Genomic DNA, 228,303 nt, shown 5'->3' with positions numbered 1-228,303 from the left:
CAATTGTACTATCCATTGTAGAGGACTCCTTTGCAAACGTAATATATTTTCGATAATCATAGCATAACGCAAGTTTTGCCCTAATGCAACTTTTAGTCGTTCGGGCAAAAAAGCCAGAAAATCTCGAGGTTGATGTTACAATTTTAGGAAAACGATTGATAAATGTTTAGAATATTTGTAATGTTAACGGGAGAAGTTTTATATAGAACACGTATCTAGAAAGGAAATAGCCGTATGTACAAAAAAGGGAATATCGCGATTTTTGCGGTCATCATGATCGCAACGATCTTGCTCGCCGTGTTCACGACGCCATGGGTCGTCAAGAACACAAACCTTGGACTCGACTTAAAAGGCGGGTTTGAAGTGCTGTACGAAGTCCAGCCACTCGAAGATGGTGATGTCATCGACCAATCGGCGATGAATGCAACCGTTCGCGCTATCAACAACCGTGTCAACGTCTTGGGTGTCTCTGAACCGGATATCCGGATTGAAGACGAGAATCGCATCCGCGTCCAACTCGCGGGCGTATCGAACCAGAACGATGCGCGGGAAGTGCTGTCATCGACGGCCCAGCTCACGTTCCGTGACATCGATGATAACGTCCTCCTTGATGGGAAAGACCTCGCACCGCGAGGCGCTGCTATCAGTTATGACCAACAAGGGAACCCAGTCGTCGAGTTGACGCTTCAGTCAGCGGAACAGTTCGGCGAAGTGACGTCGCAAATCGCAGAGCGTCCGGCCCCAGAAAACCGTCTCGTCATCTGGTTAGACTTTGAAGAAGGCGATTCATATGAAGAAGAGATTCAAAAGGAAAACTCGAAAATCGTCTCAGATGCTTCGGTCAACGGACCAATTCTATCTGACAAAGCGATCATTTCGGGCGGCGATATCGATGCTGAAAGCGGACAACGCTTAGCCGACATTTTGAACGCCGGCGCGCTTCCAGTCAAGCTTGAGGAGATTTACTCGACGTCAGTATCAGCCCAGTTCGGACAAGACGCGCTCGATAAGACCGTCTTCGCTTCGCTCATCGGGATTGCAGCTGTCTTCTTGTTCATGTTGTTCTTCTATCGTTTACCTGGACTCGTCTCGATCATCACGCTCGTCTTGTATATCAATTTGATCATGTTGTTCTTCAACGGTATCAACGCCGTCTTGACGCTGCCAGGGATTGCCGCTCTCGTCCTCGGGGTCGGGATGGCAGTTGACGCGAACATCATCACGGCCGAGCGGATTAAAGACGAGCTTCGTTCAGGCAAGTCGGTACTGTCGGCGTTCCGCGCCGGTAACCGCCGTTCGCTCAGTACGATCATCGATGCCAACTTGACGACGCTCATCTCAGCCGCTGTGTTGTTCTACTTCGGGACAAGCTCGGTTCGAGGGTTCGCCATCATGCTCATGATCTCAATTGCGATGACGTTCATCTCGAACGTCTTCATCTCACGTTATTTGATGCACCTCCTCGTCGCTAGTCGCTTGTTCGACAAACGTAAAGGTTGGTTTGGTGTGAAGGAGAGTGAAATCCGTGAACTTTAAGCTCACTGAATTAAACTATGTGAAACATATGCGCACGCTGTTCATCATCTCGTGTGCCGTCGTTATCATCGGTCTCGGTATTCTATTCTTCCGAGGGTTAAACCTTGGAATCGACTTCGCGTCTGGGACGCGTGTCGAAGTGCAGACGGAGACACAAGTGTCACAACAAGAACTTGAAGCCGCCTTTACAGAAGCAGGCGTCAACGAGTCGATTTCTTCGATTCAATACGCCGATGGCGGGTCGCTCGCGAACGTGACGTTCGTCGGTCAGCTCGGCCAGGATGAAGTCGCTTCAGTTAAGACTGTATTCACGGAAACGTTTGGAAGTGATCCGAATATTAGTACCGTATCAGCCGAAGTCGGTCGCGACATCGCCCGTAATGCCGTCTATGCGGTCGCCCTTGCGTCGCTCGGGATCATTCTCTACATCACGTTCCGGTTCCAATTCTCGTATGCGGTCGCGACCGTCGTCGCTATGTTGCACGATGCGTTCTTCATGATCGTCGCGTTCTCGATTTTTGGGATCGAAGTCAACTTGTACTTCGTCGCCGCGATCTTGACGATCATCGGGTACTCGGTCAACGATACGATCGTCACGTTCGACCGGGTGCGCGAGAATATTCAAGCGTATGAAAAAGAGCGGAAGATCAAGTCGATGGACGTCTACCGCGACATCGTCAACACGTCGATTCAAGAGACGATCGTCCGTTCGGTCAACACGGTCATCACCGTACTCGTGACGGCGCTCGCTTTGTACATCTTCGGAGCCGAGTCGATTCGCGGCTTCGCGGTCGCGCTTCTCATCGGACTTGTCATGGGGATGTATTCATCGATCTTCATCGCGTCATACCTCTGGCTCATGCTCAAAAAATTAACAATCAATAAAAAGAAACAAGCCACACCCGCCCCTGAGGCGTGATGACAAGGTCTTCCGATTCGTTCGGAGGACCTTTTTCATATGTCAAGACGGCAAAACACGTCCCCGTTCTGATATAATCAACAGTTGATTGGAGTGAAGGATATGTATCATGCAAAGAAACGGTGGGTGTATCCGGAGACGGATGCGGCCGCGATCGAACAACTACAGACAGAACTAAATATATCGGAACAACTCGCGACGTTGCTCACGCAACGGGGCCATCGAGAGCCTGACGCAGCGAAGGCGTTCCTCCAGATCGAGGACGAACTCGAGTTTCACGACCCGAACTTGTTCGAGCAGATGCCGAAAGTCGTCGAGCGCTTGAAGCGAGCGGCTGACGAAGGCGAGATGGTGCTCATCTACGGGGATTACGACGTCGATGGGGTCAGTGCCTCGGCCGTCATGTGGCATGCGTTGACTGAGATCGGGGTCATGGCCGAGTGCTATATCCCGAACCGGTTCACGGAAGGCTACGGGCCGAACAAAGAAGCGTTCAGTTGGGCGGCAAGTGAAGGGTTCACGCTCGTCATCACGGTCGACTGCGGGATCTCGGGGATCGAAGAAGCGGCGCTGTTGAAAGAACTGAACGTCGACTTGATCATCACCGACCACCACGAGCCGAAAGCGACGCTACCTGACGCGTTTGCGATCATTCATCCACACATCGATCCGTCGTATCCATACGACAAGCTCGCCGGAGCCGGAGTCGCCCTTAAAGTGGCACACGCCGTGCTCGGGCGGATGCCTGACGAGCTGCTCGACTTGGCTGTCCTCGGGACGATCGCCGATCTCGTCCCGCTCGACGGAGAAAACCGTCTGCTCGCGAAGCTGGGTCTCAAGGCGCTCGATGAATCGAAGCGGCCCGGGATTTTAGCGCTGCGCGAAGTGTGTGCCTTGACGGACAGCATGCTCAACGAAGAGTCGGTCGGGTTCGCGTTCGGTCCCCGCATCAATGCGGCCGGACGACTTGACTCGGCGATGCCAGCCCTCCAGATGCTGCTCGCCGAAAGTGTCGAAGAAGCACTCGTCTTAGCGAATCAACTCGATAAACAAAACAAAGAGCGTCAAGACATCGTCAAGACGATCGCAAAAGAAGCGACTGAACTCGTCGAAGCATCGATGACAGACGACCGTGTCCTCGTCGTCGCGAGCGAACGTTGGAATCCGGGTGTCGTCGGAATCGTCGCCTCACGTCTCGTCGAGGCGTACTATCGACCGGTCATCCTGCTCTGCCACGATCCGAAGACGGGGAAAGCAAAGGGTTCGGGCCGCTCAATCGATGGTTTTGACTTATTTAAAGAGCTTTCTAAAAACGAAGATATTCTCCCGCACTTCGGGGGACACCCGGCAGCGGCCGGGATGACGCTCATGTCAGAGAATGTGGCGGAGCTGAGACGACGCTTGAACGAGCAAGCGGAATCGATTCCGGACGAGACGTTCGTCGCCCGCGTGAACGTCGATTTGAAGCTCGACGTCAGCGACGTATCGCTCGACTTGATTGCGGAGATTGGCAAGCTCGCCCCGTTTGGGATGGGCAACCCGTCACCGCGGGTCGTCGTCGCGGACGCGAAACTGCGCGATATTCGTCAAATCGGGCGCGACAACACGCACCTTAAAGTCCAACTTGCTGGAGACAAGCGCGAACTCGACGGCATCGGCTTCGGGTTCGGTCACGTCGTCTCGGAAATCTCGAAGATGGCACTCGTTTCGGTCATGGGGAGTCTCCAAGTGAACGAATGGAACGGGATGCGCAAGCCGCAACTCATGATTCAAGACATCCGTGTCGATGGGTTCCAAGTGTTCGATTATCGAGGCAAGAAAAACTCGATTGATGAATTGAGACAGCTTCCGAGTGACGCGACATCGTACGTGTCGTTCAGAGGCGAGTCGAACGAGTTTTCACTCCACGATTTTAAAACGCCGGTCAAACGGTTCGTCGTCTTGCTCGATTTACCGGACGACGAGACGGCGCTGTCCGACCTGCTCAACGAAGACGTCGAGCGCGTCTATTGCGCGTTCGGCCAAGCGGGAAATTCGTTTTTCGAGAAATTGCCGAGCCGGGAAGATTTCCGAACGTATTACGTCCATATGGCCACGTGCGAACGGAAACACCTGCGTGAAAACTTGATTCGTTTGTCAATTGAACGAAAATGGACAAAAAATACGATTCAATTTATGCATCAAGTATTCTCTGAACTCGAATTTCTTGTTACAATGGAAGACGGACTGCCTGGAGTGAATCCAGAAGCACCGAAACGTGATTTGACCGAAGCGCCTTGTTACAAACGTCGCGTCGGACGAGAACAACTCGAAGAACGTTTCGTCTATGCGTCGTTGGCAGAGCTGAAAGAGCGGTTACAATCATTGCGATCGAACAAGATGCAGGAGGCTTACACATAAAATGGATTTCAAACAGCATATTAAAGAAGTAGCGGATTACCCGAAAGAAGGGATCAGCTTTAAAGACATCACGTCGCTCATGCAAGACGGACCTGCCTATAAGAAAGCGGTCGACGAATTGATCGTCTACGCGCAGGAACGTGGCGCTGAACTCATCGCCGGACCAGAAGCACGCGGATTCGTCGTCGGATGCCCGGCGGCTTACGCCCTCGAACTCGGCTTCGTCCCGGTACGTAAAGAAGGCAAGTTACCGCGCGAAACGGTTCGCGTATCGTACGGTCTTGAATACGGCACGGACATTTTGACGATGCACAAAGATTCAATCAAGCCAGGTCAGCAAGTCGTCATCCTCGACGATTTACTGGCGACGGGTGGCACAATCGAAGCGACGATCAAAATGATCGAACAACTCGGTGGTGTCGTTGCTGGAATCGGGTTCTTGATTGAACTCGACGGCCTCGGTGGACGCGAACGTCTCGAAGGATACGACGTGTTCTCACTCATCCGCTACGAAGACTGAGGAAACGGGAAGCTCATGCTTCCCGTTTTTTGAATAGTTTTTGAGGAAAACAACCTACAACCTTTGACAGTTCGTCAGATTTTTTTGATAATGGTAATAAAAAATAGAACAACTTGTACGCAAACTACTACCATGCTGCGACGAATCCGAGACGTTGGGAGCGGTAAGAAAAAGGGTGTCGAATGTTATGACCAAAAAACAAATCGTAAGTATTGAGGATCTTCTCGACGCGCTCGGGAAGTATATGGATGAGCATGATGTTGCCGAAGTGAAACGCGCTTACGAATACGCAAAACTTCATCATACCGGTCAGTTCAGACGTTCAGGTGAACCCTACATCCTGCACCCGGTGCAAGTGGCCGGTATTCTCGTCGACATCGGCTTAGATGCGACGACGATTGTCGGTGCCTTGTTGCACGACGTTGTCGAGGACACGGATGTCACGCTCAAAGAACTAACTGACGAATTTGGGGTTGAAGTCGCCATGCTTGTCGATGGTGTGACGAAGCTTGGGAAGATCAAGTATAAGTCGAAGAAAGAAGAACTCGCGGAGAATCACCGTAAGATGATCATCGCGATGGCTGAAGACGTGCGCGTCATCTTGATCAAACTCGCCGACCGCTTGCACAACATGCGGACGTTGCAGCATATGCCGAAAGAGAAGCAAGTCCAAAAAGCCGAGGAGACGCTTGAAATCTTTGCGCCGCTCGCGCACCGGATGGGGATCTCGACGATCAAGTGGGAGCTTGAAGATATTTCGTTACGCTATATCAACCCGCAGCAATACTATAAGATCGTCTCGATGATGAAACAGAAACGGACAGAGCGTGAAGCGCTCGTCTCATCGGTCATCACCGAAGTGAACGCCGTGCTCGATGAAGTGAGTATCGAAGCCGATGTCAACGGTCGACCGAAACATATATACTCGATTTACAATAAGATCGTGAAGCATAATAAAGAGTTCAATGAAATTTACGACTTGATGGCGGTCCGGATCATCGTTGATTCGATCCGTGATTGCTACGCTGTCCTCGGGATCATTCATACGCAGTACAAGCCGATGCCGGGTCGTTTCAAGGACTATATCGCCATGCCGAAACCGAACATGTATCAATCGCTTCACACGACGGTGATCGGACCGAAGGGTGAGCCGCTCGAGGTGCAGATCCGGACGAAGGACATGCACTTCATCGCCGAGTTCGGGATTGCCGCGCACTGGGCTTATAAAGAAGGCAAAAATGTCGCGACGAACGGGTTCGATGAAAAGATTGCCCATCTTCGTGAAATTTTAGAGTTGCAAAAAGATACGACCGACGCCGAAGAGTTCATGGAGTCGCTCAAAGTCGACTTCTTCAGCGACATGTTGTACGTCTTCACGCCAAAAGGTGACGTGTTCGAGTTGCCGAAAGGCTCGGTCCCAATCGACTATGCGTACCGCATCCATACCGAGATCGGTCATCGGATGACCGGTGCGAAAGTGAACGGACGCATGGTGCCGCTCGACCATAAACTTGAGACGGGTGACATCATTGAGATCATCACGTCGAAACATAGTTATGGACCGAGCAAGGACTGGCTCAAACTCGCCGTCTCGAGTCAGGCGAAGAATAAGATCCGCCAATGGTTCAAGCGCCAACAACGTGAAGAGAACGTCGAGAAAGGCAAAGAACTCGTCGACGTCGAGATCAAGAAGCTCGGCTTCGAACCGAAAGAAGTCATCGATGACCAGTCGATCAGCATCGTCGTCGAGAAGTTCAACTTCGGGAACGAAGAAGAGATGTACGCCGCCGTCGGCTATCACGGTATCACCGCGGCCCAAGTCGCGCACAAGTTGACGGAGAAGCAACGGAAAGAGCCGAAACTCGAACTGTCTGACGCGATCAACGAACTAAAAGTTAGCCAGTCACCGAAGAAGAAGACGGCCGAGGCCGGCGTCTCGGTCAAAGGGATTGACAATATGCTCATCCGGATGAGCAGGTGCTGTAACCCGGTGCCGGGCGACGAAATCGTCGGATATATCACTCGCGGTCGCGGCGTCTCGATCCACCGGAAAGACTGCTTGAACATCATCAACGAGCAACACCCGGAACGCCTCTTGACCGTCGAGTGGGAAGCGGGCCAGGCGAAAGAGAAGAACTACAACGTCGATATCGAGATCACCGGTTATGACCGGTCGGGACTGTTGAACGACGTGCTACAAGCCGTCTCAGCGACGAACACGAACATCATCGCCGTCAGCGGACGTGGGGACCAAAACAAACAAGCCCGCATCTCGATGACGATCTCGATTCCGAACGTGAACCATTTGCAAAAAGTCGTCGACCGGATCAAACAGATCTCGGACGTATACTCGGTCAGCCGAGTCATGATGACGTAACGAAAGGAAGATTTTAAGTGCGTGTATTGTTGCAACGAGTGAAGGAAGCATCTGTCAAAGTCGATGAACAGACGGTCGGACAAATCGACGCCGGCTATCTGCTCCTCGTCGGGGTGACCCATGAGGATACCGAGCAGGAAGTGAACTGGCTCGCCGATAAAGTGGCGGGGCTCCGTGTGTTCGAAGACGCGGAAGAGAAGATGAACTTGTCGATTCAAGACGTCGCCGGCAAAGTGTTGTCAGTGTCGCAGTTCACGCTGTATGGCGATACGTCGAAAGGCCGCCGTCCCGCGTTCACGCAGGCTGCGAAACCCGACATCGCCGAACGTCTTTACGAACAGTTCAACGACCGTTTGCGGACGCATGGACTCGTCGTCGAGACCGGAAAGTTCGGGGCGATGATGGACGTCGGGCTCGTAAATGACGGTCCGGTCACGCTCATGCTTGAAAAAAACGCTTGACAGAAGGCGCCAAAATTCGGCATCATGAACCATATAACCTAACACCTACGATAAAGAGAAGTACGGTCACCCCACCAGCAAAGAGAGCGATGCCGAGGCTGAAAGCATCGACTGGATGATGACCCGAACGACACTTTGGAGGTGCTTCCTTGAACGTTTAGTAGGGGAAGCCGTTTCATCGGGCGTTAACCGATTTCGAGTGGCAGAGTATCGATTTTGGCTCTGCAACGAGGGTGGTACCACGGGAAACTTTAACAGGCTCTCGTCCCTTTGCGGACGAGGGCCTTTTTGTATTCTAAGGAGGGAATTTTGATGAAAGCACCACGCGGTACACAAGACCTGCTCCCGGGCACGGTCGAGACGTGGCAGTATGTCGAAGACAAGTTACGCGACATTAGTGCCCGCTACAACTATAAAGAGATTCGCACACCGATTTTTGAAACGACGGACCTGTTCACACGCAGCGTCGGCGAAACGACGGACATCGTCCAAAAAGAGATGTTCACGCTCGTCAAAAAAGGCAAGGACGAGTACACGCTCCGTCCGGAAGGAACGGCCTCGGTCGTTCGCGCTTTCGTCACGAACAAACTGTTCGGCAGTCCCGATCAACCGACAAAGCTGTACTATATGGGACCGATGTTCCGTTACGAGCGTCCGCAAAAAGGCCGTTTCCGCCAGTTGCACCAGTACGGTGTCGAGGCGATCGGCAGCAGTGACCCGGCCGTCGACGCCGAAGTGATCAGCCTCGCCTACACGATCTACAAATCGTTCGGTCTACAAAAAATCAAAGTCGTCGTCAACTCGCTCGGTGACGCGGAAAGCCGCAACGCCCACCGCGAAGCGCTTATCCGTCACTTCGAGCCGGTCGCACACGAATTGTGCCAGGACTGTCAGACGCGCTTGCACCAAAACCCGCTCCGCGTCCTCGATTGTAAAGTCGATCGCGACCACCCGGCGATGAAGTCGGCACCGTCGATCCTCGACTTTTTGAACGAAGAGTCGAAAGCGTATTTCGACAAAGTGCTCGAGCACTTGGACGCGCTCGGTGTCGCATACGTTGTCGACCCGACACTCGTCCGTGGCCTCGATTACTACACGCACACGGCGTTTGAGATCATGTCGGAAGCAGAAGGTTTCGGCGCGATCACGACGCTTTGCGGCGGTGGACGCTATAACGGCCTCGTCCAAGATATCGGTGGACCGGATATGCCAGGTATCGGCTTCGGAATCGGGCTTGAACGGCTCATCCTCGCGCTCGAGAACGAGAACGTGCTCCCTGAGCTTTCGACCGGGCTTGATGTCTTTGTCGTCGCCCAAGGCGGAAAAGACGTCGAGACGACGGCGACGCGCCTGTTGCAACTCCTCCGCATGGAAGGGTTCAAAGCCGACCGCGATTACCTCGGACGTAAGTTCAAAGGTCAATTCAAACAAGCCGACCGCTTAAATGCGGCATTCACCGTCATCCTCGGAGACGATGAAGTCGAACGCGGCTCGGCCTCGCTCAAAGTCATGGCAACTGGAGAACAAGTCGACGTGCCACTCTCGGCCGTCGCAGACAAAATTCGTGAACTATCGAAAGGAGCAGGACAATGATCGGACGCACACATATGAACGGCCGCGTGACAGAGTCACTGATCGGCCAAGAAGTACAATTGAAAGGTTGGGTTCAAAAACGACGCGACCTCGGAGGCCTCATCTTCATCGACCTTCGTGACCGCACAGGCATCGTCCAAGTCGTCGTGCGCCCTGAGAACGAAGCGGTGCACAAGCTCGCGGAATCAATCCGTAGCGAGTACGTCTTAGACATCAAAGGGACCGTCCTCGAACGTGAAAACAAAAACCCGAACATGCCGACAGGGAACATCGAAGTCATCGCTTCAGAGATCAACATCTTGAACGCGGCGAAGATGACACCGATCCCAATCGGCGACGAAGCGGAAAATGTCTCAGAAGACCTTCGCCTCAAATACCGTTACCTCGACCTGCGTCGTCCGGCACTCCAAGAGACGTTCCGTCTCCGCTCGAAGGCGTCGAACACGATCCGTAACTTCTTGACAGAAGAAGAGTTCCTCGAAGTCGAGACGCCGATCTTGACGAAGTCGACACCGGAAGGCGCCCGTGACTATCTCGTCCCGAGCCGTGTCCACGGTGGCGAGTTCTACGCGCTCCCACAATCACCGCAGCTGTTCAAACAGTTGCTCATGGTCGCTGGGTTCGACCGTTACTTCCAAATCGCCCGCTGTTTCCGTGACGAAGACCTCCGGGCCGACCGTCAACCGGAATTCACACAAGTCGACATCGAGACGAGCTTCATGGACGTCGAAGACTTGATGGCGATGATGGAAGCGATGATGGGGCAAGTGATGGAAGCGACGCTCGGTCGCACAGACACACCGTCCAAGTTCGAGCGGATGACGCACGAGGAAGCGATGCGTCGCTTCGGTTCGGATAAGCCGGACACACGTTTCGGTCTCGAACTCATCGACGTCGCCGACGCCGTCACAGGCGCAGGCTTCAAAGTGTTCGATATGGCGCTCGAGTCGAACGGACACGTCAAAGCGATCAACGTCAAAGGCGAGGCCGACAAGTTCTCGCGTAAAGACATCGACAAACTTCAAGAGTTCACGGCCGTCTACGGCGCGAAAGGCCTCGCTTGGCTTAAAGTGACGGCTGAAGGCTTGAACGGACCGATCGCGAAGTTCTTCGACGAGACGTACGCACAGAAGTTGATTGAAGCGACGAACGCGGAAGCGGGCGATCTTCTCTTGTTCGTGGCGGCAAAACCAACTGTCGTCGCCGACAGCCTCGGCGCCCTTCGTGTCAAGCTCGGTCATGAGCTCGGACTCATCGACGAGTCGAAGTTCAACTTCCTTTGGGTGACGGACTTCCCGCTCGTCACGTTCGAAGAAGAAGACGGCCGCTTCTACGCCAACCACCACCCGTTCACGATGCCAAACCGTGACGACCTCCATCTTCTCGAGACGGACCCAGCAAGCGTGCGCGCGCTCGCGTATGACCTCGTCTTGAACGGCTATGAGCTCGGTGGCGGATCGCAGCGTATTTATGAGCGTGACATTCAAGAGCGCATGTTCAAACTGCTCGGCTTCACGGTCGAAGAGTCGGTTGCCCAGTTCGGCTTCTTGCTTGAGGCCTTCGAATACGGCACACCGCCGCACGCGGGTATCGCGCTCGGTCTCGACCGTCTCGTCATGATCCTCGCGGGTCGTTCGAACCTTCGTGACACGATCGCCTTCCCGAAAACGGCGTCGGCGAGCTGTCTGTTGACGCAAGCACCAAGCCCGGTCGCGGACGCGCAACTCGAAGAGTTGTCAATCCGGACAGCGGTGAAAGAGAAGAAACAAGGATAAACGAAAGGAGGTTCGCCGCGGCGAACCTCCTTTTTAGTCATTCTGCTGTTCCATCTTCTTTGCGGTCCGTTGAAGCGCGAACCCGAACGCGAACAGCGATGCGATCACGGCCGTCATCGTATAGACGGAGTCCGTGAAAGCGAGATAGATGCCGAACAAACCGAGGCCGAAGCTGAGGAGGAACCAAAGCATCAACTTCGGGTGCTCCTGGAGCGCTTGTTTCATGCGCTCGGCACGTTCAGCTGGCAACCGGTCCCGTCGGTCACGAGCAGGTTCGAGTTGAACACTTGACCGTTGCTCTTCAAGACGAGCGACCGTTTATCGTCGCGGTAGTCGATGATCATGTCTTCATCTAGGAAGACTTTCGTCCAGTTCTTGATGAGGATTGGCCCGACGTTCGAGTCGATCTCGACGTCTTCTGGCGTCGTCTCGGTCACGTAGCGGATCTCGAAGATGCCGCTATTGCCGCAACCGCAGCCTTCCGTCTCATAAAACAAATGCATCTGTCCGTCACGGTCGCCTTTTAAGGCGTTAATGCGCTCTCTCGCGCGGTCTGTAATCTGTACGTTCATTGTTATCACTCCTTACGTCCATTATACATCGTCTGAAAAAAGATTGAAAAAGACGTGCTTCCCATTTTCCACTTCCTGCAAAAAAGCGTAAACTATTTGTTTAGAAGGGGGAAAGGAAATGATCTCACGTTTTTTTAGTTATTACCGTCCACATAAGAAGTTATTCATCCTTGATTTCACGTTCGCCATCCTTGTCGGCCTGCTCGAGCTCGGCTTCCCGCTCGCTGTGAAATGGTTCATCGACGTTCTGTTACCAGGCGGCGAGTGGAATTGGATTATTATCATCAGTATCGGCCTGCTTATTCTGTACATACTCGCCATGATGATGCAGTACGTCGTCAACTATTGGGGGCACAAGCTCGGGATCAATATCGAGACCGACATGCGCGAAGAACTGTTCACGCACATCCATAAGCAATCGTTCCGCTTCTTCGACAACCATAAGACCGGTCACTTGATGAGCCGGGTCACGAACGACTTGTTCGACATCGGCGAAGTGGCACACCACGGCCCGGAAGACTTCTTCATCGCCATCATGACGTTGCTCGGCGCGTTCGGGATCATGTTCTCGATCAATCCGCAACTTGCGCTCGTGACGGTCATCGCCGTTCCGTTCCTCGTCATCATGATCACGTACGCCAATAAAAACATGAACAAGGCGTGGCAAAAGATGTACGGCAACATCAGTGAAGTGAACGCCCGCGTCGAAGATAGCGTCTCTGGCGCGCGTGTCGTCCAGTCGTTCACGAACGAGACGTTCGAGATCAACCGGTTCCAACAAGACAACAACTTCTATCGCGGTTCGAAGATCGAAGCGTATCGGGTCATGAGTAAGTCGCTCGCCGGGATCTATATCACGACACGGCTCATGACATTGCTCGTCCTCGTCTACGGGGCGTACTTGACGTATGAAAACGAATTGACATACGGTGAGCTCGTCGGTTTCATCTTGTATATGAACTTGCTCATCAAACCGGTCGAGAAGATCACGGCGCTCCTCGAGATGTATCCGAAAGGGATGGCCGGCTTCAAACGGTTCACAGAACTGATCGATGAGGCACCGGACATCGAGAACCGTCCGGACGCGGTCGAGGTCAGTTCACTGAAAGGGAACATCGCTTTCCACGATGTCTCGTTCGGCTACTCGGACTACCGAGAAGTGTTGACGCATATCGACCTCGACATCACGACCGGGTCGACGGTCGCCCTCGTCGGGACGAGCGGTGCCGGCAAGACGACGATCTGTTCGCTCATCCCACGCTTTTATGACGTGACGGGTGGGGCCATCACGATCGACGGGATCGACATCCGTGACATGACGAAAGAGAGTCTGCGTCGCCAGATCGGGATCGTGCAGCAGGACGTGTTCTTGTTCGCCGGGACGCTCCGCGAGAACATCGCCTACGGTAAGCTCGAGGCGAGCGACGCGGAAGTCATGCACGCGGTCGAGAAGGCACATTTGAACTCGCTCGTCGACGAACTCGAGCACGGGCTCGACACACAGATCGGAGAGCGGGGACTGAAACTGTCGGGCGGACAGAAACAACGGATCGCCATCGCCCGCATGTTCTTAAAGAACCCGCCGATCTTAATATTAGATGAAGCGACGTCCGCCCTCGACACCGAGACGGAAGCGATTATCCAAGAGTCGCTTACGGAACTCGCGGCCGACCGGACGACGCTCATCATCGCTCACCGTCTTGCGACCGTGAAGAATGCCGACCGCATCCTCGTCGTCACCGCCGACGGCATCGTCGAGGACGGGACACACGACGAGTTGAGTGCCAAAGGCGGCGTCTTCGCCGGGCTGCTCAGACGGCAGCAGCTATAACTAGTCGGACAGCCACCAGTGATTCAAGTCTTGGTGGCTGTTTTGCGTAAAATGGGTATAAACAAGCATCAGTGTGTGTGTGAGGAGGAAATGAATTGATGAAAGCAGTTCAAGTTATCGGATACGGTGACGTCGATCAATTACAGGTCGTCGACGTCCCGGTCCCGACACCAAAAGACGACGAGGTGCTCGTTCGCGTACAGGCGTGCGGCATCAACAATACGGAGATATGGATGCGAGAAGGGGCGTACGGGACGGATCAAGAGTCGGGCTGGCGTCCGGAGGGAGTCCAGTTTCCCCGGATTCCAGGATCAGATATTACCGGAGAAATTGTCGGGGTCGGGAATCAAGTGGATGAAGGGGTGATCGGCCGGCGTGTCGTCTTGTTTCCGTTCACGTCGAGTGGGGCTGACGGTGCGGAGCATATCGCTCCCGACATGTCGTTCATCGGCTCGGAATATGACGGCGGTTATGCGGAATATGTCGTCTGGCCGGCCGAGCTTTGTTATGACATGCCGCTCGACAGTTTCGTCGACAGCGCCGTCTTCTCGGTGAGCGGGTTGACGGCTTGGCACATGAACGAGCAAATTCAAATCCGTCCTGGTGAGACGGTCGTCGTCACCGGTGCGAGCGGCGGTGTCGGCTCGTTGAACGTGCAGATTGCAGCGCACGTGTTCGGAGCGAACGTCATCGCCATCATCGGCGATTTGAAAGACGCACCGAAACTGAAAGCGCTCGGGGCGAGCCACGTCGTTTCCTATCGGTCGAAGACGCTCGCGGACGAGATTTTAGCAGCGAACGGTGGACCGGTCGATGCCGTGCTCGACGTCGTCGGGGATGCGTTGTTCGCAACGTCGCTCGATGTATTGAAGAACGGCGGTAAGTTTTGCATATCCGGATCGGCCGGGGGACAACGGACCGATCTCGATTTCCGTACGCTCTATTTGAAGCACATTACGATGTATGGATCGGTGCTCGGGACACGAGCGGAATTCAAAGCGATGCTCCAAGCGATTTCGAGCGGTCAAATCAAGCCGGTCGTCGACCGCACATTCCCGTTAGAAGAGGCCCGGGCGGCGCAAACGTATTTCAAACAGCAAGGCAAGGTCGGTAAGATCGTCCTCGTCCCGTAACAGCAAAAAGAGGAAATCAGACCCTTGAGTCCGATTTCCTCTCTTAAATTCAGGCGATATCGGCTTTTGCCCGGTCGATGACCGAGACGAGCCGGCGGAACTGTTCGAGCCAAAACTGGAAGAACGGACCAATCAAGAAAATCGACAGCACCGTCCCGAAAAAGACGGGACCGCCGAGCACCCAGCCGATCAAGCAAGCCGAAAGCTCCATCCACGTCCGCATCATGCGGACCGATGTATTGAAACGGTCGGCCAAGGCGAGCGTCAGTCCGTCACGCGGGCCGGCGCCGTAACCGATGGCGACATACAGCCCGGCGCCCATGCCAATGACGAAGATGCCGAGAACGAGCCAGGCGATATTGAGTGCGGTTCCGTCGAGCGTCGGCAACAAGTGGTGGTCAAGGATCAAGTTCATGAACACACCGACGAAGACGGCGTTGACGAGCGTCCCGAACTGGGGTCGGATGCGGTCCAATATGTATTTGCATAAGACGAGCAACAGGCCGACGAGGAGAATGATCGTCCCGACCGAGATCGGCGTGTGCCGGGCGAGCCCGAGATGGAGCACGTCCCACGTCGAGACGCCGAGGTCGGCCGTGATCATCATCGACGACCCGAGGGCGAGCAGGAACAAACCGCCCATGAACAACGCCCACTTCAAACTGATTCGTAAAGACTGTATCCATACCGCCTGCATACTGGTCGCCTCGATTCCCTGAAATGTTCCATCATCATATCATAATTGGTTTCAAGGCAAGAAAAAAACGCCTCAGCTTGGCTGAGACGTCATTGATTATTTTTTAGGTGTTTCTGCTTTTTTTGCTTTGTTCTTTTTATAATAATTGTAGACGAACGGAGCGACCGCCGTCGCGACTTTGATGAGTGTACCAAATTTTCCTTTTCTAGCCATGTTGTTGCACCCCTTTCTCTTCTCTAAAGAGTTATATTCCACACGTTGCGGAAATGAAAACATATTTCGAACAGGTTCGACACGATTGATGGCACATGCATCACGCATAATAGAGCCAGGAGGCGAAGGATATGAAGACGATTATTTGGTATCAGAACGATTTACGGATCGATGACCATCGGCCGCTCGAAGAGGCGCAGAAACATGATGAAGCGATCGAGGGGCATTACTTTATAAGGGAAGACGAGCTGAACGAAAATCAGTTCGGCGTCATCCCGCTCGGGGACAGACGGCTTCAATTTTTAAAAGAGTCGCTAGAAGACTTGGCCGGATCGCTCGATGCGCTCGGGATTCCGCTCTACGTGCATGTCGGTCACCCGCTTGACATCCTCGACCCGACAGACCGGCTGTTGTTTCAACGCTCGATCGGATTGAACGAACGCTTGCTTGAAAAAGACGTCATCGCACGTTGGCAAGGGGAGTGGCAATCGTTCGACGGATTCACGCTGTACCCACGCACCGAAATCCCGTTTAAAAAAATGCCGTTTTTGTTCACCGAGTTCCGAAAAGCGGTCGAGGACGATGCCCGTCCTGAACAGCTGATCGAGCGGACGAGCTCAGGTCAGTCGCGTCCGCTCCCGTTTCCTGTCCCGTTCGAGCGTCCGACGCTTGACGCCCGGTCCGCTTTTCCGTTTCAAGGCGGCGAGACGTCGGGGCGGAAACGTCTGAGCGAGTATTTGGCAGGCCCCGTCCGCACGTATAAAGAGACGCGGAACGGCTTTGGGGTCGACGACTCATCCAAGTTGTCGGCTTTTCTTGCCAACGGGTCGCTCTCGCCGCGGCGTGTGCTCCATGAACTAGAGCTTCATGAACGACAGCACGGGGCGAACGAGTCGACATATTGGCTCTATTTTGAACTGTTGTGGCGCGAGTTTTTCCAATGGGTCGCGCTCGAGCAAGGGAAGCGGTTGTTCCGTCGCCAAGGGATACGTTCGAAGGACAAGGCGTGGAAAGTGGACGAGGATGTGATTCATCGGTGGCAGCAAGGCGAGACGGGCGTCGCGTTCGTCGATGCGTTCATGCACGAGTTGAACGCGACGGGATGGATGTCGAACCGGGGCCGGCAAATCGTCGCGAGCTATTTCGCCAAAGAGCTCGGACAAGATTGGCGCTACGGTGCGGCCTACTTCGAAGCGATGCTCATCGACTACGACGTCGCCAGCAATTATGGCAATTGGGCGTATCAGGCCGGTGTCGGCAACGATTCACGCGACCGGCGTTTCAACGTCTCACGCCAACAAGATACGTATGACCCGACGCGTGCGTTTCGTGACACGTGGATGTGACGAAACCGTCACCGGAAATCGAGGTTTCTGATTGACTTCTTTTTACATGGGATGCTATAGTAAGGGCATCAGATGGGATACCTGAGGTGTTCGAGAGCCGCCTTCGTTATTTTGAGCCAACACTTTGAATACGGGAGATCGAACTGCTAGCCGGATCAACTGCCTCATCACGTGCAGGAGGACTTGTGAAGGGGACGCTAGATCACCCACCTGCTTAAGCAGGTTCAAAAGCAGGGCATCGTCACGGCACTCCGGGCCCCATCGATTTTATTGTAAAAACGTCGCTAGACGTCTTTTTTTTGATTATAATTCCGAGTAAAATAGTGTGAAAAAATAGTATTAATTTGGAGGAAGATTATGTTACACCAGTTTTCACGTAATGAGTTGGCCATCGGTCAAGAAGGTATTGAAACGTTGAAAGGGAAGACGGTCGCCATTCTTGGTGTCGGCGGTGTCGGCTCGTTCGCAGCCGAAGCACTTGCCCGAAGCGGTGTCGGTCGGATCGTGCTCGTCGATAAGGACGATATCGACATCACGAACGTCAATCGTCAAATCCACGCGCTCTTGTCGACAGTCGGACAACCGAAAGTCGAGGCGATGGGGGCACGTCTGCTCGACATCAACCCGGACGTCGAACTCGTCCAGTTGAAGATGTTTTATACCGAAGAGACGTTTGAAGAGTTTTTCGCTCAAAACATCGATTTCGTCATCGACGCGTCAGATACGATCATCTATAAAATCCATTTGATCGTCGAGTGTAAACGTCGTGGTATCCCGGTCATTTCAAGCATGGGGATGGCCAACAAGATGGACCCGACCCGGATTCAAGTCATCGACATTAAAGACACGTCATACGATCCGATCGCGAAGATGGTGCGGACGCGTTTGCGTAAACATAACATCTATAAAGGCGTGCCGGTCGTGTTCTCGGACGAGTCACCGATCGTGACGCGCGAGGACGTGAACGAGGTCGTCGGTAAGAAAGACGCCCCGATCCGTAAAGCGAAGATGCCACCGAGCTCGAACGCGTTCGTGCCGTCGGTCGCAGGACTCGTCGCCGCCGGGTACGTCGTCAATCAAATGCTCGAGACGGCTGGTGTCGAGATCAATCGCATCCAGAACTAAGAAAACGACGCCGACTCTGGAAGAGTCAGCGTCGTTTTTCCCAATAGTCGAGCCGTTTTTGGAGTTGTTGCTCGAAGCCACGGCTCGTCGGTGTATAATATTTAGGACGTTTCCGGGCCAAATTTTCCGGCCAGTAGTTTTGCGGGACGTACCCGTCTTTCTCGTCGTGTGGATATTTGTAGCCGGCGCCATTACCGAGCTCGCGTGCCCCAGGGCTATGCGCGTCGCGGAGATGGACCGGGACGGGACCACCTTCGACCGTCCGGACGTGATGGATCGCCTTGTCGATCGCGGTGATGACGGCGTTCGACTTCGGTGCCGTCGCGAGATAGAGGACGGCCTCGGCCATCGGGATGCGCGCTTCCGGGAACCCGATATGTTCGCTCGCCCGTGCGGCTGCGTCGACGATGACGAGCGCGTTCGGGTCACTCAGACCGATATCTTCGGCCGCGTGAACGTACAGCCGGCGCATGATAAAGCGCGGCGATTCGCCCGCCTCGATCATGACGGCGAGCCAGTACAGGGCGGCGTCCGGGTCCGAGCCGCGGATCGACTTGATGAACGCCGAGATGACGTCATAGTGTCGGTCGCCCGTCTTATCGTATTTGATGGCTTTTTGTTGGATCGACTCTTCGGCGACGTCGAGCGTGATTTGAATCTTGCCGTCGACTTCCGGCGTCGTCAAGACGGCCAGTTCGAGCGCGTTCAATAAGACACGGTAGTCACCGTCCGCCATTTTGATATAATGGTCAACAGCCGCGTCTTCGATTTCAACCGGGTAGTTGCCGAGCCCTTTCTTGTCGGCGAGCGCACGCTCAAGCACGACCCGGAGCTCGTCTTGTCCAGGCGGCTCGAGCCGAAACACGGTCGCGCGCGACAATAGCGCCGCATTGACCTCGAAACTTGGATTTTCGGTCGTCGCCCCGATCAAGACGAGCTTGCCGGCCTCTAGCGCCGGGAGCAACGCATCTTGTTGCAGTTTATTGAAACGATGGATCTCGTCTAAAAATAAAATCGTCCGCTCTTGCTCGAAATCAAACCGAGATTCGGCTGCACGGATGACGCTCCGAAGCTCATCTAGTTTTGCCGTGACGGCGTTCAATTGAACAAACGTCGCTTTCGTATAGTTTGAAATGACGCGAGCGAGCGTCGTCTTGCCAGTGCCGGGCGGACCATAAAGAATAATGGTGCCGAGCCGGTCGGCTTCGATGGCGCGGCGCAACAGCTTGCCTTCACCGATGATGTGGCGTTGACCGATGACTTCGTCTAACGTCTCCGGGCGCATCCGGTTGGCGAGCGGCCCGCTATTCGATTGTTGAAATAAATCACTCATACGTACACGTTCCTTTCGACAAACGTTTGTTCGAACAGTATAACAGAAGGAGAAACCAATATGAAAATATCTACTAAAGGCCGTTATGGTTTAACGATTATGATCGCGCTTGCCCGTGAGACGGACAACAAACCGCTCAGTTTGAAGAAAATCGCGGCGCGCCATGAACTGCCAGAACATTACTTGGAACAATTGATCGGCCCGCTCCGTAACGGCGGTCTCGTCAAAAGTGTCCGCGGTGCCTACGGCGGTTATCAGCTCGTCAAATCCCCGCGCGACATCACGGCCGGTGAGATCATTCGATTGCTCGAAGGTCCGCTGACGATCGTCGAAGACTCGGAGACGGACGACGCCGTGAAGCGAAAACTTTGGGACAAGATCAAAGCGGCGATCGAGACGGTGTTAGAAGAAACGACACTCGCCGATCTCGCGGAAGAAGATTCAGAAGGCTACATGTTCTATATTTAACGATGAGGTGAACGGATATGAACTATTTTGACCACGCGGCCACGACGCCGATGCGTCCCGAGGTGCTCGAGGCGATGACTCCCTATTTTTTAGAGCAGTACGGCAATCCGTCGAGCATACATGGTGTCGGCCGGAAAGCACGGGCAGCACTCGACGCGTCACGACGGACGCTCGCGACATGGATCGGTGCGACGCCAAACGAGATCGTCTTCACGTCGGGCGGGACCGAGTCAGACAATTACGCCTTGTTCGGCGCGGCTTATGCGAACCGACATAAAGGGAAGCATGTGATCACGACGAAAGTCGAGCACCACGCCGTCTTGCATGCGATGGGGCAACTCGAGCGTGAAGGGTTCGACGTGACGTACTTAGACGTCGACGAGTCCGGTGCCGTATCGGTCGCTGCGCTTAAAGACGCGCTCCGTGACGATACGATCCTCGTCTCGGTCATGTACGGCAACAACGAGGTCGGCACGCTCCAACCGATTGCTGACATCGGGATGTTGCTAGCCGGCCGGGATACGTTGTTCCATACGGACGCGGTCCAGGTGCTCGGCACAGAAGCAATCGACGTGCACGCGCTCGGCGTCGACTTGTTGTCGGCGTCGGCGCATAAAGTGAACGGTCCGAAAGGTATCGGTTTTCTTTTTATAAAAACAGGTGTAAAATTAGCGACGCGTTCTTTTGGAGGACAACAAGAACGGAAACGTCGAGCCGGCACGGAAAACGTTCCGGGTGCCGTCGGATTTAGCCGAGCGGCCGAACTGGTCATAGCCGAACGGAACGAGCGGGTGACAGCTTACCGAGAGATGGCTGACACGTTGCTAGACACGCTTGATGAACTTGGCGTCGAGTACGAAGTGAACGGGGCGAACCGCTTGCCGCACATCGTCAACTTGTACCTGCCGGGCATCGAGCTTGAGCCGTTCCTGATCATGATGGACATGCGTGGTTATGCCATTTCGAGCGGCAGTGCCTGCACGGCTGGAACGATTGAGCCGTCGCACGTGCTGACGGCCATGTACGGTCAATCTGACCGGACGAAACAATCGGTCCGCATCAGTTTTGGACTGGGCAACACGGTCGATGACGTGACACGGCTCGCCGAACGACTACATGAAGTCGTCTCGACATTTATGAACGGAGTGAGATAGATGAACTTACGAACAAAAGCCCCTGAAGACACGACGGTCGTCGTCGGGATGTCAGGCGGCGTCGATTCTTCGGTGACGGCCCATCTGTTAAAAGAGCAAGGGTATAACGTCATCGGGATCTTTATGAAAAACTGGGACGATACGGATGAGTCTGGATTCTGCACGGCGACAGAAGACTATGAGGACGTCATCGCGGTCGCCAACCAAATCGGGATCCCGTACTACGCGGTCAACTTCGAGAAAGAATATTGGGACCGCGTCTTTGAATATTTCTTGGCCGAGTATCGCCTCGGGCGGACGCCGAACCCGGACGTCATGTGTAACAAAGAGATCAAGTTCAAGGCGTTCCTTGATCATGCACTCCGCCTCGGGGCCGACTTCGTCGCGACAGGGCATTACGCCCGCGTCGAGTTCGTCGACGGCGAGCACCGCCTGTTGCGTGGGAAAGATGACAACAAGGATCAAACGTACTTCTTGAACCAATTGTCGCAAGACCAACTCGCGCGGACGATGTTCCCGATCGGGCACATGGACAAAAAAGACGTCCGTGTCATCGCTGAAGAAGCTGGACTCGCGACGGCGAAGAAGAAAGATTCGACTGGCATTTGCTTCATCGGAGAGCGGAACTTCAAAGAGTTCCTCGGTCAATACTTGCCGTCACAACCAGGTGAGATGCAGACGCTTGACGGGATTGTGAAAGGACGCCACGACGGGCTCATGTATTACACGCTCGGTCAGCGGCACGGTCTAGGCATCGGCGGAGACGGAGAGCCGTGGTTCGTCGTCGGGAAAGACGTCGAAAAGAACATCCTCTACGTCGGCCAAGGCTTCAATCACGACGCGCTCTATTCAGACGCGCTCTTTGCGTCACAATTGTCGTGGACCGGCTCGGCTCCTGAGGCTGAGTTCCGGGCGACGGCGAAGTTCCGCTATCGTCAACAAGACGTGCCGGTAACGATCGCGCCGCTCGATGGTGGCGAAGTACTCGTCAAATTTGATGAGCCACAACGTGCCATCACGCCAGGACAAGCCGTTGTCTTTTATGACGGCGATATCTGTCTAGGCGGGGCGACGATCGACAAAGCGTATATTAACGGGAAACAACTCGACTATATCGGATGAGGTGATGACAGTGAACGCAAACGAACAAGGCATCCAAGCGATGCAGCAAGGTGAATTTGAACAAGCGGCCAAACATTTCAACGACGCCATCGAGGCGAACCCGACGGACCCGACCGGTTACGTCAACATGGGCACACTGCTTCAAGCGATCGGTGACCATGAACGGGCGGTCGTCTTTTACGACAAGGCGCTCGAACTCGACAATGCGTTCGGTGCGGCCCATTACGCGAAAGGCGCGCTCGCCTATGAGCTCGAACAAGTCGACTTGGCCGAGGCGTCGCTTCGACAAGCGCTTCTTTCCGGCATGAATGATGCAGACTTGCACTTTATGCTCGGTTTGACGTACAAGGCGATGGGCGACTTCGTCCGCGCGTTGCCGCGACTTCGGGAAGCGAAAACGCAAGCGCCGGAAGACGTCGAGATCACGTTCCAATACGGGCTCGCGCTCGCGCAAAACGAGCAGCTCGACTTGGCGGTCGACGCACTCGAGGACACGCTCGACTTGGATGCGTCGCATACGGACGCCCGCTACAACTTGGCCATCGCCTATGCGTTCCTCGGTGAGCAGGACAAGACGTACGCCGAACTCGAGCGCGTACTCGAACTACAACCGGACCATGAGCTCGCGCGTGACGCGAAAGCGAAAATGGATGAATTGCTCGGAAACTGATTACGAAAAGCGCCTCTCGCTATTTTTGCGAGAGGCGCTTTTCGTCCTGTTGTCAGTTCACAAGTTCTCCGGCGAACCAGACGAACAAGTTCAACGTCGTCAACAAAAGTGTGCAGGCGAGCACAATGTAGCTCCACACGACGCGTTTCCCTGATTTAGCCCGGCGTATACCATCCGTCAAAATGAGGAAGGTCACACCGAATGAGACGAATGTTAATGCGGCAAAAGAAGTCGGGCGATCGAGCGTCGGAAAAGCATCAATCATGAAATACAATACAAACGTGAGCATTCCGAGACCAATCATGAGCAGAAGAGGGAAGAATCGCATCTGGCACAACCTTTTCCATTTTCTCTCATCTTATCATGAAGAGAGAACAGTCGAAAACAGCCGTCATAGCTGTTTCGTCGTGATCTTCACCGGCTCGCCGGCAAACTCGCCGTACGCCTCGTCCATATTTTTCGTATACAGTTCGATGACGTTCTTACTCGGGTCTTTAAAGTAGGCCGAGCGCTCTTTGCCGTTGACCGTCTCATCCTCGTCCCACGTCCGCAGCTTCGTCGGGATCGCTGACGCCTCGAGCACCTCGAGCGCTTGATCGAACGATTTCATCGGCACGAAAAAGGCGCAATGGACGTGGGCGCCGCCTTCGTCATACAGCGTGTCCCATTCGGTCACTTGTTGCTGGCGATTTTCTTCCTCGTCTGTCGTAAAATCACGCTTCAGCCATAGACCGAGCCGCGTATTGCCGCCGACGTACAGCCATGTCGCCCATGGTTCGTTCGCCCCTTCTTGCGACGCGCTCGGTTCGGCGTCATCGCCGACCCATTGCTCGACGACCGGCAGACCGAGCTTGCCGTGCCAAAAATCGACGGCCTCGGTCATGTCGGTCACTTCTAAGACGAGTTCACATAGTCCACTGATTGGTAGCCGTTTCGTCATCATTGTTTCCTCCTTCATGGTTTCACTTCGACAGTTCCCGCTTTGATTCAACGAAAAACGTGCATAGCTTGTTTCAGGTTCGGGGAAAAGAAGGGGAACGCTAGAAAGGGGAGACATCATGCGCATACTTAGTCTATTCAGTGTCGTCGTATTCTTCATTGTCGAATGGTTCATGCTCGGACGTTTATTTACAGCGGTCGATGACCGGCTTGCCAGCGGGGAGTGGACGAACAACGTGCTGTACCGGGTCGTCATCGAGTCCGAGCGGGCGACATCGACGCTTTTGTTATTGTTTGTGACGTTCCTCGTCGTCGGGATCCTCATGCATTGGCTATTGTCGTCAAACCGGTCGTGGACCAAGACGCTCGGGACGGTCGGGGTGGCGTGGGTCGTCCCAGCACTGCTCGCGCTCACCGCTTGGTTCATCCCGAACCCGTACGTTCAACTCGTCATCATCGTCTTGCAGCTCTCGTTCATCCCGCTCATCCCGTTCGTCGGACAGACGGTACGGCTCGGTCACGTCGTTCTCAACTGGGGTGTCCACGTAGCGGCCGTCGGGCTCGTCTTCTTCATTCAACGACCGTCACTCGAGCAGCTGTTCCGCATCGAGCGGACCGAGCTATTTGATCGGCTCGAAGGATACGTCAACTCAGGTGAACTCGAACGGTTCGAGCGGTTGCTAGAGACCGTCGACTTGGAACAACTCGAACGCATCTTAAATCGGGTCGATATCGACCAATTGATTCGGCTGCTCGAGCGGCTTAACCTCGATCAACTCGAGCAAATCTTGAATCTATTCAGTTAGTCCATTTGTTCTACCGTTCGAACTCGGGCTATAATGGGGAATGGAAAACTAGCTGGAGGTGGCTCGAATGATAGCAGCACCTTACGAGTTGACAGGAAAAGTCATCCGCGTCCTGTTTCAATCGGAAGAAGAAGCGCATACCATTGCGCTCGTACGTATAAAAGAGAAAAATTTTGAGACAGACGAGACCGAAATGGTCATCGCCGGCGTCGGTGTCGGCATTGAGAAAGGCGAGACGTACAAAGCGCACGGCCGTCTCGTCGACCATCCACGGTTTGGCAAACAGATGAAAGCGGATTGGATCCGTCGCGTTGTCCCGATGACGAAGCGGGCCGCTGTCCGTTTTTTGACGAACGGATCGTTCCCAGGGATCGGCCAAAAGACGGCACAAAAAATCGCGGACACGCTCGGTGACGATTGTATCGACCAGATCGTCAAGCATCCCGATGTCTTATCGAAAATCGATGGGTTGAAAGAAAAACAAGCCCGCGTCATCACCGAGCGGTTGAACGTCTTATACGGGGTCGACCAGCTGTTGCTGTTTTTAGCCCCGTTCGACGTGACCCCGCGACTCGCCTCGAAGATTCATAAAGAGTATGAAGGCCGCGCCATGGAGACGATTGAAAAGAATCCATACGCGCTCATGTATGACGTGCAAGGTATCGGCTTCAAGACGGCCGACGCCATCGCCGCTCACTTCGGGATTCAAGGCATCCATCCGGAGCGGATCGCGGCGGCGGTATTGTATGTGCTCGAACTCGAGCAAGGGAACGGACACTTGTTCGTCACGGCCGATCAACTCGCGAGCGAGATGCCGCGCATCATCGGCGGCGACCCGGGCGAGGCACTCAACGGCGCGCTCGAGACGCTCGTCAAGGATGAACGGATCATCGTCGAGGACGGTGTCGTCTATCATCCACGCATCTACCGGGCTGAACGAAAAGCAGCCGAAGAACTGGCCCGGATCATGTCGACATCGACGACGGAAGACGTCGATATGACGACGATCTTCGACGCGGTCGGCCGGGTCGAGGAGATGTTCTCGATCGAGTACGCCAAACAACAGCGCGAAGCGATCGAGCTCGCTTTGAAGTCCCCGCTCATGGTGCTCACCGGCGGACCGGGAACAGGGAAGACGACTGTCGTCCGCGGCATCATCCACGCCCTCAGCGACGTGTTCGATTGGAAACTCGAGCCGGTACCGAACCAACCGTTCCCGTTCGTCCTCGCCGCACCGACCGGCCGCGCCGCCAAGCGGCTCAGTGAATCGACCGGGCTACCGGCCTCGACGATTCACCGGTTGCTCAAGTTCGACGGCAGCTCGTTCCAAGTCGATGACACGAACCCGCTCGTCGGCAAAGTGTTAATCGTTGACGAGGCCTCGATGATCGATATCTTCTTGTTCCGCAGCCTGCTGCGGGCCGTGCCGAACGGGATGAAGATCTTGTTCGTCGGTGACCGTGATCAACTCCCGTCGGTCGGACCGGGCCAAGTGCTCGCCGACTTGATGGCGACCGGCGGCATCCCTGTCGTCCGGCTCGACGTCGTCCACCGGCAGGCGTCCGAGTCGAGCATCCTGCGTTTGGCGCACGCGCTCAACGCGAAACAAATGCCAGACGACTTGCTCGCGGCGTTGCCGGACCGCCGGTTTTATACGGCGAACCAAGAGACGGCGCTGCAGGCGATCTGTCAGATGGCCGGCGCCGCACTGCGAAAAGGCTATTCGCCGTTCGACATCCAAGTGCTCGCCCCGACGTATCGCGGGGTATGCGGCATCGATGGGTTGAACGAGGCGCTCCAAAACGTGTTCAATCCGAAGTCGGCAGCAAGGGAAGTAAAACACGGCAATCGGACGTACCGGAGCGGCGACAAAGTGCTCCAACTCGTCAACAACGCCGAAGAGAACGTCTATAACGGTGATATCGGCGAGATCACGAACATCTTCTTCGCCAAAGAAAACGTCGACAAAGTCGATAAGATCTACATCCGCTTCGACCAGACCGAGGTCGAATACAACCGCAGCGAATGGGACCAGTTCACCCACGCCTATGCGATCACGATCCATAAGTCGCAAGGCTCCGAGTTTCCGATCGTACTCATGCCCGTCTTCTTCAACGGCGGCTTCCGCTCGTCGCGCAACTTGATCTATACGGCCGTCACGCGGGCGAAAAAGAGTTTGCTCTTGTTCGGCGACGTCCGGGCGCTCGAGGCGGCGACGCGGGAAGAAGAGCCGGTGCGGCGGACAAAACTCGTCGAACGGCTTGGCGGCAAGTCTTGACGTCTGGTTTCTGACATGTGATAATGACCAATAGAAAACTGAAACGATTAAAGACGATGAAGGAAATGAGTACGTCGTAACCGCCTCACCAGAGACATCTTCCTAGGCTGTGAGAAGATGGGGGTCGGTCGACCGAAGCTAGTCTGGAGTCCCCACTCACCCTGGGCGTCTCATCCGCGTTATCGGATGTTTCGAGGCACGGTAAATCCGTGCGAACGAGGGTGGTACCACGAAGCGATGCTTTCGTCCCTTTCCACAGGGACGGGCATCGCTTTTTTTTCGTTTCGTTCAGAATAAGGAGGAATTGTTGATGAAACCGCTCAAACCATTAACCGGCGCCGAGATTCGCCAAATGTATTTAGATTTCTTTAAGTCAAAAGGACACGCGGTCGAGCCGAGTGCCTCACTCGTACCGGTCGAGGACCCGACACTTCTTTGGATCAACTCAGGCGTCGCGACGCTTAAAAAATATTTTGACGGCCGCGTCATTCCGGCAAACCCGCGTATCGTCAACGCCCAGAAGTCGATTCGGACGAACGATATCGAGAACGTCGGGAAGACAGCGCGTCACCATACGTTCTTCGAGATGCTCGGGAACTTCTCGGTCGGTGAATATTTCCGCGAAGACGCCATCAAATGGGGTTGGGAATTACTCACGAGCGACGACTGGTACGGGCTTGACCCGGACTTTTTGTCGGTAACGATTCACCCGGACGACGAGGAAGCGAAACAAATTTGGCTCGAGTTAGGTGTTCCTGCTGACCGGATCATCCCGCTCAAAGAAAACTTCTGGGAGATCGGCGAAGGCCCGTCTGGCCCGAATACGGAGATCTTCTTCGATCGCGGCCCGGCGTTCGGTGACGACCCGACCGACCCGGAACTTTATCCAGGCGGCGAAAACGAGCGTTACCTTGAAATTTGGAACATCGTCTTCAGCCAGTTCAACCATGACGGTCACGGCAACTACACCGAGCTCCCGCGTAAAAACATTGATACAGGGATGGGACTCGAGCGAATGGCGAGTGTGCTTCAAGACGTGCCGACGAACTTCGACACCGACTTGTTCATGCCGATCATTCGCGAGACAGAAAAAATCAGCGGTGAGACGTATCGGGCTAACAACAGTAAAGACGTTGCGTTCAAAGTCATCGCCGACCACATCCGGACCGTATCGTTCGCGATCGGGGACGGGGCACTCCCGTCAAACGAAGGCCGCGGCTACGTGTTGCGCCGTCTGCTCCGTCGTGCCGTCCGTTACGCGAAGATGCTTGGGATCGAGCGCCCGTTCATGTTTGAACTCGTCGACGTCGTCGGCGACATCATGGTCGACTTCTATCCAGAAGTGAGTGAGAAAAAGGACTTCATCAAAAAAGTCATCAAGAACGAAGAGGAGCGCTTCCACGAGACGCTTCACGACGGCCTTGCGATCTTGAACGAAGTCGCGAAAGCACAAAAAGCAACTGGATCGAACGTGATCAGCGGAGAAGACGCGTTCCGTCTATATGACACGTACGGTTTCCCGCTCGAGTTGACGATCGAATACGCAGAAGACCACAAGTTGACGGTCGATGAGGATGGATTCAAGCAAGCGATGAACGCACAACGTGAACGGGCCCGTACGGCACGTGCTGACGTCGAGTCGATGCAAATTCAATCCGGTGTCCTCGCTGACATCACGCTCCCGTCATCATTCGTCGGGTACACGAACCTTGAGTCTGAAGCGAAAATCGTCAGCTTGATTCATAACGGCGAGCTTGCGGACGTTGTCGCGGCAGGAGAGGAGGCGCAAGTCATCCTTGACCACACGCCGTTCTACGCCGAGAGTGGCGGTCAGGTCGGCGACAAAGGCCGAATCGTCGGAACGGACTTCGTCTTGCGCGTCACGGGTGTATCGAAAGCACCGAACGGTCAAAACTTGCATACGGTCGTCGTCGATTCAGGGATCGCCAAGGCTGAGGTCGCGGTGACGGCTACGGTCGATAAAGACGAGCGCCAAGCGATCATCAAGAACCATACGGCGACGCACTTGTTGCACCGCGCTTTGAAAGATACGCTCGGTGAGCACGTCAATCAAGCCGGATCCCTCGTGACACCGGACCGTCTCCGCTTCGACTTCTCGCACTTCGGTCAAGTGACAGCGGAAGAACTCCAGTCGATCGAACGTCAAGTGAACGAGAAGATTTGGGCATCAATCGGTGTCGATATCGAAGAGATGAACATCGCCGACGCGAAAGCGAAGGGAGCGATGGCGCTGTTCGGAGAGAAGTACGGGGACGTCGTCCGCGTCGTCGCGGCCGGTGATTACTCGGTCGAGCTATGCGGAGGTTGCCACGTCGCCAACACGGCTGAAATCGGTTTGTTCAAAATTTTGTCTGAGTCAGGTATCGGGGCCGGGACTCGCCGGATCGAGGCAGTCACAGGCGCTGGCGCGTATGAAGTCATGAACCAACATATCGAGACGCTTGAAGCGGCTGCGAAACTGTTGAAGACGAAACCGTTCGAAGTGCCTACTCGCGTCCAAGCGCTTCAAGTTGAAATGAAAGAGACGGAACGCGCGACCGAGTCGTTGAAAGCCAAACTTGCGAACATCGAGGCGTCAACGCTCACGGATTCGATCGAGACGTACGGCGACGTCCAATTGATCGCCAAACGTGTCGACGGACAGGATATGGATGCGCTCCGGGGCATGGTCGACGAGTTGAAAGGAAAACTTGGATCAGCCGTCATCATTCTCGGATCAGCGAACGGTGACAAGGTCAACCTCGTCGCAGGTGTGACGAAAGACTTGAACGACCGCGGTTTCCACGCCGGGAAATTGATTAAAGAAGTCGCGACTCGTTGCGGTGGAGGCGGCGGCGGCCGTCCTGATATGGCGCAAGCCGGAGGTCGTGATGCGACAAAACTGGACGAAGCATTGAAGTTTGCTTCACATTACGTTCAATCACTGGCATAATAGAATGTGAAGTGCAAACGGAAAGAGGTGGATTCTTGTGAGCCAAATGGATCGCACGATGCAATTCAATTTTCCAGAAGATGATAATCGAGCCAATACTCGAGAGACACTGATCACGGTGTATCAAGCACTCGAGGAAAAAGGCTACCAACCGATCAATCAAATCGTCGGATACTTGTTGTCAGGTGACCCTGCCTACATTCCGCGTCACAACGATGCGCGAAACTTGATTCGCAAAATTGAGCGAGATGAACTGCTCGAAGAGTTGGTCAAATCGTATTTGAACGATCGGAAAGAGGACTAATATGAAGCGAGTTATGGGGCTTGATGTCGGTTCGAAGACGATTGGGGTCGCAGTGAGCGATCTCATGGGTTGGACGGCGCAAGGTGTGGAGACGGTCTATTGGACGGAACCCGACTTTGAACAGGCTGTTCGTTTGCTTCGACCGATTATCGAGCAGTACGATGTGAAAGAAGTCGTCGTTGGTCTTCCGAAGAACATGAACGCAACGATCGGTCCTCGGGGTGAGGCGTCACAGGCGTTTGCCGCCGCCCTCACCGAGGCGACCGGTTTGCCGACGGTTCTTGTCGACGAACGTTTAACGACGATGCAAGCGGAGCGGATGCTCATTTCAGCAGACGTCAGCCGTAAAAAGAGAAAGGCCGTCATCGATAAGATGGCAGCCGTCATGATTTTACAAAATTACCTGGATCGTCCAGGGAAATAAGGAGGAACTACGCATGGCAGAAATCCGTCGTGAAGAAGAAATGTACCGTATTCCAGATGAAAATGGAGACGAGCATTTATTTGCAGAAATTTTCCGTATGACGAGCGACCGTTCGAAAAAGACGTTTGTTGTCCTCGAACCAGTCGGTAACCCGGAAACAGAAGATGAAGATACAATCGAAGTTTACGCGTTTGAAATCGAAGAACTTGAAGATGGTGAGTTCATCTTGAAACTCGTCGAAGATGATGACGACTTTGAAGAAGTGATGGAAGCGTTCGACATCGTCAACGACGAAGTCGGATTAGACTAATAAATGGACGGGCGGCTAGGGTAAACCCTCGTCGCCCATCTTCATACAGAAGAACAGGGGAGAACACGCATGAACCATCCATCGATGCCTGATGAGAAGCGTGCGCGTAGCCGGATCGTTCGACGCATCACGGTTATTATCCTTGCTGTCTTTCTTCTTGTCATCGCCACGGGCGCCGCTGTCTCGTATGCATTCGTAAAGCGGTCACTTGAGCCGATCGATCCCGCTTCGTCCGAAACGGTCGAAGTCGAGGTTCCGCTCGGTGCAGGCTCAGGTTATATTGGCGAACTACTCGAAGAGAATGGACTTGTGAGGAATAGCACGATTTTCCGTTTATACACACGGTTTAAAAATGAGTCATCGTTCCAAGCGGGGACGTATACGCTGTCGCCGTCACAGTCACTTGACGAGTTGATCGCCACGCTGAAGACGGGTAAAGTGATCGTCGTACCTGACATCAAACTCGTCATTCCAGAAGGATTCACAATCGATCAAGTCATCGCGCGGCTCGCCAACGTGGCTGAAATTCCAAAAGAAGAGATTTCGGCACAGCTGAGCGATCAGGAATATATCCGTTCACTCGTTGCCGAACACGAGATGTTGACCGAAGAAGTGTTAGCAGAGGGGATTTATCATCCGCTCGAAGGCTACTTGTTCCCGGCCACGTATGAGTTCGACAAAGGTGTCACGCTCACACAAATCATCGATGAGATGCTTAAGCCGACCGAACAGCTTTATCTCGAGTATGCTGATACTGTCGAGGCGTCAGGACGTACGTTCCACGAGACGCTCGCCCTCGCTTCCGTCATCGAAAAAGAAGCGGTATCGACAGAAGACCGTCAAGAGATTGCCGGCGTGTTTGAGAACCGGCTTGCGGACGGGATGAAGTTGCAGTCCGACCCGACCGTTTGGTACGGAACGGGTGAGACGTCAATTTTCACGTCGTTCAATGATTTGCAAAACGATTCACTGTATAACACATACCGTTACGCAGGGATCCCGATTGGTCCGATTGCCTCGGTCAGTCGTGATGCGTTCGTAGCGACGCTCAACCCGAACGATACAGACAACGTTTATTTCTACGCACGGCCGCCTCGCGAAGGTTTCCCTAGCGGAGAAGTTCTGTTTGAAGTGACATATGAGGCACATCAACAGAACGTCAACAAATATCGCCCCGAATGGGAAGCGTTCGAAGAAGCGAACAACTGATAGATATGCGACCGGAGGCCTTGGCTTCCGGTCGTTTGAATGAATAGAGAGTAAGAGGTGTAAGACGTGGAACATTCATCCTATGAAGGATACGTGGAGGACTTGATTTTAAACCGGTCACCGCTCTTAGCGGAGATGGAAGAGTTTGCGCGCGTTCATCACGTGCCGATCATGGACTTGACCGGCTCAGAGGTGTTATTATCGTTACTCGCGATGCAACGGCCGCAGCGTATACTTGAAGTCGGGACGGCGATCGGATACAGTGCGATCCGCATGGCTGAGCTGTTGCCAGAGGCCGAGATCGTCACAATCGAACGCAACGCACGTCGTTACGAGGAAGCGCTCGGCTTTATCGGACGGTCGGACGTCTCGGACCGGATCACCGTCATTCACGGCGATGCGGTCGAACTGATTGGGTCGATCGAAGGACCGTTTGATGCGGTTTTCATCGATGCAGCCAAAGGCCAATATCAAAAATTCTTTGATGGGTATGGCGCTTTAGTACCAATTGGTGGTACTATTTACAGCGATAATTTGTTTTTGAGAGGAGACGTCCTGCTCGAAGACGTGTCAGTTCTTGACCGTCGGAGACGCCGGCTCGTCCGTCTCGTAAAACAGTTTACTGAGCAATTGATGGCACGGACCGATTATCACACCGCGATTTTGCCTCTCGGTGATGGCCTAGCAATCAGTCGTAAATTACGATGAGGAGGATTTAACTTTGATGCAACATAAACCCGTCATTATCGGCGTGGCCGGTGGGACTGGATCTGGAAAGACGACCGTCGCCCGTGCACTCGTGGATGCGTTCAAAGGACAATCGGTCGTCATGATCGAGCAAGATGCCTACTATAAAGACCAGTCAGAAATGACGATGGAAGAGCGATATAAGACGAACTATGACCACCCGTTCGCATTCGACAACGATTTGTTGATCGAACAGATCAAGCAGTTGCAAAATCATCAGGCGATCGAGAAGCCGGTTTACGATTATGCGGCCCATACACGTTCGGACGAGACGATTTTGATCCAACCGGTCGACGTCGTCATCGTCGAAGGGATTTTAGCACTCGAGGACGACCGTCTTCGTGAGTTGATGGATATTAAAGTGTTCGTCGACACAGACGCCGACGTCCGGATTTTACGCCGGATGCAACGCGATCTTAACGAGCGGGGACGCTCGATCGATTCGGTCGTCGCCCAATATACGAACGTCGTCCGTCCGATGCACTTGCAATTTTGCGAGCCGACGAAGCGTTACGCGGACATCATCGTCCCTGAAGGCGGCGAGAATTTTGTCGCCATCGATCTGCTCGTGACGAAGATCCGCTGGGTGCTCACGGAACGCAATCGGGCCTACTAAAATAAATCGTTTTCAATTCTGATTTGCTGTAATATACTAGGAGACAATGAAGGAGTGACGGATATGGCTGAAAAGCAACATTACATGACGTTAGAAGGACAAGACAAGATTGAACATGAATTGAATGAACTGAAGACAGTGCGCCGTAAAGAAGTCGTTGAAAGTATTAAGATTGCCCGTGACTTCGGAGACTTGTCTGAGAACGCTGAGTACGATGCAGCGAAAGAAGAGCAGGCTATGGTCGAAGGACGCATCGCACAACTTGAAGAGATGCTTCGTAACGCCGTCATCATCAAAGACGACGGTGCGGACAATTCAATGGTCGCAATCGGGAAAACGGTGACGTTCTTCATTCAAGCAGACAATGAAGACGAAACATATACAATCGTCGGCAGTGCCGAGGCTGACCCGTTCACCGGGAAAATCTCGAACGAATCACCGATCGCGAAAGCGCTTCTCGGTCGTACCGTCGGAGACGTCGTGAACGTGCAGACACCTGGTGGCGACATGGTCGTCGAAATTAAAGAAATCAAATAATGACAAAAAGAGCGGCATCCAATTGGAGGTCGCTCTCTTTCTGAGGAGGCTATCACATGAAAATCGGAATCATCGGGGCGATGGAAGAAGAAGTGAACTTGCTTCGTAACGAATTGACAGAACGGACGGATACTGAGATTGCGAACTATCACTTCTATGAAGGATACCTTGGCAACGTCAAGGTCGTCATTTTAAAGTCAGGGATCGGAAAAGTGAACGCGGCCATCGGGACGACGCTCTTGCTCGACAAGTTCAAACCAGACGTCGTCATCAACACCGGTTCTGCCGGGGGCTTCAAGAAAGGGATGAAAGTCGGAGACGTCGTCGTCTCGACGGAAGTCCGCCACCACGATGTCGACGTGACAGCGTTCGGCTATGAGTACGGCCAAGTCCCGGGCATGCCTGCTGCGTATAAAGCGGACGCGCACTTGGTGGACGTCTGTAAGGAAGTCATTGAGAGCTTGCATGATGTGAACGTCCACACCGGGCTGATCGTCACAGGGGACTCGTTCATCAACGATTCAAAACGAGTCGCGGAAATTTTAGGACACTTTGATGGTGTCGCAGCCGTTGAAATGGAAGCGGCCCCGATCGCCCAGACGTGCCACCAGTTCGGAGTGCCGTTCGTCGTCACACGTTCAATCTCAGACAGCGCCGACGAAGAGGCGAACTTGTCGTTCGATGAATTTTTAGAGACGGCATCGATCAACTCGGCGAAAATGGTCATGGCGGTCACGAAACGGCTCGGACAAAGTGAATAATTCGAGAGGGATGCGTTGACATCCCTTTTTCATTCCCTTATATTAGTACCAGATACTAAGAATAGGGGTTATAGCTATGAACATTGGAATCATCGGCATCGGTTCGTTCCTTCCGGATAACCGGGTCACGAACGTCGATTTGGAAAAACGTATGGATACGAGCGACGAATGGATTCGGACCCGGACCGGGATCGAGGCGCGTCATTTGGCCGATGCGGACATGTCGGTAGCGGACATGGCGACTCGGGCCGCTAAACGGGCGCTTGCGAGCGCAGGGGTTGTGATCGAGGACATCGACGCGATCGTCTGCGCGACGGCGACGGCACCATCATTCCCGGCGACAGCTTGTCTCGTCCAAGCGAACTTAGGCGCGAAACGCGCCGTCGCATTTGACGTCAGCGCCGCCTGTAGCGGCTTCATCTTCGCGATGGATACGGCGAAGAGCTTGATGCAGTCGAAAGGCTTTAAACGTACACTCGTCATCGGAGCCGAAAAGATGGGCAATTTGATCGATTGGGACGACCGCTCGACTGCCGTCTTGTTCGGTGATGGCGCAGGTGCTGTCGTATTGGGGGAAGATGACGTCGCGGCAATCGATTCGATCGTTCTTGGGAGCGATGGTACGGGTGGGAAGTTCTTATATGAGAATGCAGATGGTAAAATCGTCATGAACGGGCGCGAAGTGTTCAAGTTCGCGGTCCGGAAAATGCCGGACATCGTGTTAGAGGCGCTTCATCAAGCCGGTAAAGACATTGCCGACATGGACGTCTTAGTCCCGCATCAAGCGAACCGCCGCATCATTGACGCGGCGATAGAGCGGTTAGGGCTCGCTGAAGACAAAGTAGTCGTCACGATTCAAGACCATGCGAACACATCGGCCGCCTCGATTCCGCTCGCGCTTGCTGAAGCGGTTAAAATCGGGAAGGTCACGGCCGGACAAACGGTCGTCATTGCCGGCTTTGGTGCCGGGCTCACTTGGGGAGCGAGCTGTCTCACATGGAATAACGCTAAAATCACGGAGGAGATTTGTTCATGAAACGAGTAGTCATTACAGGGTTAGGTGTCGTATCACCGTTAGGCAATGATGTCACAGAAATGTGGGGTCGGCTATTGAACGGGGACAATGCGGTCGATACGTTGACGAAGATTGATATTAGCCAGTACCCGGCGAAAGTCGGCGCTGAAGTCAAAGAATGGAATATCGAGCATTTGGTTGAGCCAAAAGAAGCTCGGAAGATGGACTCGTTCATCCAATACTCAATTTTAGCAGCGGACGCCGCACATCGGGATAGCGGTCTAGATGTGACAGCGATGGCGGACAAAGTCGGGACGTGGATCGGGAGCGGCATCGGCGGCGTCGAGACGATCGATAAACAAGCGAGCATCTTGCATGAACGCGGACCACGCCGAATCAGCCCGTTCTTCATTCCGATGATGATCCCGAACATGGCGAGCGGCCAAGTCTCGATCTACCTCGGGGCGAAAGGACCGAGCAACTGCTCGGTGACGGCTTGTGCTTCGGGCACGAACTCGATCGGCGAAGCGTTCCGGGTCATTCAACGCGGCGATGCGCTCGCGATGTTCGCAGGCGGGGCCGAAGCACCAATCACTCCGTTGTCGTTTTCAGGGTTCTGTGCCAATAAAGCGCTATCGACGAACCCAGATCCGGCGACGGCATGCCGTCCGTTCGATGCAAATCGTGACGGGTTCATCATGGGCGAAGGCGCAGGCGTCCTCGTTCTCGAAGAATATGAGCACGCGAAAGCGCGCGGTGCCAAAATGTATGCCGAAGTCGTCGGATACGGGATGAGCTCGGACGCCTACCATATCACGGCACCGTCACCGGAAGCGGAAGGCGGGTCGAAAGCGATGAGTGAAGCGATGCGTGACGCCGGAATCGCGCCGGAAGACGTCCAGTACATTAACGCCCACGGGACGAGCACACCACTAAACGATATGTTAGAAACGAAAGCGATCCGCAACGTGTTCGGGGAACATGCTGATCAGCTCGCCGTCAACTCGTCGAAATCGATGATCGGGCATTTGCTCGGTGCTGCGGGCGGCGTCGAAGCGGTCATCACGGCGTTGTCGATTCATGAGGGTCGGATTCATCCGACGATCAACTGTGACGAACCGGCAGAAAACTGTGACCTTGATTATGTTCGAGAAGGAAAGCGGGAACTTGATATTCAGTACGCACTGAGCAATTCACTCGGCTTCGGGGGCCATAATGCGACACTCGCATTCGCAAAAGTGACAGACTGATTGTAGAAAAATAGGTTAAAAACGGGTAGGGTATAAGGGTTGGTCTAACAGAAGGGAGAATGCCGAATGAAACGTTTTATCATCGGTGCCGCCTTGTTGGGTTCAGTCCTTATACTTTTTTTGATCATTTGGAACGGACAACGCGAGCAGGCACGTGAACTAGTACCGCAAGAAGAACAAGTCGTGACGATCCACGGGGAGACGTTACCGGAGCAACCGAACACGTTACTCGCCATCGACCCGAGTTCCCAGACGATATTGTCTCACGTCTATGAGGGATTGTATCGCTTCGGGGCGGACGGTGAAATTGAACCGGGTCTCGTCGAGAAATTGACCCGGTCAGAGGACGGTGCGACGTACACGTTCTCGCTAAAACCGAGTCAGACGGTGGGCGGTAAGGCGGTGACCGCCGAGACGTTCGTCGACCATTTCAGAAAACTCGCGGATGACGATACGAACTCACCGTTTAGTTTCTTACTTGAAGATGTTAAAAATGGAAAAGAAATTAGTCTCGGAACAGCCGAGCCGGAGACGCTTGGTATCAAAGCGATCGATGCGCAGACACTCGAATTGACGCTCGAACGACCGATGGAAGGGTTCGAGGAGATTTTGGCAATGCCGGCGTTTCTTCCGCAAACAGCCATCGGGGCTTGGCCAGAACTCGATGCGAACGGACCGTTTCAAATCGAATCGATCGATGCGGCCCAAGTGACGCTGACGAAAAACGAATCTTATCACGACGCTGATAATGTGACGCTCGAGCGCATCATCATGTGGGCGGACGAAGCGCTCGGGACGGAAGCAACGGGCATTCACCCGCTTCCTTATGGGACGGAAGAAAGCGTGATCGACTCACTTGAAAGTGAAATCATCGATGTACCTCGGAGCGGTGTCTTCTATTTGAAATCGAACGTCGATGAATATCCGTTCGATGACCCTGACTTCCGCCGGTCGCTCGCGATTGCGCTCGATCGAGAGGCGTTCAAAGACACACTCGCCCGCGCCGAACAAACGACGGACCGGTTGCTCGTCACAGACGGCAGTGCGCAAGACGTCTCGTTTGAAGAAGATGCGTCTAGTTTGTTCGAGTCGGTCAAAGAGCGCTACGAAGAAGAAACGATTGACATCGAATTACTCAGCTTTGTCGATGAAGAAGCGAGACAAATCGCCGAGACGATTGAAACCGAACTTGAAAAACTTCCGGGGCTGTCTGTTTCTATCACGGAACTGCCGCTCGGTGACAAAGTTAGGAAAGAAGTCGCAGGTGACTATGCGCTGTCGCTGTCTGGTTGGCAACCGGATTATCCGGCGTTCAGTGCTTATTTGACTCAATTTGAAACAGGAAATTATTTGAATTCGAGTGGTTATAAAGACGAGACGTTCGATCGGCTGATGGAGGAGGCACGCTCGACTGAGGTACTCGAGGCGCGGAACGAAGCGTATCGTCAAGCCGAAAAACGCTTGTTGGAAGAGGCAGTCGTTATTCCAATCTACCAAGCTGGAAGAACTTACGCGGTCGATTCCACCTATGCGGAAATTGGATTTCCGGTCATCGGTCCTTCGTACGTCCTAACTTTTTCAAAAGTTTATAAAAAATGAGCTAAAAGCCCGTCTCCCTAGGCGGGCTTTTAGCCTATGGTAAAAATTTTTTAGAAAAATCAAAATAAATACTTTGCAAAATTATCAGAATATTGTATTATTGCATCAACGGGATTGTGGTAACAAATTTTGTAAAGTTAACTTTCAGAATTTTCTACCATCGTTCATTTCGTTAAAACGAAAATAATCAGGGGGTCATCGTAATGAATAAGAAAAAAGGTTTTGCATTAGCAACGTCGGTAACGCTTCTATCTAGCGCGTTCCTAGCAGCTTGCTCGGGTGGGGAAGAAGAAACAACGACAACAAACGGAGACGGAGGTTCAGAAGGTAGTGCAGATGAAGCGCAAGTCCTCAACTTGCTCGACAGTGCAGACATTCCTTCACTTAACCCAACTCTCGCGACTGACGCAGTATCGTTCAACGTCTTGAACAACGTTAACGAAGGTCTCTACCGTATGGACGAAGAAGACAACCCAACACCAGGGATGGCTGAGTCACACGAAGTTTCTGAAGACGGTAAAACGTACACGTTCAAAATCCGTGAAGGCGCAACTTGGTCTAACGGTGAGCCTGTAACGGCAAACGACTTCGAATACGCTTGGAAAGAAGTACTTAATCCGGACAACGGATCACAATATGCTTACGTCATGTCTGTCATCGAAGGCGCTGAAGCTTACAACACTGGCGAAGGCGAGCGTGACGCGGTCGGCGTTACAGCAACTGACGATCAGACACTTGAAGTTAAATTGACAGCACCAGCTGAATACTTCCTTGGTCTCACAAGCTTCGGCGTATTTATGCCTAAACTTGAAGCGTTCGACGCAGAACAAGGCGAGAACTTCGGTACGTCTGCAGAGACGACGCTCTACAACGGACCGTTCAAACTCGAAAGCTGGGAGCGCGAGCAAGGATGGAAAATGGTCAAAAACGACGACTACTGGGATGCTGAAGCCGTCAAACTCGACGAAATCGACGTTAAAGTCGTTAAAGAAGTTTCAACGGGCGTCAACTTGTACGAAAACGGCGACGTTGACCGCACTGGTTTGACTTCTGAACTCGTTGCTCAATACCAAGACAGCGAAGAATTCTCGACTGTCGTTGAACCGACACTCTTCTACCTCCAGTTCAACACTGAAGTTGAAGCGTTCGACAACCAAAATATCCGTAACGCGATCGACCGTGCTTACGATAAAGCAGCAATCTCTGAAACGCTTCTCGCGAACGGTTCAGTACCTGCGAACTACCTCGTGCCGAAAGACTTCGTAACAGGCCCAGACGGTGCAGACTTCCGTGACGCTAACGGCGACATCGGTGGTTACAACGTTGAAGAAGCACAAAAACTTTGGGAAGCAGGACTTGAAGAGCTCGGGACAGATTCTGTCGAAATCGAACTCCTCAACTACGACTCAGAGTCTGCGAAGCAAATCGGTGAGTTCATCAAAGGTGAACTTGAGAAGAACCTTCCAGGCATGACGCTTACGATCAAGCAACAACCGTTCAACAACAAACTCGACCTCGAGAACAAAGGTGACTTTGAGCTTACATTCGCAGGCTGGGGACCTGACTACCAGGATCCAATGACGTTTGTTGACCTCTTCGTAACTGACGGACCATACAACCGTGGTAAGTGGTCGAACGAAGAATTCGATGCACTCATCGAATCTGCGAAAGCGAACACAGATGCTGAAGCACGTTGGAAAGAGCTTCAAGATGCAGAGAAAATCGTTCTTGAAGAGAACGCGATCTCGCCAGTTTACCAACGCGGATCAGCTCGTCTCACGAAGCCGTACGTTAAAGGAATCGTTGAACACGGGTTCGGCGCTGACTACTCGTACAAGTGGGCATTCATCGAAGGCAAAGAGCAATAAGCAACATTCACCAGAAAGAGACAGGGACGCCTGTTTCTTTCTTTTTTTGTGTTCTTCCATAAAGAAGCCGCCCAACGCATGCGTTGGGCGGCTCTGTCTTATTTTTTCACTTTGGCACGTTTTCGGCTTAAGCCCATCGCTTTCTCGATCTTGGCGAGGTTCTTGTTCGCGACTGCTTCGGCTTTCTCACGGCCGACATCAAGGATCGCATCAAGCTCTGACGAGTCGACGAGTTCGTGATAGCGCGCTTGAATCGGTTCGAGCATGGCGACGACCGCTTCGGCGACGTCTTGCTTGAACGTTCCGTAGTTCGAGTCTGCGTATTGAGTCACGAGATCTGTTATCGAAGTACCCGTCGACAACGAGTAAATCTCGAGCAAGTTCGAGATGCCCGGCTTATTCTCCCGGTCGAAGCTGATGACGCCGCTCGAGTCCGTGACGGCGCTCTTGATTTTTTTACGGATGACGTTCGGTTCGTCAAGCATCGAGATGAAGCCTTTAATGTTCGCGTCCGATTTCGACATCTTCTTCTCGGGGTTCGTCAAACTCATGATCCGAGCCCCTTCTTTTTGAATGAGCGGCTCAGGAATCTTGAACGTCTCATAATAGCGTTTGTTGAACCGTTCGGCCAAGTCGCGCGTCAGTTCGATATGTTGTTTTTGATCGTCACCGACCGGCACGAGCTCTGTCCCATAAAGTAGAATATCCGCCGCCATGAGTGTCGGATAGATGAACAGCCCGGCCCCGACGTTATCGCTACCTTGCGATTTATCTTTGTACTGCGTCATCCGACCGAGTTCGCCCATCCCAGCGATACACGTCAACATCCATCCGAGTTGGGCGTGCGCTTTTACTTCTGACTGGACGAAGATCGTTGCCTTCTCAGGGTCAAGTCCGCAGGCGAGATAGAGCGCCGCCAGCTTGCGGGTGTTGTCCATCAGCTCGACGCGGTCAAGTTGGACCGTGATCGAGTGAAGATCGACGATACAATAGTACGCGTCATGTTCTTCTTGAAGATCGACGAATTGTTTCATCGCCCCTAAGTAGTTACCGAGCGTCACAACGCCGGTCGGTTTAATGCCTGAAAATATCGTTGCCATGCCTACACCTCCATAAAATATAAAAAACCGCAGTTCTCCGCCCGAAAAATCGGGACGAATAACCGCGGTGCCACCCAAATTTGCATGAAATCATGCCACTTGATCGCGTTAACGGGCGTAACCGTCTCACCGTACTACCATTCAGGTGAGCCACTCTGAAGTCCATTCGCTTGAACGCTCTCCGTCTACTCGCAGCAACGTAGACTCTCTGGGGGAGAGGGAGTTCGAGGTACTTGTCTTCTTCCTTGTGTTTCCTATGTTCTGCATTTAGTTTAGCATATTGGTGGAAAAACAAAAAGGTCAAACGAGGGTGATGACGTATGACAGGATCACACTGCCAATCCCGACGTATACCCAACGCCAAGCCGACTGTTTACGGGCGGAACGTTCTTCTTTCATCTCGTCGTCGTCTTTTTCGTCTTCTTCATAATCGGAATCGATTTCCTTTAGTTTGGCGCGGCGATTTCGTTTAAACCCGTACATGATCCCGTCGAACAATCCTGAAGCGCTCATCTGTGAGAACATCCCGTACGCGAAGACGATCATGCCGGCGACGAACAAGCCGCCACTCAAATGAAACGCGAACGATTCCGCGCGGTAATACGACACATACGACCAAACCGTATAGGCAATTGTGACAATTCCCCAAACGATTAATATACTTCTAAAATTTTTCAATGTGACAAACTCCTTTCAACGTGATGACGCCAATTTATCACGTTTGCTTATGGTTCTATGATACGCGTAGTCCCGCTATTATGGCGAGAAGGAAGTTTTTTTAAATGACAGCGGTTTATTCCATAGTTGACAGTTTGATTAAAAATTTTTTACAATAGCCCTAACGTTCTTTCGTCGGATACTTTATGTAATATTCAGAAAATTAAAGAAAAAGAGTAAGATGTTAGTCCGACGGAATGCTAAGCTTCACGAGATTAGAAAGGGGACATCGCAATGAAGAAAAAATCGATTTTGCTAATGATGACACTCATCTTAGCGCTCGGTTCAGTGCTCGCCGCTTGCTCGACTGGCGGAGACTCTGACGGCGGTTCGTCTTCGAACGGAGACAAAGTACTTCGTTTGACGGACACGTCTGACATTACTACAGCCGACCCGGCGCTCGCAACGGACGCAGTCGCGTTCAACTTGATCGCCAACACAATGGAAGGTCTTTACCGTCTTGATCAAGAAGGGCAAGCCGTTCCAGCCATCGCTGAAGGAGAGCCGGAATTGAACGAAGACGAAACCGTCTACACGTTCACGCTTCGTGACGCCGAATGGTCGAACGGTGAGCCGGTCACAGCGAATGACTTCGTTTACGCTTGGCAACGTGCCGTGGACCCAGAAACTGGTTCGCAATATGCGTATATCATGAACACTGTAAAAAATGCCGAAGCGATCAACACGGGTGACCTTCCTAAAGAAGAACTCGGTGTGAAAGCAATCGATGAGAAAACGCTAGAAGTTACACTCGAGCGTCCGGACCCATCGTTCGTCTCACTCACATCGTTCGGTACGTTCACACCGATCAATGAAGCGTTCGCAACTGAGCAAGGAGCGGACTTCGCAAAAAACACAGAGAACCTTCTCTACAACGGTCCGTTCACATGGTCAGAGTGGGATCGTGAACAAGGCTATGTCTTGACGAAAAACGATACGTACTGGGATGCCGACAACGTCGCTCTCAACAAAGTAGACGTTCGTGTTGTCAAAGATACGTCAACGGTCGTCAACTTGTATGAAGCAGGCGATGTTGATTACGCAGGCCTCGCGTCTGAGCAAGTCGCTGCTTTCCAAGAAGACGAAGACTACAACACAGGACTTCGTTCAGCGATCGGTTACTTCAAGTTCAACCATGAAGATGAAGTATTCGCTGATGTGAACGCACGTAAAGCAATCGCTCGTGCCGTTGACCCGGCCGGTATCATCGACCAACTGTTGAACAACGGTTCAATCGCAACGACTTCGTTCATCCCGAAAGAATTCATCAAGTATGAAGACGGAACGGATTACACAGAAGGCGTCCAACACTTCGAGACAAACACTGACGAAGCAGCAACGCTTTGGGAAGAAGCAACTGGTGGCGAAGCGACCACAATCGAATTGCTTTCATTCGACAGTGAAGTTTCAAAACAAATCTCAGAGTACATGAAAGGCCAAATCGAGTCGAACTTGCCGAACGTAACGGTCAACATCTCGCAACAACCGTTCAACAACAAGCTCGAACGCGAAGCGAACGGGGACTACCAGATGTCATTCGCCCTTTGGGGACCTGACTATCAAGACCCGCTCACAAACCTTGGCATCTTCACGTCAGACAACGGTCAAAACGATATCAAGTACAAGTCGGCAGCTTACGACAAGTTGATCGATGAAGCTTCGGCTGAAACAGAAATCGATGCTCGTTACGACAAATTCAAAGAAGCGGAAACGCTCTTGATCGAACAAGACCAAGCGATCATGCCGATCTATCAGGCCGGTGTCGCTTACTTGATCCGTCCGAACGTTGAGAACTTCAACCGTCAACTTTTTGGTGCTGATTACCAGTACAAATACGTTGATATCAACTAAATAGGAGAGGGGACATGCGCAAGCATGTCCCCACTTTTCTAAAAAAAATATCGAATTGAGAGAAAATACTATTCAAATGTTTTGTTGGTAAAGTATAATGGAGTAACAGTGAAAATTCAGAATACTTCAGAAACTGAGGGTTTTTTGATTTTCATATGCTGTGCTAAGAGCCTTGAGATGACGTTTGACCTATTCTTTCAGAAAATTCCTTTCATTTTGTGAATTCAAGAAATGGGAAATATGTCATAGTGACGCTGTTGGTGCAAGCATAGACACAATTAGAAAAACAGGGGGTTTTTATTATGGGACGTTATATTCTTCAGCGGCTGGTTTACGGCCTCATCACGTTCTTCTTGATTGCGACGTTCACATTTTTCCTGATGGACCTGCTTCCAGGTTCACCGTATCAGAACCAGGAAAAATTGACGGAAACGCAAATTCAGATCTTGAACGATCGTTACGGACTCAATGATCCGCTTCCAGTTCGTTATGCGACTTACTTAGGGAACCTTGTCCAAGGCGACCTCGGCGTATCGTTCCGTACGGCCAACCGGCCAGTGACGGAGTTGATCATGGAACGAATCGGACCATCGGCCCAGTTAGGTATTCAGGCACTAGTGCTTGGTACGCTGACAGGACTATTGCTCGGGATTGTTGCAGCGATTCGCCATAACACGTACATCGATTATGGTTCAATGTTCGTGTCGGTAATCGGCATCTCTGTCCCGTCGTTCGTCTTTGCGGCCCTCCTTCAATACTACGTTGGGGTAAAATGGGGCGTATTGCCTGTCGCGTTCTGGGACTCGCCGGCGCATACGATCCTTCCGACCATCTCGTTGTCGCTCGGGGTCACCGCGTCGATCGCCCGTTTCGTACGGACCGAGATGCTAGAAGTGACCGGACAAGACTATGTCACGCTCGCGAAAGCGAAAGGATTAACCGGGAATGCAATCGTGTGGAAACATATGGTGCGTAACGCCATGATTCCAGCGATCACAATCCTTGGACCGATGACGGCTGCGCTACTCACAGGTACGTTCGTTATCGAGAAAATCTTTGCTGTTCCGGGACTTGGTGAATTGTTTGTAACGTCGATCACGTTGAATGACTATTCGGTCATCATGGGCACGACGCTCTTCTTCTCGGCTCTGTTCATTGTAATTATTTTACTTGTTGACTTGCTCTACGGAGTCGTTGACCCACGTATTCGTCTTGGGGGGGATAACTGATGATTGAAAATAAAAAAGATTTCGAGCAGTTCGACCAAGACATGTTCCAACGTGTCGAGATGAACGAACAGCTCGGTGAACGAATTGCCGGGAAAAGTTTGAACTTCTGGCAAGATGCATGGCTTCGTCTTAAGAAAAACAAAGCGGCCATCTTCTCGCTGTCGATCATTTTAATTTTAGTGTTGCTCGCGTTGTTCGGTCCGATGCTTTCAGCCCGTGACGCCTATGAACAAAATATCTCACAAGCGAAACTACCGCCTAAAGTCACAGGACTTGAGTGGGCCGGATTTGACGGCATGGCCAACCTCGGTGGGCGTGACATCAACTTCTATGAACAGAAAAACGTCGAAGAGAACTTCTGGTTCGGTACCGATTACCTCGGGCGTGATCTTTGGTCGCGTGTTTGGGAAGGGACTCGTATCTCGCTCTTCATCGGTTTGATGGCCGCAATCATCGATACGGTCATCGGTGTCGCTTACGGCGGCGTCTCGGCTTACTTTGGTGGCCGCATTGACAACATCATGCAACGGATCGTCGAGATTTTGACTGGTGTTCCTAACTTGATCTTGATCATCTTGTTCATCTTGATCTTTGACCCAGGTGTCTTCACCATTATCTTGGCGATGGCCATCACCGGCTGGATCGGGATGAGTCGACTCGTCCGCGGTCAGATTTTGAAACTGAAAAACCAAGAGTTTGTGTTGGCTGCCCGTACGCTCGGTGCTTCAAGTAACCGTTTGATTTTCAAACACTTGATCCCGAACACGCTCGGTGCGATCATCATCACACTCATGTTCACGATTCCATCTGCCATCTTCTTCGAGGCGTTCCTCAGCTTCATCGGGATCGGACTTCAACCGCCACAAGCGTCACTTGGTACGTTGATCAACGACGGATACAAAGAGCTACGGACGTTCCCGTACTTGCTCGTCATTCCGTCAATCATCATCGTCTTGCTCATGGTCAGCTTCAACTTGCTCGCCGATGGCTTGCGTGATGCGTTCGACCCGAAAATGCGTAAATAATTTAAACAGAGGGGGACTCGTGCATGGAAACGATTTTATCTGTCCGAGACTTAGCGGTCTCGTTCCATACGTATGCCGGAACGGTACAAGCCGTCCGCAACGTATCGTTTGATTTGAAAAAAGGCGAGACGCTCGCAATCGTTGGTGAATCGGGTTCTGGTAAATCCGTCACATCGAAAGCGATCATGCGTCTCATTCCGAACCCGCCAGGTGAGATCACGAACGGAGAAATTTTGTTCGAAGGAAAAGACTTGGCGAAGTTGTCAGAAAAAGAAATGTTGAAAATCCGCGGGCGCGACATCGCGATGATCTTCCAAGATCCAATGACGTCACTCAACCCGACGATGACAATCTTCAAACAGATTGCCGAAGGATTGAAGCAACACCAAGGATTGACGGGGGAAGATGCGAAGAAGCGTACGCTCGAATTGCTCACACTCGTCGGGATTCCGAACCCAGAGGCACGTCTTAAGCAATATCCGCACCAACTTTCAGGCGGTATGCGTCAACGGATCGTCATCGCGATCGCGCTCGCATGTAACCCGAAAGTGTTGATTGCCGATGAGCCGACGACGGCACTCGACGTGACGATCCAAGCCCAAATTTTAGAATTGTTGAAAGACATTCAGCAAAAAACGGGTACGGCTATCATCTTCATCACGCACGACCTCGGTGTCGTCGCGAACATGGCTGACCGTGTCGCCGTCATGTACGCCGGTAAAATCGTCGAAAGAGGAACGGTCGATGAGATCTTCTATGAGCCGCGTCACCCGTACGCTTGGGGACTGCTCGGATCGATGCCGCGTCCGACCGATGATCCGAACGAAGCGCTCCCGGCCATCCCGGGCACGCCGCCTAACTTGCTTGACCCGCCGAAAGGTGACGCGTTCGCACCGCGTAATCCGTATGCGATGAAAATTGATTTCGAGAAAGAACCGCCGATGTTCCAAATTAGCGATACACACTATGCAGCGAGCTGGCTCTTGCACCCACAAGCACCGCAAGTGACGCCGCCGCGAGCGATCCGCGATCTCGCGCTCAAATATCGTCCTGACAGCGCGTTCGCGAAATCGATTTTGAAAGGTGGTGCTGAATAATGGAACGTGAAAAATTATTAGAAGTACGAGACCTGAAGCAGCACTTTAAAATTGGCCGAGGCCGCGTCGTCAAAGCGGTCGACGGCATCTCGTTCGATATTTACAAAGGTGAAGTGCTCGGTCTCGTTGGAGAGTCGGGTTGCGGTAAATCGACGACAGGTCGTACGATCATCGGCCTTTACGATGCAACCGACGGCGATGTTCTTTTCAAAGGTGAGAACGTCCACGGGAAAAAGAATAAGGCTGAGAAGTTAAAATTCAACCGGGCTATGCAGATGATCTTCCAAGATCCGTATGCGTCGCTCAACCCGCGGATGACGGTCGCTGATATCATCGCTGAAGGCATCGATATCCACGGCCTTGCCAAGACGAAAGAAGACCGGATGAACCGTGTGTACGACCTTCTCGAGACGGTCGGCCTCACGAAAGAGCATGCGAGCCGTTACCCGCACGAATTCTCAGGCGGACAGCGTCAGCGGATCGGGATTGCCCGTGCGCTCGCTGTTGAACCGGACTTCATCATCGCCGATGAGCCGATCTCAGCACTCGACGTGTCGATCCAAGCTCAAGTCGTCAACTTGATGAAAGAGTTGCAACGTGACCGTGATCTCACGTACTTGTTCATCGCCCACGATTTGTCGATGGTCAAGTATATCTCGGACCGGATCGGCGTTATGTACCAAGGTCACCTCGTCGAGCTTGCACCGGCAGAGCGCCTGTACGAGAACCCGATTCACGCTTATACGAAATCGCTCTTGTCTGCAATCCCGCTTCCGGATCCAGAACATGAACGGACACGTAAGCGGATCGTCTACGAATCTGGCTCACTTGGTGCTGTCGGACGGTCGGATGAAGATTCGAGCATCCCTGCGCTTCGCGAAGTCGAACCAGGTCACTATGTTTCGCTCACAGACGCAGAATATGAGGCGTATAAAGCCCAGCTCGTCTAATACGAAAAGCCCCAAAAATCCAATTGGATTTTTGGGGCTTTTTTGCTCAAACGAAAACACCGTGGGAGACCCGGACGGTGTTAGGCGTTTGAGATGCGCGGCAAGTTCGAGAGACGCTCGACGACGGCATCGATTAAACGGACGCGAGCGAGCGCGTCTTCAATCTCCATCGTCTCGTAGTGGTGGAGGCCGCCCGGCTGTTCGACGAACGTATCGGCGTCATGGACGAGCTGTTGGAGCGGGGTCCGTTGGATGCGGTTAGGCGGAAGGTAAGAATCCGTATGAAGCAGGATCATGACGGAAATTTCCTTGGCCCGAGCCGGATCTTCTCCGAGCCGGATCAACAGTTTATGGGCTCGTTCCGCGCCTTTGATGGCGTGGATATCGTTTTGGCGATACAAGTCGTAGTTCCACTTGCCTTCGGTGTACCATTCGTAATGACCGATGTCGTGGAGCAGTGCAGCCTTCGTTGCTAGATCGGTGTCGAGCCCTCGTCGTGTCGCCAATTCGAGAGCGCGTTCACAGACGTCAACGGCATGTTTTAATCCAGATCGTGTCAAGTATTTCTGGGTGACGTGATGCTGCATGATCGTTTCTAACGTGATTCTCATTCGTGCTCTCCTCCTTGGTGATTTCAAAGATTATTTCTATTAACTATACGGGAATGGATAAGCAAATGCAAATTTGGAACATGTGAAATCATGATTTTTTACGAGATTGTTCAACATTTTTCAATAGAATGTGCTATAATTTAACTATAGATTAGTGCAACTTTAAGATTTTCAGATACAGTAATGGTTGGTTTTTTCCTTTCGTCCATGGGGGTGAGAGACCATGAAAGAGCGTGACAAAGTACTGCAACAGAAAAAGAAACTGTTAAAAGAAGTGCTCAAGAAGAAATTGAAAGACTTGCAAGTGAAGCCAGGGAAAGAAACGGTGTCACAACCGGTTTCTCGGATTCCAGCTTCGTAGAACGGTCGATCAAGGTCGCATTCTTCTGAATGCGTCCTCTTTTCTTACCCGGATGAGAAAGAATATCATTGAAGTTTCAATAAATAAGAATTATTATAATTACGTGAACGAGATTTTGGGTATACAAGAAGAGTCACTAAAAAAATGGACGAACATTTGATCAGGGAGGAACGAAAATGGTCACACTTTATACGTCTCCGAGCTGTACATCGTGCCGAAAAGCACGGGCTTGGCTCGAAGAGCATGATATCCCATTTACAGAACGAAACATATTCTCAGAACCACTCTCACTCAATGAGATTAAACAGATTTTACGCATGACAGAAGACGGCACAGATGAGATCATCTCGACCCGCTCAAAAGTTTTCTCGAAAATCGATGTATCGGTCGACGCACTTTCGCTTCAGCAGTTGTACGATTTGATTCAAGAATATCCGGGCCTCCTTCGCCGTCCGATTTTGATTGATGAAAAACGCCTTCAAGTCGGATATAACGAAGATGAGATTCGTCGATTCTTGCCTCGCAAAGTTCGTACGTTCCAACTTCAAGAAGCGCAACGACTCGTCAACGAGTGAGGAAGCATACTGTCTAAGCAGTGTGCTTTTTATTATCTCGTTTTTCCGATAAAATAGTGGTACACACCCCATCATCAATAGATTGACAGGTCAAAAAAAGGGTACTATGATAACAAGACAATTTCCCCTCTCCTCCTTAAGAAGTAGGAGTGAGGTCAGAAGGGAGTGGACAATCGTGAAAATTGAGCGCATCAATGACAATACCGTCAAGTTTTTCATCACTTATGTCGATATCGAGAAACGCGGATTCGCCCGGGATGAAATTTGGTACAACCGAGAACGTGGTGAGCAGCTGTTCTGGCAGATGATGGACGAAGCGCACGAACGGGAAGATATCTCGTTCGATGGTCCACTATGGATACAAGTACAAGCGTTTGAAAAAGGACTTGAAGTGACCGTCACGATCGCGAAAAATGTGATCGACACAGAAGACGACGCAGAACTCGGGTCGCTCTTGCGCAACGCAATCGACGAAGCGCGTGATCAACAGTCTGTCCTCGACCAGTTGAGTGAACTCGATGAAGTCGAAGCTGAACCGGAGGCGTGGGCTCCGTTAGCAATGGATACGGATGACTTTGAGGCGATTATCGCTCTGAGCAAACGGGCCGGTGATACGCTGAGTAATGTCACCCTCAAGTTATTCCATTATGAAAACCGTTACTACTTGTGGATCGACTTCCCGGACGAGATGGAGCCGGAAGAAGAAGAGAACGTCCTCAGTCTTTTAGCCGAATACTTGTCGTTCAGTACGCAAACCCTCGCTATGCTCGAGGAGTACGGTAAACCGATTCTCGACGGAGACGTGTTCTCGAAAGTACGTCACTATTTTTAAACTCGAATCGCCTGTTCAAGCGGACAGGCGATTTTTTTACTAATTTATACATATGAAGAGGTGACTTGATGCTCAAGCGTTTACAATTGACGTTGTCAGACAGTACGTGGTTCGTCCCGTTTTTGTATGGGACAGGTGGTATCGTATTAACGTTTCTGACGCAGTATTTCGGTAGCTTTTTCCGCGAACTGTTGCCAGAAATCATTTATTTGGATCAGGATTCAGCGGCTTCCGTCCTTTCGTCGTCGTTCACGAGTCTCATGACGATGATGACGTTCAGTTTTTCGACGATTTTAGTCGTGCTGACGACGTATTCATCTCAATTCTCGCCCCGTACGATCAACAACTTTTTAACAAACTCGGCTTCGAAACATACGCTCGGTATTTTCATCATGACGACCGTGTACGGGATCACGAATTTATTTCTCATTCGGACTTCGGAAGAGGACGCCGTCCTCGCCTCAGGTGTCAGCGTCGTATTAGTCGTCAGTTCGATCTGGGCGTTCGTCAAGTTCATTCAGACGATCAGCGTCTCGATTCAAGCTGAACGCCTGTTATCGTCCTTACATCGAGAGGCATTATCCGTCATCGAAAAACAGAAACAAGCGGTCGAAGATGGGAAGGTGAGCATCGTGCTGAAGCGATCGGTCCATACGTTCGAAGCAGGGCAGGCGGTGTACGCCTCACGGACCGGCTATGTTCAACTGTTCTCGAGCGAGAAACAAGAAGATCACGACATCAGTTTCGAATCGGTCGTCGCGGTCGGCGACTTTGTGGCGGAAGGAGATATTCTCGGGTATTGGCTAGGGGATGACGCTCTCGACAAAGACGTGTTTCAAATCGGCGAGATCCGTTCATCGATTCAAGACCCGGCGTTCGTAATCGAAAAATTGAGTGAGATCGCCCTTAAAGGAGTGTCACCGGGAATTAATGACCCGAATACGGCGATTCATGCGATTCACTATATCGGGGACATCTTACGGGAATTGAGTGAACTTCCGGAAGGGGATTTCGTCTTCTCAAACGGCAAGAGTGATTGGCACATCAAACGGAAAGCGATGGAAGCGACGTTGTTCGAGGCGCTGGCGCCGATCAAGACGTACGCGAGCCATGACATTTTCGTGATGGCGTCGATTTTCGAGGCGATCCGAATCGGACGCCTGCGCGCTCATCCAACGCATCACGACACGTTTGAAGAGTTCGTCGATTACATTGAAGACGTGATCAACTGGGACGACTTGCATCCGCGCGAAAAGGCGTTCTTGACGACCCAGATGATGCAAGCGAGGAAGATCAAGGCATAATATACAGCTGTTCGCACAAAAGCGAAAGGGGCCGTCTAATTCGTAGACGACCCCTTTTTGCGTTCAAGACAGGCTGTAGCCACCGTCGATGGTGATGGCTTGGCCGTTAATATAGCTCGACGCATCACTCAATAAAAACGTGACGACCGGTGCGACTTCTTCCGGTGAAGCGGCATTCCCGCGGAAATGATGGCTCATCGCGTCTTTGAATTTCGCCTCGCCGCCGTACAGCTTATGGCTGAGCGGCGTATCGACCGGTCCGAAACAGACGGCGTTGAAACGAATCTTTCCTTTCATCCGATGGGCGAACGTCTTCGTCAACGCGATGACGGCCGCTTTCGAAGCGGCGTATGGACCAAGCATCGGCGGGAACTTGACGTGTCCGACGATCGCTGCGTTGTTGACTACGCTTGAACCGGTCGCGAGGAGCGGGATCGCGCGTTGAATGAGGCGGTTTGTCGCCAACACGTTCAGTTCGAACACTTCGTCAAAAGCAGAGGCCGGCAACCGTTCAGGCGTACCGGGACGACCGAACGTCGCGGCGTTATTGAATACTCCGTGCAGGACGACTTGATCGGCTACGAGGCGATCCATGAGCGCCTCGACCTCATCAGCTTGAGATAAATCACATTTCAGGAACGTGATGGTGTTATCCGATTCGAGTTCGAGTGCCGCACCTCTCGTCTCATCACGTCCGACGCCTAAGACGTCGTGTCCTTCTTCCGTTAACCGTAAGGCGACCGCACGACCGATGCCGCTCGTCGCCCCCGTCACTAGAAAAGTCCCCATATTTTCTCCACTCCCCTCAAAAAGATATCGTTCCGATGTATAATTAATGATAATACATGACAGAAACGGGGTCAGCTTATAATATGTTGCGACGCATACAAGTACTATTATCCCTTCTTTTGCTCGCAGGGCTCATTGCCGTATTATCTTATTACTGGAGCTCGCAAGTGATTGGGCTGTTCACGATCCTCGTCTTTCTGACGACGTTTAGCATCCTGCTCGTCATCTTGCTCGAGAACCGTAATCCGCAACGAACGCTCATCTGGGCAATCGTCATGCTCGGATTTCCGGTTGTCGGTTTATTCGCATACTTCGTCTTCGGTCAAAACTATCGGCGGAGACGCATGTTCAATGAGAAGGCGATGTTGGATGAAGAAACGTATCTCGCTTATCGGCAAAAAGCGATGACACTCTCGCCATCGCTCATGTTTCCGCACGATGATTATGAGAAGTTGCTCCACTTAACGTCTTCATTGAATCAATTACCCGTCTCGTCGAACACGTATACACAAATCCTCACGAACGGAAAAGAAAAGTTTTCGAAACTATTGCCAGCCTTGAACGGGGCGACGCGTCACATTCACCTCGAGTATTACATTTTCCGGGAAGATCGTATTTCTCGGGAAATTCAACGTATTTTGATTGAAAAAGCGCGGTCAGGGGTCGAGGTCCGGTTTTTGTACGATGCAGTCGGGTCGATCCATACGAGCAGTTCTTTTTTCGAAGAGATGCGACAAGCTGGTGTTCACGTCCAGGCGTTCTTTCCCGTCGTCTTACCGCTCGTCTCGAGCAAGACGAACTACCGGAACCACCGGAAAATCGTCGTCATCGACGGGACCGAAGCGTTCACAGGCGGTTTGAACGTCGGGGACGAGTATTTAGGAGAGCATACGAAGTTCGGATTTTGGCGTGACACGCATCTCTACGTCAGAGGGGAAGGGGTATCGGAACTGCAGCTGATCTTCCTACAAGACTGGTACTATATGACGGGTGAGCGCTTGTTCACGCCGTTCTACCTAGAGCCGCTCGAGACGGTGCGGAGCGCGAGCGGCGGTGTCCAAATCGTCGCCAGCGGACCGGACGAGCCGTACGAGACGATGAAGTCGATTTATTTCGCACTTATCAACGCCGCCAAAAAATCGGTGTACATCTCGTCACCGTACTTGATTCCTGACGAGGATATTATGAGTGCGTTGAAGACAGCTTCTTTGTCGGGGATCGACGTCCGCATCGTCTTACCGAGCTTCCCGGACCATAAAATCGTCTTCTATGCGAGCCGATCTTATTATGAGGAGTTGCTCAGCTCTGGCGTCAAGATTTATTTGTACGAGGAAGGATTCATGCACTCGAAAGTCATCGTCATCGATGACGGCCTGGCGACGATCGGGACGGCGAACATGGACTTCCGCAGTTTTCATCTCAATTTTGAAGTGAACGCACTACTGTACAACACGAACTCGGTTCATCAACTCAAGCAAGACATCTACAAAGATTTTGAAGGGTCTCATGAGTTGGAGTTGGGCGCGTTCGCAGAACGATCTTATTTCATCAAACTCGTTGAATCTTTGGCACGAATGTTTTCACCATTATTATGAGGGGGAAGCGGGATGCGATTCGCAATCGATCAGACAGGGGAGTACGTCGATGCCCATACGTTGAGTCGGAGGCAAATCGAACCGGCTGCCCCTTTTTCATGTCCACAGTGCGGAGAACGGGTCATTGTAAAACGGGGAGCGAAACGACGGCTCCATTTTTCCCACGTTCAAACGTGTGGGCGCGGAGAGTCGGCTGGTCACCGAACCGATAAATGGGGCGTCAGACAATGGCTGCAGGCGGGCGGATATGATGTCGAGCAAGAAGTGGATCTGAACGGGAGACGGGCTGACTTGGTCGCGTCAAAAGCGGAGGCGTCGTTCGTCGTCGAAATACAGGCCTCACCGTTAGCAGTCGATTCTTACGTAGAACGGACGAGACACTATGAGCGAAACGGTCTTGCCGTCATCTGGATCGCGAGCGGATTGCGTCTTGAACCGGTGCCGTCCTTCTCACCGTGGATGAGGTGTGAGATTGCACGGCGACGTACGCTGATCGTTCCGGTCAAGAACGCGTTGTACCGGTTCGTCGGGTGTCCGATCTCGCTCAGACGGGCACAAGGCACGTGGGTGCCCGTGACATCTTTTGACGTCTCGCCGTTTGAACCTTTTTATCGATTTGATGCGCACCGATGGATTCAACTCGTGCGGCGTAAGCGTATGGCGCCGCCTTATCCGACACCGCTCTACAGACGGCTGATCTTGAATCGTCTCTATCCGCTCGGCATGTTACCGTCACTGTTGCCGACGGTCTGTTATTTGCCGCTCCCGGCGCTGTGGGGTGTTCATGTTCATCCGTTCGAATTTCAAACGGTCTTGTATTTAAATCGACGGGAAGCGCCTCAGGATTCGCTCGCTTGGAGCATCGAGAAGACATGCCGCCAGTTCAACGCGACCCCGACAAGCGACTTTGTTTCTTCGTTTCAGTTACAATGGAGACAACTCTTGAACGTATTCGGCTTGTCAGAGTATGTCATCGACTGGCAAGTCCCGGTCACGCTCGAAGCAGCACTTTGTGACGATATTCGTTTGTTTCAAGGGTTTCAGCGATTCATGGCGAAATCGTATATAAACTGAGAAAAGGAAGTGGACATATGTCAGAAGTACTAACACGACAACAAGTACCCGTCGAGGAGACGTGGAACTTAGAAACCATCTATGCAGACGACAAAGCGTGGGAGCAAGACTTTGAGACACTCAAAGCCCGAATCCCTGAACTCGTTGAATTCAAAGGGAAACTCGGGGAATCGGCCGAGACACTTTACGCGGCGCTGCAGCTCCGTGACGAGATCTCGCGTCAACTGCATAAGCTGTATACATACGCCCATATGCGCTATGACGAAGATACGGCCAACAGCCATTATCAGGCGCTGAACGACCGTGCCGGGTCACTCGCCGCTCAAATTTCGGCTCAACTCGCCTTCATGACACCAGAACTGCTCGCCATCGACGAAAGTGAGATCACAGCGTTCATGGGCGGCCACGAAGGGTTGACCGTCTACCGTCATGCGTTCGATGAGTTGGCGCAAGAGCGGCCCCACGTCTTGACGGAAGCGGAAGAAGCGATCCTCGCCCAAGCCGGCGACGTGCTCGGGCAATCGAGCTCGACGTTCGGCATGCTCAACAACGCCGATTTGAAATTCCCTAAAGTAAAGAATGAGCAAGGAGAAGAAGTCGAACTGACGCACGGACGTTACATTACGTTTTTAGAGTCGGCAGACCGCAGCGTGCGTGAGACGGCTTTCAAAGCGATGTATGGGACGTACAAACAATACTTGAACACGTTCGCGTCAACTCTGTCTGGGAGCGTGAAGAAGGACAACTTTTATGCGACGGTGCGCAAGTTTGAGAGTGCGCGTCAATCGGCACTCCACAACAACTCGATTCCTGAATCGGTATACGATGGACTCGTTGAAGCGGTGAATGAACGGCTCGATCTGTTGCACCGTTATGTCGCGCTTCGTAAACGAGCGCTCGGTGTAGACGAGGTGCACATGTATGACCTTTACACGCCACTCGTCAAAGACGTCGAGATGAAAGTGCCTTATGAAGAAGCGAAAGAGCTCATGGTCCAAGGTCTGGCTCCACTCGGAGACGAGTACGTCCAAATCGTCAAAGACGGTCTCGACTCACGTTGGGTCGACGTCCGGGAGACTCGCGGCAAACGTAGCGGTGCCTATTCGTCTGGCGCGTACGACACGCAACCGTTCATCTTGATGAACTGGCAAGACAACGTGAACAACTTGTTCACACTCGCCCACGAGTTCGGTCATTCGGTACACAGTCACTACACGCGTGCCACGCAACCGTACCCGTATGGGGACTATTCGATTTTCGTGGCAGAAGTCGCCTCGACGACGAATGAGGCGCTCTTGAACGACTATTTGTTGAAGACACGGACGGACAAAGCCGAGCGTCTTTACTTGCTCAACAATCAACTCGAGACGTTCCGGGGGACGCTGTTCCGTCAGACGATGTTCGCCGAGTTCGAACATAAGATCCATCAAGCGGCCCAAGATGGCATCTCGCTCACACCAGAATACTTGAACGAGACGTATCTTGAGTTGAACAAGCGTTACTTCGGCGACGACATCGTCATCGACGAAGAGATCGCGTTCGAGTGGGCCCGTATCCCGCACTTCTACTACAACTACTATGTATATCAGTATGCGACAGGAATTTCGGCGTCAGCGGCGTTGTCGCAACAAATCATGGACGAAGGCGCACCTGCCGTTAAACGTTATATCGATAAGTTCTTAAAAGCCGGGTCGAGCGATTACCCGATCGAGGTGTTGAAGGCGGCCGGCGTTGACATGACGACGAAAGCACCTGTGTTAGCGGCGCTCGATCAGTTTGAATCCGTCCTCGATGAGATGGAATCACTCCTGTTTTCGTAAGCGTGCATGCGCGTGAACATTATGTGACAATATGAACAAAGTGCTTGTCAACAGGCGAGCCTATGGTTATATTATAAGTGTGAAATCAATCACAAACCCCTTTATTGACCGTAAACTTTCTCCCGTCTTGACACCTTCCCCGGGTGTTAAGATCGGCGTCTCTTGTCCCCGCTTGAGACGTCAAAAACCCACGGCTCCCCGGCCGTGGGTTTCTTTTTGTATCCGTTTATTTTTGTGTGGCCCATGCTTGACCGCTGCAGCCGGGAACAGGGCGGCAACGTTGCTGGAGCGACAGTTTTTTCAGTTCCCGCTCGATGATCGGCTTGTCGAGCTCTAAGATGAATGCGAGCTCAGTGATTGTCGAGGCGTCGTAGTGACGTAACACTTTTTCAACGTTCCAACCGGTTTGCCGATTCGGTACGTATCCGAGCAGTTCACTCATAACGGCTTGGTACACGTCGTAAGGATAGACGCCTTCGATTTTGAGCGCCTCGTCACGGGTGACGAACGTCATGGCGGGAAGTGATTCGATTTCCCAGTCTTTTAATATTTGATGGTCGACAGCGAGGGCGCTCAAGAGTTGATTCGACTGCATATCTGCCGCCAACTCATCGATGTCGAGTCCGTATCCAGCGTAAGAGCGCGCGATCTCCCACAGGTCGGCATCGTTAGAAGCGTCCTTCGTAAAGGCGTCGTTAATATGAAGGTGACGCAAAAAACGCATCGCATGGCGTTTCCCTTGTAATTCCATAGCCTTGATCATCGTGAGAAGGCGAACCTCTTCCTGACATCCGCCAACACAACTAGGAACCGTCGAGACCATCCGAAAACGAATCAAGTGCCCGTATTCGAGCTCGAGTTTTTTAATGAGTGTCATCACGTGAAAACCGTCGGGATCAGAGATGTCCATGAAATAGAATAACTCTAATGGCTTATATGTTACTTGGATAGAAGATTCTTCCAGTGAACAGGATGACTCATTACATTGTTCAAGTTCCATTGTGTCGCCTCCTCTCGTAAACAAAATCAAATATATCGTATGCTCATTGTAGCAACGAAAAAAAAAGGTTGGCAACGTATCTGCTCAACCTTCACTCCGTCCCATCTTTTCTTCCATGAATCGGACGATTTTATTTTTGGCCGGACGTAACGGGATATTGTGGCTCGAGAGCAGCTTTTCAAACGCGATTCGGCCTGCCGCTTCGTCCGTCACTTCGAATTCTATTTCATAATCACAAATCTCCAAATAATGACTTTCATCGAGCACGAGCAGACCGTCTGCCGTCTCGATTTCAGCACGCTTCGTCTCGAGGCGGCCCAAATGTTCGAGCGGTCCGGTCAAATTGAACGTGGCGAGGGCTTGTTTCATCTGTTCGTCGTGGACGATGCCGTACTTGAACAAATTTTCCGCCGCTTCTTCATTGATTGGTGCATGCGTCTCAAGCAGTCCGACATCGTGCGGTTGTTTGAGCGTCAAAACTTGACCGGTCTTCTTCTCGCGGATGCGCAAGGCCGCGCCTTGGCTGCGCAGTTCAAACGTGGGCGTATCGAAATAATCGTTGGCTTGCCATTTAATTTGGTCGGATAACTGATACGATTCGAGCAACGTCTCATACTCATCTTTCGTCAGCATCGATTTAAACTCAATTTCCACTTCTTGGGTCATTCATCATCGCTCCATTCTATGAACAATTGTTGGTTTATGATACCATACAATCGGATACATACGGAAAAAAGCAAGGTTTTCCGAAACGAACGAAAGTGGTGACAGCATATGCAATCAGTGGACTGGGATCAATTTTTAGTGCCGTATCAAATTGCGGTCGATGAGCTGAAAGTAAAGTTTAAAGCGATCCGTAAGCAATACAACTCGCAAAATGACCATTCTCCGATCGAGTTCGTCACCGGCAGGGTCAAGCCGGTCGGTAGCATCCTCGAGAAAGCGAAACGCAAACAGATCGCCTATGATCACTTGTCGACCGAGATGCAAGACATCGCCGGGCTTCGAATCATGTGTCAATTTGTGGACGATATCGTGCAGGTCCTCGAGCTGTTGCACCACCGGACCGACTTTAAAATCGTAGAAGAACGGAACTACATCACGAATCAAAAAGAATCGGGTTATCGGTCGTATCACATCATCATCGAATACCCGGTCCAGACGATCCACGGGGAATTCCCGACGCTCGTCGAAGTCCAAGTTCGGACGCTCGCGATGAACTTTTGGGCGACAATCGAGCACTCGTTAAACTATAAATACGATGGCGACATGCCGCAAGAAGTCCAAGAACGGCTGCGTCGGGCCGCGGAGGCGGCGTTTCTGCTCGATGCTGAGATGAGTCAGCTCCGCGTCGAGATTCAAGATGCGCAGCAAGTGTTTCGTGATAAAGAAATGAACGTCCAAACGGACCAAGACTAGGGGGGTGAGTGTATGCAGTTTGCGATTGTGTCAAGGGGAGATGCGCGTTCCGCGGAGATCGCGCGTGAGTTGACAGACAAGTTGACCGAGGCGGGACATTCCGTCTCAGAACAACCTCGGATCGTCGTTTCGGTCGGTGGGGACGGGACGATGCTACAGGCGTTCCATGAATATGTCGATCGGTTAGACGACACCCTTCTCGTCGGCATCCATACGGGCCATCTCGGTTTTTACGCCGACTGGCAACCGGACGAGCTCGATGAATTGACAGAGATGATCACGAGCGAGTCGTTTGAACCGGTATCTTATCCGCTCGTCGAAGTGTTGATCGACTATGAGGACGGGACGACGGAGCGGCAGTTGGCGATGAACGAGTGTACGATTAAAAATTACAAGCGCACGCTCGTGTGTGACTTGTCGATCCGTGATGATTACTTTGAAACGTTCCGCGGAGACGGGCTTTGCATCTCGACACCTTCCGGCTCGACCGCCTATAATAAAGCGCTCGGCGGTGCGATCGTCCATCCATCGATCGAGGCGATCCAAGTGACCGAGATGGCGTCGATCAATAATCTCGTCTACCGGACGATCGGCTCACCACTGTTGTTGCCGAAGCACCACCAAGTCAAAATCAAACCGCATACGAAAACGGAGTTTGAGCTCGCGTTCGACCATCAGGAAGCACTGTCGTGGTCGAACGTCCAGTCGATCCGTTGCGCGGTCGCGAGAGAAAAAGTGACGTTCGCCCGGTTCCGCCCGTTCCCGTTTTGGCGTCGGGTGCGCGAATCGTTCATCGAGGAAGGGAAGTAACATATGTACGGTTTTACATTACGTCGTGTCGCGGAGACGAACGTCCCGCTGCGCGATTTTTTGATGGGGGATTGTGGCATCTCACGCAAGATGTTGACGCAAGTCAAACACGGTGGCCTCATCTTAGTGAACGGGGAGCCGCGGACTGTTCGCTTTGATGTGTCGAGCGGCGATGAAGTGACGGTTCATTTTCCGCTTGAGCAGCCAGCGGAAACGATGGTCCGTTCACGGCGTCCGCTCACGGTCATCTACGAGGACGACTATTTGCTCGCCGTCGATAAGCCGGCAGGCATCGCGACGATCCCGTCTCGGCTTCATCCTGACGACACGCTTGCGAACGCTGTGCTCGGTTACTATGAACGAATTGGATTGCACTCGGCGATTCATGTGATCAATCGGCTCGACCGGGATACGTCTGGTGTCGTCTTGTTCGCTAAATATGCGTACGTGCACCATCGTTTCAGCGAACTTCAAAAGCGAGGTGGTTTGTCCCGGACGTATATCGCCCTCGTCGAAGGACTGGTCGAACGACAGACGATTGATGCGCCGATCGGTCGGGCCGAACACTCGATCATGGAACGTGTCGTCACAGACGACGGGCAACGAGCCGTCACACACGTCCGTCACGTCGAGTCGCACGGTGACTATGCGGCGTTGACGATCCAACTCGAGACCGGACGGACCCATCAGATACGCGTCCACATGCGCCACATTGGTCATCCGTTACTCGGGGATACGATGTATGGCGGACGTCCCGTGCTCGCCCGTCACGCGCTTCACAGCTCGTCTGCCGCGTTCGATCATCCGTTGACAGGGGAGAGTATCGTAATCGAAGCGGCTTACCCCGTCGACTTTCAACTCGAACACGAGTGAACAAAACATAGCCCCGCGCTCAAATGAGTGCGGGGCTATGTTTAATCGTCGTCAAACATATACGTTTTTGATTTTGAGGCGACGTTCATGACGAGCCCGATGGCAATCATGTTCATGATAATCCCGGTACCCCCGTAACTGATGAACGGCAAGGTCAAACCGGTGATCGGGAGGACACCGATTGTCATACCGATGTTTTGGAAGATCTGGAACGTGAACATGGCGATGACGGCGGTCACGATGTAACTTCCGAACGGACTGCTCGCTTCGAGCGCGATATGAATCATCCGGTACAAGAACAAGAAGAAGACGATAATCACGATTGCTGCACCGATAAAACCATAATGCTCAGCGATGACGGCGAAAATAAAATCGGTCTGCGACTCTGGTAGATAGACTAAACCTTGACCATAGCCAGTTCCGAACATTTGACCAGAACCGATGGCTTGAAGCGATTTGATCAACTGGAACGCTAAATCGTCAGAGTACTCATATGGGTAAATCCATGCTTGAAAGCGATTCAAGGCGTGGCCCGGAACGAAGCTTTGAAGCACCTCGAAATGCGAGAAAAACAAGTACATGAACCCACCGATCGTCACGGCGGCAGCGCTAAATAGACCGAGCAACCACTTCCAACCGATTCCTGACACGATGATGATGGCACCGAGCATCGTGATTAAAACAAGCCCGGTCCCTAAGTCTGGTTGCGTGACAATCAGCCCAAGAGGCGGGATAGCGAGTAATACTAGTTTCATTAACAGCCACGCATCCTGTTGAGACGAACCGTAACGTTTATTGTGGTCGTAGACGATTGTGGCCATGGAAATAAGTAAAAACAACTTCATAAATTCAGCTGGTTGAAAACTGAAACCAGGCACATTATACCATCCATACGCCCCATTAATATTTGGAACGAGTGTGGTATCCCGGAGCGGAATTAAGCCAACTAAAAGCAATAAACCAAAGGAGTAGAGATACCAATGAATTTTTCGCAACTGCTCGTATTCGATTGTCATGATGGCAAACATGGCGACGAATCCAATGATGTAACGGATTCCTTGATCGAAGGCGAAGTTAATATGTTGTAATCGTGTTGGCAACATCGGTTGTGCCGTGTAAATGGCGCCTAGGCTAATGACCATCAAGAAGAAGACGATTGTCAGAAGTGTCGTGTCTAAACTTTTTAAATAAGATTGAATGCGGTTCATGATGAAGTCGTCTCACCCTTTCTATACGTAGTTTATCTTACCGTAACTATAAAAAATCGCAATACGTTACGAGGCGGTTGACAAAACAGACACCATTCTGTAATCTGATAACAGATGTTATAACCAGGTACTAAAAAGGGGAGTTCACAATGTCAATTTATCCAACGTTAACGAACAAGACGTACGTCGTCATGGGGATTGCCAATAAACGCTCGATCGCTTGGGCGATCGCGAAAACGCTCGACGCGGCAGGAGCGAAGCTCGTGCTCACTTATGCGTCTGAACGTTTCAAGTCAGGTCTCGAATCACTCGCTGCTGAATTGAGCCAAGAAGCACTGTTGCTTGAGTGTGATGTGACGAACGATGAAGCGATCGACACGACGTTCCGTTCGATCCATGAGCAAGTCGGCCTGATTCAAGGGATTGCGCATTCAATCGCTTTCGCGGATAAAGAAGCGTTGCGCGGTGAATTCTCGGAGATGACGCGCGGTCAGTTCGCACAAGCGCTCGATATTTCGGCGTACAGTTTGACGGCGGTCGTCAAGGCGGCAAAACCTTACTTCGCAGAGAACGCTTCGGTCATCACGCTCACGTATCTCGGAGGGGAACGGGTCGTACCGAACTATAACTTGATGGGTGTCGCTAAGGCCGCGCTCGATTCGAGCGTCAAATATTTAGCGAACGAATACGGCCCGCAAGGCGTGCAAGTCAACGCAATTTCGGCTGGACCGATTCGGACGTTGTCGGCGAAAGGCGTCGGCGACTTTAACAGCATCTTGTCTGAACTCGAGCAAAAGGCACCACTGCGCCGGAACGTCTCGGCTGAAGAAGTGGCCTCGACCGGTCTATTCTTGTTATCGGGCATGGGGAGCGGCATCACGGGAGAAGTCATCCACGTCGACAGCGGCTACCATATTTTATAAGTTTGGGAAAGGGCGCGTAAATGCGCTCTTTTTGTATTATAGCGTAACCGTTTGGGGTAAGGACTTGTGAGGGAGGGAAGATCATGGGTCCTTATCAGATTGATTTTACGGTCGTCCAATATGGGAATCGCCAGGTCCAACCGACAGAACGGGCGAACATCGAACCGGTCACTCGCATCCAGCGGGTCCAGCGGATTATTCCGCGTCAAGAAGAATGGTTAGAAGCTGAACAAGAAAAAAGCCCCGGTCGTTTCGTCGACCGGAGCGTATAATATTAACCTCGGAACCGGAACGTCTCATAGACGTTCCATGTTTCGTTTTCGAGCTCATACATGACGGCCATACGGTTGATCGTCTCTTCAAAATGGACTTGTTCCATCCGCATCCGTTCGAGCACATCGAACAGCTCGGCGTCGGTCAGATCTTGTCCGATCGTGATGTGCGGGAGGAACTCGTACTTCGGAGGCTGATCGAGTGCACCTTCGTGTAAGCGAGTTTGTAGCGCAGCGAGTTCGCGCGTCGGCAACACTTTTAAGTAAAGGACGTTGTTCGTCGGCGCGAACGAGCGGGCACCGTCGATCTTCAACTGAATCGGCTTCGTCGTTTCAGCGATTTGTTGTAAATACTCGAGCACTTTTGGTAACTCGGCTTCGTCGACTTCGGTACGTTCTTTGATCGTCACGTGTGGCGAAATCAAAGCGTACTTCGTATCGTACCGTTTTCGATACGAGTTGGCGAAGTCTTGAACTTGTTTTGATGGAAATAAGACTACCCCAATCTTCATTCCAGTTCCCCCTTTATGAATGGTCTACTAGTTTATGATGACCGATTTATCGAATGAAGTCAAAGTGGGCTTAGTGTTTTTTTTTAAGTTTTCAGTATAATAGAGAATGAGTACTTCGAGACATGCTGTTCTCGAGATGAAGGGATGTGACGCGGGTAATTGCCCGCAACAATTATGAAACAAGTACCACACTCACGAGACGTAACAGAGGCTGCACGGGCCCGTTTGATTGAACGGGGCGTATCGATCGAATCGATCGCAGAGATCGTCTACCAAATGCAGGCGCCTTATTCACCGCACTTATCATTAAAAGACTGCATCGAGTCGGTTGAGGCCGTCCTTGAGAAACGCGAACTCCAACACGCGATTCTCGTCGGCTCAGAGCTCGATATGTTAGCCGAAAAAGGGCAGTTGTCAGAACCGCTCCTTTCAATCGTCGCTTCAGATGAAGGCCTATTCGGAGTCGATGAGACGATTGCGATCGGGGCCGTCAACACGTACGGATCGATTGCCGTCACGACGTTCGGTTACTTAGATAAAGCGAAGATCGGGATCATCAAGCAGCTCGATACGAAGATGGACGATGGTCAAGTTCATACGTTCATGGACGACCTTGTCGGTGCGATCGCGGCTAACGCATCGGGCCGTCTCGCGCACCGGTTGCGCGACATGAACGATTTCGGTGAAGACGAGATGCGTGAACGCAAAGGATTATATTGATGCATCGCGCAAAAACACTGACAATCGCCGGGACGCTTGGCTTCGCCATCGTCTCGGTGATTGTCATTTTAGGTGGGGCGGTTTCGCTCGACGGGTTCGTCTATCGGATTGTCGCGCCGTTGTCTGGCCCGCTGTTCGTCTATGTGACGGAACTCGGCAGTGTGAAGGTATTGATTGCCCTCTCCTTTGTCGGCATGCTTTATTGGTTATGGCGCGGGGACAAACTTGAAGCGTTTCGATTACCGCTCGTCGTCATCGGGACGTTAGTTTTGACTCAACTATTGAAGCGCGTGTACGGGATCGACCGGCCGCTCATCGATGCCGCTCTCGATGCGACGACGTATAGTTTTCCGAGCGGGCACGCCTCGGGTTCGCTCGCCTTGTACGGTTTGCTCGCTTTTAGTTTATACCGGCGAAAGTACTCGCCCGTTTGGGTCGCGGTGCTCGTCGTGCTGCTCGTAGCCGTCTCGTTCAGCCGGGTCATTTTGAACGTTCACTATTTCAGTGACGTCGTGGGCGGATGGCTCGTCGCGTTCACGGTGATTGCCGGATCAGAATGGATTATAGGGAGGAAGAATCGTTGATACTCGTGTCTGAAGTTGAAAGTTGGTTGTTTATGGGAAGGAATCAAGCGGACGCGGCGAGTTCGCCGACGATATTGGTCGAAAAAGATGCGACTGGCGCGAAGTCATTTGCGTCGATGCGGACGTTGTTTCAATTGAAGAAATGGACGGGACAACGCCGCTTCGTTCCGCTCCTATCATGTGATGAAACGGGCTATCGCGCCTACGAGGTGTTTCATGTCGACGCGAAGCCACCGTTCGCGCTGCTCGAGCACGGACGTGTTCTTTTGAAAGGTAATGAGGTGGACGCGGCCTATGCAGCGGCTCTTGCGAACGAGGGAACAATGTCTGCGGATGAAGTGATCACGTTTGCTTCCGACTACATCGAAGCAGCACTCGGCGAACCGGTCGTGCTCGCAATCAATCGAGAGATTCCGTCGCATGCACACGTGCCGATGGAACTGTTCGTACCGGGCGACGCGATTCAAACGGGTGCGTACTTATTTGCCTGGGCGAACGAAGCACAGAAGGAAAGGAATGAAGCAAAATGAACGAGTGGGAACAAAAGGTCCAAGCGTTACTCAACGGCTCAATCGATGAGTTGCTCGTACCGAAAGACGACTTTTTGACAGTACGGTCACTGTTGATCGAGAAAGAGTGGTTGTTCCAAGTCGTGGGCGCCGCCAAACATGGGGGCGTCACCATCTATCGGAGGAATGAACAAAGCGCGCCCTCATGAGGACGCGCTTTTATTAAGCGTTTGAAGCCAATTTGATTTTTTGTCGTTTTAATTTGTGAAGCAGCCATGCATATAACACTTCACAAGAATGGTGAGGAAGGGTCAGTTCCACGAGTGGGCGCGACTGACCGAATATAGTGAAGCGCGAATGGTCCTCGTCGAGCATCGAGACTTGTATATCGGTCGCTTCTTGAAGCGAAATCCGCTGCTCGCCGGCAATTGCGTCTTTTAATTTCAGCATGTTTCCATTCGTCGCAAACTTGGTGAACGAAGAAATTCCCTGTACTTTCAGTTGTTCCATTTCGTAGATCTATCCATCGACAGATGAATAGATTTTCACCTCGCTTTCTCTATATTGCCTTCCGTCCCTCCAGAAGGTTATTCCTAGTATACCGTCCTATCGTTAAAAGAAAAGACTTAATTTAACGAAAAATTAAGACAATTTGTTATCAATTTTTAAAAATAACGATAAAGTCGTTAGACAAAGCGATTTGGAACGAAATAAAGACGAGCACGATAGCAAAAAAGAGCCTGAATTTTCCAGGCTCTTTTGACTTTCATACACGTATGAACTTAAAATCGTTCGATTTCCCATGCTCGGCGGCGATAGGTCAATTGCCCTTTTAAGGCGATCGATTCCTTCTTGGCGTCAAAGTCTTCTTCAAGCACAGACATGTCCTCGTATCGTCCGGCGACGTAAAACGAGATGGCGACTTGTCGATTGAACAGACTGCGTTTCGTATGGTCGAAATCGATAATCAGCCCTTGTGGGGATAAAGCCAAGATTTCATCGATGACAGGCAGTGGGATCGGGACGAAGCTGATATTACGGATGTCACGGTCGAGTTTACTTTGAAGCACGCTTTGCAGGAACTGATTGATCGTCGACCAGTCTTTTATGTAGAGGCTACTGTGACGATCGTTCGACTCGTTGAAATAAGCGATCTCATTTTGGATCGAGTTGAGGAACGGCGCTTTCAGCCCTCGTTCCATGTGGCTCAAAAACAAGATTTCCGCAATCTCATGGTCTGATAATGATTCGAGTAAATTATAGTCTGGAAAGTCGATGGCGGTGAAACTCGTCTGGTTGTTCAAGTATTTCGTCGAGAACGTTGAGAGTTCGTGTGCCTCGATATAGCGAAACCTCGTCCGGGATGATTGTCTCATCCCTTTAATGTCTGTTCGACAGATGATCATCGGTCGGGCGAGTGATAACGCTTCGACGACATCCGTCAGTGTCACCCCATGAAGGGTAAAACGTTGTAGTTCCCGGTCTTGTTTAATGTAGAACAACTGTTTTGACATATTAATCCCCTCAGTTCGAAGTCACTACAATTTGATTTTAGCAAATCCGTCTCTAGTGTGCCATGTTGGAGCGGTCGAGATGATTGAGATGATGGTTTTTGAGGAAAACTAGGTATAATTAGAGAAAAGGTAGAAGAAAGGCGGGTTCAGCATGTGGGGGTTGAAGAAGAGTTTTCCAGAGCTCGCTACAGATCGTTTTATCCTGAGAGAACTCGAGCCTAGGGACGCGCGGGCACTCTACGTGATCCTCTCGACCGAGGAAGTCATGCGCTATTACGGATCTGATCCGTTGCTTGCCGTGTATGAGGCGAAGAACGTCATCGCCTATTTTAAAGATCAATTTCAACAAGGGAAAGCAATTCGATGGGCGATATGTGACCGTGTGACCGATGAGCTCGTCGGGACGATCGGCTTTCATAACTGGACGCCCCAATATTTCAGGGCTGAAATCGGATTTGAAGTCGCGCCTAGTCATTGGCGCAGAGGTGTCGCCTATGAAGCGGCGACAGCCGTCATCGGGTACGGGTTCGACGAGTTCAAGTTTCACCGGATCTCGGCGCTCGTCGCACCAGAGAACGATGGGTCAAATCGGTTAGTGCGAAAGCTCGGCTTCACCGAGGAAGGCTTGCTGCACGACTACGCTTACAGTCACGGCCGTTTTATGGACTTGACGATGTACCGTCTACTAAAAGACGAATGGCCACAGAGAGGGAGATGACGATGAGACAAGTTGTATTGCTTCACGGCCTATGTGGGTCACCGGATTATTTTGACGAGCTCGTCCCGATGCTTGAAGCGGATGTGTACGCGTTGACGCTTCCAGGACATGATGACACCGAATCGGGTCCCGAGACGATCGATCAATTCGCGGATTGGGTGATCAGAGAGATACGTTTGCGCGAGCTCGATCGTCCGGTCGTACTGGGACATTCGTTCGGCGGATACATCACGACGAACCTTGTTCGACGCTATCCGGATGAATTATCTGGCTTCGGGTTGATTCATTCGACGGCCGGCGCGGATTCGGATCAAGCGAAGGCGAAACGAAACGCCGCGATTGAGAAAGTGATCGAAGAAGGTGTCCATCCGTTCATCGACGAGATGATCCCAGGCGTGTTCGCCCCGGATTCTGATCACACACTCATCGAACGTGCTAAACGAATCGGCTTCAACATGTCGAAAGAAGGAATCATCTCAGCTCAAGAAGCGATTCGGGACCGGAATGATGAGACAGGAACGGTGCGCGAGACGAACTTGCCCGGATTGTTTATTTACGGCTCGAAAGACCCGAACATGGACGCGGAACGAGCTTTCATGGGGGCGGAGCGTCATACAAAACAGACGGTGCAAGCCAGTCATATGGGGATGATGGAGGCGCCTGAAACCGAAGCGCAACTCATTAACGCTTGGCTCGATGCGGAAGTGCGCCCGGTGCATAAGTTCAAACTGATCGCCGTATCAGGCAGTTTGCGTAAAGCATCGTTCAATACGGCGCTACTTCATTCGATCATCGAACTCGGTCGTGATCGGTTTGACGTGGAGGTCGCATCAATCGAATTGCCGCTCTATAATGACGACTTGATTGACCCGGATGAACCGGACGTCGTTGTCGCGTTCAAGCAAGTGGTCAGAGAAGCGGACGGTCTGCTCGTCGTTACCCCGGAGTACAATCACAGCATCCCCGGCGTCTTAAAGAATGCGATCGACTGGCTATCGCTCGAACCGGGAACGCCACTTCGTGATAAACCGGTCATGATTGCCGGCGCCTCACCCGGCATGCTCGGGACGGTAAGGTGCCAAGTCCACCTCCGACAAGTATTTGCCACAAATCGGGCAAACGTTTTACCAGGAAACGAAATCTTTATCACGCATTGCAAAGAGAAGATTGGTGCTAAAGGACTTGAACATGAACCATCAATCCAACAAATTGATAGAGTGTTATCTGAGTATTACAATTGGATTGATTTTTGGAAGCGTAACGCAAAAAAATAACTTGAAGTCACGACCTTTGTCTGATAGAAATGAATTGTGAAAACAAACACAAAGGGAGCGACAACACATGGAAACGTATATCGAACTGTACAACGGCGGCGAGTTAGGGGACCAGGCAGTCATCAATGACGGGATGACGTTCGGCCGGGTCACGATTGTGGAATTATTTTATCAGACGAACCACATCTTCGGTTACGTGAAAGCTGACGGGGAGAAACGCTTCTTCCTAGAACCGATTGCTGGAGATGACACGTTCGACGTCGAAGGAGAGCGCTATTCCCTCCAACAGTTCATCGCCCTATTTTGATGTTCACGACGCAAGCGACTCGCTTGCGTTTTTTTGTTGTTTTCGTCACGATTGGTGTGAGGTGATGAAGATGAAACTTGTAGCAATTGAACCAACACCAAGTCCGAACAATTTAAAGATCATTGTCGAACCGGCTTTTTCTGGCCGCGGGATCACATATGACAAGGCGAGTCAGGACGTCCCGGAGACGATCCGAGACATCATCGCGTTACGAGGCGTCAAATCGGTATACGCCGTCTCTGATTTTTTAGCGGTCGAACGGCATCCGAAACACGATTGGCACGACGTCATGAACGACATTCGTCGCGCGTTCGGCGAAGACGTCGCTGAAGGAGAAGCGAGCCAGTTGACGGCAGACTATGAGCCGGTCCACGTATCGGTCCAGTTCGTATTAGACGTCCCGATGCAGTTGAAACTCGTCAAAGGCGACGAGGAGAAACGGGTCGGTTTGTCTAAACGCTTTGTCGACGCAGCGATGCAGGTACAGCAGCAAGTGAAAAACGTCATTCAAGATCGCCGCTGGGTCGAACAAGCTCCGCGTTACGGGGAACTCGAAGACGTGAGTGCTGTCGCTCAAGAAGAGCTTGAAGCGGCCTATCCAGAAGATCGCGTCGCTCGGATTGTCGCCCGTGCTTTCGGGCGCGAGGCGGATTACGAGGCCAACGTGTCGCAACTCCAGTCGGAGGACTGGAAAGCACGGATGGCATTCTTGGATGAACTGCAAATCGAACCGGAGAACATGAATTACTTCCGCCGGGCACTCGAGGACAAGGTGATGGCGATCCGTCGTCAAGCAGTCGTCATGATTGGTATGTTTGAAGAAAATCGGGAGGATTACGTCACCTATATCGAGCAGGCACTCGTCGATCCGTCACCGATCGTGAGACGGACCGCGGGGGACACCGTCTCTGATTGGGCGTTGTCAAAATCTCAGCCATCGATGATCGAGGCGCTCAAAGATAAAAGTAAGCTTGTCCGTTGGCGGGCTGCACGCTTCTTGTTCGACTGTGGTGATGAGCAGGCCGTACCGGCTTTGAAAATCGCCGAGGACGACCGTGAGTTCGAGGTTTCTCTCCAAGCACGTCTCGCCAAAGAGCGAATTACGAGCGGAGAAACGGCACTCGGAACGGTATGGCAACAAATCTCGAACCGTTCGAAATAAACCATTCGACAAGTCAGGTTTGTTCAAATTTACAATTATAGGAAGTGAGAGGAGTTCGCTTGGCGAATTGCCTCTCTTTTTCGTTTGTCCTTACATAATTCAACCAATCGGTTAACAATCGGTGCCAGTTATTCGACAGACAAGTCGAGCTCGGAGCGGGACTGTCGAACGATAGGACGTTTTTATTTGAATAACGTTGGTACACTGAAAGTATCTTATTTGGACAAAGGAGCAACACTCATGATTCTTTTTGCAGAAACAACTGAACTCGTAGCTTACAAAGAAGTGGTCGATGGCATGATCACCGTCATTTTTGAGACGATTCATAGTGAGACGTTCTCAATCTCTGCACAAGTTCGTTCTGACATCGACGTCGCTGACTCGTTGTTCGTGACCGGTTGGCAGCAATACGTGGAAAACCTACAAGTTTCTTAAAAAAGGTAAATAATATAGGGAAATCCATTACAAACGTCTGCACGAACGTATACACTAGTGCTATAGACGTTTTTTTATTTTGTTGAGGAGAGTGGAATACGTGAAAAAAACTTGGTTGCTAGTCGTGGTCGCTGCGATGATGCTCGTGGTAGCGGCGTGTGGTAAAGAAGAAGCAACTCCGAGCGATGTGGACGGGAACTCGTCGGCAGCTCCAGCTTTATTGACGCTTGAGACGGACGCGAGCTACAATGCCGACACAAAACAATTATCGGCGACGGTTTCGATGACGAACCCGAATGAAGGACCGGTCAAGGTGACCTTCAATTCATCGCAACGTTTTCAGTTGACGGTCATGAACGGAGAAACGACCGTTTTTGATTACGGCAGCGAATATATGTTCACTGAATCAATTATCGAAGAGACGTGGGAACCGGGTGAGACGAAAGTGTTTGACGAAGTGTTCCCGCTCACACTCGAGAGCGGAGAGTATACGGTTGATTTCGTCAGTCTCGCTCAAGTCGAAGGCGCACCAGAGATGGCAGCCACCGATCAAAAAACGTTATCAGTTGAAGCGGTAGAGGCGCCGCCTGCGGAAGAACCGGCAGAAGAGCCTTCTGAAGAGCCTTCTGAAGAGCCAACGGATGAGCCGAGCGAGCAGCCGGCCCAAACGGACGGTGCGTTCAGCGATGTCTCGATTAAGAGAAACGGGAATTTGATTGAAGTGGCTGGGTACACGAACGTCGAGGAGTTCGAATGGAGCGTCTCGGACGGGCATAACGTGTTTGCGCAAGGGGCGTCGCAACCGACGGCCGGCGGCTTCACGTTCGGCGTGTTATTAGATGAGGAACCGACATCAGGACAGTCGCTCTTCCTAGAGATGACACCGATCGGCGGAGACGTCGCATCGTTCCGCGTTCAATAACCGTTAGACGGAAACTCACGTTTCCGTCTTTTTTTTGGAATCCAAACGTATTGACGACAAAACCAGATTGTCAGACAATAAGGCAAACCGACTTACAAACAAGGAGGAAACGAAAGATGCAACAACACATCATCGAATCGACTCATGTGAAATCGCACATCGATCCAGTTCAAGAAGTCCGTCGACGAATCGACTTTTTAAAAACGTACGTCAAACGTGTGGGGGCGAAAGGACTCGTCCTCGGTATTTCAGGTGGACAAGACTCGACACTCGCGGGCAAGTTATGCCAACACGCGATGGAAGAGTTGCGGGCTGAGACCGGCGGCGACTATACGTTTTATGCGGTGCGCCTCCCATACGGCGAACAACATGACGAAGACGACGCCAAGCGGGCGCTTGATTTCATCCGGCCTGACAAGACGTTCACCGTCAACATCAAGCCGGCCGTCGATGCTTCGGTCGAGGCGTTCAAACAAGCAACGACGCTCGAACTCGGCGATTTCCATAAAGGGAACACGAAAGCGCGTGAACGGATGAAAGTCCAATATGACATCGCGGCGACGTTCGGGGCGCTTGTCGTCGGGACTGACCATGCGGCAGAGTATGTGACTGGATTTTATACGAAGCACGGGGACGGGGCAGCCGATTTGACGCCACTCACGGGACTGAGCAAGCGCCAAGGAAAAGCGTTGCTCCATGAGCTCGAAGCGCACGAGAGTCTGATTTATAAAGTGCCGACGGCTGACCTCGAGGACGACAAACCGGGTCTTCCCGATGAAGTCGCACTGGGGATGACGTATGACCAACTCGACGATTATTTAGAAGGGAAAGCCGTCGACCCGGCTATCGCCGAGCGGATCGAGACGATCTTTAAACGGTCGCGCCATAAGCACCATATGCCGGCGTCGCTCTATGACGAGTGGTGGCAATAAGCTAAATAAAGAGGAGACGCGGTCAATTTCGACCGTGTCTCCTCTTTCCATTCAACGAACAGTACGTTTTGGAACGAATTGAATAGCTAAAATCAGCGTGAACGCGATGAAGCTCAAGAGCGGGATCGTGACGAACCCGAAGTAGTTCACCCAACGGATGAGACAGTCGTTGCTGCAAAACGCATCCCCGTTCGGAATCCGTTCGAGCACGACGTGGTATAGGCTGATCAGCCAGCCGGCACCGGCCATCAGTCCGATGAAGAGACGGTTGACTTCACGGTTCGTTAACATGATAGTCAAGTAATAAATCGCGAGCGGGTACATGAATATGCGCTGAAACCAGCACAGCTTGCAGGGCAGATAAAGCATGACTTCGGAGAAGTACAAACTTCCAAGCGTCGCGACGGTCGCGACAATAAAGGCAAAATGATGACGTTGCATACGATTTCCTCCTGACGACTCAAAAATTGCGAATGAACATGATATGATACAGGTTAGCAACAATGAATTTAGTATACAGTCTTAGAAACGATATAGAAATAGGTGACGTCATGCAAGTATCAGAAGTGGAAGTGTTGATCGTCCTCGCCGAAGAGTTGAATATGAGAAAAGCCGCCGAGCGGTTGTTCGTCTCCCAACCGGCTTTAAGCCAACGCCTCGTCACAATCGAGCATCAGTGGGGCAAAAAGATTTTCGTCCGCTCGACGCGAGGCCTCGCCCTCACCCCGGACGGTGAGAAAATCATCGACTTCGCGAAAAAGATGTATAGCGAAGAGCAAGAACTTCGGGGAGAGTTGACGGCCAAGCAAGGCGAAGTGTACGGGACGCTCAAAATCGCGGTCGCCTCGATCATGGGACAGTATTGGTTGCCCCGCGTCTTGAAACGATTCATGGAACGGTATCCGTCCGTCCGAGTCAAACTCGTGACGGGCTGGTCGAGCGAGATGATGCGCTATATGCTCGAAGAGAGTTTCCATATCGGGATCATTCGCGGTAATCCGGACTGGCGCGGAGAAAAGATGAAACTGTTCTCAGATTCGCTTCACCTCGTTGATATGCGGATGACCGATTTAAAGCAGTTGAAAAATAACGAGCGCTCGTTCATTCAGTTTAAGAGTGACTCGACCTATTATCAAGAAATCCTTGAATGGTGGCAAGAGCGGTTCTCGAGTCCGCCGCTCACGACACTCGTCGTCGATCAGATCGAGACGTGCAAACAGATGGCGCTGCATGGGATTGGTTTTGCCATCTTGCCGGAGTCGACGATTCGCGATGTCGAGGCGATCAATAAGATCCCGCTCACGTCGTCGAACGGGACACCGCTCGTGCGTGACACGTGGATGTTGTCGACCGACTCGATGCTCGAGCTCGCGCAAGTGAAAGCGTTTTGGGAAATCGTTGAAGAAGTGACAAAGGAGAGTGTGGAATGAGTTGGGCCATAGAAGCTAGAAGACAGTTACATTTGATTCCAGAACCGGGTTACAAAGAGTTTAAAACACAAGCGACGCTTGAGGAGTTGATTCGTTCGTTTAACTCGTCACGGGTCCACATCTCGCATTGGCGCACCGGACTGTTCGTACGTGTAGACGGTCTTGTCGGCGACAAGACGATCGGGTATCGGGCCGATATGGACGGATTGCCGATCACGGAAGAGACAGGACTGGAGTTCGCCTCGGTCCATGAAGGCATGATGCATGCCTGTGGACATGACGTCCATATGGCGATCGCGCTCGGCTTGATCAAACGCGCGATCGAAGAGCCGCTCGATCATCATCTCGTCGTCTTTTTCCAACCGGCCGAAGAAGGGCCGGGCGGTGCGGAACCGATGGCGATGTCGGAGTTGTTCTATCATTTCCGTCCTGACGCGATGTTCGGTCTCCACGTGGCGCCGGAATATCCGGTCGGCACGATTGCCTCACGACCGGGCGTCTTGTTCGCGAGTGCGCGTGAGCTCCACCTCACGATTCACGGCAAGGGTGGGCACGGCGCTTTCCCGCATGCCGGGATTGACGCTGTCATCGTTCAGGCGGCATTGATCATGCAGCTGCAGACGATCATCTCTCGCAACATCGATCCGATGGGGAGCGCCGTGATCAGTATCGGTAAAGTCGCCGCCGGCACGAAAGAGAACATCATCGCCGAGACGGCCAAGCTCGATGGGACGATCCGGGCCCTGTCGGATAAAGAAATGGTCGTCCTTGAGCGCCGGATCCGTCAAGTCATCGCCGGTGTCGAGATGACGTATAACGTCCATATCGACCTCGAGTTCGGCAACCGGTACCATGAAGTAGTGAACGACGAACGGTATTTGTTCCAGTTCGAGGAAGCGGTCGAAGACGTCGGCTATTCGTATAAGACGTGCGTTCCGGCCATGACCGGTGAGGATTTCGGCTATATGTTGAAACAAGTGCCGGGATTCATGGTGTGGCTCGGGGTGAACGACATGGGTTCAGGTCTTCATCAAGCGACGCTCAATCCAGATGAGCGGGCGATCGATGTCGCGGTCGAACTGTTCGACCATTTCTTTAGAACGGTCATTGTGAAGTGAACGAAGCGGACACGTTGCTGTCCGCTTTTTTTGTTGAAATGTGTTGAATTGTGCTTCCGATGTGAGGAAAAAGGGAAATTATTATGATTGTAAAGCGTCAATATTGTTAAGCTTGTTCAAATGTGAACATTTTGCGAACTCAAGCATTGAGACATTACAGCGCTATATAAAATCATTATGATAGGGGTATCCAAAGGAAATTATCTATGATGTTTCGTTTCACGCATCGGTGTGAAGCGCTAGAGAGAGATAGGAGGTAATCAATAGATGTTTCAAGATCCGGTCCTGATGAGTCGGGCGCTAACGGCACTCACGTTAGGTTTTCATGTGATTTTTGCCACAATCGGCGTCGGGGTTCCACTTTTAATTTTATTGGCAGAGTTTTTAGGTATTAAAAAGAAAGATCCGAAATACACCTTGATGGCTCGTCGGTGGTCGCGGGGCTATGTCGTGACCGTCGCGGTCGGTGTCGTCACCGGTACAGCCATCGGGCTGCAGTTATCACTGCTTTGGCCAAACTTGATGCGCGTCGCCGGTCAGACGATCGCGCTGCCGTTGTTCATGGAAACGTTCGCGTTCTTCTTTGAAGCGATCTTCCTCGGCATTTATTTGTACACGTGGGATCGGTTTAAAAACCCGTGGCACCATATGCTGATCGGGATTCCAGTCGCCGTTGGTGCACTGTTCTCAGGCTTCTTCATTACGACAGTCAACAGCTTTATGAACCAGCCTGTCGGATTTGATATCGTCGATGGGAAACTTGCGAACGTGAGTCCGCTCGAGGCGATGTTCAGCCCGGCGATGCCGACAAAGATGGCGCACGTATTAACGTCTGCCATTTTGACATCGGCGTTCATCTTAGCGGCGATTGCGGCCGTGCAGTTATTGCGCCAACGCCGTAACCAGCTCGACAAATTGTCTATCGAATATCACAAAAAAGGTCTTCGTTTAACGATGACCGTCGCGCTCATCTTTGCGATTGCGACTGCGCTCGTCGGAGACTTCTCAGGTAAATACTTGGCGAAGTATCAGCCAGATAAGTTGGCGGCGGCAGAGTGGCATTTTGACACCTCCTCCGAAGCCGAACTCATCTTGGGCGGATGGCTCGAAGACGATGGTGAAGGTGGTTACGAAGTACGCGGGGCCATTAAAATCCCTTATGCGTTGTCAATCTTAGCGGGCGGTGTCCCAAACTATGAGGTGACGGGTCTTAATGAATTTGCGAAAGAGGACCAACCGCCACTGTTCATCCACTATCTGTTTGATGCGATGGTCGGAATCGGGATGCTTCTTGCGCTCATTTCATTCCTGTTCGTCCTCGGACGCTACATTAAGCGATTGCCTCAATTCAGCAAACCGATGCTGATTGCGATTGCGGCGGGAGGCCCTCTCGCCATGATGGCAATCGAGTTCGGGTGGTTCTTCGCCGAGTTTGGCCGTCAGCCATGGGCGCTCTATGATTTGATGCGCACGAGTGAGGCAGCGACGACGTCGGCTAACGTAGGTTGGATGCTCATCGCCTTCGCGATCCTATATGCGGTTCTTGGCGTGGTCACAGTGCTCGTCTTGACACGTCTGTTCAAGGACAACCCAGTCGGGAAAGAACTAAAACAATCGGAACATCGCGGCGAAGCGATGTTTGCGGATGAAGTGTGATCGGAGGATATGACATGCAAATTCAAGAATTAGGGATTGCCGTATTATGGACGTTTTTATACGGCTATCTCATCGTTGCATCGATTGATTTCGGTGCCGGCTTCTTCGCTTTCTATAGTAAGTACACGAAGCGAGACCAAAAAATCAATCGCCTGATTCAACGGTATTTGTCACCGACATGGGAAGTGACGAACGTCTTCTTCGTCTTCTTCTTCGTCGGAATCGTCGGGTTCTTCCCGGATACGGCTTACTATTATGGAACGGCCTTGTTAGTACCGGCCTCTGTCGTGTTGATCTTGCTCGCGATTCGCGGAAGTTTTTATGCGTTCGCGAACTACGGTTCGAAAGAGAGTACGTTTTACGTGTTCTTGTACGGGGCGACAGGTTTATTGATTCCGGCGGCGATGTCGACCGTGCTCACGGTCAGCCAAGGCGGATTCATTAACGAGACAGAGTCGGGTGTGTTCTTTGACGGATTGAAGTTGTTCACAAACTTCTACTCGTGGACAGTCGTTATCCTTGCGATCGTGTCGGTGCTCTATATTAGTGCGATGTTCCTCTTGTTCTATGCGGACAAGGCACGTGATGTCGAAGCAGTCGGCCTCGTGCGCAAATGGGCGCTCTTCTGGAGTGTTCCGACGATCCTCGCTTCGGGCCTCGTCTTCTTCGGCTTAAAGTCACAGGCGGCATGGCACTATGAAAACATTTTGGCGGGTAACTGGTGGTGGTTCGCCGCGAGTTTCGTCTTCTTCATCATCGCCGTATCGTTCGTCTACTTGAAACGCAACTACGGACTCGCTTTCTTAATGGTCATGGGTCAGTTCTTCATGGCGTGGTTCGGATATGGCTATACGCATTTGCCGTATATCCTCTATCCGTATATCGACATTAACGGAAGCGTCGTCAACGAGTCGATGGCGATCGCGCTCGTCATCGTGTTCATTCTAGGATTGCTCTTACTCGTACCAGCGTTGTATTTATTGCTTCGTCTGTTCTTGTTCGACAATGACTATGTGCGTGGAAAACGTTCAAGCGGTAAAGCATAAGACCGGGATTTCCCGGTCTTTTTTGTATAGTTTTTTTAGGGCGAATCGGTTACACTGTACGAAGAATCGGGAACAGAAACCGCTGTAGGGAAAGGGATGTTTTGAATATGACAGGTGAATTTGCAGTCATCGGGTTAGGTCGGTTTGGTGGGTCGATCGTGCGGGAGTTGTCGTCGAACGGATATGACGTGCTCGCCATCGACGTGGATGAAGAACGCGTCAATGAGTTCATGGGCCTAGCCACGCACGCGGTCATCGCCGACACGACCGATGAGAACGTCTTAAAGAGTCTTGGGATTCGTAACTTCGAACATGTGATCGTGGCAATCGGAGAAAACATTCAAGCCTCGATTTTGACGACGTTGATTTTGAAAGAGCTCGGTGTCCAAATCATCACGGTGAAAGCGACGAACGACTACCACGAAAAAGTCCTGCGTCGAATCGGTGCGGATAACATCGTCCACCCGGAACGCGATATGGGCGTCCGGATCGCCAACGGATTGATGAGCCAAAGTATCTTGGACTACCTCGAACTTTCAAATGAACATTCGATCGTCGAGATCAAGGCTTCTGATAAACTATCGAATAAATCACTGATCGATTTGGACCTTCGTGCCAAATACGGAGTCAACATCGTCGCCATCCGTCGTGGTGACGACGTCTTGATTTCCCCTCAAGCCGACGAGATGATCCTGCCGGAAGATATCTTGATCATCATCGGAAAAGATACTGACCTCGACCGGCTCGAACGCTCGCTTCGGTCAAGATAAAAACGAGAGGCGCGCGCCTCTCGTTGTTTTTAGATTAGCTTCATAGTTTTTAGTCCGTACTCGATCCCGTCTTCAAGAATCGATTTCGTCACAAAGTCGGCCGCTTCTTTTGCCTCGGCTCGTCCGTTGCCCATCGCGATGCCTGTACCGACGTATCGGAGCATCGCCAAGTCGTTCAACGCGTCACCGAAGGCGTATGTGTTCTCGAGGCGATAGCCGTTCGTCTCGATGAAGTGGCGAATGCCGTCCGCCTTGCTCGCCCCGCGATTGATGACGTCCATCGCATGCGGGTGCCACCGGATAAAATCGAATTCGCTATAAGCGTCGAGATAATGATGCTCTTCTTCAGGCGTGCAGTAGAGCAACGTCTGATAGACGTCCTGTTCAATGTGGAAGTTTGGCGCGTACGTCGGGATCGGCATATCGAGTTCACCGAGCGACTGTTCGACGACGTGGTCGTTCGGCTTCGTCGCGCCGCCATGGTCTTGTCCGAGATAGACGAGTGTGTGGTCAAACGTTCCCGCATGGTCCGTCAAACGGCTGAGCGCATGAGTCGGTAGCGTGTTCCGATAGACGATTTCCCCACGGTGGACGACGATTTGGCCGTTGTAGCACACCATGCTCTCGATTCCAAGTTGCTGCGGGATGTCTGAGAGCATCGCCGGGCCTCGTCCCGTCGCGATGAACGTCTCGACTCCGTTCGCACGAAGTTGTTCGATCGCCGCAATCGTCGAAGGCGGAATATACGTCCCTTCGTGGAGAAGCGTGCCGTCAATATCAAAAAAGACTACTTTTTTATCTTCCATTCGAATCACCATGCTTTCTCTGTCTTGTTTAGGGTATTTCTATACAGAAAAGCATACCACGAAATCAAGAAACCGCCCTCAATCTGACGTCATTAGTGAAATTTTGTCACAATATGAGCTATAATGAAGAAAGAATCTTACGGAGACATAACTTTATCACGAGAATCACTTATGTATCACATAGATGAAAATCAACTAACTAGAAGTAAGGAGAGATTAAATGAAGTTTGTAAAGAACCATCAAACCGCTGTGTTCGCATTAGGCGGACTCGGAGAAATCGGGAAGAATACGTATGTCGCTCAATTTCAAGATGAGATCATTGTCATCGACGCCGGGATTATGTTCCCAGAGGATGACTTGCTTGGGATCGACTACGTCATTCCAGATTACTCATACTTGATCAAAAACAAAGAAAAAGTAAAAGGGGTGTTCATCACCCACGGTCACGAAGACCATATCGGTGGAATCCCGTTCTTGTTGAAACAAGTCAAACTGCCGATCTATGCGACAAAGCTCGCCCTCGGGTTGATCAAAGTGAAACTTGAGGAGCACGGCTTGCTTCGCGAGGCCGAATTGCATGAAATCGATGAGGATACGATCGTCAAGTTCAGAAAGACGAGTATCTCGTTCTTCCGGACGACCCACTCGATTCCGAACTCGCTCGGTGTCGTCGTCAAGACGCCACAAGGCAACATCGTCCATACCGGCGACTTCAAGTTCGACTTCACACCGGTCGGCGAGCCGGCTGATATCGCCAAAATGGCTGAAATCGGGAAAGAAGGCGTCCTTTGTCTCTTGTCAGACTCGACGAACGCAGAAATCGAAGGGTTCACGATGAGTGAAAAAGTCGTCGGCGGGACGATCAGTGAGACGTTCCGTAAAGCGGAAGGGCGCATCATCTTCGCGACGTTCGCCTCGAACATCTATCGTCTGCAACAAGTCATCGACTCTTGTGCTGAGACGGGCCGCCACTTGCTCATCTTCGGTCGCTCGATGGAAAAAGTCATGACGATCGGACAAGATCTCGGCTTTATCAACGTACCAAAAGGAATGATTATCGAGACGAACCAGATGCGCAACTTCCAACCACATGAAGTGGCGATTCTCTGTACCGGATCACAAGGTGAACCGATGGCTGCGCTCAGCCGGATTGCGAACGGGACACACCGTCAAGTTTCGATCATCCCTGGCGACACGGTCATCTTCTCATCGTCACCGATTCCTGGTAACGCCGTGTCGGTCGGTAAAACGATCAACCAACTGTACAAAGCGGGCGCTGACGTCGTCTACGGTAAACTCACGAACATCCATACGTCAGGTCACGGATCGCAACAAGAGCAGCTGCTCATGATCCGCTTGCTCAACCCGAAATTCTTCATGCCGATTCACGGAGAGTACCGCATGTTAGTGAAACATGCCGAGCTCGCGCAATCGGTCGGGATCCCGAAAGAGAACACGTTCGTAATGGACAACGGCGAAGTGCTCGCCGTCGATGCCGATTCGGCTGCCATTACAGGAAAAATTTCGGCGAACGCCGTCTATGTTGACGGAAACGGCATCGGTGACATCGGCAATATCGTCTTACGCGATCGCCGGATCTTGTCAGAAGATGGACTTGTCGTCGTCGTCATCAGCATCGACGGCAAGACGCGAAAACTCGTCTCCGGACCCGATATCATCTCGCGCGGATTCGTGTACATGCGTGAATCGGGCAGCCTAATTCGTGACGGTGAGCGCTTGCTCAAGAAGACGGTCGAACAAGGCTTATCGAACAAGCAGATGAAATGGTCAGAGATGAAGCAACTTGTCTCGGATACACTCACGCCATACTTGGCTCAAAAAACACGAAGACACCCAATGGTTCTTCCGATCATTATGGAAGTATAAACGAACGGGCTGTAGGTGACTACAGCCCGTTTTTTAGAGAATGAAAAAAGGGGCGGTGCGTATGGAACGGAAGAAGCGTAAGACAGGTTGGCTCAAGTGGGGACTTGCCGCATTTGCGATCTTATTTTTAGTCACGATGATTTATCATCAAGTAAAACCGCTGCCAGAAGGGGTGTCTCGAGCATCCGAACCGGTAAACATCTCGGATGACCAAATCGATTTTTTGTCTGATTTGACATACCAAGGAGAAGACACCGAAGTCAATGAGCAAGAGATCTTCCAAGATGTCGAGCGATCGATCCGCGACGCCCGGGAGTATATCGTCATGGACTTTTTCTTATTCAATCCATATTCAAATGAAGATCGACCGTATCCGGACATCACGGCCCGCCTGTCGTCAGCACTCATAGAACAGATGGAGCTCTATCCGGACTTGAACGTCGTCTTGATCACAGACGAGATCAACACGACGTATAACGGTCACGCGTCTGACCATTTAGACGTGCTCAAGGAAGCGGGCGCGGAGATCGTCTACACGAACCTCGACGCGTTACGTGACCCGAATATCTTGTACTCGACGTTGTATCGCATCGGATTCCAATGGTTCGGGGACAGCCAAAACGGTTGGCTCCCGAACCCGATGGCGAAATCGGCACCGGACATCACGATTCGTTCTTATTTACGGTTACTGAACGTGAAAGCGAACCATCGCAAAGTCATGGTGACGGAGAACGACGGGTTCGTCCTCTCGGCGAATCCGCATGACGCGTCCGGTTACCATTCAAATGTCGGCGTCCGACTCGACGGTCCGATCCTAGCTGACATTCTTGAAGGGGAAGAGGCGATCGCCCGGTTCTCGAAAGGGGACGCGAGCCGTTTCCCGAGTGAAGAAAAGCTCGCCGCCTTACGTGACGAGGATTCGGACGGACCGATGCAGGTTCGTTACGTCACCGAGTCGAAAATTCAAGAAGCCGTCGTGAAAGCGATGGACGAGGCGGAAGCGGGCGAGACGATTTGGATCGGCATGTTCTATTTGGCCGATCGGAACATCATCCAAGCAATCCACGATGCCGCCGAGCGCGGCGTGTTCGTCAAGCTCATCCTTGACCCGAACACGAACGCGTTCGGGCGTGATAAGTCGGGTCTCCCGAACTTGCCGGTCACGGCTGAGCTCGTCGAAGTCAATCCGGAACAGATCGAGGTCCGTTGGTACGAAGTCGGGAAAGAACAATATCATCCGAAGATGCTCTACGTCGAAGGCGAGCAGCGTGTCGTTGTGATGGGGTCAGGCAACTATACGACCCGGAATATGAACGACTATAACCTCGAGGCGGACGTTGAAGTGACGACTGCGACCGAGACTGAGTTCATGCGCGAAGTCGATAGCTATTTCAAACGGCTTTGGAACAACGAGGACGGGACGTACACCGTCGCTTATGATGAGATTCAGACCGACTTGCCGATCGGCAAGTACTTGCTCTACTGGTTACAGAAGTTGACGTGGACGATGACCTACTGACCTAAAAACAAGCCCGTCCTCATCAGAGGGCGGGCTTCAGCTTGTTGACTAACATGATTGCTATGGCTCGTCCTTTCGGCGCCCACGCTTTCCGCAGGCAATCCCGGAGCCGCATCGCGACTCGCGTCGCTGCTGGGTCTCCGTTGGATTGCTATCCTGCAGGAGTCGCGGCGCCATCGGACGAGCAACGCACACGGTCCCATCTGGCGGCGGTCACCGCACAAAACATGAAGAAGCTGACTAGTTTATTGGCCTGGAGAGACCGTATACATACCATTTTTTCAATCTTGTGCCGGGCAGAGTGACTCGAGGTCATCGAACATAAAAAAGCGAATTGGTTCGTCAACAGCCTAAGCCCGTCCTCATCAGAGGACGGGCTTGTTTTATTGCGTTTCGACTGGATTGAACTCATTTGAATACTCGTATAAGAACTCGCCCGTCTCACGGAGCACGTCCGTCTTCCGATGAAGTGAGAAGTGATCGTATGGGACGGTCTCGGTACCGATATTATTCGTGTATTCCTCGAGCAAGAGCGAGCTCGACGGTTCGATCAAGTTGAACTCGCCGCCTCGTCCTGAGAACGAATACACTTGGACGGAGCGGGGCCACGTCTCAAGCTTGGCCTGGAACGACTTGAGCCCATCAGAACTCGGCGACAAGTCGCGGATGGCCGGACTGCCCGTGTTCACACCGAAGTTGCTGGCGGATAAACCGAAGTTGGCGAGGCGCGTCCCGGCGAACGGGCTATCAAACGTAACGAGCTTATCGACGATATACTCGTCTTGGTTCAAAATGTAGTTGGCTGCGGCGACACCGCCCATACTGTGACCAATTACATACATGCGGTCGAATGAACGGTTTCGTTCCGCTTTGTACTTTTCGATGGCGAGGTTCAACCATTTCGTCTGGTTGTTCAAGGACGCTTCAGCATCCTCATATTCAATCCGGACGATCGGTCGGTTCGAACTGTAATCATTGATGACGCAGTCGACCGCTCCTTTCGCTGTCACCGTACAAAGCGCACCGTCTTTGGCAAGTCCGCGCTGCTCCATGTATTGGGAGAAGCGGAGGAACGTCCGGTCGGTCCCGAGCAGGCCGTGGACGGCGAACGTCGGGATGAACTCATCGGTTTGGGCGGCTTGACGGATGGCTTCGACTTTTCGATCGTTCGTCAGTTCTTCACGTACGGTCACGATAATGATGGCTAACGCTAACAGGATGATCAACATACCGAGCACGCGCGAACGGATTGATGTCCGGTCGGGGTTTCCGACATTTTTCCTAGATCTCCGCCAAACGAAGAAAGCAGTCACACTAGCAATGAGGGCAACGACGATCGTGATGATCCACGCTTTGACGTTCGGTACGTGCGCGACAAGCATCATATTGTTTTGGCGTCCGCCGTACACTTGCCACTCGACTTGTTTCATCGAACGAGGGTCAAGGCCGGTCCCGTCCTCGACGAACACACCGGTCGGTACCGTCAAATTGAAACGGATGTCGGCTTGGCGGATGTAACGCTCGGCGAGTTCTTTCGGGGAACCGCTCAAGTTGACACCAGGCAAGTCGACGCGATCGAGACGTAAATCCAAGTTCGTCTTCAATACGTATGAATCGAACCAAATGCCGTCTTCCTTTTGAACGTCAAATTCCACGTCGGGGGGAACGAGGACACCGGCCGGTCCGGTCTTCCATTCCTGTTTAATGTTTTGCAGCTCATCGACGTTTTTGAACGTCTTCTTTAACACCATACCTTCGTAATCGTCTTCGCTCGAATAGTCTCGAGTCGCATAGCCGTTATCGTTCGCTTGTTGTTTCCACGTTTTCCAGTCGAGCCGTAAGTTTAATAGCTTCATGACCGGGTGATCGCGGAACGCATACGTCGTCTCGAGCGTGACAGACTGATCGTAGTGGACGGTGGCGTCATATTCGATCCGGACGCATCCACCGATTAAAAGAAACAAGAATGGGAATAGGAACAACAGTGTCTTTTTTTTCACGCTCGTCACCTCAGATCGGTTCACCGTATGTTTCTAGCGGATTGGTCGTATTAATGCGGTCATAAAACAGGACGCCGTCCAAGTGGTCGAGTTCGTGTTGGCAGACGATGGCTCGCATCCCGCGAAGACGTAACTTGATCGGATTGCCGTCACGGTCAAATCCTTCGAGGGTGATGCGACGGTGACGGGGTACGTTGCCTTTGACGATGCGATCGACAGATAAGCAGCCTTCACCGCCGTTCAAATACGTCTGTTCGAGCGAGTGACTCGTGATTTTCGGATTGAAGATCGACAGCTTGAACGTCTCTTCTTCCTCTTTTAGTAGGACGGTGAAGAACCGGCGATTGACACCGAGTTGTGGTGCAGCAATTCCGACACCGCCGCGAAGCTCATATTTCTCACTGATCTCAGGGTCTTGGCTGTTGACGAGGAACGTTTCCATCTTGTCGAGCAGGGCGAGGTCTTCTGCCGTAGGTGGAAGCGAGACTTCACTTGAACGGTTACGGAGCCGCTCATCTCCTTCACGAATCACGTCTTTCATTGTTAACATGGGTAAACTTCCTTTCCAATTGCGATATGTCCAATTATATCATATTTAATGAGCGAATCGCTCAGATGGTACAGAAGGTGAAATGAAAATGATACAGAGCGTAAAACATTCGAAAAATGTGTTCATGTAAGCGTTTTTATGGAGTGAGCATATTTTTTGCGTTATTGTAACAACCCGTTTTATACTGACAAGGAAACGGCAGGAGAAGTCATACTTTCCTGAATCACGTTAATACAGATTGCTTTTTTGGACAGATACACTTAAGATTTGAGGTAGTGTTTGATCACAAAAAAAGACAATTGTCTCATAGTTGAAAGGATGAGGTGAAACGAATGAACAACGTTCAGGTACTTCAAAACGTGGAAGAAAACTTCCAAACGTTCCGTATTCTCGACGAGAAGGGCGAGGTCGTCAACCAAGACGCAATGCCAGATGTAACGGACGAGCAACTTCAGGAGCTTATGCGCCGCATGGTCTATACTCGAATTTGGGATCAGCGTGCCATCTCGCTTAACCGTCAAGGACGCCTAGGTTTCTACGCGCCAGTGGCAGGGCAAGAAGCAACGATGATCGGGACGCAATACGCGCTCGACAAGCAAGACTGGATTCTTCCGGGTTACCGCGATATCCCGCAACTCGTATTCCACGGACTTCCGCTTTATCAAGCGTTCTTGTTCTCACGTGGTCACGTGGCAGGAAACCGCATCCCAGAAGACGTTAACGTCTTAATGCCACAAATCATTATCGGTGCACAAATCATTCAAACAGCGGGTGTGGCCATGGGTCTCAAACGCAACGGCAACACGAACGTCGCCATTACTTACACGGGTGACGGCGGATCGTCACAAGGTGACTTCTACGAAGGTATGAACTTCGCAGGTGCATTCAAATCACCAGCTATCTTCGTCGTTCAAAACAACCGCTTCGCAATCTCGACACCTGTTGAGAAGCAGACGGCAGCTAAAACGATCGCGCAAAAAGCTGTAGCAGCGGGCATCAACGGAATCCAAGTTGACGGTATGGACGTACTTGCTGTCTTCGCCGCAACACAACAAGCGCGTAAAGACGCACTTGATGGGACACCGACGCTCATCGAAGCACTCACATACCGTTACGGACCACATACGCTCGCTGGGGATGACCCAACACGTTACCGTACGAAAGAACTCGATTCAGAGTACCAAGAAAAAGATCCACTCGTACGTTTCCGTCTTTTCCTCGAAGGCAAAAAGCTTTGGAGCGAAGACATGGAGAACGAAGTGATCGAACAAGCGAAAGCAGACGTGAAAGAAGCGATCAGCCTCGCGGACAAAGAACCAAAACAAAAAGTTTCGGACTTCATCAACAACATGTTCGAAACACTCCCTTCAAACTTGAAAGAGCAGCTTGAAGAATATACAGCAAAGGAGTCGAAGTAAGTTATGGCTCAAATGACAATGATCCAAGCGATTACTGATGCGATGCGCGTTGAAATGAAGCGCGACGAGAAAGTACTTCTTTTCGGAGAAGACGTTGGTAAAAACGGTGGGGTCTTCCGTGCAACGGAAGGTCTCCAAGACGAGTTAGGCGAAGACCGCGTCTTCGATACGCCACTCGCTGAGTCTGGTATCGGTGGTCTCGCGATCGGTCTTGCACTCACAGGCTTCCGTCCAATCATGGAAGTTCAATTCTTCGGATTCGTATTCGAAGTATTTGACTCAGTTGCTGCCCAAATGGCACGTATGCGTTACCGTTCAGGCGGCGCTTACAGCCAGCCGGTTACAATCCGTTCACCTTTCGGTGGCGGCGTTAAAACACCAGAACTTCATGCGGACAGCCTTGAAGGATTGATGGCTCAGACACCTGGTCTTAAAGTCGTCATCCCGTCAACACCGTATGATGCAAAAGGTCTTTTGATCGCGTCAATCCGTGACAACGACCCAGTCGTATTCCTCGAGCACATGAAACTTTACCGTTCGTTCCGTGGCGAAGTACCAGAAGGCGACTACACGATCGAGCTTGGAAAAGCAGACGTGAAACGCGAAGGTACTGACGTTTCGATCATCACATACGGTGCGATGGTTCATACTTCACTCAAAGCAGCTGAAGAACTCGAAAAAGAAAACATCAACGTCGAAGTAATCGACCTCATGACAATCAGCCCGCTTGATATCGACACAATCGTCGAGTCAGTTAAAAAGACTGGCCGCGCGATCGTCGTTCAAGAGGCACAGCGTCAAGCAGGGATTGCGGCGAACGTCGTAACTGAAATTCAAGAACGCGCGATTCTTCACCTCGAAGCACCAGTGCTTCGTGTAACTGCACCAGACACGGTCTTCGCTTTCGCACAAGGTGAAGATGCATGGTTACCTGACCATAAAGATGTCGTTGCAAAAGTTAAAGAAGTTATCAACTTCTGATCGTGTTCATTTAACGATAAGGGAGAATTGTCTCCCTTGTCGTGTTTACATGATTATTCGATAGGAGGAAAAACCAGTGGCAGTATTTGAATTTAAATTACCAGACATCGGTGAAGGAATTCACGAAGGTGAGATCGTCAAGTGGTTCGTCAAAGCAGGGGATACAGTGAAAGAGGATGACATCCTCCTCGAAGTTCAAAACGACAAAGCCGTCGTTGAGATTCCTGCTCCGGTCGACGGAACAGTCAAGGAAGTTAAAGTCTCTGAAGGAACAGTTGCCATCGTCGGCGACGTCCTCATCACGTTCGATATCGAAGGTGACGCACCAGCCGGTGAAGAAGAGGCAGCTCCTGAACAGCCAAAAGCTGAAGAGAAGACAGAAGAGATTCAAGAAGACGTGAAAGAAGACGGTCCACGTGAAGTTCAACTTCACAAGTCTGAGCGTGTCATCGCCATGCCTTCGATTCGCAAGTACGCTCGTGAAAAAGGCGTCGACATCCGTGAAGTCAAAGGAACTGGCGACAACGGTCGCGTTCTTAAAGAAGACATCGACGCGTTCGCAAACGGTGAAGCACCGACAGCGGAAGCTACAACAGAGAAAACAGAATCTGTAGCGACGGCCTCGGCTGCGAAGACGGAAATCAAGCCTTACGAGTCAGCTACACCTGAACTCGAAACGCGCGAGAAAATCCGTGGTATCCGTAAAGCGATCTCGAAAGCGATGGTCAACTCGAAACATACGGCTCCGCACGTAACACTCATGGACGAAGTCGATGTCACGAAACTTGTCGCACTCCGTAAAGAGTTCAAACAAGTCGCGGCTGACCAAGGCGTGAAACTCACGTACTTGCCATTCGTCGTCAAAGCATTGACAGCGGCAGCGAAAGCTTACCCAACGATCAACGCGTCAATCGACGATGTAAACGAAGAAATCGTCTACAAAAACTACTACAACATCGGTATCGCAGCTGACACGGATAACGGCCTCGTCGTTCCTGTCGTCAAAGATGCGGACCGTAAATCAGTCTACGCACTTGCAAACAACATCAATGAGCTTGCTGGCAAAGCCCGTGAAGGCAAACTTGCTGGGGACGACATGAAAGGCGGATCGATCACAATCACGAACATCGGTTCAGCTGGTGGACAATGGTTCACACCTGTCATCAACCACCCGGAAGTTGCAATTCTCGGTATTGGCCGCATTGCTGAAAAAGCTGTCGTCAAAGACGGCGAGATTGTCGCAGCACCAGTGCTCGCACTTTCATTCAGCTTTGACCACCGTCTCATCGATGGTGCGACTGCTCAAAACGCGCTCAACATGGTCAAACGTTTGCTTCAAGATCCAGCACTTCTAATGATGGAGGGATAATAACATGGTAGTAGGAGAATTCGCACAAGAAACTGATTTACTTGTCATCGGCGCCGGTCCTGGTGGATACGTCGCAGCAATCCGCGGCGCACAACTTGGACTCAAAGTTACAATCGTTGAAAAAGGCAACTTTGGCGGTGTCTGCTTGAACGTCGGTTGTATCCCATCTAAAGCTTTGATTACGGCTGGACATAACTTCCAGCACGCTAAAGGTCACTCGTCAATGGGAATCACATCTGACAACGTGTCAGTTGACTTCACGAAAGTCCAAGACTGGAAACAGTCGGTCGTCAACAAATTGACTGGCGGCGTCAAAGGTCTTTTGAAAGGCAACAAGATCGAGATCGTTCAAGGTGAAGCGTTCTTCGCAGCTGAAGACACAGTTCGTGTCATCACAGAAGATAGCTCAACTCCTTACAAGTTCAAGAAAGCGATCATCGCGACTGGTTCGACACCAATCGAGATTCCATCGTTCAAATGGTCAAAACGCGTTCTTTCTTCAACTGGCGCATTGGCTCTTCCAGAAGTTCCGAAAAAGCTCGTCGTCATCGGTGGCGGCTACATCGGAATGGAACTTGGGACAGCGTATGCGAACTTCGATACTGAAGTCGTAGTCGTTGAAGGCGCAAGCGACATCTTGTCTGGCTTCGAGCCACAAATGACGCAAATCGTCAAAAAGAAACTCAAACAAAAAGGCAACGTCACGATCCACACGAACGCTCTTGCAAAAGGTGTCGAGGAAACGGAAGACGGCGTTATCGTGAAGTTTGAAGTGAACGGCGAAGAACAGACTGTTGAAGCGGACTACGTCCTCGTCACAGTCGGACGCCGTCCGAACACTGGCGACATCGGCCTCGAGAATGCTGAAGTTAAAATCAGCGACCGCGGCATCATCGAGATCGACGACCAGTGCAAGACGTCGAACGAAAACATTTATGCAATCGGCGACATCGTACCAGGACCACCGCTCGCACACAAAGCTTCTTACGAAGCAAAAGTTGCAGCGGAGGCAGCTGCAGGTAAGCCGGCTTACCTCGACTACTCAGCAATCCCAGCGGTCGTCTTCACTGACCCTGAACTTGCGACAGTCGGTTACACAGAACCGCTCGCTAAAGAAGAAGGACTCGATTTCACAGTATCGAAATTCCCATTCGCAGCGAACGGTCGTGCCCTCGCTCTCGACGAGCCAGACGGCTTCATGAAGCTCATCACGCGTAAAGAGGACGGTCTTTTGATCGGTGCTCAAATCGCGGGTACAGGCGCTTCTGATATGATTGCCGAGCTTGGTCTCGCCATCGAAGCAGGCATGACAGCTGAAGACATCGCGCTCACAATCCACGCTCACCCATCACTCGGTGAGATGGCAATGGAAGCGGCAGAAATCGCAATGGGTATGCCAATCCACGTCGTTAAGTAATACAAAAACTCTCTCGCTACTCGCGGGAGAGTTTTTTGATGTAGTGGACGGTCCGTTCGATTTCATCGAAACCGATTCGAGCATGAAAACGTTGGCTCCCCTCATTGTCAAGCTCCGTATCTGAAGCGAGTTCGTCACAGCCTTTCGACCGAGCGTATGATGCGGCAGCTTCGACGAGCCGAGTCGCCACATCCTGCCCGCGTACGGATTCGTCAACGTATATCCCTTCTAAGAACGCAGTCGGAGAAGAGACGGCGCCGGGAACATAGTCATGTCTGAAACTGAGCTGGCAAAACCCGACTGCCGTGTTGTCGGTCGCCAAAAAATAATGCATCTTGCCGGAACGCAATCCGAGACGAAGCTCGGCCGTCAACTCGATCAACGGGGCGTCGGGCCAGAGCGCTTGCATGAGCGTCAATAGTGCGGCTTCGTCGCGCGCGCTTGCTTTTCGAATGTTCATGAGTCATCCTCCCTAGGTTTCACAAGTTCAGTATAAAGGAAAATAACATATGAAGTCAGAAAGGAGGGAATGATCATGGCGTTTGATGAGGAGCTATTATATACCGTTTCCGAGACGAGCCGCGTTCGGTTTACCGGCATCGAAACCGAGACGTCTCGTTATGATTTCGGATTTGTCTATACGCACCAGTTCATGGGGAAAGTACTCGTCGTCTGCATGCAGACCGGACAGTCAGCCCTTCTCGATATGCATGCGCTCGAAGAACCGAGACAGCTTTATCCGATGCTTGGAATCAATCTGTATGACACCGATCATGTTGCTGAATTTTTGCGTCTTTGTCTCGAGGAAGGGACGAAAGATGAAAAAACTTCAGAATCACCTCTTGAAAAAATGTAAGCGTTTTCTTATAATGGGTAGTAGGGGAAGCAATTCGATCATCATAAGCATCTTTTCTTCTGATGACACAAAGCGAGCCGGTCAAATTGACCGGCTCGCTTTCGTTTAGCGGATTGCTTTCGTTTGTTGGATGACTTTAATCATTTGAAGCGACTCGTCTTCAAGACCTTGAACCGGTAAACCAGCTTCGATATTGGCCGTGATGTATTCGAGTGTCGATGCCGTGATCAATTCTCCAGGAATGATGATAGGAATCCCTGGTGGATACACCATGATGAACTCAGCCGAAATTCGTCCGACGGCGTTCTCGAGGGGAATCGTTTCCGTCTCTTCGTAGAACGCGTCTCGTGGGCTGAGCGCGAGTGGTGGGATCTCCGGGAGCATGATCGATAAAGAATCGTTCCCAGACTGCTTATACACCGATACGACATCGTGCATCGCATCGATAAGTGCTTGAATCGTCGACTCATCGTCGGCACTCGTCACGATGAAGAGGACGTTCAACAAATCGGACATCTCGACTTCGATGCGGTGATGTTCGCGCAAATATTTCTCGATTTCAAATCCGGTAATTCCAAGCTCACGAACCGATACGAGTACTTTCGTCTCATCTAAGGCGTACGTCGACTCAGAATGGAGCTCAGAGTGGCCGTAGACCGATAAATGCGGCATGTTGTTGATGGCGACGCGTGCCATTCGTGAGAGCGTGAGGGCGCGTTCGTTCATGGCCTCACCTTTTGTCGCCAATTGGCGCCGGGCTGCGTCGAGCGAGGCGAGAAGTAGGTAGGACGTCGACGTCGTCGTAATCATCGAGAGCATCGCGTGGATCCGCTCTGGAGAGACAAGACCGCGGCGTACGTTCAAAATCGAGCTACCTGTCATCGAGCCACCGAGCTTATGCACGCTCGTCGCAGCGACGTCTGCGCCCGCTTGCATCGCCGACAGAGGGAGCTCGTCGTGGAATGGCAAGTGGACACCGTGCGCTTCGTCAACGAGTACAGGGACGTCCTGAGCGTGAGCAACGGCGACGATGCGTTCGAGGTCACCAGCGACACCGAAGTACGTCGGGTTGATGACGAGGACGGCTTTCGTGTCAGGATGCAGCTCGAGCGCGCGCTCGACAGCGCTTGCCGTGATGCCGTGGGCGATCCCGTACGTCTCATCATATTCAGGATGAATGAATACAGGATGGGCTCCGGTCAAGACGAGCGCTGACATGACGGATTTATGCACGTTACGCGGGACGATAATTTTTTCGTTCGGCCCGACGACGCCCATGATCATTGCCATGATGGCGCTCGATGTACCTTGGACCGAGAAAAATGTCTCATCAGCACGGAACGCTTCAGCAGCGAGACGCTCGGCTTCAGCAATCGAAGCTTTCGGATGATGCAAGTCATCAAGTGGAGCGATGTTGATCAAATCGATTTTTAAAGCATTTTCGCCGATGAAGTCACGAAATTCGGGATCCATTCCTTTTCCGCCTTTATGACCGGGAATATGGAACGCAATCGGATTTGTATTGACGTGTTTGAGCAACGTCTCAAATAGCGGCGTGTCGAGCTGTGTAGACCCTTTAATTTTCAATAGTAAGCCCTCCTTGAAATCAGCGTTTGTATGGGATCGGTCGTTTACGTATACTAAGTTTCTTTACCCGGTGAATGATTGGTCTGCTATGCAGAAAAACGATGCAACAAAAAAACTATAGAGATTTCCAAGTCAACTTGCAATAGTTTTTTTTGTTGATACAATGGTTGTCGAGGTGAAGAATATGCAAATCAACTATCCAATCAATCCGGACTGGACGACGGAAGAACTGATCGAAGTCGTCGAGTTCTATAATCAAGTCGCACTCGCCAACGAAGGCGGCGTCGATCGGGAAGAATTTTTAGCAACGTATCGGTCGTTCAAACAAATCGTGACATCAAAATCAGAAGAGAAGCAACTGAGCGCTGTCCACGATGAGCAGACCGGATACTCTACCTATCGTACGGTCCAAGCGGCCTTGAAATCAAATACTAAGATTATCAGGTTGTAACAAATGAATTGCAGGAACCGACGAATCTGTCGGTTGCTGCTTTTTTTAGTTAATACCTTAAGAAATAGGGTACATATCACTAACGGTTATTTAAGGTTTAGGACCGGTTGAAGTGGGAATATATCCACTAAGATAAAAAATTCAAAATAGTCAGACAATTCTCTTTCTTTTTTGAATCTCATCTGATATACTCAATTCAACTTACTAAACCGTAACTTGTAGCCCAACAAAAGGAGTGTGGCATCTCATGAAACAAGTGATTGAGGCATTCAAAAGAAAAGACGCAGAAAAACGGATTCCGGTGCTGCGCCTAGAGATTGATTATGAATTGGCAACACTCTTCGATGCAATGGCGTCACAAGACGATGCCACTGTCCAGGCTAGCAAGCATCGGTTAGAGAAATACCGCCAAGAACTTTTGCGTCTCGAAGCCTGACCCACAACCGCTCATTCAACCAGTATTCCACGCGAATACTGGTTTTTGTTTGCTATAATACATAGAGAGGTGATAAATATGTTGGAATGGTTTGCGATTGATCTAATCAAACAAGCAGGGGAATATATCCGCCTTCAAATTGATGAAAGTTATCGGATCGAGCGGAAGACGGGCAAAGGGGACTTGGTCACTGAAATCGATCGAGCGGTCGAACAACTAATCGTCGACCGCATCCGAGCGGCGTATCCGGAGCATCAGATCGTCGGAGAAGAAGGCATCTCGACACAGCCTGACAAGTTGACAGGGACGGTTTGGTTTGTCGATCCGATCGACGGGACGCTCAATTTTATTCATCAAAAGCGGATGTTCGCCATCTCGATCGCGATTATGGTCGATGAGGTCGTCGAGTATGGATTTGTCTATGATGTGATGGCTGACGAGCTGTTCGTGGCACGACGTGGTTATGGGGCGACGCTCAACGGACGGAAGTTGCCGCAGCTTCATGAACATCACGTCCGTGACGCATTTTTGAGTATGAATGCGACGTGGGTGACCCCGAACCAACAGATTGCGCCGGAAGTGTTGGCACCGATCGTCCGCGACTCTGTCGGGACACGAGCGCACGGGGCCGCCTCACTCGAACTGGCTTGGGTTGCGGCCGGACGGGTCGACGGCTATATCACGATGCGCAATATGCCGTGGGATTACGCGGCCGGAAAACTTCTCGTCGAAGAAGTCGGGGGACGCGTCGTCTCCTTATACGGTGAACCCGTCAGCTATAAAGGGAAGACATCGGTCCTCGGCGGGAGCGAGACGTTCGTCAAGGACGTCATCAAGCATTACGTCATCGCCAAAAACGTGGCGCCTGAAGTGAGGCCAGACCTTGTGATTGAACCGAACAAAACGTACGATCGCGTGCGCGATTTGCTCGTCTTGGCGAATCCGAACGAGGCGATGGTGCAAGCGCAATACGCACAGGGCACGACATTTGAGGCTTTACTCGGCGGTGAACTCGTCGGGGCGTATATGCTTGTCCGTCGCAGTGCGGAATCGGTCGAACTCGTCAACATCGCTGTCAAACCTGACCGTCAAAACCAGACGATCGGGCAACGGATGCTCCAAGACGCCATCCGTCGGGCGGCTAGCGGAAGTGCGAGCGAACTGCTCGTCTGCACGGGCAACTCAAGCATCGTCCAGTTGCGCTTCTATCAACAAGCCGGATTCCGTTTTGCTTCGGTCGAACGCGATTATTTTCCGAACCATGGCTACGAGGCGATCGAAGAAGACGGACTCGTGTTGCGAGACCGCATCTGTTTGACGCGAGAATTATAAAACAAGGCCCAAGGCGCTCGCCTCGGGCCTGTTCGTTATGGGCGTCGGTCTGCTAGGACACGGCGGCGCAAGTTGATGCCGAAGAATGTAGCGACCGCGCTCAACGCGAGACTGCCAACGATGATGGCGGTACTCGCTTCGGCGACACCGATGCCGATACCGACAAAACCGGCGACGACGGCGATTGCGATCAAGACGAACATGAGTTGCATCGAAATTCCCCCTTTTTTTCTTGGCTCTATCTCATTGTAAGCAAAATCAGCGCAATTGGAAACGGTAACAGACTATATAACGTGACAAAGGTGGTAGCACCTGTGCTATACTCTTTAAGTTGAATACAAAGTTGAAACTTTTCAAATAAGAGAGGAATAACTACATGAATTTAAGAACTAACCTCCGTAACGTAGCCATCATCGCCCACGTTGACCATGGTAAAACAACGTTAGTCGATGAACTATTGAAACAGTCTGGTACTTTCCGGACAAACGAAATGGTAGCAGAGCGCGCCATGGACTCGAACGATATCGAACGTGAGCGCGGGATCACAATCCTCGCTAAAAACACGGCAATCGATTATAAAGATACTCGCATCAACATCGTAGATACGCCAGGACACGCCGACTTCGGTGGTGAAGTTGAGCGGATCATGCGTATGGTTGACGGCGTTATTCTTGTTGTCGATGCACGTGAAGGCTGTATGCCACAAACACGCTTCGTATTGAAGAAAGCACTTGACCAAGGACTTCGCCCGATCGTTGTCGTCAACAAAATCGACAAAGCGATGGTCCGTCCGCTCGACGTCGTCGATGAAGTCGTAGACTTATTGATCGATCTCGGAGCAGATGAAGATCAACTTGAATTCCCTGTCGTCTATACGTCTGCAGTCAGCGGTTCAAGTTCGTTCGATCCTGATCCTGAGAAGCAAGAAGATACAATCACGCACGTACTCGATACGATTCTTGAGAACACACCGGCACCAATCGACAACTCGGATGAGCCGCTTCAGTTTCAAGTCACGATGCTCGACTATGATAACTACCTCGGTCGTATCGGAGTCGGTCGCGTCTTCCGTGGGAAAATCAAAGTCGGAGACCAAGTCTCACTTTGCAAAACGGACGGATCGATCAAACAACTTCGCGTCACGAAGCTATTCGGTTACTTCGGACTCAAACGTGTTGAAATCGAAGAAGCTAAAGCTGGTGACTTGATCGCCATCGCCGGGATGGAAGACATCAACGTCGGTGAAACGGTCACACCGGTCGGTAAAGAAGAGCCGCTTACGCTTCTTCGCATCGATGAGCCAACGCTTCAAATGCGTTTCATGACGAACAACTCTCCATTTGCAGGACGCGAAGGCGATTTCGTGACAGCACGTAAAATCGAAGAGCGTTTGATGAAACAACTTGAGACGGACGTTTCGCTCCGTGTCGAAAACACAGACTCGCCTGACCAATGGGTCGTATCAGGACGTGGTGAACTTCACCTCGGTATCTTGATCGAGAACATGCGTCGCGAAGGGTACGAGATCCAAGTTTCGAAACCACAAGTTATCATCCGTACAGCTGAAGACGGTACGAAAATTGAGCCTTTCGAGCGCGTCATCATCGACGTACCGGAAGAGTACACAGGTTCAGTCATGGAATCGATCGGTCTCCGTAAAGGTGAACTCGCGAACATGAACACGAACGATAACGGTCAAACTCGTATGGAATTTATCGTTCCTTCACGTGGTCTCATCGGATATCGTAACGAGTTCTTGTCGGCGACACGCGGATACGGAATCTTGAACCATACGTTCGAAGAGTATCGTCCGTTCATTCCTGCTGATATCGGCGGTCGCCGTAGCGGTGTCATGGTTTGTATCGAAGCTGGTAAGTCAACGGCTTACTCAATCGGTGCACTCGAAGACCGTGGGACGATCTTCATCGAACCAGGTACAGATGTATACGAAGGTATGATCATCGGTGAATGTAACCGTGACGTCGATCTCGCGATCAACGCCGTCAAAGGGAAACAGTTGACGAACATGCGTGCATCATCGAAAGACTCGACACAAGTCTTGAAACGTCCGCGCGTCTTCTCGCTTGAAGAGTCGCTTACGTTCTTGAACGATGACGAGTACTGCGAAATCACACCGCTCTCGATTCGACTCCGTAAAAAGGTCTTGAACAAGAACGAACGTGAAAAAGCTGACAAGCGTCGTAAACTTGGTAAAGAATAAGTAGAAAAGGGAGCGCCGAGGCGTTCCCTTTTATTTTGATTCGTGTAGAATAGACGTGTAGGAAACAAAGGGGGATTATTTGCCTTGAAAGCTTCTCAAACGATGGACATTACCCAAATCGACGTTCCGTGGATCGCCTCGCTATTAGGTGTCGGCAGTGACGCGAACGACTTTTCGGTCGGCTTTAACGCCTTGATCATCACGGTCATCTTATTGACGTTGCTCGTCTTTAAATTAGGTTTTGCCAAACAACTCGCGTGGTGGAAGGCGCTCATCGTCTACATCATTCTCGCGCTCGGAGCGGGGACGATGGCGCTCGTCTTCTTCACGTGGCCAATCCCGGAAGTATTGCTCGTCATGGCGGTCGTCCTAGCCATTTATCGGGGCCGGCTCTGGTGGAACCGCCGTCAAGACCAAGTCAATGAACCAACCTAAAAAATGGACGTCCCGTTAAAGGGACGTCCATTTTTGTTACCATCTTCGCTTTTGGCGAAACGATGGATATAGGTGGAATTGGCCTGTTGCCGCACGCTCAGCCGTTCGTTCCGTAATGCGTGCATGACATTCTTGGCACATGTACGTTTTAGCAGGTTTATTGCGAAGTCGTTTCGCTTCGAACGACCACGAATCAATCGTATCGACTTTATCACAAAGAGAGCACTTTACGCGCATGGTCTCACCTTCCTCTTCGTTGATTATAGCATGATTTCCAGATAGAAAAGCAGGGAAAGAAGTCATTAAGGGCGAATCCATTTCATATACCCGTTTAAGAAGGAGGGGAGTGCATGGCGAGTAAAGCAACGTTCGAACTTTCCCGGGCGCAACAAGAAACGTTAAACGAGATGCCGTTGACGTTTCTCGTCGCGTTTGATGAAGCGAAGCGGTGGCCGATCACCCACGCCATCAGTTGGGTGCAGGCGACCGATCAACAGACAGTCCGATTTGCCCTGACAAAAAACTCGCATCTCATCACGCTTTTGACAAGCGAAAAGACGGCGGGGCTCATCTTTTTAGAGGACGGTCTCGCTTACAGTGTGACGCTCTCGCACGTCCATGAATTTGAACCGGCTGTAAAACCGGGACTGCACCTGCGTTTTTTTAAAGGTTCGGTCGAAGAAGTCCGCAACATCTCCTTTTACGGGGCGACGTTCGGGCAACCGGACATCGTCAAGACGTACGATATCGAAGCAGCGGAAAAATTGGACCGAGAAGTGAAGGAAAGCTTGAACTCTTGATCACCAACAATTTTCGAGGGGCGGCAAAGCTTATGAAAAAAACGTATGTGCTCGATACGAACGTACTTCTACACGACCCACTCTCACTCTTTCAATTCGATGAGCATGACGTCGTCATCCCGGCCATCGTCCTAGAAGAACTCGATGGAAAAAAACGAAACATGGACGAGCTTGGCCGTAACGCCCGAGAAACGGCGCGTGTGCTTGACCAGCTCCGATCGACCGGCAAACTTCATGACGGGGTGCCGCTCGAGAATGGCGGCCATCTCTTCGTTGAGATCGGTCATGAACATACAGTCGACTTCCCGTTCGACGTCATGACGAATGACAACCGGATTTTGACGGTCGCACTCGGTTTGATGAAACAGTATGAGCATGATCACAACCGGAAAGTCGTGGTCGTCTCAAAAGATATACTGGTCCGTGTCAAAGCGGATGCGATCGGCATCGAAGCCGAAGATTATTTGACAGACCATATCGTCGACACGACGAATTTGTACGCCGGCTATCGCGAGATTGAGGTCGATCAGGCGATAATTGATGAATTCTATCAAGTTCGCCAGCTACCGACGTCGGCTTTTTCAAAAAACCAACTGTACCCGAACTCATTTGTCATCTTAAAGAGTAACGTTTCGAAAGCGAGCGCACTCGCGGTCGTCGATCCGTTACAACCGATCGTTCGACCGTTATCGCTCGACGCCGAGCACGTCTGGGGCATTCATCCGCGGAACGTCCAACAACGAATGGCGCTCGATTTACTACTTCGCGACGATATTCCGTTCGTGACGCTCCTCGGGAAAGCCGGGACCGGGAAGACGCTCCTCGCACTCGCGGCGGGACTTGCCCTCGTCGAGGACGAACGTCGCTTCAACAAGCTCGTCGTGGCGCGTCCGGTCGTGCCGATGGGCAACGACATCGGATACTTGCCGGGTGAGATGGAAGATAAGCTTCGTCCGTGGATGCAGCCGATCTATGACAATCTTGAATTCTTGTTTAATGCCAACTCGAAAGACGAGCTCGGAAATATCCTCGCCGGCATCAAATCGATTCAGCTCGAGGCGCTCACATATATTCGGGGGCGAAGTATGCCGGATCAGTTCATCATCATCGATGAAGCGCAGAACTTGACGAAGCACGAGATCAAGACGATTTTGACCCGGGTCGGGGAGAATTCGAAGATTGTTCTCGTCGGCGATCCGTATCAGATCGATCATCCGTATTTAGATGAATATTCGAACGGGCTCTCGTACGCCGTCGAGCGGTTCAAAGGGCAAAACGTATTCGGTCACGTCCAACTCATCAAAGGCGAACGCTCGTCGCTCGCCCGGTTGGCGGCCGATTTGCTATAGAAATAGACGCCGAGCGTAAGCTCGACGTCTCAGCTTGTTGACCAACATGAACGATATTGCTCGTCTTCCGGCGCCCACGCTTACTGCAGGCAATCCCGGAGCCGCATCGCGACTTGCGTCGCTGCTGGGTCTCCGTCGGATTGCTGTCCTGCAAGAGTCGGGGCGCCATCGGACGAGCAACGCAAACGGTCGCCATCTGGCGACCATTTGTCTTTTTCTGAGGCCCCGACAGTCGAAAGAAAAAGCCCGATTTATGTCGGGCAGTTCACTTCGAGGTCTTCGGACATAAAAAAGACGAACCAGATCGCTATTAGCGACCTGGTTCGTTAACAGCCTGAGACGCCGAGCATGAGTTCGACGTCTATTTTGTGTTTGGGTGGAGCAAAACTTGCACGTTCGCTTTCTCAAGAAACGCGTTCGTCAACATGATCAAACCGGTCACGATGAAGAGCGCAGAGAATCCGAAGTGGGCGACGATTTGGGATCCGAACAACGGTCCGAGCAGGTTGCCCATGAACTGGGCCGACTGATTGTAAGAAAAAATGCGTCCGGTCGCGTGACTCGGTGTATGTTTCCTTAGCAGTGACTGCACAGACGGCATGAGTGCCGCGGTCGCGAAACCAAGGCCGAAACGCAACATGACGAGCTGTGTCGTCGACGTCACGAACGCCTGAGGAATCAAGAACGCGGTATAAATGATGAGCGCCCAAAACAAAATCCGTTCCGGCCCGTGGCGGTCTGACAGCCGCCCGAGATGTTGTGCGGACAGGAGGGCGGCCACCCCCGGCGCTGAAGCGACGATTCCCGCGATGAATGCAAGGGAAGTCGTGTACGGGTTCAGTTCGCGGACGTACAGTGTCAACAGTGGCCCGATTGACTGCGTTGAAAACTGAATTAAAAACGTCGTTAAAAACAAGCTGAAGATGAGTTGGGGATGACGGAGCGAGGCGATGATCGACTTTGTCGAATCAAGTCGCTCGCGCGCCACCGGGACGAAATCTTCTTTCACGAACAGGAGTGTGATTAAAAACGTGACGAAGAGTGCGCTACCGGTAAAGAGAAAAACGGGTCGAAGCCCAATCCAATCTGCGAGCAGTCCACCGATCAATGGACCGAGGAGTCCGCCGGTGATACCACCGGTCGACAACGTGCCGAGCGCCCAGCCGCTTTTCTCTTTTGGTGTCTGTGAGATGACGAGAGTGATGCCGGCCGAGATGAATCCGGAGACAGCACCCATGATGAGTCGTAAACCGACGAGTTGATAAACGTCTTGCACGAAGCCGATCAAGAACATGACGACGGCCATTCCGAGGCTCGCCCGAATCAACATGAGCTTGCGCCCTTTCTGGTCAGCGAGTCGGCCCCAAAGCGGGGAGACAATGGCGGCCACGAGGAAAGTGGCGCCGAAAGCGACGGCGGACCAGGTGACGACGTGGTCAGGGTTGGTCACGCCGAGCTCTTCGATAAATAAGGGCAGGAACGGCAAGACGAGGCTCATCGAGGCGGCCGTCAAGAAGCTGCCGATCCAAACGATGATCAAGTTCTTTTTCCATAAAGGTATCGTAAGCGTCACGACCTTTCTGCATAGAGTATATTTCGATATCACACATGTTACACTTTGTGAAGTAAAAAGTCCAAAAAAAAGACGAACGAGATCGCTGATAGCGACCGCGTTCGTCAACAGCCTGAGACGGCGAGCGCCTTCCCATCAGCCATCCGTTCGGACGACGATATGGTCGACTTGACGAATGATTTGGTTGTTGTAGAGTGCATAGACTGGTCCGTCAGCCAACACTTTTCCATCTTGTGAAAACTGAAGATAAATCGAACCGACTTCGGCGAGCGGGATCGTCAATACCGTCTCCCCATAAAAGCTGACATGCGTCGCCGTATTGAGCGGCTCGGCGTTTTGGAGAAATGGTGCGAACGGCATCGCGAACGAGTCACGAAGCGCAGCGTCTTTATCGGCCCGCGACATCGGCTTATTGTGGTCGACGCGCGTCCCTAGTGTCAATCCGTCGTCCCATGCCTTCCCCATTTTGGCATAGTAGGCGTCTGAATCATTCTCGACGGCCTGGTCGAGTTCGTCGACTTTGCGTTTACGTTCGTCAAAAATCCATACAGTCGGGTCAATCGTCAGCGCGTGACGGACCGCTCCATCTAACGGAAAAATCATTGATACTCCCCCTTAACTAGCGATACAATGTATATTATACAGCTCTTCCGTGCAAAAAGGAAAACTGCGAGAAACACGCTTTGAATCTAGACTGTTCATTGAATTATGATGAAATATAATGTACAGTTGAGTTATGACAAACAGTCTGTCATTGTACGGAGGAGGGGTCGTAGTGGCGACAAATTTGGCTGCAGTCCAACGGGAACAGGCGCTTCACTTGCTTGAAGCAGATGCTGAAAAAATCCGTTGCTTGATTGAGGTACAATTAGAAAACTTGAAAATGCCGAAGTGCCCGCTTTATGAAGAGGTACTTGATACACATATGTTCGGTCTGTCGCGCCAAATCGATTTTGCGGTCCGGCTTGGACTTATTTCAGATGTCGAAGGCAAGCAACTGATCGATTCATTGGAACAAAAGTTATCCGCGCTCGCGGAAGCTTCAGAATTATGAACCTTATACTCAAACTGTGCAGGCGGCGCTGTTTGAGTATTTTTTTATAACGGGTTGCGGATTGCTGTACATAAGGAAGTGAAAACATGAAAACTCGGTTTCGGTACTTTGATTTCTCACTGTTCATTGCGGTGCTCTTGCTCGTTGGGATCAGCTCGATCATGATTTACAGCGCCAGTGTTTGGAATCGTGGGGATTACGCGAACAGCGGCTTGTTTTATCGGCAACTGTTCTATGCAGGGTTCGGGATTGTCGTCTATTTGATCGCGACGATGTTCCGGTATGAAAACTTCCGCAAAAAGAACGTGTTGCGAAGCCTGTATGCGCTCTCGGTCATTCTACTGTTTGTCACTTGGGCGATGCCTCCGCTGAACGGTGCCCGGGCTTGGCTCATTATCGGCGGTTTCACGATCCAACCAATCGAGATCGCTAAGTTTGTGTTAATTTTATTGCTCGCCAACTACTACCATCAGTTATGGAATCGTGAACTGACAGGATGGCCGGGCCGAATCGGCCGTGCGGCGATCGAACGGAAAAAGCTACGCGCCCAAATCGGGGCTTTCTTCATCATCCCGGGTTTGTTCTACTTTTTCCCGTATGCCTTCGTCATAAATGGACAGCCTGACCATGGCGGATTGTTCGTCTTAGGGGTAATTATGTTCATGATGTGGTTAGCTGCCGGGGCCCCGCTTCGCATCATCATCCCGGTGATTATTGCTGGAATTGGTTTTGTTTATGCTATGTATACGTTTGTTTTCACAGATAACCAAGTTAGTCGGATTAACGTCGTCTTCAATCCATTCATGGACCCGGAAGGCTACGGGCACCAACTTCTCATGTCGATCATCTCGATCGTGCATGGGGGATTGACCGGCGTCGGACTTGGGAATAGTTATCAAAAGTATGGCTATTTGCCGGAGCCGGAGACGGACTATATCATGTCGATCATCGCCGAAGAACTTGGCTTTATCGGCGTCCTCGTCGTCTTGGTGTTGCTCTTTTTCATCGCGTTCCGGGCAGTAAATATCGCCAACCATACCGACAGCCATTTTGCGATGTTCGTCTCGTTCGGGATTGCCGCGCAAATCATGGTCCAAACCGGGATCAATATCGGGGCGATGTCGGGCTGGTTCCCGGGTACGGGTGTGACGCTTCCACTCGTCAGTTACGGCGGCACGTCGCTGATCATGACGATGGGAATTCTCGGTGTGCTCAGCAGTATCTCGATGCGTAACCGTCACCGAGAGGCGACACGCCGCGCGGAAATTCGCGAAAAATCAGAAGAAAACGTTCAAAATGCATCACTACATGTAGTAAGGTAAAGATTTATATGTAAACGATTTCCAAAATGGGGGGATTTAGGTTGAAATCAATTAGCAAATTGCTTGTAGCCAACCGTGGAGAGATTGCCATTCGTGTATTTAGGGCAGCCTCAGAATTAGGAATGCGTACTGTCGCCATCTATTCGCAAGAGGATAGTGGATCGTTACATCGTTTTAAAGCCGATGAAGCGTATTTGATCGGTCTCAACAAGAAACCGATCGACGCCTATCTCGACATCGAAGACGTCATTCGAATCGCGAAGCAATCGGGGAGTGACGCGATTCACCCGGGTTACGGTTTCTTATCGGAAAACATTGAACTAGCTCGTCGTTGCCGCGAAGAAGGTATCATCTTCGTCGGACCGGACGAATCGCACCTGCACGCGTTCGGAGATAAAGTTCGGGCTCGTCAAAACGCGATCGCAGCCGGGCTACCGGTCATTCCAGGCTCGAACGGTCCATTGACTTCGTACGAAGACGCGCTCGACTTTGCGAACGTGCATGGTTTCCCGCTCATGGTCAAAGCCTCAATGGGCGGCGGCGGACGCGGTATGCGCGTCATCCGGACCGAGGCTGAGATGAAAGATTTGATTGAACGTGCCAAGTCAGAGGCGAAGCAAGCGTTCGGCTCAGACGAAGTGTACATAGAAAAATTAGTTGAACGTCCGAAGCATATCGAGGTGCAAATTCTCGGGGATGATCACGGGAACATCATCCATTTGTTTGAGCGTGACTGCTCGGTTCAACGTCGTCACCAGAAAGTCGTCGAAGTCGCACCGTGTGTGACGTTGTCGGAGGCGTCTCGTCAAGCAATCTGTGACGCGGCGGTTCAAGTGATGCGTCACGTCGGCTATGTGAACGCAGGGACGGTCGAGTTCCTCGTCACTGAGGATGAGTCGTTCTACTTCATCGAGGTCAACCCACGGATCCAAGTCGAACATACGATCACTGAGATGGTTACTGGGTTCGATATCGTCCAAACACAGCTCATGATCGCCCAAGGCGAGTCGCTTCACGGTGACGTGATTCACATGCCGAAGCAAGAAGATATCAAACTGCTCGGCTATGCGATCCAATCCCGTGTCACGTCGGAAGACCCGGCTAACAACTTCATGCCGGACACAGGGAAAATCATGGCGTATCGTTCGCCAGGCGGTTTTGGGGTTCGTCTCGACGGCGGGAACGCCTATGTCGGGTCTGAAATCTCGCCGTACTACGACTCGCTCCTCGTCAAGCTGTCGACGCATGGGATGACGTTCGAACAAGCGGCAGCGAAGATGGTCCGTAACTTGAACGAGTTCCGGATTCGCGGCATCAAGACGAACATCCCGTTTTTGATCAACGTCATGAAGCACCAAAACTTTATTAGCGGGGACTATAGTACGTCGTTCATCGATGATACACCCGAACTGTTCGTCTTCCCGAAACGGAAAGACCGAGGGACGAAACTCCTCAACTATATCGGGGACGTCACCGTCAACGGATTCCCGGGTGTCGGCTTGAAAGATAAGCCGATCAGCCGCTCGGTCCGAATCCCGCAAAACCTTCCGGCCGAAGCGAAGCCGGGGACGAAACAAATCCTGACAGAACTCGGTCCAGACGGTTTGGCTGACTGGATCAAACGTCAACCAGAGCTGCTCTTGACGGATACGACGATGCGAGACGCCCACCAGTCGCTCCTCGCGACACGGATGCGGACGCAAGACATCTTGAATATCGCCGAGCCGACGAGTAAACTCATGCCAGAACTGTTCTCGGTCGAGGCGTGGGGCGGGGCAACGTTTGACGTCGCCTACCGTTTCCTCTCGGAAGACCCGTGGGTACGTCTCATGCGCCTTCGTGAGAAAATGCCGAACGTCTTGATTCAAATGCTCCTTCGCGGTGCCAACGCCGTCGGGTATAAAAACTATGCTGACAACGTCATCGAGAAGTTCGTCCACGAGGCGGCTTATGCCGGCGTCGACATCTTCCGAATCTTCGACAGCTTGAACAACATTGAATCGATTAAACTCGCGATCGACGCGACGCTGCCGACAGGGAAAGTCGCAGAAGCGGCAATCTGTTACACCGGTGACTTGTATGACGGAAACCGTCCGAAGTATCACTTGCCGTACTACGTCGATCTCGCCAAGCAGCTCGAAGCGAGCGGAGCTCATATTCTTGCGATCAAAGATATGGCTGGCCTCTTAAAACCTGAATCGGCGTATGCGCTCGTGTCGGCACTGAAAGACGCCGTCGACTTGCCGATTCATTTGCACACGCACGACGCTTCGGGGAATGGGATCTTCACTTACGCACGGGCGACTGATGCGGGCGTCGATATCGTCGACGTCGCAGCGAGCTCGATGTCGGGTATGACGTCGCAGCCTTCAGGTGGAAGTTTGATTTACGCACTCGACCATCACGAACGCCAGCCGAAGATCGATGCGAAGCACTACGAAGTCATCAGTGACTACTGGCAAGACGTGCGTCATAACTATGAACCGTTCGAAAGTGACATGCGTGCATCGAATCCATCGGTGTATGAGCATGAGATGCCGGGCGGACAGTATTCGAACTTGCAGCAACAAGCGAAAGCGGTCGGTCTCGGTGACCGCTGGAGTGAAGTGAAGTCGATGTACGCCCGCGTCAACATGTTGTTCGGCGATATCGTCAAAGTGACCCCGTCGTCTAAAGTCGTAGGGGACATGGCACTCTTCATGGTCCAACATAACTTGAGCGAACAGGACGTCATCGAACGAGGAAATCAACTCGATTTCCCAGACTCGGTTGTCGAGATGATGCGCGGTGAGCTCGGGTCGCCTCCAGGAGGGTTCCCGAAAGACGTCCAACAAGCGATTCTCAAAGGTGAGGCGCCGCTCGAGGTCCGTCCGGGTAAACTGATCAAGCCGTACGACTTTGAAGCGGCTCAAACGAAGTTATTTGAGAAGCTCGAACGTCCGGTGACGGACTTTGAACTGCTCGCGAACGCGCTTTATCCGAAAGTGTTCGAGGACTATGTGACCCATACGAACACGTACGGTGACGTCTCGGTGCTTGACACGTTGACGTTCTTCTATGGATTGAACGTCGGCGAGACGATTCAAGTCGAAATCGAGACAGGGAAGACGCTCATCATCAAGCTCGTTCAAGTGAGCGCTGCGAACGAAGACGGAATCCGCCTCGTCTCGTATGAGATGAACGGCGTACCACGTGAAATCGAGATTAAAGACGTCAACGTGAAGTCGGCGACGACGAGCCGACCGAAAGTGGAACGCTCGAATTCGAAACAAGTCGGGGCCTCGATGCCAGGTTCGGTCTTGAAAGTACTCGTCGAACCAGGAAGCCGGGTCCATCGTGGGGAACAACTTCTCGTCACTGAGGCGATGAAGATGGAGACGACGATCCAAGCCGCACAAGACGGTGAGATTAAAGCGATCCATATTAAAGAAGGCGACACAATCCAAAGTGACGACTTGTTGATTGAATTTGTATAATCAAAAGAAGCATAGCCAAGCTATGCTTCTTTTTTAGATAGGGAGTGGGAAAGATGAGACGAGTATGTTGGTTCCGGTCAGATTTTCGATTAAGTGACAACCATATGTTACACCGGGTCTTGAAAGACGCCGCCGATGACGATGACATCGAGTTCGTCTTTTGGCTCAATCCGAAATACTGCGAGCCGTTCGAGACGAGACACGATTATTTTTTCGCGACGATGAAGCAGTTCATGCAGGAGCTCGCCGATCAAGAGATCGGGCTTCGCACCATTGTTGCCAACTCAGCGGAAGCGTTTGTCGAGCAGCTCGGACGACCCGACGCGCTTTATTTTAACGCTGAGTATGTCGAGCCGTTCAAACAACGTGACGATGCGGTCATCGAAGCGCTCGGGGGAGACGTGTTAGTCATCCGTTTACTCGACCGTCATTTATTCGCCCCGAACGCGTTCACGAAAAAAGACGGTACTCCGTATAAAGTGTATACGCCATTCAAAAAAGCGGTGTACGCTGAGACGCCGCCACAACCGTACGACGTCGACGTCGCTCGATTGAAACAACTCGCGACGAAGCAACATGAACTACCTGATGAATTGAAACAGCAGTTTGACCGGTGTGAACGTTCGTGGAAAGCGCTCGGAGAGGAAGCGGCTATGAAACGGTTACGCGATTTTGTGGAACACCGGGTGACGAGTTACGCTGAAGACCGTGACATCCCGGCGATCGCCGGGACGAGCCGGCTGTCACCGTATTTACGGACCGGTGTGTTGTCGATTCGTACGGTCACAGCAGCCGTCCTCGAGGCGCGGCAGTCAACAGGACGTGACACGTATTACGATGAGTTATTGTGGCGCGAGTTCTACTATATGATCATGGTCCAGTTTCCGGGACTGAAAGACCGGCCGTTCAACGATAAATATAAACATCTCGACTGGGAAGACAATGACGATCAGTTTGAGAAATGGTGCCGTGGCGAGACCGGGTATCCGATCGTCGACGCGGCGATGCGTCAATTGAACGAGACCGGTTGGATGCACAACCGGCTCCGGATGATCGTCGCTTCGTTTTTGACGAAACATCTGTTGATCGACTGGCGCAAAGGCGAGCGCTACTTCGAACGGAAGTTGATCGACTACGAGGCCGCCTCGAACATCGGCGGATGGCAATGGGCCGCTTCGGTCGGAACGGACGCCGTGCCGTATTTCCGGATCTTTAATCCGACGATCCAGTCGGAGAAGTTCGACGCGGACGGGACGTTTATCCGCAAATATGTAACCGAGTTGGCTGACGTTGACAGGAAAGCGATCCATTTCCCGGACCCGTCAGATCGGGACGGTTATATCGAACCGATCGTCGATCATAAGGCGGCGCGTGCAAGGGCGCTCGAGCGGTTCAAGGACGTGCAGTGACAAATAGGCATACAAAAAGGAGCGGTCGCCCGCTCCTTTTTGTGATTCGTGATTTAGTTTGATTCGTCAGACCGTTTCTTTTCGAGCTGCGTCTACCGCTCGATTGGTGCTTCGATACGCATGGTACGCCAAGTACGAGATGATCCCGAAGTAGCACGTGATCAAGAAAGCGTGCAAGAGCGGTACATATGTGGCGTGGCCGCCAAGGACGATCCATGCACCCGTGCCGACTTGAAGCATGATGAAGAATAGTGAGGCCCACATGCCCCGTTCGACGAGACGGTTCGTTTCGCGTCGGGCCAAATAAAGGACGTAGAGCGTGTAGAAGACGAGGAGTGCCGCCATGATGCGATGCCCCATTTGAACGTATGATTCGAACGTCCACACGTTTTGCTCACAGATCGGCCAACCGACACAGGCGTATGTCGCACCGAGGTGTCTGACGTAAGCTCCTGTGTAGACGACGACCATCGTGTAAATCGTCAACCCGTACAAGTGAATCTTTAGTTTTTCGGATACCGCTTTGTGTACCCGTTCACCTTCGAATAAAAGAATCGTCAGGATGAGCAGGGACGCAAACGAGACGAGCGAGATCCCGAAATGGAGCGCGAGAATCGCGTCCGACTGTTGCCAGATGACGGCTCCGGCGCCGATGATCGATTGGATCAACATGAAAATGAACGCTAGGAACGCGAACACTTTGACATCGAATCGATTTTTGACGACCGTGAACGTCCAAATCGTCAAGGCGATGATGAGGAGTCCCTCAATCCCTGACACGACGCGGTGACTGTATTCGATCATCGTCTCGACGCTCGGGTTCGTCGGGATCAGTTTCCCGTGACAGAGCGGCCAGTCCGTCCCGCAACCGTCACCTGAGTCGGTTTTCGTAACAGTACCGCCCATGATCAAGACGAGCATCATACCGAGGGTGACGAGGCTTGAGAATAGTGCGAGTTTTTTATGCATTCGTTTCCACCTGCTTTTTGAGAAAAATCACTAGAATTGTGCCTTGTATGTTTTTATTTTTTTCGCCATACTTATTATACGGCTTTAGTCCGGAAAAACGAAACGGAAAAGCTTGCAATCGCTATCAAAATCGTTATCCTAGTATTAGTACAGGAATTTTACTGTGACAATTATCACACGTTCGCCATAAAAAACTCGCTATTTTACAAGCATAAACGACGTATTCTTTTTGGAAATATGGTATCTTTGTAATGAGTTAGGTGTACTTTGTTCATATTGTGTTTTTTCTGTGAAAAGAATACGAGGATTTCGTGATTATGTGGGGGGGTCAGCATGACAAAAGTCAACCCGGGAACAGTGGCAGAAGTAGACTATACAGAATCCGCCGCCTCGTTCCGTGACTATGTTGCTTTGGCAAAAATGGGAATCGTACGCGCTAACCTTTTGTTAGTGTTCGCCGGTTTCTTTGTGGCAACAACATACCAGAGTGACACGCCAGTGCTTTATTTGTTTGAAGTTTGGCCACAGCTCTTATTAACGATGTTAGGAAGCGCGCTCGTCATTTCCGGGAGTTGTTACCTAAACAACTTCGTGGACCGTGATATCGACTACTTGATGGGACGTACAGACAATCGACCGAGTGTCACCGGTAAAATTTCAGGGGAGCGCATTTTACTTCTCGGACTTACGCAACTTGCGGTCGGGACATTGCTTTTATTGATCGTGTCGTACGTAGCAGCAGTCTTCGGTTTAATCGGGGCATTTTTTTATGTCGTTATTTATACGATGTGGCTAAAACGGACACATACGTTGAACACGGTCGTCGGCAGTATCTCCGGAGCGGTTCCACCGCTGATCGGATGGGCCGCGATTGACCCGGCGCTTCATATCGACGCCTGGCTCATGTTCCTCGTCATGTTCTTGTGGCAACCGCCACATTTCCTCGCGCTCGCGATGCGACGCGTTGAGGAATACCGGGCGGCAGGCATTCCGATGCTGCCCGTTGTAAACGGCTTCGCGATCACCAAGCGGCAAATCATTTGGTGGATTGCGACGCTCATTCCAGCATCGCTCTTGTTTATGCATTACGGTACGGTCTACGTGATCATTGCGGCCGGTCTTGGGGGCTACTGGTTATATCTCGGTTTGAAAGGGTTTAAAGCCGAAGATGAGATCAAGTGGGCTAACAAAATGTTCTTTTATTCATTAATTTATTTAGTCGTGTGGATTGTCGCACTCATGCTGACGGCACTGCCTTCGTCATGACGGCACTTTGGTAATCGCACTCACTATATAGAAACCATTGCACATCATTTTGGGAGAAAGTGGGGATTGTTGTGAAATCATTTAAGAAGCTTCTGTTTGGCATCGTCCCGATGATGATGTTCGCGCTGCTATTGTCAGGGTGCGGCGTAGAGGGATTGTCTGCATTGAAGCCGATGGGAGAAGGCGCTGAAATTCAGCTCCGGATCATTCTCATCAGTTTGGCAATCATGCTCTTTGTACTTGTCATCGTAACGGTCATTTACGTGTACGTGCTCATGAAATTCCGTCGGAAAGATGAATCGATTCCGAAGCAAGTGGAAGGTAGCAGCACGCTCGAGATGATTTGGACAGTCGTTCCAATCATCTTGCTCATCATTCTCGCTGTTCCGACAATCACAACGACTGTCGAACTCGCGAAAGCGAAAGAAGCGAAAAAAGAAGAAGAAATTAACGTTACAGCCAACCTGTACTGGTGGGAGTTCGAATATCCGAACGCTGGTGTTGTCACAGGACAAGAACTTGTCATCCCGGTCGGTAAACGGGTCGGTATCAACTTGACATCAAAAGACGTCATTCACTCGTTCTGGGTACCGGCTTTGTCTGGTAAGACGGATACGAACCCAGGGTTAGATAACGAGATGTGGTTGCATGCGAACGAAGCAGGTACGTTCTACGGTAAATGTGCCGAGCTTTGCGGACCATCGCACGCGCTCATGGACTTCAAAGTCATCGCCCTCGAGCAAGCTGATTACGATCAGTGGCTCGAAGACATGAAAGCGAAGCAAGACGAGAACACAGAAAACCTTGTCGCCGACAATCAAAACTTGACGACAGGTGAGCAAGTGTACGTCGAAAGTTGCTTGAGCTGCCACGGTGGCGGTAAAGTCGCGCCGAGCTTGACGAACTTCGGTGACCGCGAGTGGTTGGCGGGTTACCTCGAAAACAACGAAGAAAAGTTGAAAGAATGGATTCGTGATCCACAAGCATTAAAACAAGGCGCGCTCATGCCTGGCTTCAGTGAAGGCCAAATCAGTGATGAAGAGTTAGATGCACTCGTTGACTTCTTGTACGATCAGAAGATTGACTAACGGGAAAAGGGGGATTTCACGTGGCACAGACCACTGCTATGCAGCAACCGCGTAAATACAATGGCATCATGGATTGGGTTACGACGGTTGACCACAAAAAAATCGGTATTTTGTATTTGTTCTCAGGAATCTTCTTCCTCCTTCTCGGTGGAATTGAAGCGTTACTTATTCGTTGGCAACTCGTCCGTCCGATGAACGATTTCGTCAGCGGCGAAGTGTTCAACCAGTTGATCACGATGCACGGGACGACGATGATCTTCCTTGCGGCGATGCCGATGCTATTCGGTTTTATGAACGCCGTCGTGCCGCTTCAAATCGGGGCGCGCGACGTCGCGTTCCCGTTCATTAACTCGCTCGGTTTTTGGTTGTTCTTCTTCGGTGGCCTCATGTTGAACCTTAGCTGGTTCTTCGGCGCTGCACCGAACGCGGGTTGGACGGCTTACGCGCCGCTCTCGACGCAACCGGAAGCGACAGGGGTCGACTTCTACGCCCTCGGTCTTCAAATCTCAGGGTTCGGTTCACTCATGGCCGGGATTAACTTCCTCGTCACGATTTTGAACATGCGGGCACCAGGCATGAAACTCATGCGGATGCCGCTCTTCACGTGGACGACGTTCGTCGCTTCGGCGTTGATCGTCTTCGCGTTCCCGCCGCTTACAGTCGGCTTGTTCATGTTGATGTTCGAGCGTCTGTTCGGAGCCGTTTACTTCAATCCGGCAATGGGCGGTAACGTCGTCATTTGGGAACACCTCTTCTGGATCTTCGGTCACCCGGAAGTTTACATCTTGATCTTACCGGCATTCGGTATTTTCTCGGAAATCATTCCGACGTTTGCCCGTAAACGCTTGTTCGGTTACACGACGATGGTATTCGCTACGATGCTCATCGGGTTCCTTGGCTTCATGGTTTGGGTTCACCACATGTTCACCGTCGGTCTCGGGCCGGTCGCGAACTCGATCTTCGCCGTCGCGACGATGGCCATCGCCGTTCCGACAGGGGTCAAAATCTTCAACTGGCTGTTCACACTTTGGGGTGGGCAGATCAAGTTCAACGTTCCGATGCTTTACTCGGTGGCGTTCATCCCATCGTTCCTCGTCGGAGGGATGACAGGGGTTATGCTCTCGGTCGCACCGGCTGACTATCAGTACCACGATAGTTACTTCGTTGTCGCCCACTTCCACTACGTAATCGTCGGTGGGGTCGTCTTCGGTCTTTTCGCAGGACTGTTCTACTGGTTCCCGCTCATGTTCGGCAAAGCGCTCTCTGAGAAGCTTGGCTACTGGCAGTTCTGGTTGTTCTTCATCGGGTTCCACTTGACGTTCTTCCCGCAACATTTCCTCGGATTGTTCGGGATGCCACGCCGCGTCTTCACATACTTGCCGAATCAAGGGTTTGAGACGATGAACTTGCTGTCGACGATCGGTGCCTTCTTCATGGGTGTGTCGACGATCATCTTGCTCATCGCCGTCGTCAAGGCGTTCTTGTCGAAAGACGTCGTCAAGCCGGACCATTGGGAAGACGGACGTACGCTCGAGTGGACACTTCCTGTGCCGACTCCAGAGTACAACTTCGCACAAACACCGCTCGTCAAAGGGTTGGACACGTTCTGGCTCGAGAAGATGGCGGGTAACAAACGGGTTTCTGTCGCTGAACCAGTGTCAGACATCCACATGCCGAATAACTCATTGATCCCGTTCTTCATGTCACTCGGGTTATTCATCGCTGGACTTGGCGCGATTTTCCAAATGGACAACCCGGTTGTCGGTTGGTCACTTATCGTCATCGGTTTACTCATCACGTTCGTGTCGATGTTCCTCCGTTCATGGATCGACGACCACGGATTCTACATTCCAAAATCACAAATCGAAGCGGATTTGAAAGCGATTCGTGAGAAAGGAGAACAATAAATGGCACATGCAGTTGAAAAACACCCAGTGACCGGTATTCCGGCCAATCCAGAGAAAGCCACGCTGGAAGGGAAAAATAAATATGTGGCCTTCTGGTTCTTCCTTGGAGGAGAGACGGTTCTCTTCGCCTCGTTGTTTGGAACGTACGTCGGGCTTCTAAATTCTGGTGCGCCAGAGGAACTTCGCTCGTACAACATCTTTGAGATGGGGCTCGTCTTCATGATGACGATGCTCCTCCTCACGAGCTCGCTCACGAGCGTGCTCGCGATGATGAACATGAAAGCGAACAATCCAGGTCGAATGAAGTTTTGGTTGATCGTGACGCTTCTTCTCGGGGCAGGGTTCTTAGGAGCTGAGATTTACGAGTTCATCCACTACTACAGTATCGGTCATACGTTCACGTCGAGTGCGTTCGGTTCTGCGTTCTATACGCTCGTCGGATTCCACGGCGCTCACGTCACGTTCGGTCTCCTTTGGATCACGACGCTGTTGATCCGCAACTGGAACCGTCCGATCGATGTCTACAACGCACCGAAGTTCTATGTGTCGAGTTTATATTGGCACTTCATCGACGTTGTTTGGGTCTTCATTTTCTCGATCGTCTATCTCTTAGGGATGGTGAGCTGACATGGAAAAAAATCCAATGAACGAAACACACAAACAGTTAGAGCTTGAAGTGAAGGCAGAGTCGAGACGCGAGTATCAACTTCAGTTGATCAGTTTCGCGATGATGATTTTGCTCACGTTTGTCGCGTTCGGCGCGGTCTACGCGGAGCTCATGCCGGTATGGGCGGCGGGTGGCTTCTTGATCATCCTCGCCATCATCCAAGTGTTCTTGCAGCTGTACATCTTCATGCATATGAACAACCGTGGCAACACGTGGATCGTCGGAATGATGTGGCTTGGTATTTTCGTCGCCATCATCACTGTCGCGGCACTTCGTTTGCTCATTTGGTAAAAATGTGACAAAGGATTGAACATCTGTGGAAACATAGATGATTCAGTCCTTTTTGCTTTACTTCAAAAATAAAGGAATAGTAATCTTGAAGTGAACGGTTTCATTGGTTTGGGAGAGAAAGAAAAGGGGTGAAGGGATGCTCTGGAATACATCAGAGCTACTCAAACAGTTCGAATGGACAACGCTTTGGAGTCCGTTGTTCGGATTGTTGATGGTAGGGTTGTACGTCCTCTATGCGTTCGTCACAGAGAGAATGGCGAAACGAGGGTACGAGTCGACCACGTTGCTACAAAAGTTCAGCATGTTGTTTGCGATCGTGCTCTATTACATCGGATTTGGTAGTCCAGTCGACGTGCTCGCGCACATCATCTTCTCGGTGCATATGTTGCAGATGGTGCTCGTCTACGTGTTAGCGCCGGCGCTCGTCATTTACGGATTGCCGTATTGGGTATTTGAAAAATTATTTAGTTATAAAGTAATCGGGCCGACGCTTAAGTTTATGACGAAACCGCTGATTGCGCTCGTGTTGTTCAACGCGTTATTTACGTTTTACCACATGCCATTCATCTTTGATTACGTGTTAACGAACTACGGGGTGCATCGCATCTTTCACGGGGCTCTCGTCGTCTTTAGTTTGACGATGTGGTATCCGGTAATCGCCCCGTTCCTCTCGGATGAAGAAGAGGGGATGTCCGATTTGAAACGGATGGTGTACATCATCGCAAACGGTGTGCTATTGACGCCTGCTTGTGCGTTCATCATCTTCAGTCAAGGAATTCTCTATGACGCCTATACGGACGTTGAGACGTTCGCGACGGTGCTCGGATACTGTATGCCGAACGGAGACGTATCCGGTCTCGACTTAAACGCCTTGATGGGTGCGACGAACAGCGCCCTCGAAGACCAGCGCTTCGGCGGGGTATTGATGAAGCTTGGACAGGAAGTCGTGTACGGTTTCTTCTTCGGTTGGACGTTCTTCGGTTGGGTACGCCGGACGAAATCGCTCGCGCTTGACGAAGGCATGTCATTCACACCGAACGAACCGAAAGAGAAAAAATGAACTAAGTCAAAGGGGAAACATCGATGAACTATCTTGCCTTAATTAGTGTGACATTCATTGTAATCAGTGCGATTTTGGTCGCCATCGGCTGGACGATTATCGCGCGCGACCGCCGCAATATTGAAAAGCATAAAAAAGTCATGACAGCAGCTGCCGTCGCGGCGACGACGTTCTTTATCCTTTACGTCTCGCGGACGATCTTTGTTGGGAATACCGCATTTGGAGGTCCGGACTCGGTGAAGCCGTACTATCTCGCTTTCATGATTTTCCACATCATCCTGGCGACGACAGGTGGTATCCTCGGATTGATCACACTCTATCTCGGCTATAAAAACAAGATCGAGAAACATCGTAAAATCGGACCGAAAGCATCAGTCGTCTGGTTTTTCACAGCCATTACAGGTGTGATGGTCTATGTTCTTCTCTATGTGGCGTTTGAACCGGGTGAGACGACGAACGTCTTCCGGGCCATCATCGGAGGATGACCGAAGAGAGGGGGATGAGCATGAAACGGAATAGTTACTTGACGGTCGGGTTGACGGTCGTCATTTTGATCGCTATCGGAGCGGCCTCGTATTTCCTCTTCTTCAAAGAAGATGATTTGCCGGTCATCCAAGAGCCGACCCCGTTCACGTTGACGAACGCGCTCGATGGCCAACCGTACGACTCAGATAACGGAAAAGTCAAAATCGTCACGTTCTTTTATACGAACTGTCCCGATATTTGTCCGCTCACGCTACGCGACTTCATGAAACTCGAGCAAGACTTGAAGGCGAACGACTTGTACGGCACTGACGTCGAACTCGTCGCCATCACGGTCGACCCGGAAGTCGATACGATCCCGGTACTTGAGAACTACGGAGCGGCGTTCCAAGCTGAGCCAACTGGATGGAAGATGTTGACCGGTGACAAAGCCGACATCGACCGGATCACCCGTCAGCTTCAGTTCTATTATTCGAAAGCGAATAGTGGACTTGTCACCCACGCGACGACGATGTATATCATCGACCGTCACCATGATGTTCGTGCAGTCGCGCAAATGGCGACGACAGGAGAAAAACCAGTCGACATCGAAACCATTATGGAGGACGTGAAAGTGCTCGTTGCAGAAAAGGAGTGAAGAAGATGAACGATACGATGGCTGTCATCGGAAACGATTATTCATACGGAGATGTGACGATTGCAGAGCGGGCGATCGAGGATTTGATTGCGTGTAGCGCGATCGAATTCGGATTGCGTGAAGTGAAAGTCGTGTCGCTCTCGAAAGAGCGGTACGATTATCTACTGATCGCACCCGTCTCGCTTAGCGAGGCAGAGCGGTTGTACCGTTACGTCCGCGACCAGTTCGATCTATTGCTCGGACAAGTCGATGTGACACTCAATGTGATTGCTACATGAGAGAAGGGAGGACCCATTGAGGGCCTCCCTTTTTGTGTATCATATTATCTGAAATGACATGTCTATATTTTCCAGAAGCAACCTCTGGTATGATGAGAGATGAGTCATACGACAGTTCGTTTCTTATTATGAAGGAGGACGTAACATGCAGAATAACGCGTTGGTCATCATTGATATTCAAAATGATATCACGAAGAATTATAAGGCGATTATCGATCACATTAACCGCTCAATCGATTGGGCGGTCGAGCAAGGGATTCCGGTCGTGTATATTCGCCATGAGAATCTGTCGCCCGGCACTAGGACGTTTAAAACGGGTACGCGCGGTGCTGAGCTGGCCCCGGAGTTGAAACGCGTGTCCGATCATGTATTCACAAAATATAAGGGCAACGCCTTGACGAGTGACGCGTTCAGCGAGTTTATTCAAGCGAATGAGATTGGCCACTTTTATATTGCCGGCGCGGATGCGATTGCCTGCGTGAAATCGACGTGCTATAACTTACGCAAATTAGACTATGCGGTCAGCGTATTAACGGACTGTATCACGAGTTATGATTTAAAGAAAATTGACGGGATGCTCGACTATTATGAGAGTAAAGGGTGTGCCATCATCCGGTCAGAGGACTTACCGGCGTAAAGGGATCCTCGGTCTGAATCCAGCCGCCCTCTACATAGATGAATCGCCGTTTCAGCCAAAAGAAAAACCCCTTCGTTTAGAGGGGTTTGACTTCCAGTGTTTCCGCAAGAGCCGCGAGACGACGCTCACAGTCGCGAACGATTTCTTCTGGGAACTCTTCGTCGTACTCGACGCCGTGCGGGTAGTAATGTTTCCCGAGAATCGGTGTCACCATTTTAACGACCGCATGACGGTCCTCGATTTGGCCTTCAATCGCATAAACCGGCAAGCGCAGGTAAAACGTCTCGCCCGTCGATTGCTTCTCGTACTTCATATCATACGTCGCACGCTCATAGTCCCAAGCGCCTTCACGGATGAAATGATGATGATCCATGATCGTCTCGAGCAAACCGAAGCGGATCTCTTTTCCCTCGATGTGGAACTGCTCAAATTTCATCATAATCCCCCTTTTCCCTAATAAACCTCATATGTCATCATATCATATTCGAAAACGTTCTTGGAATAACGTGTGTTCAAATTGTGAAAAAAAGATGAACGGTCAAGACATCGTTTCGAGATACGCCGCAATCTTGTCGATAAGTCTCACGCCGAGCGGCATCAATCCTTCTGAACCGAAGAAGACGTTGAATTCCAAGATGTAAAAATTATCCCCTGAGACGATGACGTCGAACGCGGCGTGATTGATGTGAAGCGTCTTCGCGATCGAGAGCACTTCTTCCACGACGTGACCTGGGATATCGTCATACGAGAAGTGGGCACCTTGGGCGACGTTGTTTAAAAAGGCCTCACTGACGCGCCAATAAGAACCGACGACTTCTTCGCCGATGACGATGATGCGCAGGTCACGGTCGTTCGGGATGAACTGTTGGACGTAAAACGTCTCGTGTTTGTCGACGTATTCGAGCCATTCTTGTTCATTTTTAATGAGCCAGACGCCTTGACCCATCGAGGACTTGGCGGTCTTGGCGACGAACGGGTATTCGAACTCTTCAAGGACGCGTTCGATCGTGTACGGGTTCTTCCCGTAAATTAACGTCTTCGGGATGCGATGCGGGAACGTCGCTGTGAAAGCGCGTGTCATCTCGATTTTATCGTGCCCGAGGTGGTACGTTGCCGGAGACGGGAAGATCGGTTTGTTCAATCCGTAAATGATCGAGTTGACCATCCAGTACTCCGGGAAGAGGACGAGATCGGCCGCCCGGACTTTATCGAGCTGATCATAATAATATTCTGGTTTCGCATAGTCGGTTTTCATACCGGCCGAGCGAATCATGTTAAACGAGACTTTTTTCATCGTACACCGCACGAAGCGGTGGTTCACTTCCTTTCTGCATTTACGTCACGTTCAATTATAAGTCCGATTGCTCACAGAGGGAATCAATTGTGGTAAAATCATGTCAGAAAGGGTGAAAGCCATGATTATTACTGAACAGACGATTGATTTGCTCGATCAAACAGAAGCATTGACTGCCTTGATCGAGACGAGCGAATCGTTCCAAACATATATCGCGACAAAACAAGCTCGCGCTCGCTCGAAAGAAGCCCAGGAAGTCGAACGGGAATTTTTACGAATGAAAGAAGATTATGAGTACGTGCAACGGTTCGGGAAACATCACCCAGATCACGATCGTATTAAAAAAGAGATGCATCTCGTGAAGCGTCGTCTCGACGTGCAACCGGAAGTGGCCGCCTTCAAAAAGGCGGAACGTAACTTGGATAAGTTACTCGGAGAAGTGAGTGAGCTGTTGGCGTTCTCGGTATCTCCAAAAATCAAAGTGCCTACCGGCAACCCGTTCTTCGATGAGGGTGGCTGTTCCGGTGGCGGAAGCTGTGGCGGAGGAGGCGGAAGTTGTGGATGTGCTGGCTGAATCATTCGAGTTAAAAGGTCGAATCGGACTCGTCGTTTACGTGCAGTCGCTCAAACAAGTGAAAGCGCTACGTCGCTACGCAAACTTATATTACGTCTCGAAGCGTGAGAAGTACGCCTTTTTATATACGGACTTAGAAGACCATGAGACGATCATCGAGAAAATCAGTGCCTTGCCATTCGTCGACGCGGTCGTTCGGAGCGAACGGCCTTTCATTGCCGAGACGTACGAGCCAAAGCAGAAATAAACGGGCGAGATGAAGGTGGTGACGCCTTCATCTTTTCTAATGGAGGATCAACGATGCGAGTCATTTCAGGAGAACGAAAAGGGACGCGCCTAAAGGCGGTCCCAGGGTCGACGACACGACCGACGGCAGATAAAGTAAAAGAATCATTGTTTAATATCATCGGCCCTTACTTCGCCGGGGGGGATGCCCTCGACCTTTACGCGGGGAGTGGCGGTCTCGGGATCGAGGCGTTATCACGGGGGTGCGACCGTGCCGTCTTCGTCGATCGTCATGGGAAGGCGATTCAAACGATACAGGACAATCTACGGGCGACGCGTTACGAGGCACAAGCGACGATTCAAAGACAAGACGCGCGGGCCGTCCTCGACCAACTCGCCGAGACGGGGCGGTCGTTTAAACTCATTTTCATGGACCCGCCGTACCATGAGGAAGAACATGAATCGTTTTTACAACTCATTGAATCGAACCGACTGTTGACAGACAACGGCGTCGTCGTCTGCGAACATGGCAGCGAGACGACGTTGCCGGATCGGGTCGGTCTGCTCGAAAAAATTAAGGTTCAACGCTACTCGTCTGTCATTACGATCAGCCTTTACGAGTACGCAACGACCGAGGAGTGAACATATGAAACGGATCGCGATTTGCCCGGGGAGCTTTGACCCGATTACGAACGGACATTTAGATATTATTGAGCGGGCGGCAGCCATCTTTGATGAAGTGATCGTCGCGGTGCTCGAAAACTCGAGCAAGGCACCGTTATTCAACGTCGAAGAGCGGCTCACGCTCATTCGGGAAGTGACATCGCATTTACCGAACGTGTCAGCGGACGCGTTTGGCGGGCTGCTCGTCGAGTATGCCGCTAAACGAGAAGCAGCGACGATCGTCCGCGGTCTTCGGGCCGTCTCTGACTTCGAATACGAACTTCAGATCGCTTCGATCAACAAGAAGTTAAACGAGGACGTCGAGACGCTGTTTATGATGACGAACAGCAAATACTCGTTCCTCAGCTCGTCGATCGTGAAAGAAGTCGCCAAATACGGCGCCTCGGTCGCTGAACTCGTTCCCGAACAAGTCGAACAGGCACTTCGGAAAAAATATGAAGTGAGTCAACAGCAATGAAGTCGCTGAAGATCGGCTTCGGTATCCTCGTCGCCGTGCTCATCTTTCTGTTTGCCCCGTTACCTTATTACATCACGTATCCGGGCGAAGCGACGACCATCGAAACCTTTATGACGGTTGAAGACGGGACGAAAGATGCGGGTGAACTGATGATGGTCACGATCTCGCAACGACGGGCGACACCGCTTTGGCTCGTCGGGAGCTGGTTCACGCCGTTCACGGAAGCGAGTCCGTCTAGTCGCTATTTGTATGACGGCGAAGGGGAAGACGATTACGAGCGAAGACAGCAGCTGCTCATGTCATCGTCGCAGCAAGCGGCCATTCAATACGCGTACGGTCTAGCCGAAGAGGACGTGACCGTCACGTTTGACGGCATGTACGTCTCGGCTCCAATCACCGGGTCGCTCGCGGCGAACGTCCTTAAACCAGGTGACGTCATTACAGCGCTTGACGGCCAATCGTTCGCGTCACGTCTTGATTTCATCAACCGCGTCTCGGCGTTCGAGACGGGGGATGAAGTGACGATCACGCTCGAACGGGATGGACGGGAACGTGTCGTGAAGACACTCGTTCAACCGCTCGACCGGAGCGGGGACCGTGTCGGTCTCGGAATTTATGAACCGCTGCCGGTGCAAGATGTGCGCACAGAACCGGACGTCACGTTTGAACTGACGAACGTTGGGGGGCCCTCGGCCGGGCTCATGTTCACGCTAGAGATTTATGATCAGTTGACGCCGGGTGACTTGGCGGGCGGTGAGACGATTGCCGGTACTGGCACGGTCGATGAAGAAGGAAACGTCGGTCCGATCGGTGGGGCGTGGCAAAAAATCGTCGCGGCTGACCGAGCCGGTGCCTCGGTGTTCTTCGTGCCGGCCGGTTCGAATTATGATGAAGCGCTGGAATCACTCGACCGGCTCGAGAGCGATATTGCAGTCGTTCCGGTCGAAACGGTCGAGGACGCCATCGATTATTTGGAGTCGATGAATTGAGGGGTTTGCATATGCTCGAGCAGTGACCGGTTGCCGAGAGGTAACCGGTACGCCTCGGTCACACGAGCTTCGAACGCTAAATCGGACTGGTACTTGCTGACGAGCGGTACCGTTTTTTTTATGTCTTTTAAGACGCTACGGCCAATCGCATTGAATGCGAGCGGACGGACGTACGGGACTTCGTCAAATCGTTCCGGAAGTTCGTCACGTTTCCAATGGATGAGGACCGAGACGAGAGCGCGCTGGATGGCCGTGCGTGTATAGCGTCGCGTCAACAGACCGCTCATAGCTTGTTCGAACGTCGGTGCGAGACCTGCTTCGATCAAGCGAGGGGACAACGAAGCGTCAATGCCGACGAGTTGTTCGAGTTCTGACTTTGGGATCGTCCGTAACTTGAATTGCAAGACAGGCCAATAGAGCGACCAGTGGGCCATCGACGTCTGCTGGAATAACGCCCGTGTCGCTTCTGGGACAGCCCGGACACTTCCGGTCTCGAGATAGTGGGCCCGGACGCCCGTTGCCGACATGACGTCCGAGACGCCTGTATCGTGGTAGCCGGCCCCAAGACGCTTTACGGTATGGAGTGAGAGGGTGCGAGCGGCTTTCGCATAATGATAGGCGAGAATGTTGTTTGGGAGCGTCAAGTCAAAAGTTGGATAAAGTGCCGCAAACGCCTCGCTCGATGCTTTGGCGGATGACTTGCCTGCTTTTAAGGCGTGTTGGAGCGCGTCATGATAGGCGGGTGTCGCTTCGATGCCAGCGTGTGCCGCGCGCCGGATCGCATCGGCGTCGCCGCTCTCACTGCCGAACGAGAGCGTCTGGCATCCGATTTGTTCCGCGATGGCGACAGCCGCGCTCGCGAACCGGTCGGCGCGTTGGACGCCGTAACAAGTCGGCAGTTCGATCACAAGGTCGATCGCCCCTGTTTTGACTGCCGCCGCAGCCCGGCTCCACTTGTCAAAAGCAGCCGGTTCACCGCGCTGTGTGAACTGGGCACTCATGATGGCGATCATGGCGTCGGCATCCGTTTCGATTCGAGCTGTTTTTGCCTGATAGAGATGTCCGTTATGGAACGGATTGTACTCCGCGATGATGGCCGTCTTTTTCATAAATTTACTCCTTTGCATTGTCGATTGGATTGGTGTAAGATAGGTAAGTACGCTTTGGCAAAGCGCCGTCGCCAACTGATTTTAGTGTAAAGAAAAAACATTGACAAAACAAGTTGGCCTATCTATAATTCATATTGTTGCAATTGAGGTGATTCGGATGAAGTGGTCTATTGCACAGCTACTTAAGCTACGAAACCAGGATGACAGTTTTTCCATCGATGAGATGGTTGAACTCGAAGAGCTTACTCAGCTCCATCCGGATATCCGTTCGATTCGCCCGGTGCATGTGCACGGGGATGCGTCGTTCACATCTAATCAAGTTACATTCAATTTGAAGGTTCAAGGGGACCTGACGTTGCCAGATGCGCGTACGTTAGAAGATGTCGTCTTTGAATTTGATATTGAATCGCTCGAGCCTTTCTTTTTGGAGAATGGGCGTTATACGGAGCAATTCGATGATGTCAATTTGCCAGAAGGAAATACGATTGATCTGCGACCGATCGTAAAAGAGCTCATCATGTTAGAAGTCCCGATTCAAATTTTTGGGAACGAAACAGACAAAACTCAGGTTGAAGGGGAAGGCTGGTCTCTCATTGACGAACAGCCCGACGACCAACCAAAAATCGACCCGCGCCTCGCGGGCCTTGCTGACTTGTTCTCTAAAAAAGAGGACGAGAACGGCTAACTTTTCAAGGAGGTGGACAACGATGGCAGTACCATTCCGTAGAACGTCGAAAACTCGCAAACGTCTTCGTCGTACTCACTTCAAACTTAACGTACCTGGTATGAACGAGTGCCCGAACTGTGGCGACATGAAACTTTCACACCGTGTTTGCAAATCTTGCGGACATTACAACGGTAAAGAAGTAACAAGCAAATAATGCGAAAAGAAGCGGTCTCCTTGGAGATCGCTTCTTTTTTTAATTGTGTGGTCCTGGAAACAGATTGTGGTAAAATTCTTTGTGCACACTGTTTGTGGAGGGATAGCGAATGAAGCCGATCAAACGAATTGGGATTATCGGGAACGGGGCTGTCGGGATGTTGATGGCGTCGTTACTCGCGAAAGACTATAGCGTCACCTTGTACGGTCGAGGCGAACAAACGAAAGACGTCATGATCGAACGAGCCGGTATGACGAAGGGGACCGTCGCTGTCCCGCTCAAACCGGTACATACACTCAACGAGACGGATGCGGACGTCTTTTTCGTGACGACGAAAGCGCACCAAGTGCGCGCGGCGACAGAACGGCTTACCGGGGGCGTCCCTGTGTTCATCTGCTCGAACGGGATTGCCCATCTCGAGTACGCTCGGGAACGAGGATTCCACTTAGGCGTCATCGAGCACGGGGTGACGCGAGACAAAAATCGAATTAACCATAGCGGCCTCGGCCGAGTTCGGATCGGGAGCTTGGATGCCCTACAGCCGCTCACGTTCATCGCCTCGCCGCTCCAAGTCGTGTGGGAAGCGGATATCGAACAAGTCGTCGTTGAAAAGTTGTTTGCGAACGCGATCATCAATCCGATCACCGCACTTTGTCGCGTCCCGAACGGAGCCGTCGCCGAACCGCCTTGCCGCGAAGTCGCGCAAACGATCTATGAGGAGCTGACACCGCTGTTCGATCAGTTCGTGCCTTATACATATATTGAGACGATCATCGAGAAGACAGCTCAAAACCGCTCTTCGATGCTTCGAGATATCGAGGCCGGACGTATGACCGAGGTCGATGCCATCTTGACCCCGCTCTTGAAACGGGCCGAGGACAGAGGCCGAAAACTGACGGTCATCCCACTCATGCAAAAATTGATAATAGGAGCGAGCGCATCGTGTTAGTGTATATCGTTTCATTTCCGCTTGTCATATGGTTTATGGTGTATATGATACTTAGAAAAATTATGCCGAAATCGGTCAATACGTTTAAACTTGTCTGCGATGCCGGAGTGTTCCTCTGGTTTTATGCGTGTGCGGTCCTATTAGAGACACTCGTCGGGGACGACGTCGTTTGGTTGCTCTTAGCCGTCTGCTGCGCTATTTTTCCGGCAAATGCGATTTGGCAGCGAGTCCGACACGAAGAAGTCTTATATACAAAAATGTTCGTACACGGCTGGCGATTGTTATTTTTACTACTCGTCCCGTTACACGCCGTGTTGTTCTCGCTCGGTGTCGCAAAAGAAATGATTCATTGACCGTTTGAAAGGAAGTCGTTATACGTGAGGATAGAGTCGCTAGACGCCATGTACAGTCCATCTTCCCCGATGATTCAAATCGAAGCGGGATATACGAAGTGGCTGGACTATAAAGGAATGGACGAGCTCGAAGCTCGAGCGAGCGAGCTTGAAGGACGCTCATACCCGCATCTGGAATCGTTAGCAGGGATTCTTCGGGCGCAACAGATGGTTCACGGTCCGCTCTCGGACGTGCTTGACTCAAAACTCGACGCGCTCGCGAAAGGCGAGGCGTTCACGATTGTGACCGGACAGCAAGTCGGCGTCTTCGGGGGCCCGTTGTTTGCGGTGTATAAGCTGTTAACCGTGCTCAAACGAGCGAAACAGGCGGAAGCCGTGCTCGGTAAGCCGGTCATCCCGATTTTTTGGATGGCGACCGAGGATCATGACTTCGCCGAGATCAACCATGTGTACGCCCCCCAGCCGTTGTCACGGCAACTGCGGAAAGAAGCGTTGTCGACCGTTCCGCTCGCAGGGAAAGCATCGGTCGGAGAACTCGAATTCGACCGTCTCAAAATCGAACTCGTCCAAATGTTGCAACGTCTGTTCGTGTCGGAGACAGAGACTGTCCATACGGCGACGCTTTATCATGAGCTTGTCGTCTTACTCCAAGCGAGTCACTCGTTCGCACAATTTTTTGGGAAGATGATGCGGCGTTTCGTCGGGAACGATTTTCTCCTGTTCGACCCGCATCAGCCTGACGTACGCCGGCTCGAACGTGAGGCGTTCAAACAGTTGATCGTGCAACACGACCGCTTGCACGAAGTGTTCCGCGACTCATTTGAGGACGGCATGCCGACCGTAGAACTGAACCGCGATGCGGCCCACGTGTTTTATCATGACGGGACGCGTGAATTGTTGACGAAAGAACAAGATGTCTTCACGACGAAACGCGGTCACCGCTTCACGGAGGCGGAACTGTTACAAGAAATTGATGAGCATCCCGAACGGTTCTCGAATAATGTCGTGTCACGGCCGCTCATGCAAGATTACTTGTTCCCGACGCTCGCATACGTCGCTGGTCCGGGGGAGATCGCCTATTGGCTCCAACTTCGTCCGTTGTTTCATGTATTCGGTTGGAAGATGCCGTTGTTGATCCCGAGACTTGGCGCTGTCGTCATGTCGACGAACGACGAGAAAAAACTCGCTCAAGAAGGGACCACACTCGTCGATTACTTGACAAATCCGCTCCCGGACCATTCGTTCGATGACGAATCGTTTGACCAAAGTCTGTATGCCTACCGCACGCTGTCTGAAGCAATCGGGCAAGAGGCAGGAAAGCGCGGGCATCGCTTTGAGACGAACGCGCGACATATCCTTGACCGTCTCGCTGACGAGATGCGGGCCGAGGCGAAGCGCGAGCAGTATCGTTTGAATCGACGCCGGATCCATCTGTCGACACGCTTGCTGCCGATGGACGCACCGCAAGAGCGGATCTGGTCGATGGTCCCACTGATGAATCGTCACGGAGACGATTTATTCGTTCGGTTACGCGCCGCCTATGAACAGGCGGAATGGGAGCGTTGTTTAGTCAAAATTTGATTGTGAAATCGTAAATGATCGAGGTTCTCCACTTGTTTGGAGAACCATTTTTTGTTTGTTACCTTTTTGTTTCCTATTTTCTCTAAAAACCAATGCGTAGCTTGACATTTTTATGATAAAGTAAATGTAATAAACTAGTTGAAAAATGTAGGTTGAGAGGGTTTTTGTATGTTTGAGCATGAAACGGTTTTAAAAATGGAGTCTGTTGATGGACTGAACATCAAACCGGACGGAATTTACGTCGATTGTACGTTAGGGGGAGCCGGTCATAGCGAAGAGATTGTGAAACGCCTGACGACGGGCCATCTTTACGCCTTCGACCAGGACGACGTCGCACTCACGCACGCTGCTGAGCGTTTGGCTCCATATGAGGACCGGGTTACGTTTATAAAGAGCAACTTCGTCCATCTGAAAGACGAGTTAGCAGTACGAGGTGTGACACAAGTCGATGGAGTATTATTTGACCTCGGTGTCTCTTCACCACAGTTAGATGAGGCAGAACGCGGCTTTAGCTATAATTTTGACGCTCCGCTCGATATGCGAATGGACCGGTCACGAGATTTTTCGGCGTATCACGTCGTCAACGAATGGCCGTTCGGGGACCTCGCCCGCATTTTCTTTACATACGGGGAAGAGAAGTTCTCGAAACAGATTGCGCGTAAAATCGAACAAGCCCGTGCCGTCAAGCCGATTGAGACGACGTTCGAACTCGTCGAATTGATTAAAGACGCAATTCCGGCGCCGGCGCGACGCAAAGGCGGCCATCCGGCGAAACGGACGTTCCAAGCGATCCGCATCGCTGTGAACGACGAATTGAACGTGTTCGATCGTGCCGTCCAAGACGCGATTGACATTCTCGCCATCGGTGGACGGATTTGTGTGATCACGTTCCATTCACTTGAAGACCGCATCTGTAAGCAGGTTTTCAAAGAGAAGAGCCAGTATCCACAGTTGCCAAAAGGATTGCCGATTATCCCAGAGGAGTTCGAACCGGAATTGAAGCTGATCACACGCAAGCCGATCACTGCCGGAGATAACGAACTTGAAGACAACCGCCGGGCCCGGTCGGCCAAACTTCGGATCGCTGAAAAACAAAAATAGATTGTACGTAGGAGGGATACCTGATGCCAGAAGCTGCCCGCAAGGCTCTGCAGCCTCAAATTTCACCGAATCGAAATCCGATTCCGCAAGAACGACCAATACCAGCTCCGAAACGACGTACGTTGACCTTGTTCGAATCCATCCTGTACCCGACGATGATTTTCTCGGTCGTCTTGTTCGGTGGCATCACGGTGTCGAAACATAACGAAGCGTACAATATTATGCGAGATACGGCTGTCATCAGCCAAGAGATGAATACGATCTCGAAAGAGAATGAAGAACTGAAGTATGAGATTGCCCAACTAAGCTCACCTGAGAGAATTTATGCGATTGCTGAAAAGCTCGGCATGCAGTTCAATGAAAAGAACGTTTTGGTGATCGACTGATGAATTCTCTACAACAGAGTAAAAAAAGAGTGGCGTGGGTGGCGATCGTTTGCTTCACACCGCTCTTTTTATTTTTTGTCGGCTGGTTCCTCTACTTGTCCGTCTTTCAGACGTACAAAGGGGAGAACATGCTCGCTTTCGCTGAAGAAGAGCGTTGGAAGGCTGTCAGTACACTTAAGGCGGAGCGTGGAGAGATTTTTGATCGGTTCGGGCAACCGATTGCGATCAATATCCCGTCCTACCGGATTGTCGCGGTCTTGAAGCTAGGGGGAGAGCGGGTCGAAAACAAGACGCTCTTGCCTGACGAGTTTAAAGGCGCGTCTAAAGAGCTTGCGACGGTCATCCCGATGACTGAAGCCGATATTTTGAAACGGCTCGAACAAAATGTCGATCGCGGTCAAATCGAGTTCGGGGTACCGGGCCGGGATTTGACGGTCGAACAAAAAGAAGCGATCGAAGCGTTTGAGATTCCGGGCATCACGTTCGTCGAAGAACCGAAACGCTATTACCCGAATAAAGTCTTTGCTTCATCCGTCGTCGGCTACGCCCAAAAGATTGATCAAAACGGCCGCATCGAACTCGTCGGAGAACTTGGAATCGAAAAATCGCTCAATGACGTGCTGAGTGAATCGTACGGTTTATATCGTTTCGAGAAAGATTTAGCAGGCCGACAGCTCGTGTCGAGCGATGAACAACTAAAAATCGACCCGGAAGACGGAGCGGACGTCCAGTTGACGCTCGATCATCGCATCCAACAACTGCTTGATACGAAAATGGATGAACTGTATAAAGAATATAAACCGAAAAATGCGACGGCGATCATCATGGATCCAAAGACCGGTGAGATCATCGCCTTGTCCGATCGTCCGTCTTTTGATCCGAATACCCGTGAGATCACGTCTTACAGCAACTTCTCTGTCTCATCTCGCTTTGAGCCGGGTTCGACGATGAAAATCTTCACACTCGCCGCAGCGATCAATGAAGGTGTTTACAACCCGAACGAGCTGTATAAATCCGGGTCTTACAAGTATGGCAAGACGGTGTTCAATGATTATAACGTCACCGGATGGGGTACGATTCCTATGGTGGAAGGCGTCTGGCACTCTTCGAACGTCGCCTTCTCGATTTTAGCGAATGAACGACTCGGACTCGGCCGGTACGAAGATTACTTCAAGGCGTTCAAGTTCGACCAACGAACGGGCGTCGATTTGCCGGGAGAAGTGAACAGTCAATACGACTTCGATAGTCCGATGAACGTGTTGATCACAGCATGGGGACAATCGACGGCGATGACACCGATGCAAATCCTACAAGCGACTTCAGCGATCGCGACCGACGGGACGATGAAACAACCGTACGTGATTAAAAAAGTCGTCAACCGTGAAACGGGCGAGACGATTCGGACGACCAATCCGAAAACTGTCGGTCAACCGGTCACGGAAGAAACGGCCAAGCTGACACGCGAAGCACTCGACGGTGTCGTCAATAGTGATCTCGGAACCGGTCAACTGTATGCGCTCGATAATTATCGCGTCATCGGAAAAACCGGAACGGCTCAAATTGCCGAAAATGGGAAGTACTTGAGCGGTCAGTACATCCACTCGTTCGTCGGAATGGCACCGAAAGATGATCCGGAACTCGTCATGTATATTGCGGTCGACCGACCGAACGGCGACTCGTCGACGACGGGTCCGCGCATCATGGCGCCGCTGTTCAAGGATGTCATGGACGTGGCGTTGCGCTATCGAAGCGTCGAGCCGGAAAAACAAACAAAAACAATCGATGCGTCGACGAAGACGACGGAAACATACGTCGAGCTTGGTCGTGATGAGGCGGTCAAGCAGGCGAAAGCCGCTTCGTTCGAACCGATCTTACTCGGTAGCGGGGACGATATCGTCGCTCAAAGCCCGGTCGAAGGGCAATCGTACGTCGTCGGGGAGCGCCTCCTGTTGAAGACGGAGGACTCGTTCACGATGCCGAACCTATCAGGCTGGTCGCTTCGTGATGCGAAACGATTGGCGACGCTCTATCAATTGAATTTAGAAATAGACGGAACGGGTTTTGTCACTTCCCAGTCAATCGGGAAAGGCAAGCCGGTCAAGAACGGGGCGACACTCAAAGTGAGGCTCCAATCACCGTCGAACTAACGCATAGGGATGAAGAGGGCCTCGGCTCTCTTTTCCTTTGTCACAGGAGGAAATAAGGATGGAACAGTTAACGATACAAACACTTGCTTCTTGGTTTGGGATGGAGACGGACGACACACGTGAGGTCCGTCATGTCGCGACCGACTCGAGGGACGGTAATGAGGACGGATTGTTCGTGCCGATCATCGGGGCTCGCGTCGATGGCCACGACTTCATCGATGCGGCCGTCCAAAAAGGCGCAATCGTGACGTTTTGGGAGCAGGGACGTCCGCTGCCGGAAGGGATTGTGGCGATTCCTGTCGAGTCACCGCTAAAGGCGCTGCAAGAAGCGGCGGCACGATACTTGGCTGAAATCGATCCGTTCGTGGTCGCGATCACCGGTTCAAATGGCAAGACGTCGACGAAAGACATGGTTGCCGTCGTTCTCGGGGAAAAGTTCAAAACGCACAAGACGGCTGGAAACTTCAACTCGGACGTCGGTCTGCCGCTGACCGTACTGCGAATGCCTCGTGATACGGAAGTCGCGGTGCTCGAGATGGGGATGAACGGATTCGGTCAAATCGAGTTGTTATCGAAACTTGCCAAGCCTGACGTCGCGTTCGTGACGAACATCGGCGAGTCGCACGGCGAACAAGTCGGAGGTCGCTCAGGGATCGCTAAAGCAAAACTTGAGATTAAAGCCGGGCTCAAACCGGACGGGGTGCTCATCGTCGATGCCGACGAGCCGCTTTTGGCCAACGAAGGTTATCGAGTCGGTTACGACGCGACGGCGGATGGGAAACTTGAAGTCGTCGAATCGACGTTTGACGCCTCGATTTTCCGCTACAATAACGAGTTTTATGAGTTAAAAGTGCTCGGAGCCCACCAAATCCGGAATGCGGCGTATGCGATCGCGTGCGGACTCAAATTAGGTCTTGATCACGAGACGATCCAACGCGGTCTGAATCGGGTTCAATTGACATCGATGCGGATGGAGAAGCAAATGTTCGGTGACGCGCATTTGATCAATGACGCCTACAATGCGAGCCCGACATCGATGATTGCCGCCATCGAGACGGTGAAAACGTTAGAAGGCTTTAGCCGTCGTGTCCTCGTCCTCGGGGATATGTACGAACTCGGAACAGATGAACAGGCCCAGCACGAGAGTGTCGGCCACGTCATCACGGCGCCTGTGACCGATTGCGTGCTGATCGGCGACAAAGCGAAATGGATCGCACAAGGGATCAGTGACCCGCGCGTGAATGTGACGATGGTCCCAACGGTAGAGGAAGCGAAAGCACTCCTCAGCAGTTATCAACGGCCACAGACTGTGATATTGTTAAAAGCATCGCGAGGACTTGCGCTTGAGCGCTTAGTCCAATAAATAGAGTAGTGAGGTACGAATATGTTAATCAGTTTAATCGTCTTAATCAGCTCATTATTGACCGTATTGGTCGTCATGCCGCGGGCCATCCCGGCGCTTCGTAACTTAAAGTTTGGTCAGGAGATCCGGGACGAGGGTCCGGATTGGCATCAAAAGAAATCAGGGACACCGACGATGGGCGGGATCGTCATCCTACTCGCACTTCTTGTCGGCTTTCTCGTTTCGATCGTGTTTGGAGAAGCGGTCGCCGGGTTCGGGACGCTCTTGTTCGTCACGCTCGCGTTCGGGATCATCGGATTCCTTGACGACTACATTAAAGTCGTCAACAAACGCAACCTTGGATTGACATCGCTCCAAAAGTTGATTGGCCAAATCATTGTCTCGGTGTTGTTCGTTTGGTTCTTATCACTTGGCGGCGGGCTCGACACAACAATCAGCATTCCGTTCACATCGATCGCGTTTGATACGGGCTGGTTCTACATCGCCATCGTCATCTTCTGGCTCGTCGGTTTCTCGAACGCCGTCAACTTGACGGACGGTTTGGACGGTCTCGTTTCGTTCTCGGCCATCCCGACGTTTGCGTTCTTTGGAATTTATGCGTTAGGACAAGACGAAGTCGGCATCGCTTGGTTTGCGTTTAGTACGGTCGGAGCACTCCTTGGGTTCCTCGTCTTTAACAAATACCCGGCGAAAATTTTCATGGGTGACACGGGTTCGCTCGCTTTAGGCGGAGCGGTCGCTGGTCTCGCCCTCATGTTGAAACTTGAATTATTACTCGTCTTCGTCGGTATTATTTTTGTCATCGAGACGCTCAGTGTCATCTTGCAGGTCATCTCGTTTAAAACGACGGGGAAACGAATCTTTAAGATGAGTCCGATCCACCACCATTTCGAGATGGTCGGCTGGTCAGAATGGCGCATCGTATTGACGTTCAGTGGAATTAGCTTGATCACGGCAGTATTGTCGTTACTTCTCATGTAATGGATGGTGGAAGACATGAATCAACAGTGGAATGGTAAGCGAGTCCTCGTACTCGGGGCGGCTCGGAGCGGTATCGCAGCTGCCGCCTATTTAAAGGCGGTCGGCGCAGACGTAGTGATCAATACGGGCAGTGAGCCAACAGAAGCAGAGCGGGCAAAGATTGAAGCGCTAAACGTAAAAACTGTCTTCGGCTCGCATCCGCTTGAACTGTTAGACGAAGCTGAACTGATCGTCAAGAATCCGGGTATCCCTTATCAGATCCCGTTACTAGAAGAAGCGATTGCGCGTCACATCCCGATTTATACGGAAGTCGAGCTCGCTTATTTGGCAACAGAGGCAGATTTTGTCGCCATCACCGGGTCGAACGGTAAAACGACGACGACGACGCTCGTCCATGAGCTGTTAAAAGGTGGCGAACGTCCCGTCCACGTGGCGGGGAACATCGGGTTTCCGGCCATCGAAGTCGCGACGCAAGCCGCGCCGGGCGACCTGATCGTGATCGAACTATCGAGTTTTCAGCTGATGGGAGTGGAAGCGTTCCATCCCCGCTCGGCAGCACTGCTCAACTTGTCAGAAGCTCATCTTGACTATCACGGTGACTTCGAATCGTACGCTGACGCGAAAGCGAATCTGTTCCAAAACATGACGCCTTCAGACCGGGTCGTCGTCAAAGGAGAGGATCGAGAAGTCATGAAGCGAGTGCCGACTGGACTTTCGGCTCAAACGTTTGGCTATGAAGCCGGTGACGCGCATGTCGATTCAGGATGGATCACTTTGCATGGCGCACGGATCATGCCGGTGTCAGAACTTGCGCTTGGAGGCGCCCATAACGTCGAGAACGTATTGGCCGCGCTCTTGTTGATCGAGCCATTTGACATCCCGAGTGATCATATCGAGCACGTCTTGCGCACGTTCGGTGGCGTCGCTCATCGGACGGAGAGCCTCGGCCGTGTGCTTGGCCGTCACGTCTACAACGATTCAAAAGCGACGAACAACGTCGCTGCCGAGGCGGCGCTCACTGGTTTCGAAGCACCGATCGTTTGGTTATGTGGCGGGCTCGAACGTGGAGCCGACCTGACATCACTCGTTCCGGCGATGAAACGGGTGAAAGCTGTCATCGCTTACGGCGAGACGGCTGAACGGTTCAAAACGTTAAGTGAATCAGAAAATATTCCGGCGCAAGCCGTCGCCACGCTCGACGAGGCGGTGCCGCTCGCGTTTGAACAGTCCGTTGCAGGCGACGTGATCTTGCTGTCGCCGGCCTGTGCGAGCTGGGATCAATATAAGACGTTTGAAGAACGAGGCGAACATTTCGTCAAGCTCGTGAACGCATATGAGGAGGCAAACCGATGAGAGTCATCATTTCTGGTGGAGGGACGGGTGGTCACATCTATCCGGCGCTCGCTCTGCTCGATACGTTGAAAGAGCGGCATACCGATTTAGAGGTGCTCTATATCGGGACCGAGAACGGGCTTGAAGCCGATCTCGTACCGCGAGCGGGTATCCCGTTCAAATCGATTCGAATCAGTGGCTTGAAACGGTCGCTTTCGATTGAGAACGTCAAGACGGGTTATCGGTTCGTCCAATCGGTTCTCGCATTGCGAAAAGACATGAAAGCGTTCCGACCTGACGTCGTCATCGGAACGGGCGGTTTCGTGTCCGGGCCTGTCGTCTTCACTGCCCAACTGCTCGGTATTCCGACGATTTTGCATGAACAAAACAGCATCCCGGGACTGACGAATAAGTTTTTGTCTAAAAAAGCGGATCGTGTGGCGCTGTCGTTCGCCGGTTCTGAACAACATTTCCCAGGGGCGAACGTGCAAGTCATCGGGAATCCACGGGGTAGTGAGGTCTTGAAGACAACGGCAGACGAGATGAAACTGCGCACCGAGTACGGGATTGACGAACGACCGATTGTTCTCATCTATGGCGGCAGCCGTGGGGCGGAAGCGATCAATCGAGCGGTCATCGAGGCGATCCCGGAACTCGCGACTGAACCTGTGAACGTCTTATATGTGACCGGAAAAGTGCATTTTGACGATGTCGTCGCCAAAGCGCCGAGCTCAGATAACGTCCAAATCTTGCCCTACGTCTACGATATGCCAGAACTCCTCGCCTGTGCGAGTCTCGTCGTCTCACGGGCCGGTGCTTCGACAATCTCGGAATTGACTGCGCTCGGTTTGCCGAGCATTTTAATCCCGAGCCCTTACGTGACAGCGGATCATCAGACGAAAAATGCGTCGGCGCTCGTCGAGAGCGGTGCCGCTGAGCTGATTAAAGAGCAAGCGTTGACAGGCGCCACGCTCGTCGCGTCGATCCGTCACGTCTTGAATCACCATGACGAGATGGCCGCAGCATCGAAACGATTAGGATTCCCGCACGCCGCGGAATCACTCGCCGATCTTGTTGAAGAAGTAAGCCGATAAAGGAGAGAAGTTAATGGAGACGCGTCAGAATACCGTTCGCAGTTTGGAAGATCGCATTCCGTATATGAAGGACCAACGGCGCAAAAAAGCGAATCGACGCTTGGCGACGATTCTACTCTTGTTTGCCGTGCTCATCGCACTCGTCGTCTATATGCAGACGTCGGTTTCTGACGTGAAGGCAGTGAATGTGTCCGGACTCGACTGGTTGACTGAAGCTTACGTCCTTGAGGGAACGGATCTCGACACGTCTTCAAAGATTGTTCGCATCTCTCCGAACGACATCGAGCAGACGATTCGCGCACTCCCGGGAGTGCGGGACGTCAAAGTCGATCGGTCTTGGTATAACATCGTCACCGTGGACGTCGAGGAAGAGAAGATGATCGCCTACTCGCGAAACGACTCAGAAGAAGTCGTCGTGCTCGCAGACGGATCACTTCACCCGACCGGACAAATCGATGATCCGGAGAAGTTGCAGGATGGTCCGCTCTTACGTGAGTTCACGGACGTCGCCGAGCTCGAGAAAGTGGCAAGTGAACTCGAGCAAGTCGATGACGCGATGCGGGCCCGGATGTCTGAAATCGTCTTTTCGAAAAAAAAGGATGAACCAGTCCGGTATGAGATTTATATGAACGATGGAAACACGTTGCTCACACCGACGTTCAAACTGAGCCAAACCGTCTCAAAATACGGGGATATCTTTGAAAACATCCCAAAAGGTCAACGCGGAACCGTCGTCATGGACGGAGGCTTTTATTTCGTCCCTTACGAAAAAACGAAAGAATAATCTGATTTTTTACAGTCCTTAGACACGTAAGGACTGTTTTTTTATGGTTTGTAATCGAATTGACACCCCAAAACCGCTTAATTTGTAGGATTCTACCTTTTCTCACTATGTTATTTGTTGTAAACTTAGACGTGAGATATCTTGCCGGACCTATCAATATTTTTGGATATCTGTAACAATGTAACGGAAATTCAGAAACAGAAATTTAAGCGCGGAGGTGTTTCCCTTTTGGAAGCGAACGGTTATGTTGCCGCATTGGATATAGGAACGTCAGAAATTAAGCTCGTCGTGGGCGAATTGCTCGGAGGAACGCTTAACATTTTGGCGGAGGGGTGCGCCCCGTCTGCAGGAGTAAAACGTGGCGCCGTCGTCGACATCGATAAAACGGTTCAAGCCATTAAGCAAGCCGTCGAACATGCCGAAGCGGCGCTCGGTGATCAAGTTCGTTCGGTATATGTTGCCATCGAAGGGGAACATATCCAAATTGCCCCGTGTCATGGGATCGCATCGGTGAAACGAGAAGACCAAGAAATCACGGACGTCGACGTCATCGAAGTCATCAATTCGGCGCAAGTGATGCGTTTGCCGGATGAGATGAGCGTCATCGATGTCATCCCGACGTCGTTCACAGTCGACCAACAGACAGGGGTCGTCGATCCCCGTGGTATGCTCGGCTACCGGTTAGAGATGCACGGGAAAATGGTAACGGGTTCAAAAACGGTCCTACATAGCATCCGTCGTTCGATTGAACGGGCAGGCCTTACGCTAGAAGGATTTGTACTCGGTAACTTGGCGCTCGGAATGAGTGCTGCTTCCGTCGATGAAATCGACCTTGGGATCGGCCTCGTCGACATCGGACACGAAAAGACGACCGTCTCTGTATTTTATCGCGGTGATCTCGTCTACTCGTATATCCTCCCAGTCGGCGGGGACCACATGACGCGAGACTTGGTATATAAACTCAACTGTAAGTACCAAGACGCAAAAGTGGCGAAAGAAGAATACGGACTCGCGCTCGAAGAAATGGCGGACGCTTCTGAAGGATTCTCATTTACGAATATTAATGGGGAAGTGGCATTCGAGCCACAAACAGAAATTAGTTACGTTTTAGAGGCGCGAATAGAGGAAATGTTCACACTCGTGTTGAATAGAGTGCAAAAGGTAGGTGTTCCACCGCTCAGCGGAGGTTATCTCCTCTGTGGCGGAGCGGCTGCCTTGCCTGGCATCCAGGAATTGGCGACGCGCGTCATGGGTCAAAAGACAAGACTCTACCAACCTTCGTCGATTGGTGTCAGACATCCGAAATACGCGACGGCTGTCGGTGTTCTCAAGTATGTGCTCATGAGCGACCATCATGTCTCGAAGTCGCAACTTGAGAAGCCAGATGAGCGCGTGACTGTTCCGACACCAACTGGCGGGACAGAACGCGACATCGATCGTGATGACGAGCCTGAAACAACAGAGCGCGAATCTAAAAATGGATTCGGGCGTTTAATGGAAAAATTATTTGGCGTGTAAGCTGATGATGTGTTAACAATTGGAAATTACGTAGGGGGATACCTGAAATGATGTACTTTGATGAGGCGATTGACGCCGTAGCAAAAATTAAAGTAATTGGAGTCGGTGGTGGTGGTTCAAACGCCGTCAACCGAATGATCGAGCACGGAGTGCAAGGTGTCGAGTTCATCGCGGTCAATACAGACGCACAAGCACTCAATATGTCGAAAGCGGACGTCAAGCTTCAGCTTGGCGCTAAATTGACACGCGGCCTTGGTGCCGGTGCGAACCCGGACATCGGTAAGAAAGCGGCTGAAGAAAGCCGTGAGCAATTGATCGAAGCACTTGACGGTGCCGATATGGTCTTCGTCACTGCCGGTATGGGTGGGGGAACAGGTACGGGCGCTGCACCAGTCATCGCTGAGATTTCAAAAGAAATCGGAGCGCTCACAGTCGGTGTCGTCACGAAACCGTTCATGTTCGAAGGACGCAAACGGATGCAGCATGCGCAACACGGAATCCAAGCGTTCAAAGAAAAAGTCGATACACTCATCGTCATCCCGAACGACAAGTTGCTTGAAATCGTCGAGCGGAACACGCCGATGATCGAAGCGTTCCGCGAAGCGGATAACGTGCTTCGCCAAGGTGTCCAAGGGATCACAGACTTGATCGCCATCCCTGGTTTGATCAACCTTGACTTCGCCGACGTGAAAACGATCATGACGGAAAAAGGATCGGCGCTCATGGGTGTCGGTGTGGCGACTGGTGAAAACCGTGCCATCGAAGCAGCGAAAAAGGCGATCTCATCTCCACTGCTCGAGTCTTCAATCGAAGGCGCGAAAGGTGTCTTGATGAACATTACAGGTGGACTCAGCCTCAGCTTGTATGAAGTAACAGAGGCTGCTCAAATCGTTCAAAGCGCCGCTGATGAAGAAGTGAACTTGATCTTTGGTTCGGTCATCAACGAAAACTTGAACGAGGAGATCATCGTCACTGTCATCGCGACTGAGTTTGCGGAAGAGTCACAAGGCACGAACCCGTTCCTTCAGCAACCGAAGAAACAAGCGGAGCCTGAGGCGAACAAAGAAGTTCAACCGAAACCGACTGAACCTGCTCAACAAGAAGAAGGGAACTTCCATAGACCAGTCTATGGTGGGGACGTCCCAGACGAGACGATCAACATCCCAGCGTTCGTAAGACAACGCCGTAACTAAACAACAGGGGGTGCCGTTCTCGGCACCCCCTTTTTCTAAAAAAAAGGAGACTGGTATGCAACTCATACATACATGGGAAACCGAGGCGTATCGCTATCTGGCTTATGTGACGACTCGGACGGATGGACACAATGAAGGCAATGTCGGTTTGCACGTCGGCGATGATGCGGAACAAGTCATTGCCAACCGGGAACGTTTCTTCACCGAAGCAAACTTGTCGCTCATCGATTCGGTTTGGGCCGATCAAGTGCACGGGACGCGTGTCGCGACCGTCGACGAAGCGGACAAGGGCAAAGGCGCCTATCGATACGATGAGGCGATTCAAGCGACTGACGGACTCGTCACGACCGCTACCGATTTGCCACTCGCTCTCGTGTTCGCCGATTGCGTCCCGTTGTTCTTTTGTGCGAAAGATCACGGAATCATCGGCATGGCTCATGCCGGGTGGAAAGGGACGGTCGGAAACATCGTGTCTTCGATGGCGGACGAATTCGCTCGGCTCGGGGTTCCGGAACACGACATCGAGATGTACGTCGGACCGGCCATCACGGCCGAGCATTATGAAGTCGACCGCCGTGTCCTCGATGCCGTAAATGCCGTCTCGCCCGAAGCATATGCGGCCTCGGTGTATAACGAATCAGAACGTCATGCGAATCTGTCATTGCAACGAGTCAATGAGACACTCGCTGTCGAAAGAAACATGGACGTCAAGCAGTCGAACTTGTCGACCGCTTCCGATCGAGACTTTTTCTCTTATCGGAACGGAGACGCCAAGCGTCGATTTGCCGCCGTCCTCGTCAAGGAGAAGAAATTGTGAGCATAGCTGATAACGTCAAACAAGTGAGACAGAATATTGAGAACCTTCAATCGGAAACAGCGGTGACGCTCATCGCGGTCACGAAGTCGGTCGGTGTCGACGTCGCGAACGCGCTTTACGCAGAAGGTGTCCGTGATTTCGGTGAGAACCGTCCGGAAGGCTTGCTCGAGAAAGTCAATGCGATGCCGTCGGACGCCAAGTTCCATTTTATCGGCAGTCTACAGACGCGCAAAGTGAGACAAGTCATCGATCATGTTGCCGCAATCCATTCGCTCGACCGATTATCGCTCGCCGAAGAGATTGACAAACGGTCCGACCGTGTCATCGATTGTTTCGTCCAAGTGAACGTATCGGGCGAGACGTCAAAACATGGGCTTGAAAAAGAGGAAGTCATCCCGTTCATCGAGAACTGTAGACAGTATCGCCATATTCGGGTCATCGGACTGATGACGATGGCTCCGTTCACAGAAGATGAAGGTGTGATCCGTGAAACATTCCGTGCTTTACGCGAATTGCGCGACCGCGTCGCGGCAAATCGCTTCGAACATGCACCATGCAACGAATTGTCGATGGGTATGTCTAACGACTACGAGTTGGCAATCGAAGAAGGCGCATCGTTTGTTCGTATTGGGACCGTACTTGTGCAATAATATATTCTAAGGAGGAATCCGTTATGTCAATCAAAAACAAAATGAAAGACTTCTTTGGACTTGAGGAAGATCCGAATCACGCGTATGAAGGGGAAGAGTATGCTGTCGCAGAGACGAACACTCAACCGACGACTGATGCGCTCGTCAAAACCGAGGAGCGTCCGAAACCATCGAACAACCTCGTCGCGCTAAACACGAAGAAGAAAGAACGTTCGAAAGTCGTTCTTGCCGAACCGCGCGTCTTTGCCGAGGCACAAGATATTGGCGACCAGTTGAAAGAAAATCGTGCCGTCATCGTCAACCTTCAGCGCATGTCGAAAGAGCAGTCTCGTCAAGTTGTAAACTTCTTGTCGGGTGTCGTTTACGCCCTAGAAGGAACGATGACGTCGATTGGACATAACACGATTCTATGTGCTCCGAACAATATCGAATTGACTGGATCGATTTCGAATTTGATTTCGGAGGACGAACTAAACAGTAAAGGGTGGTAAATGAATGGAAAATGCGATCCCTGCATTAGGCAATACGATTGTTACGCTTCTTGGATATTATAGTTGGGTCTTGATTGCCTATATTTTATTATCGTGGTTCCCGAATGCGAGAGAATCAAAATTCGGACAGATTTTGACATACTTGTGTGAGCCGTTTCTTAACCCGTTCCGTCGGATCATCCCGCCAATCGGCGGTATGCTCGACATTTCTCCAATCGTCGCCCTGTTCGTGCTTCGTATGGCGCAAGCAGGAGTGCGAGCGATTTTCGGTCTGTAAATGAGCGTCTTCGATCATTATCGACCGAATGAACGCCCGTTTGTCGAGCAAGTGCTCGACTGGGTGCGACAAGTCGAGGACAACTACTTGTTTAAATTGACGGATTTTTTAGACCCACGTGAGCAACAAATCGTCAGGCAACTCGTTGGCAAACGGCTCGCCATCTACGAGGACGGCGGTTTCCCTGGAGCTGAGCGGAAACGGCTTTTATTGACGCCCGACTACTATGAGCTCGACGTGAACGACTTTGAAGTCAAGATTCTTCAAATCGATTATCCGACGAAGTTTGTCGACTTGACCCACCGCCAAGTGACAGGCACGCTTCTTAACGCGGGCCTGAAGCGGCAAAAGTTTGGCGATGTTGTCCTCGCTGACGGGATCGCTCAGTTCGCGACGACGGCTGATGCGGCTGGATTCATCGAAATGAACGTGGATCGCGTCGGCAAAGCCCGGGTGCGGCTGTCTGATGTGCCGGCCGCATCGATTTTGACCGTCCCAGAAGTCAAATGGAGCGACGAGTTTGGCATCGTCTCCTCACTCCGCTTTGATGCGGTCGTGAGCGAGGTGCTCGGTCTGTCGCGCCAGAAAGCACAGGCGCTCGTCAAACATGGTGACTGCAAAGTCAATCATAAAGCGATCACGGACGCGAGCTTTTTACTCGAACCAGACGATTTGGTTTCAATCCGGGGTTACGGTCGTGTCAAATTGACGGCAATCCTCGGCTCGACAAAGCGTGAGAAAATAAAAATCCAGTATGGCATCATACGTTGAATTTAGGAGGAAAGTCGAATGGCGTTGACACCGATTGATATTCATAACAAAGAGTTCTCGACTCGTTTTCGCGGGTACGATATCGATGAGGTCAATGAATTTTTAGATCAAATCATTAAAGAGTTTGAGCTATTGATTCGTGAAAATAGAAGGTACGAAGAACTCGTCAACGATATGCAAGCCCGTATTGACTACTTCTCCTCGATGGAAGACACGTTGAATAAATCGATTATCGTCGCACAAGAGGCGGCAGAAGAAGTCAAGACCAATGCGGCCAAAGAAGCCAGCCTCATCTTGAAGCAGGCTGAACGCGAAGCGCTCGCCCGAGAAGAGGAAGCGTCGCGTAAAGAGCAGATGGCAGAGCGTGAAGTCATTCAAATGTTGAAAAAAGTCGAACTGTACCGGACCCGGTTCCGTGTTCTCGTCGACGCACAGATGGAACTTCTAAATAGTACCGAATGGGACACGATTGTCGGAGAGCCGCCTGTCCAGACGGTTCTTGACGATACGAGTGAACTTGCGTATAATGACGACGAAGTCACACCAAACAAACATCACGGATAATAAACAATACGTTGATTAGGACACGTCAATAAAGTCACACCTACGAAGCGACTTAGGGAAGGTGCAAGCCTAAGAGAAAGACTTTATTTGGTATCCCCTATGAGTGTCATGCTGAATTGAGTAAGCGTGACCGCTTGACCTCGTTATCGGTTACCGAGAGCGGTCTCAAGGTCTACTTGAGATTAGTAGGGTGGTACCGCGAGTCGATGAACTCGTCCCTATTTAGGGGCGGGTTTTTTTTGTTTTTCAAAAAAGATGCAGGAGGAGTTTCAATGAACTACAAAGACACATTATTGATGCCTGATACAGAATTCGCGATGCGTGGAAATTTGCCGAAGCGCGAGCCAGCAATGCACGAGGCTTGGGAGCAGATGGACTTGTACAACCGCGTCCAAGAGAAGAATGCAGGAAAGCCGCAATACATTCTACATGACGGACCTCCGTACGCCAACGGTGACATCCATATGGGCCATGCACTCAACAAAGTGTTAAAAGACATCATCGTCCGTTTCAAGTCGTTGAACGGCTATCAATCACCGATGATCCCAGGTTGGGACACACACGGTCTTCCGATCGAGAACGCGCTTCAAAAAGCAGGCGTCAACCGTAAAGAGATGACTGTCGCCGAGTTCCGCGAAAAATGTGCCGCTTACGCGATGGAGCAAGTGAACTCACAACGTGAACAGTTCAAGCGTCTCGGACTGCTCGCTGACTTTGACAATCCATACATCACGCTCCAGCCTGAATATGAAGCGGCGCAAATCCGCCTGTTCGGCACGATGGCTGAAAAAGGATACATCTATAAAGGGAAAAAACCGGTCTATTGGTCACCGTCTTCTGAATCGGCACTCGCTGAGGCGGAAATCGAGTACTATGACAAAAAATCACCAGCCATCTATGTGGCGTTCCAAGTCGTCGATGGCAAAGGCGTCCTCGGGACGACCGACCATTTCGTCATCTGGACGACGACACCGTGGACGATTCCGGCCAACCTCGGGATCGCTGTCAGCGATGAGCTGACATACACACGGATCGAACACGATGGCAAAGGGTATATCGTTGCCGAGACGCTCGTCGAAGAAGTGACGACAGCACTCGGCTGGGATGAGTACTCAGTGAGCGGTTCTTGGAACGGACGCGAGTTCGAACACATGACGGTACAGCACCCGCTTTACGACCGGACGTCACTCCTCATCCTTGGCGACCACGTCACGGCTGAAGCGACAGGCTGCGTCCATATCGCACCTGGCCACGGGGAAGACGACTACCGTGTCGGCCAAGCGTACGGACTTGACGTGTTGTGCCCGGTCGACGACCGTGGGTATATGACGGACGAAGCACCAGGCTTTGAAGGACTGTTCTATGAAGATGCGAACAAAGAGATCGGCATGAAGCTCGAAGCAAATGGCAACTTGTTGAAGCTCAAATTCATCAAGCACTCGTACCCGCACGACTGGCGTACGAAAAAGCCGGTCATCTTCCGGGCGACACCGCAATGGTTCGCTTCGATCAAAGACTTCCGCAGCGACATGTTGCGTGAAATCGAAGAAGTAAACTGGGTACCGGAATGGGGCATGACGCGCCTGTTCAACATGGTCCGTGACCGTGGCGACTGGGTCATCAGCCGTCAGCGGGCATGGGGTGTGCCGATCCCGATCTTCTACGCAGAAGACGGAACGGAAATCATCACGAACGAAACGATCGACCATATCGCCAACTTGTTCCATGAGCACGGATCAAACGTCTGGTACGAGCGCGAGGCGAAAGACTTGTTGCCATCCGGCTTCACACATCCGAACAGTCCAAACGGCGAGTTCCGTAAAGAAGTCGACATCATGGACGTCTGGTTCGATTCAGGTTCGTCACACGCAGGCGTGCTCGAACAGCGCGACAACTTGCGCCGTCCGGCCGACCTGTACCTAGAAGGTTCGGACCAATACCGTGGTTGGTTCAACTCGTCACTGTCGACTGCAGTCGCGACGACCGGCAAAGCACCGTATCGCAACGTCCTCAGTCACGGCTTCGTCCTTGACGGCGACGGCCGGAAGATGTCGAAATCGCTCGGCAACACGATTGCACCGAACGACCTCGTGAAACAGTACGGTGCTGAAATCGTACGTCTTTGGGTCGCGTCTGTGGACTATCAGTCAGACGTCCGCGCCTCGCATGACAACTTTAAACAAGTGTCAGAAGTATACCGGAAGATCCGTAACACGTTACGCTTCTTGCTCGGTAACTTGAACGGGTTCGATCCGTCGATGCGCGTCGCGTTCGAAGATATGCCGGAAGCCGACCGCTTCATGGCGACGAAGCTGAAACAACTTCAGACGAAAGTCGTCAAAGCGTACGATACGTTCGACTTTATGGCTGTTTACCACATGAGCCACAACTTCTGTGTCAACGAATTGTCGTCGTTCTATCTCGACTTCACGAAAGACATCCTCTACATCGAACGTGAAAACGATGCGCGTCGCCGTGCCGTTCAGACGGTCATGTATGATGCGGTCATCACGTTGACGAAGCTGCTTGCCCCGATCCTCCCGCATACGGCGGACGAAGTCTGGCAAGAAATCCCGGCCAAGACGGCGGATAGCGTCTTCTTGTCGGACCTTGAAGAAGTGGCGCCGCTCACGGAAGCAGAGACGGAATTACTCGCGAAATGGTCGAAATTCCTCACGTTCCGCGACGACGTCTTGAAAGCGATCGAGATCGCCCGCGGCGAGAAGTTGATCGGGAAACCGCTCGAAGCAAAACTTCAAGTCGCACCGAAGGGTGAGACGAAAGCGCTGCTCGATACGATCGATAACGTTCGTCAACTCCTGCAAGTGTCACAACTCGACTACGTCGATACGGCCGACGTCGACTACGCGACGGCGAAGATCAGCGTCGCGAAAGCAGACGGTGCCGCTTGTGCCCGCTGTTGGACGTATTCGACCGAACTTGGTCAGAACGCAGATCATCCAGAACTTTGCCCGCGCTGTACAGAAGTCATCGCATGAGCCGGACCGGAGTGGCGCACAGTCCACTCCGGTTTCTTATGACTTGAAAGGAGAATTTGATGAAACGTTATTACGGATTAGCAGTCGTTCTCATTTTGCTCGACCAAGTGACGAAATGGATCGTCGTCCAGACGATGACGATCGGTCAATCGATCGAATTGATTCCAGGATGGCTCTATTTGACATCGTACCGCAACAGAGGCGCGGCCTGGGGCATGCTCGAAGGACAGATGGTGTTCTTCTTCGTCGTCACCGCCGTCGTTGTCGTCGGTCTGATCTACTTCTTGCATAAAGAAGTGAATGGGTTCAAACTGCTCGGCTACAGTGTCGGCTTACTGCTCGCCGGAGCGATCGGCAACTTTATCGATCGTCTGTTCCGGGGCGAGGTCGTCGACTTCGTCGACACGTACCCGTTCGGCTACAACTTCCCAATCTTTAACGTCGCCGATATGGCACTCACGTTCGGGGTCATCTTTATGATCATCGGCGTCTTGTTCGAAGAAAAATTAAACAAAGAAAGGGGACAATCGTAATGGAAACTTACACATTTGTCGCCGAAGAAAAGGCACGGATCGATAAATGGATGAGCGAACGAAGTGACTGGTCACGTTCGCAAATCCAAGACTGGATTAAGGCAGGGGATCTGCTCGTCAACGGTCAACTCGTGAAGCCGAACTATAAACTGCAAGAAGGGGACGAAGTCGTCGTGACGGTGCCAGAAGCCGTCGAACTCCAAGTCCTCCCCGAAGATATTCCGCTCGACGTCGTGTTCGAGGACGAGGATGTCATCGTCGTCAACAAAGCACGTGGCATGGTCGTGCACCCTGCGGCTGGTCATACGTCTGGAACGCTCGTCAACGCGCTGTTATATCACTGTGACGACCTCTCAGGCATCAATGGTGTGAAGCGTCCGGGTATCGTCCATCGTATCGATAAAGATACGACGGGACTGCTCATGGTCGCGAAAAACGATATGGCGCACGAGTCACTCGCGCAACAGTTGAAAGACAGAACGATCAAACGCGAATACGTCGCACTCGTCCACGGCGAGCTCGTCCATGAGCTCGGATCGATCGAGGCGCCGATCGGGCGCGACACGAACGATCGTCAGCGCATGACGGTGACAGACAAGAATGCGAAAGAAGCGGTAACACACTTCCGTCTGCTCGAGCGCTATAAAGACTTCACGCTCGTCGAGTGCAAGCTCGAGACAGGACGGACGCATCAAATCCGTGTCCATATGCGCTATATCGGCCATCCGCTTGCCGGAGACCCGAAATACGGACCGCGTCGGACAATCGATTTGAACGGGCAAGCGCTCCATGCAGCCACGCTCGGCTTCCATCATCCGCGGACGAACGAATGGCTCGAGTTCGAGGCGGCACTCCCGACCGACTTCGAGGCAGAGCTCGCAAAATTGGACAAAATCGAGAAAACACGTTGACTTTCAACCGATTCAGATTTATAGTCTAGAAAGCATAACACCTTTAAACCCAGTCCAGAGAGGCTGTGAAAGGATCGTGGCCGCGGCCACAACCGTCTATCATATACGGCACTCGTTTGCCTTCGTGAAGACTTCCTTTCCAGCCGGATGAGGAAGTCTTCTTTTTTTATAGATTACGAGAGGAGGAATCATATGAAACGCTCGACCATACTAGACGAAGCCGCGATCCGACGCGCCTTGACGCGAATCGCCCATGAGATCATTGAACGCAACAAAGGAACGGACAACGTCGTCCTCGTCGGGATCAAAACGCGCGGTGAGACGCTCGGCGACCGACTCGCCCATCGCATCGAAGAAATCGAAGGAAAACCGATCGCGCTCGGTAACTTAGACATCACGCTCTACCGGGACGACCTATCGAAGAAGTCGCTCGACCCAGAAGTGAAAGCAACCGAACTCCCGCACGATATCAATGGCAAGACGGTCGTCCTCGTCGATGACGTCTTGTACACGGGACGGACGGTCCGAGCCGCCATGGACGCACTCGTCGACCACGGTCGGCCCGATTACATCCAACTCGCCGTCTTGATCGACCGGGGGCACCGCGAGTTGCCGATTCGCCCGGACTTTGTCGGGAAAAACGTCCCGACATCGAAAACAGAACAAGTCGTGGTCCGACTCAGTGAAGTCGACACGACAGACGAAGTGTACATCCAACAGCAATAAATCCAAAACCTTTAAGGTGGTCCAGAGAGGCCAGGAAGGAGAACTATTTATGAAAACCCCCATCCTCAACATCCACGAGCGTCCCGCTCACTTGCCGCAATGGCTGCTCTTCAGCTTGCAACACGTCTTCGCCATGTTCGGAGCGACGATCTTAGTCCCGATTTTGACCGGACTGAACACGTCCGTCGCCCTCGTCGCTTCCGGTGTGGCCACGCTCTCATTCCTAGTCATCACCCAATTCAAAGTCCCGACGTATCTCGGGTCAAGTTTTGCCTACATCGCACCGATCATCGCGGTCAGCCAGCAATGGGGCGTCGAAGCCGCACTGTTCGGCGGTATTATCGCCGGTTCGGTCTACGGTGTCGTGTCGCTCATCATCTTTAAGACGGGCGTCGGTTGGTTGTTACGACTGTTGCCGCCGGTCGTCGTCGGTCCGGTCATCATGGTCATCGGCTTATCGCTCGCACCGGTCGCCATCGACATGTCGATGAACCGCGACGGAGCGTATAACGGCACGTTCATCACGGTCGCCCTGCTCACGCTCGGCATCACGATCCTCGCGATGACAAAGTTAAAAGGAGTATGGGGCGCGGTTCCAATCTTGTTCGGCATCGTCGGCGGATACGCCATCGCCGCCATGTTCGGCATCATCGACTACTCGGCCATCGGTCAAGCGAGCCTGTTCCAACTGCCTGACTTCACGATGGTGTTCGTCGACTACATGCCGATGTGGCAAGTCGGGGCACTCCTCGCCATCGTCCCGGTCGCGCTCGTCACGATGACGGAGCACATCGGCGACCAAATGGTCACGTCGAAAATCATCGGACGCGAGACGATGAAAGATCCAGGCCTGCACCGGACGCTCCTCGGCGACGGCGTCGGCAAAGCCGTCGCCTCAGCGCTCGGTGGACCGCCGTGTACGACGTACGGTGAAAACAACGGGGTCATGGCGATCACGAGAGTGTACAGCGTCTACGTCATCGCGGGAGCAGCGCTCATGGCCATCAGTTTCGGCTTCCTCGGTCACGTCGAGGCGTTCATCTCGACAATCCCGAATCCGGTCAAAGGCGGTATCTCGATCCTCTTGTTCGGTGTCATCGCCTCGAACGGACTGCGGACGATGGTCGACAGCAACGTCGACCTCGCCGAGAAACGCAACCTCATCATCGCCTCGGTCATTCTCGTCGTCGGCCTCGGCGGGGCGATGGTCCAACTCGGTAGCTTCCCAGTCCAAGGGATGGCGCTCGCGACGGTCGTCGGTATTCTTTTGAACGCGGTGTTGCCGAAAGAAGAAGTCGAACCGGCTTCGGTCGATACAACTGAAGAAACGAAACAGGCAAGTAACTTTTAATTCGATCCCGTGAGGTCGGCAAAGTGAAGGCTCGTTTATTTGGGTGCAGTCTACCCAAATGAAGGCGTCCCTTCACGTAGGTGAAGAGACGCCTTTTCTCTTTGCCTCCAAACAAAAGGAGGAGACGAACATGAATTTGATCAAACAACAACCGAACCATTTTGTCAGCTTAGAAACGCTCACCCTCGAAGAGATCATGGGGATGATCGAAGAGTCGCTCCGCTACAAACAAGGGGACATGCCGCCGCTGTTTGACGGGAAGACGGTCGCGAACTTGTTCTTCGAAAATTCGACGCGGACGAAAAACTCGTTTCAAATGGCCGAGCGGCACTTGAACATCCAAGAGATCCCGTTCGACGTGGCGACGTCATCGGTGACGAAAGGCGAGACGTTATACGACACGTGCAAGACGCTTGAAGCGATCGGGGTCGACGCGCTCGTCATCCGCCATCCTGAAGCGGGATACTACCATGAGCTCGTCGAGAAGCTGACAATCCCAGTATTAAACGGCGGGGACGGGAGCGGGGAACACCCGTCACAGTCGCTGCTCGACCTCGTCACGATTTATGAAGAGTTCAAGACGTTCGAAGGCTTGAATATCGCCATCTGCGGCGATCTCGTCCATAGCCGGGTCGCCCGCTCGAACGCAGGCGTGTTGAAACGGCTCGGGGCGAATGTCGTCGGTTGTAGCCCGGAATCGTGGTGGGATGGTTCGATGGGGCTTTCGCACCGCGACCTTGACGACATCTTACCGGACTGCGACGTCGTCATGTTGCTCCGCGTTCAGCACGAGCGCCACATTATGGGTGACATCTTTTCTAAAGAAGACTATCATGCGCGCTACGGCTTGACGGTCGAGCGGGTCGAGCGGATGAAACAAGGCGCCATCATCATGCATCCGGCTCCGGTCAACCGGGACGTCGAGATCGCCGGCAGTTTGATCGAACATCCGTCATCGCGCATCTTTCCACAGATGAAGAACGGCGTTTACGCACGGATGGCCATCTTAAATCGAGCATTAGGGGGACAACAATGATTATTCAACACGCAACGTGGTATGACGGGAAGACGAAACGGACGAGCAATCTGTTGATCGAAGGCGGTACGATCCGTTCGGTCGATTACGACGGGACGACCGAAGGACACGAAGTGATTGACGCAAACGGGAAGCTGTTGATCCCAGGTCTCGTCGACGTCCACGTCCATTTGCGCGAGCCGGGTGGCGAGGCGAAAGAGACGATCAAGACCGGGACGGCTGCGGCTGCGGCCGGAGGGTTCACGACGATTTGCGCGATGCCGAACACACGGCCGGTCCCGGACGACCGGGCGACGCTCGATGACATGCTCGCTCGGATCGAGCGGGACGCCAGCGTCCGCGTGCTCCCGTATGCGGCGATCACGAAACGGCAGCTCGGTGTCGAACAAGTCGATATGCCGTCACTTGCGGACGCGTTCGCGTTCACAGACGACGGAGTCGGCGTGCAGTCGGCGGCGATGATGCGTCAAGCGATGAGGGAAGCGAAACGGCTTGGGAAAGCGGTCGTGGCCCATTGCGAAGACAATACGCTCAAGGCCGGTTCGGTCCATGAAGGGAAGTTTAGTGAGACGCACGGCATCCAAGGCATCCCGAGTCTCGCCGAGAGCATCCATATCGCCCGTGACGTGTTGATTGCCGAAGAGACGGGCTGCCACTATCACGTCTGTCACGTGTCGTCACGTCAATCGGTCCGTGTCATCCGTGACGCCAAACGGGCCGGAATCCACGTCACGGCGGAAGTGACACCGCACCACCTCGTCTTATCGGAAGACGACATCCCGGGGTTAGATCCGAACTTCAAGATGAATCCGCCGCTGCGGAGCCAAGACGACCGCGCGGCGCTCTTAGAAGGGCTGTTCGACGGGACGATCGATTTGATTGCGACCGATCACGCCCCGCACACGGCTGAAGAGAAAGCACAAGGGATGGAGCGCGCCCCGTTCGGCATCACCGGATTCGAGACGGCGTTCCCGCTCCTTTACACGACGTTCGTCAAGACGGAACAAATGGAAGAGGCGGCGCTCATCGACTGGATGACGAGACGACCGAGCGAGGTGTTCGGTCTGCCTTACGGCGTGATTGAAGACGGCCGGGCGGCGGACCTCGCGCTGATCGATACGGAGACGGTGCGTCCGGTCGACCCGGCGACGTTCGCGTCAAAAGGGAAGAACACACCGTTCGCTGGGAAAAGACTCACAGGTTGGCCGGTCGTGACGATCGTGGCCGGAGAAATCGTATATAAGGGGAGATTCGATGAAACGAACATTATGGCTTGAAGACGGGACAGCATTTGTAGGCAAGGCGTTCGGCGCGAACGCCGAGACGATCGGGGAAGTCGTCTTTCAAACGGGAATGACCGGCTACCAAGAGATTTTATCGGACCCGTCTTATTGTGACCAGCTCATCGTGTTGACGAATCCACTCATCGGGAATTATGGCGTCAACCGTGAAGACTTTGAGACGACCGTCCCGATGGCAAAAGCGCTCATCGTCAAAGAAGCGTGTGATCTGCCGTCGAACTTCCGCTCGACGGCGACGTTGCCGGAGACGCTCGAACGCTTCGGAATACCAGGTCTAGAAGGTGTCGATACGCGCATGTTGACGCGTCACCTTCGTTCACGCGGCGTCATGCGCGGCGTGTTGATCGACGGTGAGTCGACGTGGGCAGACGTTTCGATGCGCTTTGAAGCGAGCTTCCCGACCGATCAAGTGGCACGTGTCTCGACAAAACGGGCTTACGTCAGCACCGGGAGCGGCCGCCGGATCGCCCTCATCGATTTCGGGGCCAAACTCGGGATCATGCGCGAATTGTTGAAGCGCGACTGTGAAGTCGTCGTCTTGCCGCACGACGTGACGGCTGAAGAAGTGATGCGCTATGAGCCGGACGGGGTCATGCTCTCGAACGGACCAGGCGACCCGAAAGACGTACCGACGGCGCTCCCGCTGATCGAAGCACTCATGCCAAAACTCCCGATGTTCGGGATCTGTCTCGGCCATCAGTTGATTGCGCTCGCGAGCGGGGCCAACACGTTCAAGCTTCCGTTCGGGCATCGTGGTGCCAATCATCCTGTCCTCGAGCTTGAGACCGGTGCTGTGACGATCACGTCACAAAACCACGGCTACGCCGTCGACGAGACGTCGCTCCTTGAGACGCCGCTCATCGTGACGCATCGCGCCGTCAACGACGGGACGATTGAAGGCATCAAACATTTACATCATCCGACGTTCTCGGTGCAATATCATCCGGAAGCGGCGCCAGGACCATATGACGCCAACGACCTATTCGACCGCTTTATGACACTCGTCAACGAAAACAGACAGAAAGTAGGAATGTGACATGCCAAAACGACCAGATATTCAGAAAATCCTTGTGATCGGATCCGGCCCGATCGTCATCGGACAAGCGGCAGAATTTGACTATGCTGGTACCCAGGCGTGTCTTGCCTTAAAAGAAGAGGGCTACGAAGTCATCCTCGTCAACTCGAACCCGGCGACGATTATGACTGACCCATCGACGGCGGACCGCGTCTATATCGAACCACTCGAACCGGAGTTCGTGGAGCGGATCATCCGTCAAGAACGTCCGGACGCGCTTCTCGCGACACTCGGGGGCCAGACCGGACTGAACTTGGCGGTCGAGCTCGATAAGCGCGGCGTGCTCCGCGACTGCGGCGTCGAACTGCTCGGAACGAAACTGTCGGCGATTGAGCAGGCAGAAGACCGGGAACAGTTCCGCGATCTCATGTACAAGCTCGGTCACGGCGTCCCAGACAGCGATATCGTCCATTCACTCGACGCCGCCTGGAGCTTCGCTGACCGGATCGGCTATCCGATCATTATTCGTCCGGCTTATACGCTCGGCGGGACCGGTGGGGGAATCGCCCACGACCGGGAACAGTTCGAGCAGATTGTCGAATCGGGACTCAAGGCGAGTCCGGTGACGCAAGTGCTGCTTGAAGAGTCGATTGCCGGCATGAAAGAAGTCGAATATGAAGTGATGCGCGACTCGAGCGACCAGGCCATCATCGTCTGCGCCATGGAAAACTTCGATCCGGTCGGTGTCCATACCGGTGACTCGATCGTGTTCGCCCCGACCCAGACGTTGTCTGACCGTGATTATCAAATGCTCCGCAGCGTCTCGCTCGACATCATCCGGGCGCTCGGCATCGAAGGCGGATGTAACATCCAGTTCGCGCTCGACCCGGACAGCTTCACGTACTACGTGATCGAGGTCAACCCACGCGTCTCGCGGAGTTCGGCTCTCGCCTCAAAAGCGACGGGATACCCGATCGCCAAGCTCGCCGCGAAAGTCGCGGTCGGCTACAAGTTGTCGGAACTAAAAAATCCGGTGACGGAGACGAGTTACGCCTCGTTCGAGCCGGCGCTCGACTACGTCGTCGCTAAAATCCCGCGCTTCCCGTTCGACAAGTTCGAGACCGCGGACCGTCGTCTCGGCACACAAATGAAAGCGACGGGCGAAGTCATGGCCATCGGTCGAAATTTAGAAGAAGCGCTCTTGAAAGCCGTCCGTTCGCTCGAACTCGGTACTGAAGACTTATACGTACCACGCCTTTCCGAATTGACGGCTGAACAACTGGAACGAGAACTGACGACACCGACCGACGAACGGTTGTGGATGCTGTACGAGGCGCTTCGCCGCGGCTACTCGACAGAACAGCTTCACGGCTTGACGAAAATCGACCGGTTCTTCTTATCAAAACTCGATCGGATTTGGCGTGAGGAAGAAGCGTTGCGCGACGAGCCGTTGACAGAGGAGCGATTGCGCGAAGTGAAGCAACGTGGGTTCAGTGATCGCATGATCGCCCGCATCACGGACCAAGCCGTCGAGACGATCGCGTCGTTACGCGATGAGTGGAACGTTCGGCCAGTGTATAAGATGGTCGACACGTGTGCCGCCGAATTCGCCTCGGAGACGCCGTACTTTTACGGGACGTACGAAGTCGAGAACGAAGCGGTGAAAACGGATAAACAGTCCATCCTCGTACTCGGTTCAGGCCCGATCCGGATCGGTCAAGGCGTCGAGTTCGACTATGCGACCGTCCATTCGATCCAAACGATCCGTGACGCCGGATATGAGGCGATCATCGTCAACAACAACCCGGAGACGGTATCGACCGACTTCTCGATCTCAGACCGTCTCTACTTTGAACCGCTCACGACAGAAGACGTATTAGAAGTCGTTCGCAATGAACGACCGCTCGGGGTCATCGTCCAGTTCGGCGGGCAGACGGCAATCAATTTGGCCGCCTCGCTCGAAGCGAACGGCGTCCAAATTCTCGGGACGTCACTTGAAGACATCGACCGGGCCGAAAACCGGAAAGCGTTCGAGGCGACGCTCACGAAAGAACGGCTCGCCCAACCACCGGGCAAGACCGCGGTCACGGTCGAGGAAGCGGTCGCTTGTGCTGACATGCTCGGCTATCCCGTACTCGTCCGCCCATCGTACGTCCTCGGCGGCCGGGCGATGGAGATCGTCTATGAGCGTTCGGAGCTCGAGCGGTATATGCGCCACGCCGTCGTCGCCTCGAAAGATCGTCCCGTCCTCATCGACCGCTACTTGACCGGGATCGAGATCGAAGTCGACGCCATCTGCGACGGGACGGACGTCTACATCCCGGGCATCATGGAACATATCGAACGGGCCGGGGTCCACTCTGGCGATTCGATCGCCGTCTATCCGCCGCAACGGCTGAGCGAGGCGTTAAAACAAAAAGTCGTCGATTACACGATCAAACTCGCCAAAGCGTTCCGCATCAAAGGGTTGCTCAACATTCAGTTCGTCTATGCGGACGACTTGTACGTCATCGAAGTCAACCCACGGGCGAGCCGGACGGTGCCGTTCATCTCGAAAGTGACGGGACTGCCGGTCGCACGCATCGCGACGCAGACGATTCTCGGGACGACGTTGAAACAGCTCGGCCTCGGAACGGGCTTGCACCCAGAATCTGACGCCATCTCGGTCAAAGTGCCGGTGTTCAGTTTTGCGAAACTAAAAGAAGTCGACCCGTCACTCGGGCCAGAGATGAAATCGACGGGGGAAGTCATGGCGACGGACCGAACGCTTGAAAAAGCGCTCTATAAAGGACTCGTCGCTGCCGGGATGACGATCGCCTTGAAAGGAAACGTCTTGTTGACGGTCGCCGATCAAGACAAAGACGAAGCGCTCGACATCGCCCGTCGCTTCAACCGGCTCGGCTTCCGCCTGATGGCGACGTCAGGCACGGCGACGGCACTTACGGCAGCCGAGTTGCCGGTCCGACAAGTCGGGAAGATCCATGAAGCGGGTGAGACGATGCTGAGCGTCATCGAGCGGGGCGATGTCGACATCGTCTTGAATACGACGACACGCGACGCCTTAGCGACAAAAGACGGATTCATTATCCGCCGGGCCGCGGCCGAGCAAGGTGTGCTCTGCTTGACGTCGCTCGACACGGTGAAGGCGCTCTTGCAAGTCATCGAGAGCCTATCGTTCCAGACGACGAGCCTGCCGGCGTTCACCGAATTCGGGGTGACTGTATGAGACAACGGGCGACCATCTTATCGAACCGGGAGATCGCGAAAGCGACAATGGAAATGAAAGTACGAATCGTTGATGGAACAATCGCACCGGGGACGTTTTTCCATGTGAAGACGTCCGAACTGTTGCGCCGGCCACTGTCGGTCGCTAACGTCGAAGCAGACGTCGTCACGTTTCTGTACAAAGTGGTCGGGACCGGGACGGCCGAACTCGCGACGAGACGAGCCGGGGACGAACTTGACGTCCTCGGTCCGCTCGGTAACGGGTTCCCGCTCGCAAAAGATGGCAAGCGCGTCGTTCTCGTCGGCGGGGGAATCGGAGTGCCGCCACTCTATTACACGCGCCGGATGCTCGCCGCGCGCGGAATTGAAACGGTGGCGATTCTCGGGTTTGAATCAGAAGCGAGTGTATTTTATGAAGATGAGTTCCGCGAACTCGGCGAGACGATCATCACAACGGTCGACGGAACGTATGGAGAGGCAGGCTTCGTGACCGGGCCGCTCGCTAGAATCGACGCCGACGTCTTGTTCAGCTGCGGTCCGGAGCCGATGTTAAAAGCGGTCGCCGCGTCGCATATTAATGAACGCTACATCTCGATCGAGAACCGGATGGGTTGCGGCATCGGGGCGTGCTTCGCTTGTGTGTGCAAAGCGCCGGACGGTTACGTGAAAGTGTGCAGTGACGGACCGGTATTTCGGGCAGAAGAGGTGACGTTATGAGATTACACATCGAACTACCCGGCTTATCGTTAAAAAATCCGATCATGCCGGCGTCCGGTTGTTTTGGATTCGGCGAAGAGTTCGCCAAGCTGTACGACTTGTCGATCCTCGGGGGCATCATGATCAAAGCGGCGACCGGGGAGGCGCGGTTCGGGAACGAGACACCGCGTGTCGCCGAGACGGCGCAAGGAATGTTGAATGCGATTGGATTACAAAATCCGGGTGTCGACGCGATTGTTGAAGACAAGTTGGCATTCCTCGCCAAGTTTGACACTGAAATTATTGCCAACGTGGCGGGTTCGACCCCAGAAGAATACATCCACGTCGCGCGGAAAATGAGCGCCGACCCGTGCGTGAAAGCAATCGAACTGAACATCTCGTGCCCGAACGTGAAGTGTGGCGGCATGCAGTTCGGGACCGATCCTTTGATGGCGGCCGAACTGACGCGCCTCGTCAAGGCGGCGTCGACGAAACCGGTATACGTCAAACTATCCCCGAACGTCACGTCAATCACGGAGATGGCACGTGCGGTCGAAGCGGCCGGCGCCGACGGCATCACGATGATCAATACGCTCGTCGGCATGAGGATTGACATTGCGACCGGTCAACCGATCTTAGCGAACCGAATCGGCGGATTATCCGGTCCGGCCATCAAGCCGGTCGCCATCCGGATGGTGTACGAAGTCGCCCAAGCGGTCAATATCCCGATTATCGGCATGGGCGGTGTGCGGACGGTCGACGACGTGCTCGAATTTATCTATGCGGGTGCATCGGCGGTCGCGGTCGGGACTGCCAATTTTGAAAACCCATACGTATGCCAGGAAATCATCGAGGCGTTGCCAGGCCGGCTCGATGAACTCGGCATCGATCATATTTTAGACGTTAGGGGGAAGGCGTATGAACAGGTTGTATCTCGCGCTTGATGTCGAAACACGTGACGAAGCGTTTTCACTCTTGAAAAAAATTGACCAACGCCCGGCCGTCAAAGTCGGCATGGAACTGTTCTACCGTGAAGGTGGACGGTTCGTCGAAGAACTCGTCGCGAGCGGTTACCCGGTCTTTCTAGACGTCAAAGTTCATGACATCCCGGAGACGGCAAGGCGGACGCTCCGCCAAATCGGCCGGCTCGGCGTCGAAATGACGAACGTTCATACGCTCGGCGGTGAGACGATGATGCGCTACGCATTGGATGGGTTGCGTGATGTGAACGACACGACCACATTGATCGGGGTGACCCAACTGACATCGACCGACGAGCGGATGCTGTCAGAACAACTCGGAATTGGCGGAAGTCTCGAGCAGGCCGTCTTGCGCCAAGCGGGACTTGCCAAACGAGCAGGACTCGACGGGGTCGTCGCGTCCGTTCACGAAGCCCGCGCGATTCGACAAGCGCTCGGTTCACAGTTTTTGACGGTGACGCCCGGCATCCGAATCAACGAAACGACAGACGATCAAGTCCGGGTCGCGACACCACAAGCCGCTTTTGACGCCGGTGTGTCAGCTATCGTCGTCGGGCGCCCAATCACCCGGGCAGCCGACCCGAACGCAGCTTACGAATACTTTATGAAGGAATGGAGCCAAACGTATGAGACAAATCGCTGAGGCATTATTATCGATTGAAGCCGTCACCTTATCACCGAATGAACCGTACACATGGTCGAGCGGGTTAAGAAGCCCGATTTATTGTGATAACCGACTGACGCTCAGTTATCCAGAAGTGCGTTCACAGATTATCGATGCACTTGTCGACGCCGTCCGTCCGCTCGACGCCGACGTCATTGCGGGAACGGCGACGGCAGGGATTCCCCATGCGACGCTCTTAGCCGATCGACTCGGTCTACCGCTCGTCTACGTCCGGTCGAGTGCGAAAGGGCATGGGAAAGGCAACCAGATTGAAGGGCGATTCGACAAAGGAGCGCGCGTCGTCGTCATCGAAGACCTGCTCTCGACTGGAAAATCGAGCATCGAAGCGGCTGAGGCGATTCGAGCGGCCGGAGGCGAAGTCGTTCTGATTCAAGCCGTTTTCTCATACGGCCTAGACAGCTTGAGCGTGAATTTGACCGATGCGAACTTGACCGCCTCGTCACTGACGACGTTCGCTGAACTGATTGAAGTTGCTCGGAACCAAGACGTGATTTCTGAGAACGAAGCAATCTCGCTCACAGCTTGGCAAGAAAGCCCAACCGTTTGGAGCAAACAAGTGACACGCTGAAGAATCCACCTCCGGGCGGATTCTTTTTCATTTGGCAACATGTGATACTGAACGTGTTAGAATAGGGAAAGCAGTCGAAAAAGGAGAGAACTATGGCGTATTCTAGAATTAAAGGACAGTCATTGAAAGCACGGTTTCAAAACATCCCTAAACATCGCAAAATCGCATTCGGTCTCGTCCTCACGGTGTTACCTTTATTATTTTTCGTGAATTTATTCGTATTCAGCCACATGTTGGCGCTAGGGGACAAGTATGAGGACCGTTATCAGATGAAAAAGCTTCGGCTTGAGACGGCGCATGGGAATGTTGAATTTATCCGGAGCACGAATGAAAAAGTTCAGATCGAAGTACTGCAGACGAATTCGAAAGAACGTCGCATTAAAGTGAAGTCGGTCGGGGACACGATTTCCGTCGTCGAACGGTATGGACCGATGAGCCAGTTCGGGAGTCGGGCAAGCGCGGAGCCGTCCCGTTATAAAATCCGGGTCGCGTTGCCAAGTTCGATGACATCGATCGAAGTGACGGCTGAGCAAGTGACCGGACAAGGCCTGGTCGCGAAAACCATCGTTCTCGATGCCAACGCGGTCAATCTGAAGAAACTTGAAAGCGACCGGCTTCGAGTCGAGACGAGAAGCGATGCCACGTTTGAGACGGTTCGTGTCGTCACGGGCGACATCCGGTCGTATCGGGACGCGACAATCCGTGACGTCGTCGTCAACCAAGCGCTGACCGTCCAGACAGAGGCCGGGGCGCTCACGTATGAGCCGCGAAACGCGACCGGACAAGTGACCGTCACGACAACAGGAAACATCGCGGCGGCTGAGCGCTTTAAAGAAATCAGCAACGGTGTGTACCATCTTTCGAACTCGAATCGTCCGAACGTGGAACTGATCTCTGAGACAGGGAAGGTCGAATTGAAATGATCAACAAACGCTACATTCCTAAAGTCGGACTGCGAACGTTTAAGACCGGGATCGCCGTCGCCATCACGATCGCCTTGTCATGGTACGTCTTCGGCATTTATTCGGGGATGGGTGCCATCGCCGCCGTCGTCGCGATGCAACCGACCGTCAAACGGTCGTCGAAAATCGTCTTTAGCCGTATATTCGGCACGATTGTCGGCCTCATGTGTGGCTTGTTGATCGTCTATGCGTTCGGGGTGAACCCGATTTCGATCGGTCTTGCCGTCATCGTCGCGCTCACGCTCAACACGACGTTCGATAAGACGCACATGTCGACGTATGCGGCGTTCGCGATTGTGCTCATGCTTGAAAACCCGACGACCGACTTTTTCCACTACGCGTGGACGCGTTCGCTATTGACGGCGGTCGGTGTGTTCGTCTCGCTCGGCGTCAACTATGCGTTCATGCCACCGCGTTATGAAGAGCGTCTGCTTGGCGAGATTCGGAAGACGTCGGCGTATATGTTCCATCATTGGCGCGAACTGATCGGCTCCCCGGCAGAACTGCTTGAGACGCGCGCCCGTATCCTCGGCCATCAAGAGCTCCATATGATGTTGCAAGAGGATATGCAAGTGACGAAGGTTAAGTTGAAGCATTTGACGATCAAGCAATATCGGTTATTGATTCATTTAGAGGATAAATTGGTCTTGCTGCTCGAGAGTCTCGCTGAGCACCGGGAAGCGTTACTCATGATGACCGAGGACGAACGCCACGCGTTCGAGTCCGAGTTTTTATTCCTGCTCGCCCACCATCACGACATTCTCTACACGTGTGACAAACCGTACTCGCTCTTCCAATTGAAGCATGAAGACTTATCTGTTTCTGAAATTTTACACGGACATCTGCTCGACTATCATGAACAGCTCGAGGCGTTCAAACATAATCCGAAATAAACAAAGGCCACGTCGCATGACGTGGCCTTCGTTCATTGTTTAAGCGATTTGACGAGCTGCTCGTCCGGAGTCACGTATACCGTCTGCTGATCGGTGTAGATGACGAATCCCGGCTTGGCGCCGCTCGGTTTTTTCACGTAACGGGCTTTCGTATAGTCGACCGGAACCCCGCTCGAGGCACGTGCCTTCGAGAAGTAGGCGGCGACGGTCGCTGCTTCGAGGAGCGTCGTCTCGTCCGGTTCGGTTGACCGGATGATGACGTGTGAACCGGGGATATCTTTCACGTGAAGCCAAACTTCGTCGCGACGCGCGAACTTGAACGTCAAGTAGTCGTTTTGCGTATTGTTTTTGCCGACGTAAAACTCGACACCGGTCGAAGATGTGTAGCCTTCGAGCGCGACTTTGGCCGTTTGTTTCTTCTTCTGACGTTTTTGTCGGATGTATCCGCCTTCGGCCAGCTCTTCGCGAATCTCGACGATATCGCGCGGCGCGGCGACGTCGAGTTGGGCAACGAGCGTCTCTAAATAGCTGATTTCGGTCTCGTTCAGTTCAATTTGCTTTTGAACCTCGATTTTGGCAACTTTTAGTTTGTTGTATTTCTTATAGTAACGTTGCGCATTCTCGTTCGGTGTTTTGAGCGGATCGAGCGGGATATCGATCATGGCGCCGTCCTCATCATAATAGTCGACGACGTGGGCGACTTTCATCCCTTTCTCGAGTTGGAACAAATACGTCGTCAACAGCTCACCGTATTTTTGGAGCTCGTCCGATCGTTCCGTCGCTTTCATATCCTCGAGCAGGCGTTTCCGTTTTAATTGGTTGCGCTCGAGCTCTGACTTGAGCAGACGCTCGACGTCATGGGCTTGCTGCTTGACCCGGTCACGGTTCGCCTTCTCATAGTAAAAGCGGTCGAGCACTTCCCGGCTCGAGTCGTAGCGTTCTTCAGAAACGATATCGCCTGACGTGAGCGCGATTGGACTGAACCGTTCCTTCCCGGAGGCGAGCTGTTGGAATACATAAGCGCCGTCAAGATCCGCCATCACGCTGTCAAACGCCGCCTCTAAGTTCGTACGGTTCGGCGTCTTGGCCCGATACATAATCTCTTGGGCGATTTGCGGGCTCATCCCGGAAAAGTGAGCGACGAGCTGCTTGTCGAGCATACCTGCGTTCCAATCGATTCGTTTCAATCCCGCTTCCCGTTCCGTCAACGGATCGGACTTTTGTTGCGCCGGCGGCAAGATGTACTCGCTGCCTGGCATGATCGTCCGATACGTGTTTTGAGACGGGGGAAGGTGTTTGATCGCGTCTAAAATCTTGCCGTCCTCGTTCGTCAAGACGACGTTCGAGTGACGTCCCATCAGTTCGACATAGACGCGTTTGTTTTCTTCATCACCGAGCTCGTTACGCGATCTGACCGAGAAGACGATGACGCGGTCGCGGCCGACTTGTTCGATCGCTGTGATAAAGCCGCCCTCGATATGCTTCCGCAGCATCATACAAAACATCGGAGGCTCTTGCGGGTTCTTGATCGGGGTGTCCGTCAATTGAAGTCGCGCATACATCGCGTTCGCTGAAACGAGCAACGAGACGCTTTGTCGGTTCGATCTGACTTGAATCATCAAGTCGAGCGCATACGGTTGATGCACTTTATTGATTCGACCGCCAACGAGCGGTTGTAGTTCTTTTACGACACGATATGTCATTAATCCATCATATGCCATTAGTCTCATCACCTTTGTCCTTTTTCTGTCTCTACGTTATCAGATTCATAGAAAATATGGTACGATGAAGTAGGAAATCCGAACTTCTTCTTGCCGTAACAATTAAAGGACTGCTATTATAATGTAATGTGATGTTAGAAGATGGAGGGCTTGCATTGAATTTTAAAGAACGAGGATTATTAATCGTCTTGTCTGGTCCAAGCGGTGTCGGCAAAGGTACTGTTTGCCGAGTGCTCCGTGAAGAGGCGGACAACAACCTTCAGTATTCGGTGTCGGCAACGACTCGAAAACCACGTGAAGGCGAAGTTGAGGGAGTGCATTACTTCTTTAAGACGAGAGAGCAATTTGAAGACATGATTGAACACGATCAACTGCTTGAGCATGCAGAATTCGTCGGCAACTATTATGGGACACCGGTCGAATGGGTGCGCGAGACGCTTGAAAGTGGCAAGGACGTCATTTTAGAGATTGAAGTCCAAGGAGCTTTCCAAGTAAAGGAACGCTTCCCAGAAGCCGTCTTTTTATTCCTCGCACCGCCGAGCCTGCAAGAACTTCGAAACCGTTTAGTCGGTCGAGGCACTGAATCGGAAGAAGTCATCAAGCAACGCTTGCTCGTCGCCCGTGAAGAAATCGAGTTGATGGATGCTTACGATTACGTCGTCACAAACGACGAAGTCGATAAAGCGATCGACCGGATCAAAGCGATCGTGACGGCCGAGCATTGTAAACGTGAACGTGTCGCGTCTCTCTATAAAAAAGCTATGATGGAGGTCATTTAATGTTATACCCTTCGATTGATGCCTTACAACGTATCATCCCGTCGAAATACACAATCGTGACGGTGGCCGCCAAGCGTGCCCGCCAGATCCAAGACGGAAAAGCACCAAAAATCGCTGCGCCAAAATCGTATAAACCGGTCGGTCAAGCGCTAGAAGAAATATTCTCGGGTGACACGACAATCATCGTGAACGAAAAGAACAACGGATGAAGTGTGACCCAAGTCGGATACGACTTGGGTCTCATTGTCTATAAAGGGGAGAAATGTGAATGGTGAACGACCGGAACATCTTGCTTTGTGTGAGCGGCGGTATCGCTGCATATAAGGCGTGCGCACTCACGTCAAAACTCGTTCAAGCAGGCGCGAACGTCCGCGTGGCGATGACAGCATCAGCTGAGCAGTTCGTCGGAAAGGCGACGTTTCAAGCACTCAGTCGCAATCCGATCTATTCGGACGTGTTCGAAGAGCACGACCCGACGAAGATCGCCCACATCGATGTCGTTGATACGAGTGATTTAATCGTCGTCGCCCCGGCGACGGCGAATATCATCGCTAAACTTGCTAACGGAATCGCCGACGACTTCATCACGACCTCGATCTTAGCAGCGAAATGTCCCGTCATCGTATCTCCGGCGATGAACGTCAATATGCTCGAACATCCGGCGACCCGCCGAAATATCGAGACGCTCAAATCATACGGCTATCAAATCATCGAGCCGGGTGTCGGCAATCTGGCCTGCGGCTGGATTGGCGGCGGACGTCTGCCCGAACCGGAAGATCTCGTCCGCATCATCGCGAGCCAGTTCGTCCCGAAACACTTGCTTGAAAAGCACGTCTTGATCACGGCTGGTCCGACGGTCGAGCGTATCGACCCGGTCCGGTTTTTATCCAACGATTCATCCGGGAAGATGGGAGTCGCCCTTGCTGAGGCGGCGCGAGATATGGGCGCGAACGTGACACTCGTCCACGGCCCGCTCCAAGTCCCGGTCCCAGACGGGGTGACCGCGATCGCGGTCGAGTCGGGACAACAGATGCTCGAGACCGTGCTCGAGCGATTTGCGACGCAAGACATCGTCATCAAGTCGGCGGCGGTCGCTGACTATCGTCCGAAGACGGTCCACACCGAGAAACATAAAAAAGTCCACGGCCCGTTGACGATCGAGCTCGAGGAGACGACCGATATTTTAAAAGAGCTCGGAACGAAGAAGACGCATCAGCTCCTCGTCGGATTCGCTGCCGAGACAGAGCAGCTTGAAGACCATGCCCGGGCTAAACTCGAGCGTAAAAACGTCGACTTCTTGGTCGCGAATGACGTGTCGAAGCGAGACATCGGTTTCCGGTCTGACGACAACGAAGTCGTCTTATTCCGAGCGGATGGCTCATCTGTCCGTCTGCCACGGCAGAGCAAACAACGTCTCGCCCACGAGTTGCTCGCCTACTTTAAGGAAGGTTTACGATGATTGCCCACGTCCACGTCGATGCTCCGGTTATCACGATCGACCGACCGTTTGACTATGAGGTCCCGGTCCAGTTCGAGTCGTTGATCGAGCCAGGTATGCGCGTATCGGTACCGTTCGGATCGAGACGGTTACTCGGCATCGTGACAGGGGTATCGGACGGAACACGTGAAGGGTTAAAACCGCTCGAAGCACTTCTTGACGAAGAGTCGTCTTTGACCGAAGAGTTGCTCGAACTGTCGACGCACGTGAAACAGACGACGCTTTGCTTCCGCTCGTCGGCACTGCTCGCCATGTTGCCGGCGGCGCTGAAAGTCAGTTACGATAAAGCGATCAAAGGGGAGTCACTTCCTGAGGGTGTTCGGGCCGGCACACACTTGTCCGAGTACCCAAAAGAAGTCCAGTCGTTGATTTTGGCCATGGCCAAAAAAGGGGACTTGTCGCTTTCACCGGTGCTTAAAGAGAAACGAACGGTCAAAACCGACTTGTTGATCGAGTTGAAGGATGCGAGCGTCGTCCCGGCGCGTGCCAAAAAACAGCTCGAGGCGGTCCGGCTACTTGAAGACGTGCCTCGTATGTACTGGTCGTCGCTCCGTCAAATCGGATTGACGCGGCCCCAGCTGCAAAAGCTCGAGACGCTCGGTGCCGTCAAAGTGACCGAAGTCGAATTGAATCGAGACCCGTACGCTTCGATCGAACAAGTGATCGATGATGTCCAACTGAACGACAGTCAAACGGAAGCGGTGCGCGCGATTCGCGAGGCCGAAGCCGGTGAGACGTTGTTGCTCCACGGCGTGACCGGAAGCGGAAAGACCGAAGTGTATCTCGAGTCGATCGGCCAAGTCGTCGATGACGGGAAGCAAGCCGTCTTACTCGTCCCAGAGATCAGCTTGACACCGATGATGGTCAAACGGTTCAAACGTCGTTTTGGCGACCGCGTCGCCGTACTCCATAGCGCCTTGTCGCAAGGCGAGAAGTACGATGAATGGCGGAAAATCAAGCGACGAGAAGTCGACGTCGTCGTCGGTGCCCGATCGGCCATCTTTGCTCCGCTCGAACACATCGGCCTGCTCATCCTAGACGAAGAGCATGAGACGACGTATAAACAAGAAGAGAACCCGCGCTATCATGCGCGCGACGTCGCAATTTGGCGCGCCCGTTATCACGGCTGTCCGGTCGTGCTCGGAAGCGCGACACCGTCGCTCGAGTCATTCGCCCGCGCCCAAAAAGGCGTCTATCGCTATTTGCATTTGAGTGAACGCTACGGTGGCAAGATGCCGCCCGTCCATATTGTCGATATGCGTCGCGAACTCGCGAAAGGGAACACGACGATGTTCTCGGAAGATTTATTTCTGGCCATCAATGACCGGATTGCGAAAAAAGAACAATGTGTCATCTTGCTCAATCGCCGCGGGTTCACGACGTTCGTCATGTGCCGTGATTGTGGGGAAGGGCTGACCTGCCCGCATTGCGCCGTCAACTTGACGTATCATCAGCACGGCGACCGGCTCAAATGCCACTATTGTGGCTATGAGATCGGAATGCCGCCGAAATGCCCGACGTGCGACAGTAAAAAAATCAAACAGTTCGGCACCGGCACGCAAAAGATCGAGACCGAGCTGTTGAACCGAATCCCGGAAGCACGGATCATCCGCATGGACCAGGATACGACGTCGCGTAAAGGGTCGCACGAACAGCTGTTGAAACGGTTTGAGGACGGCGAGGCCGACATCCTGCTCGGTACCCAGATGATTGCCAAAGGGCTCGATTTTCCGAACGTCACGCTCGTCGGCGTGCTCGCGGCCGATGCGACGCTCGGCATGCCCGACTTTCGGGCGACCGAACGCACGTTCCAACTCGTCACCCAAGTCGCCGGACGAGCCGGACGTGGAAGTTTACCGGGTGAGGCGTACGTCCAGACGTACAATCCGGACCATTATGTCATCGAGACGGCGAGTGGGCATGATTATGAGTCGTTTTTCGAGCGCGAGATGAAACTCAGACAAGTCGGCAACCATCCGCCTTACTGGTACGTGACGCTCGTCACGTTCGCGGCTGAAAATCCGCTCGTCGCGCAAGCCGAGGCCGACCTGTTCGCCGCCGATTTCGCGGCAGCGCACGTCGAGCAGTCCCGGCTGAACGGACCGATGCCGGCACCGTTATCGAAACTTAAAAACTTGTATCGCTACCAGCTGTTTATCAAGACGAAACAACCGGAAGCGTTATATCCCGTTCTCGCCATGCTGCAACAAGCGCGGGCGAAAGCAATCAGCAAAAAAGAATATCAATTGAGTATAGATGTAAATCCATACGTCTTCATGTGAGGTGGAACGAAATGTATAAAGTAGTCGAAATTCCAAATGAGATTTTGCGGGTCAACTGTGACCCGGTGACAAAGTTTGACAAGAAGTTGCGCCAGACGGTCGACCGGCTGTTTGACACGATGTATGAGTATGATGGCGTCGGTGTGGCCGCGCCGCAAGTCAATTTGAACCAGCGCCTTGCCGTCGTCCATACTGACGACGAAACAGGTCCGCTCGTATTGATCAATCCAGAGATCATTTCGACCGCAGGCAAAGCCGTCGGATTAGAAGGTTGCTTGAGCATCCCGGGTGAGTTCGGATTCGTCGAACGACATGAGTCGATCGTCGTCAAGACGCAAGACATGAAAGGGCGCTTTCAAGAAGTGAAAGCAAGCGGCTTCTTCGCGCGTGCCATCCAACACGAGATCGACCATTTAGACGGCGTCCTGTTCACCGATAAACTCGCCGTTCCTAAGCCAGGAACCGACAAGCGCATCGTCTTCATGGGCACACCGGCGTTTGCCGTATCCGTACTTGAGCGCTTGCTCGAAGAAGGATACAATGTCGTAGGTGTTGTCTCGCAGCCGGACAAACCGGTCGGTCGCAAGCGCGAGCTCAAACCGACACCGGTCAAAGAGTGTGCGCTCCGTCATAACATCCCGGTATTGCAGCCGATCAAAGTCCGCACCGATTACGAGGATATTTTGGCGCTTGAACCGGATTTGATTGTGACGGCGGCTTACGGGCAAATCGTGCCGAGTGAACTGTTAGAGGCGCCGACATATGGCGCGATCAACGTGCACGCCTCGCTCCTTCCAAAATACCGGGGGGGCGCACCGATCCATCAAGCGATTTTGGACGGAGAGACAGAAACGGGCGTCACGATCATGTACATGGTCGATAAATTGGATGCAGGTGACATGATCGCGAACACGATCGTCCCGATCGAAGAGACAGACACGGTCGGTACGCTGTTCGACAAACTTGCCGTCGCAGGGTCTGATCTGTTGATCAAGACGTTGCCAGCCTTTTTAGAAGGCTGGATCGAAGCGGTACCGCAAGACGAACGTGACGTCACGTTCGCACCGAACATTAGCCGGGACCGCGAACAGCTGGACTGGTCGCAGCCGGGTGCATCGATCTTCAACCACATTCGTGGCATGAACCCGTTCCCGACGGCGTATACATTGATCGCGGGTGAGCGGGTGAAAGTGTTCGCGAGCGAGAAGACGAGCGGGAGCGGTGAGGCGGGCACAATCGTCCGGCTTGAAGAGGATGGGTTTGTGGTCGCGACCGGAAATGACGTCGCCATCAAAGTGACAGAGTTACAGCCGGCCGGAAAAAAACGGATGGACGGTGCCACGTTCATGCGCGGTGCCGGACAAAAGCTGCAAGTGGGCGACCAATTAGGAGGGTGACATGAACGTAAGACAAGCAGCGCTTGATACGCTGATCAAAATCGAACAAGGCGGAGCCTATTCGACGATTGCGGTCAACGATTTATTAAACCAAAAAAAGCTAGCTTCAAAAGACGTGGGACTTTACACAGAGCTCGTCTACGGAACGCTCGGGCGGAAGCGGACGCTTGATTATATATTGGAGAAGCGTGTCCAAAACCCGAAAAAACTGGACAGTTTCGTCTTACCGCTCCTTCGGATGAGCGTGTATCAACTGTTCTATTTAGACAAAGTGCCGGACCGGGCCGTCTTACACGAGGCGGTCGAGATCGCCAAAAAACGTGGGCACTCCGGCATCGGCAAGTTCGTCAACGGCGTGTTGCGCAACGTCACCCGTGACGGGTTCCCAGATTTGAGTGGGCTTCCTGACGCCGAACGGATCGCGATCGAGCACAGTCATCCCGACTGGCTCGTCGCGGATTGGATCAACACGTACGGAATTGAGGCGACAGAGGCGATGTGCAAGTTGAACAACGAGCCGGCCCCGGTGACAGTTCGCGTCAACCGCAAACAAATCACGGTCGACGAGATGATCGAACGCCTCGCCGAGTCAGGCGTACAAGCGTCACGTTCTGAGCTATCGTCAGACGGTCTCGTCATCGAGTCCGGAAACGTTCATACGACGCCGTTTATCGACGCAGGACTTTTGTCGATTCAAGATGAGAGCTCGATGATCGTCGCCGACGCGCTCAGTGCCGAGAAGACCGAACGCGTGCTCGACGCGTGTGCCGCGCCAGGCGGCAAAGCGATGCACACCGCCGAACGGATGGACGGCGGGACGCTCGTGGCGCTCGACCTTCACCCTCATAAGGCAAAACTGATCGAACGACAAGTGAAGCGATTGCAAATCGATGGAGTGACCGCACTAGCCCTCGATGCAAGAGACGCCGGAGATGAGTTCGAACGTGAGAGCTTTGACCGCATCTTGCTCGATGTCCCGTGCTCGGGTCTAGGTGTCATTCGCCGCAAGCCAGATATTAAATGGACGAAGGACAAAGAATCCCTTTCTGGACTGCCGATCATCCAACGTGAAATTATTGACGCTGTCTTGCCACTACTGAAGCAAGGTGGTACGCTAGTGTACTCGACATGTACAATCGACCCGTCTGAAAATGAACGGCAGGCCGACTATATATTGTCGAACGGATTGACGTGGGATGAAACACTCCGAGATCGTCTTCCTGAAGTGTTACGCCCGATGGTGTCATCGGACCGCGCCGAACTCAAACTACTTCCGACGACGTTCGGAACTGACGGCTTCTACATCGCCGCATTTAAGAAAGAGGTATAAACATGAATCCAAAAGCAGTTGAAAAAACCCCATTAGTCGGCGCCAAGCCGTCTTTATATTCGCTCACATACCCTGAACTCGAACAATGGCTCATCGATGCAGGAGAAAAGGCGTTCCGCGCGAAACAGTTATATGACTGGATGTATGTCAAACGGGTGACGTCATTCGATGATATGACGAACTTGTCGAAACCGCTTCGTGAAAAACTCGATGCTTCGTTCCAGTTGACGACGTTAAAAGAACTCGTCCGCCAGGAATCACAAGACGGAACAATCAAGTTCTTGTTCGAGCTCCAAGACGGTTACTCGATCGAGACGGTACTCATGCGCCACGAATACGGCAACTCGGTCTGTGTCACGACACAAGTCGGCTGCCGCATCGGCTGTACGTTCTGTGCATCGACGCTCGGCGGGTTGAAACGTAACCTTGAAGCCGGAGAAATCACGGCTCAAGTATTAGATGTTCAACGGGCGCTCGACGTGAGCGGTGAACGTGTCGACTCGATCGTCGTCATGGGAATCGGCGAACCGTTTGACAACTATGACGAATTGATGCGTTTCTTGCGCACGGTCAACCACGATGACGGTTTGAACATCGGTTCACGCCACATCACCGTCTCAACGAGCGGAATCGTGCCGAAAATCTACAAGTTCGCCGACGAAGGGATGCGCATTAACTTTGCGATTTCACTTCATGCGGCGTCGACGGAAGTTCGGACACGTCTCATGCCGATCAACCGTGCCTACAACTTGGACAAGTTGATGGAAGCCGTCAACTATTACACGGAGAAGAGTGGACGTCGTATCACGTTTGAATACGGTTTGTTCGGTGGCGTCAATGATACAGAAGAAGATGCACACAAGCTTGCCGACTTGTTGAAAGGCGTCAAATGCCACGTCAACTTGATTCCAGTCAACCATGTGCTTGAGCGCGACTATGTGCGCACGCCACGTAATCAAATTTTTGCCTTTGAAAAAGTGCTCAAAGATCGAAAAGTGAACGTGACGATTCGTCGCGAACAAGGTTCGGATATCGATGCGGCTTGTGGGCAGCTTCGAGCGAAGGAGCGCGAACAAGAAACGAGGTAATCAGGAAGATGGAATTAGCATACCGAACCGACCGTGGGCAGGTGAGGGCTCAAAACGAGGATGCCGTCTTGATTTTAGGGGACGAGCATGCTGGGATCGCCCTCGTCGCCGACGGCATGGGGGGGCATGAGGCAGGAGAGGTCGCGAGCGGGCTCGTCATCGAGCAGTTTCGTCGCGCCTTTCCGACGCTTCCGGCCACACCGTTAGCGATGGAGACGTGGTTCCGTGATAACGTGGAGCTGGCAAATGAGCAAGTGCTTGAATTCGCGAAGCAGTCTAATCTCGTCATGATGGGGACGACCATCGCTGGCGTCTGTTGGCATGACGAAACGATTGTCATCGTGCACATCGGCGATAGCCGCGTCTACGCCCTTCGTGGCGGAACACTCCAACAATTGACGGAAGACCATTCTTACGTCAACGTGCTAAAACAACTTGGGGAATTGACGGAAGAAGAAATGCGGATCCACCCGAAACGAAATATTATCACCCGTGCGATCGGCTCAAAAGAGCACGTCGAACCTGATCTGCAAGTGTTTGCCGACCCCGAGTTCGACACGATTTTAATCTGTACGGATGGCTTGACGACTCACCTGACAGATGAAGCCATCAAACACGCCTTAACTCGTCCCATCTCTGCGGACGCTAAGGCGGACATGTTGATCGATCAAGCCAACCGATTGGGTGGGAGCGACAACATCACTGTGGCGCTCGTCCAATTTACAGATAGAAAGAGAGGATGAATCCGATGCGAAGTGGAGAACGAATCAACGATCGTTATCGGATCGAACAACAAATCGGTAGCGGCGGCATGGCAAATGTCTACCGGGCTCACGATGAGATTTTAAACCGAACCGTCGCCATTAAGGTGTTACGATCTGAATTCTCGCATAACGAACAATTTATACGCCGGTTCGAACGAGAAGCCCATGCGGCAACCAGTCTGAACCATCCAAACATCGTCGCCATTTATGACGTCGGAGATGAACAAGACATTTATTACATCGTCATGGAACATGTCGATGGTATGACGCTCAAACAATATTTACAGGAAGAGTACATATCAATCGAGGAAGCGTTACGGATCATGGGACAGATCTGTGATGCGATCGATCATGCCCATGCCCATCGCATCATTCATCGGGATATCAAACCGCAAAACATGATGATCGACCAAAACGGGAACGTCAAAGTGACCGATTTCGGGATTGCCGTGGCCATGTCGAACGCGACGCTGACCCATACGATGTCAGTCCTCGGGTCGGTCCACTACTTCTCTCCGGAACAAGCGCGTGGCAAGTTTGCCGATGAGAAGTCAGACATTTATTCGCTCGGTGCGGTGCTGTACGAACTTGTGACAGGACGAGTCCCGTTCATCGGTGAGACCCCGGTCGCGGTCGCGTTGCAACATTTGCAAGATGATCCGATCCGACCGCTCGACTTGAACCCTAAAATTCCGCAAGCGCTTGAGAACTGTATTATGCAGGCGCTCGCCAAATCGCCGGGGGCACGACATGCCTCGGTCGCTGCTTTTAAAAAAGACTGCTTGACGTCGCTCAGCCCAGACCGCGCGGACGAACCGAAACGGATGCCGACAGAACAAGACGAGTTTGATCAGACGCTCGTCATGGCGCCTGTCGTCCCGGAAGAACCGAAAGAAGTCGTCAAGCAGCCGGCAGCTGCAGTCGAGCCGGAATCAGCGACGCCGAAGAAACAAAAGAAAAAGAAGTGGTGGCTCTGGCTATTGCTCGTGCTTCTATTGATTGGTGGCGGGGTTGCCGCGTATGTGGTTGCAGATGAAATGTCACGTGCCGTCGTGCCTGATGTCGTCGGTATGAGCGTCGGTGATGCGACGACTGAACTGGAAGCATCCGGATTCGTCGTTGAGACGACGGACCGAGTGAGTGACAACGTGTCTGAAGGCGACGTGATTTCGCAAAACCCGCAACCTGGACGGAAGCCGAAGCGTGGAACGGTCGTCACCATCGTCGTGTCTGCTGGGAAAGAGACGGTCGAGATGCCTGACGTCGAAGGGTTGTCTCAAACAGCAGCGGAACGAACGTTGAAAGATCTTGATTTCACAGATATTGAAATCCAATCCGAAGCGTCCGAAACGGTCGACAGCGGAGATGTGATTTCGCAGTCGATCACGCCAGGTGAAGAAGTTATCGCGTCGGAAGAGACGGTCACGCTCGTCGTCTCGACCGGCAGCAATAAAATTGAGCTCGCCAATTTGACGGGCTACACGTTCGAAGAGGCGTCAACTTATGCCGAGCAAAACAACTTGAAAATCGTGAAACGCGATGAGTATTCGACGAGCATCCCAGCGAATCAAATCATTCGTCAACTTCCGACGTCAGGGACGGCGGTCGACCCGGGAACGGAACTGACGGTCATCGTCTCACAAGGGGTCGAGCCGACCGACATCTCGATCGAGCGAGAAGTGGACGTCGAAATCGAACCGCCGGCAGAAGGTGAAGAGGCGGAGCCGGTCGAAGTCGTCATCCGTACCGTCGATGCCCGTGGTGAGATCGAAGTGTTGCGTGATATGATCACAGAAACGACGACGTATTCCTATACGCTCGTCATTGCTCCGGACGAAGTCGGTACCGCGACGATTGAAGTCGAGGGAGAAGTCGTTCGGACCGATACGGTGACATACGCCCAAGCAAAAGATTCACAATGAAGAGGTGGCGTGCGCGTCACCTCTTTTCTAAGGAGGAAACAGGATGAAAGGAACGATTATTCGCTTGCAAGGTGGATTTTATGATGTCATGACCGAAACGAAAGTTGAAATCAGATGTCGCGCCCGGGGAAACTTCCGGAACCGAAACATTTCGCCCGTCGTCGGGGACGACGTCGATATTCAAGACCAAGGGGACGGGACCGGCTACATCATGGCTGTCGATGAGCGGTCGAACCATCTCGTCCGTCCGCCGATCGCCAACATCGATCAGGCGTTTCTGCTCTTTTCCGTGAAAGAGCCGGCGTTCTCGTTCCATTTGCTTGACCGCTTTCTCATTTTGATCGAATCGAAGCAAGTTCACCCAATCATCGTGTTGACGAAGATGGACTTGTTGCTAGAAGCTGAAAAAGAAAAAATTAGTGCGGCGGCAGCGCTATACCGTTCGATCGGCTATCAAGTCATTGAGACGTCGACCGAAGACGGAGCTGGAATCGAGCTCATCCGCAGCGCGTTCAAAGACAAGACGAGCGTGTTCGCCGGACAGACCGGCGTCGGGAAGAGTTCGTTGCTGAACGCGGTCGCACCGGAGCTCGAACTCGCGACTGGTAAAATTTCGAAAGCGCTTGGCCGCGGGAAGCATACGACGCGTCACGTCACGCTCATCACACTCGCGGACGGGTTCGTCGCCGATACACCTGGATTCTCGAGTCTTGAGTTCCCGGAAGAACTTGAAGTCGAGGAGATGCGTTGGTGTTTCCCTGAATTCGTCTTGCGGCACGATGACTGTAAATTCCGTGGTTGCGCCCATTTGAACGAGCCAGGTTGTGCCGTCAAAGCGGCGGTCGAGGCCGGAGAAATCGCTTCCACCCGCTATGCGAACTATGTTACGTTTATGGAGGAATTAAAAGATAGACAACGGAGGTACTAACATGATTAAAATCGCACCATCGATCCTGTCGGCCGATTTTGCCAACCTTGAGGCAGAGGTCAAAGCGGTCCAAGAAGCAGGGGCCGATTACATTCATTTTGACGTCATGGACGGTCAGTTCGTGCCGAACATCTCGATTGGACTGCCGGTACTCAAAAGTTTGCGTGACAAGTCGGACATGGTATTAGACGTCCATTTGATGATCGACCAACCGGAACGGTTCGTCGAGGACTTCGTTCAAGCAGGCGCCGATATCGTCACGGTCCATGTCGAGGCGACAAACCATTTGCATCGCGTATTGCAACAAATCAAAGGAGCCGGCGCCAAGTGTGGTGTCGTCTTGAACCCACATACGCCGTTGTCATCAATCGAGCACGTGCTCGGTGATGTCGATATGGTATTGCTCATGACCGTGAACCCTGGCTTTGGCGGCCAAGCGTTCATCGAAGCGGTCGTCCCGAAGATCGCGGCGCTCAGCGAGATGCGCCAAGCGCGTCGTCTCGACTTCGAGATCGAGATCGATGGCGGGGTAAATCCTGCGACGGCAAAACTTTGTATCGACGCAGGTGCCGACGTCCTCGTTGCCGGTTCAGCCATCTATAACGAACCGAGCTATAAAGACGCAATCGATAGCATTCGCAACGCGTCTCGTGTATAATCGTCTGTAGAACAACAAATATTGTCGCAAGGGGTGTCACATCTGTGGCTGAGAGGCATGAGCTAACCCTTTGAACCTGTTCCGTTCACACGGACGTAGGGATGTGGCGAAAATGCACGTTGCTACACGATAGCAGCATGGCGTTTACGTCATGCTGCTTTTTGTCGTTCACTCATATCAAGGAGGGAATAAGATGAAACAACGTTTAAAACTACAGGCGCTCATTGAAATCTCGCTGTTCGCCTCGCTCGGACTGATCTTTGACATGCTCATCCCATATCGGTTGCCGCAAGGCGGAGCAGTCAGCTTGGCGATGCTGCCGATTCTCGTGATGGCTTATCGGCATGGATTGAGAGGCGGACTCGCGACAGGCGCGCTCGTCGGGACGCTACAACTGTTATTTGGGGCCTATATCTTCACGCCGGTCCAGTTTTTACTCGACTACACGGTCGCCTACGGCCTCGTCGGAGTCGCCGGCATCTTCGCCGGGCAAGTCAAACAGTCGGCAAAAGACGGCGCCAAGAAAACGCTCACGTTCTATTTGATTCTCGGGGCGTTGATCGGCTCGGCGCTCCGCTACGTTGCGCACGTCGTCTCCGGCATCGTCTTCTTCGCCGAGTATGCGGAAGGACCGGTCGTCTTGTACTCGCTCGGCTATAACTTGACGTATATGTTGCCGTCGTTCCTCGTCTCGGCGGTCGTGATCGTGCTCTTGTTCACGTCGGCGCCGCGTTTCGTGACGCTCGCGACACGGGACATCAGATAATGCGTGTCTTGATTGTGGCTGCGAGCCCGGAAGCGGTCCCTGAGCTTCCTCGGAACGCCGATTACGTCATCGGCGTCGACGGCGGCTATCATACGCTGCTCGACCGTGGGATGAAGCCGGACCTGCTCGTCGGTGACTTTGATTCGTTCACAGGCACCGTGCCGGAGGAAGCTGTCCGTTATCCGTCTGAAAAAGACGTGACCGACCTTGAGATCGCTCTCGAGGCGGCACGAGGGAAAGGGGCGGACGTGATCGACGTGTACGGTGCACTCGGGGGCAGACTCGATATGACGCTCAGCAACGTCGGTCTGCTCGAGGCGTACCCCGAGATGCGGTTGTTCGCAGACGGGCAAGAAGTGCGCCTCGTCGGAAAAGGGGACTATCGTCTCCCGCGTCGTCCTGACCATTACTTGTCGCTCGTACCTTGGAAACGGGCCTCGGTCTCGATTCGTGGCGTCAAGTACCCGCTCGAGAACCATGACGTCGTCAGCCATGAGGCGCTGACGATCTCAAACGAGTGGTCGGCGGAAGAGGCGGATTTGCTCGTTCATAGCGGCAACGTCTTGATTATGTATATAAAGAAATAAACAAAAAAAATCCCATCGGCGCATGCCGCTGGGATTTATTTCGTTCGTGTATGGTAATTATACGCGTTCAACGAGACCTGATTTAAGAGCGCGAGCTGAAACCCAAACTCGTTTAGGTTTACCGTCAACGAGAATGCGAACTTTTTGTACGTTTACACCCCAAGTACGTTTTGTCTTGTTGAGTGCGTGCGAACGGTTGTTACCTGACTTAGGTGACTTACCTGTTACGTAGCATTTACGTGCCATGCGTTTCCCCTCCTTTTTTATGTGGGTTCGTCCTAATAGACACTCGTTTATATTAGCATGGGTTTTTTCACGATGCAACTAGAAAATAACCGGATGACAAGAAAAAAACTTGACATTACGGATGAGGATTTTAATAATGAATGAGGGTTGCGGTTACAATTGACCGAGTTTAGGGGCATGTCCTTTTAATAACTAGGTACTTATTGTAGAATATACTGTAGGAATCATTCCGAATAAAGGAGGCTACTCCATATGGCAATTGAAATGAAGACAACATATGGCAATATTGATATCACGAACGACGTGGTCGCGACACTCGCGGGCGGTGCGGCGATGGAATGTTTCGGCGTCGTAGGAATGGCGTCACAAGCTCAACTGAAAGACGGGATCGCAGAACTGCTCAAACGTGAGAATTATGCGCGTGGCGTTGTCGTACGTCAAGATGGAGAAGACGTACATATCGATATGCACATCATCGTGAGCTACGGGACGAAAGTGTCGGAAGTCGCGTACAACGTGCAAAGTCGTGTAAAATACACGCTCGGTGAAACTTTAGGATTAAACGTTTCGTCGGTAAATATATTCGTACAAGGCGTTCGTCTGACGAATGACTGACGAGAACGAAGGAGGATTTGGTGTGGGGTTAAAACGTTTAGATGGATTGGTGTTTGCGCAAATGGTCGCAAACGGTGCAGCCAACTTGAGCCAAAATGCAGATTACGTGGATTCGCTTAACGTCTTCCCGGTCCCAGACGGCGACACGGGAACGAACATGAATTTGACGATGACTTCAGGTGCGAAGGAAGTGGCCGCACTCGACACAGCGAACATCGCTGACGTGTCATCGAAGTTTGCCCGCGGCCTACTTATGGGGGCCCGTGGGAATTCGGGTGTTATTTTGAGCCAATTATTCCGTGGTTTCGGTAAATCGATCGAAGGAAAGACAGAATTGTCGACACTCGACTTTGCCGAGGCACTCAAACGTGGCGTCGACACGGCATACAAGGCGGTTATGAAACCGGTTGAAGGAACGATTTTGACGGTTGCTCGTGAAGCGGCCGACGAAGCGCTCCGTGCCTCTGAGTCGACGAGCGACTTCAATGAGTTCATGGAGCAAGTGATCACGGAAGCGAAAGCGTCGCTCGAGCGGACACCTGATTTGTTGCCGGTCTTAAAAGAAGTCGGTGTCGTCGACTCAGGCGGTCAAGGTCTCCTCGTCATCTATGAAGGGTTCCTCGCGAGCCTTGAAGGGAAAGAGCTCGAGAAGCCGCACGCACCGGTCATGGATGCCCTCGTTGAGGCAGAACACCATGCTGCGCAAGGTTTCATGTCGACGGAAGATATCGAATTTGGATATTGCACGGAGATCATGGTCCGTTTCCAAGACGAAAAGTTGAAACAGACTCCGTTCGATGAGGACGTGTTCCGTAACGAACTGTCTGAACTCGGAGACTCGCTCCTTGTCGTCGCCGACGAAGAGTTGCTCAAAGTCCACGTTCACGTCGAGACGCCGGGCGACGTCATCACGAAAGGACAACGTTTTGGTGAGCTTGTCGCGGTCAAGATCGAGAACATGCGTCAACAGCATTCGACGATTCTTGAAGAAGAGCACGGTGCCAACCAGCACGGCGTTCAAGCGACTGCCGTCAAAGCGAAAGTGCCTTACGCGATCGTCACCGTCGCCATGGGTGAAGGTGTCAGTGAACTGTTCCGTTCGCTCGGTGCCGCACATGTCATCGAAGGCGGGCAGACGATGAACCCGTCGACGGAAGACATCGTCAAAGCGATTGAAGCGGCGAACGCCGAGCACGTCTTCATCTTCCCGAACAACTCGAACATCATCATGGCCGCTGAGCAAGCGGCATCGGTCGCACCTTGCGGCGTCTCGGTCATTCCGACGAAGACGGTACCACAAGGACTAGCGGCTGCCATCGCGTTCAATCCTGAAGCGGATGTCGAGACGAACGAGTCGGTCATGAAGACGGCCGCAACTACGGTCAAGTCAGGACAAGTGACATACGCTGTCCGTGACACGAGTATCGACGGTGTCGAGATTCGTAAAGATGATCATATGGCGATTGCTGAGAAGAAAATCGTCGCATCATCAAAATCGAGTCTAGAAGCGGCAAAAGCGCTCGTAGATGCACTTGTGGACGCGGATGATGAGATTGTCACGATTTTGACGGGCGAAGGTTCGTCGGCGGAAGACGTCGCAGCACTCTCGGCTTACATCGAATCGAAGAACGATGAGATTGAAATCGAAGTTCACGACGGTAAACAACCGCTCTACTCCTACATTTTTAGTGTGGAATAAGCTGTATCTCAGCCCTGCCTTCTGTATAATGAAGGTAGGGTTTTTTTGAAAGGGGGAAATGCGATGAAATATCGCAGTGTGTTTGATATTATCGGACCGGTCATGGTCGGACCATCGAGTTCGCATACGGCCGGAGCCGCACGGATCGGTCTTATGGCCGGCAAACTGTTCGGCCGAACGCCGGACCTCGCGCGGATCACATTTTACGGGTCGTTCGCCGACACGTATCGAGGTCACGGGACAGACGTCGCCATCGTCGGAGGCATCATGGGGTTCGATACGTTCGATCTTCGCATCCCGCAAGCGCTCGACATCGCGAAAGAGCGGGGAATCGAAGTCGTCTTTGAGACGAGCGACGCGCTCACGGATCATCCGAACACGGCTCGGGTTCATCTCGAGGACGCGGAGGGGACGTTTGAGATCGTTGGGATCTCGATTGGCGGTGGCACGATTGAAATCACCGAATTGAACGGATTCCCGCTCAAGCTTTCCGGCGGTGGACCGGCACTCGTCGTCTTGCATCACGATCGCTTCGGGGCGATCGCGGCCGTGACGGGCATACTCGCCAAGCACGAACTGAACATCGGGCATATGGAAGTGAGCCGTCATGAAAAAGGCAAGCAAGCCTTGATGGCGATTGAAATGGATGAACCGATGCCAAAAGACGTATTAGCGGAACTGGAACGGTTACCTCAAATCGAACGGGTAGCCATCTTTGGGGAATAAGGAGAAACGACTATGTTTAAATCAGTAGAAGAATTAGTACGGACGGCAACGGAACGAAACATCCCGATCTCTGAAGTGATGATCGAGCAAGAAGTCCACGTCAGACGCTCGACACGAGAAGAGGTCATGGCGATGATGGAACGTAACCTTGAAGTGATGGAAGAAGCGGTCGAGCGGGCGATGCAAGGCGTGACGTCTGTGACGGGGCTGACTGGGAATGACGCCGTGCTCATGCAAGACTATGTCCGGTCGGGCAAATCACTTGCCGGTGACTTGATTTTAGATGCCGTCGCCAAAGCGATCGGCACGAACGAAGTGAATGCGGCGATGGGACGGATTTGCGCGACACCGACGGCGGGGAGCGCCGGGGTCGTACCGGGGACGCTATTTGCGGTCAAGGACCGTCTCGAGATGGACCGCGATGCGATGATTCGGTATTTGTTCACCTCGGGCGCGTTCGGATTCGTCGTCGCGAACAACGCCTCGATTTCGGGTGCGGCCGGAGGCTGTCAGGCCGAAGTCGGTTCCGCGACCGGTATGGCTGCAGCAGCCATCGTCGAAGCGGCCGGCGGGACACCGGAACAGTCGGCGACGGCGTTTGCGATCGCCTTGAAAAACATGCTCGGGCTCGTCTGCGATCCGGTAGCGGGTCTTGTCGAAGTACCTTGCGTCAAACGGAACGCCATGGGTGGGGCGAACGCGGTCGTCGCGGCTGATATGGCGCTCGCCGGCATCACGTCCCGCATCCCGTGCGATGAAGTCATCTCAGCGATGTACGAGATCGGTCAAATGATGCCGACCGCCTTGAAAGAGACGGCACGGGGCGGACTCGCCAACACACCGACAGCACGTCGGATCGAACGCAATATTTTTGGAGAGAAAGAAAATGCCAAACAGTGACGCGTTGACGACGCTCCGAGGGGTCGGGCCAGAGATGGCCAAAAAATTAGAGACGATGGGTCTCGAACGAATCGAGGACGTGCTAGAGCACGTCCCGTTTCGTTATGAAAATTATAACAGCGGTACCGTGACGACGGCAGTCCACGGGGACCTCGTCAAATGGAGTGGTACCGTTCAAGCGGAACCGCTCGTCCGCTATTATAGTAAAGGCAAAAATCGACTTCAGTTCCGGCTGTTGTTAGAAGAGCGCTACGTCGTCCATGTGACGATGTTCAACCGCGCTTTCTATAAAGACAAATTGGCGCTTGGTGCGACGGTTACGGTCAAAGGGAAATGGGATATGAACCGGATGACGATCAGTGCGACCGATCTCGAGTTCGGTGAGCTCGCGGACGGGTTACAGCCGATCTATTCGCTTCGGGCCGGATTGACGCAAAAGAATTTCAGTCGAATCGTCAAACTCGCCTTCGATCAGACGACGACGTTTGAGGACCGACTGCCGGAATCAATCCGCTTGCGTTACCGCTTGGAGGACCGGGCGTCGATGCTCAGAGGGATGCATTTCCCTGATTCGATCGAGATGTACAAACAAGCGCGCCGCAGTTATGTGTACGAAGAATGCCTGCTCTATCAATTGAAGCTTCAGGCGTTTCGAAAGATGGAGCGTTCCGGGAAAGGGAGGGCGCTCACGCTCGAAAAAACGCAACTGAACGAGTTCGTCAAGCGGCTCGCTTTCCCGTTGACGGGTGCACAGACGCGCGTCATTCGTGAGATCGTGAGTGATATCGAGAAGCCTGAACGCATGAATCGCCTGTTGCAAGGGGATGTCGGGAGCGGGAAGACAGTCGTTGCCGCGATCGCCTTGTATGCGACAGTGAACGCGGGTTATCAAGGCGCGCTCATGGTGCCGACCGAAATTTTGGCCGAGCAGCATGTCGCTTCGCTTGAACAACTGTTCGAGCCGTACGGGATCCGTGTCGCCTTATTGACGAGTTCGGTCAAAGGGAAGGCGCGCGCTACGTTGCTCGAAGCGATCAAAGCCGGTGACGTCGACATCATCGTCGGCACGCACGCCTTGATTCAAGGGCCGGTTGAGTTTTCGCGTCTGCACTTGGCGATCACGGACGAGCAACACCGGTTCGGCGTCGAGCAGCGGAAAATGTTACGAGACAAGGCCGATCTTGCGGACGTCTTGTATATGACGGCGACGCCGATTCCGCGGACGCTCGCGATCAGCGCGTTCGGGGAGATGGATGTGTCGACGATCGATGAGATGCCGGCAGGCCGGAAGCCGATCGAGACGTATTGGGCGAAAACGGATCAAATCGACCGGGTGCATACGATGGTCGAGCGCGAACTGTCACTCGGACGTCAAGCGTACGTCATCGCGCCATTGATCGAGGAATCCGATACGCTCGAAGTCGAGAGCGCAACTGAGTTGTATCATTTACTCAATGAGCGATTCCCGAACTATGCGGTCGGACTCATGCACGGAAAACTGTCGAGTGCCGAGAAAGATGAAGTGATGAAGGCGTTCGCTGACAACTCACTGCAAATTCTCGTGTCGACGACGGTCGTCGAGGTCGGGGTAAACGTGCCGAACGCCTCGCTCATCGTGATCCACGATGCGGAACGGTTCGGTTTGGCCCAGCTCCATCAGTTACGGGGGCGCGTCGGTCGAGGCGCACATCAATCTTATTGTATATTAGTAGGAGACCCGAAGTCTGATGTCGGGAAGCTCCGCTTGAAGACGATGACGGAGACGAACGACGGATTCGTGTTAGCGGAAAAAGATTTAGAACTCCGCGGCGCCGGCGACTTCTTTGGGACAGCCCAAAGCGGGTTGCCGAGTTTCCGTGTCGCCGACCCGGTCCTCGACCTCAAAGTGATGGAAGTGGCGATGCAAGACGCCGTCCGCTTGCTCGGCAGCGAGACGTTTTGGCAGGAGTCCTCGTACAGACCGCTGCGTCAATACTTGAAGCGACTCGACTTACTTGTCGGCGAAAGGTTAGAATAACACTTGAAAATTAAAACTAAAGAATATATACTGCTATTAGTACCAGGTATTAAGTTCTTTAGGGAAGAGTTTAGGAGGGAACTGAATGCGGGTACCTAAGAAGGAGCGGCAACGCTTACTGCAAGAAACGATTGAACATAACCCGTTCATTAAAGACGACGAACTGTCGAAGCAGTTCGCCGTCAGCATTCAAACGATCCGTCTTGATCGGATGGAGCTTAAAATTCCTGAAGTCCGGGAACGGATCAAGCATGTTGCTTCAGAGCACCTCGATGAAGTGAAGTCGCTCGCAATGAGCGAGGTCATCGGTGATATGATTGACTTGAAACTCGACGAATCGGCCATCTCGGTTCTCGACATGGAAAGAGAACACGTCTTTAGCCGCAATGAGATCGCCCGTGGACACGTCTTGTTCGCTCAGGCCAACTCGTTAGCGGTGGCGCTCATCGACGACGAACTGGCGTTGACCACTAAAGCGGAAATCCGGTTTAGTCGCCAAGTTCATCTCGGAGAGCGAGTCGTTGCCAAGGCTCGTGTTGTCAAACTGCGTCGAGACGGACGGACGGACGTCTCAGTGGATAGTTATGTCGGCGAAGAGTGTGTCTTTAGCGGAGACTTCACGATTTATCGTCGCGGTGAGGAGGAACAAGTATGAAGTTAGCAATTGATGCAATGGGTGGGGATCATGCCCCAAAAGCAATCGTGGACGGCGTAAAACAATTTGCTGAAAGTTTTCCGGACGAGCAGATGGAACTGTTTCTAGTCGGTGATGGAGTGAAGCTTGCGTCCTACGGGTTGACCGACCCGCGGATTACAATCGTTCCTGCGAGCGAAGTCATCACAGGCGAAGATGAACCGGTCCGGGCGGTTCGCCGGAAAAAAGACAGCTCGCTCGTCGTAGCGGCTCAGCTCGTCAAAGACGGGAAAGCAGATGGACTCGTATCGGCCGGGAACACCGGGGCGCTCATGGCGGTTTCGCTTTTTGTCATCGGTCGGATTCCTGGAATCGAACGTCCGGCACTGTCGCCAACGTTCCCTACATATACGGGTAGCGGTGTCGTCGTCTTAGATGTCGGGGCCAATCCGGACGCTAAGGCAGAACATTTGGTTGATTACGCGATCATGGGTTCGCTATACGCCGAGCACGTCCGCGGCATCAAGCGCCCACGTGTCGCGCTCCTAAACATTGGGACGGAGGCTGGGAAAGGAAACGCGCTGACGAAAGAAGCGTTCCCCCTCCTCGAACAGGCTCCGGTCCACTTCGTCGGAAACGTCGAGGCCCGCGAGGCGATGTCAGGTGACGTCGATGTCATCGTGACAGAAGGATTTGCCGGAAACATTTTATTGAAAGGTGTGGAGGGTGCTTCGTCAATGCTCATGAAAATGTTGAAAGAACAGTTCACGAGCGATATTGTCTCGAAGCTTGCCGCTCTCGTCTTAAAACCGAAACTGAAAAACTTGAAACAAACATTAGATTATCGTGAGCAAGGTGGTGCGGGCTTGTTCGGAATCAACGCCCCCGTCATCAAAGCGCACGGGTCGAGTGACGCATTAGCAATCATGAGTGCGCTCAAACAGGCGAAAATCATGGTTGACCATGATGTCGTCGCGAAGATCAAACAAGCGAAAGCAACAGACTAACGTAAAGAAGGTGAGTACATGAGAGAAGTGTGGATATTTCCCGGCCAAGGGTCACAAACAGTCGGTATGGGTCAAACGTTCTTAGACGATCCTGAACAGATGCAAGCGATCGATCGTCGACTCGGATTTGATTTGCTCGACGTCATGGCGGCCGGATCAAAAGAAGAGCTTCAACAAACGGAAGTCGCACAACCTGCCATCGTGGCGCACGCGGCGCTGCTCGCGCTCGCACACGGGAAGACCGGTGCCAAACCGGACGTCGTGATTGGCCATAGTGTCGGTGAGTATGCGGCACTCGTCGTCGCGGGCGTCATCGATCTCGAAGAAGCGTGTGTGCTCGTACGTGAGCGCGGTAAGCTCATGTCCGAGGTGAAGGATGGAACGATGGCAGCGGTCATCGGCATGACCGACGTCGCAGAAGCGTTCCACTTGACCGAGAAGATCAGTGCCAGCGGAAACCTTGTACAAATCGCCAATTACAACTGTCCGGGCCAGTTCGTCATTTCGGGTCACGTCGACGCGGTCAAACAAGCAGAGACAGACTTAAAACAGGCTGGGGCGAAACGCGTGTTGCCGCTAGACGTGTCAGGCGCGTTTCATAGCTCGTATATGATGCCTGCTGCGACACGGTTTAAAGATGTGCTCGCATCGTCACCGTTTAAAGATGCGACGATTGGGATCATTTCGAACGTCGACGCGGCGGTCCATACTGACGCCGAGAAACTAAAAGCGCTTCTCACCGAGCAACTGTACGCCTCGGTCCGGTTTGAGGACTGTGTCCGGAAAGCGATTGCTGAGGGGGTCGATACGTTCATCGAGTTCGGTTCGACGTCACCGTTGTCCGGGCTCATCAAACGAATCGATAAAAACGTGACACTTAAACAAGTGACGACGTTAGAAGAGGTTGCAGCGTTAGGGGGAGAAGTGCGTGCATGACCAAGTAGCAATCGTGACGGGTGCGTCCCGGGGTATCGGGGCCGCCATCGCGAAGCGTTTAGGGGAAGACGGCTTTCGAGTCGTCGTCAATTACTCGGGTAGTGTCGAGCAAGCAAAAGCAGTCGTTGCAGCCATTGAAGCAGCGGGCAGCGAGGCGATCGCCGTCAAAGCGGACGTCTCGAACGCTGACGATGTGAAAGCACTCGTCAAGACGGCAGTCGATACGTTCGGCCGTTTGGATTGCCTCGTCAACAACGCCGGGATCACACGAGACGGTCTGCTCATGCGCATGAAAGAGACCGACTTTGACGATGTGCTCGCGACGAATTTGAAAGGCGCGTTCTTGACGTCGCAAGCGGCGACGCGTCCGCTCCTCAAGTCGAAATCAGGGCGCATCATCAACATCGCCTCGGTCGTCGGAATCACGGGGAACGCCGGACAAGCGAACTATGCGGCAGCGAAAGCTGGACTCATCGGACTCACGAAATCGGTGGCGCGCGAGCTCGCGGCCCGTCACGTGACGGTGAACGCAGTCTGTCCAGGCTTTATCGAGACCGACATGACCGGTGCGTTGACAGACGCGCAGCGCGAAGCGACGCTCGGACAAATTCCGTTCAATCGCTTCGGCCAAGTCGAAGACGTGGCGAGCATCGTCTCGTTTCTCGCATCAAGCGAGGCCGCTTACGTGACCGGGCAGACGATCGCCGTCGACGGCGGCATGACGATGGCGTAAAAACAGAACTTTACCAATTGTAGTACATTTAATATAATTTACTTTGGAGGGATTTTATCATGACAAAAGAACAAATCTTAGTAGACGTACAAGCAGCAGTAGCAGAGAAACTCGGGAAAGACGTTTCTGAAATCACAGCCGAAAAATCATTTAAAGACGACCTCGGTGCGGACTCGCTCGAAGTGATGGAAATGGTCATGGACCTTGAAGACAAGTTCGATATCACAATCGAAGACGAAGATGCCGAGAAGCTTGCAACTGTGGGCGACGTCGTGTCTTACATCGAAACAAAATTGTAATCAAGCCTCCCACCGCTCATAATGAGCGGTGGGCTTGTGCTTATACACGGAGGGACTTATGACAAAGGATAAGCGACGGTTCGACCGTCAAGGGTCGGCGCAAAGACGCCGACGAAATGAAGTGGAGCGAGCACGCATCGTGGAGAAGTTCACGTCACTCGAGGAACGACTTGGTGTGAAATTTACGAACCAAGAACTGTTAATGCAGGCGTTCACCCATTCATCATATGTCAATGAACAACGCGGTTTGAAAAAAGACAATGAACGGTTAGAGTTTTTAGGAGACGCGGTGCTCGAGTTGACAGTGTCCCGGTTTTTATATGAGACGTATCCGGAGCGCTCCGAGGGGGAATTAACGAAGTTACGGGCGGCCATCGTTTGTGAGCCGTCGCTCGTGAACTTTGCCGAAGCCTACGCTTTCTCTGATTTTATCTTGCTTGGAAAAGGGGAAGAGCTGACGGGCGGACGGAAACGTCCCGCGTTACTCGCCGATGTGTTCGAATCATACATCGCCGCCCTCTACCTTGACCAAGGGATCGAACCAGTAGAACAGTTCCTCGCCGAAGCGGTTTTTCCGAAAGTCTTAGCCGGTGTGTTTGAAGAGCAGACCGATTATAAGAGTCAACTTCAAGAGAGTGTACAGCGCGAAGGGCTCGGCCCGGTCACGTATACGATCATCGAAGAACGCGGTCCGGCCCATAGCCGTGAATTCGTCTCCCACGCTCGTCTCAGTGACGATATCGTCGGCGAAGGGATCGGTCGTTCGAAGAAAGAAGCCGAGCAGATCGCGGCTAAAGAAGCGTTGATCGAATTCAATCGGCGATACGCCGGCCTATAAAAAAAGGAGTGGACCCGCGCGGGTCCACTCCTTTTGGTTACGTCAATTGGCCAAGTTCCTCGACGAGACCGTCGACTTCAGAGATCGAGAGTGATGACCGGTTCATCACGTAGTCGTAAATCTCTTTCACGGCCGATGCATCGGCTTTGTTATATTCTTCCGCCTTGATCGCACCGCGGTTGATGATGTTCATTTTATCGAGGATTTCCTCGATCATTTGTTCATTCGTCATGTGTAGTACCCCTTTCTACAGTTCTTTTTAGAATAGCATGATTCTAGCATTTTGACGAACTAGCAACTGTGGTAAAATAAACGAATGAATGCTTACTTAGGATAGGATGGTCACGATGCACTTAAAACGAATCGAACTCGCTGGCTTTAAATCGTTTGCCAAGCGGATTGAACTAGATTTCCGTCCCGGCGTGACAGCCGTGGTTGGACCGAACGGGAGCGGGAAATCAAATATATCGGACGCTGTTCGCTGGGTACTCGGCGAACAGTCGGCCAAATCGCTCCGTGGGGCGAAAATGGAAGATGTCATCTTTGCCGGTAGCGAAGGCGAGAACCACCGCAACGTCGCCGAAGTGACGCTCGTTTTAGATAATAGCGATGCGCACTTGCGCCTGCCGTATGAAGAAGTGAGCGTGACGAGACGCGTGACGCGCAGTGGCGACAGCGACTATTTCATGAATAAAAAGCCGTGCCGCCTGAAAGACGTCATCGACTTGTTCATGGATACGGGTTTGTCCCGTGACGCGTTTGCGATCATCGGGCAAGGACGGGTCGAACAAGTCATCTCGGGTAAACCGGAAGATCGCCGCGCCGTCATTGAAGAAGCGGCCGGCGTGCTGAAGTACCGCCAACGCAAAAAACAAGCGGAACGAAAGTTGCAAGACACCGAGCTGAACTTGTCGCGCGTCGACGATATCTTATACGAACTTGCCGACCGGGTCGAACCGCTTCGTGAACAAGCGGCACTCGCTCGAGAGTTCCAAGTCGCCAAGGCGCGGCATGACGACCTCGAGACCGGGATTCTCGGTGCCGAGATCACTGAGCTCAAGGCGAAGATCACTTTCGCCACAACACAACAGACGGCAGCAGAAGAACAGTTACGCAACCAAGAAGCGGCGCTGAACGCGCTCGGCACCGAACGGGCCGCGCTCGAGGAAACATTGACCGAGCATCGGGCCGTCCTCGAGACGCTCCATCAGGATGAGCGTCTTCAAGCGACTGAGCTCGAACGGCTCTCGGGAGATATTAAACTCGCCAAAGCGCGAGAAGAACACGGGGCAGAGACGAAAGAACGACTCGAGCGCCAACGCGCGGAGTTGGTCGAAGAGACAGAGCAATTGCAGTCGCGATTGTCGGTCGCTCAAACGGACAAAGCCTTGAAGTCAGAAGCGTTGCAGACCGTTGAGGTGACACGTGACGAGCTCGCGCGGAAGCTTACGGCGGCGACTCGCGATTTCAACGCGGAGATCGAACAGCTTCAAAGTGAAGCGTTCGAACTAGCAACGACACGAGCCACGCTCAGCAACCAACAAAAACGGGAACGACGTGACATCGAACAGGCAGAGGAAGCGAAAGCGCGTCTCCTGCGTGAGAACAAGGACCGGCTTGATGTTCGAACCGAACAGACCGCCTCGCTCGATGCAAACCGAGATCGTCTTGAAGCGGTACGTACGGCTTGGCAGGAACTGCTGGCCGAAGAAGAGGCATTGGTCGCTAAGGAAGTCGCGCTCCGAGAAAAGTTGTCGCGAGCCGAACAATCGTATCATGACCTCGACCGGCGCCGTCAAAAGACCGAAGACCGGATCGACATGTTAGAGCGGATGAAGCAATCATATGAAGGGTATTTCCATGCCGTCAAATTCGTATTGAAAGACCGTGCGAGCGGTGTGCTCGGAGCGGTTGCAGAGCTGATTCAAGTGCTCCCATCATATGAGGCCGCCATCGAGACGGCACTCGGTCAAACGCAACAACACGTCGTCGTTGAAGATGAAGCGGTCGGCCGCCGTGAGATCGACAAGTTGCGCCGGGCTAATGCCGGGCGGGCTACGTTCGTCCCGATGACGACGGTGAAAGAGCGCTTTATCCCGAGCGAGGTCGCCCATCGTCTCGAGGCGATGGATGGCTTCGTCGGCATCGCATCCGATCTCGTGACGACGGAACCTTTGTTTGACAAATTGAAACGGTCCTTGCTCGGGGCCGTCATCGTGGCCAAGACGCTCGAGGTCGCGAACCGGATCGCTCAGACGACGGGCTATCGCTACCGGATCGTCACGCTCGACGGCGATATCGTCAACGTCGGTGGTTCGATGACAGGGGGGAGCCGGAAACAAGGCGTCGCCCTGTTCACCCAGTCAAGAGAGCTCGATGATTTGAAACAAGGATTGACGCAAGGGTTGGCCATGCTGCACGAACAGCAGCTTCGTGTGACGGAGTATGAAGCGGAGACGAGTCGCCTCAAACAGTCGCTCCACACGCTCAGAACACGGAAACGGCAAGAGGAAGAGACGCTCCGGGCGTTAGAGACCTCGTTCCGGGAATTAGAGCGGACGACCCAGGACGCGAAAGCACAACTTGAACTGTTCGATCACGAGATGAATCGCTATACGCATACGATTGAAACATCTTCGGCAGAATTGACGCGCCTCGCAAGTGAACTCGAGGCGACAGAAGTGTTGCAGACGTCGCTGCGGACAGAGCTCGAGCAGTTGCGTGCGGAGCAGGCGAAAGGCGCGGAGACGACGGGGCAATTGCAAGAGGCAATCCGTCTAAACGAGCTCGACCTTCAACGTCATACGCTTGACCTGGATCGGGTGAATACGGAAGTCGAACGGCTCGTTGCCGAAGTCGACAAACAGACAACCCGACTCGATCAAATCAAACACGAACTCGAGCGGCTCGAAAGCGGACGGATCGTCTCATCCGCGGAACTTCGAATCGAGCATGACGAGGCGACGGAGCAGATGAAAGTGTTGAAAGGGCGAATTGAAGCGCAGTCGCAAACGCTGAAAACAGAGGAAGAGACACATCGTATCCTCAGACAGCGTGAACAGCAGGCGATGGACGTTCGCCGCCAATTCGAGGCCGACGTCCGTAAGCTTGAAACTGAGGCGAATGAACTCGAGTTGAAACAGCAGTGGAAACTAGACGCCCTCGAAGAACGTGGACTCGTCTATGACCTGCTCCCGGTATTATCGATCCCGCTCGACGAGGCGAAAGAAGAGTTCAAGTTGCTCGTCCGTCAAATCGAGGAGATCGGACCTGTCAACTTGAGTGCGATCGAAGAGTTTGAACTCGTCAATGAACGGTTCACGTTCTTGTCTGAACAGCGAGACGATCTCGTCAATGCGAAACAGGACCTGTACGACGTCATCTCCGAAATGGACCGAGAAGTGACACGGTTGTTCAACGAGACGTATGCGACCGTCCGCACGCATTTCAAACAGACGTTCAAAGAACTTTTCGGAGGCGGCGAGGCCGACCTTAAACTCGTCGATGCGACTGATTTATTAAACACAGGGATCGATATCGTCGCCAAACCGCCCGGCAAAAAGTTACAGACGTTAAGTCTGTTGTCTGGTGGCGAACGGGCACTGACCGCGATCGCGCTCTTATTTGCGATTTTAAAGACGCGCCCTGTCCCGTTCTGCGTGCTCGACGAGGTCGAAGCAGCGCTCGACGAGGCGAACGTCCACCGGTTCGGTGAATACGTCCGCACGTTGTCGATCGATACACAGTTCGTCATCATCACCCACCGTAAAGGGACGATGGAGGCGGCCGACACGCTCTATGGCGTGACGATGCAACAAAACGGTGTCTCGGAGGTACTTTCGGTCGAATTATCAGAAGCGAAACGTGTCGTCGAGACAGATGAAGAGATGGAGGAATTGACTTGAGTTTTTTTAAAAAATTAAAAGATAAATTGACGACCTCGACACAAGAGGTGTCGCAAAAGTTTACAGACGGGTTGACGAAAACACGTGACGGGTTTGCGAGCGCCGTCAACGACCTCGTCTATCGGTTCCGTGAAGTCGATGAGGACTTCTTCGATGAACTTGAAGATTTGCTCATCCAGGCGGACGTCGGCGTCACGACGACGATGGACCTCGTCGAAGATTTAAAAGAAGAAGTGAAGCGTCGCAATTTGAAAGACCCGGCCGCCGTCCGCGACGCCCTCGTCGAAGTCGTGGCGAAACGTCTACAAGAAGACGAGTCAGACCGCGAGTTGAACATGCAGGACGGGTTGACCGTCATCTTGTTCGTCGGTGTGAACGGTGTCGGCAAGACGACGACAATCGGAAAACTCGCCCATCAGTTGAAAGCAGAAGGTCGTTCGGTCATGCTTGCGGCGGGAGATACGTTCCGGGCCGGCGCGATCGACCAGCTGCAAGTATGGGGTGAACGTGCCGGTGTCCCCGTCATTCGCCAAGCGGAAGGGTCAGATCCGGCCGCGGTCGTGTTTGATGCTGTCCAAGCCGCGAAGTCACGCGGTGTCGACGTCTTGATTTGCGATACGGCAGGACGACTCCAAAACAAGGTCAACTTGATGAAAGAGCTCGAGAAAGTGAAACGGGTCATCGAACGCGAAGTGCCAAACGGTCCGCACGAAGTCTTGCTCGCGTTAGACGCGACGACGGGACAGAACGCGATGCTTCAAGCGAAGGCGTTTCAGGAAGCGACGAACGTGAGCGGGATCGTGCTTACGAAGTTAGACGGGACGGCCAAAGGCGGCATCGTCCTCGCGATCAGAAACGAGCTCGATATTCCGGTCAAATACGTCGGTCTCGGTGAAAAAATTGATGATTTACAGGCGTTCGACCCAGAGCAGTTCGTCCTCGGACTATTCGGTGACGTATTTGAAGAAAAAAACCAGACAAACGATGACCTCGCCTAACTTTCACTGTTAAGAAAAAAACTTGACAAGACGTTAGGACGGCTGTACTATTGTTAGTTGTAAAGGGATTTCACTTAACATGTGGAGGTGAGAGGTATGTCGCTCGAAAAGACGAATCGAATGAACTACTTATTCGATTTTTATCAAGCGCTTCTCACGCCGAAACAGCGCAACTACATGTCTCTTTATTACCTAGATGACTACTCGCTCGGAGAGATTGCGGAAGAGTTTGAAGTCAGCCGTCAAGCGGTCTACGATAACATAAAGCGTACCGAAGCAATGCTTGAGCAGTATGAAGAAAAGCTGGAGCTGTTCGAGAAATTCGAGCAACGGCAACTGCTTCTCCAAACGCTCAGACGTCAAGTCGAGCAAATGCCCGACGTGACGGAGACGGTTTCGGCGCTTGAGAATTTAGAGTAGGGGGCTGAAGCATGGCATTTGAAGGATTATCAGAACGGTTGCAATCGACATTGGCGAAAATGCGGGGGAAAGGTAAGATTTCCGAAGCAGACGTCAAAGAGATGATGAGAGAAGTTCGTCTCGCGCTCCTTGAGGCCGACGTTAACTTCAAAGTGGTCAAACAGTTCGTTAACGACGTGAAAGAACGGTCAATCGGCCAAGACGTCATGAAATCGTTGACACCTGGACAACAAGTCGTCAAGATCGTTCATGAAGAATTAACGACCTTGATGGGAAGTGACGTCGTCCCGATCACCTTTAGTTCAAAACCACCGACAGTCGTCATGATGGTCGGATTACAAGGTGCGGGTAAGACGACGACGACCGGAAAGCTCGCGAACTTGATTCGCAAAAAGCATAACCGGAGTCCGCTTCTCGTCGCTGCTGATATTTATCGGCCGGCGGCCATCAAACAGCTCGAGACTCTCGGCAAGCAACTCGATTTACCGGTGTTCTCACTTGGCGATCAAGTGACGCCGGAAGAAATCGTCACAAAAGCGCTCGAGCACGCCAAAGTTAATCATCACGATTTCGTGTTGATAGATACGGCCGGTCGTCTTCATATCGACGAGACGCTCATGGGCGAACTCGAAAATGTGAAAACGATCGCCAAACCGAATGAAATCTTCCTCGTCGTCGATGCGATGACGGGTCAAGATGCGGTCAATGTGGCCGATCGCTTTAATGATTTGCTCGGAATTACCGGCGTCGTGTTGACAAAACTCGACGGTGATACACGTGGTGGGGCAGCCCTTTCAATCAAGGCAGTCACGGGAGCGCCGATTAAGTTCGTCGGTCTCGGTGAAAAGTTGGATGCCCTCGAACCTTTCTATCCGGAGCGCATGGCGTCACGGATCCTTGGAATGGGTGACGTGCTCACGCTCATCGAAAAAGCGGAGTCACAAATGGACCAAGATGCCGCGAAAGAGCTTGAAAGCAAAATTCGTGATGCATCGTTCACGTTCGATGATTTTATCGAGCAATTGGGTCAAGTGAAAAACATGGGCCCAATTGATGAATTACTCTCGATGTTACCTGGTGCAGGTAAGATGAAAGGGTTGAAGAACGTCCAAATCGACGAGAAGCAACTCGATCATGTCGAGGCAATCATCCGGTCGATGACGAAGCATGAGCGCACGAATCCTGAAGTGCTCAACGCCAGTCGTCGCAAGCGGATCGCAAAAGGGAGCGGTCGTTCCATCCAGGAAGTGAACCGTCTCATCAAACAGTTCGATGACATGAAGAAGCTCATGAAGCAGATGTCAGGACAAATGAAAGGGAAGAAAAAAGGTCTCGGCCTTCCATTCTTCTAAGAAAACTTTTGTCAGTCAGGCAAAAAAGCAGTATACTATTAAAGTTGTCAATTCTTAAACACATAATGGAGGTATATTACCATGGCAGTTAAAATTCGTCTCAAGCGCATGGGCGCAAATAAATCACCTTTTTACCGGATCGTTGTAGCAGATTCACGTTCACCACGTGATGGCCGTTTCATCGAACAACTCGGTCACTACAACCCGGTTGCAAAACCAGAAGCAGAAGTTCGCATCAACGAAGAACTCGCGCTCAAATGGTTGGCAGACGGCGCGAAGCCATCTGACACAGTCCGCAACTTGTTCTCTAAAGCAGGGATCATGGAGAAATTCCACAACGCGAAAAACGCGAAGTAACCCTGTGGCCGACCTTTTATGAGGTCGGCCTATTTTTTTGAGGAGGTTTTATGATGGATTGGTTAAACGTAGGCAAAATCGCCAACACGCACGGTTTAAAAGGGGAATTGAAGTTGCTCGCCGCGACTGATTTTCCAGAAGAACGCTTTAAAATTGGTGAGACGCTCTACCTTGACGTCGACGGGAAGAAGATGCCGCTCGAAGTGACGACGTATCGTCCGCACAAACAGTTCCATCTCGTCACGTTCAAAGGGCTAGACAACATCAATCTCGTCGAGAAGTACAAAGGGATGTCGCTCTACGTCCATGCCGGAAACGTCCACGAGCTTCCGGAGCATGAATTTTACTACCACGAGATCATCGGATGCGAGGCCGTCGTCGACGGAGAAGTGATCGGTGTCGTCGAGGACATCTTTGAGACCAATGGCGCGAACGACGTCTGGGTCATCAAGCGTCCCGGCAAGACGGATGCGCTCATCCCGTACATCGAGTCGGTCGTCAAAGACATCGACGTCGAAGCGAAACGTGTCATCATCACGCCGATCCCTGGAATGATCGACGATGAAAATTGATGTCTTGACCTTGTTCCCGGAAATGTTCGCCCCGCTTGATCATTCGATCGTCGGGCGTGCCCGGACACTCGGCCAAGTCGAAGTGCAGTTCACGAACTTCCGTGACTTCTCGACGAACAAACATCATAAAGTCGATGATGCTCCGTACGGAGGCGGCGCCGGGATGCTACTCACGCCGCAGCCGATGTTTGATGCGTTCGATTCGCTCGCAAAGTCGAAGCCGCGCGTCATCGTGACGACGCCGACGGGGCGACCGTTCAATCAACGTGTCGCCGAAGAATGGGCGAACGAAGAGCATTTGATCTTCTTATGCGGACATTACGAAGGATTCGACCAACGGATCCACGACGAACTCGCGACAGACGAAGTGTCGATTGGAGACTTCGTGATGACCGGTGGTGAACTCGCGGCGATGGTCATGATCGACGCGACGGTTCGCCTCATCCCGGAAGTGCTCGGCGATCAAGCGAGCCACGAGGACGACTCGTTCTCGACCGGACTGCTCGAATATCCGCATTATACGAGACCGGCTGACTTCCGCGGCCTCAAAGTCCCGGACGTCCTGTTGTCGGGCAATCACGCCAAAATCGAGTCGTGGCGCCGCGAGCGTTCGCTCGAACGAACGTTCAGGCGTCGACCGGAACTGTTAGACCAAATCGATCTGTCGCCGGCCGATAAAAACTTCATCGAATCGTTGCGCGATTCATAAAATTATGCTATGTTTGAGCATGTGGGTTAGCCCCACCGATTACCGATGTTCCGCTATTGGATGCCGAGGCAAACGAAGATATGAACATTGAAGAAAAAGGAGATCAATTCATGAACGCACAAAAACTGTTCCGTGAAATCACAGAAGAACAATTCAAATCGGACGTCCCTGCTTTCCGTCCTGGTGACACAGTACGTGTCCACGTTAAAGTCGTAGAGGGAACGCGTGAGCGTATCCAGATCTTCGAAGGCGTAGTCATCAAGCGTAAAGGTGGCGGCATCAGCGAAACATTCACAGTCCGTAAGATTTCTTACGGCGTAGGTGTTGAGCGTGCATTCCCGCTTCACTCACCGCGTGTCGCGCAAATCGAAGTCGTTCGTTACGGTAAAGTTCGCCGTGCGAAACTTTACTACCTCCGCAACCTTCGCGGTAAAGCAGCACGTATTAAAGAAATCCGTCGTTAAGATGGGGAAAGCTTGTCGCTTGCGACAAGCTTCTTTTTTTCTAGTACAATAAGTTCAAACGGACAGAGGAGTGAGGCAATTTGAAAGAAGTGTTCAGTTGGCTTAAAGCAATCGTAGTGGCGCTCGTCATCGCGTTCGTGATCCGGACGTTCATCTTTGTACCTGTCATCGTCGAAGGTGAGTCGATGATGCCGACGCTCCAAAACGCCGATCGGATGATCGTCAGCAAAATCTCTAACTACGTCGGTGAACTCGACCGGGGCGATATTATCGTCTTTCATGCGACTGAATCAAAGGACTATATTAAACGCGTCATCGCCATTCCTGGAGATACGCTTGAATATCGGGACGATACGCTCTACTTGAACGGAGAAGCAGTCGAAGAACCGTATTTAGAGGATTTTCAAGCCCAAATGAACGGCTTTCCTCTAACCGAGAACTTTACGCTCGAACAAGTGACAGGTGAAGCGGTCGTACCGGAAGGCTCATACTTCGTTATGGGAGATAACCGACAAAACTCGAAAGACAGCCGTGAAATCGGCTTTGTCTCGAAAGAAAGCGTCGTCGGCAAAACGAACTTTGTGTTCTGGCCGATGGGTGACTTCGGGACGGTAGAAGAATAGGGTGGTGTTTTTTTGGCAATTCAATGGTTCCCTGGCCACATGGCCAAGGCGCGAAGACAAGTAACAGAGAAGTTAAAACTGATTGACGTCGTCATCGAACTCGTCGATGCACGTGTTCCGCAATCGAGCCGAAATCCGATGGTCGATGAGATCACGGCCGGTAAACCGCGGCTGATCGTGTTGAACAAGGCTGACATGGCCGATCAAGCCGTCACCGACGCCTGGATGCGCGCCCTGAAGCGTGACGACATCGAAGTCGTCGCCGTCGATGCGAAGCATAGCAAAGGCTTAAAGCAGCTCATGACGGGCGCAGAGAAGCTCATGCAAGACAAGCACGACCGCATGCGTGAGAAAGGCCGTAATCCTGGCCCGATCCGCGCCCTCATCATCGGCATCCCGAACGTCGGGAAGTCGACACTGATCAACCGGCTCGCCGGGCGCAACATCGCCATCACCGGGGACCGCCCTGGTGTGACGAAACGGCAGCAATGGATCAAGATGAAAGGCGGCGAGATGGAACTGCTCGACACGCCTGGTATTCTATGGCCGAAGTTCGAGGACCAGATGGTCGGATATCGCTTAGCTGCTACGGGTGCGATCAAGGACGACATTTTAAACCTTGATGACATCGCGATGTATGCAGCGCGTGAACTGCGCGCCCGTTACCCGGAACAGTTGAAAGAGCGGTTTAAACTCGACGACTTGCCGGAAGACGCGGTCGAACTGCTCGAGTTGATCGGGAAAAAACGTGGCCTTCTCAGCGGCGGCTACGTCGATTTCGAAAAAGCGAGCGAACTATTATTGAACGAGCTTCGTCATGAGAAGATCGGACGTGTCTCGCTTGAGACGCCGGCAGATCATAATATGGCGTGAAGTCCTGTGAAAACAGGGCTTTTTTGGATAGGAGGCAGATCGTGACGATTCAAGAGATTAAACAACGGCTAAAAACCGTCCGATATGAAGAGTGGGACGATGTCCGGGCCGAACTGAAGGATGACCCGCGCGCGGGCGTCCAGGCACTCCTGCAGCAACGTCAGAGACGGTTTGACGCGGAGCGGGACGAGCGGGACGACTATACACGCCGCCTGCAGTATGAGGCCGAGCTGAAACAGCAAGGCTTCAAGTTGGTCGCTGGCATCGACGAGGTCGGGCGGGGACCGCTCGCGGGTCCTGTCGTCGCGGCGGCCGTCGTCTTGCCGGACGATTTTTACAGCCCGGGACTGAACGATTCAAAGAAGATGACGAAAGCGGCACGGGAACGAGCATATGCAAGGATCCTCGACGAGGCATTCGTCGGGGTCGGAATCGTCGACGCAGAAGTGATCGATCAAATCAATATTTATGAAGCGACGAAGCTCGCGATGACCGAGGCGGTCCGACAGCTTGACGGGGCCGACGCGCTCTTGATTGACGCGATGACACTCGAACTTGATTTGCCGCAGACGTCGCTCATTAAAGGGGACGAGTTGAGCGTCTCGATCGCGGCGGCGAGCGTCGTCGCCAAAGTCGTCCGCGACAAGATGATGGAAGAGTTCGCCGCGACGTATCCGGGATACGGTTTCGAACGCAACGCCGGATACGGGACGGAACTTCATTTGAACGCGTTGAACGAGCGCGGCATCACACCGATTCATCGCAAGTCGTTCGCACCGATTAAACATATGATATGAAAGGGGGAGCCCGATGCGGATCGATCACCAAGGCGTCCTGCCGTTCAAAGTCACCGAACAGACGTCGCGTCAGCTGCTCGTCGGCAACACGGTCGTCGGCAGGGTACTCCAGCTCTTGCCCGGGAACGAAGCGGTCATGCAACTGCCGCAAGGACTGTTCCGGGTCGGGGTGAACGCAGACGTTAAAGAGAACGTCACGTACAAGATGGTCGTCACCGAGCTCGAGCCGAAACTCGTCCTGAAAGTGATGCCGCCTACGGCGGAACCGGCCCAGGCCGGGAAGACACCGGTGACGTTACTCTTAGAACAACTCGGCCGCTTCTCAAAAGAGGCCATCCAGACACCGGAATCCGTCAAAGCGATGGGACGGCAACTGCTCGAGAGCGGGGCCGGAAGTGACGTCAAACAGCTCGTCGGGGAACTGTTCAAGGCGAAAGGCGACCCGAAGTTTGAACAGTTCGTGCGGGCCCAAGAGACGTTCAACGCGGTCCAGACGCCGCCGTTCGTCGTCCAAGCATTTCACATACCGCAATTAGGACCGTTCGAACAAGTCAGATTCCGGCTTGAGGCCCCGAAAAGCGAGATGATCGACGCAGACCATGCCCGTATCGTCTTATTTCTAGAAACGCCTCGCTTCGGCGAGACGGGCATCGACCTGCTCGTTCAAAAGCGGCACGTCACCGTGAAAGTATTCAACGAACAACACGACTTGTCCCCGTTCATCAAAGCGTACGAGCCGCTGCTCGGCAGTGCGCTCAAAGCGAACGGCTATGAACTGTCCCGATTCTCGTTCGAAGTGAGACAAGAATCGCTCCCCGAGACGTTCGCCCCGTTAGGAAAGGTGGATTTTCATGTATGATGGACCGTAAAAAAGCAATCGCCTTGTCTTACGAACAATCGATGGAATCTCCGCGCGTCGTCGCGAAGGGCGGCGGCCTCGTCGCCGAACGGATGCTCGCCCTCGCACAAGAGAACGGTATCCCGATCCATGAAGACCCGGCGCTGTTGTCACTCCTGTCGGCGTTACAGATCGAAGAGCATATTCCGGACGACCTGTATCAAGTGATCGCCGAGCTTTTTGTGTTTCTCTATCAGATGGAACAAGGTAAAATCGAAAATGTCTAGGGGTAGATGTGAAAAAAAGATGAAAACTTAAAGCAAGAACGATAGACAGCGCTTTCAGTTTTTCGTTACAATAGATATGCCGATATTAAAGGGGACTAAGGGGGAAACTAAATGAATATCCATGAGTATCAGGCGAAAGAATTGCTTAGAACGTTTGGAGTGGCCGTACCTACGGGCTATCCGGCTTTCACGGTAGAAGAAGCAGTTGCAGCAGCCGCCAAGCTAGACGGTGAATTGAAAGTAGTCAAAGCACAGATCCACGCAGGTGGCCGCGGGAAAGCCGGTGGCGTCAAACTTGCCAGAACGGATGAAGAAGTAAAACAGTACGCGACAGAGATTCTCGGTAAGACGCTCGTCACGCACCAGACTGGACCTGAAGGAAAAGTCGTGCAGCGCCTCTATATCGAAGAAGGTTCTGCCATCGATCAAGAATTTTACTTAGGACTTGTGCTTGACCGTTCGATCGGCCGAATTGTCATCATGGGTTCATCTGAAGGCGGTATGGACATCGAAGAAGTCGCTGAACATACTCCTGAAAAGATTCATAAAGAAATCGTCGACCCGGTCGTCGGACTCCGTCCGTTCCAGGCGCGCCGTCTTGCTTTCAAGATGGAAGTGCCGACTAAACTCGTCAACAAGTTTAGCGACATGGTCATGAAGCTTTATAAAGTGTACGTCGAGACGGACTGCACGATTGCGGAGATCAACCCGCTCGTCACGACGAAAGACGGTAACGTCGTCGCGCTCGATGCGAAATTGAACTTTGACAGCAACGCGCTTTATCGTCATACCGACATCGTCGATCTTCGTGACACGACGGAAGAAGATCCGCGTGAAGTCGAGGCGTCGAAACACGACCTTAGCTATATCGCCCTTGACGGCAATATCGGCTGTCTCGTAAACGGTGCCGGCCTCGCCATGGCGACGATGGATATCATCAAGCACTACGGCGCCGAACCCGCTAACTTCCTCGATGTAGGCGGCGGTGCGACAAAAGAAAAAGTCACAGAAGCGTTCAAATTGATTTTGTCGGATGACCAAGTCAAAGGAATCTTCGTCAACATCTTCGGTGGCATCATGAAGTGTGACATCATCGCCGAAGGAATCGTCGCGGCGACAAAAGAAATCGGACTCGACTTGCCACTCGTCGTCCGCTTAGAAGGAACAAACGTGGATGCGGGAAGACGCATTCTCGATGAATCTGGACTTGCGATCACTTCTGCGACCTCGATGGATGATGGGGCAGAAAAAATCGCGGCACTCGTTCGATAAGGGGGAAACGACATGAGTATTTGGGTGAATCAAGATACAAAAGTGATCATTCAAGGGATCACGGGGAAACAAGGTATGTTCCACGGCGAACAGATGCTAGCGTATAACACGAAACTGGTCGGCGGGGTCACACCTGGTAAAGGTGGTACGACCGTACTCGACAACGTACCTGTGTTTAACACTGTCTCTGACGCGGTCGAGGCGACCGGTGCGAACGCATCGATCATCTACGTGCCACCAGCTTTCGCGGCCGACTCGATCATGGAGGCGGCTGATAGCGGCATCGAACTCATCATCTGCATCACGGAAGGGATTCCTGTCATCGACATGATCCAAGTGAGCCGCTATCTCGAAGACAAACCGGCCCGTTTGATCGGACCGAACTGCCCAGGGATCATCACGCCGGGTGAGGCGAAACTTGGCATCATGCCAGGCTACATCCACACGAAAGGCCATGTCGGCATCGTCTCACGTTCAGGGACGCTCACGTATGAAGCGGTCCATCAGTTGACGACGGCCGGAATCGGCCAATCGACTGCGGTCGGGATCGGTGGGGACCCGGTCAACGGGACGAACTTCATCGACACGCTCCAAGCGTTCAACGAAGATGAAGACACGCTTGCGGTCATCATGATCGGCGAGATCGGTGGGACGGCTGAAGAAGAAGCCGCTGAATGGGTCAAGGCGAACATGACAAAACCGGTCATCGGTTTCATCGGTGGTCAGACGGCTCCTGAAGGCAAACGGATGGGCCACGCTGGAGCGATCATCTCAGGCGGAAAAGGAACGGCCGCTGAAAAAATCAAGACGTTAAACGCAAACGGGATCGAAGTCGCCGAGACACCTGCTGTCATCGGTGAGACACTCATCCGTGTGCTTAAAAATGAAGGTCTGTATGATGCTTGTGTCACGGGACAACCGACGACGTAAGACCAATCGGAATGAGGGGTGCGCGCATCCCTCATTTTTTTAAAGGAGATTGTGATGAATCAAACAATAGCTCGTTTTGCGGCAGAACGTTTGCCGGTCGAGTTCGTCCATCATTACTTATCAAATCCGGGTCTGACGGAACGGAATTCGTTCCATCCGAACGTATGGAAAAAAGCGAATCGGGCGTTCCGTTCAACGGTCACGTATGACCGTTTTTTGACGTGGGAGGACGAATTGTTCCCACGAATGCTATTACATATCCCCAACCCTCCGTACTGTTTGTTTTATCAGGGCGATTTAGAGGTACTACAAGAACAAACGACCGCTTTGGTCGGGAGTCGTGAATTGAATCGGATCAGTCGACCGCTCGTTGAATATTTACACCCTTTAATAGAAGAAACTGTATCGATTTCAGGCGGCGCGCTCGGTATTGACGGACTCGTTCATGAGTTGGCAGTCAGGCGGAACCGACCGACGATTGCGGTCCTCGGTTCCGGCTTTTCGCACATGTATCCACATGTTCATCACCAACTGTTCGACCAGATCTCGAAACAAGGATTGCTCCTCAGTGAATATACTCCGGAAACACCTGTCAAAAAATTTCAATTTTTAGAACGAAATCGAATTGTCAGTGGATTAGGCGACCGGCTCGTCGTCGTCCAAGCGAGACGAAAGAGCGGGACGATGAATACGGTGAGTCATGCGCTCGAGCAAGGCAAGACGGTGTTTGCGGTGCCGGGAAGTCCGCTCGATCCGTTAGCGGAAGGACCGAATAAATTGATTGAAGAAGGAGCGATTCCTTTGACGAATCCCGACCAAATTTTGAATGGTGCGATGATTGCACGTTGACAAACGGTCGGTAACATGAATATTATGGTAGGGATTTAAATGACCTCCAAAAGGGGAGCAGATGTATGGCAAAATATTTGGTGATCGTCGAATCACCTGCGAAAGCAAAGACAATTAAACGTTATTTAGGATCAAACTACACGGTCAAAGCGTCCATGGGTCACGTCATCGATTTACCGAAAAGTCAACTCGGTGTCGACGTTGAACATGACTTTGAACCGAAGTACATCACGATCCGTGGAAAAGGCCCAGTGTTAAAAGAACTGAAGACGGCCGCTAAAAAAGCGACGAAAATTTTTCTCGCGGCTGACCCGGATCGCGAAGGGGAAGCAATCGCCTGGCACTTAGCCCGTGCCCTCGGCGTCGATGAAACGACAGAATGTCGTGTCGTCTTCAACGAGATCACAAAAGATGCGATTAAAGAATCATTTAAACATCCACGCAAGATCAATCACGATCTCGTCGACGCCCAACAGGCGCGACGGATTCTCGACCGTCTTGTCGGATACGGGATGAGCCCGTTGTTATGGAAGAAAGTCAAAAAAGGTTTGTCAGCCGGTCGTGTTCAATCCGTCGCTGTCAAAATGATCATCGACCGCGAACGTGAAATCAACGCCTTTGACCCGGAAGAGTACTGGACGATTAAACTGATGCTCAACTATGAGGGTGAGACGTTTGAGACATCGTTCTACGGAAAAGACGGGAAAAAGATGGAGTTGAAGACGGAAGCGGATGCCGACGCCGTCCTCAAGACGATCGATGAGTCATTCAAAGTCATCGATGTCACGAAGAAAGAGCGGAAGCGTAACGCATCATTACCGTTCACGACAAGTTCACTCCAACAAGATGCGGCCCGGAAACTGAACTTCCGCGCCAAGAAGACGATGATGCTCGCCCAACAGCTTTACGAAGGAATCGACCTTGGTAAGAAAGAAGGGACTGTCGGGTTGATCACGTATATGCGTACCGACTCGACACGAATTTCTGACTTGGCGAAAGACGAAGCGAAATCGTATATCGAATCGACGTTTGGTGCAGAGTACGTCGCCTCTCAAAAGCAGAAAGAGAAAAAAGCGGCGAACGCACAGGATGCCCACGAGGCAATCCGGCCGACGTCGGCGTTACGTGACCCGGCTTCGATGAAGGCGTACTTGTCACGGGATCAACTCCGATTGTATAAACTCATCTGGGAACGGTTGGTCGCGAGTCAAATGGCGCCAGCAATTCTTGATACGGTGAAAATCGACGTCGAATCGAACGGCATGATTTTCCGTGCCAACGGATCGACCGTCAAATTCCCAGGTTTCATGAAAGTGTATATCGAGTCAAAAGACGACGATATCGAAGACACGAACTTAGAGCGGGAAGGATTGCTTCCGCCGCTTGAAGTCGACGACATGGTCGCATTCGAGACGGTCGAGCCGAAGCAACACTTCACCCAGCCACCACCGCGTTACAGTGAAGCGAGACTCGTCCGAGCGATGGAAGAGCTCGGCATCGGTCGTCCGTCGACTTACGCGCCGACACTCGACACGATCCAAAAGCGCGGTTACGTCGTGCTTGAAGAGAAAAAATTCATTCCGACCGAGCTCGGAGAACTTGTCATCGAGATGATCGATGAGTACTTTAACGACTTCATCACGGTACAGTTCACAGCCGACATGGAGACGCTTCTTGATTCGATCGCCAATGAAGAAGTCGAGTGGACGGAAGTCGTTGCCCCGATTTACCGGTCATTCGAGAAACGTTTGAAACGGGCCGAATCCGAAATTGAGAAGATCGAAGTGAAAGACGAGCCAGCCGGTATCGATTGTGAGATCTGCGGTTCGCCGATGGTCATCAAGATGGGACGGTACGGCAAGTTCATGGCTTGTTCTGGATTCCCGAACTGTACGAATACGAAGCCGGTTCAAGTCGAAATCGGCGTCCCGTGCCCGAACTGTAAAGACGGACAAGTCGTCGAGCGCCGCAGTAAGAAAGGTCGCCTGTTCTATGGCTGCTCGAACTATCCAGACTGTGAGTTCGTCTCATGGGACAAACCGGTCGCGAAACCGTGTCCTGAATGCGGTAAGTTGATGGTTGAGAAAAAGATTAAAGATGGCGTCAAATATCAATGCACGAACTGTACCCATACCGAGGTACATCAGTTAGAGGAGGATTAACCTTGCAGCAACGTGTAACTGTGATCGGAGCGGGCCTCGCCGGCTCCGAGGCGGCTTGGCAACTCGCAAAACGCGGGATTCAAGTCGATTTGTATGAAATGAGACCAGTCCGACAGACGCCGGCGCACCATACGGATCAGTTTGCTGAACTGGTCTGCTCGAACTCGCTTCGGGCGAACGGACTTCAAAATGCGGTTGGTGTGTTAAAAGAAGAGATGCGCACACTCGACTCGCTCATCTTGAAAGCGGCGGATACGGCAAGCGTTCCGGCCGGTGGCGCCCTCGCCGTCGACCGTCACGACTTCGCGGGCTTCGTCACCGACACGCTCAAGAATCATCCGCTCGTGACGGTACACAACGAAGAGATTAAACAGATTCCGGACGGGATCGTCATCATGGCGACGGGACCGCTCACGTCTCCTGACTTGTCTGCTTCATTGAAAGCTTTCACCGGTGAAGATTATTTATACTTCTACGATGCGGCCGCTCCGATATTAGACGGAGAGACGATCGACCGAGAGAAGGTCTACTTGAAGTCACGTTATGACAAAGGAGAGGCGGCTTATCTCAACTGTCCGATGACGGAAGAAGAGTTTAATCTGTTTTACGAAGAACTCGTCAAAGCCGAAGTCGTACCGCTCAAAGAGTTTGAGAAAGAGATTTACTTCGAAGGCTGCATGCCGTTTGAAGTGATCGCTCAACGCGGGAAGAAGACGCTCTTGTTCGGACCGATGAAACCGGTCGGACTCGAAGATCCGAAAACAGGTAAACGTCCGTTTGCGGTCGTCCAACTCCGCCAAGACAATTCGGCCGGAACGCTCTATAACTTGGTCGGGTTCCAAACCCACCTCAAGTGGGGCGAGCAAAAACGGATCATTCAATTGATCCCAGGTCTCGAGAATGCGGAGATCGTCCGTTACGGTGTCATGCACCGGAACACGTTCATCAATTCACCGAGCCTGTTGAAACCGACGTATCAGGCCCGTACTCGCGATACGCTATTTTTCGCCGGTCAGATGACCGGTGTCGAAGGCTACGTCGAGTCAGCCGCGTCAGGACTACTCGCCGGAATCAACGCGGCGAAGATGGTTGCCGGTGAAGAGCTGCTCGTCCTCCCGCGCGAGACGATGCTCGGTTCGATGGCGCATTACATCACGACGACAGACGGGAAGCACTTCCAACCGATGAATGCAAACTTCGGTCTCGTGCCGTCGCTCGAAGATGCGCCGAAGAAGATGAAAAAGCAAGAACGCTATGAGCGCTATGCGAATCGTGCCCTTGAGACGATTCAGCAATATAAAGAGATTTAAGGGAAAGGAGCCAATTTTTGGTTCCTTTTTTTGTGAATTTAAATTTCAATTGTGTAATTTGTGCAATACTTTGAAAATTTTCAGATTATTGAAGGGGTTTCTATTGTCACCTCTGATTCTGTATGCTATGCTAATTTCGATTTGACGGGAACATGCGTTTTTAAGCTGAAAGCAAGGGGGCGAGAGGATGGGATTCGCTGAGGATCAACAATCATTTTTACGCTATTGCCAAGTCGAACGAAGACTGTCGCCTCATACGAAACGCTCTTACGAACAAACACTCGAACAGTACGCCGCTTATTGCCAATCGACACATCAAGAGCCATTTGATGTGCAGTCGGCGCGGCGTTATTTATATGTCCTTTACGAGAATGAAGCGGCGACGACGACCGTTTCCCAAAAAATCTCCTGCCTCAAACAGTTCGGGAAATTTGTGGCTCGAGAAACCGGGAGTGAACCGCTGTTTCATGACTTGACGTCGCCGAAACGTCGCAAGACGCTGCCGACGTTTGCCGTACCGAGCGAGGTCGAACACCTGCTCATGACGGCAAACGGCCAAGACGACCCGTTCCTGCGGGCACGTGATGTCGCGCTTGTCGAAGTGTTGTACGGGACCGGGATGCGTGTCGCCGAACTTTGTGGCATGGACATATCGTCATATGATGCGGCGCTCTCATTCGTTCATGTCATCGGGAAAGGCAAGAAAGAACGTTACATCCCGCTCGGGCAATTTGCCGTCGAAGCGTTAGAGCATTACCTTGAGTTAAGGCAAAACTGCGCTGCGGCACACGAAACGGCATTATTCGTTAGTCAAAAAGGGAATCGAGTGACAACAGACCAAATTCGTTACGTGATGAAGCGACTCCGGAAACTCGGCGGACTTCAAAAACCGTTAACACCGCATTCGTTACGTCATAGTTTTGCGACCGACCTGCTCGAACGCGGGGCCGATTTACGTGCCGTCCAAGAGTTGCTCGGACATGAGTCACTATCGACGACCGGTCGTTACACACACGTATCGACTGAACGCCTGCGAGCGGTCTATCAAGCCACACATCCGAGAAAGTAGGGGGTCATTCTATGTTTCATGCAACAACTATTTTCGCAGTCCGGCACGACGGAAAATGTGCGATGAGCGGAGATGGGCAAGTCACGTTTGGCAACGCCGTCATCATGAAAAACAAGGCTAAAAAAGTGAGACGGTTATACGGCGGGAAAGTCGTGGCCGGTTTTGCCGGTAGCGTGGCCGATGCGTTCACGTTATTTGAAAAGTTTGAATCAAAACTCGAGATGTATAACGGGAACTTACCGCGAGCGGCAGTCGAACTCGCCAAAGAGTGGCGCGGCGACAAGATGCTTCGTCAGCTCGAGGCGCTTCTCATCGTCATGGATGCGGAACATCTCTTACTCGTGTCCGGGAGCGGCGAAGTGATCGAACCGGACGATGGCATCCTTGCGATCGGTTCAGGTGGGAATTATGCGCTAGCAGCGGGACGCGCTCTCGTACGTCACTCACCGGAGAAAACAGCCGAACAGATTGCTCGCGCCGCCCTAGAGATTGCCGGTGAATTATGCGTCTATACGAACGACCAAGTTATCGTAGAAACGATCGGAGGCGATACAGAATGAAACGTGAATTGACACCACGTCAAATCGTAGCTGAGCTAGACCGGTTCGTCATCGGGCAAAAAGATGCCAAACGTGCGGTCGCGATTGCACTGCGCAACCGTTACCGTCGCCAGAAGCTAAGTGCTGACTTACGCGACGAAGTCACCCCAAAGAACATTTTAATGATCGGTCCGACCGGTGTCGGGAAGACGGAGATCGCGAGACGTCTTGCCAAGCTCGTCGGTGCCCCGTTCGTGAAAGTCGAAGCGACAAAATTCACTGAAGTCGGATACGTCGGACGGGACGTCGAATCGATGGTCCGAGACCTTGTTGAAGACTCGGTGCGCCTCGTGAAGGAAGAAAAGAAAGAAGACGTGAAGGAACCAGCGGAAGCCGCTGCGACCGAACGTATTCTCGATGCACTGCAAGGTAAGGCTAAAGTTGAGCCGACAGCCGCAAACCCGTTCGAAGCGCTGTTTGGCGGTCAAGGACAGAAGACGCAAGAACCGACGGACGATCAATCGACTGATCGGTCTCAATTACGTAAGTTGCTTGAACTCGGCGAACTCGAAGAGCGATTGATCGAAGTCAACCTTGAAGAGAAACAGACAGTTGATTTGTTTCAAGGACAAGGGATGGAAGGCTTATCGAATCTTCAAGACATGCTCGGCCAAATCGTCCCGAAAAAGCGGAAGAAGCGGAAGCTCCCGGTTCGAGAGGCTCGCCCGCTCATCGTTGCCGAAGAGGCGGAAAGTTTGCTCGACATGAATGAAGTACATGACGAGGCGGTACGACGCAGCGAACAGATGGGCATCATCTTCGTCGATGAGATCGATAAAATCGCGACGAAGTCACAAGACCATGCTGGCGTCTCTCGTGAAGGTGTGCAGCGAGACATCTTGCCGATTGTCGAAGGCTCGACCGTCGTCACAAAATATGGTCCCGTCAAAACGGATCACGTGTTATTCATCGCGGCAGGTGCTTTCCATATGGCGAAGCCGTCAGATCTGATTCCTGAACTGCAAGGTCGTTTCCCGATCCGTGTCGAGTTGAGTAGCCTGACCGAGGAAGATTTCGTCAAAATTCTGACGGAGCCGTCACAAGCGCTCATCAAGCAGTACAAGGCCCTTCTCGAGTCAGAGGAGATCAGCGTCGAATTTACCCACTCGGCCATCGAAGAGATCGCGAAGATCGCAACGCACGTCAACCGAGAAACTGATGATATCGGAGCGCGCCGTCTCTATACGATCATGGAGCGCGTGCTCGAGGACTTATCGTTTGAGGCGGCCGACATGCCACAAACACACGTCGAGATCACACCGGCGTATGTGAAAGAAAAAGTCGGCTCGATCGCGGAAGATCGAGACCTTAGTCAATTTATTTTATAAGAATTCTGTATGCACATACAGGGAGGAAAATTAGAATTATGAACTTACTAGATAAAACACGTCAATTGAACACGATGCTTCAGCAAGAGGCGAGCGCGCACGTCGACTTTAAAGAGATGGCAGATAAGATGCGTGAAGTACTCGAAGCGAACACGTTCATCGTGAGCCGTCGCGGTCGCTTGCTCGGTTTCGCCATTAAACAACAGATTGAGAACGAGCGGATGAAGGCGTTCCTAGTCGATCGTCAGTTCCCTGAACCGTACGCATCGAACTTGTTCAACGTGAAAGAGACGACGGAAAATATCGGCATCGATAGCGAGTATACGGCGTTCCCGGTCGAGAACCGTGAGCTGTTCCTTGATTCAATGACGACGATCGTCCCGATCATCGGTGGCGGGGAACGACTCGGTACACTCGTTCTCGGCAGACTGAACAACGAGTTCACTGAAGACGACCTCGTCCTCGCAGAATATAGCGCGACAGTCGTCGGAATGGAGATCCTCCGTGAGAAAGCAGCGGAAGCAGAGGCGTCGGCGCGCAAGAAAGCCGTTGTCCAAATGGCGATCAATTCGTTGTCTTATTCAGAGCTTGAAGCGATCGAGCATATATTTGAAGAACTTGGGGGTAATGAAGGCCTGTTAGTTGCTTCCAAAATTGCCGATAGAGTGGGAATTACTCGCTCTGTGATCGTCAACGCGTTGCGCAAGCTTGAAAGCGCTGGCGTCATCGAGTCACGTTCGCTCGGAATGAAAGGAACGTATATCAAGATATTAAATGATAACTTCTTGTTTGAATTGCAGAAGCTGAAATCAAATTAAAATCGAGCGAATATCCGTTAGATTATAGCTAAAAGTCCTATCAATTAGGACTTTAGTTGCAAAAAGGCGTCCCTTTGTGAAAAAGGGCGTCTTTTTTTAGTGCAAAAGTAATTATTTTCAGAATATGTCGTGAATTCGACAAAAACAGACGATACCATTTACCTGTTTTAATAAAAATATCTTTCAGAACTGTTACAGATTTGTTTCAATGAAGTAGTAGAATTTCCAAATAAGGTATATACATGCATTCTTTTAAGTGAAAGTGAGTGAGACGCATGAATTGGATCGGCACAGATTATCAATTAATGAAGCAAGCGATCAATCATTCGGTCATGAATCAAAAAGTGATCAGTCATAACTTGTCGAACATCGATACGCCGAACTTTAAAGCGAAACAGGCTGTGTTCGAACAGACGTTAAGCAACGAGATGCGCCTAAAGTTAGCCGGTGGCCGTCCGAGTGACCGCGGTGGTGCAACGAAAATCGTTGACCGGGCCGGAGGGGCGATGCGAAGTGACGGGAACAGTGTCGATCTCGATTATGAGATGAGTGAACTGGCCCGTAACCAACTGCAGTATGAGGCGATGATGGAACAATTGAACCGTCGACTCGGTGGACTTAAAACCGTTATTAGAGGAGGACGTTAATTATGGGTATGTTCGATAGTTTTCACATATCCGCTTCGGCACTCATGTCTCAGCGCCTTCGGATGGATACGGTGTCGGCGAACATCGCGAACGCCCAGACAACTCGCGGCAAACTTGTCGATGGGGAATGGCAGCCGTATACACGGAAAATGACGGTGCTCCAAGAAGCGCCGTTTCGTCAACAGCTGTCGGCGGTGAGCGGAGGCGTCAAAGTTTCAGGCATCGTCGAAGACGAAAGTCCTTACAAACTCACATATGACCCGAGTCACCCGGATGCGGATGAACGGGGATACGTTCAGATGCCAAACGTCGACCTGTTAAAAGAAATGGTTGATTTGACAGGTGCGACAAGATCATATGAAGCGAACATTGCAGCGATGAATGCGTCAAAAGCGATGCTCGTTAAAGCGCTCGAAATCGGTAAAGGATAAGGAGTGACAGACTATGCAAATTAACCCGATTCAATTAATCGGTAACCAGACCGCGGCTCTGCCGACAGTGAAAGAGACACCGTCTCAGTTTGGGTCATATTTGAATGAAGCGATGCAGTCGCTCAATGAAGTTCAACAGGCAACGAGTACGGCACGGAAAGACCTCGCCGTCGGTAAAGCCGATCTTCACCAAGTCATGATCCAAAGCGAAGAGTCGTCGATTGCGATGCAACTCGCCATTGAGGTGCGAAATAAAGCGGTTGAGGCCTATCAAGAAATGATGCGAATGCAAGTTTAATGAAGAGGATGACGAGTTGCGATGAATGATAAGTTAAAAGAACAATTCAGCTCACTGGCCGGCCCACTGAAGGCGATGCAAACAAAACGTAAAATCATTTGGGGCATCGTCATCGTCGGCATACTTGTCGTCGCGGTGCTCTTGACGGTTTGGCTCTCGCGCCCGAACATGGCTCCTCTCTACACGAACCTCTCGGCCCAAGAGGCCGGAGAAGTGACAGAAAAGCTGACGGCTGATGGGGTGAAGTCAGAAATCAAAGCGACATCGAACGGTGTCAGCGTCTACGTGCCGAGCGAGCAAGTCGACCAATTGAAAGTTAACTTGGCAGCCGCCGGGATTCCAAAGTCAGGCGCGATCGATTACAGCTTTTTCAGTGAGAACGCCGGATTTGGAACGACGGATCGAGAAATGGCAGTCATCGAACGAAGCGCGATGCAAACCGAACTCGAACGTTTGATTACACAAATCGAAGGAATCAACCAAGCAAAAGTTATTATCTCGCTTCCGGAGAAATCGGTGTTCTTGGCCGAAGACCAAGGGGAGCCGACGGCTTCGATCGTCCTAAATTTAGGAGCAGGTACGAATCTTGAGCCGGCGACGGTCAAAGGACTTTATCATTTGATCAGTAAGAGTGTTCCGAACTTAAAACCGGAGAACATCTCGGTCATGGACCAATATTTCACGTATTACGATTTGGATCAATCGACGATGGCCGGTGGGACTTCGACCGACCCGTTAGCACTGAAGCGCCAAGTCGAGAAAGACGTACGTCAACAGATTCAACAAATGCTCTCGGTCTTACTCGGAGAACGTAGCGTGCTCGTCTCGGTCACGGCCGACATCGACACGACCCAATCGGCAGAAGAGCAAAACCTGGTAACCCCGGTCAACGAGGATACGATGGAAGGGATTGTGACGTCTGCTGAACGGATCGCTGAAGCGTATACGGGGGGTACCGGTGCGGCAGCAGCGGCAGGGACCGGCGAGAACGATACCGTCAACTTCCCGGCTGCCACTGGAACCGGGGAAGAAGAAAGCGAAAAAAACCATGAAATCATCAACTATGAGGTCAATCGCATCACGAAACAAATTCAGAACGCCCCCTACACGATCCGTGACCTCGGTGTTCAATTGATCGTCGAGCCGCCAGACGGCGCTCAAGCAATCGACCCGCAACTTGAGGGCGACCTTGAGACGATGATGTATTCAATCATCCGGACGTCGCTCGCTAAAACGGGCGAGGCGTTGACAGAAGCGGAACTCGAACAGAAAGTCGTCGTCGTGTCACGACCGTTCGCTGAAACGGAAGAAACGGCAGTGGCAGAACAGCCGACAGCGTGGTGGATGTATGCAGCCGCAGCTGGTGCCGTCGTCTTGCTCGCACTTCTATTCTTCGCCATGCGAAGACGGAATCAGCAACCGGTTTCGGAAACGAATGAATGGGAAGTACCGTATGAAGACGAAGTACCCGATCTCGACTTGGAAGAGCGAGGCGAAGGTGCCGTCAAGAAGAAACAGTTGGAGAAATTGGCAGAGAGTAATCCAGAAGAGTTCGCCAAGCTTCTTCGTACTTGGATGTCTGAGGAGTGAGTACTGTGAACTACGCAAAACAACCGAACCGAGAAAAAGCGGCCATGCTCATGATCTCGCTTGGACCTGAAGTGGCGGCAAGTGTATATAAACACCTGTCCGAAGAAGAGATGGAGCAGTTGACGCTACAAATATCGGCACTCCGAAAAGTGTCGTCTGAACAAAAGGAAGCCATTTTAGGAGAATTTCATGACCTGGCGATGGCACAGAGTTATATCACCCAAGGTGGCATCGGGTTTGCGAAAACAGTTTTAGAGAAAGCGGTCGGAGAAGAAAAGGCGATGGCGTTGATTCATCGTCTCACTTCGACGCTGCAAGTCCGACCGTTTGAATTTGCCCGAAAAGCCGATCCGAAGCAGTTGCTCAACTTTATTCAAAACGAGCACCCGCAGACGATCGCCTTAATCTTGGCTCATCTTGAACCGGTCAAGTCCGGGCAAATCTTGTCGGAACTTCCACCAGAGATTCAGTCGGAGGTCGCGAAACGAATCGCGACGATGGATCGCCTCAACCCGGACGTCATTCATGAGATCGAACAGATTCTTGAAAAGAACTTATCACAAACCGATATGCAAGATTACGCCCAATCCGGTGGGATCGAGGCAGTCGTCGAAGTGCTTAACGGTGTCGACCGGACGACGGAGCGGACGATTCTTGACGCGCTCGAGATCGAAGACCCGGAACTCGCGGAAGAAATCAAAAAGCGGATGTTCGTCTTCGAAGATATCGTCACGCTCGACTCGCGTGCGATTCAACGGATTATTCGCGAAGTCGCCAACGACGACCTTCTGCTCGCGCTCAAAGTATCTTCCGAAGAGGTCAAACAGATCATCTTCAAAAACATGTCGCAACGAATGGTCGATACGTTCAAGGAAGATATGGAGTTCATGGGACCGGTCAGACTGCGTGACGTCGAAGAAGCACAAAGCCGCATCGTCGGAATCATCCGCCGCCTAGAAGATGTCGGAGAAATCGTGATTAGCCGTGGTGGAGGAGATGACATCGTTGTCTAACGTAATCAAACGTCAACGAGCGATGCCGCTCGAACCACAACGAATTGATTCGCGGCCATTCCTTGAACCGATTTCAGAGGTTATGGTCGAACGTAATCATGAACAAGAGTTAGAAGTAAGGTACGCTTCCCTCCGCCAAGAGGAAGAAGCGATCAAGCTACACCGTGAAGCAGTGGAACATGAGCTTGAACTGTTACGAGAACAAACGCTTGAGGCTGCTTATCAGGAGGGGTACGGGTCAGGTTTTGACCTAGGACGTCAAGAAGGAAAGTCAGAGTTCGATGAGCTGACGGCCCGATTGAACATGGTCAGCGCCGAACTTGAGAACTTGTTCGAACAGAAATGGCGAGATGCCGAAACGAAGTTAGTTGATTTGGCCGTCGAGATCAGTGCACGTGTCACGACCGATCTCGTCCGAAACGAGGAGGCGTTGTTCGCCGACATGATCCGCGAACAACTGCTTCGCCAGATCGATGCCGAAGCGTTGACCGTCTTCGTCCACCCGACGCGACTAGCGTCAATCCAACGTTTCGAGTCGATGTGGCAATCCGAACAGATGCCGCCGTTGAAATATCGGGCCGATGTCTCGTTGACAGAGACGAGCGTGCGGATCGAGACGCCACATCATGGCAACGAGCTCGACGTATCGTACAGTTTTGAACGAATCCGTTCCAAGATTGAGGAGGTTCTATCCGATGGCGCTTATTGACCGCGTATTCGACACAATCACCGCTGCTCCAGAAGATGAGTATGTGCGTAAAGTCGGTCGTGTCTGCCGCGTCGTCGGGCTGATGATCGAATCGAACGGTCCGAGCGCGTTTATCGGTGAGCGCTGCCTGATCGAGTTACCGTCCGGCCAAACGGTTGAAACCGAGGTCGTCGGCTTCAATGAAGAGCGCGTCTTGCTCATGCCTTACGGAGAAACGACACAGATCGCCCCAGGTTGTATCGTCAAAGGGACGGGGCACATGCTCCAAGTACCGGTCGGGTTCGAACTGATCGGTCAAGTTCTTGACGGGCTCGGGCGCCCTTTATCGGGTGAAGCGATGCCGACTGGGAAACGCTACGATGTTCTTCGAAAACCGCCGAACCCGTTAGAACGTCCACGCATTTTAGACGTTTTGTCGACCGGGGTCCGGATCATCGACGGGTTATTGACGGTCGGAAAAGGCCAACGTGTCGGTTTGTTTGCGGGGTCAGGCGTCGGGAAATCGACATTGCTTGGCATGATCGCTAAACGCTCATCGGCAGATATAAACGTGATCGCATTGATCGGCGAACGGGGACGAGAAGTAAAAGAGTTCATCGAAAAAGAACTTGGTCCTGAAGGCATGGCTCGATCGGTCGTCATCGTAGCGACGAGCGATCAACCCCCGCTCGTGCGTTTGAAGGGCGCTTACACGGCGACGGCGATCGCAGAGTACTTCCGGGACCAAGGCAAAGAGGTCGTCCTTATGATGGACTCAGTGACCCGATTCGCGATGGCCCAACGAGAGATCGGGCTAGCGACCGGAGAACCACCGACATCGAAAGGATATACGCCTTCCGTGTTCGCGATGCTTCCGCAACTGCTAGAGCGGAGCGGGACGTCCGTCACCGGTTCGATCACGGCGTTTTATACCGTCCTCGTTGACGGGGACGATATGAACGAACCAATCGCGGATGCCGTCCGTGGGATTTTAGACGGTCACTTCGTGATGGACCGTTCGCTCGCCAACCGAGGGCAGTTTCCGGCGATCCATGTCTTAAAATCGATCAGTCGGGTCATGAACCAGATTGCTTCACCTGTACATCGCGATGCCGCGCAGACGTTTCGGAGTTGGCTCGCCACTTATCTAGACGCGGAAGACTTGATTAACATCGGAGCCTATAAAAAGGGCACGAATCCTGCGATCGATACAGCAATCGATGAATATCCGGGACTGCTCACATTTTTAAAACAGTCGATTGAAGAAGAGGCATCGATCGAGCAGACGCTCGATCGTCTTGTCGGAATTGCGAGAGGTGAATCATGAACAAGCTGTTGTTAGAACGCATCATGCCGATTGCCGAGCATGCAAAAGAAGAATCGGCGACAGAGATGAGAGGTCATAAGGCGCGATTCGAAGCCGAGATGGAGACGCTGTATCGATTAGTCGTGACGTATGAGACGCTCATGAAGAGTCAAGATGAACAATCTGGTGTGATTGATCTGCTCATGTTCCAATATCGTGAAAAGGCGAGGGAACAGTTAAAGCGTCAAATTGAGACGCAACAACTCGTCGTGCAACAGTCGCGGAACCGTTACAATCTGGCTCAAGAGCGTTTGCTCGGAAAAGTTGTCGAAGAGAAAAAATATGTAACGTTGCATGAGAAGGTCAGCCAAAATGAAGTGGCCGTCTCGAAACTCACCGAACAACATTTTATCGATGAGTTGGCAGTGATTCATCACGGGAAAGGGAAGTAAGCTGATGGAAAAAGAGAACAATAAGCGAGGTAGACAGCTCTTGGTCGCTCTTGTCCTCGTCCCGGCAATCTTTTTACTCGTCGGCGGAATCGTCGTCATGAACTATGCGATGGACCGGCCGCTATTATCGGTGCCGTTTATAGAAACGCGCGAACAGGCAGACAAAGATGAGGCAGTTGAAACAAAAGTCAATGTCACCGGCATTGACGCGGACACGACGAATCGATTAAAAGTCGCGAACGCTGAGATTGAAAAACTTCGCACGGAAAACGTCGAATTGACGAATGAAGTGAAAGCGAGACAAGAAGAAGTATCGGACTTGATCAAAGAGCGGGACCGACTCGTGTCTGAACTCGGAGCCACTGCGGAAGCGGAAGTGGAGGAAGACACGTCGAACGTGTCTCGTGTCTATGAAGAAATGTCCGCTAAACAAGCTGCCGCGATCATGAACGAACTCGAGAGCCCGCAAGTAGCGACGATCTTAAAAGAACTGTCGCCGAAACAACAGGCCGACATATTGGGACGGATGGATGCACAACAGGCTGCCGTCGTCACGCAATTGCTCCAATGAAACGTGAAAGGAGGAAGAGATGATGAATATCGCCTTATTTGCTCAAGCGGTCCAAGGAACGACAGCGAAAGGCGGGGAGACAGGATCTACCCCGACCGGACAGTTTTTAGACCTGCTTTCATCGATGCTCGGCGCCTCGACGGAAGCGTTGGCTGAGTTGGAAGCTGCGCCGACGACACTCGCACCGAATGCGCCAATTGTGACAGATAGCGCCCTTCCGCTCGAGAACTTGTCGAGCCAGCTTGAACAGTGGTTACAACAACCCGATAGCTTAGAGTGGTTAAAGTCTTTGCCACAAGACGCCTATCGTAAGTTCATGGACGCCTATATCGGCATCATCGCCCAAGCAGGTGCAGGCACAGGAACAATCGAGGAAACGGTCTCGTCAGACGTCGTAACCACGTTAGCTGCCGCCCAAACGATTTTACCGGGCGCGATGATGTTAGGAAAGACGGAGCGCGAGGCGTTGGCCGGAAAACAAAACCAGCCAACCGTAAACGAGAACGTCCAAGTTATCCAGCAAATCGTTTCGCAATTTAAAGGGAGTTTAACCCAGACTTCAAAACATATTCCCCTCCCTTATCAAAATGAAACGCCGGCGAATGTATTACCGCAAGCTGGAAAAGAAAGCGTCGACTGGTTGCCGAAAGGCATGACGTGGTCACGACCACAGATCGACTCGGAAACGGTCATGTACGCGTCTAAAGGGTCGCTTCCGGAGAACCTCCAAGCCCGAATCGAGGCTGCTCTTCAAAGAGCACCGTTCCGAAGCGGGGCCGATGGGTCGAAAGTGTTCACCGTTCGCCTATATCCGGAACAGCTAGGTGAACTCGTCGTCAAACTCGAGCGCCATAACGGTGAACTCGTCGTCAAGCTGTTCGCGAGCAACCAAGAAGCAAAACAGTTGCTCCAGTCGCAAATGCAACAACTGCAACAGACGCTCCAGCCGCTGTCGCAGCATATCCGGGTCGAAGTGAGTTTGACGCAACAAGCGCTCGAAGCGAAATCATCGACGTTTAGCGAGTCAGACCAACCTGAACCAGAACAACAGGAACAACCGAAAGGGGAACCCGACGATGACGACCATCCAACCGAAGACGAATGATTATACGTTACCCGATCAATCGCTGCCTAAAGCGACGAACCAATACGATAAGGACATGTTCTTAAAGCTATTGATGGCCCAGCTTGGCAACCAAGACCCGATGTCACCGATGGAAGATCGCGAGTTCATCTCACAAATGGCTCAATTTTCATCACTCGAACAAATGCAGACGATTTCAAAGCAACTTGATTCAGTACTCGTCGATCGCCACATGGCTTCGATTTCCGAGTTCAGTAATATGATCGGCAAGACAGTCGACCATAAAACGGAGACTGAGACGGAGACGATCAAAGGATCGGGACGTGTCGTCTCGATTTCAAGAACGGATGAGTCAGGTTACATGGCCGATCTCGAAGACGGCAGCTCGGTAAGCGTCTACAATATTACGTCCATCAAACAAGCATAAGGGGGATTCATCATGTTAAGAGCAATGTACTCAGGAATCAGTGGATTAAAGAACTTCCAGTCAAAGCTTGATGTCGTCGGTAACAACATCGCCAACGTCAACACGTTCGGGTATAAAAAAGGCCGCGTCACGTTCAAAGACCTCGTCAGCCAGCAAGTCGGTAGCGCTTCAGGCGGTAACGGATTAACAGCCGGCGGGATCAACCCGAAAGAAGTCGGTCTCGGGGGCACGATGGCTACGGTCGATAACGTCTATAACCAAGGCGCGATGCAAAACTCAGGTCGGGCGCTCGATGTCGGGATCTCCGGTGAAGGCTTCTTCGCAGTAAACGTTAACGGCCAAACCCAATACACACGAGCCGGTAACTTTTATACAGATAATGCCGGGGATATCGTCAATGGTGATGGGGCTTACGTCCTTAGCACAGCGGGCGCTAAAATCACTGTGCCTGCCGGAGCGAAGTCACTATCGATTGGAAAAGACGGACAAGTCAGTTATGTCAATGCTGCGGGCGTTTCAACAGACGTCGGTCAAATTCAAGTCGTCACGTTTGCCAATAACGCCGGTCTATCAAAAGTCGGAGCGAACAACTATATTCAATCGCAAAACTCAGGGGATCCAAACCCAGGAATTCCAGGCGAAGATGGACGTGGTGAACTCGTCTCGGGCGCCCTCGAGATGTCGAACGTCGACTTGTCTGAAGAGTTCACCGAAATGATTATCGCGCAACGTGGATTCCAGGCGAACACACGGATCATCACAACGTCAGACGAGATTTTACAAGAACTCGTCAACTTGAAACGCTGATGATACGCGTCACGACATTGCGGGGTGAGGAATTTGTCTTGAACGCCTTGTTCATCGAGACGGTCAAGGCCGAACCTGACACGATCATTCATTTGTATAACGGCAAGACTTATATCGTCACAGAGACGAAAGATCAAATCATCGATCGGACGACGGCATTTTACGGCTCGATCGGGTTGATGGGAACGACAGTCACAAGAGGTGAAGAAGATGAGTGAAGAAAAACCAAAAGGAGGCGCCATGAAAATGGTGCTCATCCTGCTCGTCGTCCTGCTCGTCATGGGGGGCGCTGGGTTTATGACTTATAAATATGTATTCGGTGACAACGTGACGGCTAAAACGAAACCAGTGACGGCAGAAGAACTCGCCGAGCGCAGCTTCACGACCGAGGATATGACGACGAACATTCAAGACGAACGGTTCATCAACGTCCAATTCACGATTGTGACCGATGCGGCTGAGACGAAAGAAGATCTTGAACTTCGTAAGTTCCAAGTCCATAACGTCATCCTTGGTGATTTGGCCGGGATGACGAAGGCACAGCTCACGACGAAGGAAGATATGCAGAAATTCGAGCAATCCCTTCGCGAGCAATTAAACGGACTGCTGGAAAAAGGTGAGGTCCAGCGCGTCTATATGACGAAGAAAATTATACAGTGAGGTGGCATCATGGGAGAAGTACTGTCTCAACAAGAAATTGATGCCCTGTTATCAGCGCTAAGCAGTGGAGATGTCGAAGCCGATTCCTTTTTGAATCAAGAAGAAGAACGAAAAGTACGGCAGTATGACTTCAAACGGGCCGTCCGTTTCTCTAAAGATCAAATTCGTAGCTTGACCCGGATCCATGAACACTTCACACGGATGCTGACGACATTTTTCTCGGCCCAACTTCGGACGTATGTCCAGTTCACGGTCAATTCAGTCGAACAGCTTCCATACGATGAGTTCATTCATTCGATTCCGAGTATGACGATGATCAACTTGATCGAGGCGCCCCCGCTTAACGGTCGGTTCATCATCGAAGTCAATCCGAACATCTCTTACGCGATGTTGGATCGACTGCTCGGGGGACCTGGCGTCGAGATTGAAAAAGTCGAAAGCTTCACTGAAATCGAGATGCGAATCTTGACCCAGCTATATAAACGAGCTTTTGCCGGTTACGGGGAAGCGTGGGAGTCGATTGCCGAAATCAAGTCCGAAATGACGGCCGTTGAAGTGAACCCACAGTTCCTTCAACTCGTGTCACCAAACGAGACGGTCGTGCTCATTTCGATCGGGGTCACGATCGGAGAAGTGAGCGGGACGATTAACGTCTGCTTGCCGTTCGTGACGATCGAGCCGGTGCTATCGAAACTATCGAGTCATTACTGGATGCAGGAGGCGAACCGCCGCAATGCGAGCGGGAACAGTCAAGAACCGCTCAAAGCCCAATTGATGAACTCGACGGTAGAAGTCGTGTCCCTGCTCGGGGAGACGACAATCACGTTCGGTGACTTGTTGCATTTAGAAATCGGTGACTGTTTGACGCTCGATCAACTAGTGAAAGACCCGCTATCCGTCCTAGTAGGGGAAAATAAAGTGTTCAGAGGGCAAGTCGGTGTGAGTGGGAAGCGGATGGCGGTCCAAGTGCTTCACCGGGTGAAGGAGGAAGAGCAATGAGTGAGATGTTGTCACAAGATGAAATTGACGCGTTATTACGAGGAACGAACGACAGTTCGCCAAAACCGGTAGACGAGAGCGAAGAACATCTCGACTCGATGGAAAGCGACGCCCTCGGAGAGATTGGAAATATCTCGTTCGGAAATTCCGCGACGGCGCTGTCGACGTTACTGCAACAAAAAGTAGAAATCACGACCCCGGTCGTCAGTGAAGTGACGATCGATGAGCTCAGAGAGCGTTATCCGACACCTCACGTGGCGCTTCGGGTCGGTTACACCGAAGGGTTGAAAGGGGAGAACGTCCTCGTCTTGACCCGCGAAGACGCGGCCATCATTTCTGATTTGATGCTCGGTGGGACCGGGATCGGCGTCGATCCGGACGGGCTCGATGAGATTCGGTTATCGGCCGTTCAAGAAGCGATGAACCAAATGATGGGGGCTGCGGCCACATCGCTCTCGACCGTGTTCTCTAAAAAGATTGATATTTCGCCGCCGCTCGTCGAAGTGTTCGATGCGACGAAAAATCAAACGATCATTGACCGGCTTGAGCTTTGGGAGACGATGGTGCTGATCGAGTTCAATTTGAAAGTCGGCACGTTGATTGATTCAAAAATTGTCCAAATTGCCCCGATTCAATTCGGGAAGCAACTCGTCAACGAACTGATTGCAGCTACGACGTCAGCCCCGGCCGCGCCTAAACAAGAGCAGCCGAAAGTTCAAGCGGCGGTCACACCAGCGAAAGCTCCGGCACCTGCTCCGGTACGCACTGAAAAAACGTCAGCCCCAGAAGTGGCGGTCAGCCAAGCCGAGTTCATGCCACTCCACGCCCCGACGTCAAACGATTCGGTGCCGGCAAACCTAGGCTTGCTGTATGATGTGCCGCTCAACGTGACGGTCGAACTCGGCCGGACGAAACGGTCAGTGCGAGAAGTGCTCGAACTGTCGCAAGGGTCGATCATTGAACTTGATAAATTGGCGGGGGAACCTGTCGATATTTATGTGAACCAACAACGCATTGCCCGCGGCGAAGTCGTCGTCATCGAAGAGAACTTCGGGGTACGTGTGACAGAAATCATCCAACCGCATGAGCGGATTGGAATCGTTTAAGGAGGAAGAATAATGAGTGCAAAAATTTTGGTGGTAGATGATGCGGCGTTCATGCGCATGATGATTAAAGACATTTTAACGAAGAACGGGTTTGAAGTGGTCGGCGAGGCAGAGAACGGTATTGACGCGGTCGCAAAATACCGTGAACTCACGCCAGATCTCGTCACTCTCGACATCACGATGCCAGAAATGGACGGCCTGGCGGCATTGAAAGAAATTCGCGGGTTCGATTCGAACGCCAAAGTCATCATGTGTTCGGCGATGGGACAACAGGCGATGGTCATCGATGCGATCCAAGCGGGAGCGAAAGACTTCATCGTGAAACCGTTCAACGCGGAACGTGTCGTCGAGGCAGTTTCGAAAACGGTCGCACAATGAACAAGTGGTGGTTGATTTTCCTGCTCGTGGTCGGGCTGTCTGTGCCGGCCACGGTCGAGGCCGCCACCGTGGATAAACAGTTCGAACAACAGCAGCCTGAAGCCAAAGATCAATCTGTCCCTACGACCGTCTCGACGGTCGGGACGTTGGTCAAGGTCGTTTTGAGTTTAGTTGTCGTAATTGGAGGATTCCTCGTCTTGATGCGTTGGTTAAACGCACGGACGCAAGGTGTGAAGACGGCGCAACATATGAAACATCTCGGCGGGGTACCGCTTGGGAAGGACCGCTCGGTGCAGCTCGTCAAGTTAGGGGAGCAAGTATACGTGCTCGGTGTCGGTGAATCGATTCAATTGATTGATCGAATCGATGCGGAATCGATTGATGAAGCAGCGTATGACGCGCCTTCACTGAACACTTCGAACACATCAACGTTCTTAGATACGTTCAAACAACAACTGTCACAGATTGAAGAAGTGAGGAAGAAGCAATGACGACGATTGAACAACTGATCAATTTAGAAACGCCGGACAGCACGTCGACTTCGATTAAATTATTGGTCGTATTGACACTGCTCACGCTGGCGCCGTCATTCTTGATTTTGATGACTTGTTTTACACGTGTCGTCGTCGTTCTTTCATTCATTCGGCCAGCCTTAGGGACACAACAGACCCCACCGAACCAATTGATCATCGGGCTCGCCTTGTTCATCACGCTGTTCGTCATGTCTCCGGTCTTATCTGATTTAAACGACAAGGCGTTGTCTCCATATATGGACGACGAGATCAGTCAAGATGAGGCGTTCGAGGAAGCCGGTAACACGATGAAACGATTCATGGCAAAGTATACGCGACAGGAAGATTTGCAACTGTTTATCAAATACGGGAATTATGAGCAACCGGAGTCGGTCGAAGACGTTCCTTTGCTCGCGATGGTACCAGCTTACGCCATCAGTGAGCTCAAGACGGCGTTTCAAATCGGCTTTATGATTTTCTTGCCTTTTTTAATCATTGATATGGTCGTGGCGAGTGTGCTCATGTCGATGGGGATGATGATGCTTCCACCGGTCATGATCGCTCTGCCGTTCAAATTGTTGTTGTTTGTATTAGTGGATGGATGGCACTTAATCGTGGAATCATTGCTTAGAAGTATGTAGGAGGAACGATTATGACGCATGAAATGGTCATCTATTTGGCGACAGAGAGTGTATGGACATTATTAAAAATTTCGATGCCACTTCTTTTGATCGCCCTCGTCGTCGGACTCGTCATCTCGATTTTACAGGCGACGACTCAAATTCAAGAACAGACGCTATCGTTCGTTCCAAAGCTAGTCGCGGTCTTTATCGGGCTCGTCGTTTTCGCGCCGTGGATGCTGCAACAGATGGAAGGATTTACGCGGATGATCTTTGAACTGATGGTCGAGGTCGCCTCGAAATGAATGCGGTCGATTTCATTAGCTTATATGGATTGACGTTTGCTCGTCTATCCGGATTTTTCGTAAGTGTGCCTTTATTTTCTTCAAGGCAGCTCCCGGTCATGCACCGTGTCGCGTTTAGTGCTTTTTTAGCTTATTATGCGATGTTCACGGTAACAGAGCCGCTTGAACTTGGGCAAGCCTTCATCGTTCAAGTGCTGTACGAAGTGCTGATTGGACTTCTGCTCGGCATTTTGATCAATATCTTATTTTTTGCCCCGCAGATTGCCGGGGGAATCATCGATTTGCAGCTCGGTCTGGCGATGGCGTCAGCGTATGACCCGATGTTTGGCGGACAGTCGCCGTTGATCGGACGATTTTATTACATCTTTACGCTGTTCATCATGCTATCAAGTAATTTGCACTTACTGTTAATCGACGGTATCTATTACAGCTTTCAAATTTATCCGCCTGGTCAGCCGATGATCAACTTTAGCGAAGCATCGCTCATGATGGCCGTGAAGGTCGTCACGATGACGATGATGGTCGCATTGCAACTCGCGTTCCCGCTCATGGCATCGCTGCTTCTCGTCGACTTGGCGCTTGGCTTCTTAGCAAAATCGGCCCCGCAGTTCAACATTTTTGCCATCGGGTTCTCGTTCAAATTGATCGCCGGGTTTTCCGTGATGGTCATGATGATGGGATTGACGCTGAATGGGATCAGCCAATTCATCCCGGTGTTGCAAGAGATATTACGTGATTTTATGACGTTGTTAGGAGACGCTCAATGAAGCCTCTATATTCTTTATCGGTCGATCTTCAGTTTTTTGCAGGAGAAAAAACGGAAAAAGCAACACCTCGAAAACGAGAAGACTCGCGTAAAAAAGGCCAAGTTGCGAAATCAGCCGATCTGACCGGAGCGTTCGCCTTGTTCGCGATGTTCCTCATGTTATCTTTTCTCGGACCTTTTGTCGGTCAGCAGTTGTTTGGCCTGACGAAAGAGCTACTCGGTCCAACATATTTGCTGTACGACTTATCAGAAGGCATGTCCGGGATGATGATTGATTTGGTCATTCGCGCCGGGATCATTTTAGCACCGTTCTTGATCGTTGCGGTCGTGTTCGGTATTTTAATCAACTATTTCCAAATCGGTTCACTGTTCTCAACAGAGGCGATTCAACCAAAGTTAGAGCGGATTGACCCGCTCAAAGGGGTCAAGCGCATCATCAGCATGAAAGCAGTCGTCGAATTTTTAAAGTCCTTATTCAAATTATTGATTATCCTGACGACTGCGGTCGCTATACTTTGGCAAAACCAAAAAGAATTGTCACGCATGGCCGTCGAACATGTTCGTGAATCGGTCGTCGCACTCGCTGCGATCACGATCGAACTCGGGCTGTGGGTCAGTGTCGCGTTGCTCGCGCTCGCACTGCTCGACTTCTTTTATCAACGGTTCGATTTTGAAAAGTCGATCCGTATGTCGAAACAAGACATTAAAGACGAGTATAAGAACAGTGAAGGCGACCCGCTCATCAAGTCGAAAATCAAACAACAACAACGGGAGATGGCGATGCGGCGTATGATGCAAGAGATTCCGAACGCGGACGTCGTCATCACCAACCCGACCCATTTCGCTGTCGTCATCCGTTATGACGATACGAAAGACTTTGCGCCGCTCGTCGTCGCCAAAGGGGTCGACCAAGTCGCTTTCAATATTCGTGACGTCGCAAAAGAGCACGATATCCCGATCGTGGAAAATAAACCACTGGCCCGTGCGCTCTATGCGCAGCTAGACATCGGAGAAGTCGTCGACGAGTCGTTTTATCAGGCGATCGCCGAAGTGCTGGCGTTCGTCTATCAACTGAAACAACCGTCTTGAGGAGGAGTATGCGTTGGCTGTAAAAGCTAAAGATTTCGCAGTATTGATTGGCGTTCTTATGATCGTCGTCATGCTGGTCATCCCGTTACCGGGGTTCTTACTAGATTTTCTTATCATTATAAATATATTGATCGCCCTCATGATTTTACTCGTGGCGATGAACGCCCGGGAAGCGCTTGATTTCTCTGTCTTCCCATCTCTCTTGCTGATCGTCACGCTGTTCCGTCTCGGGCTGAACGTGTCGACGACCCGTTCGATCCTCTCGACCGGATATGGTGGGGAAGTCATTGAAACGTTCGGGAACTTCGTCATCGGCGGAAACGTTCTCGTCGGATTTGTCGTATTCCTCATTCTTGTCATCATCCAATTCGTCGTCATCACGAAAGGTGCCGAACGGGTATCGGAAGTCTCGGCTCGATTCACACTCGACGCGATGCCAGGGAAACAAATGGCAATCGATGCCGATTTGAACTCTGGGTTGATCGATGACAAAGACGCCCAAATCCGCCGTAAAAAGATTCAAAGCGAGGCTGATTTTTATGGTTCGATGGACGGGGCCTCGAAATTCGTAAAAGGTGACGCCATTGCCGGAATCATTATCGTCGTCATCAACTTGATTTTCGGTATCATCATCGGCGTTGTCCAAATGGGATTACCTGTCGGTGAGTCGTTTACGACGTTCTCGCTTATGACAATCGGGGATGGGCTCGTCAGTCAGATTCCGGCCCTCCTCATTTCGACGGCGACCGGGATCATCGTCACCCGTGCCGTCTCGGACGGCAATCTCGGGGAAGACGTGGTCGACCAGCTCGGTCAAAATCCGACGTTGCTCTATATCGCGGGCACGGTCATCTTCTTGCTCGGTTTCGTGTCACCAAGTTTACTTCCAGTGACGACGCTGATCGCGGGTGCGACATTCTTCGGGGCATACTCGATGCGCCGCAGCCTGAAGCAAGCGATTGCTGAACCGTTACCGGATGAGGAACCAGCGGCACCGACCGAGACCGTCGTCTCGCTCCTGCAAATCGATGCGATCGAGTTCGAGTTCGGCTACGGGCTGATCCCACTCGCGGATGAATCGCAAGGCGGCGACCTGCTCGACCGTGTCGTCATGATCCGCCGTCAACTCGCACTCGAACTCGGATTCATCTTACCGACGGTTCGAATCCGTGACCACCTGCAACTGTCACCGAACGCTTACCGGATCAAAGTGAAAGGCAATGTCGTCGCAGAAGGTGAGTTATTACTCGATCACTACTTGGCGATGAGCCCTGGAATTGAAGACCCTGAAGTGTACGGGATTGAAACGACGGAACCGGCTTTCGGATTGCCCGCTCTCTGGATCGATGAAGAGACGCGGACGCGGGCCGAGATGAGCGGTTACACCGTCGTCGACCCACCTTCAGTCGTCGCCACGCATTTAACGGAGACGCTCAAAAAACATGCGTCCGACCTACTCGGACGGGAAGAGACGAAACAACTCGTCGAGCATTTGAAAGAGACACATCCGGTGCTCGTCGAAGATGTGACCCCATCCGTGCTCTCGATCGGAGATATCCAAAAAGTACTTCGTCATCTATTGAAAGAGCACGTCTCGATTCGCAACTTGCCGCTCTTGTTTGAGACGATGGCCGATTATGGAAAAGTGACGAAAGACGCTGATATATTAGGCGAATACTGTCGTCAAGGACTCGCCCGACAGTTGACTGACCAAGTCAGCCCGCCGGACGGTCCACTCTACGTCGTCACACTCGGTGGGCAGACCGAGC

At 52.2% G+C, this 228,303-nt stretch carries 236 protein-coding genes, 1 other RNA gene, 1 pseudogene, 1 riboswitch and 3 other annotated features (2 of these 242 running past the window's edge); of the genes and pseudogenes, 205 read left to right on the top strand and 33 right to left on the bottom strand.

Features of this window, described 5'->3' with window-relative positions; all coding sequences use genetic code 11:
- Positions 1 to 16 carry the 5' end (the start) of a zinc transporter ZupT gene (gene zupT, locus EVJ29_RS05840; protein WP_070327672.1) on the bottom strand. 845 nt of this gene lie to the left of the window's left edge, so 16 of the gene's 861 nt are visible here — the first part of the coding sequence; it begins with the start codon at positions 14 to 16; its stop codon lies beyond the left edge, outside the window.
- Positions 17 to 234: 218 nt separating this feature from the next.
- On the opposite strand from zupT, the gene secD reads away from it, so the two are divergent.
- The 8 genes from secD (at position 235) to aspS (ending at position 11,581) form a co-directional block, all read left to right on the top strand.
- Complete coding sequence (gene secD / locus EVJ29_RS05835) at positions 235 to 1,536, top strand: protein translocase subunit SecD (RefSeq protein WP_131504795.1); 1,302 nt, start codon at positions 235 to 237, stop codon at positions 1,534 to 1,536.
- A complete protein-coding gene (secF, locus tag EVJ29_RS05830; RefSeq protein WP_131465455.1) occupies positions 1,526 to 2,455 on the top strand; it encodes a protein translocase subunit SecF in 930 nt (309 codons plus the stop codon). The genes secD and secF overlap by 11 nt, the downstream gene beginning before the upstream one ends.
- 102 nt (positions 2,456 to 2,557) lie before the next feature.
- Positions 2,558 to 4,855, top strand: a complete 2,298-nt coding sequence (recJ, locus tag EVJ29_RS05825; protein WP_131465453.1) for a single-stranded-DNA-specific exonuclease RecJ — start codon at positions 2,558 to 2,560, stop codon at positions 4,853 to 4,855.
- A gap of 1 nt (position 4,856) precedes the next feature.
- On the top strand, positions 4,857 to 5,375 hold the full coding sequence (locus EVJ29_RS05820) for an adenine phosphoribosyltransferase (RefSeq protein ID WP_016508814.1): 519 nt from the start codon (positions 4,857 to 4,859) through the stop codon (positions 5,373 to 5,375).
- Positions 5,376 to 5,562: 187 nt separating this feature from the next.
- Positions 5,563 to 7,752 carry a RelA/SpoT family protein gene (locus tag EVJ29_RS05815; protein ID WP_070327670.1) on the top strand — a complete coding sequence of 730 codons (2,190 nt, stop codon included), beginning with the start codon at positions 5,563 to 5,565 and terminating at the stop codon, positions 7,750 to 7,752.
- Positions 7,753 to 7,769: 17 nt separating this feature from the next.
- Positions 7,770 to 8,213, top strand: a complete 444-nt coding sequence (gene dtd / locus EVJ29_RS05810) for a D-aminoacyl-tRNA deacylase (RefSeq protein ID WP_070327669.1) — start codon at positions 7,770 to 7,772, stop codon at positions 8,211 to 8,213.
- Positions 8,214 to 8,251: 38 nt separating this feature from the next.
- Positions 8,252 to 8,486 (top strand) — a binding site (T-box leader).
- Positions 8,487 to 8,525: 39 nt separating this feature from the next.
- On the top strand, positions 8,526 to 9,806 hold the full coding sequence (gene hisS / locus EVJ29_RS05805) for a histidine--tRNA ligase (protein ID WP_131504794.1): 1,281 nt from the start codon (positions 8,526 to 8,528) through the stop codon (positions 9,804 to 9,806).
- The gene (gene aspS, locus EVJ29_RS05800; RefSeq protein ID WP_131465449.1) at positions 9,803 to 11,581 is read left to right on the top strand and encodes an aspartate--tRNA ligase; all 1,779 of its coding nucleotides are present in this window, start codon (positions 9,803 to 9,805) and stop codon (positions 11,579 to 11,581) included. Before hisS ends, aspS begins: the two co-directional genes overlap by 4 nt.
- Before the next feature lie 33 nt (positions 11,582 to 11,614).
- Here the strand turns inward: aspS and EVJ29_RS05795 are convergent, their stop codons facing one another.
- Together EVJ29_RS05795 and EVJ29_RS05790 are read right to left on the bottom strand one after the other, a co-directional pair.
- Positions 11,615 to 11,806 (bottom strand): hypothetical protein, encoded by a 192-nt coding sequence (locus EVJ29_RS05795; protein ID WP_070327666.1) that lies wholly within the window; start codon positions 11,804 to 11,806, stop codon positions 11,615 to 11,617.
- On the bottom strand, positions 11,803 to 12,153 hold the full coding sequence (locus EVJ29_RS05790; protein ID WP_131465445.1) for an iron-sulfur cluster biosynthesis family protein: 351 nt from the start codon (positions 12,151 to 12,153) through the stop codon (positions 11,803 to 11,805). The genes EVJ29_RS05795 and EVJ29_RS05790 overlap by 4 nt, the downstream gene beginning before the upstream one ends.
- A 118-nt stretch (positions 12,154 to 12,271) precedes the next feature.
- On the opposite strand from EVJ29_RS05790, the gene EVJ29_RS05785 reads away from it, so the two are divergent.
- Positions 12,272 to 13,984 carry an ABC transporter ATP-binding protein gene (locus EVJ29_RS05785; RefSeq protein WP_131465443.1) on the top strand — a complete coding sequence of 571 codons (1,713 nt, stop codon included), beginning with the start codon at positions 12,272 to 12,274 and terminating at the stop codon, positions 13,982 to 13,984.
- Between the two features lie 98 nt (positions 13,985 to 14,082).
- Positions 14,083 to 15,117, top strand: coding sequence for a zinc-binding dehydrogenase (locus EVJ29_RS05780; protein ID WP_131504793.1), 1,035 nt, complete (start codon positions 14,083 to 14,085; stop codon positions 15,115 to 15,117).
- 49 nt (positions 15,118 to 15,166) lie between these two features.
- On the opposite strand, the gene EVJ29_RS05775 is transcribed toward EVJ29_RS05780, so the two are convergent.
- Positions 15,167 to 15,814 (bottom strand): YczE/YyaS/YitT family protein, encoded by a 648-nt coding sequence (locus EVJ29_RS05775; protein WP_070327662.1) that lies wholly within the window; start codon positions 15,812 to 15,814, stop codon positions 15,167 to 15,169.
- Between the two features lie 344 nt (positions 15,815 to 16,158).
- Here EVJ29_RS05775 and EVJ29_RS05770 point away from each other — a divergent pair, with 344 nt between their 5' ends.
- The 3 genes from EVJ29_RS05770 to EVJ29_RS05760 all read left to right on the top strand — a co-directional run bounded on the left by EVJ29_RS05770 (position 16,159) and on the right by EVJ29_RS05760 (position 18,498).
- Positions 16,159 to 17,373, top strand: coding sequence for a DASH family cryptochrome (locus EVJ29_RS05770; RefSeq protein ID WP_131504792.1), 1,215 nt, complete (start codon positions 16,159 to 16,161; stop codon positions 17,371 to 17,373).
- A 75-nt stretch (positions 17,374 to 17,448) separates the two neighbouring features.
- Positions 17,449 to 17,635, top strand: a non-coding RNA gene (gene ssrS / locus EVJ29_RS05765) — 6S RNA.
- 95 nt (positions 17,636 to 17,730) lie between these two features.
- Positions 17,731 to 18,498 (top strand): tRNA threonylcarbamoyladenosine dehydratase, encoded by a 768-nt coding sequence (locus EVJ29_RS05760; RefSeq protein ID WP_131465437.1) that lies wholly within the window; start codon positions 17,731 to 17,733, stop codon positions 18,496 to 18,498.
- Positions 18,499 to 18,523: 25 nt separating this feature from the next.
- Here EVJ29_RS05760 and EVJ29_RS05755 read toward each other — a convergent pair whose 3' ends face one another.
- Complete coding sequence (locus EVJ29_RS05755; protein WP_131457337.1) at positions 18,524 to 19,831, bottom strand: replication-associated recombination protein A; 1,308 nt, start codon at positions 19,829 to 19,831, stop codon at positions 18,524 to 18,526.
- A gap of 60 nt (positions 19,832 to 19,891) precedes the next feature.
- Between EVJ29_RS05755 and cymR the strand changes: the two genes are divergently transcribed.
- The 4 genes from cymR to EVJ29_RS05735 are packed head-to-tail and all read left to right on the top strand — an operon-like array spanning position 19,892 to position 23,245.
- Entirely contained in the window at positions 19,892 to 20,299 is a 408-nt protein-coding gene (cymR, locus tag EVJ29_RS05750) for a cysteine metabolism transcriptional regulator CymR (RefSeq protein ID WP_131465435.1), read from the top strand.
- Between the two features lie 17 nt (positions 20,300 to 20,316).
- Positions 20,317 to 21,453 carry a cysteine desulfurase family protein gene (locus tag EVJ29_RS05745; RefSeq protein WP_131504791.1) on the top strand — a complete coding sequence of 379 codons (1,137 nt, stop codon included), beginning with the start codon at positions 20,317 to 20,319 and terminating at the stop codon, positions 21,451 to 21,453.
- On the top strand, positions 21,454 to 22,575 hold the full coding sequence (gene mnmA, locus EVJ29_RS05740; protein ID WP_131504790.1) for a tRNA 2-thiouridine(34) synthase MnmA: 1,122 nt from the start codon (positions 21,454 to 21,456) through the stop codon (positions 22,573 to 22,575). It begins immediately after the preceding gene.
- 4 nt (positions 22,576 to 22,579) lie between these two features.
- Entirely contained in the window at positions 22,580 to 23,245 is a 666-nt protein-coding gene (locus tag EVJ29_RS05735) for a tetratricopeptide repeat protein (protein WP_201738987.1), read from the top strand.
- 52 nt (positions 23,246 to 23,297) lie between these two features.
- Here the strand turns inward: EVJ29_RS05735 and EVJ29_RS05730 are convergent, their stop codons facing one another.
- Entirely contained in the window at positions 23,298 to 23,549 is a 252-nt protein-coding gene (locus EVJ29_RS05730) for a hypothetical protein (protein WP_131489884.1), read from the bottom strand.
- A gap of 87 nt (positions 23,550 to 23,636) precedes the next feature.
- A complete protein-coding gene (locus tag EVJ29_RS05725; RefSeq protein WP_236633409.1) occupies positions 23,637 to 24,185 on the bottom strand; it encodes a VOC family protein in 549 nt (182 codons plus the stop codon).
- Positions 24,186 to 24,303: 118 nt separating this feature from the next.
- Between EVJ29_RS05725 and EVJ29_RS05720 the strand changes: the two genes are divergently transcribed.
- From EVJ29_RS05720 to EVJ29_RS05650, 15 genes are all read left to right on the top strand, one after another.
- Positions 24,304 to 24,990, top strand: a complete 687-nt coding sequence (locus EVJ29_RS05720; protein WP_131504788.1) for a hypothetical protein — start codon at positions 24,304 to 24,306, stop codon at positions 24,988 to 24,990.
- 67 nt (positions 24,991 to 25,057) lie between these two features.
- A complete protein-coding gene (gene recD2 / locus EVJ29_RS05715) occupies positions 25,058 to 27,268 on the top strand; it encodes an SF1B family DNA helicase RecD2 (protein WP_201738986.1) in 2,211 nt (736 codons plus the stop codon).
- Between the two features lie 310 nt (positions 27,269 to 27,578).
- Positions 27,579 to 30,221 (top strand): alanine--tRNA ligase, encoded by a 2,643-nt coding sequence (gene alaS, locus EVJ29_RS05710; protein WP_131489882.1) that lies wholly within the window; start codon positions 27,579 to 27,581, stop codon positions 30,219 to 30,221.
- Positions 30,222 to 30,258: 37 nt separating this feature from the next.
- A complete protein-coding gene (locus tag EVJ29_RS05705; RefSeq protein ID WP_035386073.1) occupies positions 30,259 to 30,525 on the top strand; it encodes an IreB family regulatory phosphoprotein in 267 nt (88 codons plus the stop codon).
- Between the two features lies 1 nt (position 30,526).
- The gene (gene ruvX, locus EVJ29_RS05700; RefSeq protein WP_070327649.1) at positions 30,527 to 30,949 is read left to right on the top strand and encodes a Holliday junction resolvase RuvX; all 423 of its coding nucleotides are present in this window, start codon (positions 30,527 to 30,529) and stop codon (positions 30,947 to 30,949) included.
- Positions 30,950 to 30,962: 13 nt separating this feature from the next.
- A complete protein-coding gene (locus EVJ29_RS05695; protein WP_024369916.1) occupies positions 30,963 to 31,259 on the top strand; it encodes a DUF1292 domain-containing protein in 297 nt (98 codons plus the stop codon).
- A gap of 69 nt (positions 31,260 to 31,328) precedes the next feature.
- Positions 31,329 to 32,468 carry an endolytic transglycosylase MltG gene (gene mltG, locus EVJ29_RS05690; protein WP_131465423.1) on the top strand — a complete coding sequence of 380 codons (1,140 nt, stop codon included), beginning with the start codon at positions 31,329 to 31,331 and terminating at the stop codon, positions 32,466 to 32,468.
- 66 nt (positions 32,469 to 32,534) lie between these two features.
- Positions 32,535 to 33,176, top strand: a complete 642-nt coding sequence (locus tag EVJ29_RS05685) for an O-methyltransferase (protein ID WP_131465421.1) — start codon at positions 32,535 to 32,537, stop codon at positions 33,174 to 33,176.
- Positions 33,177 to 33,192: 16 nt separating this feature from the next.
- Positions 33,193 to 33,831: a uridine kinase gene (udk, locus tag EVJ29_RS05680; protein WP_070327647.1), complete on the top strand. Its 639-nt coding sequence runs from the start codon at positions 33,193 to 33,195 to the stop codon at positions 33,829 to 33,831.
- Positions 33,832 to 33,894: 63 nt separating this feature from the next.
- Positions 33,895 to 34,368, top strand: coding sequence for a transcription elongation factor GreA (greA, locus tag EVJ29_RS05675; RefSeq protein WP_070327646.1), 474 nt, complete (start codon positions 33,895 to 33,897; stop codon positions 34,366 to 34,368).
- Between the two features lie 56 nt (positions 34,369 to 34,424).
- On the top strand, positions 34,425 to 35,129 hold the full coding sequence (mtnN, locus tag EVJ29_RS05670) for a 5'-methylthioadenosine/S-adenosylhomocysteine nucleosidase (RefSeq protein WP_131465419.1): 705 nt from the start codon (positions 34,425 to 34,427) through the stop codon (positions 35,127 to 35,129).
- Positions 35,130 to 35,205: 76 nt separating this feature from the next.
- Positions 35,206 to 36,165 carry a beta-ketoacyl-ACP synthase III gene (locus tag EVJ29_RS05665; protein ID WP_131465417.1) on the top strand — a complete coding sequence of 320 codons (960 nt, stop codon included), beginning with the start codon at positions 35,206 to 35,208 and terminating at the stop codon, positions 36,163 to 36,165.
- A complete protein-coding gene (gene fabF / locus EVJ29_RS05660) occupies positions 36,162 to 37,394 on the top strand; it encodes a beta-ketoacyl-ACP synthase II (RefSeq protein WP_131504787.1) in 1,233 nt (410 codons plus the stop codon). The genes EVJ29_RS05665 and fabF overlap by 4 nt, the downstream gene beginning before the upstream one ends.
- Before the next feature lie 66 nt (positions 37,395 to 37,460).
- On the top strand, positions 37,461 to 38,993 hold the full coding sequence (locus EVJ29_RS05655) for a peptide ABC transporter substrate-binding protein (protein ID WP_131465415.1): 1,533 nt from the start codon (positions 37,461 to 37,463) through the stop codon (positions 38,991 to 38,993).
- 203 nt (positions 38,994 to 39,196) lie between these two features.
- On the top strand, positions 39,197 to 40,861 hold the full coding sequence (locus tag EVJ29_RS05650) for a peptide ABC transporter substrate-binding protein (protein WP_070327641.1): 1,665 nt from the start codon (positions 39,197 to 39,199) through the stop codon (positions 40,859 to 40,861).
- 98 nt (positions 40,862 to 40,959) lie between these two features.
- Here the strand turns inward: EVJ29_RS05650 and trpS are convergent, their stop codons facing one another.
- Positions 40,960 to 41,961 carry a tryptophan--tRNA ligase gene (trpS, locus tag EVJ29_RS05645; RefSeq protein ID WP_070327640.1) on the bottom strand — a complete coding sequence of 334 codons (1,002 nt, stop codon included), beginning with the start codon at positions 41,959 to 41,961 and terminating at the stop codon, positions 40,960 to 40,962.
- A 47-nt stretch (positions 41,962 to 42,008) separates the two neighbouring features.
- Positions 42,009 to 42,216, bottom strand: a binding site (T-box leader).
- 45 nt (positions 42,217 to 42,261) lie between these two features.
- Positions 42,262 to 42,639 (bottom strand): DUF3899 domain-containing protein, encoded by a 378-nt coding sequence (locus EVJ29_RS05640; RefSeq protein ID WP_131440855.1) that lies wholly within the window; start codon positions 42,637 to 42,639, stop codon positions 42,262 to 42,264.
- Positions 42,640 to 42,912: 273 nt separating this feature from the next.
- Between EVJ29_RS05640 and EVJ29_RS05635 the strand changes: the two genes are divergently transcribed.
- The 5 genes from EVJ29_RS05635 (at position 42,913) to EVJ29_RS05615 (ending at position 48,830) form a co-directional block, all read left to right on the top strand.
- On the top strand, positions 42,913 to 44,529 hold the full coding sequence (locus EVJ29_RS05635; RefSeq protein WP_131504786.1) for a peptide ABC transporter substrate-binding protein: 1,617 nt from the start codon (positions 42,913 to 42,915) through the stop codon (positions 44,527 to 44,529).
- Between the two features lie 302 nt (positions 44,530 to 44,831).
- Complete coding sequence (opp3b, locus tag EVJ29_RS05630; protein ID WP_131440851.1) at positions 44,832 to 45,758, top strand: oligopeptide ABC transporter permease; 927 nt, start codon at positions 44,832 to 44,834, stop codon at positions 45,756 to 45,758.
- Complete coding sequence (gene opp3C / locus EVJ29_RS05625; RefSeq protein ID WP_070327636.1) at positions 45,758 to 46,783, top strand: oligopeptide ABC transporter permease; 1,026 nt, start codon at positions 45,758 to 45,760, stop codon at positions 46,781 to 46,783. Before opp3b ends, opp3C begins: the two co-directional genes overlap by 1 nt.
- A 23-nt stretch (positions 46,784 to 46,806) precedes the next feature.
- Positions 46,807 to 47,880: an ABC transporter ATP-binding protein gene (locus EVJ29_RS05620; RefSeq protein ID WP_131440849.1), complete on the top strand. Its 1,074-nt coding sequence runs from the start codon at positions 46,807 to 46,809 to the stop codon at positions 47,878 to 47,880.
- On the top strand, positions 47,880 to 48,830 hold the full coding sequence (locus EVJ29_RS05615; protein ID WP_131465411.1) for an ABC transporter ATP-binding protein: 951 nt from the start codon (positions 47,880 to 47,882) through the stop codon (positions 48,828 to 48,830). Before EVJ29_RS05620 ends, EVJ29_RS05615 begins: the two co-directional genes overlap by 1 nt.
- Positions 48,831 to 48,910: 80 nt before the next feature.
- Here EVJ29_RS05615 and EVJ29_RS05610 read toward each other — a convergent pair whose 3' ends face one another.
- Complete coding sequence (locus EVJ29_RS05610) at positions 48,911 to 49,441, bottom strand: HD domain-containing protein (protein ID WP_070327633.1); 531 nt, start codon at positions 49,439 to 49,441, stop codon at positions 48,911 to 48,913.
- 223 nt (positions 49,442 to 49,664) lie between these two features.
- On the opposite strand from EVJ29_RS05610, the gene EVJ29_RS15460 reads away from it, so the two are divergent.
- The 4 genes from EVJ29_RS15460 to EVJ29_RS05595 all read left to right on the top strand — a co-directional run bounded on the left by EVJ29_RS15460 (position 49,665) and on the right by EVJ29_RS05595 (position 52,513).
- Positions 49,665 to 49,802 carry a hypothetical protein gene (locus EVJ29_RS15460; RefSeq protein ID WP_167331259.1) on the top strand — a complete coding sequence of 46 codons (138 nt, stop codon included), beginning with the start codon at positions 49,665 to 49,667 and terminating at the stop codon, positions 49,800 to 49,802.
- A gap of 176 nt (positions 49,803 to 49,978) precedes the next feature.
- Positions 49,979 to 50,377, top strand: a complete 399-nt coding sequence (spxA, locus tag EVJ29_RS05605) for a transcriptional regulator SpxA (protein WP_015881217.1) — start codon at positions 49,979 to 49,981, stop codon at positions 50,375 to 50,377.
- Between the two features lie 175 nt (positions 50,378 to 50,552).
- The gene (gene mecA, locus EVJ29_RS05600) at positions 50,553 to 51,209 is read left to right on the top strand and encodes an adaptor protein MecA (RefSeq protein ID WP_071399493.1); all 657 of its coding nucleotides are present in this window, start codon (positions 50,553 to 50,555) and stop codon (positions 51,207 to 51,209) included.
- Positions 51,210 to 51,277: 68 nt separating this feature from the next.
- A complete protein-coding gene (locus tag EVJ29_RS05595; protein ID WP_070327631.1) occupies positions 51,278 to 52,513 on the top strand; it encodes a DUF2254 domain-containing protein in 1,236 nt (411 codons plus the stop codon).
- A gap of 63 nt (positions 52,514 to 52,576) precedes the next feature.
- Here EVJ29_RS05595 and EVJ29_RS05590 read toward each other — a convergent pair whose 3' ends face one another.
- Complete coding sequence (locus EVJ29_RS05590; protein WP_070327630.1) at positions 52,577 to 53,302, bottom strand: SDR family NAD(P)-dependent oxidoreductase; 726 nt, start codon at positions 53,300 to 53,302, stop codon at positions 52,577 to 52,579.
- A gap of 83 nt (positions 53,303 to 53,385) precedes the next feature.
- On the opposite strand from EVJ29_RS05590, the gene cls reads away from it, so the two are divergent.
- Genes cls through pepF form a run of 3 tightly spaced genes read left to right on the top strand, consistent with a single transcriptional unit; the run spans position 53,386 to position 57,791 of the window.
- Positions 53,386 to 54,897, top strand: a complete 1,512-nt coding sequence (gene cls, locus EVJ29_RS05585) for a cardiolipin synthase (RefSeq protein ID WP_070327629.1) — start codon at positions 53,386 to 53,388, stop codon at positions 54,895 to 54,897.
- Positions 54,898 to 54,909: 12 nt separating this feature from the next.
- On the top strand, positions 54,910 to 55,971 hold the full coding sequence (locus tag EVJ29_RS05580; protein WP_131504785.1) for a competence protein CoiA: 1,062 nt from the start codon (positions 54,910 to 54,912) through the stop codon (positions 55,969 to 55,971).
- A gap of 17 nt (positions 55,972 to 55,988) precedes the next feature.
- Positions 55,989 to 57,791 carry an oligoendopeptidase F gene (pepF, locus tag EVJ29_RS05575; RefSeq protein WP_070327627.1) on the top strand — a complete coding sequence of 601 codons (1,803 nt, stop codon included), beginning with the start codon at positions 55,989 to 55,991 and terminating at the stop codon, positions 57,789 to 57,791.
- Positions 57,792 to 58,017: 226 nt separating this feature from the next.
- Here pepF and EVJ29_RS05570 read toward each other — a convergent pair whose 3' ends face one another.
- Together EVJ29_RS05570 and EVJ29_RS05565 are read right to left on the bottom strand one after the other, a co-directional pair.
- Positions 58,018 to 58,542: a DsbA family protein gene (locus EVJ29_RS05570; RefSeq protein ID WP_236633408.1), complete on the bottom strand. Its 525-nt coding sequence runs from the start codon at positions 58,540 to 58,542 to the stop codon at positions 58,018 to 58,020.
- A 333-nt stretch (positions 58,543 to 58,875) separates the two neighbouring features.
- Positions 58,876 to 59,445 (bottom strand): CYTH domain-containing protein, encoded by a 570-nt coding sequence (locus EVJ29_RS05565; RefSeq protein WP_131465612.1) that lies wholly within the window; start codon positions 59,443 to 59,445, stop codon positions 58,876 to 58,878.
- Positions 59,446 to 59,565: 120 nt separating this feature from the next.
- Here EVJ29_RS05565 and EVJ29_RS05560 point away from each other — a divergent pair, with 120 nt between their 5' ends.
- Genes EVJ29_RS05560 through EVJ29_RS05550 form a run of 3 tightly spaced genes read left to right on the top strand, consistent with a single transcriptional unit; the run spans position 59,566 to position 61,893 of the window.
- The gene (locus EVJ29_RS05560; RefSeq protein ID WP_070327625.1) at positions 59,566 to 60,210 is read left to right on the top strand and encodes a GTP pyrophosphokinase; all 645 of its coding nucleotides are present in this window, start codon (positions 59,566 to 59,568) and stop codon (positions 60,208 to 60,210) included.
- Between the two features lie 12 nt (positions 60,211 to 60,222).
- Positions 60,223 to 61,020, top strand: coding sequence for an NAD kinase (locus EVJ29_RS05555; RefSeq protein WP_070327624.1), 798 nt, complete (start codon positions 60,223 to 60,225; stop codon positions 61,018 to 61,020).
- 3 nt (positions 61,021 to 61,023) lie between these two features.
- Positions 61,024 to 61,893, top strand: coding sequence for an RluA family pseudouridine synthase (locus EVJ29_RS05550; RefSeq protein ID WP_131465403.1), 870 nt, complete (start codon positions 61,024 to 61,026; stop codon positions 61,891 to 61,893).
- Positions 61,894 to 61,934: 41 nt separating this feature from the next.
- Here EVJ29_RS05550 and EVJ29_RS05545 read toward each other — a convergent pair whose 3' ends face one another.
- Positions 61,935 to 63,101, bottom strand: coding sequence for an FtsW/RodA/SpoVE family cell cycle protein (locus EVJ29_RS05545; RefSeq protein ID WP_071399502.1), 1,167 nt, complete (start codon positions 63,099 to 63,101; stop codon positions 61,935 to 61,937).
- Positions 63,102 to 63,250: 149 nt separating this feature from the next.
- On the opposite strand from EVJ29_RS05545, the gene fabI reads away from it, so the two are divergent.
- Positions 63,251 to 64,024, top strand: a complete 774-nt coding sequence (gene fabI, locus EVJ29_RS05540) for an enoyl-ACP reductase FabI (RefSeq protein ID WP_071399503.1) — start codon at positions 63,251 to 63,253, stop codon at positions 64,022 to 64,024.
- Positions 64,025 to 64,107: 83 nt separating this feature from the next.
- Positions 64,108 to 64,296, top strand: coding sequence for a hypothetical protein (locus EVJ29_RS05535; protein ID WP_016510315.1), 189 nt, complete (start codon positions 64,108 to 64,110; stop codon positions 64,294 to 64,296).
- 2 nt (positions 64,297 to 64,298) lie between these two features.
- On the opposite strand, the gene EVJ29_RS05530 is transcribed toward EVJ29_RS05535, so the two are convergent.
- Positions 64,299 to 64,808 carry a YjcG family protein gene (locus EVJ29_RS05530; RefSeq protein WP_070327620.1) on the bottom strand — a complete coding sequence of 170 codons (510 nt, stop codon included), beginning with the start codon at positions 64,806 to 64,808 and terminating at the stop codon, positions 64,299 to 64,301.
- Positions 64,809 to 64,982: 174 nt separating this feature from the next.
- Here EVJ29_RS05530 and EVJ29_RS05525 point away from each other — a divergent pair, with 174 nt between their 5' ends.
- The 5 genes from EVJ29_RS05525 (at position 64,983) to EVJ29_RS15455 (ending at position 67,062) form a co-directional block, all read left to right on the top strand.
- A complete protein-coding gene (locus EVJ29_RS05525; RefSeq protein WP_070327619.1) occupies positions 64,983 to 65,528 on the top strand; it encodes a phosphatidylglycerophosphatase A family protein in 546 nt (181 codons plus the stop codon).
- Complete coding sequence (locus EVJ29_RS05520) at positions 65,528 to 66,112, top strand: phosphatase PAP2 family protein (protein ID WP_070327618.1); 585 nt, start codon at positions 65,528 to 65,530, stop codon at positions 66,110 to 66,112. The genes EVJ29_RS05525 and EVJ29_RS05520 overlap by 1 nt, the downstream gene beginning before the upstream one ends.
- Positions 66,109 to 66,642 carry a hypothetical protein gene (locus EVJ29_RS05515; RefSeq protein ID WP_146256762.1) on the top strand — a complete coding sequence of 178 codons (534 nt, stop codon included), beginning with the start codon at positions 66,109 to 66,111 and terminating at the stop codon, positions 66,640 to 66,642. Before EVJ29_RS05520 ends, EVJ29_RS05515 begins: the two co-directional genes overlap by 4 nt.
- Entirely contained in the window at positions 66,639 to 66,830 is a 192-nt protein-coding gene (locus EVJ29_RS05510; RefSeq protein WP_131504783.1) for a hypothetical protein, read from the top strand. The genes EVJ29_RS05515 and EVJ29_RS05510 overlap by 4 nt, the downstream gene beginning before the upstream one ends.
- Before the next feature lie 88 nt (positions 66,831 to 66,918).
- Positions 66,919 to 67,062: a hypothetical protein gene (locus EVJ29_RS15455; RefSeq protein WP_201738983.1), complete on the top strand. Its 144-nt coding sequence runs from the start codon at positions 66,919 to 66,921 to the stop codon at positions 67,060 to 67,062.
- Between the two features lie 341 nt (positions 67,063 to 67,403).
- Here EVJ29_RS15455 and EVJ29_RS05500 read toward each other — a convergent pair whose 3' ends face one another.
- Positions 67,404 to 68,135: a hypothetical protein gene (locus tag EVJ29_RS05500; protein ID WP_131440409.1), complete on the bottom strand. Its 732-nt coding sequence runs from the start codon at positions 68,133 to 68,135 to the stop codon at positions 67,404 to 67,406.
- Between the two features lie 151 nt (positions 68,136 to 68,286).
- On the opposite strand from EVJ29_RS05500, the gene EVJ29_RS05495 reads away from it, so the two are divergent.
- The 7 genes from EVJ29_RS05495 to nadE all read left to right on the top strand — a co-directional run bounded on the left by EVJ29_RS05495 (position 68,287) and on the right by nadE (position 73,885).
- The gene (locus tag EVJ29_RS05495) at positions 68,287 to 68,853 is read left to right on the top strand and encodes a GNAT family N-acetyltransferase (RefSeq protein WP_131489868.1); all 567 of its coding nucleotides are present in this window, start codon (positions 68,287 to 68,289) and stop codon (positions 68,851 to 68,853) included.
- Positions 68,854 to 68,855: 2 nt separating this feature from the next.
- A complete protein-coding gene (locus EVJ29_RS05490; protein ID WP_161567328.1) occupies positions 68,856 to 70,127 on the top strand; it encodes an alpha/beta fold hydrolase in 1,272 nt (423 codons plus the stop codon).
- A 67-nt stretch (positions 70,128 to 70,194) separates the two neighbouring features.
- Positions 70,195 to 70,434 carry a hypothetical protein gene (locus EVJ29_RS05485; RefSeq protein ID WP_070327611.1) on the top strand — a complete coding sequence of 80 codons (240 nt, stop codon included), beginning with the start codon at positions 70,195 to 70,197 and terminating at the stop codon, positions 70,432 to 70,434.
- Positions 70,435 to 70,504: 70 nt separating this feature from the next.
- Positions 70,505 to 71,596 carry a virulence factor gene (locus EVJ29_RS05480; RefSeq protein WP_201738982.1) on the top strand — a complete coding sequence of 364 codons (1,092 nt, stop codon included), beginning with the start codon at positions 70,505 to 70,507 and terminating at the stop codon, positions 71,594 to 71,596.
- Positions 71,597 to 71,836: 240 nt separating this feature from the next.
- Positions 71,837 to 72,031: a hypothetical protein gene (locus EVJ29_RS05475; protein WP_070327609.1), complete on the top strand. Its 195-nt coding sequence runs from the start codon at positions 71,837 to 71,839 to the stop codon at positions 72,029 to 72,031.
- Positions 72,032 to 72,131: 100 nt separating this feature from the next.
- Entirely contained in the window at positions 72,132 to 72,953 is an 822-nt protein-coding gene (locus EVJ29_RS05470) for a BsuPI-related putative proteinase inhibitor (protein WP_236633407.1), read from the top strand.
- 116 nt (positions 72,954 to 73,069) lie between these two features.
- A complete protein-coding gene (nadE, locus tag EVJ29_RS05465) occupies positions 73,070 to 73,885 on the top strand; it encodes an ammonia-dependent NAD(+) synthetase (protein ID WP_070327608.1) in 816 nt (271 codons plus the stop codon).
- A 51-nt stretch (positions 73,886 to 73,936) separates the two neighbouring features.
- Here nadE and EVJ29_RS05460 read toward each other — a convergent pair whose 3' ends face one another.
- Positions 73,937 to 74,326, bottom strand: a complete 390-nt coding sequence (locus tag EVJ29_RS05460) for a disulfide bond formation protein B (RefSeq protein ID WP_070327607.1) — start codon at positions 74,324 to 74,326, stop codon at positions 73,937 to 73,939.
- A gap of 110 nt (positions 74,327 to 74,436) precedes the next feature.
- On the opposite strand from EVJ29_RS05460, the gene EVJ29_RS05455 reads away from it, so the two are divergent.
- From EVJ29_RS05455 to EVJ29_RS05435, 5 genes are all read left to right on the top strand, one after another.
- A complete protein-coding gene (locus EVJ29_RS05455) occupies positions 74,437 to 75,315 on the top strand; it encodes a LysR family transcriptional regulator (protein WP_070327606.1) in 879 nt (292 codons plus the stop codon).
- Positions 75,312 to 76,433 carry an N-acetyldiaminopimelate deacetylase gene (locus tag EVJ29_RS05450; protein WP_070327605.1) on the top strand — a complete coding sequence of 374 codons (1,122 nt, stop codon included), beginning with the start codon at positions 75,312 to 75,314 and terminating at the stop codon, positions 76,431 to 76,433. Before EVJ29_RS05455 ends, EVJ29_RS05450 begins: the two co-directional genes overlap by 4 nt.
- A gap of 267 nt (positions 76,434 to 76,700) precedes the next feature.
- On the top strand, positions 76,701 to 78,089 hold the full coding sequence (locus EVJ29_RS05445; protein WP_131465385.1) for a cytochrome ubiquinol oxidase subunit I: 1,389 nt from the start codon (positions 76,701 to 76,703) through the stop codon (positions 78,087 to 78,089).
- Positions 78,090 to 78,103: 14 nt separating this feature from the next.
- A complete protein-coding gene (locus tag EVJ29_RS05440; protein ID WP_070327603.1) occupies positions 78,104 to 79,135 on the top strand; it encodes a cytochrome d ubiquinol oxidase subunit II in 1,032 nt (343 codons plus the stop codon).
- A 107-nt stretch (positions 79,136 to 79,242) separates the two neighbouring features.
- Positions 79,243 to 79,905, top strand: coding sequence for a potassium channel family protein (locus EVJ29_RS05435; RefSeq protein WP_071399517.1), 663 nt, complete (start codon positions 79,243 to 79,245; stop codon positions 79,903 to 79,905).
- Between the two features lie 29 nt (positions 79,906 to 79,934).
- On the opposite strand, the gene EVJ29_RS05430 is transcribed toward EVJ29_RS05435, so the two are convergent.
- Positions 79,935 to 80,723 carry a Cof-type HAD-IIB family hydrolase gene (locus tag EVJ29_RS05430; protein WP_201738981.1) on the bottom strand — a complete coding sequence of 263 codons (789 nt, stop codon included), beginning with the start codon at positions 80,721 to 80,723 and terminating at the stop codon, positions 79,935 to 79,937.
- A gap of 208 nt (positions 80,724 to 80,931) precedes the next feature.
- On the opposite strand from EVJ29_RS05430, the gene rnjA reads away from it, so the two are divergent.
- Together rnjA and EVJ29_RS05420 are read left to right on the top strand one after the other, a co-directional pair.
- The gene (rnjA, locus tag EVJ29_RS05425) at positions 80,932 to 82,599 is read left to right on the top strand and encodes a ribonuclease J1 (protein ID WP_070327600.1); all 1,668 of its coding nucleotides are present in this window, start codon (positions 80,932 to 80,934) and stop codon (positions 82,597 to 82,599) included.
- Positions 82,600 to 82,660: 61 nt separating this feature from the next.
- The gene (locus EVJ29_RS05420) at positions 82,661 to 84,118 is read left to right on the top strand and encodes a phospholipase D family protein (protein WP_131504781.1); all 1,458 of its coding nucleotides are present in this window, start codon (positions 82,661 to 82,663) and stop codon (positions 84,116 to 84,118) included.
- Between the two features lie 383 nt (positions 84,119 to 84,501).
- Here the strand turns inward: EVJ29_RS05420 and EVJ29_RS05415 are convergent, their stop codons facing one another.
- Positions 84,502 to 86,127, bottom strand: coding sequence for an alpha/beta hydrolase (locus tag EVJ29_RS05415; RefSeq protein ID WP_131504844.1), 1,626 nt, complete (start codon positions 86,125 to 86,127; stop codon positions 84,502 to 84,504).
- Between the two features lies 1 nt (position 86,128).
- Positions 86,129 to 86,668: a peptide deformylase gene (gene def / locus EVJ29_RS05410; protein WP_131504780.1), complete on the bottom strand. Its 540-nt coding sequence runs from the start codon at positions 86,666 to 86,668 to the stop codon at positions 86,129 to 86,131.
- Between the two features lie 332 nt (positions 86,669 to 87,000).
- Here def (EVJ29_RS05410) and pdhA point away from each other — a divergent pair, with 332 nt between their 5' ends.
- The 4 genes from pdhA (at position 87,001) to lpdA (ending at position 91,853) form a co-directional block, all read left to right on the top strand.
- Positions 87,001 to 88,086, top strand: a complete 1,086-nt coding sequence (pdhA, locus tag EVJ29_RS05405; RefSeq protein ID WP_070327597.1) for a pyruvate dehydrogenase (acetyl-transferring) E1 component subunit alpha — start codon at positions 87,001 to 87,003, stop codon at positions 88,084 to 88,086.
- A 3-nt stretch (positions 88,087 to 88,089) separates the two neighbouring features.
- Positions 88,090 to 89,067, top strand: a complete 978-nt coding sequence (locus EVJ29_RS05400) for an alpha-ketoacid dehydrogenase subunit beta (RefSeq protein ID WP_070327596.1) — start codon at positions 88,090 to 88,092, stop codon at positions 89,065 to 89,067.
- A 76-nt stretch (positions 89,068 to 89,143) separates the two neighbouring features.
- Positions 89,144 to 90,436, top strand: a complete 1,293-nt coding sequence (locus tag EVJ29_RS05395) for a dihydrolipoamide acetyltransferase family protein (protein WP_070327595.1) — start codon at positions 89,144 to 89,146, stop codon at positions 90,434 to 90,436.
- Positions 90,437 to 90,440: 4 nt separating this feature from the next.
- The gene (gene lpdA / locus EVJ29_RS05390) at positions 90,441 to 91,853 is read left to right on the top strand and encodes a dihydrolipoyl dehydrogenase (RefSeq protein ID WP_071399522.1); all 1,413 of its coding nucleotides are present in this window, start codon (positions 90,441 to 90,443) and stop codon (positions 91,851 to 91,853) included.
- A 16-nt stretch (positions 91,854 to 91,869) separates the two neighbouring features.
- Here the strand turns inward: lpdA and aac(6') are convergent, their stop codons facing one another.
- Positions 91,870 to 92,313, bottom strand: a complete 444-nt coding sequence (gene aac(6') / locus EVJ29_RS05385) for an aminoglycoside 6'-N-acetyltransferase (protein ID WP_131504779.1) — start codon at positions 92,311 to 92,313, stop codon at positions 91,870 to 91,872.
- Between the two features lie 75 nt (positions 92,314 to 92,388).
- Between aac(6') and EVJ29_RS05380 the strand changes: the two genes are divergently transcribed.
- On the top strand, positions 92,389 to 92,709 hold the full coding sequence (locus EVJ29_RS05380; protein ID WP_070327592.1) for a DUF3055 domain-containing protein: 321 nt from the start codon (positions 92,389 to 92,391) through the stop codon (positions 92,707 to 92,709).
- A 105-nt stretch (positions 92,710 to 92,814) separates the two neighbouring features.
- Here EVJ29_RS05380 and EVJ29_RS05375 read toward each other — a convergent pair whose 3' ends face one another.
- Positions 92,815 to 94,296 carry an aminotransferase class I/II-fold pyridoxal phosphate-dependent enzyme gene (locus EVJ29_RS05375; protein WP_070327591.1) on the bottom strand — a complete coding sequence of 494 codons (1,482 nt, stop codon included), beginning with the start codon at positions 94,294 to 94,296 and terminating at the stop codon, positions 92,815 to 92,817.
- Between the two features lie 184 nt (positions 94,297 to 94,480).
- On the opposite strand from EVJ29_RS05375, the gene EVJ29_RS05370 reads away from it, so the two are divergent.
- The 3 genes from EVJ29_RS05370 to EVJ29_RS05360 all read left to right on the top strand — a co-directional run bounded on the left by EVJ29_RS05370 (position 94,481) and on the right by EVJ29_RS05360 (position 96,515).
- Positions 94,481 to 94,747: a UPF0223 family protein gene (locus tag EVJ29_RS05370; protein WP_070327590.1), complete on the top strand. Its 267-nt coding sequence runs from the start codon at positions 94,481 to 94,483 to the stop codon at positions 94,745 to 94,747.
- 247 nt (positions 94,748 to 94,994) lie between these two features.
- Positions 94,995 to 95,183 carry a hypothetical protein gene (locus EVJ29_RS05365; protein ID WP_015881266.1) on the top strand — a complete coding sequence of 63 codons (189 nt, stop codon included), beginning with the start codon at positions 94,995 to 94,997 and terminating at the stop codon, positions 95,181 to 95,183.
- Between the two features lie 78 nt (positions 95,184 to 95,261).
- Positions 95,262 to 96,515 carry an inositol monophosphatase family protein gene (locus tag EVJ29_RS05360; protein ID WP_131489864.1) on the top strand — a complete coding sequence of 418 codons (1,254 nt, stop codon included), beginning with the start codon at positions 95,262 to 95,264 and terminating at the stop codon, positions 96,513 to 96,515.
- Between the two features lie 35 nt (positions 96,516 to 96,550).
- On the opposite strand, the gene EVJ29_RS15450 is transcribed toward EVJ29_RS05360, so the two are convergent.
- Complete coding sequence (locus tag EVJ29_RS15450; protein ID WP_167615659.1) at positions 96,551 to 96,727, bottom strand: DUF5325 family protein; 177 nt, start codon at positions 96,725 to 96,727, stop codon at positions 96,551 to 96,553.
- Positions 96,728 to 96,891: 164 nt separating this feature from the next.
- On the opposite strand from EVJ29_RS15450, the gene typA reads away from it, so the two are divergent.
- On the top strand, positions 96,892 to 98,736 hold the full coding sequence (typA, locus tag EVJ29_RS05355; RefSeq protein WP_070327588.1) for a translational GTPase TypA: 1,845 nt from the start codon (positions 96,892 to 96,894) through the stop codon (positions 98,734 to 98,736).
- 102 nt (positions 98,737 to 98,838) lie between these two features.
- Complete coding sequence (locus tag EVJ29_RS05350; RefSeq protein WP_070327587.1) at positions 98,839 to 99,171, top strand: YlaH-like family protein; 333 nt, start codon at positions 98,839 to 98,841, stop codon at positions 99,169 to 99,171.
- Between the two features lie 36 nt (positions 99,172 to 99,207).
- Here EVJ29_RS05350 and EVJ29_RS05345 read toward each other — a convergent pair whose 3' ends face one another.
- Entirely contained in the window at positions 99,208 to 99,408 is a 201-nt protein-coding gene (locus EVJ29_RS05345) for a YlaI family protein (protein WP_083273976.1), read from the bottom strand.
- A gap of 113 nt (positions 99,409 to 99,521) precedes the next feature.
- On the opposite strand from EVJ29_RS05345, the gene EVJ29_RS05340 reads away from it, so the two are divergent.
- Together EVJ29_RS05340 and EVJ29_RS05335 are read left to right on the top strand one after the other, a co-directional pair.
- The gene (locus EVJ29_RS05340) at positions 99,522 to 99,971 is read left to right on the top strand and encodes a hypothetical protein (RefSeq protein WP_070327586.1); all 450 of its coding nucleotides are present in this window, start codon (positions 99,522 to 99,524) and stop codon (positions 99,969 to 99,971) included.
- Positions 99,972 to 100,003: 32 nt separating this feature from the next.
- Positions 100,004 to 101,320: a PhoH family protein gene (locus EVJ29_RS05335; protein ID WP_016509526.1), complete on the top strand. Its 1,317-nt coding sequence runs from the start codon at positions 100,004 to 100,006 to the stop codon at positions 101,318 to 101,320.
- 361 nt (positions 101,321 to 101,681) lie between these two features.
- Here the strand turns inward: EVJ29_RS05335 and EVJ29_RS05330 are convergent, their stop codons facing one another.
- Positions 101,682 to 102,881, bottom strand: a complete 1,200-nt coding sequence (locus EVJ29_RS05330) for a multidrug efflux MFS transporter (protein ID WP_070327957.1) — start codon at positions 102,879 to 102,881, stop codon at positions 101,682 to 101,684.
- A 147-nt stretch (positions 102,882 to 103,028) separates the two neighbouring features.
- On the bottom strand, positions 103,029 to 103,496 hold the full coding sequence (locus EVJ29_RS05325; RefSeq protein WP_070327585.1) for a hypothetical protein: 468 nt from the start codon (positions 103,494 to 103,496) through the stop codon (positions 103,029 to 103,031).
- 172 nt (positions 103,497 to 103,668) lie between these two features.
- Here EVJ29_RS05325 and EVJ29_RS05320 point away from each other — a divergent pair, with 172 nt between their 5' ends.
- The 4 genes from EVJ29_RS05320 (at position 103,669) to EVJ29_RS05305 (ending at position 110,154) form a co-directional block, all read left to right on the top strand.
- Entirely contained in the window at positions 103,669 to 103,947 is a 279-nt protein-coding gene (locus EVJ29_RS05320) for a YlaN family protein (RefSeq protein ID WP_070327584.1), read from the top strand.
- Between the two features lie 86 nt (positions 103,948 to 104,033).
- Entirely contained in the window at positions 104,034 to 105,269 is a 1,236-nt protein-coding gene (locus EVJ29_RS05315) for an FtsW/RodA/SpoVE family cell cycle protein (protein WP_131504778.1), read from the top strand.
- A gap of 26 nt (positions 105,270 to 105,295) precedes the next feature.
- A complete protein-coding gene (locus tag EVJ29_RS05310; protein ID WP_131465354.1) occupies positions 105,296 to 108,745 on the top strand; it encodes a pyruvate carboxylase in 3,450 nt (1,149 codons plus the stop codon).
- 53 nt (positions 108,746 to 108,798) lie between these two features.
- Positions 108,799 to 110,154 carry a cryptochrome/photolyase family protein gene (locus EVJ29_RS05305; RefSeq protein WP_131504777.1) on the top strand — a complete coding sequence of 452 codons (1,356 nt, stop codon included), beginning with the start codon at positions 108,799 to 108,801 and terminating at the stop codon, positions 110,152 to 110,154.
- Between the two features lie 66 nt (positions 110,155 to 110,220).
- Here the strand turns inward: EVJ29_RS05305 and EVJ29_RS05300 are convergent, their stop codons facing one another.
- On the bottom strand, positions 110,221 to 111,123 hold the full coding sequence (locus EVJ29_RS05300; RefSeq protein WP_071399536.1) for a COX15/CtaA family protein: 903 nt from the start codon (positions 111,121 to 111,123) through the stop codon (positions 110,221 to 110,223).
- A gap of 333 nt (positions 111,124 to 111,456) precedes the next feature.
- Between EVJ29_RS05300 and cyoE the strand changes: the two genes are divergently transcribed.
- The 10 genes from cyoE (at position 111,457) to EVJ29_RS05250 (ending at position 119,437) form a co-directional block, all read left to right on the top strand.
- Complete coding sequence (gene cyoE / locus EVJ29_RS05295; RefSeq protein WP_070327579.1) at positions 111,457 to 112,389, top strand: heme o synthase; 933 nt, start codon at positions 111,457 to 111,459, stop codon at positions 112,387 to 112,389.
- A gap of 110 nt (positions 112,390 to 112,499) precedes the next feature.
- Positions 112,500 to 113,477: a cytochrome c oxidase subunit II gene (coxB, locus tag EVJ29_RS05290; RefSeq protein ID WP_070327956.1), complete on the top strand. Its 978-nt coding sequence runs from the start codon at positions 112,500 to 112,502 to the stop codon at positions 113,475 to 113,477.
- 38 nt (positions 113,478 to 113,515) lie between these two features.
- On the top strand, positions 113,516 to 115,384 hold the full coding sequence (gene ctaD, locus EVJ29_RS05285; protein ID WP_070327578.1) for a cytochrome c oxidase subunit I: 1,869 nt from the start codon (positions 113,516 to 113,518) through the stop codon (positions 115,382 to 115,384).
- Positions 115,385 to 116,011, top strand: a complete 627-nt coding sequence (locus EVJ29_RS05280; protein ID WP_070327577.1) for a cytochrome (ubi)quinol oxidase subunit III — start codon at positions 115,385 to 115,387, stop codon at positions 116,009 to 116,011.
- A 16-nt stretch (positions 116,012 to 116,027) separates the two neighbouring features.
- Positions 116,028 to 116,342: a cytochrome C oxidase subunit IV family protein gene (locus tag EVJ29_RS05275; protein WP_070327955.1), complete on the top strand. Its 315-nt coding sequence runs from the start codon at positions 116,028 to 116,030 to the stop codon at positions 116,340 to 116,342.
- Positions 116,343 to 116,478: 136 nt separating this feature from the next.
- Positions 116,479 to 117,402, top strand: a complete 924-nt coding sequence (locus EVJ29_RS05270) for a cytochrome c oxidase assembly protein (protein WP_070327576.1) — start codon at positions 116,479 to 116,481, stop codon at positions 117,400 to 117,402.
- A 23-nt stretch (positions 117,403 to 117,425) separates the two neighbouring features.
- A complete protein-coding gene (locus tag EVJ29_RS05265; protein WP_016509532.1) occupies positions 117,426 to 117,887 on the top strand; it encodes a DUF420 domain-containing protein in 462 nt (153 codons plus the stop codon).
- Positions 117,888 to 117,907: 20 nt separating this feature from the next.
- Positions 117,908 to 118,522 (top strand): SCO family protein, encoded by a 615-nt coding sequence (locus EVJ29_RS05260; RefSeq protein ID WP_131440363.1) that lies wholly within the window; start codon positions 117,908 to 117,910, stop codon positions 118,520 to 118,522.
- Positions 118,523 to 118,527: 5 nt separating this feature from the next.
- Positions 118,528 to 118,800: a hypothetical protein gene (locus tag EVJ29_RS05255; RefSeq protein ID WP_035386138.1), complete on the top strand. Its 273-nt coding sequence runs from the start codon at positions 118,528 to 118,530 to the stop codon at positions 118,798 to 118,800.
- Between the two features lie 145 nt (positions 118,801 to 118,945).
- Entirely contained in the window at positions 118,946 to 119,437 is a 492-nt protein-coding gene (locus EVJ29_RS05250) for a cysteine hydrolase family protein (RefSeq protein WP_131465350.1), read from the top strand.
- Positions 119,438 to 119,513: 76 nt separating this feature from the next.
- Here the strand turns inward: EVJ29_RS05250 and EVJ29_RS05245 are convergent, their stop codons facing one another.
- Positions 119,514 to 119,873 (bottom strand): YugN family protein, encoded by a 360-nt coding sequence (locus tag EVJ29_RS05245; RefSeq protein ID WP_070327573.1) that lies wholly within the window; start codon positions 119,871 to 119,873, stop codon positions 119,514 to 119,516.
- A 102-nt stretch (positions 119,874 to 119,975) separates the two neighbouring features.
- Positions 119,976 to 120,731: an ATP-grasp domain-containing protein gene (locus tag EVJ29_RS05240; protein WP_201738980.1), complete on the bottom strand. Its 756-nt coding sequence runs from the start codon at positions 120,729 to 120,731 to the stop codon at positions 119,976 to 119,978.
- Positions 120,732 to 120,852: 121 nt separating this feature from the next.
- On the opposite strand from EVJ29_RS05240, the gene EVJ29_RS05235 reads away from it, so the two are divergent.
- Genes EVJ29_RS05235 through EVJ29_RS05215 form a run of 5 tightly spaced genes read left to right on the top strand, consistent with a single transcriptional unit; the run spans position 120,853 to position 123,660 of the window.
- Entirely contained in the window at positions 120,853 to 121,305 is a 453-nt protein-coding gene (locus tag EVJ29_RS05235; RefSeq protein ID WP_070327571.1) for a YlbF family regulator, read from the top strand.
- Complete coding sequence (locus EVJ29_RS05230) at positions 121,289 to 121,552, top strand: YlbG family protein (RefSeq protein ID WP_016508973.1); 264 nt, start codon at positions 121,289 to 121,291, stop codon at positions 121,550 to 121,552. Before EVJ29_RS05235 ends, EVJ29_RS05230 begins: the two co-directional genes overlap by 17 nt.
- A gap of 53 nt (positions 121,553 to 121,605) precedes the next feature.
- Positions 121,606 to 122,172, top strand: coding sequence for a 16S rRNA (guanine(966)-N(2))-methyltransferase RsmD (rsmD, locus tag EVJ29_RS05225; RefSeq protein WP_070327570.1), 567 nt, complete (start codon positions 121,606 to 121,608; stop codon positions 122,170 to 122,172).
- A gap of 4 nt (positions 122,173 to 122,176) precedes the next feature.
- A complete protein-coding gene (gene coaD / locus EVJ29_RS05220) occupies positions 122,177 to 122,671 on the top strand; it encodes a pantetheine-phosphate adenylyltransferase (RefSeq protein WP_016509015.1) in 495 nt (164 codons plus the stop codon).
- Entirely contained in the window at positions 122,668 to 123,660 is a 993-nt protein-coding gene (locus tag EVJ29_RS05215) for a SepM family pheromone-processing serine protease (RefSeq protein WP_131465346.1), read from the top strand. The genes coaD and EVJ29_RS05215 overlap by 4 nt, the downstream gene beginning before the upstream one ends.
- On the opposite strand, the gene EVJ29_RS05210 is transcribed toward EVJ29_RS05215, so the two are convergent.
- Positions 123,639 to 124,769 (bottom strand): tRNA(Met) cytidine acetate ligase, encoded by a 1,131-nt coding sequence (locus EVJ29_RS05210; RefSeq protein ID WP_236633403.1) that lies wholly within the window; start codon positions 124,767 to 124,769, stop codon positions 123,639 to 123,641. The two genes, EVJ29_RS05215 and EVJ29_RS05210, sit on opposite strands and share 22 nt — an antisense overlap.
- A gap of 157 nt (positions 124,770 to 124,926) precedes the next feature.
- On the opposite strand from EVJ29_RS05210, the gene EVJ29_RS05205 reads away from it, so the two are divergent.
- From EVJ29_RS05205 to EVJ29_RS05030, 36 genes are all read left to right on the top strand, one after another.
- Complete coding sequence (locus EVJ29_RS05205) at positions 124,927 to 125,454, top strand: YceD family protein (RefSeq protein ID WP_070327567.1); 528 nt, start codon at positions 124,927 to 124,929, stop codon at positions 125,452 to 125,454.
- A 22-nt stretch (positions 125,455 to 125,476) separates the two neighbouring features.
- Positions 125,477 to 125,650 (top strand): 50S ribosomal protein L32, encoded by a 174-nt coding sequence (rpmF, locus tag EVJ29_RS05200; protein ID WP_081338944.1) that lies wholly within the window; start codon positions 125,477 to 125,479, stop codon positions 125,648 to 125,650.
- A gap of 109 nt (positions 125,651 to 125,759) precedes the next feature.
- Entirely contained in the window at positions 125,760 to 126,599 is an 840-nt protein-coding gene (locus EVJ29_RS05195; protein ID WP_131504775.1) for a ketopantoate reductase family protein, read from the top strand.
- Complete coding sequence (locus EVJ29_RS05190; RefSeq protein ID WP_131465340.1) at positions 126,593 to 126,952, top strand: DUF3397 domain-containing protein; 360 nt, start codon at positions 126,593 to 126,595, stop codon at positions 126,950 to 126,952. The genes EVJ29_RS05195 and EVJ29_RS05190 overlap by 7 nt, the downstream gene beginning before the upstream one ends.
- Positions 126,953 to 127,021: 69 nt before the next feature.
- A complete protein-coding gene (bshC, locus tag EVJ29_RS05185) occupies positions 127,022 to 128,533 on the top strand; it encodes a bacillithiol biosynthesis cysteine-adding enzyme BshC (protein ID WP_131465338.1) in 1,512 nt (503 codons plus the stop codon).
- Positions 128,534 to 128,701: 168 nt separating this feature from the next.
- Positions 128,702 to 129,634 carry a 16S rRNA (cytosine(1402)-N(4))-methyltransferase RsmH gene (gene rsmH, locus EVJ29_RS05180; protein ID WP_131465336.1) on the top strand — a complete coding sequence of 311 codons (933 nt, stop codon included), beginning with the start codon at positions 128,702 to 128,704 and terminating at the stop codon, positions 129,632 to 129,634.
- 23 nt (positions 129,635 to 129,657) lie between these two features.
- Positions 129,658 to 130,020, top strand: a complete 363-nt coding sequence (gene ftsL, locus EVJ29_RS05175) for a cell division protein FtsL (protein ID WP_084813098.1) — start codon at positions 129,658 to 129,660, stop codon at positions 130,018 to 130,020.
- Positions 130,021 to 130,058: 38 nt separating this feature from the next.
- On the top strand, positions 130,059 to 132,167 hold the full coding sequence (locus EVJ29_RS05170) for a penicillin-binding transpeptidase domain-containing protein (protein WP_236633401.1): 2,109 nt from the start codon (positions 130,059 to 130,061) through the stop codon (positions 132,165 to 132,167).
- Positions 132,168 to 132,225: 58 nt separating this feature from the next.
- Complete coding sequence (locus EVJ29_RS05165) at positions 132,226 to 133,530, top strand: UDP-N-acetylmuramoyl-tripeptide--D-alanyl-D-alanine ligase (RefSeq protein WP_201738979.1); 1,305 nt, start codon at positions 132,226 to 132,228, stop codon at positions 133,528 to 133,530.
- A 21-nt stretch (positions 133,531 to 133,551) separates the two neighbouring features.
- Positions 133,552 to 134,511 carry a phospho-N-acetylmuramoyl-pentapeptide-transferase gene (mraY, locus tag EVJ29_RS05160; RefSeq protein WP_070327561.1) on the top strand — a complete coding sequence of 320 codons (960 nt, stop codon included), beginning with the start codon at positions 133,552 to 133,554 and terminating at the stop codon, positions 134,509 to 134,511.
- Positions 134,512 to 134,526: 15 nt separating this feature from the next.
- Positions 134,527 to 135,864 carry a UDP-N-acetylmuramoyl-L-alanine--D-glutamate ligase gene (murD, locus tag EVJ29_RS05155; protein WP_236633400.1) on the top strand — a complete coding sequence of 446 codons (1,338 nt, stop codon included), beginning with the start codon at positions 134,527 to 134,529 and terminating at the stop codon, positions 135,862 to 135,864.
- Positions 135,861 to 136,937 carry an undecaprenyldiphospho-muramoylpentapeptide beta-N-acetylglucosaminyltransferase gene (gene murG / locus EVJ29_RS05150; RefSeq protein ID WP_131456281.1) on the top strand — a complete coding sequence of 359 codons (1,077 nt, stop codon included), beginning with the start codon at positions 135,861 to 135,863 and terminating at the stop codon, positions 136,935 to 136,937. The genes murD and murG overlap by 4 nt, the downstream gene beginning before the upstream one ends.
- 13 nt (positions 136,938 to 136,950) lie before the next feature.
- Positions 136,951 to 137,721, top strand: coding sequence for a cell division protein FtsQ/DivIB (locus tag EVJ29_RS05145; protein WP_070327558.1), 771 nt, complete (start codon positions 136,951 to 136,953; stop codon positions 137,719 to 137,721).
- 255 nt (positions 137,722 to 137,976) lie between these two features.
- Complete coding sequence (ftsA, locus tag EVJ29_RS05140) at positions 137,977 to 139,239, top strand: cell division protein FtsA (protein ID WP_236633399.1); 1,263 nt, start codon at positions 137,977 to 137,979, stop codon at positions 139,237 to 139,239.
- A 47-nt stretch (positions 139,240 to 139,286) separates the two neighbouring features.
- On the top strand, positions 139,287 to 140,432 hold the full coding sequence (ftsZ, locus tag EVJ29_RS05135; RefSeq protein WP_070327556.1) for a cell division protein FtsZ: 1,146 nt from the start codon (positions 139,287 to 139,289) through the stop codon (positions 140,430 to 140,432).
- 55 nt (positions 140,433 to 140,487) lie between these two features.
- Positions 140,488 to 141,249 carry a peptidoglycan editing factor PgeF gene (gene pgeF / locus EVJ29_RS05130; RefSeq protein ID WP_131465324.1) on the top strand — a complete coding sequence of 254 codons (762 nt, stop codon included), beginning with the start codon at positions 140,488 to 140,490 and terminating at the stop codon, positions 141,247 to 141,249.
- Positions 141,246 to 141,899: a YggS family pyridoxal phosphate-dependent enzyme gene (locus tag EVJ29_RS05125; RefSeq protein ID WP_070327554.1), complete on the top strand. Its 654-nt coding sequence runs from the start codon at positions 141,246 to 141,248 to the stop codon at positions 141,897 to 141,899. The genes pgeF and EVJ29_RS05125 overlap by 4 nt, the downstream gene beginning before the upstream one ends.
- 23 nt (positions 141,900 to 141,922) lie before the next feature.
- Positions 141,923 to 142,390 carry a cell division protein SepF gene (locus tag EVJ29_RS05120; protein ID WP_070327553.1) on the top strand — a complete coding sequence of 156 codons (468 nt, stop codon included), beginning with the start codon at positions 141,923 to 141,925 and terminating at the stop codon, positions 142,388 to 142,390.
- Positions 142,391 to 142,394: 4 nt separating this feature from the next.
- Positions 142,395 to 142,667, top strand: coding sequence for a YggT family protein (locus tag EVJ29_RS05115; RefSeq protein ID WP_070327552.1), 273 nt, complete (start codon positions 142,395 to 142,397; stop codon positions 142,665 to 142,667).
- Positions 142,668 to 143,438 (top strand): YlmH family RNA-binding protein, encoded by a 771-nt coding sequence (locus tag EVJ29_RS05110; protein ID WP_070327551.1) that lies wholly within the window; start codon positions 142,668 to 142,670, stop codon positions 143,436 to 143,438.
- Between the two features lie 18 nt (positions 143,439 to 143,456).
- Positions 143,457 to 144,002, top strand: coding sequence for a DivIVA domain-containing protein (locus tag EVJ29_RS05105; protein WP_016509011.1), 546 nt, complete (start codon positions 143,457 to 143,459; stop codon positions 144,000 to 144,002).
- A gap of 2 nt (positions 144,003 to 144,004) precedes the next feature.
- Positions 144,005 to 144,225 (top strand) — a binding site (T-box leader).
- Positions 144,226 to 144,274: 49 nt separating this feature from the next.
- Entirely contained in the window at positions 144,275 to 147,001 is a 2,727-nt protein-coding gene (gene ileS, locus EVJ29_RS05100) for an isoleucine--tRNA ligase (RefSeq protein WP_131443391.1), read from the top strand.
- 59 nt (positions 147,002 to 147,060) lie between these two features.
- Positions 147,061 to 147,534 carry a signal peptidase II gene (gene lspA / locus EVJ29_RS05095; RefSeq protein WP_070327549.1) on the top strand — a complete coding sequence of 158 codons (474 nt, stop codon included), beginning with the start codon at positions 147,061 to 147,063 and terminating at the stop codon, positions 147,532 to 147,534.
- Entirely contained in the window at positions 147,534 to 148,445 is a 912-nt protein-coding gene (locus tag EVJ29_RS05090) for an RluA family pseudouridine synthase (protein WP_070327548.1), read from the top strand. Before lspA ends, EVJ29_RS05090 begins: the two co-directional genes overlap by 1 nt.
- 192 nt (positions 148,446 to 148,637) lie before the next feature.
- Positions 148,638 to 149,171, top strand: a complete 534-nt coding sequence (gene pyrR, locus EVJ29_RS05085; protein ID WP_070327547.1) for a bifunctional pyr operon transcriptional regulator/uracil phosphoribosyltransferase PyrR — start codon at positions 148,638 to 148,640, stop codon at positions 149,169 to 149,171.
- A gap of 49 nt (positions 149,172 to 149,220) precedes the next feature.
- Positions 149,221 to 150,522, top strand: a complete 1,302-nt coding sequence (locus EVJ29_RS05080; protein WP_131465318.1) for a uracil-xanthine permease family protein — start codon at positions 149,221 to 149,223, stop codon at positions 150,520 to 150,522.
- A gap of 130 nt (positions 150,523 to 150,652) precedes the next feature.
- Positions 150,653 to 151,558: an aspartate carbamoyltransferase catalytic subunit gene (locus EVJ29_RS05075; protein ID WP_131465316.1), complete on the top strand. Its 906-nt coding sequence runs from the start codon at positions 150,653 to 150,655 to the stop codon at positions 151,556 to 151,558.
- Positions 151,555 to 152,835 carry a dihydroorotase gene (locus tag EVJ29_RS05070; protein WP_131504772.1) on the top strand — a complete coding sequence of 427 codons (1,281 nt, stop codon included), beginning with the start codon at positions 151,555 to 151,557 and terminating at the stop codon, positions 152,833 to 152,835. The genes EVJ29_RS05075 and EVJ29_RS05070 overlap by 4 nt, the downstream gene beginning before the upstream one ends.
- The gene (locus tag EVJ29_RS05065; protein WP_071399567.1) at positions 152,813 to 153,895 is read left to right on the top strand and encodes a carbamoyl phosphate synthase small subunit; all 1,083 of its coding nucleotides are present in this window, start codon (positions 152,813 to 152,815) and stop codon (positions 153,893 to 153,895) included. The genes EVJ29_RS05070 and EVJ29_RS05065 overlap by 23 nt, the downstream gene beginning before the upstream one ends.
- 1 nt (position 153,896) lies before the next feature.
- Complete coding sequence (gene carB / locus EVJ29_RS05060; protein ID WP_131504771.1) at positions 153,897 to 157,100, top strand: carbamoyl-phosphate synthase large subunit; 3,204 nt, start codon at positions 153,897 to 153,899, stop codon at positions 157,098 to 157,100.
- A complete protein-coding gene (locus tag EVJ29_RS05055; RefSeq protein WP_131504770.1) occupies positions 157,097 to 157,816 on the top strand; it encodes a dihydroorotate dehydrogenase electron transfer subunit in 720 nt (239 codons plus the stop codon). The genes carB and EVJ29_RS05055 overlap by 4 nt, the downstream gene beginning before the upstream one ends.
- Complete coding sequence (locus tag EVJ29_RS05050) at positions 157,813 to 158,739, top strand: dihydroorotate dehydrogenase (RefSeq protein ID WP_131504769.1); 927 nt, start codon at positions 157,813 to 157,815, stop codon at positions 158,737 to 158,739. Before EVJ29_RS05055 ends, EVJ29_RS05050 begins: the two co-directional genes overlap by 4 nt.
- Positions 158,714 to 159,418: an orotidine-5'-phosphate decarboxylase gene (gene pyrF / locus EVJ29_RS05045; RefSeq protein WP_070327539.1), complete on the top strand. Its 705-nt coding sequence runs from the start codon at positions 158,714 to 158,716 to the stop codon at positions 159,416 to 159,418. Before EVJ29_RS05050 ends, pyrF begins: the two co-directional genes overlap by 26 nt.
- On the top strand, positions 159,402 to 160,028 hold the full coding sequence (gene pyrE, locus EVJ29_RS05040) for an orotate phosphoribosyltransferase (protein ID WP_131504768.1): 627 nt from the start codon (positions 159,402 to 159,404) through the stop codon (positions 160,026 to 160,028). The genes pyrF and pyrE overlap by 17 nt, the downstream gene beginning before the upstream one ends.
- 92 nt (positions 160,029 to 160,120) lie before the next feature.
- Positions 160,121 to 160,951, top strand: coding sequence for a DUF4097 family beta strand repeat-containing protein (locus EVJ29_RS05035; protein ID WP_131504767.1), 831 nt, complete (start codon positions 160,121 to 160,123; stop codon positions 160,949 to 160,951).
- The gene (locus tag EVJ29_RS05030) at positions 160,948 to 161,883 is read left to right on the top strand and encodes an FUSC family protein (protein WP_070327536.1); all 936 of its coding nucleotides are present in this window, start codon (positions 160,948 to 160,950) and stop codon (positions 161,881 to 161,883) included. The genes EVJ29_RS05035 and EVJ29_RS05030 overlap by 4 nt, the downstream gene beginning before the upstream one ends.
- A 32-nt stretch (positions 161,884 to 161,915) precedes the next feature.
- Here EVJ29_RS05030 and EVJ29_RS05025 read toward each other — a convergent pair whose 3' ends face one another.
- Positions 161,916 to 163,604 carry an Rqc2 family fibronectin-binding protein gene (locus EVJ29_RS05025; protein ID WP_131465312.1) on the bottom strand — a complete coding sequence of 563 codons (1,689 nt, stop codon included), beginning with the start codon at positions 163,602 to 163,604 and terminating at the stop codon, positions 161,916 to 161,918.
- 131 nt (positions 163,605 to 163,735) lie between these two features.
- On the opposite strand from EVJ29_RS05025, the gene gmk reads away from it, so the two are divergent.
- The 14 genes and pseudogenes from gmk to EVJ29_RS04960 all read left to right on the top strand — a co-directional run bounded on the left by gmk (position 163,736) and on the right by EVJ29_RS04960 (position 177,603).
- Positions 163,736 to 164,383, top strand: a complete 648-nt coding sequence (gene gmk, locus EVJ29_RS05020; RefSeq protein WP_070327534.1) for a guanylate kinase — start codon at positions 163,736 to 163,738, stop codon at positions 164,381 to 164,383.
- Positions 164,383 to 164,592: a DNA-directed RNA polymerase subunit omega gene (gene rpoZ / locus EVJ29_RS05015; RefSeq protein ID WP_070327533.1), complete on the top strand. Its 210-nt coding sequence runs from the start codon at positions 164,383 to 164,385 to the stop codon at positions 164,590 to 164,592. The genes gmk and rpoZ overlap by 1 nt, the downstream gene beginning before the upstream one ends.
- Positions 164,593 to 164,651: 59 nt before the next feature.
- Positions 164,652 to 165,842 (top strand): bifunctional phosphopantothenoylcysteine decarboxylase/phosphopantothenate--cysteine ligase CoaBC, encoded by a 1,191-nt coding sequence (gene coaBC / locus EVJ29_RS05010; RefSeq protein ID WP_131487818.1) that lies wholly within the window; start codon positions 164,652 to 164,654, stop codon positions 165,840 to 165,842.
- Entirely contained in the window at positions 165,839 to 168,163 is a 2,325-nt protein-coding gene (gene priA / locus EVJ29_RS05005) for a primosomal protein N' (RefSeq protein WP_131489846.1), read from the top strand. The genes coaBC and priA overlap by 4 nt, the downstream gene beginning before the upstream one ends.
- Positions 168,164 to 168,174: 11 nt before the next feature.
- A pseudogene (gene def, locus EVJ29_RS15545) lies at positions 168,175 to 168,603 on the top strand (peptide deformylase); the annotation flags it as partial.
- Complete coding sequence (gene fmt, locus EVJ29_RS05000; RefSeq protein ID WP_255417542.1) at positions 168,589 to 169,560, top strand: methionyl-tRNA formyltransferase; 972 nt, start codon at positions 168,589 to 168,591, stop codon at positions 169,558 to 169,560. The pseudogene def (EVJ29_RS15545) and the gene fmt, both read left to right, overlap by 15 nt.
- A 1-nt stretch (position 169,561) precedes the next feature.
- Entirely contained in the window at positions 169,562 to 170,890 is a 1,329-nt protein-coding gene (gene rsmB, locus EVJ29_RS04995) for a 16S rRNA (cytosine(967)-C(5))-methyltransferase RsmB (protein WP_070327530.1), read from the top strand.
- 2 nt (positions 170,891 to 170,892) lie between these two features.
- A complete protein-coding gene (gene rlmN / locus EVJ29_RS04990) occupies positions 170,893 to 171,978 on the top strand; it encodes a 23S rRNA (adenine(2503)-C(2))-methyltransferase RlmN (RefSeq protein WP_070327529.1) in 1,086 nt (361 codons plus the stop codon).
- An 8-nt stretch (positions 171,979 to 171,986) separates the two neighbouring features.
- Positions 171,987 to 172,721 (top strand): Stp1/IreP family PP2C-type Ser/Thr phosphatase, encoded by a 735-nt coding sequence (locus EVJ29_RS04985; RefSeq protein WP_070327528.1) that lies wholly within the window; start codon positions 171,987 to 171,989, stop codon positions 172,719 to 172,721.
- A gap of 5 nt (positions 172,722 to 172,726) precedes the next feature.
- Positions 172,727 to 174,664: a Stk1 family PASTA domain-containing Ser/Thr kinase gene (gene pknB / locus EVJ29_RS04980; RefSeq protein WP_070327527.1), complete on the top strand. Its 1,938-nt coding sequence runs from the start codon at positions 172,727 to 172,729 to the stop codon at positions 174,662 to 174,664.
- A gap of 43 nt (positions 174,665 to 174,707) precedes the next feature.
- Complete coding sequence (rsgA, locus tag EVJ29_RS04975; protein ID WP_070327526.1) at positions 174,708 to 175,592, top strand: ribosome small subunit-dependent GTPase A; 885 nt, start codon at positions 174,708 to 174,710, stop codon at positions 175,590 to 175,592.
- Between the two features lies 1 nt (position 175,593).
- On the top strand, positions 175,594 to 176,250 hold the full coding sequence (gene rpe, locus EVJ29_RS04970) for a ribulose-phosphate 3-epimerase (RefSeq protein WP_070327525.1): 657 nt from the start codon (positions 175,594 to 175,596) through the stop codon (positions 176,248 to 176,250).
- Positions 176,251 to 176,269: 19 nt separating this feature from the next.
- Positions 176,270 to 176,369: riboswitch (TPP riboswitch) on the top strand.
- Positions 176,370 to 176,443: 74 nt separating this feature from the next.
- The gene (thiT, locus tag EVJ29_RS04965) at positions 176,444 to 177,016 is read left to right on the top strand and encodes an energy-coupled thiamine transporter ThiT (protein WP_236633398.1); all 573 of its coding nucleotides are present in this window, start codon (positions 176,444 to 176,446) and stop codon (positions 177,014 to 177,016) included.
- The gene (locus EVJ29_RS04960; RefSeq protein WP_070327523.1) at positions 177,016 to 177,603 is read left to right on the top strand and encodes a thiamine diphosphokinase; all 588 of its coding nucleotides are present in this window, start codon (positions 177,016 to 177,018) and stop codon (positions 177,601 to 177,603) included. The genes thiT and EVJ29_RS04960 overlap by 1 nt, the downstream gene beginning before the upstream one ends.
- A gap of 57 nt (positions 177,604 to 177,660) precedes the next feature.
- On the opposite strand, the gene rpmB is transcribed toward EVJ29_RS04960, so the two are convergent.
- Positions 177,661 to 177,849, bottom strand: a complete 189-nt coding sequence (gene rpmB, locus EVJ29_RS04955) for a 50S ribosomal protein L28 (protein ID WP_015881349.1) — start codon at positions 177,847 to 177,849, stop codon at positions 177,661 to 177,663.
- Between the two features lie 252 nt (positions 177,850 to 178,101).
- On the opposite strand from rpmB, the gene EVJ29_RS04950 reads away from it, so the two are divergent.
- From EVJ29_RS04950 to rnc, 11 genes are all read left to right on the top strand, one after another.
- Positions 178,102 to 178,464, top strand: coding sequence for an Asp23/Gls24 family envelope stress response protein (locus EVJ29_RS04950; protein ID WP_016509701.1), 363 nt, complete (start codon positions 178,102 to 178,104; stop codon positions 178,462 to 178,464).
- A gap of 22 nt (positions 178,465 to 178,486) precedes the next feature.
- A complete protein-coding gene (locus EVJ29_RS04945; protein WP_199749308.1) occupies positions 178,487 to 180,163 on the top strand; it encodes a DAK2 domain-containing protein in 1,677 nt (558 codons plus the stop codon).
- A gap of 63 nt (positions 180,164 to 180,226) precedes the next feature.
- Positions 180,227 to 180,889, top strand: a complete 663-nt coding sequence (gene sdaAB / locus EVJ29_RS04940; protein WP_035386362.1) for an L-serine ammonia-lyase, iron-sulfur-dependent subunit beta — start codon at positions 180,227 to 180,229, stop codon at positions 180,887 to 180,889.
- Positions 180,890 to 180,901: 12 nt separating this feature from the next.
- Positions 180,902 to 181,789 carry an L-serine ammonia-lyase, iron-sulfur-dependent, subunit alpha gene (sdaAA, locus tag EVJ29_RS04935; RefSeq protein ID WP_070327520.1) on the top strand — a complete coding sequence of 296 codons (888 nt, stop codon included), beginning with the start codon at positions 180,902 to 180,904 and terminating at the stop codon, positions 181,787 to 181,789.
- Complete coding sequence (gene recG, locus EVJ29_RS04930; protein ID WP_131489843.1) at positions 181,776 to 183,806, top strand: ATP-dependent DNA helicase RecG; 2,031 nt, start codon at positions 181,776 to 181,778, stop codon at positions 183,804 to 183,806. Before sdaAA ends, recG begins: the two co-directional genes overlap by 14 nt.
- A gap of 85 nt (positions 183,807 to 183,891) precedes the next feature.
- On the top strand, positions 183,892 to 184,461 hold the full coding sequence (fapR, locus tag EVJ29_RS04925; protein ID WP_016509712.1) for a transcription factor FapR: 570 nt from the start codon (positions 183,892 to 183,894) through the stop codon (positions 184,459 to 184,461).
- Positions 184,458 to 185,447 carry a phosphate acyltransferase PlsX gene (gene plsX / locus EVJ29_RS04920; protein WP_070327518.1) on the top strand — a complete coding sequence of 330 codons (990 nt, stop codon included), beginning with the start codon at positions 184,458 to 184,460 and terminating at the stop codon, positions 185,445 to 185,447. The genes fapR and plsX overlap by 4 nt, the downstream gene beginning before the upstream one ends.
- A gap of 18 nt (positions 185,448 to 185,465) precedes the next feature.
- The gene (gene fabD, locus EVJ29_RS04915; protein WP_131504765.1) at positions 185,466 to 186,383 is read left to right on the top strand and encodes an ACP S-malonyltransferase; all 918 of its coding nucleotides are present in this window, start codon (positions 185,466 to 185,468) and stop codon (positions 186,381 to 186,383) included.
- On the top strand, positions 186,376 to 187,116 hold the full coding sequence (gene fabG, locus EVJ29_RS04910) for a 3-oxoacyl-[acyl-carrier-protein] reductase (protein ID WP_070327516.1): 741 nt from the start codon (positions 186,376 to 186,378) through the stop codon (positions 187,114 to 187,116). Before fabD ends, fabG begins: the two co-directional genes overlap by 8 nt.
- Positions 187,117 to 187,175: 59 nt before the next feature.
- Complete coding sequence (gene acpP, locus EVJ29_RS04905) at positions 187,176 to 187,415, top strand: acyl carrier protein (RefSeq protein ID WP_016509693.1); 240 nt, start codon at positions 187,176 to 187,178, stop codon at positions 187,413 to 187,415.
- 121 nt (positions 187,416 to 187,536) lie between these two features.
- Positions 187,537 to 188,253 (top strand): ribonuclease III, encoded by a 717-nt coding sequence (gene rnc / locus EVJ29_RS04900; protein WP_070327951.1) that lies wholly within the window; start codon positions 187,537 to 187,539, stop codon positions 188,251 to 188,253.
- Between the two features lie 37 nt (positions 188,254 to 188,290).
- Here the strand turns inward: rnc and EVJ29_RS04895 are convergent, their stop codons facing one another.
- Positions 188,291 to 188,485: a DUF1128 family protein gene (locus EVJ29_RS04895; protein WP_016509709.1), complete on the bottom strand. Its 195-nt coding sequence runs from the start codon at positions 188,483 to 188,485 to the stop codon at positions 188,291 to 188,293.
- A 115-nt stretch (positions 188,486 to 188,600) separates the two neighbouring features.
- On the opposite strand from EVJ29_RS04895, the gene smc reads away from it, so the two are divergent.
- From smc to flhA, 45 genes are all read left to right on the top strand, one after another.
- A complete protein-coding gene (gene smc / locus EVJ29_RS04890; RefSeq protein ID WP_236633397.1) occupies positions 188,601 to 192,158 on the top strand; it encodes a chromosome segregation protein SMC in 3,558 nt (1,185 codons plus the stop codon).
- Positions 192,155 to 193,156 (top strand): signal recognition particle-docking protein FtsY, encoded by a 1,002-nt coding sequence (gene ftsY / locus EVJ29_RS04885; RefSeq protein ID WP_131465298.1) that lies wholly within the window; start codon positions 192,155 to 192,157, stop codon positions 193,154 to 193,156. The genes smc and ftsY overlap by 4 nt, the downstream gene beginning before the upstream one ends.
- A 96-nt stretch (positions 193,157 to 193,252) precedes the next feature.
- Positions 193,253 to 193,576: a putative DNA-binding protein gene (locus tag EVJ29_RS04880; RefSeq protein WP_070327513.1), complete on the top strand. Its 324-nt coding sequence runs from the start codon at positions 193,253 to 193,255 to the stop codon at positions 193,574 to 193,576.
- 11 nt (positions 193,577 to 193,587) lie between these two features.
- Complete coding sequence (ffh, locus tag EVJ29_RS04875; protein ID WP_070327512.1) at positions 193,588 to 194,928, top strand: signal recognition particle protein; 1,341 nt, start codon at positions 193,588 to 193,590, stop codon at positions 194,926 to 194,928.
- Between the two features lie 81 nt (positions 194,929 to 195,009).
- Positions 195,010 to 195,285, top strand: a complete 276-nt coding sequence (gene rpsP, locus EVJ29_RS04870; RefSeq protein ID WP_021067098.1) for a 30S ribosomal protein S16 — start codon at positions 195,010 to 195,012, stop codon at positions 195,283 to 195,285.
- Between the two features lie 53 nt (positions 195,286 to 195,338).
- Positions 195,339 to 195,857 (top strand): ribosome maturation factor RimM, encoded by a 519-nt coding sequence (rimM, locus tag EVJ29_RS04865; RefSeq protein ID WP_070327511.1) that lies wholly within the window; start codon positions 195,339 to 195,341, stop codon positions 195,855 to 195,857.
- Positions 195,847 to 196,566, top strand: coding sequence for a tRNA (guanosine(37)-N1)-methyltransferase TrmD (gene trmD / locus EVJ29_RS04860; protein ID WP_131465296.1), 720 nt, complete (start codon positions 195,847 to 195,849; stop codon positions 196,564 to 196,566). The genes rimM and trmD overlap by 11 nt, the downstream gene beginning before the upstream one ends.
- 110 nt (positions 196,567 to 196,676) lie before the next feature.
- Entirely contained in the window at positions 196,677 to 197,030 is a 354-nt protein-coding gene (gene rplS / locus EVJ29_RS04855; RefSeq protein ID WP_070327950.1) for a 50S ribosomal protein L19, read from the top strand.
- Positions 197,031 to 197,110: 80 nt separating this feature from the next.
- Entirely contained in the window at positions 197,111 to 197,653 is a 543-nt protein-coding gene (gene lepB, locus EVJ29_RS04850; RefSeq protein WP_016508241.1) for a signal peptidase I, read from the top strand.
- A gap of 12 nt (positions 197,654 to 197,665) precedes the next feature.
- Positions 197,666 to 198,526, top strand: a complete 861-nt coding sequence (gene ylqF / locus EVJ29_RS04845; protein WP_131440287.1) for a ribosome biogenesis GTPase YlqF — start codon at positions 197,666 to 197,668, stop codon at positions 198,524 to 198,526.
- Between the two features lie 41 nt (positions 198,527 to 198,567).
- Positions 198,568 to 199,323 carry a ribonuclease HII gene (locus EVJ29_RS04840; RefSeq protein WP_236633396.1) on the top strand — a complete coding sequence of 252 codons (756 nt, stop codon included), beginning with the start codon at positions 198,568 to 198,570 and terminating at the stop codon, positions 199,321 to 199,323.
- Between the two features lie 13 nt (positions 199,324 to 199,336).
- Positions 199,337 to 200,182 carry a hypothetical protein gene (locus tag EVJ29_RS04835; protein WP_071399590.1) on the top strand — a complete coding sequence of 282 codons (846 nt, stop codon included), beginning with the start codon at positions 199,337 to 199,339 and terminating at the stop codon, positions 200,180 to 200,182.
- Positions 200,182 to 200,448 carry an EscU/YscU/HrcU family type III secretion system export apparatus switch protein gene (locus tag EVJ29_RS04830; RefSeq protein ID WP_016508266.1) on the top strand — a complete coding sequence of 89 codons (267 nt, stop codon included), beginning with the start codon at positions 200,182 to 200,184 and terminating at the stop codon, positions 200,446 to 200,448. The genes EVJ29_RS04835 and EVJ29_RS04830 overlap by 1 nt, the downstream gene beginning before the upstream one ends.
- 111 nt (positions 200,449 to 200,559) lie before the next feature.
- Entirely contained in the window at positions 200,560 to 201,720 is a 1,161-nt protein-coding gene (gene sucC / locus EVJ29_RS04825) for an ADP-forming succinate--CoA ligase subunit beta (RefSeq protein WP_070327507.1), read from the top strand.
- A gap of 12 nt (positions 201,721 to 201,732) precedes the next feature.
- Positions 201,733 to 202,650 (top strand): succinate--CoA ligase subunit alpha, encoded by a 918-nt coding sequence (gene sucD / locus EVJ29_RS04820; RefSeq protein ID WP_070327506.1) that lies wholly within the window; start codon positions 201,733 to 201,735, stop codon positions 202,648 to 202,650.
- 54 nt (positions 202,651 to 202,704) lie between these two features.
- Complete coding sequence (gene dprA / locus EVJ29_RS04815; protein ID WP_236633395.1) at positions 202,705 to 203,499, top strand: DNA-processing protein DprA; 795 nt, start codon at positions 202,705 to 202,707, stop codon at positions 203,497 to 203,499.
- Positions 203,500 to 203,564: 65 nt separating this feature from the next.
- A complete protein-coding gene (gene topA / locus EVJ29_RS04810; RefSeq protein WP_131504763.1) occupies positions 203,565 to 205,661 on the top strand; it encodes a type I DNA topoisomerase in 2,097 nt (698 codons plus the stop codon).
- 2 nt (positions 205,662 to 205,663) lie between these two features.
- Complete coding sequence (gene trmFO, locus EVJ29_RS04805; RefSeq protein ID WP_370252239.1) at positions 205,664 to 206,971, top strand: FADH(2)-oxidizing methylenetetrahydrofolate--tRNA-(uracil(54)-C(5))-methyltransferase TrmFO; 1,308 nt, start codon at positions 205,664 to 205,666, stop codon at positions 206,969 to 206,971.
- Positions 206,972 to 207,158: 187 nt separating this feature from the next.
- Positions 207,159 to 208,040 (top strand): tyrosine-type recombinase/integrase, encoded by an 882-nt coding sequence (locus tag EVJ29_RS04800; RefSeq protein ID WP_070327502.1) that lies wholly within the window; start codon positions 207,159 to 207,161, stop codon positions 208,038 to 208,040.
- Positions 208,041 to 208,051: 11 nt separating this feature from the next.
- Entirely contained in the window at positions 208,052 to 208,600 is a 549-nt protein-coding gene (hslV, locus tag EVJ29_RS04795; RefSeq protein ID WP_070327501.1) for an ATP-dependent protease subunit HslV, read from the top strand.
- Positions 208,597 to 209,967 (top strand): ATP-dependent protease ATPase subunit HslU, encoded by a 1,371-nt coding sequence (gene hslU / locus EVJ29_RS04790; RefSeq protein WP_070327500.1) that lies wholly within the window; start codon positions 208,597 to 208,599, stop codon positions 209,965 to 209,967. Before hslV ends, hslU begins: the two co-directional genes overlap by 4 nt.
- A gap of 38 nt (positions 209,968 to 210,005) precedes the next feature.
- Positions 210,006 to 210,785 carry a GTP-sensing pleiotropic transcriptional regulator CodY gene (gene codY, locus EVJ29_RS04785; protein ID WP_016508279.1) on the top strand — a complete coding sequence of 260 codons (780 nt, stop codon included), beginning with the start codon at positions 210,006 to 210,008 and terminating at the stop codon, positions 210,783 to 210,785.
- A 275-nt stretch (positions 210,786 to 211,060) separates the two neighbouring features.
- Positions 211,061 to 211,432, top strand: a complete 372-nt coding sequence (gene flgB / locus EVJ29_RS04780; protein WP_131465289.1) for a flagellar basal body rod protein FlgB — start codon at positions 211,061 to 211,063, stop codon at positions 211,430 to 211,432.
- A 2-nt stretch (positions 211,433 to 211,434) separates the two neighbouring features.
- Positions 211,435 to 211,863 (top strand): flagellar basal body rod protein FlgC, encoded by a 429-nt coding sequence (flgC, locus tag EVJ29_RS04775; protein ID WP_070327498.1) that lies wholly within the window; start codon positions 211,435 to 211,437, stop codon positions 211,861 to 211,863.
- 13 nt (positions 211,864 to 211,876) lie between these two features.
- Entirely contained in the window at positions 211,877 to 212,161 is a 285-nt protein-coding gene (fliE, locus tag EVJ29_RS04770) for a flagellar hook-basal body complex protein FliE (RefSeq protein ID WP_016508240.1), read from the top strand.
- A gap of 21 nt (positions 212,162 to 212,182) precedes the next feature.
- Positions 212,183 to 213,751: a flagellar basal-body MS-ring/collar protein FliF gene (fliF, locus tag EVJ29_RS04765; RefSeq protein ID WP_131465287.1), complete on the top strand. Its 1,569-nt coding sequence runs from the start codon at positions 212,183 to 212,185 to the stop codon at positions 213,749 to 213,751.
- A gap of 5 nt (positions 213,752 to 213,756) precedes the next feature.
- Positions 213,757 to 214,764, top strand: coding sequence for a flagellar motor switch protein FliG (gene fliG, locus EVJ29_RS04760; protein WP_083273965.1), 1,008 nt, complete (start codon positions 213,757 to 213,759; stop codon positions 214,762 to 214,764).
- Positions 214,748 to 215,473 carry a FliH/SctL family protein gene (locus tag EVJ29_RS04755; RefSeq protein WP_236633394.1) on the top strand — a complete coding sequence of 242 codons (726 nt, stop codon included), beginning with the start codon at positions 214,748 to 214,750 and terminating at the stop codon, positions 215,471 to 215,473. Before fliG ends, EVJ29_RS04755 begins: the two co-directional genes overlap by 17 nt.
- Positions 215,460 to 216,779, top strand: a complete 1,320-nt coding sequence (gene fliI / locus EVJ29_RS04750) for a flagellar protein export ATPase FliI (RefSeq protein WP_070327495.1) — start codon at positions 215,460 to 215,462, stop codon at positions 216,777 to 216,779. The genes EVJ29_RS04755 and fliI overlap by 14 nt, the downstream gene beginning before the upstream one ends.
- Complete coding sequence (locus EVJ29_RS04745) at positions 216,776 to 217,210, top strand: flagellar FliJ family protein (RefSeq protein ID WP_016508248.1); 435 nt, start codon at positions 216,776 to 216,778, stop codon at positions 217,208 to 217,210. Before fliI ends, EVJ29_RS04745 begins: the two co-directional genes overlap by 4 nt.
- Positions 217,211 to 217,214: 4 nt before the next feature.
- Complete coding sequence (locus EVJ29_RS04740) at positions 217,215 to 217,781, top strand: MotE family protein (RefSeq protein ID WP_131489840.1); 567 nt, start codon at positions 217,215 to 217,217, stop codon at positions 217,779 to 217,781.
- Between the two features lie 22 nt (positions 217,782 to 217,803).
- Entirely contained in the window at positions 217,804 to 218,886 is a 1,083-nt protein-coding gene (locus tag EVJ29_RS04735; RefSeq protein WP_236633393.1) for a flagellar hook-length control protein FliK, read from the top strand.
- Positions 218,858 to 219,292 carry a flagellar hook capping FlgD N-terminal domain-containing protein gene (locus EVJ29_RS04730; protein WP_071399604.1) on the top strand — a complete coding sequence of 145 codons (435 nt, stop codon included), beginning with the start codon at positions 218,858 to 218,860 and terminating at the stop codon, positions 219,290 to 219,292. The genes EVJ29_RS04735 and EVJ29_RS04730 overlap by 29 nt, the downstream gene beginning before the upstream one ends.
- Positions 219,293 to 219,304: 12 nt before the next feature.
- Positions 219,305 to 220,099 (top strand): flagellar basal body rod protein FlgG, encoded by a 795-nt coding sequence (gene flgG, locus EVJ29_RS04725; RefSeq protein ID WP_131465281.1) that lies wholly within the window; start codon positions 219,305 to 219,307, stop codon positions 220,097 to 220,099.
- Positions 220,099 to 220,317: a flagellar FlbD family protein gene (locus EVJ29_RS04720; RefSeq protein WP_016508262.1), complete on the top strand. Its 219-nt coding sequence runs from the start codon at positions 220,099 to 220,101 to the stop codon at positions 220,315 to 220,317. Before flgG ends, EVJ29_RS04720 begins: the two co-directional genes overlap by 1 nt.
- The gene (locus tag EVJ29_RS04715; RefSeq protein WP_131440263.1) at positions 220,310 to 220,759 is read left to right on the top strand and encodes a flagellar basal body-associated FliL family protein; all 450 of its coding nucleotides are present in this window, start codon (positions 220,310 to 220,312) and stop codon (positions 220,757 to 220,759) included. Before EVJ29_RS04720 ends, EVJ29_RS04715 begins: the two co-directional genes overlap by 8 nt.
- A 9-nt stretch (positions 220,760 to 220,768) precedes the next feature.
- Complete coding sequence (gene fliM, locus EVJ29_RS04710) at positions 220,769 to 221,758, top strand: flagellar motor switch protein FliM (protein WP_070327489.1); 990 nt, start codon at positions 220,769 to 220,771, stop codon at positions 221,756 to 221,758.
- Positions 221,755 to 222,864 carry a flagellar motor switch phosphatase FliY gene (gene fliY / locus EVJ29_RS04705; protein ID WP_131465279.1) on the top strand — a complete coding sequence of 370 codons (1,110 nt, stop codon included), beginning with the start codon at positions 221,755 to 221,757 and terminating at the stop codon, positions 222,862 to 222,864. Before fliM ends, fliY begins: the two co-directional genes overlap by 4 nt.
- A 12-nt stretch (positions 222,865 to 222,876) precedes the next feature.
- Positions 222,877 to 223,242 carry a response regulator gene (locus EVJ29_RS04700; RefSeq protein ID WP_035385909.1) on the top strand — a complete coding sequence of 122 codons (366 nt, stop codon included), beginning with the start codon at positions 222,877 to 222,879 and terminating at the stop codon, positions 223,240 to 223,242.
- Positions 223,239 to 223,733, top strand: coding sequence for a flagellar biosynthetic protein FliO (locus tag EVJ29_RS04695; protein ID WP_070327487.1), 495 nt, complete (start codon positions 223,239 to 223,241; stop codon positions 223,731 to 223,733). The genes EVJ29_RS04700 and EVJ29_RS04695 overlap by 4 nt, the downstream gene beginning before the upstream one ends.
- The gene (gene fliP / locus EVJ29_RS04690) at positions 223,730 to 224,395 is read left to right on the top strand and encodes a flagellar type III secretion system pore protein FliP (protein ID WP_016508219.1); all 666 of its coding nucleotides are present in this window, start codon (positions 223,730 to 223,732) and stop codon (positions 224,393 to 224,395) included. Before EVJ29_RS04695 ends, fliP begins: the two co-directional genes overlap by 4 nt.
- 11 nt (positions 224,396 to 224,406) lie before the next feature.
- Positions 224,407 to 224,679 (top strand): flagellar biosynthesis protein FliQ, encoded by a 273-nt coding sequence (gene fliQ, locus EVJ29_RS04685; RefSeq protein ID WP_070327486.1) that lies wholly within the window; start codon positions 224,407 to 224,409, stop codon positions 224,677 to 224,679.
- The gene (gene fliR / locus EVJ29_RS04680) at positions 224,676 to 225,446 is read left to right on the top strand and encodes a flagellar biosynthetic protein FliR (RefSeq protein ID WP_070327485.1); all 771 of its coding nucleotides are present in this window, start codon (positions 224,676 to 224,678) and stop codon (positions 225,444 to 225,446) included. Before fliQ ends, fliR begins: the two co-directional genes overlap by 4 nt.
- The gene (gene flhB, locus EVJ29_RS04675; protein WP_131465277.1) at positions 225,443 to 226,534 is read left to right on the top strand and encodes a flagellar biosynthesis protein FlhB; all 1,092 of its coding nucleotides are present in this window, start codon (positions 225,443 to 225,445) and stop codon (positions 226,532 to 226,534) included. Before fliR ends, flhB begins: the two co-directional genes overlap by 4 nt.
- 13 nt (positions 226,535 to 226,547) lie before the next feature.
- Positions 226,548 to 228,303 carry the 5' portion of a flagellar biosynthesis protein FlhA gene (gene flhA, locus EVJ29_RS04670; RefSeq protein WP_255569991.1) on the top strand. 263 nt of this gene lie beyond the right edge of the window, so 1,756 of the gene's 2,019 nt are visible here — the first part of the coding sequence; its start codon is at positions 226,548 to 226,550; the stop codon falls past the right edge of the window.

Origin of the sequence: Exiguobacterium sp. SH4S7 (genome assembly GCF_004336795.1) — a bacterium.
Lineage (GTDB): Bacteria > Bacillota > Bacilli > Exiguobacteriales > Exiguobacteriaceae > Exiguobacterium > Exiguobacterium aurantiacum_A.
This window is presented reverse-complemented; position numbering and strand designations above follow the sequence as displayed.

Excerpts from the sequence above, each read along its gene's own strand:
- EVJ29_RS05265 (WP_016509532.1), top strand. The coding sequence starts at position 117,426 with ATGAACTATCTTGCCTTAATTAGTGTGACATTCATTGTAATCAGTGCG.
- aspS (WP_131465449.1), top strand. The coding sequence starts at position 9,803 with ATGATCGGACGCACACATATGAACGGCCGCGTGACAGAGTCACTGATC.
- rpoZ (WP_070327533.1), top strand. The coding sequence starts at position 164,383 with ATGTTATACCCTTCGATTGATGCCTTACAACGTATCATCCCGTCGAAA.
- mtnN (WP_131465419.1), top strand. The coding sequence starts at position 34,425 with ATGAAAATCGGAATCATCGGGGCGATGGAAGAAGAAGTGAACTTGCTT.
- EVJ29_RS05090 (WP_070327548.1), top strand. The coding sequence starts at position 147,534 with ATGGAAACTTACACATTTGTCGCCGAAGAAAAGGCACGGATCGATAAA.
- EVJ29_RS05745 (WP_131504791.1), top strand. The coding sequence starts at position 20,317 with ATGAACTATTTTGACCACGCGGCCACGACGCCGATGCGTCCCGAGGTG.
- EVJ29_RS05725 (WP_236633409.1), bottom strand. The coding sequence starts at position 24,185 with ATGACGAAACGGCTACCAATCAGTGGACTATGTGAACTCGTCTTAGAA.
- EVJ29_RS05325 (WP_070327585.1), bottom strand. The coding sequence starts at position 103,496 with ATGATTTTTCCGTTAGATGGAGCGGTCCGTCACGCGCTGACGATTGAC.
- EVJ29_RS05820 (WP_016508814.1), top strand. The coding sequence starts at position 4,857 with ATGGATTTCAAACAGCATATTAAAGAAGTAGCGGATTACCCGAAAGAA.
- EVJ29_RS05165 (WP_201738979.1), top strand. The coding sequence starts at position 132,226 with ATGGAACAGTTAACGATACAAACACTTGCTTCTTGGTTTGGGATGGAG.
- EVJ29_RS04880 (WP_070327513.1), top strand. The coding sequence starts at position 193,253 with ATGTCGCTCGAAAAGACGAATCGAATGAACTACTTATTCGATTTTTAT.
- rpe (WP_070327525.1), top strand. The coding sequence starts at position 175,594 with ATGATTAAAATCGCACCATCGATCCTGTCGGCCGATTTTGCCAACCTT.
- codY (WP_016508279.1), top strand. The coding sequence starts at position 210,006 with ATGAACTTACTAGATAAAACACGTCAATTGAACACGATGCTTCAGCAA.
- udk (WP_070327647.1), top strand. The coding sequence starts at position 33,193 with ATGCAACATAAACCCGTCATTATCGGCGTGGCCGGTGGGACTGGATCT.
- EVJ29_RS05580 (WP_131504785.1), top strand. The coding sequence starts at position 54,910 with ATGCGATTCGCAATCGATCAGACAGGGGAGTACGTCGATGCCCATACG.
- EVJ29_RS05240 (WP_201738980.1), bottom strand. The coding sequence starts at position 120,731 with ATGAAAAAAGTCTCGTTTAACATGATTCGCTCGGCCGGTATGAAAACC.
- EVJ29_RS05380 (WP_070327592.1), top strand. The coding sequence starts at position 92,389 with ATGGCGTTTGATGAGGAGCTATTATATACCGTTTCCGAGACGAGCCGC.
- recG (WP_131489843.1), top strand. The coding sequence starts at position 181,776 with ATGCCAAACAGTGACGCGTTGACGACGCTCCGAGGGGTCGGGCCAGAG.
- EVJ29_RS04835 (WP_071399590.1), top strand. The coding sequence starts at position 199,337 with ATGCGGATCGATCACCAAGGCGTCCTGCCGTTCAAAGTCACCGAACAG.
- EVJ29_RS04755 (WP_236633394.1), top strand. The coding sequence starts at position 214,748 with ATGACATCGTTGTCTAACGTAATCAAACGTCAACGAGCGATGCCGCTC.
- ftsZ (WP_070327556.1), top strand. The coding sequence starts at position 139,287 with ATGATGTACTTTGATGAGGCGATTGACGCCGTAGCAAAAATTAAAGTA.
- ffh (WP_070327512.1), top strand. The coding sequence starts at position 193,588 with ATGGCATTTGAAGGATTATCAGAACGGTTGCAATCGACATTGGCGAAA.
- EVJ29_RS05275 (WP_070327955.1), top strand. The coding sequence starts at position 116,028 with ATGAACGAAACACACAAACAGTTAGAGCTTGAAGTGAAGGCAGAGTCG.
- topA (WP_131504763.1), top strand. The coding sequence starts at position 203,565 with ATGGCAAAATATTTGGTGATCGTCGAATCACCTGCGAAAGCAAAGACA.
- opp3b (WP_131440851.1), top strand. The coding sequence starts at position 44,832 with ATGGGACGTTATATTCTTCAGCGGCTGGTTTACGGCCTCATCACGTTC.
- fabD (WP_131504765.1), top strand. The coding sequence starts at position 185,466 with ATGAGAGAAGTGTGGATATTTCCCGGCCAAGGGTCACAAACAGTCGGT.
- EVJ29_RS04950 (WP_016509701.1), top strand. The coding sequence starts at position 178,102 with ATGGCAATTGAAATGAAGACAACATATGGCAATATTGATATCACGAAC.
- pyrF (WP_070327539.1), top strand. The coding sequence starts at position 158,714 with ATGAACAGGTTGTATCTCGCGCTTGATGTCGAAACACGTGACGAAGCG.
- flhB (WP_131465277.1), top strand. The coding sequence starts at position 225,443 with ATGAAGCCTCTATATTCTTTATCGGTCGATCTTCAGTTTTTTGCAGGA.
- rpsP (WP_021067098.1), top strand. The coding sequence starts at position 195,010 with ATGGCAGTTAAAATTCGTCTCAAGCGCATGGGCGCAAATAAATCACCT.
- fliR (WP_070327485.1), top strand. The coding sequence starts at position 224,676 with ATGAATGCGGTCGATTTCATTAGCTTATATGGATTGACGTTTGCTCGT.
- EVJ29_RS05510 (WP_131504783.1), top strand. The coding sequence starts at position 66,639 with ATGAACGAGTGGGAACAAAAGGTCCAAGCGTTACTCAACGGCTCAATC.
- pknB (WP_070327527.1), top strand. The coding sequence starts at position 172,727 with ATGCGAAGTGGAGAACGAATCAACGATCGTTATCGGATCGAACAACAA.
- rpmB (WP_015881349.1), bottom strand. The coding sequence starts at position 177,849 with ATGGCACGTAAATGCTACGTAACAGGTAAGTCACCTAAGTCAGGTAAC.
- EVJ29_RS15450 (WP_167615659.1), bottom strand. The coding sequence starts at position 96,727 with ATGCAACTCATGTTCGTCTTGATCGCAATCGCCGTCGTCGCCGGTTTT.
- priA (WP_131489846.1), top strand. The coding sequence starts at position 165,839 with ATGATTGCCCACGTCCACGTCGATGCTCCGGTTATCACGATCGACCGA.
- EVJ29_RS05695 (WP_024369916.1), top strand. The coding sequence starts at position 30,963 with ATGGCAGAAATCCGTCGTGAAGAAGAAATGTACCGTATTCCAGATGAA.
- EVJ29_RS05460 (WP_070327607.1), bottom strand. The coding sequence starts at position 74,326 with ATGCAACGTCATCATTTTGCCTTTATTGTCGCGACCGTCGCGACGCTT.
- EVJ29_RS05305 (WP_131504777.1), top strand. The coding sequence starts at position 108,799 with ATGAGACGAGTATGTTGGTTCCGGTCAGATTTTCGATTAAGTGACAAC.
- bshC (WP_131465338.1), top strand. The coding sequence starts at position 127,022 with ATGATTCAAATCGAAGCGGGATATACGAAGTGGCTGGACTATAAAGGA.
- cyoE (WP_070327579.1), top strand. The coding sequence starts at position 111,457 with ATGACAAAAGTCAACCCGGGAACAGTGGCAGAAGTAGACTATACAGAA.
- sdaAA (WP_070327520.1), top strand. The coding sequence starts at position 180,902 with ATGTTTAAATCAGTAGAAGAATTAGTACGGACGGCAACGGAACGAAAC.
- pyrR (WP_070327547.1), top strand. The coding sequence starts at position 148,638 with ATGAAACGCTCGACCATACTAGACGAAGCCGCGATCCGACGCGCCTTG.
- EVJ29_RS04730 (WP_071399604.1), top strand. The coding sequence starts at position 218,858 with ATGACGACCATCCAACCGAAGACGAATGATTATACGTTACCCGATCAA.
- EVJ29_RS05370 (WP_070327590.1), top strand. The coding sequence starts at position 94,481 with ATGCAAATCAACTATCCAATCAATCCGGACTGGACGACGGAAGAACTG.
- EVJ29_RS05520 (WP_070327618.1), top strand. The coding sequence starts at position 65,528 with ATGCATCGCGCAAAAACACTGACAATCGCCGGGACGCTTGGCTTCGCC.
- EVJ29_RS05495 (WP_131489868.1), top strand. The coding sequence starts at position 68,287 with ATGTGGGGGTTGAAGAAGAGTTTTCCAGAGCTCGCTACAGATCGTTTT.
- EVJ29_RS05080 (WP_131465318.1), top strand. The coding sequence starts at position 149,221 with ATGAAAACCCCCATCCTCAACATCCACGAGCGTCCCGCTCACTTGCCG.
- EVJ29_RS05055 (WP_131504770.1), top strand. The coding sequence starts at position 157,097 with ATGAGACAACGGGCGACCATCTTATCGAACCGGGAGATCGCGAAAGCG.
- greA (WP_070327646.1), top strand. The coding sequence starts at position 33,895 with ATGGCTGAAAAGCAACATTACATGACGTTAGAAGGACAAGACAAGATT.
- EVJ29_RS05490 (WP_161567328.1), top strand. The coding sequence starts at position 68,856 with ATGAGACAAGTTGTATTGCTTCACGGCCTATGTGGGTCACCGGATTAT.
- trpS (WP_070327640.1), bottom strand. The coding sequence starts at position 41,961 with ATGGCAACGATATTTTCAGGCATTAAACCGACCGGCGTTGTGACGCTC.
- EVJ29_RS05030 (WP_070327536.1), top strand. The coding sequence starts at position 160,948 with ATGATCAACAAACGCTACATTCCTAAAGTCGGACTGCGAACGTTTAAG.
- sdaAB (WP_035386362.1), top strand. The coding sequence starts at position 180,227 with ATGAAATATCGCAGTGTGTTTGATATTATCGGACCGGTCATGGTCGGA.
- EVJ29_RS05400 (WP_070327596.1), top strand. The coding sequence starts at position 88,090 with ATGGCTCAAATGACAATGATCCAAGCGATTACTGATGCGATGCGCGTT.
- typA (WP_070327588.1), top strand. The coding sequence starts at position 96,892 with ATGAATTTAAGAACTAACCTCCGTAACGTAGCCATCATCGCCCACGTT.
- EVJ29_RS05120 (WP_070327553.1), top strand. The coding sequence starts at position 141,923 with ATGTCAATCAAAAACAAAATGAAAGACTTCTTTGGACTTGAGGAAGAT.
- lpdA (WP_071399522.1), top strand. The coding sequence starts at position 90,441 with ATGGTAGTAGGAGAATTCGCACAAGAAACTGATTTACTTGTCATCGGC.
- def (WP_131504780.1), bottom strand. The coding sequence starts at position 86,668 with ATGTTAACAATGAAAGACGTGATTCGTGAAGGAGATGAGCGGCTCCGT.
- nadE (WP_070327608.1), top strand. The coding sequence starts at position 73,070 with ATGCAACAACACATCATCGAATCGACTCATGTGAAATCGCACATCGAT.
- EVJ29_RS05535 (WP_016510315.1), top strand. The coding sequence starts at position 64,108 with ATGGGTCCTTATCAGATTGATTTTACGGTCGTCCAATATGGGAATCGC.
- rimM (WP_070327511.1), top strand. The coding sequence starts at position 195,339 with ATGGATTGGTTAAACGTAGGCAAAATCGCCAACACGCACGGTTTAAAA.
- EVJ29_RS05570 (WP_236633408.1), bottom strand. The coding sequence starts at position 58,542 with ATGGAATTACAAGGGAAACGCCATGCGATGCGTTTTTTGCGTCACCTT.
- EVJ29_RS15460 (WP_167331259.1), top strand. The coding sequence starts at position 49,665 with ATGAAAGAGCGTGACAAAGTACTGCAACAGAAAAAGAAACTGTTAAAA.
- EVJ29_RS05560 (WP_070327625.1), top strand. The coding sequence starts at position 59,566 with ATGCAATCAGTGGACTGGGATCAATTTTTAGTGCCGTATCAAATTGCG.
- hslV (WP_070327501.1), top strand. The coding sequence starts at position 208,052 with ATGTTTCATGCAACAACTATTTTCGCAGTCCGGCACGACGGAAAATGT.
- EVJ29_RS04715 (WP_131440263.1), top strand. The coding sequence starts at position 220,310 with ATGAGTGAAGAAAAACCAAAAGGAGGCGCCATGAAAATGGTGCTCATC.
- EVJ29_RS05815 (WP_070327670.1), top strand. The coding sequence starts at position 5,563 with ATGACCAAAAAACAAATCGTAAGTATTGAGGATCTTCTCGACGCGCTC.
- EVJ29_RS05280 (WP_070327577.1), top strand. The coding sequence starts at position 115,385 with ATGGCACATGCAGTTGAAAAACACCCAGTGACCGGTATTCCGGCCAAT.
- EVJ29_RS05195 (WP_131504775.1), top strand. The coding sequence starts at position 125,760 with ATGAAGCCGATCAAACGAATTGGGATTATCGGGAACGGGGCTGTCGGG.
- plsX (WP_070327518.1), top strand. The coding sequence starts at position 184,458 with ATGAAGTTAGCAATTGATGCAATGGGTGGGGATCATGCCCCAAAAGCA.
- murD (WP_236633400.1), top strand. The coding sequence starts at position 134,527 with ATGAATCAACAGTGGAATGGTAAGCGAGTCCTCGTACTCGGGGCGGCT.
- mnmA (WP_131504790.1), top strand. The coding sequence starts at position 21,454 with ATGAACTTACGAACAAAAGCCCCTGAAGACACGACGGTCGTCGTCGGG.
- mraY (WP_070327561.1), top strand. The coding sequence starts at position 133,552 with ATGTTAATCAGTTTAATCGTCTTAATCAGCTCATTATTGACCGTATTG.
- recD2 (WP_201738986.1), top strand. The coding sequence starts at position 25,058 with ATGATAGCAGCACCTTACGAGTTGACAGGAAAAGTCATCCGCGTCCTG.
- EVJ29_RS04800 (WP_070327502.1), top strand. The coding sequence starts at position 207,159 with ATGGGATTCGCTGAGGATCAACAATCATTTTTACGCTATTGCCAAGTC.
- EVJ29_RS05235 (WP_070327571.1), top strand. The coding sequence starts at position 120,853 with ATGATTATTACTGAACAGACGATTGATTTGCTCGATCAAACAGAAGCA.
- ftsL (WP_084813098.1), top strand. The coding sequence starts at position 129,658 with ATGCCAGAAGCTGCCCGCAAGGCTCTGCAGCCTCAAATTTCACCGAAT.
- EVJ29_RS05205 (WP_070327567.1), top strand. The coding sequence starts at position 124,927 with ATGAAGTGGTCTATTGCACAGCTACTTAAGCTACGAAACCAGGATGAC.
- rsmD (WP_070327570.1), top strand. The coding sequence starts at position 121,606 with ATGCGAGTCATTTCAGGAGAACGAAAAGGGACGCGCCTAAAGGCGGTC.
- EVJ29_RS05440 (WP_070327603.1), top strand. The coding sequence starts at position 78,104 with ATGCAAATTCAAGAATTAGGGATTGCCGTATTATGGACGTTTTTATAC.
- smc (WP_236633397.1), top strand. The coding sequence starts at position 188,601 with ATGCACTTAAAACGAATCGAACTCGCTGGCTTTAAATCGTTTGCCAAG.
- EVJ29_RS05335 (WP_016509526.1), top strand. The coding sequence starts at position 100,004 with ATGAAAAAAACGTATGTGCTCGATACGAACGTACTTCTACACGACCCA.
- fliI (WP_070327495.1), top strand. The coding sequence starts at position 215,460 with ATGGCGCTTATTGACCGCGTATTCGACACAATCACCGCTGCTCCAGAA.
- EVJ29_RS05300 (WP_071399536.1), bottom strand. The coding sequence starts at position 111,123 with ATGCATAAAAAACTCGCACTATTCTCAAGCCTCGTCACCCTCGGTATG.
- EVJ29_RS04745 (WP_016508248.1), top strand. The coding sequence starts at position 216,776 with ATGAACAAGCTGTTGTTAGAACGCATCATGCCGATTGCCGAGCATGCA.
- EVJ29_RS05610 (WP_070327633.1), bottom strand. The coding sequence starts at position 49,441 with ATGAGAATCACGTTAGAAACGATCATGCAGCATCACGTCACCCAGAAA.
- fliM (WP_070327489.1), top strand. The coding sequence starts at position 220,769 with ATGGGAGAAGTACTGTCTCAACAAGAAATTGATGCCCTGTTATCAGCG.
- EVJ29_RS05555 (WP_070327624.1), top strand. The coding sequence starts at position 60,223 with ATGCAGTTTGCGATTGTGTCAAGGGGAGATGCGCGTTCCGCGGAGATC.
- pepF (WP_070327627.1), top strand. The coding sequence starts at position 55,989 with ATGTCAGAAGTACTAACACGACAACAAGTACCCGTCGAGGAGACGTGG.
- flgG (WP_131465281.1), top strand. The coding sequence starts at position 219,305 with ATGTTAAGAGCAATGTACTCAGGAATCAGTGGATTAAAGAACTTCCAG.
- rsmH (WP_131465336.1), top strand. The coding sequence starts at position 128,702 with ATGTTTGAGCATGAAACGGTTTTAAAAATGGAGTCTGTTGATGGACTG.
- EVJ29_RS05255 (WP_035386138.1), top strand. The coding sequence starts at position 118,528 with ATGAACGATACGATGGCTGTCATCGGAAACGATTATTCATACGGAGAT.
- ileS (WP_131443391.1), top strand. The coding sequence starts at position 144,275 with ATGAACTACAAAGACACATTATTGATGCCTGATACAGAATTCGCGATG.
- EVJ29_RS05250 (WP_131465350.1), top strand. The coding sequence starts at position 118,946 with ATGCAGAATAACGCGTTGGTCATCATTGATATTCAAAATGATATCACG.
- carB (WP_131504771.1), top strand. The coding sequence starts at position 153,897 with ATGCCAAAACGACCAGATATTCAGAAAATCCTTGTGATCGGATCCGGC.
- cymR (WP_131465435.1), top strand. The coding sequence starts at position 19,892 with ATGAAAATATCTACTAAAGGCCGTTATGGTTTAACGATTATGATCGCG.
- pdhA (WP_070327597.1), top strand. The coding sequence starts at position 87,001 with ATGAACAACGTTCAGGTACTTCAAAACGTGGAAGAAAACTTCCAAACG.
- ruvX (WP_070327649.1), top strand. The coding sequence starts at position 30,527 with ATGAAGCGAGTTATGGGGCTTGATGTCGGTTCGAAGACGATTGGGGTC.
- EVJ29_RS05550 (WP_131465403.1), top strand. The coding sequence starts at position 61,024 with ATGTACGGTTTTACATTACGTCGTGTCGCGGAGACGAACGTCCCGCTG.
- trmD (WP_131465296.1), top strand. The coding sequence starts at position 195,847 with ATGAAAATTGATGTCTTGACCTTGTTCCCGGAAATGTTCGCCCCGCTT.
- EVJ29_RS05455 (WP_070327606.1), top strand. The coding sequence starts at position 74,437 with ATGCAAGTATCAGAAGTGGAAGTGTTGATCGTCCTCGCCGAAGAGTTG.
- EVJ29_RS05350 (WP_070327587.1), top strand. The coding sequence starts at position 98,839 with ATGGACATTACCCAAATCGACGTTCCGTGGATCGCCTCGCTATTAGGT.
- EVJ29_RS05655 (WP_131465415.1), top strand. The coding sequence starts at position 37,461 with ATGAAACGTTTTATCATCGGTGCCGCCTTGTTGGGTTCAGTCCTTATA.
- EVJ29_RS05260 (WP_131440363.1), top strand. The coding sequence starts at position 117,908 with ATGAAACGGAATAGTTACTTGACGGTCGGGTTGACGGTCGTCATTTTG.
- EVJ29_RS05110 (WP_070327551.1), top strand. The coding sequence starts at position 142,668 with ATGAGCGTCTTCGATCATTATCGACCGAATGAACGCCCGTTTGTCGAG.
- EVJ29_RS05345 (WP_083273976.1), bottom strand. The coding sequence starts at position 99,408 with ATGCGCGTAAAGTGCTCTCTTTGTGATAAAGTCGATACGATTGATTCG.
- EVJ29_RS05245 (WP_070327573.1), bottom strand. The coding sequence starts at position 119,873 with ATGAAATTTGAGCAGTTCCACATCGAGGGAAAAGAGATCCGCTTCGGT.
- EVJ29_RS05760 (WP_131465437.1), top strand. The coding sequence starts at position 17,731 with ATGTTACACCAGTTTTCACGTAATGAGTTGGCCATCGGTCAAGAAGGT.
- fliF (WP_131465287.1), top strand. The coding sequence starts at position 212,183 with ATGAATGATAAGTTAAAAGAACAATTCAGCTCACTGGCCGGCCCACTG.
- EVJ29_RS05025 (WP_131465312.1), bottom strand. The coding sequence starts at position 163,604 with ATGGCATATGATGGATTAATGACATATCGTGTCGTAAAAGAACTACAA.
- EVJ29_RS05270 (WP_070327576.1), top strand. The coding sequence starts at position 116,479 with ATGCTCTGGAATACATCAGAGCTACTCAAACAGTTCGAATGGACAACG.
- EVJ29_RS05665 (WP_131465417.1), top strand. The coding sequence starts at position 35,206 with ATGAACATTGGAATCATCGGCATCGGTTCGTTCCTTCCGGATAACCGG.
- coaD (WP_016509015.1), top strand. The coding sequence starts at position 122,177 with ATGAAACGGATCGCGATTTGCCCGGGGAGCTTTGACCCGATTACGAAC.
- ctaD (WP_070327578.1), top strand. The coding sequence starts at position 113,516 with ATGCAGCAACCGCGTAAATACAATGGCATCATGGATTGGGTTACGACG.
- fliP (WP_016508219.1), top strand. The coding sequence starts at position 223,730 with ATGACGACGATTGAACAACTGATCAATTTAGAAACGCCGGACAGCACG.
- EVJ29_RS05720 (WP_131504788.1), top strand. The coding sequence starts at position 24,304 with ATGCGCATACTTAGTCTATTCAGTGTCGTCGTATTCTTCATTGTCGAA.
- EVJ29_RS05070 (WP_131504772.1), top strand. The coding sequence starts at position 151,555 with ATGATTATTCAACACGCAACGTGGTATGACGGGAAGACGAAACGGACG.
- pyrE (WP_131504768.1), top strand. The coding sequence starts at position 159,402 with ATGAGACAAATCGCTGAGGCATTATTATCGATTGAAGCCGTCACCTTA.
- EVJ29_RS05525 (WP_070327619.1), top strand. The coding sequence starts at position 64,983 with ATGAAACAAGTACCACACTCACGAGACGTAACAGAGGCTGCACGGGCC.
- opp3C (WP_070327636.1), top strand. The coding sequence starts at position 45,758 with ATGATTGAAAATAAAAAAGATTTCGAGCAGTTCGACCAAGACATGTTC.
- murG (WP_131456281.1), top strand. The coding sequence starts at position 135,861 with ATGAGAGTCATCATTTCTGGTGGAGGGACGGGTGGTCACATCTATCCG.
- secD (WP_131504795.1), top strand. The coding sequence starts at position 235 with ATGTACAAAAAAGGGAATATCGCGATTTTTGCGGTCATCATGATCGCA.
- EVJ29_RS04985 (WP_070327528.1), top strand. The coding sequence starts at position 171,987 with ATGGAATTAGCATACCGAACCGACCGTGGGCAGGTGAGGGCTCAAAAC.
- EVJ29_RS05785 (WP_131465443.1), top strand. The coding sequence starts at position 12,272 with ATGATCTCACGTTTTTTTAGTTATTACCGTCCACATAAGAAGTTATTC.
- fapR (WP_016509712.1), top strand. The coding sequence starts at position 183,892 with ATGCGGGTACCTAAGAAGGAGCGGCAACGCTTACTGCAAGAAACGATT.
- EVJ29_RS05075 (WP_131465316.1), top strand. The coding sequence starts at position 150,653 with ATGAATTTGATCAAACAACAACCGAACCATTTTGTCAGCTTAGAAACG.
- EVJ29_RS04895 (WP_016509709.1), bottom strand. The coding sequence starts at position 188,485 with ATGACGAATGAACAAATGATCGAGGAAATCCTCGATAAAATGAACATC.
- flgB (WP_131465289.1), top strand. The coding sequence starts at position 211,061 with ATGAATTGGATCGGCACAGATTATCAATTAATGAAGCAAGCGATCAAT.
- EVJ29_RS04960 (WP_070327523.1), top strand. The coding sequence starts at position 177,016 with ATGCGTGTCTTGATTGTGGCTGCGAGCCCGGAAGCGGTCCCTGAGCTT.
- EVJ29_RS05480 (WP_201738982.1), top strand. The coding sequence starts at position 70,505 with ATGAAACTTGTAGCAATTGAACCAACACCAAGTCCGAACAATTTAAAG.
- EVJ29_RS05210 (WP_236633403.1), bottom strand. The coding sequence starts at position 124,769 with ATGAAAAAGACGGCCATCATCGCGGAGTACAATCCGTTCCATAACGGA.
- flgC (WP_070327498.1), top strand. The coding sequence starts at position 211,435 with ATGGGTATGTTCGATAGTTTTCACATATCCGCTTCGGCACTCATGTCT.
- EVJ29_RS05590 (WP_070327630.1), bottom strand. The coding sequence starts at position 53,302 with ATGGGGACTTTTCTAGTGACGGGGGCGACGAGCGGCATCGGTCGTGCG.
- EVJ29_RS05775 (WP_070327662.1), bottom strand. The coding sequence starts at position 15,814 with ATGCAGGCGGTATGGATACAGTCTTTACGAATCAGTTTGAAGTGGGCG.
- rnjA (WP_070327600.1), top strand. The coding sequence starts at position 80,932 with ATGAAGTTTGTAAAGAACCATCAAACCGCTGTGTTCGCATTAGGCGGA.
- EVJ29_RS05215 (WP_131465346.1), top strand. The coding sequence starts at position 122,668 with ATGAAGTCGCTGAAGATCGGCTTCGGTATCCTCGTCGCCGTGCTCATC.
- EVJ29_RS04695 (WP_070327487.1), top strand. The coding sequence starts at position 223,239 with ATGAACAAGTGGTGGTTGATTTTCCTGCTCGTGGTCGGGCTGTCTGTG.
- gmk (WP_070327534.1), top strand. The coding sequence starts at position 163,736 with ATGTTAGAAGATGGAGGGCTTGCATTGAATTTTAAAGAACGAGGATTA.
- coaBC (WP_131487818.1), top strand. The coding sequence starts at position 164,652 with ATGGTGAACGACCGGAACATCTTGCTTTGTGTGAGCGGCGGTATCGCT.
- EVJ29_RS05035 (WP_131504767.1), top strand. The coding sequence starts at position 160,121 with ATGGCGTATTCTAGAATTAAAGGACAGTCATTGAAAGCACGGTTTCAA.
- fliY (WP_131465279.1), top strand. The coding sequence starts at position 221,755 with ATGAGTGAGATGTTGTCACAAGATGAAATTGACGCGTTATTACGAGGA.
- EVJ29_RS05050 (WP_131504769.1), top strand. The coding sequence starts at position 157,813 with ATGAGATTACACATCGAACTACCCGGCTTATCGTTAAAAAATCCGATC.
- EVJ29_RS05115 (WP_070327552.1), top strand. The coding sequence starts at position 142,395 with ATGGAAAATGCGATCCCTGCATTAGGCAATACGATTGTTACGCTTCTT.
- hisS (WP_131504794.1), top strand. The coding sequence starts at position 8,526 with ATGAAAGCACCACGCGGTACACAAGACCTGCTCCCGGGCACGGTCGAG.
- EVJ29_RS05435 (WP_071399517.1), top strand. The coding sequence starts at position 79,243 with ATGACAGGTGAATTTGCAGTCATCGGGTTAGGTCGGTTTGGTGGGTCG.
- EVJ29_RS05445 (WP_131465385.1), top strand. The coding sequence starts at position 76,701 with ATGTTTCAAGATCCGGTCCTGATGAGTCGGGCGCTAACGGCACTCACG.
- EVJ29_RS05360 (WP_131489864.1), top strand. The coding sequence starts at position 95,262 with ATGTTGGAATGGTTTGCGATTGATCTAATCAAACAAGCAGGGGAATAT.
- EVJ29_RS05755 (WP_131457337.1), bottom strand. The coding sequence starts at position 19,831 with ATGAGTGATTTATTTCAACAATCGAATAGCGGGCCGCTCGCCAACCGG.
- EVJ29_RS05315 (WP_131504778.1), top strand. The coding sequence starts at position 104,034 with ATGAAAACTCGGTTTCGGTACTTTGATTTCTCACTGTTCATTGCGGTG.
- EVJ29_RS05545 (WP_071399502.1), bottom strand. The coding sequence starts at position 63,101 with ATGAACCGCATTCAATCTTATTTAAAAAGTTTAGACACGACACTTCTG.
- EVJ29_RS05065 (WP_071399567.1), top strand. The coding sequence starts at position 152,813 with ATGAAACGAACATTATGGCTTGAAGACGGGACAGCATTTGTAGGCAAG.
- EVJ29_RS05145 (WP_070327558.1), top strand. The coding sequence starts at position 136,951 with ATGGAGACGCGTCAGAATACCGTTCGCAGTTTGGAAGATCGCATTCCG.
- fabI (WP_071399503.1), top strand. The coding sequence starts at position 63,251 with ATGTCAATTTATCCAACGTTAACGAACAAGACGTACGTCGTCATGGGG.
- sucC (WP_070327507.1), top strand. The coding sequence starts at position 200,560 with ATGAATATCCATGAGTATCAGGCGAAAGAATTGCTTAGAACGTTTGGA.
- EVJ29_RS04735 (WP_236633393.1), top strand. The coding sequence starts at position 217,804 with ATGAATATCGCCTTATTTGCTCAAGCGGTCCAAGGAACGACAGCGAAA.
- EVJ29_RS05450 (WP_070327605.1), top strand. The coding sequence starts at position 75,312 with ATGAGTTGGGCCATAGAAGCTAGAAGACAGTTACATTTGATTCCAGAA.
- rplS (WP_070327950.1), top strand. The coding sequence starts at position 196,677 with ATGAACGCACAAAAACTGTTCCGTGAAATCACAGAAGAACAATTCAAA.
- recJ (WP_131465453.1), top strand. The coding sequence starts at position 2,558 with ATGTATCATGCAAAGAAACGGTGGGTGTATCCGGAGACGGATGCGGCC.
- EVJ29_RS05420 (WP_131504781.1), top strand. The coding sequence starts at position 82,661 with ATGGAACGGAAGAAGCGTAAGACAGGTTGGCTCAAGTGGGGACTTGCC.
- EVJ29_RS05790 (WP_131465445.1), bottom strand. The coding sequence starts at position 12,153 with ATGAACGTACAGATTACAGACCGCGCGAGAGAGCGCATTAACGCCTTA.
- EVJ29_RS05340 (WP_070327586.1), top strand. The coding sequence starts at position 99,522 with ATGGCGAGTAAAGCAACGTTCGAACTTTCCCGGGCGCAACAAGAAACG.
- mltG (WP_131465423.1), top strand. The coding sequence starts at position 31,329 with ATGAACCATCCATCGATGCCTGATGAGAAGCGTGCGCGTAGCCGGATC.
- EVJ29_RS05770 (WP_131504792.1), top strand. The coding sequence starts at position 16,159 with ATGAAGACGATTATTTGGTATCAGAACGATTTACGGATCGATGACCAT.
- EVJ29_RS05430 (WP_201738981.1), bottom strand. The coding sequence starts at position 80,723 with ATGGTGATTCGAATGGAAGATAAAAAAGTAGTCTTTTTTGATATTGAC.
- cls (WP_070327629.1), top strand. The coding sequence starts at position 53,386 with ATGTTGCGACGCATACAAGTACTATTATCCCTTCTTTTGCTCGCAGGG.
- EVJ29_RS05475 (WP_070327609.1), top strand. The coding sequence starts at position 71,837 with ATGATTCTTTTTGCAGAAACAACTGAACTCGTAGCTTACAAAGAAGTG.
- EVJ29_RS05780 (WP_131504793.1), top strand. The coding sequence starts at position 14,083 with ATGAAAGCAGTTCAAGTTATCGGATACGGTGACGTCGATCAATTACAG.
- EVJ29_RS05795 (WP_070327666.1), bottom strand. The coding sequence starts at position 11,806 with ATGAAACAAGCGCTCCAGGAGCACCCGAAGTTGATGCTTTGGTTCCTC.
- thiT (WP_236633398.1), top strand. The coding sequence starts at position 176,444 with ATGAAACAACGTTTAAAACTACAGGCGCTCATTGAAATCTCGCTGTTC.
- rsgA (WP_070327526.1), top strand. The coding sequence starts at position 174,708 with ATGAAAGGAACGATTATTCGCTTGCAAGGTGGATTTTATGATGTCATG.
- fliE (WP_016508240.1), top strand. The coding sequence starts at position 211,877 with ATGCAAATTAACCCGATTCAATTAATCGGTAACCAGACCGCGGCTCTG.
- fabF (WP_131504787.1), top strand. The coding sequence starts at position 36,162 with ATGAAACGAGTAGTCATTACAGGGTTAGGTGTCGTATCACCGTTAGGC.
- dprA (WP_236633395.1), top strand. The coding sequence starts at position 202,705 with ATGAATCAAACAATAGCTCGTTTTGCGGCAGAACGTTTGCCGGTCGAG.
- sucD (WP_070327506.1), top strand. The coding sequence starts at position 201,733 with ATGAGTATTTGGGTGAATCAAGATACAAAAGTGATCATTCAAGGGATC.
- alaS (WP_131489882.1), top strand. The coding sequence starts at position 27,579 with ATGAAACCGCTCAAACCATTAACCGGCGCCGAGATTCGCCAAATGTAT.
- rlmN (WP_070327529.1), top strand. The coding sequence starts at position 170,893 with ATGAATCCAAAAGCAGTTGAAAAAACCCCATTAGTCGGCGCCAAGCCG.
- hslU (WP_070327500.1), top strand. The coding sequence starts at position 208,597 with ATGAAACGTGAATTGACACCACGTCAAATCGTAGCTGAGCTAGACCGG.
- EVJ29_RS04700 (WP_035385909.1), top strand. The coding sequence starts at position 222,877 with ATGAGTGCAAAAATTTTGGTGGTAGATGATGCGGCGTTCATGCGCATG.
- EVJ29_RS04740 (WP_131489840.1), top strand. The coding sequence starts at position 217,215 with ATGGAAAAAGAGAACAATAAGCGAGGTAGACAGCTCTTGGTCGCTCTT.
- EVJ29_RS05650 (WP_070327641.1), top strand. The coding sequence starts at position 39,197 with ATGAATAAGAAAAAAGGTTTTGCATTAGCAACGTCGGTAACGCTTCTA.
- coxB (WP_070327956.1), top strand. The coding sequence starts at position 112,500 with ATGATGATGTTCGCGCTGCTATTGTCAGGGTGCGGCGTAGAGGGATTG.
- EVJ29_RS05635 (WP_131504786.1), top strand. The coding sequence starts at position 42,913 with ATGAAGAAAAAATCGATTTTGCTAATGATGACACTCATCTTAGCGCTC.
- EVJ29_RS05615 (WP_131465411.1), top strand. The coding sequence starts at position 47,880 with ATGGAACGTGAAAAATTATTAGAAGTACGAGACCTGAAGCAGCACTTT.
- EVJ29_RS05620 (WP_131440849.1), top strand. The coding sequence starts at position 46,807 with ATGGAAACGATTTTATCTGTCCGAGACTTAGCGGTCTCGTTCCATACG.
- rsmB (WP_070327530.1), top strand. The coding sequence starts at position 169,562 with ATGAACGTAAGACAAGCAGCGCTTGATACGCTGATCAAAATCGAACAA.
- EVJ29_RS05485 (WP_070327611.1), top strand. The coding sequence starts at position 70,195 with ATGGAAACGTATATCGAACTGTACAACGGCGGCGAGTTAGGGGACCAG.
- EVJ29_RS05730 (WP_131489884.1), bottom strand. The coding sequence starts at position 23,549 with ATGATTGGTCTCGGAATGCTCACGTTTGTATTGTATTTCATGATTGAT.
- EVJ29_RS05735 (WP_201738987.1), top strand. The coding sequence starts at position 22,580 with ATGACAGTGAACGCAAACGAACAAGGCATCCAAGCGATGCAGCAAGGT.
- lspA (WP_070327549.1), top strand. The coding sequence starts at position 147,061 with ATGAAACGTTATTACGGATTAGCAGTCGTTCTCATTTTGCTCGACCAA.
- EVJ29_RS05310 (WP_131465354.1), top strand. The coding sequence starts at position 105,296 with ATGGGGGGATTTAGGTTGAAATCAATTAGCAAATTGCTTGTAGCCAAC.
- EVJ29_RS15455 (WP_201738983.1), top strand. The coding sequence starts at position 66,919 with ATGGTGAGGAAGGGTCAGTTCCACGAGTGGGCGCGACTGACCGAATAT.
- rpmF (WP_081338944.1), top strand. The coding sequence starts at position 125,477 with ATGGCAGTACCATTCCGTAGAACGTCGAAAACTCGCAAACGTCTTCGT.
- fliQ (WP_070327486.1), top strand. The coding sequence starts at position 224,407 with ATGACGCATGAAATGGTCATCTATTTGGCGACAGAGAGTGTATGGACA.
- acpP (WP_016509693.1), top strand. The coding sequence starts at position 187,176 with ATGACAAAAGAACAAATCTTAGTAGACGTACAAGCAGCAGTAGCAGAG.
- EVJ29_RS05595 (WP_070327631.1), top strand. The coding sequence starts at position 51,278 with ATGCTCAAGCGTTTACAATTGACGTTGTCAGACAGTACGTGGTTCGTC.
- EVJ29_RS05500 (WP_131440409.1), bottom strand. The coding sequence starts at position 68,135 with ATGTCAAAACAGTTGTTCTACATTAAACAAGACCGGGAACTACAACGT.
- EVJ29_RS05530 (WP_070327620.1), bottom strand. The coding sequence starts at position 64,808 with ATGAAGATTGGGGTAGTCTTATTTCCATCAAAACAAGTTCAAGACTTC.
- EVJ29_RS04830 (WP_016508266.1), top strand. The coding sequence starts at position 200,182 with ATGGACCGTAAAAAAGCAATCGCCTTGTCTTACGAACAATCGATGGAA.
- EVJ29_RS05365 (WP_015881266.1), top strand. The coding sequence starts at position 94,995 with ATGAAACAAGTGATTGAGGCATTCAAAAGAAAAGACGCAGAAAAACGG.
- pgeF (WP_131465324.1), top strand. The coding sequence starts at position 140,488 with ATGCAACTCATACATACATGGGAAACCGAGGCGTATCGCTATCTGGCT.
- EVJ29_RS04720 (WP_016508262.1), top strand. The coding sequence starts at position 220,099 with ATGATACGCGTCACGACATTGCGGGGTGAGGAATTTGTCTTGAACGCC.
- EVJ29_RS05105 (WP_016509011.1), top strand. The coding sequence starts at position 143,457 with ATGGCGTTGACACCGATTGATATTCATAACAAAGAGTTCTCGACTCGT.
- spxA (WP_015881217.1), top strand. The coding sequence starts at position 49,979 with ATGGTCACACTTTATACGTCTCCGAGCTGTACATCGTGCCGAAAAGCA.